The sequence below is a fragment of the Streptomonospora nanhaiensis genome, from assembly GCF_013410565.1.
Classification (GTDB): Bacteria; Actinomycetota; Actinomycetes; order Streptosporangiales; family Streptosporangiaceae; genus Streptomonospora; species Streptomonospora nanhaiensis.
In genome coordinates this window covers 170,557-401,242 of the sequence record NZ_JACCFO010000001.1, presented here as the reverse complement: position 1 = coordinate 401,242, position 230,686 = coordinate 170,557, and the positions used below count along the sequence as shown (strand labels likewise).

174 protein-coding genes and 3 pseudogenes (2 of these 177 running past the window's edge) are annotated in these 230,686 nt (G+C 75.6%); 72 read left to right on the top strand and 105 right to left on the bottom strand.

Annotated features, from left to right (window positions below):
• From HNR12_RS01605 to treY, 7 genes are all read right to left on the bottom strand, one after another.
• Positions 1–299, bottom strand: partial view of a PPOX class F420-dependent oxidoreductase gene (locus HNR12_RS01605; RefSeq protein WP_179765776.1) — the 5' portion only. It extends 163 nt beyond the left edge of the window; only the first 299 of its 462 coding nucleotides appear in the window; the start codon lies at positions 297–299; its stop codon lies beyond the left edge, outside the window.
• Between the two features lie 141 nt (positions 300–440).
• Positions 441–890: a spore-associated protein gene (locus HNR12_RS01600; protein ID WP_308118515.1), complete on the bottom strand. Its 450-nt coding sequence runs from the start codon at positions 888–890 to the stop codon at positions 441–443.
• Positions 891–947: 57 nt separating this feature from the next.
• Positions 948–3,227: a fibronectin type III domain-containing protein gene (locus tag HNR12_RS01595; protein ID WP_179765775.1), complete on the bottom strand. Its 2,280-nt coding sequence runs from the start codon at positions 3,225–3,227 to the stop codon at positions 948–950.
• 729 nt (positions 3,228–3,956) lie between these two features.
• The gene (treZ, locus tag HNR12_RS01590) at positions 3,957–5,735 is read right to left on the bottom strand and encodes a malto-oligosyltrehalose trehalohydrolase (RefSeq protein ID WP_179765774.1); all 1,779 of its coding nucleotides are present in this window, start codon (positions 5,733–5,735) and stop codon (positions 3,957–3,959) included.
• Positions 5,736–5,783: 48 nt separating this feature from the next.
• On the bottom strand, positions 5,784–6,620 hold the full coding sequence (locus HNR12_RS01585) for a putative RNA methyltransferase (protein ID WP_179770324.1): 837 nt from the start codon (positions 6,618–6,620) through the stop codon (positions 5,784–5,786).
• Positions 6,621–6,795: 175 nt separating this feature from the next.
• Positions 6,796–7,209 (bottom strand): hypothetical protein, encoded by a 414-nt coding sequence (locus tag HNR12_RS01580; protein ID WP_246424977.1) that lies wholly within the window; start codon positions 7,207–7,209, stop codon positions 6,796–6,798.
• Between the two features lie 218 nt (positions 7,210–7,427).
• Positions 7,428–9,773, bottom strand: a complete 2,346-nt coding sequence (gene treY / locus HNR12_RS01575) for a malto-oligosyltrehalose synthase (protein ID WP_179765773.1) — start codon at positions 9,771–9,773, stop codon at positions 7,428–7,430.
• 273 nt (positions 9,774–10,046) lie between these two features.
• Here treY and aroQ point away from each other — a divergent pair, with 273 nt between their 5' ends.
• Positions 10,047–10,514 (top strand): type II 3-dehydroquinate dehydratase, encoded by a 468-nt coding sequence (aroQ, locus tag HNR12_RS01570; protein ID WP_179765772.1) that lies wholly within the window; start codon positions 10,047–10,049, stop codon positions 10,512–10,514.
• Between the two features lie 233 nt (positions 10,515–10,747).
• Here the strand turns inward: aroQ and HNR12_RS01565 are convergent, their stop codons facing one another.
• Positions 10,748–11,089, bottom strand: a complete 342-nt coding sequence (locus tag HNR12_RS01565; protein WP_179765771.1) for a hypothetical protein — start codon at positions 11,087–11,089, stop codon at positions 10,748–10,750.
• An 84-nt stretch (positions 11,090–11,173) separates the two neighbouring features.
• On the opposite strand from HNR12_RS01565, the gene HNR12_RS01560 reads away from it, so the two are divergent.
• The 3 genes from HNR12_RS01560 to pstS all read left to right on the top strand — a co-directional run bounded on the left by HNR12_RS01560 (position 11,174) and on the right by pstS (position 13,469).
• Positions 11,174–11,974, top strand: a complete 801-nt coding sequence (locus HNR12_RS01560) for a helix-turn-helix domain-containing protein (RefSeq protein ID WP_179765770.1) — start codon at positions 11,174–11,176, stop codon at positions 11,972–11,974.
• The gene (locus tag HNR12_RS01555) at positions 11,955–12,131 is read left to right on the top strand and encodes a DUF397 domain-containing protein (protein ID WP_179765769.1); all 177 of its coding nucleotides are present in this window, start codon (positions 11,955–11,957) and stop codon (positions 12,129–12,131) included. Before HNR12_RS01560 ends, HNR12_RS01555 begins: the two co-directional genes overlap by 20 nt.
• A gap of 273 nt (positions 12,132–12,404) precedes the next feature.
• Complete coding sequence (gene pstS, locus HNR12_RS01550) at positions 12,405–13,469, top strand: phosphate ABC transporter substrate-binding protein PstS (RefSeq protein WP_372451087.1); 1,065 nt, start codon at positions 12,405–12,407, stop codon at positions 13,467–13,469.
• Positions 13,470–13,491: 22 nt separating this feature from the next.
• On the opposite strand, the gene HNR12_RS01545 is transcribed toward pstS, so the two are convergent.
• Entirely contained in the window at positions 13,492–14,865 is a 1,374-nt protein-coding gene (locus HNR12_RS01545) for a glycosyl transferase family 2 (RefSeq protein WP_179765768.1), read from the bottom strand.
• Positions 14,866–14,923: 58 nt separating this feature from the next.
• Positions 14,924–15,610: a TetR/AcrR family transcriptional regulator gene (locus HNR12_RS01540; RefSeq protein ID WP_179765767.1), complete on the bottom strand. Its 687-nt coding sequence runs from the start codon at positions 15,608–15,610 to the stop codon at positions 14,924–14,926.
• A 279-nt stretch (positions 15,611–15,889) separates the two neighbouring features.
• Between HNR12_RS01540 and HNR12_RS01535 the strand changes: the two genes are divergently transcribed.
• On the top strand, positions 15,890–16,462 hold the full coding sequence (locus HNR12_RS01535) for a hypothetical protein (protein WP_179765766.1): 573 nt from the start codon (positions 15,890–15,892) through the stop codon (positions 16,460–16,462).
• Positions 16,463–16,715: 253 nt separating this feature from the next.
• Here the strand turns inward: HNR12_RS01535 and HNR12_RS01530 are convergent, their stop codons facing one another.
• Positions 16,716–17,723: a methyltransferase gene (locus tag HNR12_RS01530; protein ID WP_179765765.1), complete on the bottom strand. Its 1,008-nt coding sequence runs from the start codon at positions 17,721–17,723 to the stop codon at positions 16,716–16,718.
• Between the two features lie 274 nt (positions 17,724–17,997).
• Between HNR12_RS01530 and HNR12_RS01525 the strand changes: the two genes are divergently transcribed.
• The 5 genes from HNR12_RS01525 (at position 17,998) to HNR12_RS01505 (ending at position 25,590) form a co-directional block, all read left to right on the top strand.
• Complete coding sequence (locus HNR12_RS01525) at positions 17,998–19,317, top strand: SWIM zinc finger family protein (RefSeq protein WP_179765764.1); 1,320 nt, start codon at positions 17,998–18,000, stop codon at positions 19,315–19,317.
• Positions 19,318–19,367: 50 nt separating this feature from the next.
• Complete coding sequence (locus HNR12_RS28965; RefSeq protein WP_179765763.1) at positions 19,368–20,819, top strand: DUF5691 domain-containing protein; 1,452 nt, start codon at positions 19,368–19,370, stop codon at positions 20,817–20,819.
• On the top strand, positions 20,816–21,913 hold the full coding sequence (locus HNR12_RS01515) for an ATP-binding protein (protein WP_179765762.1): 1,098 nt from the start codon (positions 20,816–20,818) through the stop codon (positions 21,911–21,913). The genes HNR12_RS28965 and HNR12_RS01515 overlap by 4 nt, the downstream gene beginning before the upstream one ends.
• The gene (locus HNR12_RS01510; RefSeq protein WP_179765761.1) at positions 21,913–24,285 is read left to right on the top strand and encodes a DUF5682 family protein; all 2,373 of its coding nucleotides are present in this window, start codon (positions 21,913–21,915) and stop codon (positions 24,283–24,285) included. The genes HNR12_RS01515 and HNR12_RS01510 overlap by 1 nt, the downstream gene beginning before the upstream one ends.
• A gap of 87 nt (positions 24,286–24,372) precedes the next feature.
• A complete protein-coding gene (locus HNR12_RS01505) occupies positions 24,373–25,590 on the top strand; it encodes a VWA domain-containing protein (RefSeq protein WP_179765760.1) in 1,218 nt (405 codons plus the stop codon).
• Here the strand turns inward: HNR12_RS01505 and HNR12_RS01500 are convergent.
• A pseudogene (locus HNR12_RS01500) lies at positions 25,587–26,464 on the bottom strand (IS5 family transposase). The gene HNR12_RS01505 and the pseudogene HNR12_RS01500 overlap by 4 nt on opposite strands.
• A 116-nt stretch (positions 26,465–26,580) precedes the next feature.
• Positions 26,581–27,756 (bottom strand): magnesium and cobalt transport protein CorA, encoded by a 1,176-nt coding sequence (locus HNR12_RS01495; protein ID WP_179765759.1) that lies wholly within the window; start codon positions 27,754–27,756, stop codon positions 26,581–26,583.
• Positions 27,757–28,019: 263 nt separating this feature from the next.
• Between HNR12_RS01495 and HNR12_RS01490 the strand changes: the two genes are divergently transcribed.
• The gene (locus tag HNR12_RS01490; RefSeq protein ID WP_246424976.1) at positions 28,020–28,709 is read left to right on the top strand and encodes an alpha-ketoglutarate-dependent dioxygenase AlkB family protein; all 690 of its coding nucleotides are present in this window, start codon (positions 28,020–28,022) and stop codon (positions 28,707–28,709) included.
• 79 nt (positions 28,710–28,788) lie between these two features.
• On the opposite strand, the gene HNR12_RS01485 is transcribed toward HNR12_RS01490, so the two are convergent.
• Positions 28,789–30,591: an NPP1 family protein gene (locus tag HNR12_RS01485; protein ID WP_179765758.1), complete on the bottom strand. Its 1,803-nt coding sequence runs from the start codon at positions 30,589–30,591 to the stop codon at positions 28,789–28,791.
• Positions 30,592–30,700: 109 nt separating this feature from the next.
• Between HNR12_RS01485 and HNR12_RS01480 the strand changes: the two genes are divergently transcribed.
• A complete protein-coding gene (locus HNR12_RS01480; protein WP_179770321.1) occupies positions 30,701–30,928 on the top strand; it encodes a hypothetical protein in 228 nt (75 codons plus the stop codon).
• A gap of 152 nt (positions 30,929–31,080) precedes the next feature.
• Here HNR12_RS01480 and HNR12_RS01475 read toward each other — a convergent pair whose 3' ends face one another.
• Positions 31,081–32,016, bottom strand: coding sequence for an EamA family transporter (locus HNR12_RS01475; RefSeq protein WP_179770320.1), 936 nt, complete (start codon positions 32,014–32,016; stop codon positions 31,081–31,083).
• A 152-nt stretch (positions 32,017–32,168) separates the two neighbouring features.
• Between HNR12_RS01475 and HNR12_RS01470 the strand changes: the two genes are divergently transcribed.
• Positions 32,169–33,122, top strand: a complete 954-nt coding sequence (locus HNR12_RS01470; RefSeq protein ID WP_179765757.1) for a LysR family transcriptional regulator — start codon at positions 32,169–32,171, stop codon at positions 33,120–33,122.
• Between the two features lie 190 nt (positions 33,123–33,312).
• On the opposite strand, the gene HNR12_RS01465 is transcribed toward HNR12_RS01470, so the two are convergent.
• Both HNR12_RS01465 and HNR12_RS01460 read right to left on the bottom strand, forming a co-directional pair.
• Complete coding sequence (locus HNR12_RS01465; protein WP_179765756.1) at positions 33,313–34,254, bottom strand: LysR family transcriptional regulator; 942 nt, start codon at positions 34,252–34,254, stop codon at positions 33,313–33,315.
• A gap of 112 nt (positions 34,255–34,366) precedes the next feature.
• On the bottom strand, positions 34,367–35,281 hold the full coding sequence (locus HNR12_RS01460; protein ID WP_179765755.1) for a ketopantoate reductase family protein: 915 nt from the start codon (positions 35,279–35,281) through the stop codon (positions 34,367–34,369).
• Positions 35,282–35,629: 348 nt separating this feature from the next.
• On the opposite strand from HNR12_RS01460, the gene HNR12_RS01455 reads away from it, so the two are divergent.
• Positions 35,630–36,184, top strand: a complete 555-nt coding sequence (locus tag HNR12_RS01455; RefSeq protein ID WP_179765754.1) for a GNAT family N-acetyltransferase — start codon at positions 35,630–35,632, stop codon at positions 36,182–36,184.
• 182 nt (positions 36,185–36,366) lie between these two features.
• Here the strand turns inward: HNR12_RS01455 and HNR12_RS01450 are convergent, their stop codons facing one another.
• A complete protein-coding gene (locus HNR12_RS01450; RefSeq protein WP_179765753.1) occupies positions 36,367–36,756 on the bottom strand; it encodes a MerR family transcriptional regulator in 390 nt (129 codons plus the stop codon).
• Positions 36,757–36,919: 163 nt separating this feature from the next.
• Between HNR12_RS01450 and HNR12_RS01445 the strand changes: the two genes are divergently transcribed.
• A complete protein-coding gene (locus HNR12_RS01445; protein ID WP_179765752.1) occupies positions 36,920–37,876 on the top strand; it encodes an aldo/keto reductase in 957 nt (318 codons plus the stop codon).
• Between the two features lie 222 nt (positions 37,877–38,098).
• On the opposite strand, the gene HNR12_RS01440 is transcribed toward HNR12_RS01445, so the two are convergent.
• Positions 38,099–39,412 (bottom strand): amino acid permease, encoded by a 1,314-nt coding sequence (locus tag HNR12_RS01440; RefSeq protein ID WP_179770319.1) that lies wholly within the window; start codon positions 39,410–39,412, stop codon positions 38,099–38,101.
• Between the two features lie 17 nt (positions 39,413–39,429).
• On the opposite strand from HNR12_RS01440, the gene HNR12_RS01435 reads away from it, so the two are divergent.
• From HNR12_RS01435 to HNR12_RS01415, 5 genes are all read left to right on the top strand, one after another.
• Positions 39,430–40,092, top strand: a complete 663-nt coding sequence (locus HNR12_RS01435) for a pyridoxamine 5'-phosphate oxidase family protein (protein ID WP_179765751.1) — start codon at positions 39,430–39,432, stop codon at positions 40,090–40,092.
• A 269-nt stretch (positions 40,093–40,361) separates the two neighbouring features.
• Positions 40,362–41,594: a hypothetical protein gene (locus HNR12_RS01430; RefSeq protein WP_179765750.1), complete on the top strand. Its 1,233-nt coding sequence runs from the start codon at positions 40,362–40,364 to the stop codon at positions 41,592–41,594.
• A 547-nt stretch (positions 41,595–42,141) separates the two neighbouring features.
• A complete protein-coding gene (locus HNR12_RS01425; RefSeq protein WP_372451090.1) occupies positions 42,142–44,196 on the top strand; it encodes an FUSC family protein in 2,055 nt (684 codons plus the stop codon).
• Between the two features lie 173 nt (positions 44,197–44,369).
• Positions 44,370–45,062 (top strand): haloacid dehalogenase type II, encoded by a 693-nt coding sequence (locus HNR12_RS01420; protein ID WP_179765748.1) that lies wholly within the window; start codon positions 44,370–44,372, stop codon positions 45,060–45,062.
• 195 nt (positions 45,063–45,257) lie between these two features.
• On the top strand, positions 45,258–45,755 hold the full coding sequence (locus tag HNR12_RS01415; protein WP_179765747.1) for an FBP domain-containing protein: 498 nt from the start codon (positions 45,258–45,260) through the stop codon (positions 45,753–45,755).
• A gap of 78 nt (positions 45,756–45,833) precedes the next feature.
• Here the strand turns inward: HNR12_RS01415 and HNR12_RS01410 are convergent, their stop codons facing one another.
• Entirely contained in the window at positions 45,834–46,502 is a 669-nt protein-coding gene (locus HNR12_RS01410; RefSeq protein WP_179765746.1) for a cyclase family protein, read from the bottom strand.
• Positions 46,503–46,751: 249 nt separating this feature from the next.
• Between HNR12_RS01410 and HNR12_RS01405 the strand changes: the two genes are divergently transcribed.
• The 4 genes from HNR12_RS01405 (at position 46,752) to HNR12_RS01390 (ending at position 52,489) form a co-directional block, all read left to right on the top strand.
• On the top strand, positions 46,752–47,441 hold the full coding sequence (locus HNR12_RS01405) for a lysophospholipid acyltransferase family protein (protein WP_179765745.1): 690 nt from the start codon (positions 46,752–46,754) through the stop codon (positions 47,439–47,441).
• 378 nt (positions 47,442–47,819) lie between these two features.
• Entirely contained in the window at positions 47,820–49,166 is a 1,347-nt protein-coding gene (locus HNR12_RS01400; protein WP_179770318.1) for an FAD-dependent oxidoreductase, read from the top strand.
• A gap of 434 nt (positions 49,167–49,600) precedes the next feature.
• Positions 49,601–51,781 carry a penicillin-binding transpeptidase domain-containing protein gene (locus HNR12_RS01395; protein ID WP_338119705.1) on the top strand — a complete coding sequence of 727 codons (2,181 nt, stop codon included), beginning with the start codon at positions 49,601–49,603 and terminating at the stop codon, positions 51,779–51,781.
• Between the two features lie 279 nt (positions 51,782–52,060).
• Positions 52,061–52,489, top strand: a complete 429-nt coding sequence (locus HNR12_RS01390) for a pyridoxamine 5'-phosphate oxidase family protein (protein ID WP_179765744.1) — start codon at positions 52,061–52,063, stop codon at positions 52,487–52,489.
• Positions 52,490–52,611: 122 nt separating this feature from the next.
• On the opposite strand, the gene HNR12_RS01385 is transcribed toward HNR12_RS01390, so the two are convergent.
• The 3 genes from HNR12_RS01385 to HNR12_RS01375 form a co-directional block, all read right to left on the bottom strand.
• Positions 52,612–52,905 (bottom strand): DUF3040 domain-containing protein, encoded by a 294-nt coding sequence (locus HNR12_RS01385; RefSeq protein ID WP_179765743.1) that lies wholly within the window; start codon positions 52,903–52,905, stop codon positions 52,612–52,614.
• A 189-nt stretch (positions 52,906–53,094) separates the two neighbouring features.
• Positions 53,095–56,859, bottom strand: coding sequence for an AAA family ATPase (locus HNR12_RS01380; RefSeq protein ID WP_179765742.1), 3,765 nt, complete (start codon positions 56,857–56,859; stop codon positions 53,095–53,097).
• Between the two features lie 143 nt (positions 56,860–57,002).
• Positions 57,003–58,595 carry a glycoside hydrolase family 10 protein gene (locus HNR12_RS01375; RefSeq protein WP_179765741.1) on the bottom strand — a complete coding sequence of 531 codons (1,593 nt, stop codon included), beginning with the start codon at positions 58,593–58,595 and terminating at the stop codon, positions 57,003–57,005.
• A 153-nt stretch (positions 58,596–58,748) separates the two neighbouring features.
• Here HNR12_RS01375 and HNR12_RS01370 point away from each other — a divergent pair, with 153 nt between their 5' ends.
• The gene (locus HNR12_RS01370) at positions 58,749–60,026 is read left to right on the top strand and encodes an isochorismate synthase (protein WP_179765740.1); all 1,278 of its coding nucleotides are present in this window, start codon (positions 58,749–58,751) and stop codon (positions 60,024–60,026) included.
• Between the two features lie 6 nt (positions 60,027–60,032).
• Here the strand turns inward: HNR12_RS01370 and HNR12_RS01365 are convergent, their stop codons facing one another.
• The 4 genes from HNR12_RS01365 to menB form a co-directional block, all read right to left on the bottom strand.
• Positions 60,033–60,830, bottom strand: coding sequence for a cupin domain-containing protein (locus HNR12_RS01365; RefSeq protein ID WP_179765739.1), 798 nt, complete (start codon positions 60,828–60,830; stop codon positions 60,033–60,035).
• Between the two features lie 44 nt (positions 60,831–60,874).
• Positions 60,875–62,557, bottom strand: coding sequence for a 2-succinyl-5-enolpyruvyl-6-hydroxy-3-cyclohexene-1-carboxylic-acid synthase (gene menD / locus HNR12_RS01360; protein ID WP_179765738.1), 1,683 nt, complete (start codon positions 62,555–62,557; stop codon positions 60,875–60,877).
• Between the two features lie 363 nt (positions 62,558–62,920).
• Positions 62,921–63,889 carry an o-succinylbenzoate synthase gene (locus tag HNR12_RS01355; RefSeq protein ID WP_179770316.1) on the bottom strand — a complete coding sequence of 323 codons (969 nt, stop codon included), beginning with the start codon at positions 63,887–63,889 and terminating at the stop codon, positions 62,921–62,923.
• An 83-nt stretch (positions 63,890–63,972) separates the two neighbouring features.
• Entirely contained in the window at positions 63,973–64,821 is an 849-nt protein-coding gene (menB, locus tag HNR12_RS01350) for a 1,4-dihydroxy-2-naphthoyl-CoA synthase (protein WP_179765737.1), read from the bottom strand.
• A 220-nt stretch (positions 64,822–65,041) separates the two neighbouring features.
• Here menB and HNR12_RS01345 point away from each other — a divergent pair, with 220 nt between their 5' ends.
• On the top strand, positions 65,042–66,211 hold the full coding sequence (locus tag HNR12_RS01345) for an AMP-binding protein (RefSeq protein WP_179770315.1): 1,170 nt from the start codon (positions 65,042–65,044) through the stop codon (positions 66,209–66,211).
• Between the two features lie 372 nt (positions 66,212–66,583).
• Positions 66,584–67,912 (top strand): RNA polymerase sigma factor, encoded by a 1,329-nt coding sequence (locus tag HNR12_RS01340; protein ID WP_179765736.1) that lies wholly within the window; start codon positions 66,584–66,586, stop codon positions 67,910–67,912.
• 237 nt (positions 67,913–68,149) lie between these two features.
• Here HNR12_RS01340 and HNR12_RS01335 read toward each other — a convergent pair whose 3' ends face one another.
• Together HNR12_RS01335 and HNR12_RS01330 are read right to left on the bottom strand one after the other, a co-directional pair.
• Positions 68,150–68,512, bottom strand: coding sequence for a GntR family transcriptional regulator (locus HNR12_RS01335; protein ID WP_179765735.1), 363 nt, complete (start codon positions 68,510–68,512; stop codon positions 68,150–68,152).
• A gap of 95 nt (positions 68,513–68,607) precedes the next feature.
• Positions 68,608–69,003, bottom strand: coding sequence for a hypothetical protein (locus HNR12_RS01330; RefSeq protein ID WP_179765734.1), 396 nt, complete (start codon positions 69,001–69,003; stop codon positions 68,608–68,610).
• Between the two features lie 149 nt (positions 69,004–69,152).
• On the opposite strand from HNR12_RS01330, the gene HNR12_RS01325 reads away from it, so the two are divergent.
• On the top strand, positions 69,153–69,839 hold the full coding sequence (locus tag HNR12_RS01325) for a TetR/AcrR family transcriptional regulator (RefSeq protein WP_179765733.1): 687 nt from the start codon (positions 69,153–69,155) through the stop codon (positions 69,837–69,839).
• A 53-nt stretch (positions 69,840–69,892) separates the two neighbouring features.
• On the opposite strand, the gene HNR12_RS01320 is transcribed toward HNR12_RS01325, so the two are convergent.
• Both HNR12_RS01320 and HNR12_RS01315 read right to left on the bottom strand, forming a co-directional pair.
• Positions 69,893–70,576, bottom strand: a complete 684-nt coding sequence (locus tag HNR12_RS01320; protein WP_179765732.1) for a response regulator — start codon at positions 70,574–70,576, stop codon at positions 69,893–69,895.
• Positions 70,573–71,925, bottom strand: a complete 1,353-nt coding sequence (locus tag HNR12_RS01315; protein WP_308118973.1) for a sensor histidine kinase — start codon at positions 71,923–71,925, stop codon at positions 70,573–70,575. Before HNR12_RS01315 ends, HNR12_RS01320 begins: the two co-directional genes overlap by 4 nt.
• A gap of 150 nt (positions 71,926–72,075) precedes the next feature.
• Here HNR12_RS01315 and HNR12_RS01310 point away from each other — a divergent pair, with 150 nt between their 5' ends.
• Positions 72,076–72,672 (top strand): hypothetical protein, encoded by a 597-nt coding sequence (locus tag HNR12_RS01310; RefSeq protein WP_179765731.1) that lies wholly within the window; start codon positions 72,076–72,078, stop codon positions 72,670–72,672.
• Between the two features lie 65 nt (positions 72,673–72,737).
• On the opposite strand, the gene HNR12_RS01305 is transcribed toward HNR12_RS01310, so the two are convergent.
• From HNR12_RS01305 to metH, 11 genes are all read right to left on the bottom strand, one after another.
• Positions 72,738–74,498, bottom strand: a complete 1,761-nt coding sequence (locus HNR12_RS01305; protein ID WP_179765730.1) for an ABC transporter ATP-binding protein — start codon at positions 74,496–74,498, stop codon at positions 72,738–72,740.
• A gap of 84 nt (positions 74,499–74,582) precedes the next feature.
• On the bottom strand, positions 74,583–75,599 hold the full coding sequence (locus HNR12_RS01300) for an ABC transporter permease (RefSeq protein ID WP_179765729.1): 1,017 nt from the start codon (positions 75,597–75,599) through the stop codon (positions 74,583–74,585).
• Positions 75,600–75,733: 134 nt separating this feature from the next.
• Positions 75,734–77,491 (bottom strand): ABC transporter substrate-binding protein, encoded by a 1,758-nt coding sequence (locus HNR12_RS01295; protein WP_308118968.1) that lies wholly within the window; start codon positions 77,489–77,491, stop codon positions 75,734–75,736.
• A 76-nt stretch (positions 77,492–77,567) separates the two neighbouring features.
• Positions 77,568–78,566, bottom strand: a complete 999-nt coding sequence (locus HNR12_RS01290) for an ABC transporter permease (protein WP_179765728.1) — start codon at positions 78,564–78,566, stop codon at positions 77,568–77,570.
• A gap of 584 nt (positions 78,567–79,150) precedes the next feature.
• Positions 79,151–79,660, bottom strand: a complete 510-nt coding sequence (locus tag HNR12_RS01285; RefSeq protein WP_246424975.1) for a cellulose synthase — start codon at positions 79,658–79,660, stop codon at positions 79,151–79,153.
• Between the two features lie 88 nt (positions 79,661–79,748).
• Positions 79,749–81,578, bottom strand: coding sequence for a dipeptide ABC transporter ATP-binding protein (locus tag HNR12_RS01280; protein ID WP_179765727.1), 1,830 nt, complete (start codon positions 81,576–81,578; stop codon positions 79,749–79,751).
• Entirely contained in the window at positions 81,575–82,597 is a 1,023-nt protein-coding gene (locus tag HNR12_RS01275; protein WP_179770311.1) for an ABC transporter permease, read from the bottom strand. Before HNR12_RS01275 ends, HNR12_RS01280 begins: the two co-directional genes overlap by 4 nt.
• Positions 82,598–82,691: 94 nt before the next feature.
• Positions 82,692–84,455: an ABC transporter substrate-binding protein gene (locus HNR12_RS01270; RefSeq protein ID WP_179765726.1), complete on the bottom strand. Its 1,764-nt coding sequence runs from the start codon at positions 84,453–84,455 to the stop codon at positions 82,692–82,694.
• A gap of 113 nt (positions 84,456–84,568) precedes the next feature.
• Positions 84,569–85,570, bottom strand: coding sequence for an ABC transporter permease (locus tag HNR12_RS01265; protein ID WP_179765725.1), 1,002 nt, complete (start codon positions 85,568–85,570; stop codon positions 84,569–84,571).
• A gap of 411 nt (positions 85,571–85,981) precedes the next feature.
• On the bottom strand, positions 85,982–86,656 hold the full coding sequence (locus tag HNR12_RS01260) for an HAD family hydrolase (protein WP_179765724.1): 675 nt from the start codon (positions 86,654–86,656) through the stop codon (positions 85,982–85,984).
• Entirely contained in the window at positions 86,653–90,120 is a 3,468-nt protein-coding gene (gene metH / locus HNR12_RS01255) for a methionine synthase (protein ID WP_179765723.1), read from the bottom strand. Before metH ends, HNR12_RS01260 begins: the two co-directional genes overlap by 4 nt.
• Positions 90,121–90,462: 342 nt before the next feature.
• Here metH and HNR12_RS01250 point away from each other — a divergent pair, with 342 nt between their 5' ends.
• Positions 90,463–91,308, top strand: coding sequence for a PAC2 family protein (locus HNR12_RS01250; protein ID WP_179765722.1), 846 nt, complete (start codon positions 90,463–90,465; stop codon positions 91,306–91,308).
• A 184-nt stretch (positions 91,309–91,492) separates the two neighbouring features.
• Here the strand turns inward: HNR12_RS01250 and HNR12_RS01245 are convergent, their stop codons facing one another.
• The 3 genes from HNR12_RS01245 to HNR12_RS29400 form a co-directional block, all read right to left on the bottom strand.
• The gene (locus tag HNR12_RS01245; RefSeq protein ID WP_179765721.1) at positions 91,493–91,909 is read right to left on the bottom strand and encodes an ABATE domain-containing protein; all 417 of its coding nucleotides are present in this window, start codon (positions 91,907–91,909) and stop codon (positions 91,493–91,495) included.
• A 149-nt stretch (positions 91,910–92,058) separates the two neighbouring features.
• Positions 92,059–93,312, bottom strand: a complete 1,254-nt coding sequence (gene mshC / locus HNR12_RS01240) for a cysteine--1-D-myo-inosityl 2-amino-2-deoxy-alpha-D-glucopyranoside ligase (RefSeq protein ID WP_179770310.1) — start codon at positions 93,310–93,312, stop codon at positions 92,059–92,061.
• Positions 93,313–93,428: 116 nt separating this feature from the next.
• The gene (locus HNR12_RS29400) at positions 93,429–94,247 is read right to left on the bottom strand and encodes a sensor histidine kinase (protein WP_338119704.1); all 819 of its coding nucleotides are present in this window, start codon (positions 94,245–94,247) and stop codon (positions 93,429–93,431) included.
• Here HNR12_RS29400 and HNR12_RS01230 point away from each other — a divergent pair.
• A complete protein-coding gene (locus HNR12_RS01230; RefSeq protein WP_179765719.1) occupies positions 94,179–94,550 on the top strand; it encodes an SIP domain-containing protein in 372 nt (123 codons plus the stop codon). The two genes, HNR12_RS29400 and HNR12_RS01230, sit on opposite strands and share 69 nt — an antisense overlap.
• 69 nt (positions 94,551–94,619) lie before the next feature.
• Here HNR12_RS01230 and HNR12_RS01225 read toward each other — a convergent pair whose 3' ends face one another.
• From HNR12_RS01225 to HNR12_RS01215, 3 genes are all read right to left on the bottom strand, one after another.
• Complete coding sequence (locus HNR12_RS01225; protein WP_179765718.1) at positions 94,620–95,513, bottom strand: siderophore-interacting protein; 894 nt, start codon at positions 95,511–95,513, stop codon at positions 94,620–94,622.
• 141 nt (positions 95,514–95,654) lie between these two features.
• Positions 95,655–95,897, bottom strand: a complete 243-nt coding sequence (locus HNR12_RS01220) for a hypothetical protein (protein WP_179765505.1) — start codon at positions 95,895–95,897, stop codon at positions 95,655–95,657.
• A 240-nt stretch (positions 95,898–96,137) separates the two neighbouring features.
• Complete coding sequence (locus HNR12_RS01215; protein WP_179765717.1) at positions 96,138–96,953, bottom strand: NRDE family protein; 816 nt, start codon at positions 96,951–96,953, stop codon at positions 96,138–96,140.
• A gap of 590 nt (positions 96,954–97,543) precedes the next feature.
• Between HNR12_RS01215 and HNR12_RS01210 the strand changes: the two genes are divergently transcribed.
• Positions 97,544–100,042, top strand: a complete 2,499-nt coding sequence (locus tag HNR12_RS01210) for an HAD-IC family P-type ATPase (RefSeq protein WP_179765716.1) — start codon at positions 97,544–97,546, stop codon at positions 100,040–100,042.
• A gap of 114 nt (positions 100,043–100,156) precedes the next feature.
• Here HNR12_RS01210 and HNR12_RS01205 read toward each other — a convergent pair whose 3' ends face one another.
• The 4 genes from HNR12_RS01205 to HNR12_RS01190 all read right to left on the bottom strand — a co-directional run bounded on the left by HNR12_RS01205 (position 100,157) and on the right by HNR12_RS01190 (position 103,764).
• Positions 100,157–100,900 carry an SCO1664 family protein gene (locus HNR12_RS01205; RefSeq protein ID WP_179765715.1) on the bottom strand — a complete coding sequence of 248 codons (744 nt, stop codon included), beginning with the start codon at positions 100,898–100,900 and terminating at the stop codon, positions 100,157–100,159.
• Between the two features lie 36 nt (positions 100,901–100,936).
• On the bottom strand, positions 100,937–101,503 hold the full coding sequence (locus tag HNR12_RS01200) for a DUF3090 domain-containing protein (RefSeq protein ID WP_179765714.1): 567 nt from the start codon (positions 101,501–101,503) through the stop codon (positions 100,937–100,939).
• Between the two features lie 58 nt (positions 101,504–101,561).
• Positions 101,562–102,422, bottom strand: coding sequence for an MSMEG_4193 family putative phosphomutase (locus tag HNR12_RS01195; RefSeq protein ID WP_179765713.1), 861 nt, complete (start codon positions 102,420–102,422; stop codon positions 101,562–101,564).
• Positions 102,423–102,582: 160 nt separating this feature from the next.
• Positions 102,583–103,764, bottom strand: coding sequence for an undecaprenyl-diphosphate phosphatase (locus tag HNR12_RS01190; RefSeq protein ID WP_179765712.1), 1,182 nt, complete (start codon positions 103,762–103,764; stop codon positions 102,583–102,585).
• Between the two features lie 402 nt (positions 103,765–104,166).
• Between HNR12_RS01190 and HNR12_RS01185 the strand changes: the two genes are divergently transcribed.
• Both HNR12_RS01185 and HNR12_RS01180 read left to right on the top strand, forming a co-directional pair.
• A complete protein-coding gene (locus tag HNR12_RS01185; protein WP_179765711.1) occupies positions 104,167–105,126 on the top strand; it encodes an aldo/keto reductase in 960 nt (319 codons plus the stop codon).
• A 348-nt stretch (positions 105,127–105,474) separates the two neighbouring features.
• Positions 105,475–107,529 carry a helix-hairpin-helix domain-containing protein gene (locus HNR12_RS01180; RefSeq protein ID WP_179765710.1) on the top strand — a complete coding sequence of 685 codons (2,055 nt, stop codon included), beginning with the start codon at positions 105,475–105,477 and terminating at the stop codon, positions 107,527–107,529.
• Positions 107,530–108,286: 757 nt separating this feature from the next.
• On the opposite strand, the gene HNR12_RS01175 is transcribed toward HNR12_RS01180, so the two are convergent.
• The 3 genes from HNR12_RS01175 to fabG form a co-directional block, all read right to left on the bottom strand.
• Positions 108,287–109,039, bottom strand: a complete 753-nt coding sequence (locus HNR12_RS01175; protein WP_179765709.1) for an SDR family NAD(P)-dependent oxidoreductase — start codon at positions 109,037–109,039, stop codon at positions 108,287–108,289.
• Between the two features lie 229 nt (positions 109,040–109,268).
• A complete protein-coding gene (gene fabI / locus HNR12_RS01170) occupies positions 109,269–110,033 on the bottom strand; it encodes an enoyl-ACP reductase FabI (RefSeq protein WP_179765708.1) in 765 nt (254 codons plus the stop codon).
• Positions 110,034–110,218: 185 nt separating this feature from the next.
• Positions 110,219–110,923, bottom strand: a complete 705-nt coding sequence (gene fabG / locus HNR12_RS01165; protein WP_179765707.1) for a 3-oxoacyl-[acyl-carrier-protein] reductase — start codon at positions 110,921–110,923, stop codon at positions 110,219–110,221.
• A gap of 356 nt (positions 110,924–111,279) precedes the next feature.
• On the opposite strand from fabG, the gene HNR12_RS01160 reads away from it, so the two are divergent.
• Entirely contained in the window at positions 111,280–112,236 is a 957-nt protein-coding gene (locus HNR12_RS01160; RefSeq protein WP_246624148.1) for a glutathione S-transferase family protein, read from the top strand.
• Here the strand turns inward: HNR12_RS01160 and HNR12_RS01155 are convergent.
• Both HNR12_RS01155 and dnaE read right to left on the bottom strand, forming a co-directional pair.
• On the bottom strand, positions 112,214–113,248 hold the full coding sequence (locus HNR12_RS01155; RefSeq protein ID WP_179765705.1) for a phosphotransferase family protein: 1,035 nt from the start codon (positions 113,246–113,248) through the stop codon (positions 112,214–112,216). The two genes, HNR12_RS01160 and HNR12_RS01155, sit on opposite strands and share 23 nt — an antisense overlap.
• A gap of 252 nt (positions 113,249–113,500) precedes the next feature.
• Complete coding sequence (gene dnaE / locus HNR12_RS01150; RefSeq protein WP_179765704.1) at positions 113,501–117,055, bottom strand: DNA polymerase III subunit alpha; 3,555 nt, start codon at positions 117,053–117,055, stop codon at positions 113,501–113,503.
• A gap of 614 nt (positions 117,056–117,669) precedes the next feature.
• Here dnaE and HNR12_RS01145 point away from each other — a divergent pair.
• Positions 117,670–118,848, top strand: a complete 1,179-nt coding sequence (locus HNR12_RS01145) for an MFS transporter (protein WP_338119703.1) — start codon at positions 117,670–117,672, stop codon at positions 118,846–118,848.
• 38 nt (positions 118,849–118,886) lie between these two features.
• The gene (locus tag HNR12_RS29395; protein WP_338119702.1) at positions 118,887–119,024 is read left to right on the top strand and encodes a hypothetical protein; all 138 of its coding nucleotides are present in this window, start codon (positions 118,887–118,889) and stop codon (positions 119,022–119,024) included.
• A gap of 147 nt (positions 119,025–119,171) precedes the next feature.
• On the opposite strand, the gene HNR12_RS01140 is transcribed toward HNR12_RS29395, so the two are convergent.
• The 3 genes from HNR12_RS01140 to HNR12_RS29390 all read right to left on the bottom strand — a co-directional run bounded on the left by HNR12_RS01140 (position 119,172) and on the right by HNR12_RS29390 (position 121,944).
• Complete coding sequence (locus HNR12_RS01140; RefSeq protein ID WP_217781842.1) at positions 119,172–119,735, bottom strand: TetR/AcrR family transcriptional regulator; 564 nt, start codon at positions 119,733–119,735, stop codon at positions 119,172–119,174.
• A gap of 296 nt (positions 119,736–120,031) precedes the next feature.
• Entirely contained in the window at positions 120,032–120,679 is a 648-nt protein-coding gene (locus HNR12_RS01135; RefSeq protein ID WP_179765702.1) for a response regulator, read from the bottom strand.
• Positions 120,676–121,944 (bottom strand): sensor histidine kinase, encoded by a 1,269-nt coding sequence (locus HNR12_RS29390; RefSeq protein ID WP_308118469.1) that lies wholly within the window; start codon positions 121,942–121,944, stop codon positions 120,676–120,678. The genes HNR12_RS01135 and HNR12_RS29390 overlap by 4 nt, the downstream gene beginning before the upstream one ends.
• A gap of 430 nt (positions 121,945–122,374) precedes the next feature.
• On the opposite strand from HNR12_RS29390, the gene HNR12_RS01125 reads away from it, so the two are divergent.
• From HNR12_RS01125 to HNR12_RS01110, 4 genes are all read left to right on the top strand, one after another.
• Positions 122,375–123,142, top strand: a complete 768-nt coding sequence (locus HNR12_RS01125) for an ABC transporter ATP-binding protein (protein WP_179765701.1) — start codon at positions 122,375–122,377, stop codon at positions 123,140–123,142.
• A 4-nt stretch (positions 123,143–123,146) separates the two neighbouring features.
• Positions 123,147–125,660 carry an ABC transporter permease gene (locus HNR12_RS01120; protein WP_179765700.1) on the top strand — a complete coding sequence of 838 codons (2,514 nt, stop codon included), beginning with the start codon at positions 123,147–123,149 and terminating at the stop codon, positions 125,658–125,660.
• A gap of 134 nt (positions 125,661–125,794) precedes the next feature.
• The gene (locus HNR12_RS01115) at positions 125,795–127,369 is read left to right on the top strand and encodes an MFS transporter (RefSeq protein ID WP_308118470.1); all 1,575 of its coding nucleotides are present in this window, start codon (positions 125,795–125,797) and stop codon (positions 127,367–127,369) included.
• Between the two features lie 20 nt (positions 127,370–127,389).
• Positions 127,390–128,127 carry an FAD/NAD(P)-binding protein gene (locus tag HNR12_RS01110; protein WP_179765699.1) on the top strand — a complete coding sequence of 246 codons (738 nt, stop codon included), beginning with the start codon at positions 127,390–127,392 and terminating at the stop codon, positions 128,125–128,127.
• Between the two features lie 118 nt (positions 128,128–128,245).
• Here HNR12_RS01110 and HNR12_RS01105 read toward each other — a convergent pair whose 3' ends face one another.
• The 3 genes from HNR12_RS01105 to HNR12_RS01095 form a co-directional block, all read right to left on the bottom strand.
• Positions 128,246–129,034 carry a polyprenol monophosphomannose synthase gene (locus tag HNR12_RS01105; protein ID WP_179765698.1) on the bottom strand — a complete coding sequence of 263 codons (789 nt, stop codon included), beginning with the start codon at positions 129,032–129,034 and terminating at the stop codon, positions 128,246–128,248.
• A gap of 100 nt (positions 129,035–129,134) precedes the next feature.
• Positions 129,135–129,941 carry a DeoR/GlpR family DNA-binding transcription regulator gene (locus HNR12_RS01100; RefSeq protein ID WP_179765697.1) on the bottom strand — a complete coding sequence of 269 codons (807 nt, stop codon included), beginning with the start codon at positions 129,939–129,941 and terminating at the stop codon, positions 129,135–129,137.
• A 67-nt stretch (positions 129,942–130,008) separates the two neighbouring features.
• Positions 130,009–130,179 carry a hypothetical protein gene (locus HNR12_RS01095; RefSeq protein ID WP_179765696.1) on the bottom strand — a complete coding sequence of 57 codons (171 nt, stop codon included), beginning with the start codon at positions 130,177–130,179 and terminating at the stop codon, positions 130,009–130,011.
• Positions 130,180–130,411: 232 nt separating this feature from the next.
• Between HNR12_RS01095 and HNR12_RS01090 the strand changes: the two genes are divergently transcribed.
• The 4 genes from HNR12_RS01090 (at position 130,412) to HNR12_RS01075 (ending at position 137,305) form a co-directional block, all read left to right on the top strand.
• Entirely contained in the window at positions 130,412–131,164 is a 753-nt protein-coding gene (locus HNR12_RS01090) for a 4'-phosphopantetheinyl transferase family protein (protein ID WP_338119701.1), read from the top strand.
• A gap of 164 nt (positions 131,165–131,328) precedes the next feature.
• Entirely contained in the window at positions 131,329–132,222 is an 894-nt protein-coding gene (locus HNR12_RS01085; protein WP_308118739.1) for a 4'-phosphopantetheinyl transferase family protein, read from the top strand.
• A gap of 1,231 nt (positions 132,223–133,453) precedes the next feature.
• Complete coding sequence (locus HNR12_RS01080) at positions 133,454–135,745, top strand: prolyl oligopeptidase family serine peptidase (RefSeq protein WP_394353906.1); 2,292 nt, start codon at positions 133,454–133,456, stop codon at positions 135,743–135,745.
• Positions 135,746–136,126: 381 nt separating this feature from the next.
• Positions 136,127–137,305, top strand: a complete 1,179-nt coding sequence (locus HNR12_RS01075; protein WP_179765694.1) for a JmjC domain-containing protein — start codon at positions 136,127–136,129, stop codon at positions 137,303–137,305.
• Between the two features lie 98 nt (positions 137,306–137,403).
• Here HNR12_RS01075 and HNR12_RS01070 read toward each other — a convergent pair whose 3' ends face one another.
• On the bottom strand, positions 137,404–138,216 hold the full coding sequence (locus HNR12_RS01070; protein ID WP_179765693.1) for a TetR/AcrR family transcriptional regulator: 813 nt from the start codon (positions 138,214–138,216) through the stop codon (positions 137,404–137,406).
• A gap of 102 nt (positions 138,217–138,318) precedes the next feature.
• Here HNR12_RS01070 and HNR12_RS01065 point away from each other — a divergent pair, with 102 nt between their 5' ends.
• The 4 genes from HNR12_RS01065 (at position 138,319) to HNR12_RS01050 (ending at position 142,189) form a co-directional block, all read left to right on the top strand.
• Positions 138,319–139,341 carry an ATP-binding cassette domain-containing protein gene (locus tag HNR12_RS01065; protein ID WP_179765692.1) on the top strand — a complete coding sequence of 341 codons (1,023 nt, stop codon included), beginning with the start codon at positions 138,319–138,321 and terminating at the stop codon, positions 139,339–139,341.
• Positions 139,338–140,210: an ABC transporter permease gene (locus HNR12_RS01060; RefSeq protein WP_179765691.1), complete on the top strand. Its 873-nt coding sequence runs from the start codon at positions 139,338–139,340 to the stop codon at positions 140,208–140,210. Before HNR12_RS01065 ends, HNR12_RS01060 begins: the two co-directional genes overlap by 4 nt.
• Before the next feature lie 43 nt (positions 140,211–140,253).
• Positions 140,254–141,033: a DUF2306 domain-containing protein gene (locus HNR12_RS01055; protein WP_179765690.1), complete on the top strand. Its 780-nt coding sequence runs from the start codon at positions 140,254–140,256 to the stop codon at positions 141,031–141,033.
• 286 nt (positions 141,034–141,319) lie between these two features.
• On the top strand, positions 141,320–142,189 hold the full coding sequence (locus HNR12_RS01050; RefSeq protein WP_179765689.1) for a (2Fe-2S)-binding protein: 870 nt from the start codon (positions 141,320–141,322) through the stop codon (positions 142,187–142,189).
• Between the two features lie 68 nt (positions 142,190–142,257).
• Here the strand turns inward: HNR12_RS01050 and HNR12_RS01045 are convergent, their stop codons facing one another.
• From HNR12_RS01045 to HNR12_RS29370, 23 genes and pseudogenes are all read right to left on the bottom strand, one after another.
• Positions 142,258–143,100 carry a DUF4352 domain-containing protein gene (locus HNR12_RS01045; protein WP_179765688.1) on the bottom strand — a complete coding sequence of 281 codons (843 nt, stop codon included), beginning with the start codon at positions 143,098–143,100 and terminating at the stop codon, positions 142,258–142,260.
• A gap of 243 nt (positions 143,101–143,343) precedes the next feature.
• On the bottom strand, positions 143,344–143,580 hold the full coding sequence (locus tag HNR12_RS01040) for a hypothetical protein (RefSeq protein ID WP_179765687.1): 237 nt from the start codon (positions 143,578–143,580) through the stop codon (positions 143,344–143,346).
• Between the two features lie 77 nt (positions 143,581–143,657).
• Positions 143,658–144,071, bottom strand: a complete 414-nt coding sequence (gene panD, locus HNR12_RS01035) for an aspartate 1-decarboxylase (RefSeq protein WP_179765686.1) — start codon at positions 144,069–144,071, stop codon at positions 143,658–143,660.
• Positions 144,072–144,346: 275 nt separating this feature from the next.
• The gene (locus HNR12_RS01030) at positions 144,347–145,162 is read right to left on the bottom strand and encodes a siderophore-interacting protein (protein WP_179765685.1); all 816 of its coding nucleotides are present in this window, start codon (positions 145,160–145,162) and stop codon (positions 144,347–144,349) included.
• A 108-nt stretch (positions 145,163–145,270) separates the two neighbouring features.
• Positions 145,271–146,605 (bottom strand): enterobactin transporter EntS, encoded by a 1,335-nt coding sequence (entS, locus tag HNR12_RS01025; protein WP_179765684.1) that lies wholly within the window; start codon positions 146,603–146,605, stop codon positions 145,271–145,273.
• 107 nt (positions 146,606–146,712) lie between these two features.
• Positions 146,713–146,973, bottom strand: coding sequence for an MbtH family protein (locus tag HNR12_RS01020; RefSeq protein ID WP_179765683.1), 261 nt, complete (start codon positions 146,971–146,973; stop codon positions 146,713–146,715).
• A 34-nt stretch (positions 146,974–147,007) separates the two neighbouring features.
• On the bottom strand, positions 147,008–148,285 hold the full coding sequence (entS, locus tag HNR12_RS01015; RefSeq protein ID WP_308118974.1) for an enterobactin transporter EntS: 1,278 nt from the start codon (positions 148,283–148,285) through the stop codon (positions 147,008–147,010).
• A gap of 830 nt (positions 148,286–149,115) precedes the next feature.
• Positions 149,116–149,730, bottom strand: a complete 615-nt coding sequence (locus HNR12_RS01010; protein WP_308118975.1) for a GNAT family N-acetyltransferase — start codon at positions 149,728–149,730, stop codon at positions 149,116–149,118.
• 132 nt (positions 149,731–149,862) lie between these two features.
• Positions 149,863–150,798 (bottom strand): ABC transporter substrate-binding protein, encoded by a 936-nt coding sequence (locus tag HNR12_RS01005; protein WP_179765681.1) that lies wholly within the window; start codon positions 150,796–150,798, stop codon positions 149,863–149,865.
• Positions 150,799–150,895: 97 nt separating this feature from the next.
• Positions 150,896–158,623: an amino acid adenylation domain-containing protein gene (locus HNR12_RS27745; RefSeq protein WP_338119699.1), complete on the bottom strand. Its 7,728-nt coding sequence runs from the start codon at positions 158,621–158,623 to the stop codon at positions 150,896–150,898.
• Positions 158,620–173,499, bottom strand: coding sequence for a non-ribosomal peptide synthetase (locus HNR12_RS00995; RefSeq protein ID WP_179765680.1), 14,880 nt, complete (start codon positions 173,497–173,499; stop codon positions 158,620–158,622). Before HNR12_RS00995 ends, HNR12_RS27745 begins: the two co-directional genes overlap by 4 nt.
• 87 nt (positions 173,500–173,586) lie before the next feature.
• Complete coding sequence (locus tag HNR12_RS00990) at positions 173,587–175,089, bottom strand: tryptophan 7-halogenase (protein ID WP_179765679.1); 1,503 nt, start codon at positions 175,087–175,089, stop codon at positions 173,587–173,589.
• Positions 175,090–175,156: 67 nt separating this feature from the next.
• The gene (locus HNR12_RS00985) at positions 175,157–175,402 is read right to left on the bottom strand and encodes a phosphopantetheine-binding protein (RefSeq protein ID WP_179765678.1); all 246 of its coding nucleotides are present in this window, start codon (positions 175,400–175,402) and stop codon (positions 175,157–175,159) included.
• A gap of 68 nt (positions 175,403–175,470) precedes the next feature.
• Positions 175,471–176,844, bottom strand: a complete 1,374-nt coding sequence (locus tag HNR12_RS00980; protein WP_179765677.1) for a lysine N(6)-hydroxylase/L-ornithine N(5)-oxygenase family protein — start codon at positions 176,842–176,844, stop codon at positions 175,471–175,473.
• A gap of 40 nt (positions 176,845–176,884) precedes the next feature.
• Entirely contained in the window at positions 176,885–177,550 is a 666-nt protein-coding gene (locus HNR12_RS00975) for an isochorismatase family protein (RefSeq protein ID WP_179765676.1), read from the bottom strand.
• 70 nt (positions 177,551–177,620) lie between these two features.
• Positions 177,621–179,288, bottom strand: coding sequence for a (2,3-dihydroxybenzoyl)adenylate synthase (locus HNR12_RS00970; RefSeq protein ID WP_179765675.1), 1,668 nt, complete (start codon positions 179,286–179,288; stop codon positions 177,621–177,623).
• A gap of 98 nt (positions 179,289–179,386) precedes the next feature.
• Positions 179,387–180,628, bottom strand: a complete 1,242-nt coding sequence (locus HNR12_RS00965; RefSeq protein ID WP_179765674.1) for an isochorismate synthase — start codon at positions 180,626–180,628, stop codon at positions 179,387–179,389.
• Positions 180,629–180,786: 158 nt separating this feature from the next.
• Complete coding sequence (locus HNR12_RS00960; RefSeq protein ID WP_179765673.1) at positions 180,787–181,572, bottom strand: 2,3-dihydro-2,3-dihydroxybenzoate dehydrogenase; 786 nt, start codon at positions 181,570–181,572, stop codon at positions 180,787–180,789.
• A gap of 581 nt (positions 181,573–182,153) precedes the next feature.
• Positions 182,154–182,285, bottom strand: a complete 132-nt coding sequence (locus HNR12_RS29385) for a hypothetical protein (protein WP_338119698.1) — start codon at positions 182,283–182,285, stop codon at positions 182,154–182,156.
• Positions 182,282–183,439: an AI-2E family transporter gene (locus tag HNR12_RS00955; RefSeq protein ID WP_338119697.1), complete on the bottom strand. Its 1,158-nt coding sequence runs from the start codon at positions 183,437–183,439 to the stop codon at positions 182,282–182,284. Before HNR12_RS00955 ends, HNR12_RS29385 begins: the two co-directional genes overlap by 4 nt.
• Before the next feature lie 223 nt (positions 183,440–183,662).
• Positions 183,663–183,950 (bottom strand): annotated as a pseudogene (locus HNR12_RS29380) (STAS domain-containing protein); the annotation flags it as partial.
• A gap of 772 nt (positions 183,951–184,722) precedes the next feature.
• Positions 184,723–184,869, bottom strand: coding sequence for a hypothetical protein (locus tag HNR12_RS29375; protein WP_338119835.1), 147 nt, complete (start codon positions 184,867–184,869; stop codon positions 184,723–184,725).
• Positions 184,870–184,991: 122 nt separating this feature from the next.
• A pseudogene (locus HNR12_RS29370) lies at positions 184,992–185,657 on the bottom strand (sensor histidine kinase); the annotation flags it as partial.
• 693 nt (positions 185,658–186,350) lie between these two features.
• Here HNR12_RS29370 and HNR12_RS00935 point away from each other — a divergent pair.
• A complete protein-coding gene (locus HNR12_RS00935; RefSeq protein ID WP_179765670.1) occupies positions 186,351–186,545 on the top strand; it encodes a hypothetical protein in 195 nt (64 codons plus the stop codon).
• 208 nt (positions 186,546–186,753) lie between these two features.
• Positions 186,754–187,158, top strand: a complete 405-nt coding sequence (locus tag HNR12_RS00930; protein WP_179765669.1) for an SSI family serine proteinase inhibitor — start codon at positions 186,754–186,756, stop codon at positions 187,156–187,158.
• 178 nt (positions 187,159–187,336) lie between these two features.
• On the opposite strand, the gene HNR12_RS00925 is transcribed toward HNR12_RS00930, so the two are convergent.
• Both HNR12_RS00925 and HNR12_RS00920 read right to left on the bottom strand, forming a co-directional pair.
• The gene (locus HNR12_RS00925; protein ID WP_179765668.1) at positions 187,337–188,140 is read right to left on the bottom strand and encodes a TIGR03943 family putative permease subunit; all 804 of its coding nucleotides are present in this window, start codon (positions 188,138–188,140) and stop codon (positions 187,337–187,339) included.
• Positions 188,137–189,213, bottom strand: a complete 1,077-nt coding sequence (locus HNR12_RS00920; RefSeq protein WP_179765667.1) for a permease — start codon at positions 189,211–189,213, stop codon at positions 188,137–188,139. Before HNR12_RS00920 ends, HNR12_RS00925 begins: the two co-directional genes overlap by 4 nt.
• A 619-nt stretch (positions 189,214–189,832) precedes the next feature.
• On the opposite strand from HNR12_RS00920, the gene HNR12_RS00915 reads away from it, so the two are divergent.
• Positions 189,833–190,150 (top strand): YnfA family protein, encoded by a 318-nt coding sequence (locus tag HNR12_RS00915; protein ID WP_218902106.1) that lies wholly within the window; start codon positions 189,833–189,835, stop codon positions 190,148–190,150.
• A gap of 156 nt (positions 190,151–190,306) precedes the next feature.
• Here the strand turns inward: HNR12_RS00915 and HNR12_RS00910 are convergent, their stop codons facing one another.
• The 6 genes from HNR12_RS00910 to HNR12_RS00885 form a co-directional block, all read right to left on the bottom strand.
• Positions 190,307–191,785, bottom strand: coding sequence for a DEAD/DEAH box helicase (locus tag HNR12_RS00910; protein WP_179765665.1), 1,479 nt, complete (start codon positions 191,783–191,785; stop codon positions 190,307–190,309).
• Between the two features lie 382 nt (positions 191,786–192,167).
• A complete protein-coding gene (locus HNR12_RS00905) occupies positions 192,168–192,989 on the bottom strand; it encodes an enoyl-CoA hydratase/isomerase family protein (RefSeq protein WP_179765664.1) in 822 nt (273 codons plus the stop codon).
• Between the two features lie 413 nt (positions 192,990–193,402).
• Positions 193,403–193,609: a helix-turn-helix domain-containing protein gene (locus HNR12_RS00900; RefSeq protein WP_179765663.1), complete on the bottom strand. Its 207-nt coding sequence runs from the start codon at positions 193,607–193,609 to the stop codon at positions 193,403–193,405.
• A gap of 211 nt (positions 193,610–193,820) precedes the next feature.
• Positions 193,821–195,419: an ABC-F family ATP-binding cassette domain-containing protein gene (locus tag HNR12_RS00895; protein WP_179765662.1), complete on the bottom strand. Its 1,599-nt coding sequence runs from the start codon at positions 195,417–195,419 to the stop codon at positions 193,821–193,823.
• A gap of 207 nt (positions 195,420–195,626) precedes the next feature.
• Positions 195,627–196,943, bottom strand: coding sequence for an AI-2E family transporter (locus HNR12_RS00890; RefSeq protein WP_372451132.1), 1,317 nt, complete (start codon positions 196,941–196,943; stop codon positions 195,627–195,629).
• Between the two features lie 236 nt (positions 196,944–197,179).
• Complete coding sequence (locus HNR12_RS00885; protein ID WP_179765661.1) at positions 197,180–197,587, bottom strand: YccF domain-containing protein; 408 nt, start codon at positions 197,585–197,587, stop codon at positions 197,180–197,182.
• Positions 197,588–197,766: 179 nt separating this feature from the next.
• On the opposite strand from HNR12_RS00885, the gene HNR12_RS00880 reads away from it, so the two are divergent.
• Positions 197,767–198,420 (top strand): MBL fold metallo-hydrolase, encoded by a 654-nt coding sequence (locus HNR12_RS00880; protein WP_179765660.1) that lies wholly within the window; start codon positions 197,767–197,769, stop codon positions 198,418–198,420.
• 563 nt (positions 198,421–198,983) lie between these two features.
• Positions 198,984–199,283 (top strand): WhiB family transcriptional regulator, encoded by a 300-nt coding sequence (locus tag HNR12_RS00875; protein ID WP_270074466.1) that lies wholly within the window; start codon positions 198,984–198,986, stop codon positions 199,281–199,283.
• A gap of 270 nt (positions 199,284–199,553) precedes the next feature.
• Here the strand turns inward: HNR12_RS00875 and HNR12_RS00870 are convergent, their stop codons facing one another.
• A complete protein-coding gene (locus HNR12_RS00870; protein ID WP_179765659.1) occupies positions 199,554–200,867 on the bottom strand; it encodes a phosphoribosyltransferase family protein in 1,314 nt (437 codons plus the stop codon).
• A 164-nt stretch (positions 200,868–201,031) separates the two neighbouring features.
• Complete coding sequence (locus HNR12_RS00865) at positions 201,032–201,598, bottom strand: GNAT family N-acetyltransferase (RefSeq protein ID WP_179765658.1); 567 nt, start codon at positions 201,596–201,598, stop codon at positions 201,032–201,034.
• A 213-nt stretch (positions 201,599–201,811) separates the two neighbouring features.
• On the opposite strand from HNR12_RS00865, the gene HNR12_RS00860 reads away from it, so the two are divergent.
• A complete protein-coding gene (locus HNR12_RS00860; RefSeq protein ID WP_179770303.1) occupies positions 201,812–203,095 on the top strand; it encodes an MFS transporter in 1,284 nt (427 codons plus the stop codon).
• A gap of 79 nt (positions 203,096–203,174) precedes the next feature.
• On the opposite strand, the gene HNR12_RS00855 is transcribed toward HNR12_RS00860, so the two are convergent.
• From HNR12_RS00855 to HNR12_RS00840, 4 genes are all read right to left on the bottom strand, one after another.
• Entirely contained in the window at positions 203,175–203,945 is a 771-nt protein-coding gene (locus tag HNR12_RS00855; RefSeq protein WP_179765657.1) for a hypothetical protein, read from the bottom strand.
• Positions 203,946–203,972: 27 nt separating this feature from the next.
• Positions 203,973–205,394 (bottom strand): hypothetical protein, encoded by a 1,422-nt coding sequence (locus HNR12_RS00850; protein ID WP_179765656.1) that lies wholly within the window; start codon positions 205,392–205,394, stop codon positions 203,973–203,975.
• Positions 205,395–205,877: 483 nt separating this feature from the next.
• Positions 205,878–206,645: an HNH endonuclease family protein gene (locus HNR12_RS00845; protein ID WP_179765655.1), complete on the bottom strand. Its 768-nt coding sequence runs from the start codon at positions 206,643–206,645 to the stop codon at positions 205,878–205,880.
• Between the two features lie 74 nt (positions 206,646–206,719).
• On the bottom strand, positions 206,720–208,054 hold the full coding sequence (locus HNR12_RS00840; protein WP_179765654.1) for a YihY/virulence factor BrkB family protein: 1,335 nt from the start codon (positions 208,052–208,054) through the stop codon (positions 206,720–206,722).
• Between the two features lie 480 nt (positions 208,055–208,534).
• Between HNR12_RS00840 and HNR12_RS00835 the strand changes: the two genes are divergently transcribed.
• From HNR12_RS00835 to HNR12_RS00795, 9 genes are all read left to right on the top strand, one after another.
• Positions 208,535–210,211: a nitrite/sulfite reductase gene (locus tag HNR12_RS00835; RefSeq protein WP_179765653.1), complete on the top strand. Its 1,677-nt coding sequence runs from the start codon at positions 208,535–208,537 to the stop codon at positions 210,209–210,211.
• Between the two features lie 117 nt (positions 210,212–210,328).
• Entirely contained in the window at positions 210,329–210,535 is a 207-nt protein-coding gene (locus tag HNR12_RS00830; protein WP_179765652.1) for a hypothetical protein, read from the top strand.
• On the top strand, positions 210,532–211,227 hold the full coding sequence (locus HNR12_RS00825; RefSeq protein ID WP_179765651.1) for a phosphoadenylyl-sulfate reductase: 696 nt from the start codon (positions 210,532–210,534) through the stop codon (positions 211,225–211,227). The genes HNR12_RS00830 and HNR12_RS00825 overlap by 4 nt, the downstream gene beginning before the upstream one ends.
• Before the next feature lie 72 nt (positions 211,228–211,299).
• Positions 211,300–212,100 (top strand): sirohydrochlorin chelatase, encoded by an 801-nt coding sequence (locus HNR12_RS00820; protein ID WP_308118658.1) that lies wholly within the window; start codon positions 211,300–211,302, stop codon positions 212,098–212,100.
• Between the two features lie 57 nt (positions 212,101–212,157).
• Positions 212,158–212,574, top strand: a complete 417-nt coding sequence (locus tag HNR12_RS00815; protein WP_179765650.1) for a MerR family transcriptional regulator — start codon at positions 212,158–212,160, stop codon at positions 212,572–212,574.
• A 151-nt stretch (positions 212,575–212,725) separates the two neighbouring features.
• Positions 212,726–214,363, top strand: coding sequence for an acyl-CoA dehydrogenase family protein (locus HNR12_RS00810; protein WP_179765649.1), 1,638 nt, complete (start codon positions 212,726–212,728; stop codon positions 214,361–214,363).
• A gap of 169 nt (positions 214,364–214,532) precedes the next feature.
• Positions 214,533–216,668, top strand: a complete 2,136-nt coding sequence (gene glgX, locus HNR12_RS00805; RefSeq protein ID WP_179765648.1) for a glycogen debranching protein GlgX — start codon at positions 214,533–214,535, stop codon at positions 216,666–216,668.
• A gap of 11 nt (positions 216,669–216,679) precedes the next feature.
• Positions 216,680–217,477 carry a dihydrofolate reductase family protein gene (locus HNR12_RS00800; RefSeq protein WP_179765647.1) on the top strand — a complete coding sequence of 266 codons (798 nt, stop codon included), beginning with the start codon at positions 216,680–216,682 and terminating at the stop codon, positions 217,475–217,477.
• A gap of 259 nt (positions 217,478–217,736) precedes the next feature.
• Positions 217,737–218,495, top strand: a complete 759-nt coding sequence (locus HNR12_RS00795) for a GntR family transcriptional regulator (RefSeq protein WP_308118657.1) — start codon at positions 217,737–217,739, stop codon at positions 218,493–218,495.
• Positions 218,496–218,566: 71 nt separating this feature from the next.
• Here HNR12_RS00795 and HNR12_RS00790 read toward each other — a convergent pair whose 3' ends face one another.
• Positions 218,567–218,992 (bottom strand): hypothetical protein, encoded by a 426-nt coding sequence (locus HNR12_RS00790; protein ID WP_179765645.1) that lies wholly within the window; start codon positions 218,990–218,992, stop codon positions 218,567–218,569.
• Positions 218,993–219,193: 201 nt separating this feature from the next.
• Between HNR12_RS00790 and msrB the strand changes: the two genes are divergently transcribed.
• The 3 genes from msrB (at position 219,194) to HNR12_RS00775 (ending at position 221,217) form a co-directional block, all read left to right on the top strand.
• On the top strand, positions 219,194–219,616 hold the full coding sequence (msrB, locus tag HNR12_RS00785) for a peptide-methionine (R)-S-oxide reductase MsrB (RefSeq protein ID WP_179765644.1): 423 nt from the start codon (positions 219,194–219,196) through the stop codon (positions 219,614–219,616).
• 130 nt (positions 219,617–219,746) lie between these two features.
• Entirely contained in the window at positions 219,747–220,394 is a 648-nt protein-coding gene (locus tag HNR12_RS00780; protein ID WP_179765643.1) for a phosphatidylserine decarboxylase, read from the top strand.
• Positions 220,395–220,401: 7 nt separating this feature from the next.
• Positions 220,402–221,217, top strand: coding sequence for a CDP-alcohol phosphatidyltransferase family protein (locus HNR12_RS00775; RefSeq protein WP_308118659.1), 816 nt, complete (start codon positions 220,402–220,404; stop codon positions 221,215–221,217).
• Between the two features lie 143 nt (positions 221,218–221,360).
• On the opposite strand, the gene hemQ is transcribed toward HNR12_RS00775, so the two are convergent.
• On the bottom strand, positions 221,361–222,002 hold the full coding sequence (gene hemQ, locus HNR12_RS00770; protein ID WP_179770300.1) for a hydrogen peroxide-dependent heme synthase: 642 nt from the start codon (positions 222,000–222,002) through the stop codon (positions 221,361–221,363).
• A gap of 83 nt (positions 222,003–222,085) precedes the next feature.
• Complete coding sequence (gene hemG, locus HNR12_RS00765; protein ID WP_179765642.1) at positions 222,086–223,600, bottom strand: protoporphyrinogen oxidase; 1,515 nt, start codon at positions 223,598–223,600, stop codon at positions 222,086–222,088.
• A gap of 138 nt (positions 223,601–223,738) precedes the next feature.
• Between hemG and HNR12_RS00760 the strand changes: the two genes are divergently transcribed.
• On the top strand, positions 223,739–224,848 hold the full coding sequence (locus HNR12_RS00760) for a DUF4349 domain-containing protein (RefSeq protein ID WP_179765641.1): 1,110 nt from the start codon (positions 223,739–223,741) through the stop codon (positions 224,846–224,848).
• 54 nt (positions 224,849–224,902) lie between these two features.
• Here the strand turns inward: HNR12_RS00760 and hemE are convergent, their stop codons facing one another.
• Positions 224,903–225,871, bottom strand: coding sequence for a uroporphyrinogen decarboxylase (gene hemE / locus HNR12_RS00755; protein WP_372451134.1), 969 nt, complete (start codon positions 225,869–225,871; stop codon positions 224,903–224,905).
• A gap of 521 nt (positions 225,872–226,392) precedes the next feature.
• On the opposite strand from hemE, the gene HNR12_RS00750 reads away from it, so the two are divergent.
• The 4 genes from HNR12_RS00750 to HNR12_RS00735 form a co-directional block, all read left to right on the top strand.
• Positions 226,393–226,974 (top strand): DUF3000 domain-containing protein, encoded by a 582-nt coding sequence (locus HNR12_RS00750; RefSeq protein WP_179765639.1) that lies wholly within the window; start codon positions 226,393–226,395, stop codon positions 226,972–226,974.
• Positions 226,975–227,134: 160 nt separating this feature from the next.
• Positions 227,135–228,412 carry an HRDC domain-containing protein gene (locus HNR12_RS00745; protein ID WP_179765638.1) on the top strand — a complete coding sequence of 426 codons (1,278 nt, stop codon included), beginning with the start codon at positions 227,135–227,137 and terminating at the stop codon, positions 228,410–228,412.
• 256 nt (positions 228,413–228,668) lie between these two features.
• Positions 228,669–229,526: a tetratricopeptide repeat protein gene (locus HNR12_RS00740; RefSeq protein WP_386693558.1), complete on the top strand. Its 858-nt coding sequence runs from the start codon at positions 228,669–228,671 to the stop codon at positions 229,524–229,526.
• Between the two features lie 239 nt (positions 229,527–229,765).
• On the top strand, positions 229,766–230,686 hold the 5' portion of the coding sequence (locus tag HNR12_RS00735; RefSeq protein ID WP_372454526.1) for a thiolase family protein. The gene runs 258 nt beyond the window's last position; 921 of the gene's 1,179 nt are visible here — the first part of the coding sequence; it begins with the start codon at positions 229,766–229,768; the stop codon falls past the right edge of the window.

Here is a 230,686-nt window from a genome sequence, read left to right as displayed (position 1 = left end):
GCGTCCTCGCCCTCGATCACCTCGGCGGTGCCGTCCACCTGCACCCAGGGCCCGTTCCACTCGTCGGAGAGCACGACCGCGCTCACGCGGGGGTCGCGGGCGGCGTTGCGGGCCTTGGCGCGCTCGGGGTAGGTCGAGACCACGATCCGGCCCGAGTCGTCCACCCCGCAGGTCACGGGCGACATCTGCGGTTCACCGCCGGCGCGCCGGGTGAGGAGGACGGCGCGGTGGCGCGGCCGGACGAACTCCAGCAGCTCCTCGCGCGACACCCTGGTGGTGGTTGCGATGGACGGACTCATCTGCGGTCTCCCCCTGTGCTGGCTGCGGGACTGCCGCGGCGCCGCCGCCCCCACGCGGCGCGGGCGGGCCGCCACGCACGGCACCCTATACCGGTGCCCGGGACCCGCCGCGCAGCACGCGCGCGGCGCGGGCCGGGCGGCTCAGGCGCCGCAGTTCTTGCCGATCACGGTGACCGAGCGGTCGCCGACGGCGCCGGTGAAGTCGACGCAGATGCCCTTGGCCGATACGTAGACCGGCCCGGCGTAGGAGGAGAAGGTGCCCGAGTCCCACTCGCCCGCGCCCTCCTGGGTGCGGCGCAGCCCGACGTCCATGTAGGTGGCCCCCGAGACGGATCCCATCGTGACGGCGCAGTTGATACCGGTGGCGGAGTCGTAGTAGAGGTACACGGTGCCCTTGCCGCCGGGCACCGCCACCTGGTTGACCGGCTGGGTGTAGGCGCTGCCGTCGGCTCCTCCGCCGCTGCGGCACACCTGGGCGGGGTCGGCGCCCTGAGCCGCCGTCGCCGACGTCATGAACAGCGAGGCGGTGATGGCCGCCACGGCGCCCGCCGCCGTGATCCAGGTCCTGGTGCGGTGCTTCCTGGGCGACACCGTCGCTCCCTTCTGCCGTCCTCAGCAGGGCCGCCCGCGGGCGGCCCGCCGGCGTGGTCAGTTGAACTCGCGTACGCAGCTGGCCTGGCTGGTGGTGCCGCTCTCGGCCGCGGTGCCGTCGGCGCCCAGCGCCGTCACCGTGAACGAGTAGCAGCGCCCGGCCCCCCGCGGCTGGTAGGTGTGGGAGGTGCCCGTCGCGGTGGCCTCCTGCAGCGCCGCCGCACCGTCGCCGCCGGGGGTGACGCGGTACTCCGCCGCGCCCTCCACCGCGTCCCACGACACGGTGACCGTGTCGCCCGACGCCTGCCAGGTGACGCTCGCGGGCGCGCCCAACTCCTCCTCGGGCATGGTGATCTCCTGGCTGGAGGAGGGCTCACCGCTGACCCCGCCCTCGCCGCGCGCCACGACCGTGAAGGTGTAGGAGCCGCCGGGCTCCAGTCCGGTGATCTCGGCGGACGCGCTGCCGGTGGTGCGCGGCGCGGGCACCGCCGACCCCGACGACGACGAGGCCGTCACCTGGTAGTCCACGGCCCCCTCGACCGCGTCCCACGACACGGTTGCGGTGTCGCCGCCGGTGGCCTCGGCCGTGACGTTGGCCGGGGCGCCCGGCGCCTCGGGGCCGGGGGTGACCTCCTGGGTCTGGGCGGCCGGGCCGGTGCCGTACCGGTTGGCCGCGCGCACCCGGAACCGGTAGGCGGTGCCGTTCCGGAGGTCGGTGATCTCGGCGCTCAGCTCCGAGCCGTCGACCGTGCGGCTGCCGCCCTCCCAGGTGATCTCGTAGGTCTCCACGGGTGCGTCCGGGGAGTACGCCGCAGGCCAGGACAGGGTCACGCTGCCGTCGCCGGCGGTGGCCGAGACCGGGGTGGGCGCGCCGGGGGCGTCGGTGCTCTCGGGCTCCTCGGTCTCGCCGTCGCCCTCACCGCCGCCGCCCTCGCCGTCACCGTCGTTGTCGGCGGGCGGCGGGTTGGAGGGCTCCTGCGGCTCCTCGTCCTGCGGACCGGGCCGCGGCGTCTGGCTCTCGCCGGTGCCCGGCGCGGGCGGCGCCTGGGTGCTGGGCGCCCCGCCCGGAGGCTGGGTCTGCGGCGGTGCGCTGGGCTCGGGGGTGCCGCTGGCGGGCGCTCCGGCGCCGGGGCCCTCGCCGTCGCCGGGCGGGGGGTCGGTCTTGTCGACCAGGTTGGCCTGGCCGGAGGGATCGACCACCGCGGCCACGCCGGTGTCGGGCGAGTTGATGAACAGGTGCCCCTCGCGGGCCTCCAGCTCGATCGGGCCCTTGGCGCCGGGGAGGCTGATGGGGTTCAGTTCGGTGCCGTCGGGCTGGAAGACGCGCACCCTGCCGTCGGCGGCGAAGGGGACGTAGACACGGCCCTCGTAGGCGACGGCCGCGCCGGCGCCCTCGCCGCCGGTCGCGAAGGAGGCGACCTCGGCGGCGCCGGCGGCGTCGGAGACGGTGACCACGCGGCCCTTGCCGGGGACGGTGATGGCGGCGAGGTCGCCGCGGGTGCGCGGCGGGACCTCGGCGTCCTTGAGCTTGACGGGCGCGTCCAGCACCCGGGCCTCGCCCTCGCCGTTGACGGGCACGATGCGGTCGCCGCCGCGGTCCACCGCCAGCGCGCCCTCGTCGAGCACGGTCAGCGCCAGGTCGGCGCCGGGGTCGGCCACCGAGACCGTCTCGGCGATGGCGGCGTCCTTGCCCTCCACGCGCACGCCGACGGCGGTGCCCTGGGTGGGCACGCCCAGCCACAGGGTGTCGGAGTCGTCGAACGCGCCGCCGACCAGGGGCGCGGGGATCTCCAGGGAGGCGCCGGTGGGCTGGAGGGTGGCGGGGTCGACGGCCTTGATCTCGCCGCCCAGCCGGTCGATCACCACGGCGGACTCCTTGCCCAGGACCACGCCGAAGTCGCCGCTGCGGCCGAGGTCGAGGACGCCGGAGAAGCCCATCTCGCGCAGGTCCACCGAGGTGACCTTGCCGGTGGAGGGGTCGTGCAGCAGCAGGTACTCGTCGTTCTGGGAGACCTCGACCGCGCCGCCCTTGGAGTCGGGCAGGGAGGTCACCAGGTCGACCTCGGCGTTGTTGCCGTTGACGCGCGCGAGTTCGCCGGCCGGGCTGTTCCACAGCCACGCGGCGCCGTCGGACATCTCGTCGGCGCGGCCCATGGCGCCCAGACCGAACGCGGTGCTGATGAGCGCGGCGGCCAGTACGACGATGGTCAGGCCGGCGGCACCCGACCGGGTGCGGCGGCCCAGCGCGGCGATGCCGCCGCGCAGGTCGAAGCGGCCCGAGGGTGAGGGTGCGGGCGAAGGGGGGTTCGCGGCGGGACCGGTCGGCTGGTCCACCATTCCAGTCTCACTTTCGCGTTCGCGAGCGGCGGGGAGGGGCCGCGTCCGCCGGGCGCCGGAGGGTGCTCGCCGGGGCGCAGGGGGTCGGCACCGGGGGGTGAAGCGCCGTCAGGGGCGGATGGGCACCGGATTGGGCATGGTGTAGCAAAGCAGAATGCGACAAGCCCGTCAATGCGGCAATGGATCACCCGAAACGTCCGCGCCTCGGGAAAACGGCAGCGGGATCGCGAAACCGGCGGCGCCCGGAGGAGGGGTGCCGGGCTCCGGCGGGCGGGCAGGGGCGGGCGATCACCGGGTTCCCCGCGTGCGGCTTGAGGGTGCGACGGGGCGGCGACGGCGGCGGGTGTCTGGGCTCGGCGGCCATCGGGACCCGCCGTGTGCGGCGGGGTCGGCGACGGGGCGCCGAAGGCGGCGGGGGACGCGCGGCCCTGCGGTCACCGGCGCCCGAGGCGGGCGACCCGTATCCGCGATGCAGCCGACGAGGGTGCAGCAGGCCCGCCGTGGCCGATCGCCCGGGCGAGGTTGCGGGCTGGACGGCCCGGGTGACGAGAAACGACAGATCGTCGGCCCACAGGGCGCCCTGTTGCGGCTTATGTCCGCTTAAGCGGTTGACAAGGCCCGGCGACCGGATGCCCCAGAGCCCCACTCCACTCCGACCGTCCAGCATGCGAGTCGCCCCTCTTCCCCACGGGCCCGGAATGACATCCCGAGGGCCGGAGGCCGGGGCGGTCAACTCCGGTCATGCCGGGTCGGCTCCCCGGTCTCGACCACGGCGAAGGACTCCGCCGGCAGGCGCACCACCGCGCCCCCCGCCAGTGCCTCATCAGGCGCCGAGGCCAGCAGCACGCGGCGCGCCGGGCGGTCCAGGCCGAGCTCGCGCTCGGCGTCGCCCAGGTTGCAGGCCACGCGCAGGCCGCCCCGGTGCAGCACGAGGCCGCGGCCGTCGGGGTCGGCGTCGACGGCGAAGCGGTCCAGGCGGGGGTCGGCGAGTTCGGGCCGGGCCCGGCGCAGCGCGATCAGGTCGCGGTAGAGGCCGAGGACGGCCTTGTGCGGCGGGCGCTCGGGTTCGTCCCAGCACAGCACCGCCCTCTCCCGGGTCCGGGGGTCGATGGGGTCGGGGACGTCCTCCTCCGCCCATCCCATCGCGGCGAACTCCCGGCGCCTCCCCCGGCGCACGCCGTCGGCCAGGTCGGGGTCGGTGAACGAGGCGAAGAAGGGCCAGGGCGTGGCGGCCGCCCACTCCTCGCCCATGAAGATCATCGGGGTGTAGGGCGAGCACAGCACCAGCGCGGCGCCGCAGGCCAGCAGGCCGGTGGAGGTGCCCGCCGCCATGCGGTCGCCCCGGGCGCGGTTGCCTACCTGGTCGTGGTTCTGCAGGTAGGCCAGGAACCGGTGGCCGGGGGTGGCGGCGGTGTCGACCGGCGCGCCGTGGGCGCGGCCGCGGAAGCTGGAGTAGCGGCCGTCGTGCAGGAACACCCGGCGCAGCACGTGCGCCAGCACCTCGGGCGGGCGGAAGTCGGCGTAGTAGCCGTGGTCCTCGCCGGTGAGGGCGCAGTGCAGGGCGTGGTGGAGGTCGTCGGACCACTGGGCGGCCATGCCGTGGCCCCCGGCCTCGCGCGGGGCGACCATGCGGGGGTCGTTGAGGTCGGACTCCGCGATGAGGCTGAGCGGGCGGCGCAGGCCCGCCGCCAGCGCGTCGACCTCGGCGCTCAGCTCGCTGAGCAGGTGGCGTGCGCGGGAGTCGCGGAGCGCGTGCACGGCGTCCAGCCGCAGGCCGTCGAGGTGGAAGTCGCGCAGCCAGCCGGTGGCGTTGGCGATCACGTAGCGGCGGACCTCGTCGGAGCCGGGGCCGTCGAGGTTGAGGGAGGGGCCCCAGGCGGTCTCGCCCGCGAAGTAGGGGCCGAAGCGGGGCAGGTAGGCGCCGTCCGGGCCGAGGTGGTTGTACACGACGTCGAGCAGCACGCCCAGGCCGCGCCGGTGGCAGGCGTCCACGAACCGCTTGAGGGCGTCGGGACCGCCGTAGGGCTCGTGCACGGCACCCCACAGCACTCCGTCGTAGCCCCATCCGTGGTCGGCGCCGCCGAAGGCGTTGACCGGCATCAGCTCCACCAGGTCCACGCCCAGGTCGACCAGGTGGTCCAGGCGGCCGATCGCGGCGTCCAGGGTGCCCTCGGGGGTGAAGGTGCCCACGTGCAGTTCGTAGAGGACCGACCCGGGCAGCGCGCGGCCGGTCCAGGCGGAGTCGCCCCAGGTGTGGGCGGCGTGGTCGTAGACGCGGGAGGGGCCGTGCACGCCGGAGGGCTGGTGCAGCGAGCGGGGGTCGGGCAGGGGTGTGGGGTCGTCGTCCAGCAGGAAGGCGTAGTCGTCGCCGGTGCGTGCGGTGACGGCCGAGCGCCACCAGCCGCCGCCGACGGGGCGCAGGGGGTGGTCGGTCCCGCCCACCCGCACCCGCACCCGCCCGCAGGCGGGCGCCCAGACCTCGAACGGATCCCCCTCGCGCGTTGTCACGCCGCCGTTCCTACCCCGGCGGCGGGCCGCTCACGCCCGCGTTCGGCGCTACCGGGGCCGGTGCACCGAGAGGGCGAACGAGGCGGTGACCTCGACGGGGTCGGGCAGGGCCGCGAGCCGGGCGTCGAGGCCGCCCGCGTCCAGGTGCCGGGCGCTGGGGCCCATGGCCACCAGCGCGCGGGCCTGGTCGGGGGCCAGGCGCAGGACGACCTCCAGCTCCTCGCGGTGGGCGCGGGAGAAGTGGTCGGCCAGGCCCTCCTCCAGCCGCTCCTCCTTGCGCGCGTCGACGGTGACCAGGTCCAGGGCGGTGACCAGTTCGGCGAGGTGGCGGGCGGTGGGGGTGACGACGACCAGGGCGCCCGAGGCGGCCAGGACGCGGTGGAACTCGGCCGGCTGCCGGGGCGCGAAGACGTTGAGCAGCAGCGCGGTGCTGGCCGGGCGCAGCGGCAGGCCGCGCCAGGTGTCGCAGGCGGCGGCCCCGGCGCGCGGGTGGGCGCGGGCGGCGCGGCGCAGCGCGAACTTGGAGACGTCCAGGGCCAGGCCGGCGGCCTCGGGCAGGGCGTCCAGGACCGCGCGCAGGTAGTAGCCGGTGCCCGCGCCCGCGTCGGCGACGATCCCGTCGGCGGGGGCGTGCCGGGCGGCCAGGGCGGCGAGCCGCTCCGCCAGCGGGGCGTAGTGCCCGGCCTCCTGGAACTCCTGGCGGGCGCGCACCATCTCCTTGGTGTCGCCGGTGGTGGCGGGGCGGTGGCCGGTCAGCAGGCCGGCGTAGCCCTCCTTGGCGACGTCGAAGCGGTGGCCGGCGCCGCAGGCGAGTCCGCCGCCCTCGGCGGCCAGTCCGGCGCCGCAGACGGGGCAGGCCAGGGCGGCGAGCACGGGCGCGGGCATGCGCAGCCGGGTCGGTGCGGGGGGCCGGGAGCCGTCGGTGGAGGTCATGGCGGCTACCAGCCTAGACGCTGCCGCGCCCTCAGCGCGGACGGCCGGGGCCGCCAACCGGACGGTCGGGGGCGGGCCGCCGGGGCGCGGCCCGGCCCCGCGCCGCGGCCTCCGTACGCGGGGCCGGTCACCTCCGGTAGCGCCGCGCCACCGCCGCGAAGGCGGCCTTGGGTTCCCACTCCATGTCGGGGTAGGTCCGCCCCCGGCGGCCGTCGAGGTACTTGACGATCCCCAGGCCGGCCCGGTCCAGGTCGTCTTGGGGGTCGCCGTCCGGGCGGTGCGGGTAGCCGGGCTGGGCGAACAGGAACACGAACGCGCTGTCCACTCCCTCGGTCTCGAAGACCTCCAGCAGTTCGCTCAGATACGCGGCCTGGCCGGCCTCGTCGCGCTCGTACACGCCGTTCAACCGGATCGGGGCCCTGGTGCGGGGGTCGTGCTCGACCACGTCCAGCACCCGCCCTCCCCGGTCCCCCGCCCCCCGGTAGGCCGCGGTGCCGAACCCGGTGATGGCGAGCGGCCGGCGGGCGCGAACACGCGGCACTGCCGCTGATCACCGCCCGGGCCGCGCTGCGTCGTGCCCTCCGGGGCCCTGCCCGACCGGCTCCGCGCGGCGCTGTCCGCGCTCGCGCCCGCGTTCGACGCCGCGGAGGGCGAACCCGGCCGTGAGGCCGCCCCCACCGGCCCGGCACCCGCCGCCGCGCACGGCCTCCCACCGTCGTCCGCGGCGGCCGACCTGCCGGCCGGGTCACCGCAGACCGGTCACCCGCTGGGCTGCCGGCGCACCAGCAGGGCCACCGGGTAGCGCGCGAGCAGCGACTCCAGGCGGGCGGCGCAGAAGCCGTCGGTGCGCTCGGGGGCCACGACCTGCCCGGTGAGCAGGTCGGTCCAGGTGCCCGGGCCCGTGGGCAGCGGCAGCACGGTGTCGCGCCATCCCCCCGCGCGGGCCAGGCCCAGCGGCAGCCGGGTGGCCACGGCCGCCACGTCGCGCTCGGGGCCGCGCGCGAACGCCACGGCGTGGGCGGCGGCCGGGCCGCTGGGCTCCAGCGGCAGGTAGCCGCGCAGGTCGCGGCCGCCGTCGCGGCGCAGCAGCAGCGCCTGGCGCACCACGTGCAGCTTGGCCTCGCCGGTGGCGTCGACCTCGGGCACGTGGCCGCGCTCCAGGCGCTCCAGCAGGCACTCGCGCAGCGTGAAGTCGACGGGGCGGCGGTTGTCGGGGTCGACCAGCGAGAGGTCCCACAGCTCGGTGCCCTGGTAGACGTCGGGCACCCCCGGTCCCACCAACTGGAGCAGCTTCTGGCCGAGCGCGTTGCTCCACCCCGCCGCGCGCACGCGCCCCACGAACGCCGCGACGTCGGCGCACAGGTCGTCGTCGGAGAGCACGCGTTCGGGCCAGGCGGCGACCTCGGCGTCGAACTCCGGGTCGGGGTCGAGCCAGGACGTGCGGACCTTCTGCTCGTGTGCGGCCTTGAGCAGGTAGTCGCGCAGGCGGTCGGCGCTGATGGGCCAGGTGCCCACCAGGGTCTGCCAGGCCAGCAGGTCCAGGGCGGGGTCGGGCAGGGCGCGGCGCTCGCGCCAGCGGCGCACGGCGGCGGCGAACTCCTCGGGGATCTCGCTGAGGACGGCCAGGCGGGCGCGGACGTCCTCGGAGCGCTTGGTGTCGTGGGTGGACAGCGTGGTCATGGTGTGGGGCCAGGCGGACTCGCGGCGGGCCTGGGCGGCGTGGAACTCGGCCACGGGCACGCCGAAGCGCGCGGGGTCGCCGCCGACCTCGTTGAGCGCGACCATGCGGGTGGCCCGGTAGAAGGCGGTGTCCTCGGTGCCCTTGGCCATGACCATGCCGCTGGTCTGCTGCACGCGCAGCGCCGGCTCGCCCTCGGGCTCGGCGCGCACGCGGGCGTCGAGGGCGGCCAGCACGTCGGCCAGGTCGGGGCGGGCGGCGCGCGCCTGGGCCAGGGCGGTGTCCCAGGCGGCCCGGCCCTCGGGCAGGTAGCTGCGGTAGGCGGGGAAGGACGCCAGGAGTTCGGCCACGGCGTCCTCGGCCCGGTCGGGCTCGGGGTGGTCCAGCAGGGCGGCGATGCGCACGACCTCGGGGCGCAGCAGTTCGCGCGCCGCCATGCGCCGCCCCTCGGCCTTGGCGGCGGCGTGGTCGGTGGGCACGCCCAGGGAGTCGGCCAGCGCGGTCAGGCCGGGCTCACCGGCGGGGTCCACGAACACGCCGCAGACCTCGCGCAGGGCGTCGTAGCCGGTGGTTCCGGCCACGGGCCAGGAGGCGGGGAGGTCCTCGCCGGGTTCGAGGATCTTCTCGGCCACGATCCAGCCGGGGAAGCGCTCGCGCAGGCGGCGCAGGTAGGCGCCGGGGTCGGCGAGGCCGTCGGGGTGGTCCACGCGCAGGCCGTCGAGTTCGCCGCGCTCGGCCCAGCGCAGGATCTCGGCGTGGCCGGCGGTGAACACGTCGGGGTCCTCCATGCGGACCCCGGCCAGGCCGGTGATGTCGAAGAAGCGGCGGTAGTCCAGGCGGGTGCGGGCGCGCCGCCAGGACACCAGCCGGTAGTGCTGGCGCGCGTGCACGTCGGCGGGGTTGTCCCCGGCCCGGTGGGTGCCCGGGGCGAGCGGGAACCGGTGGTCCTCGTAGGTGAGGCAGCCGTCGGCGATCCCGAGCTTGGCCAGGGCGGCGGCGCCGTCGTCGCCGTCGTCGGCCAGGACGGGGAGCTGGAGGACGTCCTGGGACCAGTCGATGTCGAAGCAGCGCGCGTAGGCGGAGTCGCGGCCGTGCCGCAGGACGTCCCACCACCAGGGGTTGGCCGCCGGGGCGGCCACCGACATGTGGTTGGGCACGATGTCGACCACCACGCCCATGCCGTGCGCGCGCAGCCGCTCCACCAGTGCCGCGCGCGCGGGGTCGCCGCCCAGGGCGGGTGAGACCTCGGTGGGGTCGACCACGTCGTAGCCGTGCTCGGAGCCGGGGGCGGCGGTGAGGATGGGCGAGAGGTAGGCGGTGTCCACGCCGAGGCGGTGCAGGTAGCCGACGAGTTCGGCGGCCCGGGTGAGGGTGAGGGCGGGACCGAGTTGGAGCCGGTAGGTGGAGGTCGGGGCTTTGGCACGCACGTTGGATCATGTGCCCGTGCGGCGCGGCTTGAACCGTGGTTTCCGGGCGGATGGCGGGGTTGGGCGGGGGTTGCGGGGGGACCGCGCGCTCCGGCGGCGCGGGCGGCCGGAGCGCTCCGGGGCCGGGGCGCCGCGGCACGGAGCGCCGGGGCGCCGGGGCGCTTTCCGGCGGGTCGGCGGGAGCGCGGCACTAGGATGCCCCTGCGCCGCCTGCGCCTCCGCGGATCCACGTCGTCCGCGGATCCGATCCGCAGCCAGAAAGGGCCGCCCGCGATGGCCGACTCCGCCGCCACCACCGTGCTGCTGCTCAACGGTCCCAACCTCAACCTGCTGGGCACCCGCGATCCGGGCCAGTACGGCACGGCGACCCTGGCCGACATCGAGCGCCGGGTGCGCGACCTGGGCGCCGAACTGGGGGTCGCGGTGGAGTGCGCGCAGAGCAACCACGAGGGCGAACTGGTGGAGCACGTGCACCGGGCGCGCGACCTGGACGGGATCGTGCTCAACCCCGGGGCCTTCGCCCACTACAGCATCGCCCTGCGCGACGCGATCGACGCCGTGGACACCCCGTGCGTCGAGGTCCACATCTCCAATGTCTACGCGCGCGAGCCGTTCCGCCACACGTCGGTGACGGCCCCGGTGGCGGCGGGCTACATCGCCGGATGCGGCCCGTTCGGCTACGAACTGGGCCTGCGCGCGGTCCTGTCCCGCATCGAGGAGCGCCGCGCCGAGCGGGGGTGACCCCCGGCCCGGCGGACCGGGGGTTCCCGTGGCCCTTCGGCCGTCTCAGCCGTCGAGGTGGTCGAGACGGTTGAGATAGGGCCGCACCCGTGTGGGCCTCTCATCGGGGAGCGGGAGGAGGTTGGCGTTCTCGCTCAGCGGGTTGCCGCACCACGAGCAGCACTGGCCGGTGTTGCCGTCGCGCTCGCACAGCCGGCAAGCCCATTTCCCGGGCGGTTCGGGGAGTTCGTCGGCTAGCCCCGGCGGGTGATTTTTGTCGTTTCCTTCCAATTCTTCACCTCCACTCGGTCCGGCGGGTACTCCAGAAGGCGTTCCATCTGCCAGGGCGTGGGACTAGCGAGAGTCGGGGCCCAGTTCTTCCCCGCGGGCATCTTTTCCGGATCGAGAGAGGCGTAATAGGAACCGCCGAACTCCCCGTTGTCCATACTCGGCCAGACGTAATAGGCCGGATTGACCGCGTTCAGGTCGATGATCCGTATTGCCACATCTGAGGGAAGCGCGGCAATGATGTGGTCGGGTGGCAGCCTCATGGTTTCTTCTCCTGTCTGGAAATCCCCATCGCTCTCCAGGGTCACGCTGTCAATCGGCCAGGAGAAGCCAGGTGGCAGCGATGGGCAAGGACTGGGAGAAGTAGCCTCCAAAAGCCAACACCATGTGACATGCTTGCCAACATGAACATGCATCACCGCCAGTTCGGGACCACTCTCCGAAAATGGCGTAACAGCAAGGGATTGACTCTTGAGCAGGTCGCTTCAGCGACAAGCCTGGCGAAGAGTACGATCAGCAAGCTTGAGTCGGGCTACCGTTCGACCACGCTCGCCAACGTCGAACGGCTCGACTCCCTGCTGGAAGCCAACGGCGAAGTCGTGACGGCCTGGCGCGAGTCGCGAGACCGGGCCTCAGATCCCGACTGGCTGAACCGCATCAGGGAGAGCGAGGAGCGGGCCACCGAGATCCGGGCGTTCAATCCCCTGTACGTCCCCGGACTGCTGCAGACCCCTGACTACGCGCGAATAGTGTTCAGTGACGCGTCGCCGGGTGAGAACCCGGAAGCGATCGAAGCGCTGGTGGAAGCGCGGTGCGACCGGCTCCGGCAGCTTGAGGCCGCAGTGCGGGTCATCATCCCGGAGTTCGTCCTGCGGTACGCGGTTGGCGGCTCCGAGACCATGCACCGGCAGCTGCAGCACCTCATCGACCTCTCAGAGCGCGTCCGCATCCAGGTTCTCCCTGATGGCATCGGCTACCACGGCCGATTGGCGGGCTCATTCCGCATCCTGTCCTTTGACGATCGAGTCCCCCGCGTGGAATGCGAGCATGCCACGGGTTCGATTGTGGAGGTCAGGACCGCCGAGGTCAGAAGGCTGACGACCGTGTTCTCCGAGCTTGCGAGCTGGGGCTACGATCCAGACCGGAGTTTGGCCGCATTGGAGGAGATTCGAGATGGATTCGCAGTGGCGTAAAAGCACTTACAGCGGCCCCCGGGGCGACTGCCTTGAGGCCCGCGTTGGCGACAACGGGACGGCCCTGGTGCGCGACACCCGGAACCGCGAGGCCGGGTTCCTCGCCTTCCCCGCCGCCGAGTGGGCGGCCTTTCTCGCCGACGCCGACAGGCTCTGACCCCTCCGCACACCCACGCGCCGGCGGCCCCGAGTCCTCTCCTCGGGGCCGCTGTGCTGTCCGCACCCCCCTGCTGCCACGCACGTTAACCTGCTGTTAGATTCTGCGCCGTCGTCCGCTCACCGGTGAGCCGCCCGGGGGACACCCCTGGGGCGGTTCGACCGCGAGCGGTTACCGTCCGATCACAAGGGGGACTGACACCTCGTGGCCCTGTCCCGGTTCCGGCACCGTCGCCGTACCCGCTCTCTGACCGCGACCGCTCTGGCCGCCGTGGTGGCGCTGGCAACCGGCTGCGGCAGCGACAACGCCCTGCGGGGCGAGGAGCCCCCGCCCGTGCCCGGCGACCTCGCCTGCCTTGACGGCGCCCTCTCCGGTGCGGGGTCCAGCGCCCAGGAGAACGCCATGCACACCTGGGTGGCCGCCTACCAGATCGCCTGCTCCGACGCGCTGGTCCTCTACGACGCCATCGGCTCCGGCGGCGGGCGCAGCCAGTTCATCGACGGCGCCGTGGACTTCGCCGGGTCCGACTCCGCGCTGGAGCCCGAGGAGCACCAAGACGCGCGCGAGCGGTGCTCCGGCGCGCCCGCCGTCAACCTGCCCGGCTACGTGGTGCCGATCGCCGTCGTCTTCCACCTGGAGGGCGTCGACTCGCTGAACCTGCGCCCGGCCGTCCTCGCCAAGATCTTCGACGGCCGCATCACCCGCTGGAACGACCCCGAGATCGCCGAGGACAACCCCGGCACCGACCTGCCCGACACCCGTATCACCCCGGTCACCCGCTCCGACGAGTCCGGAACCACCGAGAACTTCACGTCCTACCTCGCGGCGGCGGCCGGCGACGCCTGGCCGCACGAGCCCAGCGGCAACTGGCCGCGCCCGCCCGTCGAGGCCGCCCAGGGCAACAGCGGCATCGCCGAGGCGGTCGAGAGCGCCCAGGGCGCCATCGGCTACGTCGAGGCGTCCCACATCGGCTCGATGTCCACCGCCGCCATCGGCCACGGCGACGGCGAGTTCGTCGGGGTCGACCCCGAGGCCGCCGCGCGCGTGGTGGCCGCCTCGCCCGAGCGCGAGGGCGGCGGCGAGCACGACCACGCGCTGGAGATCGACTACGGCACCACCGAGCCGGGGACCTACCCGATCGTGCTGGTGACCTACGAGATCGCCTGCCTGCGCTACCCCACCCCCGAGGAGGCCGAGCGCGTCCGCGCGTTCCTGGGCTACGTGTTCAGCGAGGCGGGCCAGCGCGCGGCCGCGCAGGAGACCGGGTCGGCGCCGCTGCCCGAGGGCCTGCGCGCCGACCTGCTCGACGCGGTGGCCGCCATCGGCGCCGCGGGCTGACCCGCGCCGGGCGCGCCCGCGCTCAGCAGCGGCGGGCGCGCAGGGCGGCGTAGAGCCGGGCCAGCCGGGAGGGCCGACCGCCGGGATCGGGCTCTGGCCGGGGAGCGGGCGGCCGGGGCGCCTGCGGCGCGGGCGGGCCCAGCAGGTCGACCAGCACGGACTCCCCCGCCTGGAGGCGGTAGCGGCCGTAGACCTCGGCCACGACGTCGGCGGGGTCCTCGCCGCGCACCCGGACCCGCAGCGCGCGGGTGTGCGCCCGCGTGCGCCACAGCCGCACCCCGCAGCCCCGCGCGGGCGCGCGCACCGGCACCGCCTCAAGAACCCCGGCCCGCGCGCGCTCGGCGCGGGCGATGAGCCTGCTCAGGGCGCCCGGGGCCAGGCCCCAGTGCACCGGCACCTGGAGCAGCCAGGGCGCGGGGAACGCCGTGCGCGGGACGACGGTGCTGAAGGAGACGCGGGGATGGCCCCGGTAGTGGTCGCGCACGGCGCGCAGCCCGGCGCCCGAGGGCGGGCCGGGGTCGTCGGCGCGGTCCCAGGCGCCGACCAGGGTGACGGCGAGGTCGCACCCGGTCTGGGCGAGCAGCCGGTCGACGCAGGCGCGCACGAGCGGCGCGGGCACCCCGCCGGCCTCGACCACCGCCTCGACCCGCTGCGCCCCGGAGGGGGCGGCCGGGGTGCGGGGGTCGGGTTCGGCGCCGCGGGCACCGGCCGCCTGCCCCGCCAGCGCGCGTTCGGGCACCAGCACCGCGCCCGCGTGCCACAGGCGCGCGCAGAGATCGCGTTCGCAGTCGGGGCCGGAGTCGGGGTCGAGGCCGCCGACCGCCTCGTACAGGGAGCGCCGCAGCATCAGGGCGGAGCCCGCTCGCGGCGGGTGGCCGCCCAGGGGCGCGGCGCGCACGGCGCCGGTGCGGGCCAGGGTGGCGCACTCGGCGTGCAGGTGGTGCCAGCGGGCGTGGGACTCCACGAAGACGGGGTCGGGTCGGGCGCCGGAGTCGAGCCAGCACAGCAGGTCGCCGCCGGTGGTGTGGGCGCCGTAGGCGCGCAGGCGGCCCTGGGGCGCCGGGCCGCCGTCGCCCAGCGCGGGCACGGCCGCGGCGCGGCGGCCGGGCCCCAGGGGTCCGGGGGGCGCGGGGCGGAGGTGGTCGTGGACCACCACGACCTCCAGCAGCGCGGCCGGGTAGGTCTGGGCGGCCAGCGCGCCGAGGGTGGCCGAAAGCGGTCCGGGCTCGGCGCCGCACACCACGACGCTCACCGTGAGCCGGGGCGTCCAGGAGCCGACGCGCGGCGGGCACAGGGACCGCCAGTCGTTGCGGAAGACCCGCAGGGGCAGCCGCTCCACGCGCCCCCGGAAGGAGACGCCGTCGGCCCGCGACACACGGTACTGGTCGATGAACACAGAGTGATTGTAGGCGGCCGGGTGCCGAGCGCACCTCCCCCTTGGCGAGCCTGGGGATTCAGCCCCCGGCGCGAGCGGGCGCGGCGATCGCCGCGCGCAGCCGGTCGGCGTAGGCGCCGAACGCGGCGGCCATGTCGTAGTCCTCGGGCGCCAGCAGCCACTGGGTCTGCATGCCGTCCATGACCGCCAGCACCTCGGCGGCCACGGCGGCGCAGTCCAGATCGGCGCGCAGCTCGCCGGCCTCCACCCCGCGCCGCAGGCCCGCGGCCATGGCGGCGACGCCGGTGCGGTAGCGCTCGGCGAAGTAGTCGCGGGCCGGGTGGTCGGTGCCCACGGCCTCGCCCGACAGCACCGCGAAGGCGCGGACCACGTCGGGCTGGCGGGCGTTGTGGGCCACCAGGCGGCGCACGAAGTCCAGCACCGCCGCCCCGCTCTGCCCGGCCCAGCCGCCCACGGCGAGCACGTCGCGCCGGTCGCGCTCGGCCAGCAGCTCCTCCAGCAGCCGGCGCTTGCTGGGGAAGTGGTGCAGGAGGCCGGGTTGGGACAGCCCGCAGTCGGCGGCGATGCGGGCCAGCGAGGACCCGTGGTAGCCGGCGGCCGCGAAGTGCCTGGTGGCGGCGGCCAGGATGCGTTCGCGCACGGAGTCGCCCTGGGCGGTGCGCCCGCTCGGGCGCCCGCGCCGCACCGGGCGCGCGGCGCGGTCGGTGTGGGGGGAACCGGTGGGAATGCGTGCCGCGCCGTCCATGGCCGCTAGTCTATGATCGCCGCGGCGGCGCGCACCCGCGCCGCGGACGGTCCCGCTCGCCGCCGTCCGCTCCGGGCTCCCGCCCGCCGCACTCCCCGGCACCGCTCCGGTCGCCCTGCCCTCGGCGCCTAGGCGGAGGCCCCCTGTCCCGCGGAACCCGGTTGCTCTCTGATCACGGGTTCGGCGCCCGGGCCGTCCGCGGGCGCCCCGCGACCTGGCTCAACGCTAGGATCAGCCGGGTTCTCCCCCCGTTTCCCAATGACCCAAGGTAGTCACTCAATGAACCAGTTGCAGACGCTTACCCAGTTCGCCGTGCGGCAGCGGATCCGGATGATGGTCAACCAGTACGAGGTCCGCGCCATGCTGCCCGACGGCAGCGAAGGCGACCTGATCTGCTTCGCCCAGCAGAAGCGCCTCGCCTTCAAGGAGCAGGTGACGCTCTACACCGACGACACCAAGCAGTACCCGGTGCTCGGCTTCAAGGCCCGCCAGGCCATCGACCTGGGCGCCACCTACGACGTCACCGACCACAACGGCCAGCCGATCGGCCTGTTCCGCAAGGACTTCAAGCAGTCGCTGCTGCGCTCGACGTGGCACCTGGAGCAGCCCGGCCTGTTCACCGCCACGGGCCAGGAGCGCAACCAGGTGCTGGGCATCCTGCGCCGCTTCATCGAGGCCGCGCAGTTCATCCCCTACCACTTCGACTTCGTCGCGGGCCAGCACCCGATCTTCTCCGTGGACAAGAAGTGGGGCCTGCGCGACCGCTACACCGTCCACGTCCAGGACCCCAACGTCGACCGCCGCCTGGTCATCGCCATGGCCGTCGCGCTCGACGCCCTCCAGGGCCGCTGACCCGCGGGCCCAACGGGTTTCCGCCGGGGGCGAGGCGCCTTGACCCGCTGCCTCGCCGCCCCCGCAGCACCCCTCTGACCTGCGATTTCACGGCTGACCTCGCTAAATTCCCGCGAATCGGCCACACTTCAGGGGGTTGCCGGTAGGGCCCGGGCCCATCGACGCGCGTCCGTGACCATCTGACCCCCTTGCAGCTCAGGACCGCGGGTGCGCGGGCCCGCCGGCGACCTCCCCCGGTCCCGGGCCGCGCCGATCAGGCCGGGCCGGCCACCAGGACCCGCATCTCCACGGCGAGGTCGCGCACCTCCAGGGTGCGCAGTCCCGCGGGCCGCAGCAGCGCCTCGTACTCCCCCACCGTGCGCTCGCGGCCGGCGGTCATGACCATCATGTGCAGGTCGAACGCCCGCGACAGCCACGGGTGGCGGCCGTCGGGCATGATCCGCTCCACGATCAGCAGCCGCGATCTGGGGCCCATGACCGCCGCGCAGTTGGCCAGCAGCCGCCCGCTGGTGGAGTCGTCCCAGTTGTGCAGCACCCGGCACAGCAGGTAGACGTCGGCACCGGGCACCACGCGCTCGCGGAAGTCGGCGCCGACGAGGTCGCAGCGGCCCTCTTCGATGAACGGCGCCAGCCGCTCGCGCGCGCTCTCCAGCGCCTGGGGGCGCTCCTGGAGGGTGCCGTGCAGGTGGGGGTGCTCGCTCAGCAGCGCCGACAGGCGGGTGCCGTCGCCGCCGCCGATGTCGGCCACCCGGCCGACGCGGGCGAAGTCGAAGGCCGCGGGCAGCCCGGCGGCGAACCCGCTGCCCACCGACATGCCGGCGTCGAACAGCGCGGCGTCGTCGTGGTGGGCCGCCAGGTAGGAGTAGACGTCGGTGCCGTGCACGCTCTGGAACGCCTGCTCGCCCGTGCGCACGGCCTCGGGCAGCCCGCGCCAGGCCCGCAGGAAGAAGTCGCTGTTGTAGAGCAGCGCCAGGTCGCGCATCGACGACGGGTGGTCGCTGTGCAGCAGCTCGCCCATGGAGGTCAGCGAGAACCGGCCGCCGCGCTCCTCCACCAGGCCCAGGGCGGCCAGCAGCCGCAGCAGCCGCACCAGCGGCTCGGGGCGCAGGTCCAGCGCGGCCGCCAGCTCGTCGGCGCCGCACGGGCCGTCGCCGAGCCGGTCGACGACCCCCGTGCGCACGGCCGTGACCACGGCCTCGGCCAGCCACGGCCCCACCATCAGCCGCAGCAGCTCGCGGCTCTCGGCTTCCTGCCCGGCCATCGCGGCCCTCCTCGCCCCTCGACCCCACACCACCGTAACGCCGCGTGGAGACGCCGACACCCAGAGCACCCGCGACCGGACACAGCGGGGCACTTCGCGCCGCCGGCCTCCCCCACCAGCGGCCCGCATCGTACCGCCTGGAAGCCGCCCCCACCCACCGCTCCGGGCCGCCCGGAGCCCGGCGCGCACCGGCCGGGACACGACTTCGCCCCGATCCGCGCGCGGCGCCCGCATCCGGCCGGAATTGTCGGCGGCACCCCCTAGATTCAGGGATGTGAGCGAACGCTGGACCCCTGACGACGTCTGGGCCCTCGCCCCCGACGCATCCTCCCGCAAGGCCGCCGTCAAGACCGCCAAACCGGCCTCCTGGCCGGTGCGCGGCTTCCGCTCCGGCGACTCCGGTGCGGGCCGCGCGGTGTGGGGCGAATGCTCCGGCAGCGGGTCGAAGCCCTACCAGGTCGTGGTCGACCTGGCGGGCACCCCCGCCTCCCGGTGCTCCTGCCCCAGCCGCAAGTTCCCCTGCAAGCACGCGCTGGCCCTGCTGTACCTGTGGTCGGAGAACACGGTCGACCCCGGCGACCCTCCCGACTGGGCCGCCGAGTGGCTGGCCAAGCGCGAGGCCGCGCGCGAGCGCCCGCCCGCCGCACCGGCCGCGCCCGCCGACCCCGAGGCCGCCGCCCGCCGGCTCGAACGCCGCGAGGAGCGCGTGGCCGAGGGCCTGGCCGAACTCGAACTGTGGCTGCGCGACCAGGTCGAATCCGGGCTGGCCGGGGCGCCCAACCTCGGCTACGGCGAGATCGACTCCGTGGCCGCCCGGCTGGTCGACGCCCAGGCGGGCCGCCTCGCCGACCACGTGCGCGGCCTCAGCGGCACCACCTCCCTGCCCGACTGGCCCGCGCGCCTGCTGACCGAGTACTCCCTGCTGCGCCTGCTGAGCGCCGCCTACCAGCGGCGCGACCACCTCCCCGAACCCATGCGCGCCACCGTGCGCGCCCGGGTGGGGCTGCCCTCCAGCCCCGACCTCTCCGCGCCGGTGCGCGACACCTGGCACGTCCTGGGCCGGTGCGACTTCCCCGCCGGGCAGGTCCGGGGCCGCCGCATCTGGCTGCGCGGGGCCACCACCGGGCGCACCGCCATGATGGTGTCCTTCGCCCCCGAGGGCCAGGTGCCCGAAACCCCCGTGCGGGTGGGCACGGCCGTCGACGCCGACCTCGCCTTCCACCCCGCCGAGTCCCGAGCGGTCCTGGTCGCCCTGCACTCCGACTCCCCCGCCGAGCCCGCCGGCACCGGCGCCGACGACGCGCTCGCCGCCTGGTCGGCCGCGCTGGCCGCCGACCCCTGGTGCACCGCGTGGCCGGTGGTGGTCGCCGACGCCGTGCTCGTGCGCGGCACCCCCTGGCTGCTGGCCGACCCCGGCGGCGCCGCGCTGCCGCTGCGCCAGGACTGCTGCCCGCCGCTGACGGCCGCGGCGGTGAGCGGCGGGCGGCCGGTCACCGTGGCCGGCGAGTGGACCCCCTCGGGCCTGCGGCCGCTGACCGTGTGGGGCCCCGACGGCCGCGCCGTCTCCCTCGACCCCCGGGTCGTCCGCGCCTGAGCCGTCGGCGCCGCGCCCCCGTCTCCGCCTCCCGACGTGAGAGGACTTCTGTGCCCCCCGACTCCCCGACCGCGCCCGCGGCCACCTGGAGCGACCTCGTCTCCGCGGCCCTGGTGGGCACCGCCCGCCGCTCGGTGCCCCAACCCGCCGGCCTCCCGGCCGTCGAGCGCGACGACCCCGCGCTGGCCCTGCTCGACCGCGCCGCGCTGGCGGCGGTGCGCCGGCGCGCCGGGCGGACCGCCCTGCGCGTACCGCCCGACTCCCCCGGCCGCCTGCCGCAGGCGGCGCCCGACACCGCGCCCGAGGTCCCCGGCCCCGCCGTGCTCCGCCTGTCCTCGGTCCTCAACGCCGACACCCCGCTGCTGCGCGAGTGGCTGGGCCTCGCCGCCGAACGCGGCATGGTCGTCCCGCCCGACGTGCTGCCCGACCTGCTGAACCGCGGCGCCCGCGACCACGACCTCGGTCGGCTGATGGTGCGCGTGGTGGGCGAGCGCGGCCGCTGGCTGGCCGCCGTCAGCGACCGCTGGTCCTACCTCGACCGGCTCTCCCAGAGCGGGGAGTTCACCGTCGAGGAGTGGCGCGCCAAGGGCGCCGAGGGCCGCCGCGCCCTGCTGGAGGCCCGCGAACCCCTGCTGTCGGCCGCCGACGAACCCCTGCTCGAAGAGGCCATGGCCGACCGCAGCGCGCGGGTGCGCGGCATCGCCCTGGCACTGCTGGCCCAACTCCCGGGCACCGAGCGCGGCGCGCGCCTGGCCGACCTCGCCCGCCGCCACGTGCTGCTCCACGACGGCGCGGTCGAGATCCGCCCGCCCGCGGCCGACGACCCCGACATTCCCCGCGAACTCGGCCTGGCCTCGGCCACCGGAACCCGCTCCGAGGTCCGCGAGGAGCGCCTGTGGGCGCTGGTCACCCACGCCCCGCTCGACTGCTGGCTGGGCCACCTGGGCGCCGACCCCGACGAGGTCGCGGCCGCCGCCTGTGCCCACAACGAACTGCTCGACACCCTGGGCAACGCCGCGGTCGTGCAGCGGCGCCCGGACTGGGCGCGGGCCCTGCTGCCCCTGCTGTTCCGCAGCCTCTCCCGCCACCACCACGTGCGCGCCAGCCGCGCCCACGCCCTGGTCGGCCTGCTGCCGCCCGACGAGCAGTGCGCCTGGGCCATGGGGCACGCCAAGCAGGCCCCCACCGGGCGCGGCGCGGCCTCGGCCCTGCTCGCGGCGGTCGAGTGCGTGGAGTGCCCCTGGAGCCTGGAGCTGGGCGGCGCCGTGGCCGACGTGCTGGCCGCCGCCTCGGGCAACGACAGCGGCCTGCACGGCCTGGCCCGCGCCGCCGAGTACCGCATGCCGCCCGAGCTGCACCCGCGCATGACCGACGCCGCGCGCGCCCGCCAGGGCACCCCCTCCGACCCTCCCACCAGCGACGAGCTTCGCGTCGCCGAGATCCTGCGCAGCCTCGCCGAGAAGCTGCGCGTCCGCCACGAGATGCACAAGGAGTTCCATTGAGCCACCCCGCCACCGGGGCCGCGCTGCGGCCGCACGCGGAGCAGAGCTACGCCGACGAGCTGGCCGCGCTCGAACGCGCCGACTCCCGCCCGCGCCCGCCGGGGTGGCGGATGTCGCCGTGGGCCGTCACCCAGTACATCCTGGGCGGCAAGCTCGACGACGGCACCGAGATCACCCCCAAGTACATCGGCCACCGCCGCGTCGTGGAGATCGCCGTGGCCACCCTGGCCACCGACCGCGCGCTGCTGCTGCTGGGTGTGCCCGGCACCGCCAAGACCTGGCTGTCGGAGCACCTGGCGGCGGCCATCTCCGGCGACTCCACCCTGCTGGTCCAGGGCACCGCCGGCACCGCCGAGGAGGCCATCCGCTACGGCTGGAACTACGCGCGGCTGCTGGCCGAGGGGCCCTCGGAGGCCGCGCTGGTGCCCAGCCCGGTCATGACCGCCATGGCCGACGGCCGCCTGGCCCGCGTCGAGGAGCTGACCCGCATCCCCTCCGACGTCCAGGACGCGCTGATCACCGTCCTGTCGGAGAAGGCGCTGCCGGTCCCGGAGCTGAGCATGGAGGTCCAGGCCCAGCGCGGGTTCAACGTGATCGCCACCGCCAACGACCGCGACCGCGGCGTCAACGACCTCTCCAGCGCGCTGCGCCGCCGCTTCAACACCGTGGTGCTGCCGGTCCCGGCCACCATCGACGAGGAGATCGACATCGTCACCCGGCGCGTGGCCGACCTCGGCCGTTCGCTGGAGCTGCCCGAGGTCCCCACCAGCCTGGCCGAGATCCGCCGCGTGGTGACCGTCTTCCGCGAGCTGCGCCAGGGCGTCACCACCGACGGCAAGGCCAAGGTGAAGTCGCCCAGCGGCACGCTCAGCACCGCCGAGGCGATCTCGGTGGTCACCAACGGCATCGCGCTGGCCGCGCACTTCGGCGACGGCACCCTGCGCCCCGCCGACGTCGCCGCGGGCATCCACGGCGCCGTGGTGCAGGACCCCGTCTCCGACTCCGTGGTGTGGCGGGAGTACCTGGAGACCGTGGCGCGCGAGCGCGACGGGTGGGACGGCTTCTACCGCGCCTGCCGCGAAGTGAGCCGCTGATGGCGCGCGTCGACACCGACCGCGTGCACGTCCTGGGGGTGCGCCACCACGGCCCGGGGTCGGCGCGCGCGGTGGCGGCCGAGCTTGAGCGGCTGCGTCCCGACCTCGTGCTCATCGAGGGTCCGCCCGAGGCCGACCAGCTCACCGGGCTGGTCGGCGAGGGCCTGGAGCCGCCGGTGGCGCTGCTGGCCTACGTGCCCGGGGAGCCGGCGCGGGCGGCGTTCTGGCCGTTCGCGGTGTTCTCCCCGGAGTGGGTGGCGCTGAGCTACGCCGCCCGCAACGGCGTCGAGGTCCGCTTCTGCGACCTTCCGGCGGCCCACACCCTCGCCGAGCCCGAGGCCGAGCCCAAGCCGGAGGCCGGCGAGGACTCCGGCGGCGCGGCGTCCGACTGCGGGGGCGGGGCCGGCCCCGGCGCGGCGGAGGTCCCGGCCCCCGAGGGCGCCGACACCCCGCTGCCGGCGGCGGCCCCCGACTCCGGCGACGAGGCCGAGCGCCGCGTCACCGACCCGCTGGGCGTCCTCGCCGAGGCCGCCGGCTACGACGACCCCGAGCGGTGGTGGGACGAGGTGGTCGAGGGCCGCGAGACCGGCCCCGACACCCCCTCGCCCTTCCCCGCGATCGCCGAGGCCATGGCGGCGGTGCGGGCCGAACTGGGCACCGGCCTGACCGGCGCCGCCGCCGAACGCGAGGCCCGCCGCGAGGCCCACATGCGCCAGGTGCTGCGCAAGGCGCTGCGCGAGGACCACCGGCGCATCGCCGTGGTCTGCGGCGCCTGGCACGTGCCGGCGCTGCTGGAGCACCCCCGCGTCTCCGACGACACCGCCGTGCTGCGCGGGCTGCCCAAGGCCAAGGTCGCGGCCACGTGGATCCCCTGGACCCACGGCCGGCTGGCCGCCGCGTCGGGCTACCGCGCCGGCGTGCGGGCGCCCGGCTGGTACCACCACCTCTTCACCGCGCCCGACCGCCCGGTGGAGAGGTGGCTGGCCGAGGCCGGGCGGCTGCTGCGCGAGCGCGACCACGCGGTGTCCTCCGCCCACGTCATCGAGGCCGTGCGGCTGACCCAGACCCTGGCCGTGCTGCGCGGTCGGCCGCTGGCCGGCCTGGAGGAGGTCGCCGACGCCGTGGAGTCGGTGCTGTGCGAGGGCGCGCGGACGCGCGCCGAGGTGCTGCACCGCGACATGGTCGTCGGCGAGCGGCTGGGCTCGGTGCCCGAGCACACGCCCATGGTGCCGCTGCAGCGCGACCTCGCCGCCCAGCAGAAGCGGGTGCGGCTGCAGCCCTCGGCCACCCCGCGCGACCTCGACCTGGACCTGCGCGAGGACAACGGCCGGCGGCGCAGCGTGCTGCTGCACCGGCTGCGGCTGCTGGGCGTCAACTGGGGCACCCCCCAGCGCGGCGCCACGGGCTCCAAGGGCACCTTCCGGGAGTCCTGGCACCTGGTGTGGGCCCCCGAACTCGACCTCTCGCTGATCGAGGCCGGGGTGTGGGGCACCGACGTGGAGTCCGCCGCCACCGCCCGCGTGCGGGCCCGCGCGGCAGAGGCCGACCTGCCCACGCTCACCGCACTGGCCGAGAAGTGCCTGCACGCCGACCTCACCGACGCCATCGGCGGGGTCCTGGCCGCGCTGACCGCGCGCGCCGCCGAGGACACCGACATCGAACGGCTGATGGCGGCCCTGCCGCCGCTGGCCCGCTCGGTGCGCTACGGCGACGTCCGCAAGAGCGACTCCGCGGCGCTGCACCGGGTGGCCGCCCAACTGCTGGCGCGGGTGTGCACCGGGCTGGTCCCGGCCCTCACCGGGCTCGACGACGCCGCGGCGGCGGCCATGGTCAAGGCGGTCGACGCCGTGCAGGGCGCCGCCGTGCTGCTGGGCGGCCAGGCCGAGGCCGACTGGCTGGACGCCCTGGGCGCGGTGGCGGTGCGGGAGTCCGCGCCGGGCCGGGTGGCGGGGCGGGCCAACCGCATCCTGCACGACGCCGGCCGGCTCGACGACTCCGCGCTGGCGCTGCGCATGACGCGGGCCACCTCGCGCGGGGTGGAGCCGGCGCGCGCCGCCGCCTGGCTGGAGGGCTTCCTCTCGGGCAGCGGGCTGCTGCTGGTGCACGACACCGCGCTGCTGGAGGTGGTGGACACCTGGCTCGCCGGCCTGTCCGGCGAGGCGTTCACCGAGGTCCTGCCGCTGGTGCGGCGCACCTTCGGATCGTTCGCCGCGCCCGAGCGCCGCGCCATCGGCGACCAGGTGAGCCGCCTGGGCGAGGCCGCCGGCTCCGTCGAGGACGACCCCGCCGACGACCTCGACCCCGCGCGCGCCGCGCCCGCGGTGGCCGCGGTGGCCGAACTGCTCGGCGTGACCGCACCCGTCCCGGCCTGACCGCCCCTCCCCCGCCCCTTCGCCCCGCCGACCCCGAGAGGAGGCAGCGGCGGCCGGCACGCCCCGCCGGCCGCCGCGCACCCCCCGATGACCGACCACAGCGACACCTCGACCGCCCTCGCCCCACCCGAGGACCAGCCCGAGCGGCTGCGCCGGTGGCGGCTGGTCCTGGGCGGCGCCGCCGCGCCCGCCTTCGCCGAGCTGAACGCGGCCGACCAGCGCATGGACGGCGCGCTGGCCGCCCTCTACGACCAGGGCTCCGGCGGCGCACCCGCCGGGCGCGGCGGGCCGCGCTCCGCCGGCCTGGGCGGGTCGGCCCCGGCCGTGGCCAACTGGCTGGGCGACATCCGCCGGTACTTCCCCACCAGCGTGGTGCGGGTGATGCAGGCCGACGCCATGGAGCGGCTGGGCCTGGACCGGCTGCTACTGGAGCCGGAGATGATGGAGGCGGTGGAGCCCGACGTCCACCTGGTGGGCACCCTGCTCTCCCTCAACCAGGTCATGCCCGAGCAGGCGCGCGAGACCGCGCGCATGGTCGTGCGCAAGGTCGTGGAGGACCTGGAGAAGCGCCTGGCCCAGCGCACCCGCGCGGTGGTGCAGGGCGCGCTGGACCGCTCGGCGCGCACCCACCGGCCGCGCCGGGTGGCCGACATCGACTGGGACCGCACCATCCGCCGCAACCTCCAGCACTACCTGCCCGAGCACCGCACGGTGGTGCCGCAGAACCTCGTGGGCTACGCCCGGCGCAGCCGGGGCGTCCAGCGCGACGTGGTGCTGTGCATCGACCAGAGCGGCTCGATGGCGGCCTCGGTGGTCTACGCCGGGGTGTTCGGCGCGGTGCTGGCCTCCATCCGGTCGCTGCGCACCTCGATGGTGGTGTTCGACACCTCGGTCGTGGACCTCACCGAGCAGCTCAGCGACCCCGTCGAGGTGCTGTTCGGCACCCAGCTGGGCGGGGGCACCCACATCAACCGCGCCCTGGCCTACTGCGAGGGGCTGATCACCCGGCCCTCGCAGTCGATGCTGGTGCTGATCAGCGACCTCTACGAGGGCGGGGTCCGCGAGGAGATGCTGCGCCGGGTGGCCGCCATGACCGCCGCCGGCGTGCAGGTGGTGGTGCTGCTGGCGCTGTCGGACGAGGGCGCGCCCTCCTACGACCGCCACAACGCCGCCGCCCTGGCCGCCATGGGCGTGCCGGCGTTCGCCTGCACCCCCGACCGGTTCCCCGACCTGATGGCCGCCGCGATCCAGGGGCGGTCGCTGGCCGCCTGGGTCGAGGAGGAGCAGGCCGCCGACCGCGGCTAGGCAGTGTTTGTTGAACGGGTAAGGTCGCGCAGCCAGATTCTGATCGAGGCCACCTGGACGGTGCCCTCGAAGATCACGGCCCGCTTGTCATAGCGGGTGGCCACCGCGCGGTTCTGCTTGAGCAGGTTGATCGCGCGCTCGACGGTGTTGCGCAAGCGGTAGGCTTCCCGGTCGAAGGACGGGGGCCTGCCGCCCGCCGAACCGCGCCGCAGCCGGTTGGCCCGCTGGTCGGCGGGCTCGGCGATGGTCGCCTTGGTCTTGCGCCGGCGCAGGTAGGACCGGTTGGCGCGGCTGGAGTAGGCCTTATCGCCCAGCAACCGGTCCAGGCGGGTGCGCGCCCGCCCCCCGGAGCGCGCCAGGCGCAGCCGCTCCAGCAGAGGCCGCAGCATCACCGTGTCGGCGTGCTGGCCGGGGGTGAGGGCCAGGACCAGCGGCCGCCGGCGGGTGTCGGCGATCAGGTGGAGCTTGGTGGACCAGCCGCCCCGCGAGCGCCCGAGTGCTTGGGCCCTGTCCCCTTCGTCCCGGGCCGCCTCCCCTTTTTTGGGGCTCCGGCGGCGTGGTGGTGGGCGCGGATCACGGTGGAGTCGATACCGGCGGTGAGTTCGGCGCCGGTGAGGGCGTCGATGCGCAGCCGGTCGGCGATGCGCTGCCAGGTGCCGTCCAGGCACCAGCGGCGGTGGCGTCCGGCGGCGGTTTCCCAGGGGCCGTAGCGTTCGGGCAGGTCGCGCCAGGGGATGCCTGTCCTGGTGCGGTAGAGGATGGCGTTGATGACGCGGCGGTGGTCGGCCCACCGCTTGCCTTTGCGGGGGTGGGCGGGCATGAGCGGGGCGAGCAGGTCCCACTCGGCGTCGGTGAGTTCATGGCGTCGGACCATGGATCCCAAGGATTACCGAAGACCAGCCCGCCCCGCAGACCTTTCAAAAAACAGGACCTAGCCGGGCACGGTCGGCACGGTGCCCGCCGCGCGGGCGGCGGGCACCGCCGGCGCGGTCACATCCACTTGCGCCACTTGAAGACCACGTAGAGCGCGACGCTGATGCCGACCATGAGCACCAGCGCCCAGGGGTAGCCCAGGACCCACTCGAGTTCGGGCATGTGGGTGAAGTTCATGCCGTAGACGCCGGTGATCAGGCTGGGCGCGAACAGGATCGCCGCCCACGCCGAGATCTTCTTGACCTGCTCGCCCTGGAGGTAGCTGGCCTCGGTGACGCGGCGCATCTCGTCGTTCTGGGCCTCGGTGACCAGGGTGGCGTTGACGGTGAGGATGTTCTGCAGCATGTCGCGGAACCCGCTGACCCGCTCGGCGACGGTGGTGGCGTGGTCGGCGACGTCGCGCAGGTAGCGGCGCAGCTCCTCGTCGGTGTCGTACTTCTCGAAGCCCTCGCCCAGCGACCGCAGCATGGGCAGCAGCGGCTGGGCGGCCCGCTGGAACTCGATGACCTCGCGCGAGAGCTTGTAGATGCGGCGGGAGACCGCGGGGTCGCCGGCGAAGACCTGGGTCTCGATCTCGTCGATGTCGTTCTGCAGCCCGGCCACGACGGGGGCGTAGCCGTCGACCACGGCGTCGAGCACGGCGTAGAGCACGGCCTCGGGGCCGCGCGCCAAAAGTTCGGGCTCGTCCTCAAGGCGCTTGCGCACGACCGAGAGGTCGGGGGCGTCGTTGTGCCGCACCGTGATGACGAAGTGCTTGCCGACGAACAGGTGGATCTCGCCGAACTCGACCTCTTCGGCGGCGTCCAGGTAGCGGGCGGACTTCAGGACGACGAAGAGGGTGTCGTCGTAGCGCTCCAGCTTGGGCCGCTGGTGGGCGACGATGGCGTCCTCGACGGCCAGGGCGTGCAGGCCGAACTCGTCGGCCACCGCCAGGAGCTGGGAGCTGGAGGGGCGCAGCAGGCCGATCCAGGCCAGGGCGCCCGCGTGGCTGGGGGTGCGGCGGTGGAGGTCGGCGATGTCGAGGATGTCGGTGGGGCCCTCCTGGCGGCGGCCGTCGACGTAGACGGCGGCGTCGATGACGCTGTCCTGCACCGGAGGGGTGTCGTCGGCCGGGCGCCGGTGGTCGGCCCGGGGGTCCATGGATTGCTCGGGGGGCTGGGGGCGGGCGGAGCGGCGGGCCTGCTGGGCGTCGCGGATGCTGGGCAGCCAGGCGAGTGGGTTGCGTTGAGCCATGGGAACACCCCTGCTGTGTCGAGGTCGGCGGGCAGCGGCCTCGGGACGCACGGCGGCCCGGAGACCGCGCGGATCTGGCGCGGCTTCAGGCCGTACTGGGAGGTTGGCTCATCGGCCTCACCTCCCGGGGTTCCGCATTCACGTGCACAACGCGCCTCCATCCTACCTGGACTGCCTGTTGTCCGGCCTTTCCGGCCTCCCGGACGTCTGGCCGACCGGTACCCGTGTTGTGGAGGAGCAATCCGACGTGGTCGGATGGAGGCATGGACGGGATGAACGCCGCAGGTGGGAGCCTCGACCTGTTCGGCGGCGCGCCCCGGGAGGTGGCGCCCGGCGCGGTGCACGTGCCGGGGTGGCTCGACACCGCCGCCCAGCGCGACCTGGTGGCGCTGTGCCGGGAGTGGGCGAGCGGCCCGGCCGGCATGCGCCGCCACCGCATGCCGCGCGGCGGGCTGATGAGCGTGCGCATGGCGGCGCTGGGCTGGTACTGGGAGCCCTACCGGTACTCCCGGACGCTGCCCGACGGCAGCCCGGTGCGGCCCTTCCCCGACCTGCTGGGCCGCCTGGCGCGCGAGGGCGTGGCCGCCGCCTACGGGAGCCCGCCCGCGCCCGGGAGCCCGCCCTACGACGTCGCGCTCGTCAACTTCTACGACGCCGAGGCGAAAATGGGCATGCACCAGGACCGCGACGAGCGCGCCGACGCCCCGGTGGTGTCGCTGAGCCTGGGCGACACGTGCGTGTTCCGGTTCGGCAACACCGAGACCCGCACCCGCCCCTACACCGACGTGGAGCTGGCAAGCGGCGACCTGTTCGTCTTCGGCGGCCCCTCGCGGCTGGCCTACCACGGGGTGCCGCGCACCCGGCCGGGCACCGCCCCGCCCGGTATCGGGCTGGAGGCGGGCCGGCTCAACATCACGGTCCGCGCCTCGGGCCTGCCCGGCGCCGAGGGCTGAGCGGCGCGCGGCCCCGCCCGGGGCCGGCCGGGCCGGGCTCGGCGGGGCGGCGCGGGCGGGACGCGGCTGGACGGGCGGTTCAGCCGCGGATGAGGTCGCGGACGTTGACCCACAGCAGGATGGCCACCACCACACCGGTGGGCACCAGCAGCGCGATGCGCCAGTCCGCGGCGAAGGCGGCGATGATGCCCGCCACCACCCCCACGGCCAGTACGAGCACCGCCAGGCCGGTCAGGAACGGCATGAGCTTGCGCCGGGCCATGGCGTCGACCATGGCGAACACCAGGACCACGCCGATCATCGCGGGCGCGGTGTAGGTGCCCTGCAGGAACAGCATGGCGCCCAGCGCGCAGATCAGCAGCGGGGTGCTCAGGGCCGCCCACACGTGCAGGAAGCGGGTCGTGCGCTGCTGGCCGGTCGCGTAGGGCAGGTGGGGGGCGCGCAGGTGCTCGGTGGGGCTGGGCGCGACCGGGACCTCGCCGTCGAGGGCGGCGCGGCAGGAGTCGCGCTCGTCGCTCATCATCGCGCGGCGGCGGTAGGCGGCCGACAGCTCCTTCTCGTCGGCGCGGATACGGGCGTCGTACTCCTGGGCGCGGCTCTGGGAGTGGGCGTCGTGGCCCAGGACCAGCCGGGCGGCGGTGAGGCGGCGCAGCGCGTCGCGGCGGCGCAGGATGTCGGCGTCGGCCTCGCGGATGCGCTCCTCCAGGTCGCCCAGGTGCGCGGCGAGCTGGACGCGGGCGGCGGCCTCCGTCGGCGGGACCTTCTGCAGCCCCACCCACGCCAGGGGGTCGGCCCAGGACCAGCGGATGGTGCCGTCGCGCTCGTAGCGGGGGCCGCTGGGGGCGCGCTCGCCCTCGAAGAAGTCGCCGGTGTCGCGGCCCCACAGGCCGCGGAAGCCGCGCACCCACGGGGTGTCGTCGTCGATGACGTGGGCGGTCCAGGTGCGCTCGCCGCCGGGGCCCACGCGCACGCCGTCGCCGCGGGCGTAGTCCACGAAGGGCACGCCGATCCCGTGGCGGACGAACTGGCTGTCGCTGCGGAAGATCCGCTCGCCCACCCACCGCCAGGCGCGCACCACCCAGCGCAGCACGGCGGGGTCGACCTGGATGAGGTAGTCACCGGGCAGCATCTGGTGGGAGTGGGAGCCGGCGCCGACGAAGATGACCGGGTGGTCGCCCTCGCGCCGCAGGTCGGGGTCGTCCCAGCTGCGGCGCAGGTCGTCGCCGAAGTACTCGTGGGAGGAGGCGCCCACCCACATCGGGCGGGTGCGGCCCTCGGAGTCCTCCACGACGTAGACGGTGACCTTCTCCCAGTCGGCCTCGTGGTCGTTGACGCCGCCGTAGGTGGAGCGCCAGTCGTTCATCGCGTAGAAGTACCAGTACTGCAGCGCGATGTAGCCGCCCTCGCGCACCACGCGGCCGTAGTAGCTGGCGGTCCCGTCGATGTGCACCCGGTCGCGGTAGCGGGTGGCGGCCGCCGCGGCGACTCCGCCGGGCACCGCGCCGCGGATCAGCAGGGACAGCTTCATCAGGATGTCGACCACCCGGCCCAGCACGCCCACGGCCGCCAGGCGCCCGCTGCGCGGGATGACGCGGCGCGCGCTGCGGCGGTGGCGGCGGGCCTCGGCGCGCAGCGAGGCGGCCTGCACGAACCGCAGGTGCTTGTAGCGGCCGGGCCACTCCTGCTCGGCCGTGGCGAGGCGGTCCAGGGTCAGCTCACCGGCCGGGACGACCTCGACCTCCTTGCCGTCGCGGTCCTCGCACCACAGCGAGCAGCAGCGCACGTAGGCGTCGACGTCGGCGGGGAAGAACAGCTCGCCGCGCGTGTAGACGAGGACGGGTTCGTAGGCGCGCAGCAGTTCGAGGTCGGATTGTGTACTCATGGTTGTGCCTGACTTTAGTGGATCTTGCCGGAGGGCCGTGCCGGGCGGGCTTCCGGGGCCTTCGGGCGGCCCGCCCGCCGCGCCCCGGGGACGGCGTAGGTTGGTCCCCATGGAAGAGGACCGCATCACGCCGCTGCTGGAGACGGCCCGCGGGGAGTCGCCGCTGGCCGCACTGCACGCCACCGTGCAGTTGCGCGGTGAGGTCGAGCGGCTGGAGGCGATGCACGTCCGGCGCGCGCGGACGCAGGGCTACACCTGGAGCGAGATCGCGACCATCCTCGGCATCAGCAAGCAGGCGTTGCACAAGAAGTATGGCGGCAGCCGCAGGGAGCGGTGACCGCCCGGGCACACCGAGGGGCCGCCCGCCCCGCTTCGGGGGCGGGCGTGGCCGGATCCGGCCGTCGTGGGCGGCGGCCGGGGTGAGGTTGACGGCGGCCGGGGTGAGCCCGCCTGCCGGCCGAGGCGGGGCCGGGGGCCGGACCGGCGGCGTCAGCCCACGTGCTCGGGCGCCCGCCGGGTCTCGGGGGGCTCCTGCTCCGGCGGCTCCGGCGGCGGCGCCGGCGGCTCCGTGCGGGCGGTGGCACGGCGCCGGCGGGTGCGGCGCACCCGGGCCAGGGCGGCGCGGTCGTCGCCTCGTGCGGCGCCGATCCCCGCCAACACCACCAGGGCCATGCCCGCGACCTGGACGGGCGCGGGGGTCTGGGCGACGATGAGCAGGCCCATGACCAGGCTGACGGCGGGTTCGAGGCTGACGAAGGTGCTGTAGGCGGTGCGGCTCATGCGCTGCAGCACGACCATCTCCAGCAGGAACGGCACCAGCGGGAACAGCACCGCGATGACCAGGGTGACCCACAGGACGCGGCCCAGGTCGGGGGCCGCGAGCACGGGCGGCAGACCGGCGGGCGCGGTGAGCACGGCGCCCACCGCCATGGCGATGGCCAGGCCGTGCACCGGGCGGAACGACGACCCCACCCGCTGGGTGAACACGATGTAGAGGGCCACGCAGACGGCGCCCGCCAACCCCAGCGCCACACCCACGAGGTCGGCACCGCCGGTCCAGGGCCGGGTGAGAAGCAGCACACCGGCGGCGGCGGCGCCCAGCCACACGGCCTCGCGGCGGCGGCGCAGCGCCAGGACCGCCACGGCCAGCGGGCCAAGGAACTCCAGGGCGGTGGCGGTGCCCAGGTCGATCCTCGCCGTCGCCTCGGAGTAGAGGACCATCATCCCCGCGCTGGCTGTGCCCAAGATCACTGCGGTGCCGATTTCACGCGGCCGGGCGGCGCGCAGCGCCGTCCACAGCGAGCGCCCGCCCAGGGCCACCAGCAGCAGCGCGGCCCAGGTCAGGCGCAGCCAGGTGACGCCCATGGGACCGGCCTGGCTGAACGCGTGCACGGCCAGCGCGCTTCCGGTGTGCAGCACGAACATCCCGCCGAGCAGCAGGGCGGCGGGTGGGACGCGGTCCAGGGCAGGGCGCAGTCCAGCGGAAAAGGGGGGAAAGCGGATCACCCGACCATTGCACTGGGCGGCTTTGTTTCTGTCCACGGACCGTTGGTGGACGAACCGTGTAGTTTCGGTGGATGGATCTGACGCGGTTGCGGCTCCTGGTCGAGCTGGAGCGGTGGGGCACCATGGCGGCCGTCGCTGAGGTCGCCGGCATGAGCACCTCGGCGGTCTCCAAGCACTTCGCCGTGCTGGAGAAGGAGGCCGGCGCGCGGCTGCTGGCGCCCGAGGGCCGCCGGGTGCGCCTCACCCCGGCCGGGCAGCGCCTGGCCCGCCACGCCGTGGACATCCTGGCCCGGGTGGAGGCCGCCCAGGCCGAGCTGGCCGGTGAGGGCGAGCCGGTGGGCCGGGTGTCGCTGGTGACCTTCGTCAGCGTGGCCACCCCCATCGTGCTGCCCGCGGTGCGGCGGCTGCGCGCCGACCATCCGGGGATCGACGTGCGGCTCATCGAGCACGAGCCCGACGACGCGCTGCGGGTGCTCCAGTCGGGCGCCGCCGACCTCGGCCTGGTCTACGACTACAGCCTGGTGCCGCGCCGCTTCCCCGGCACCCTGACCCTGCGCCCGCTGGGCACCGAGCCGCTGCTGCTCTCCCAGCCCTCGACCGGCGCGGCCACCAGCCGCACCATGACCCGATCGCGGCTGCGCGGGCTGGCCGACGCCTCGTGGATCGCCAACTCGCGCGGCAGCGACGACGACGAGTTGGTGAGCCGCTTGTGCGCGGGCGCCGGGTTCGCGCCACTGATCCGCCACCGCATCGACAACCTGGAGATGGTGGAGGAACTGGTGGCGGCGGGCATGGGAGTGGGCGTGCTGCCCAAACTGGCGGCGGCCACCCGGCGGGGGGTGGTGCACTCGCCGCTCGGCGAACTGGGCGGCAGCCGCCGGATCGCGCTGGCGGCCAACACCGGCGCGTGGGCCTGGCGGCCCATCCTGCTGCTGGGCCGCTACCTGTGGCAGGAGGCGCAGCGCGTCCTCGACGACGCCGCCCCGGAACCCCCCGCGCCGCCGGGACCGGCCGATTTCGGCTAGGTCGAGGCTGCAGTGGATGAGGCGGTGACGAGGGCGCCAACGGCAAACGGGTGGCCAGGCCCGGCGGCCACGTCGCAACCCCCGCCACCGATCGCGGAGCCGGTGAGCGCCATGCCCGCCCATCCGCCGCCCCGTCACCGCCCCGACCACCGGCCGGGTACGGCCGAGGGCTCTGGTGCGGGTGGGCCGCCTAGCTCACGCGGGGGCCGGCCATCAGCAGGGGATCGACCGAGGGCACCGGGACTTTGGCGGCGGCCTCGCGCACGGCGGCCAGGAACGGCTCGGCGTTGTAGCCGGCGCGCGCCAGGGCGATGATGTGCCGCCGGGCGGTGTCGCGCACCGTGCGCACGACCACCTGCGGGGTGGGCAGCCCGGTCCAGGCGAGCCGGGGCATCAGGGCCACGCCCAGTCCGGCCTGCACCAGGCCGAACACGGCGCTGAACTCGTGCACGGTGTGGCGCACCCGAGGCTGGAACCCGGCCTGGTGGCAGGCGGCGGTCACGCAGTCGTACCAGGGTGTGCCCGGGGCCGAGAGGATCCAGTCGGCGTCGGCGAGGTCGGCGGCCAGGTCGAGGTCGGCCCGGGCGGCCAGCGGGTGCTGGTAGGGCAGGACGGCGTCGAAGGGCTCGACCATCAGCGGGACCATCTGGAACTCCGGCGACCCGGGCGGGGGCAGGCTGCCCGAGGACTGGGTGACGGCGATGTCGATGTGCCCGGAGCGCAGCATCTCGGTGCTGTGCTCGGGCTCGGCCTGGACGATCTCGAACCGCCAGCCGGGCAGGGTCTGCCGCAGCGCGGCCACCGCCGGGCCCACCAGGTCGGAGATGGCGGTGGCGAAGGAGCCGACGCGGGCCACCCCGACCTTGCCCTCGGCGTACTCGGCGAGGTCGGCCTGGGCGCGCTCCAGCTCGGCGAAGATCACGTCGGCGTGGCTGAGCAGCACGCGGGCGGCGCCGGTGAGCAGGAACCGGCGCCCCTGGCGCTCCACCAGCGCGACCCCGGTCTCCTTCGCCAGCGCGGCCAGCTGCTGGGAGACGGCCGAAGGGGTGACGCCCAGCGCCTCAGCCGTGCCGGCGACCGTCTGGTGCTGGTCCAGCGCCTGGAGCAGCTGCAACCGGCGCACATCGATCATGACCTCAATGTAATGTCCCGGAAACACACACGCGGCGGCTGGGCGCCCGCCGGGGACAATCGCGGCGTGATCTCGTGCACACTCCGCGCGCTCGCCCGCCGTCCGGCGGGGCTCAGCCGGCGGCGTCGACGGCGCGCAGGTCGGCGACGATGCGCTCGGTGACCGGCACGGGCACGCCCGCCTCTGCCGCCGCCCGCAGCAGGGCGCCGCCCAGCGCGTCGACCTCCATGGGCCGGCCGGCCTCGCGGTCGCGCAGCATCGAGGGCTTGGTGGCCGGGGGCGCGGCGTCGAACATGGCGGTCACCCGGGCGGTGTCCAGGGCCAGGCCGCGCGCGGCGGCCACCGCCTCCACCTCGTGGGCCACCCCCAGCAGGTCCGCGCGGCGCTCGGCGCGCGCCGTTCCGATGTCGCTGCGGTGGTGTGTACAGACCAGCGCGGTGGGCAGCAGGAAGTGGAACTTGCGCCACAGCACGCCCGCCTCGTCGTGGTGCAGCCGCACGTCCAGCCCCGCGGCGCGCAGCGCCTCGGCCAGGGTCTCGACGCGGTCGGCGGGTGCGCCGGAGTAGGCGATGTCCAGCGCGGCGAAGGGGCTGGTGTGGGCGATGTGGCCGGGTGCGACGCGGGTGGACTCCACCCGGATGGAACTGGCGAGCACGTGGGCGCCGGGGTAGTGCGCCCGCAGCAGGTCCATGTGCTCGTAGCCGTTGAGGAGGGGGACGATGAGCGCGTCCACCGCCAGCCGGGGCGAGACCCGCGCCAGCGCGGCGGGCAGCGCCGTGGCCTTGGCGGCGACGATCAGCACGTCGGCGTGCTCGGTGGCCGCGGGCACGGCCTCGACTCCGATGCGGAAGTCCCCGAGCAGGCCGGAGTCCACACGCAGGCCCGCGGAGGCGATGTGCTCGGCCGTGGGCTCGGTGGCGACGATGGTCACGGGGTGCCCCTGGCGGGCCATCACCCCGGCGAGCAGTCCGCCGACGCCGCCGGGGGCGAGCACGGTGATACGGCCGAGAGGGGTGCGCTCGCCCATGGCCGGGCTCCCTTCCACGAGGTCGTGGCCGCCCCGCCGCGCGCGGGGCGGTCCGAGGTCGCCCCATTGTGCCGCGCGGGGCCTCCGGCCCGGCGGGCGGGGTGCGGTCGGCGGGGGCCGCGCGGTCTGCGGGCAGCGGTGCCCGCGCACGGCGAAACCTCGGCAAAAAACGCGCGATTTTCTCCTATCGTCACGACGCATCGTCCTTTTGCCCGCAGCGCGGCGACGCCCGCCGCACGCGGCGCGTACCGTCAGTAATACAGCTCACCTCGCCTATCCGAGTTCGGAGCGGCCGCGGTGCCGGGCGGGCCGAGGGGCGGGGTCGCATGGGAAACGGGTGGAAAAAACATGGGATCTTCGTTGGCGACCAAAACCCACGGCGGAATTCCGACTCTGCGCTACCGCTACCTCGGCGCCGCCGACGTTGAGGAGCTGGCGGAGCTGTGGGCGGCCCTGCACGAGCAGCACGCCACCGTGGCGCCGCACCTTGAGGACATCATCACCCGCGTCAACGCCGAGGAGTCCTGGCGCCGCCGGCGGGCGCAGTACCTCGCCTGGCTGAAGGACTCCAGCACACTGGCCCTGGTGGCCGAGCGCGGCGGCGAGACGGTCGGCTACGCCATGGTCACCGTCCGCCAGAGCGAGCAGGGGTCGTGGGACCGGGGCGCGCGGGTGGCCGTGGTCCAGACCCTGGCGGTGGCCCCCGAGCACACCGGCACGGGCGTGGGCTCGGGCCTGCTGGAGGAGATCCGCCGCCAGGTGGGCTCCATGGGCATCCGCGACATCGAACTGACGGCCCTGGCCACCAGCTCCGAGGACATCCGCTTCTTCGAGCAGGAGGGCTTCCGGCCCTTCGTCACCACGATGGTGACCCGGATCGGCGGCGTGGGCGGCCACGACTGACCCCCGCCCGGCGGCCGCCGCGGGGGTCCGGCGACCGGCACGGCACGCGTCCGCGGGGCGCCCGCACCAAAGGGGTGCGGGCGCCCCGTTCCGCGTTGCGGCGCTGCGGGGCGCCCGCCGGGTGCGGCGCCGGCGCGGGGCGGCGCGGGTGGAGCGGTCCCGGCCCGTCGCGGCGGACCCCCTCAGCCCGCCTCCACCGCCATGCGGGCGTCGTAGGTCGCGATCTTGCGGTCGAGGTAGCGCAGCGTGGCCTCCAACTCCTCCATCCGGCCCAGCAGCCGGGCGCGCTGCCCGGCGAGCATGGCGCGCCGGCGGGCCACTGCCGCATCCCCCTCGCGCACCAGCCGCGCGTACTCCACCATGTCCTGGATCGGCATTCCGGTCCCCCGCAACCGCATCACCATCTCCAGGCGGGCCATTTCGGCGGCGCCGTAGAGGCGCTGTCCGGCGGCCGTGCGCGGCACGGGGTCCAGCAGGCCGATGCGCTCGTAGTAGCGCAGCGTGTCGGCGGACAGCCCGACGCGTTCGGCGGCGGCGGAGATCGTCAGCGGCTCGGTCGAGGCGGTGCTCATGCCCGCGAATCTAGTCGGCCGCGCCGGCGCCGGGCGAGGGCCGCGGCGATGCGCGGGGCAGCCGGGACGGCCGGCTTGCCTTGGAGTGCACTCCAGGGTGCACAGTGCTCAGCGACGGCCGGCGCAGCCCGGCCGCACCGCCCGTTCCGACAGAAGGGTCGTCATGATCACCACCACCCTGGGGGCGTCCGGCCCCGCCATCGGCGCCATCGGACTCGGCTGCATGGGGATGACCCACGGCTACGACCCGCGGGGCCGCGACGACGACGTGTCGGTCGCGGTGATCCACCAGGCGCTGGACCTGGGCGTCACCCTGCTGGACACCGCCGACGTCTACGGCCCCTACACCAACGAGGAGCTGGTGGGCCGCGCGCTGGCCGACCGCCGCGAGCGCGCGGTGCTGGCCACGAAGGTGGGCCTGGTGGGCGACCCGTCGCACCCCATGGGCCGCCGCAACGACGGCCGGCCCGAGCACGTGCGCGCGAGCGTCGACGCCAGTCTGCGCCGCCTGGGCACCGACCACGTCGACCTCTACCAGCTGCACCGGGTCGATCCCGCCACCCCGCTGGAGGAGACCTGGGGCGCGATGGCCGAGGCCGTCGCGGCGGGCAAGGCCCGCGCCATCGGGCTCTCGGAGGTCTCGGTCGAGGAGATCCGGCGCGCCCAGGCGATCCACCCGGTGGCCTCCGTGCAGTCGGAGCTGTCGCTGTGGACGCGCGAGGCGCTGGCCGAGGTGGTGCCCTACTGCGAGGCCAACGGGATCGCGTTCCTGGCGTACTCTCCGCTGGGGCGGGGCTTCCTGACCGGCCGGTTCAGCTCGCCCGACGACATCGCCGAGGGCGACTGGCGGCGGGGCAACCCGCGCTTCCAGGCCGAGGCGATGGCGGCGAACCGGGCGATCACCGAGGCCGCCGGGCGCGTGGCCGAGCGCCACGGCGCCACGCCGGGCCAGGTCGCGCTGGCCTGGACACGTGCCCAGAGCGGCACCGTGGTGCCGATCCCCGGCACCAAGACCCCGCGCTACCTGGTGGAGAACGCCGAGGCCGCCGACCTGGTGCTGACAGAGGCCGACCTGGCCGAACTCGACGCGGTGCCGGCACCGGTGGGCGAGCGCTACTGACGGGGGCGTGCCCGCCCACTCCTCCACCGCCCTCGCGGCGGCCGCGGCCCGCGCGTGCCGGGGCGCCGGCCCGCGGACGCACGGTGGCCGGGCGCGGCGGTGGCGGCCCACCGCGGGGGCGGGCCGCCACCGGATGGCGCGCCGGAAGGGCCGCGGCCGCCGGGCGGGGGCCGTCCGTGAAGGGACGGCCTTCTCGGGGAGGGCCCCCGCCCGGCGCGGTGCCTAGTCGGCGGCCGTGCCCGCCGCCTCGCGCTCCGCCGCGATCCGGTTGACCCGGCCGCGGACGCAGAACCAGCCGACGACCATGGCGATGACGATCAGCGGCAGCGCCATGATGGTGTAGCGCCCGATCTCGTCAAACCACATCATCACGACGATGGCGCCGAAGAAGGCCAGCGTGACGATCTCGGTGAACGGCGACCCGAACAGCTGGTAGGACGGCCGCCGCACCCGCCCGGCCTGGGCCTGCCGGTAGAACATCAGGTGGGACAGCATGATCATGCTCCACGTGCCGATGACGCCGATCGCCGCGAAGTTGATGACGATCTCGAACGCCTCGGCGGGCAGCACGTAGTTGAGCCCGACACCCAGGACGCACACGGCGCAGGTGAGCAGGATGCCGCCGTAGGGCACCTGGCTGCGGCTCATCACCGAGGTGAACTTGGGCGCCGAACCGGCCATCGACATGGACCGCAGGATGCGGCCGGTGGTGTAGAGGCCGGAGTTGAGGCTGGACATCGCGGCGGTCAGCACGACCAGGTTCATCACGTCGCCGGCGGCGGGGACTCCCAGCTCGCTGAGGACGGTGACGAACGGGCTCTGCCCGGCCTCGAAGACCGTGTAGGGCACCACCATGGCCAGCAGCAGCACCGAGCCGACGTAGAACAGGCCGATGCGCCACATGATCGAGTTGATCGCCTTCGGCATGACCTTCTCGGGGTTGGCCGTCTCGCCGGAGGTCACGCCGACCATCTCGACCGCGGAGTAGGCGAAGATCACGCCCTGCATGACGAGCACGACCGGCAGGACACCCGCGGGGAAGAAGCCGCCCTCGCTGACGAGCAGGTGGACGCCGCTGTCGTGTCCGCCCACGTCCTGGCCGGTGACCAGGAGCGCGATGCCGATGACCATGAAGACCACCAGGGCGGCGACCTTGATGATCGCGAACCAGAACTCCATCTCGCCGAAGATCTTCACCGAGATGAGGTTGAACGCCAGCACCACGGCGAGCGCGATGAGCGCCAGCACCCACTGCGGGATGTCGGAGAACATGTCCCAGTAGTGGATGTAGAGGGCGATCGCGGTGATGTCGGCGATCCCGGTGGTGGACCAGTTCAGGAAGTAGAGCCAGCCGCCGACGTAGGCGCCCTTCTCACCCATGAACTCGCGCGAGTAGGAGACGAACGATCCGGACGAGGGCCGGTGCAGGATCAGCTCGCCCAGCGCGCGGACCACGAAGAACGCGAAGAGGCCGCAGACGGCGTAGGCCAGGGCCAGGGCGGGGCCGGCCGAGGCCAGTCGCCCGCCGGCGCCCAGGAAGTTGGTGTTGGCTCGTGGTCATCGACTCCTCACCCGCCTATCCGGCCGGCCCCCGCACAACTCCCACCCGCCTCGCCGAGCGCGCCCGCTACGACCGCGCCGCCGTCCACGCCATCCTTGACGCCGACTACGTCTGCCACCTCGGCTTCGTGGCCGACGGGGCGCCCGTGGTGCTGCCCACCATGTACGCCCGCGTGGGCGAGCGCCTGTACATGCACGGCTCCACCGGCAGCCGCCCGCTGCACGCGGCGCGCGAGTGCCTGCGCGTCTGCGTCACCGTCACGCTGACCGACGGCGTGGTGCTGGCCCGCTCGGCGTTCCACCACTCCCTCAACTACCGGTCGGTGGTCGCTCACGGCATCGCCCACCGCGTGGTCGCCGAGGAGGAGCGGCGCATGGCCCTGGACGCGCTGGTCAACGCCCCCTTCCCCGGCCGCGCCGACGACTGCCGCCCGCCCACGCCCAAGGAGCTGGCCAAGACCGCCGTCATCCGGCTGGACCTCACCGACGTCTCGGCCAAGGTGCGCACCGGCGGGGTGGTCGACGAGCCCGAGGACATGGACCTCCCGTACTGGGCCGGCGTCGTCCCCACGGCGCGCGGCTACTCGCCGCCCGTGCCCGACGAACAGGGTTCCGGCCCGACCGCCGTGCCCGACTACGTGCGCCAGGCGCTGTAGCCGCGTACCCGCCGCTTTCGCGAAGCCCCCGGGCGCGCCCCGTCCGCGCGCCCGGGTCCGCCGGGCATCCCGTGCCGATCCGCCGCCTGGCGGCCCCCTCCCCCGGCCGTGCCCGCGCCCGCCTTCTGGGCGCCGCTCCGGGCCGCGCGGCTCCCATCGCCGCGCCGGGCCGCGCGCTTCGGCCATCCCGGCAGCACCGGACCGCGTCGACCGCATCGGGCAGCGCCGGGTCCGGGCGCGGGGCCGCGCGGACCACTACGCTCGTCTGCGTGCCAGCGACCGACGCGAACACCTGCAACTTCCCCGGCTGCACCCGTCCGGTGCCGCGCGGCTCCGCGCCCGGGCGCCCGCCGGAGTACTGCGACCTGCCCGAGCACACCCGCTGGCGGGCCTGGCGGGAGCGCCAGCGCCTGCGCGAGGAGACAGCCGAGCAGGCGGCGGCCCAGACCGCCCACGAGGGCGCGCCGGCGACCGCGGGCGCCGGGCCCGTGCTGACCGGCGGCGCCTCCCCGGCGTCCGGCGCGGGCGGCGCCACCCCCGTGACCAGCGCCCGGTTGCGCGCCGACGACCTGCTGGTGCGCTTCTCCGTCCAGGCCGAGCAGCTGACCGCCACCCTCGCCGCGGCGACCGACGCGTTCGCCGCCATGACCGACCCCGCCAACGTCGAGGCCCAGGTCGAGGCCGTCCGCGTCGACGCCGCCCGGCGGATCGCCGAGGCCGACGCCGCCCGGCTGGAGGCCGACGGCCGCCGCCGCGCGGCCGACCGGGCGCGCGCCGAGGCCGAGGCGGCGCGCGGGGCCGCCGAAGAGGCCGCCGCGTCGGCCGTCGCCGCCGCCGGAGCGGCCGAGCGCATGGCCGACGAGGCCATAGCGCGCCGCCAGGCCGCGCTGGCCGAACGCGACCACGCGGTCGAGGAGGCGGCCCGTGCCGAGGCCGAGCGCGCCGCCGCGCTCGCCGAGTACAACGCCGGGCTCGCCGACGCCGAACGCCGCCGGGTGGCCGCCGAGGAGGCCGCCGCCGAGCGGCTGGCGGCCGAGCGCCGCGCGGCGGCCGCCGAACTCGCGCGGGTCCGCCAGGAGGCCGAAGCCGAGCGGACCGCGCTGCGTGAGCGCCTGGAGGAGCGGAAGCGCGCCGCCGAGGAGGCCCGGCGGCGTGCCGAACGCGCCGAGCAGGAGGCCGAGGCGCTGCGCGCCCGCCTTTCCGACTCCGCCGAGGAGCGCGCGCGGCTGGCGGCCGAGGTCGAGCGCGAACGCGAGCACGCCGAGCGGGAGCGCGCCCGCCACCTCGCCGAGGTCGAGGAGCGCCGCACCGCGGCCGCCCAGGAGTTGGCGGCGGCCAAGGAGGCGGCGGCCCAGCGGCTGGCCGCGATGGACGACGCCCGCGCCCAGGCCCTCCACCGCGCCGAACGCGCGGAGGCGCAACTGGACGACGCTCTGGCCGAACTCAAGCACCTGCGCGCCGCCACCGCCCCACCCGCGACCGCCCCGGCTGACCAGAGCTGAACCGCTGAGGGGAGGGCGGGGCGGGACCGAGCCCGCGGGCACCGGCCGCCACGGCACGGCCTCTCGCGACCGCCGTCCCGTCCTGCGGCCAGTGTCCGCCCGGGGGGCGTCCGGGGACATCCGTCCCGTGGAGGGTCCCGGGGCTACTCCCGGCGGAGTAGCCCCGCGCCCGCGTGCCGCCGGGGGCGCAGCCGCTCCCTCCCCGGCGGCCCTCCCTCCCCGGCGACCCCATCGCGGTGCGTCGCGACGCGGACACACCGGGTGCGCGCGCCGGTGATGGTGGCCACGCCGCGCCGGCGCCGCCGTGCGCACCCGCCCGTGCCGACGCGGGGCGGTTCGGACCTCGCCGGCGGCGCGGCGACCTGCAGTGTCGCCGGGGGCGAGGCCTCCCGCGCGCCGCGCCCCTGCCCCGCGCCCCGCGCGGCGGCACGGGCGGCGGGGGCGCGCCGGAGGGGGCCGGTACGGGCGCGGCCCGCCTACCATGGAGCACGTGCATGACCAGGGGGCGAGCAGCGGCAGGTCCGACGATCCGACGCCGAGTGAACCCATCTGGAACCCGCCCACCCGCGTGCGGCCCAAGGTCGCCGACCTGCCGAGGTCCCGCGTGGACGTCAAGGCGCTGTTCGGCCTGGCCTCCGGCGGGTGGGGGTGGAGCACCGGCTTCAAGGCCGTCATCGCCATGGCCACCGCCTTCTCCCTGGCCGCCGCGCTGTTCGGGCCGCAGGTGGGCACCCTGGCCGCGCTGGGGTCGATGACGGTCCTCTACGAGAAGGAGACCCCCTACCAGTACCGCGCGGTGGCGCTGGCGTTCGTCGGCCTGGGGTTCGTGGCCAGCGTGGTCGTGGGCACCGTCAGCTCGCTCAACCTGTGGGCGGGCGCGGTCGCCATCGGCGCCGTCGCCGGGGTCTCGACCTGGGTCTGCCAGGCGCTGCGGGTCGACAAGCCCGGACCGCTGTTCTTCGTGCTGGTCTGCGGCATCTCCACCATCGCCCCCGGGGGCCTGGCGCAGGTGCCCATGCACGCGCTGGTCGCGGGGATGGGCGCCGCCGTGGGCTGGGCGGTGTCGATGGGCGAGGGCCTGTTCCGCGGGCGCCACCCCGAGCACCGCGCGGTCGCCGAGGCGTTCCGCCAGCTGGCCGCCCTGCTGCGGTCCATCGGCACGCCGCGCGTGGACCACGTCCAGCACGACGCGTCGGTGGCCGTGGCCCGCGCCTGGCGCATCGTGCTGCTGGGCCAGACCCGCGGCTACCGCGACACCCCCACGGCCGCGCGGCTGCGCGCGCTGCTGCGCTGGGTCTCCGACATCCACCTGGCCGCCACCGACGTCTCCCTGGCCCGCACCGAGCGCCTGCCCGCGCTCGCCGCCGACTTCGCCGAGGAACTGGCCGCCTCCGTGGGGCGCCCCGACCTCGCCCCCGACCCCGACCGCCTGGACGAGCTGCGCAAGGGCCTGCGCCCGCGCTCGCTGGAGGCCCGCCTCTACAACCGGCTGGGCCGCGCCGCCCAGACCGCGCACCGCGACGAGCACGAGACCGAGGGCCGCGGTCTGGAACTGCAGGACGTGCGCTACCCCTCGGTGTGGCAGTCCCTGCGCTCCAGCCTCACCCGCGAGTCGCTGGTCCTGCCCACCGCCCTGCGCATGGGCATCACCGTGACCCTGGCCGCGGTGTTCGGCCTGGCCGTCGGCCTGGACCGCTACTACTGGATCTGCATCACGACCACGGCCGTGCTGCAGGGCGGCAACGTGGTGCTGACGGTGAACCGGTCGGCCCAGCGCGCCCTGGGCACGCTCATCGGGGTGGTCATCGGCGCGCTGCTGCTGATGGCCGACCTCCCCCTGGTCGCGAGCATCGCCCTGGCCGCCGGCTTCCAGGGGCTCACCCAGCTCACGGTGACGCGCAACTTCTTCTACGCCAGCATCTTCCTCACGCCCATGGGCCTGATCCTGGCCCACACCGCCTCGCCCTACCCGGTCGAGCAGCTGGCCGAGGCCCGCATCCTCGACACCGTGGTGGGCTCGCTGGCGGGCATGCTCGGCGCGCTGCTGCTGTGGCGCCGGGCGTCGGCGGCGCGGCTGCCCCAGACCATCGTCGACGTCCTGGAGACCACCCGAACGGCGCTGCTGGCCGTGCTCGACCCCGAGGTCCAGCTCGACGCCGAGCGCACCTACCGGCTGCGCCGCGACCTGCGCACGGCGCTGGTCAGCCTGCGCGGCGTCTACGACAGCGCGGTGGGCGACGTCCCCCGGGCCACCACCACCCGCCCGCTGTGGCCGGTGGTGGTGGCCACCCAGCGGGTGGGCTACCTGGCGCTGGCGGCGCTGGCGCTGGAACGGCCGCAGCCGGCGTCGCAGATCACGCTGCAGCGGCTGTACCTGGCCTTCGAGGAGCTGATGGCGGCGCTGCGCGAGCGGCGCACACCGCGCCTGGGCGCGCTTCCGCGCCTGGTGGACTACCCGCGGGTCAACATGGAGCTGCGGGCGCTCTCGGCGGCGATGCGCACCGCCGTGGCCGAGGACGAGCGCAGCGCCGCGCGCGAGGAGGAGCGCCGCCGCCAGCGCGAGCGGCACCGCGCCCAGGAGGAGGTCGACGCCGACCTGTAGGCGCGCCCCGGACCGCGCCGCCGGCGTCCCTCCGGGCCCGGCGCCACCCGCCCGCCGCGCCGGACACGGCGCCCGCTAGGCTCGCCGACGATCCGACCAGTCGGCCTCGGCGTCCGGTTGACCTGGCCGCGCCGTCCGGCCGGCGCGGCCGCCGACACCGAGGAGCGCCACCCGTGACTTCGCCCGCCGACATCGACGTGATCGTCTTCGACGTCCTGGGGACCATGGTCGACGAGCCCGGCGGGATCCGGCGCGGCCTGCGGGCGGCGCTCCCCGGGTGCGGCGACGCGCGGCTGGAGGAGCTGCTTGAGGTGTGGCAGCGCCACGTCGAGGAGCGGCAGCGCGAGATGCTCTCCGGCCGCCGGCCCTACGCCCCCAGCACGGCGCTCGACCGGGAGGCGGCCGAGCGCGTGGCCGCCGAGGCCGGGGCCGCCGACCCCGGCGCCCCCGGCGCGCTGGCGGCCGCGGCCCAGCGGCTGGACCCCTGGCCCGACTCCGTGGCGGCGCTGGACCGGATCGCCGCCCGCTTCACGGTGGTGGGCCTGTCCAACGCCGCGCCCGCGGCACTCACCCGCATCAGCGCGCACGCCGGGCTGCGCTGGCACCAGGCGCTCTCGGCCGCCGACGCCGCCGGCTACAAGCCGCACCCCGACGTCTACGGGCTCGCGGTCGCCACCGCCGACCGCGCGCCGGAGCGCCTGCTCATGGTGGCCGCCCACGCCTGGGACCTGCGCGCGGCGCAGACCGCGGGCATGCGGACCGCCTACGTCGAGCGCCCTGTCGGGGACCCGCCCCGCGCCGGGGACGCGTTCGACCTGTACGCCGGGAGCCTGGCCGAGCTGGCCACGGCTCTGGGGGCGGACTGAGGCGCCCTTCGCCGAGACGTCGGTCACCCTGGTCCGCGCCCGGGGCGGCGCCCGCCGGGGCTCCCGGCGGGCGCCGTTGCGCGTGTCCGCAAGCCCCGCCGCGCGCCCCGGCGGCGCGTCCAGCCGATCCGGCCGATCTGCCTAAAGCGTTAAATGCTTTGCCTAGGGGCCCTAGGTGCGGTTAGCGTCGCCGACATGAGACCGTTGACCGAGCAGGAGATCCGCGACGCCTTCGTGAACTGCGGAAAGGGCGAGGCCAAGCGGGCGCCCATGCCCCGCGACCTCGCCGACACCGCGTGGGAGGACCTCGACTTCCTGGGGTGGCGCGACCTCGGGTCGCCCGAGCGCGGCTATCTCGTGGCCGAGCACCGCGACCGCCTCGTGGCGGTGGCCCTGCGCTCCCCGCAGACCCGCGCGCGCGACTTCCTGCACCGCAGCCTGTGCTCGCTGTGCCTGACCACCCACCCCTCGGGCGGGGTGGCGCTGATGGCGGCCCGCAAGGCGGGCCCGGCCGGGCACCAGGGCGACTCCGCGGGGCTGCACATGTGCACCGACATGGCGTGCTCGCTGTACGTGCGCGGCCGCAAGTCGCCCGCCGCCGGAGGACGCCTGCCCGAGGACCTCACGGTCGAGGAGCAGATCGAGCGGACCCGCGACAGGCTCGCCGCGTTCCTCGACCGCATCCTGGGCTGAGGCGGCGCCCCCGCGACCGGCCGCCCGGCCCGCGCCGACGGGCGGGCGCCCCGGTGGGGCGCCCGCCCGTCCGGCCGGTCAGCCGACCATGGCGAACGCGCGCACCGGGAAGGTGGCCATGCCGCGCACCTTCACCGGCACGGCGAAGAACGTGAAGCCCGTCTCCGGCAGCCGGTCCAGCAGGCACAGGTGCTCCACCACCGGGATGCCCGCCGCCAGCAGCACCGAGTGCGCCGGGCGGGCGCCCTCGGCCCCGGGCGAGGTGTCGTCGATGTTCACCGAGTCGATGCCCACCAGCGCGGCACCGGCCTCGACCAGCGCCTTGGCGCCCTCGCCGGAGAGGAAGGGGTGCTCGGGGTCGCCGTAGCGCTCGGTGCGCCAGTGGCGGTCCCAGCCGGTGCGCAGCAGCACCGCCCGGCCCGCGACGTCGATGTCGCGCACCGTGTCGGGGCCGATCTCGCGGGCGCCCTCGGGCAGGTCCACGACCACGCCCGGCAGGCCCGCCACCTTCTCCAGTTCGAGGTCGGCGAGGTCGGCGCCGTCGCGGTAGCGGTGCCCCGGGGTGTCCAGGTAGGTGCCGGTGTTGGCCACCATGGTGATGCGGGCGATGGTGAACTCGGTGCCCGCCGCGTAGGTGCCGTGCGACTCCTCGAACGACATGTGGTCGTCGATCTCGGGGCCGGGCAGGCCGGGGTAGGTCACCATTCCCGAGGTGATCTGGTGGCTGACGTCGACAAGCTGCGTCATAAGGCTCCGCCCTCTCTGCTGCCGTTGCGCGCTCGCCCCGCGCGAAGGCACCGGACATAGGTCTAGACCAGACTCTAGCGGCCAGGGCCTCTCCGCGTCCGCCGCACCCCGCGGCGGCGGGGCGGAGTCCGCCCGCGCGCCCGCCCGGCGGGCCCCGCTACAGTCGAACCGGCAGCACACGGCGCCGCGCGCCGGGCCGCCGCCCCCATCATCCCCGCCCGCCGCCGCATCCGAAAGAGGACACCCGCCGTGGAGCTGTACGGTGCCGCGAAGACGGTCATCGCGCCCATCACCCGAGGCATCTGGCCGCTGCACACCGAGGGGCTGCACCACATCCCCGCCGAGGGGCCGGTGATCCTGGCGGCCAACCACCTCTCCAACATCGACCCGCTGTTCATCGGCGTGGCCGTGCCCCGGCCGGTCACCTTCATCGCCAAGCGGGAGCTGTTCGCCGAGGGCAACATCGCCCAGCGGACGTTCACCCGCGCGCTGCGCGCGATCGGCCAGCTCTCGGTGGACCGCCGGCCCGGCCAGGGCTCCCAGGAGGCCATGGAGCACAGCCTGAAGGTGCTGGCCGAGGGCGCCGCGTTCGGCATCTTCCCCGAGGGCAGCCGCTCCCCCGACGGCCGCCTCTACCGGGGCCAGACCGGGCTGGCCTGGCTGGCGCTGACCTCGGGCGCGCCGGTGGTGCCGCTGGCGCTGGCCGGGACCAACCGCATCCTGCCCCGGGGGCGGCGGGTGCCGCGCCTGTGCCGCGTGGGCATCCGGGTGGGGCCGCCGGTGGACCTGAGCCCGTGGGCGGGCGAGGCCGGGCGGGCCCGCTCGCGCCGCGCGGCCACCGACGCGATCATGGCGGCCATCCAGCGGCTCTCGGGCCAGCCGCAGGTGGCGCGCTACGCGGCCTCGGTCAAGGCCGAGCTGCGGGCCGGGGGCGCCTGAGCACCCGCGGCGCCGGGCCGGGACCGGGGCGAGGGGGCGGGGCGGACACGCGGCGCTCCGGCGCGCCGACGTGAGGTAATCCACAGCCCGGCCCGGCTTAGCGGGGGCCGCCGCCGTGTTGCCCTTGAAGAGGCCGCCCGACCCGGGCTGACGTGCGCCGACCGCGCGCCCGCCGACCGCGCTCCCCGGTCGGCGGGCGGGAAGAGGCGTTGTCCATCTTCGAAGTCGGTTTAGTAGGCTTAAAACCTTGCAGGTAGAGTTAGGTTAGCCTAACCTCGTTTTGCGTGTCCCGGTGTGCGGACAGCGAGCCCGACCGCCTCCGCCGCCATCCGGAGCAGACGCGACCAATGGAGAATGCCAATGACGCGACCACTGCGCGTGGGAATCGTGGGGGCCGGCCCCGCGGGGATCTACGCGGCCGACATCCTCACCAAGGACGACACCCTGGCCGCGAGCGGCGTCCCGGTCAGCATCGACGTCCTGGACCGGCTGCCCTCCCCCTACGGCCTGGTCCGCTACGGCGTGGCACCCGACCACCCCCGCATCAAGCAGATCCAGCAGGCCCTGCACAAGGTGCTGGACAAGCCCCAGGTGCGCTTCATCGGCAACGTGGAGTACGGCCGCGACCTCAAGCTTGAGGACCTGCGCCGCCACTACGACGCGGTCGTCTTCGCCACCGGCTCCGACCGCGACCGCCCCCTGGACATCCCCGGCGCCGACCTGCCCGGCTGCCACGGCGCCGCCGACTTCGTCGCCTGGTACGACAGCCACCCCGACACCCCCGACGACTGGCGGGTCGAGGGCGCCAGCGTCGCGGTGATCGGCGCGGGCAACGTCGCCGTCGACGTCGCGCGCATCCTGGCCAAGGACGCCGACGACCTGCTTGAGACCGACATCACCGACAACGTGCACCGGGGGCTCGGCGCCAAGCGCGTCACCGACGTCCACGTCTTCGCCCGGCGCGGGATCGCCCAGGCCAAGTTCACCCCCATGGAGCTGCGCGAGCTGGACAAGCAGCCCGGCGTGGAGGTCGTGGTCGACCCCGAGGACTTCGAGCTGTGCGAGGCCAGCCTCGCCGCCATCGAGGAGTCCAACCAGGTCAAGACCAACGTCAAGATCCTGCAGAACTGGGCCATCCGCGACCTGCGCGGCGAGCCCCGCCGCCTGCACCTGCACTTCCTGCACCGCCCCGTCGAGATCCTGGGCACCGACCGCGTCACCGGCCTGCGCACCGAGCGCATGGAGCTGACCGGCGACGGCGGCGTGCGCGGCACGGGTGAACTGGTCGACCACGAGGTGCAGGCCGTCTACCGCGCCATCGGCTACCTCGGCTCGCCAGTGGCCGACCTGCCCTTCGACGAGGAGCGCGGGGTCATCCCCAACGACGGCGGCCGCGTGCTCGACCTCGACGACCAGCCGATCCCCGGTGTCTACGCCACCGGCTGGATCAAGCGCGGCCCGGTCGGGCTGATCGGCCACACCAAGGGCGACGCCCTGGAGACCGTCACCAACCTGGTCTCCGACCGCGACTCCCTCACCCCCGCGCCCGAGCCGGAGCCGGAGTCCTTCCTGCGCCTGCTGGGCGAGCGCGGCGTCCCCTTCACCACCTGGGAGGGCTGGCAGCGCCTGGAGAGCCACGAGGAGGCCCTGGGCGAGCCGCACGGCCGCAAGCGCATCAAGGTCCGCTCGCGGGAGGACATGACCCGCATCGCCCGCGCCGAGTAGCGCGGCCGGTACCGGCGCGGGGGCCGGGCGCCCTGGGGGCGCCCGGCCCCCGCCGCTGTCCCGGCCCCCGCCGCCGCGGCGTCCCGGCTGCTCCGGGCGGCGTTCGCGGCGGCCCGCCCGCGCCGTCCGGAACCGCCCGCTTCCGCTGTGTGATCCGGATTACCGCCGGATCGGGTGGGGCTTACGGAACACAGCACCTCCGCGATGGGTTACAGTCGCCAGTGGTCGGTGTGGTAGCAAGTGTCCCCCGGGCCTCACCTATTGCCTTCGCGGAATACCGCGTGCGGCGCCCGCCCCGGCGGGCCGCCCACGGCCTACGGAGCCGCGTTGTGCCCCGCGCCGAGAGGCGACCGCCACACCGGCCACTCATCGTCGCTCCCGCCCCGCTTTCCTTGTCTGGGAGGCGGGGCGGAGCTGTCTGGAAGGACGATCGCGTGGACGACCAACGGCGCCCGACCGGGCCGGGTGAGCCCCCCTCCCCGGCTCCCCAGGGCCCTTGGGGGCCTGAATCCCCCGCGACCCCCGGGCCGGCCGGACCGGCGCCCGCCGAACCCGGCGCCGGCTCCCCCCTCGGCCCGCCCGACCCGGAGCAGGGGCCGCGCGGCGGCTCCGGCGGCGACCCCTTCGCCGCCCCCCACGACCCCTCCCCCTACCGCCTCCCCGGCGCCCCCGCCTCCCCCTCCCCGGCGGAGTCCCCCTTCGGCTCCTCCCCCGACCCGGCCGGGCCCCGCTACAGCGCCTCGGGCGGCGCCGCGCACGGGCCCGCCTCCCCCGGCGAGGCCGCCGCCCCCGAGCACACCGCCCACCTGGGCGGCCCCGCCGCCTCGTCCGCCGCCGAGAGCGGGGCCGGCCACGCCGCCGGCACGGGCGAGGGCCACACCGGCGCCCCCGCCGGCACCGAACCGCCGGGCTCCCCTCCGGTCCCGCCCGGCGCCTACTCGGGCCCGGCCGAGCAGCCCGCCCCCCGCCGCCGCTCCCGCCGGGGCCTGGTCATCGGCGTCATCAGCGCCGTGGTGGTGCTGGCGCTGATCGGCGGCGGGGTGTCGTGGTACGTGCTGACCATGCCCCAGCCCGAGGACACCGCCGACGCCTACGCCGCGGCCTGGAGCGAGGGCGACTACGCGGCCATGGCCGACCTCGCCACCGGCGAGGGCGACCCCGCCGCGGCCTACAAGCGGCTGGAGGAGAACCTCGGCATCGAGAACGCCGCGGTCACCACCGGCCCCGTCACCGAGGACGGCGACACCGCCAGCGTGCCCTTCGAGGCCACCCTGACCCTGAGCAACGCCGGCGAGTGGGCCTACGACGGCACCCTGCCGCTGGTGCGCGCCGACGGCGAGTGGCGGGTCGACTTCAGCCCCGCCGTCATCCACCCGGACCTGGGCGAGGGCCAGACGCTGGTCCGCACCAACGAGTGGGGCGAGCGCGGCCACGTGCTGGGGGCCGACGGCTCCCGCCTCGACGAGAGCCCCTCGGGCTCGGTGCAGATGATCGTCGGCGAGGTCGGCACCGTCACCGAGGACATGCTCGGCGACCTGGGCCCCGCCTACGAGGTCGGCGACCCGGTGGGGGTCAGCGGCGTGCAGTCGCAGTACGAGGAGCGCCTGGCCGGGACCGCCACCACCGCCGTGCGCGTGGTGGACGAGGGCACGGCCGCCGGCGAGGTCCCCGAGGACGCGCCCACGGTCGGCGCCATCGAGGGCACCGACGGCAAGGACGTCACCCTGAGCATCGACCCGGCCGTCCAGGAGGCCGCCGGGCAGGCCATCGTGGACCAGACCAAGCCGACCGCCATGGTGGCGATCCGCCCCTCCACCGGCGAGGTGCTGGCGGCGGCCAACGTCCCCGGCGGGTTCAACCGCGCGCTGGAGGGCCAGTACCCGGCGGGCTCGATCTTCAAGATCGTCTCCTACGACGCCCTGCTGTCCTCGGGCATGGGCATGGACACCCCCATGGACTGCCCCCGCAACGTGACGGTGGGCGGGCAGAAGTACAAGAACGCCGGCAACGCCGCCTACGGCGCCCAGTCGGTCCTGGAGGCGTTCGCGACCTCCTGCAACACCGCGCTGGTGCAGCAGGTGGCCGACCGGCTCGACGGCCCCGCGCTGGTCGAGAGCGCCGAGAAGTTCGGGTTCAACGAGGAGATCAAGGCGGGCCTGCCCGTGTTCGAGCCCTCGCTGCCCACCCCCGACAGCATCCCGCTGCTCACCGCCTCCAGCATCGGCCAGGGCCAGCTGCTCACCTCGCCGCTGCACATGGCCTCGGTGCCGGCGGCGGTCGCCGAGGGGTCCTACCGCTCGCCGCTGCTGGTGACCGACCCTGCGCCGGAGGGCCGCCCCGAGCCCACGCCCATCGACACCGCGCCGCAGCTGCAGGAGATGATGCGGGCCGTGGTCACCCAGGGCACCGCCGAGGACGTCGGGTTCACCGGCGAGGTCCACGGCAAGAGCGGCACGGCCGAGTACGGCACCGCCGAGGAGGGCGAGGAGCTGCCCGCCCACGGCTGGTTCGTCGGCTACGAGGGCGACATCGCGTTCGCCGTGGTGGTCGAGGACGGCGAGAGCGGCTCGGGCGCCGCCGCGCCGCTGGCCAAGAAGTTCCTCGACGCCCTGTAGGCCCACCCGGCGGCCCGCCCCGCGGTGCGGGCCGCCGCACCGCGTCGGCGGCCCTGTCCGTCCGCGCCGCAGGCCGGCCGGCGCCGGCCGGCCTGCGGCGCGGACGGACACGCAGGCGGTCCGCCTTCTCACCTATGGGATCGTCCGGGGCGGCCGTGTTGAATCGGCTCCGCGGGCGGCGCCCCCGGAACGGGCGCCGCCCGCGCACCGCCCGTTCTGGGCGGGGCCGCCGTGCGCGGCGGACCCGCCGCCACTCACCCGACCATCGGAGGGTTCGCGATGAGCACCGACGCCGGTTCGCTGACCACCCAGGACCTTGAGTTCCTCGCCCGCCCCCTGCACGGCTTTTTGTCCGTGGCCGCGGGGCCGCTGCCGCCCCAGCCCCGGCCGGTGTGGTTCGAGGCCACGGCCGAGGGCACGATCCAGCTGTTCACGGCCCCCGACTCGCTCAAGGTCCGGCGCCTGCGCCGCGACCCCCGCGCCTCGATCGTCGAGGCCGCCCCCGTGGGCGAGCGCGAGCGCTGGGTGTCGGTGGCCGGCCGCGTCACGGTGGAGCCCGACGGCGCGCACGACCTGTGCGCCCGCCTGGCCGAGCGCTACTGGGACCTCGACGACCCCGAGCGCGCCGCCGACCTCGCCGGCATGCTGGCCGCCGACCAGGTGCGCCTGGTCCTGCACCCCGAGACCGTGCGCCGCTACGCGCACTGACCCGCGGGCGCCGCGGGGCGCACCGGCACGTCCCGCGGCGCCCTGACGCGCCCTGCCCGGCCTCGGGCACGCGCGGCCGCCCGCTCCCCGGCGGGGCGCGGGCGGCCGGGCCGCAGACCCGCTCAGGGGGTGCCGGCGGGCACCTCCTGGGGGGCCGACTGCTGCTGTCCGCTGGGCGGCGGTGTGCGCGCCGGCGCCGGGGCGCTGAAGTACAGCGCGGTCAGCATGGCGAACAGCACCAGCGCGATCAGCCCGCACACCAGCCACGCGAACGCCTTGGTGCCGCTGAAGCCGGGTTCGCCGTCCTGGTCCGCGCCGCCGAAGTCGGCCAGGTGCCGGGCCAGGCGCGGATCCTCCTCGCCGAGACGCTGCTCGATCTCGGCGAGGATCCGCCGTTCGTTCTCACGCAGTGACATGGCGCCCTCCTCGCCGCGCGGACCGCCACCGCCCGGTGGCCCGCCGCGGCCCCCTGGTACCGGTGGCCGGCCGCGGCCACCCCTGTTCCCTGGTAATGGTTCTATCCGCCCGGGGCCCGGCCAGTCGTGCCCGGCGCCGATTTCGTGTCCGAACACGAGAGCGCCCCGGCACCGCCCGCGCCGCGCCCGCTACAGGTAGAGGCCGGGGCGCTGCTCAGCGGGGGCGTCGTCGGCGGTGGCGGGCACGTCGGCGGCCGTGAGCTCGCGCAGCACGTCGGCGTCCAGCCGGTCCCGGTCGGCGATGCGGGCGGCCTGGTTGGCGGCGGTGCGCGCGAACACGGCCTCGGCCAGCCGCCCGTTGGCGAAGTCGGGCCGGCGCGGGGTGCGGGCCAGGCAGGCGCGGACCGCCTCGGCGGCGCCGGCGCCCAGCCGGAACCCGGCCTCGCGGGCGCGTTCGGCCACGATGGCGAACAGCTCGTCGTCGGTGTAGTCGGCGAAGTGCAGCCGCTTGGCTATCTGGGCGGCCAGGGCGGGGTGGGAGTCGAGGAAGGAGCCCAGTTCGGCCTGCGGCCCGGTGAGCACCACCACCAGGTCCTGCCGGTTCTCGGCCATGAGCCGGGCCAGCGTCTCAACGGTCTCGGCGGCGGGCACCTGACCGGGCCGGTTGGCCCCCAGCTCGTGGGCGTCGGCGACCAGCAGCACCCCGCCCAGCGCGGCACGCACCGCGTCGGCCACGGGCTCGGCCTCGCGGTCGTAGGCGGGGGCGGCCAGGGTGCGGCGGTCGGCGCGCACCAGGTGGCCCGAGGACAGCAGGCCGCGGCGTCCGTAGACGGCGCCCAGGATGGTGGCCACGGTGGTCTTGGCGGTGCCGGGGTTGCCGGTGAAGGCGAGGTGGCCCGGCGCGGCCGAGGCGTGGATGCCGGCGTCCCGGCGGGCCTGCTCGACCCGCGCGCGGGCGTCCAGGGCGCGCACCTCGCTCTTGACGCGGGCGTGGCCCACCAGCTCCTCCAGCGCGGCCAGCGGGTCCTCGGGCAGCGCGGCGCCGACCCGGGCGCTGGCGGTGGCGGGGATGTCGGCGGGGCGCAGCTCGCCGAGCGCGGCGGCGCCGTGGTCGGCCCCCGCGCCGGCGTCCTCGGTGACGCGGCGGGCCTGCAGGGCGATGGCGCGCTCCAGCAGGTTGCGCACGACGCGGGCGTTGCCGAAGGACTCGTCGCGGGGCGCGGCGCGCAGGACCTGGCGCACGCGGGCCGCGGTCTCTGCGGCCACGGTGAACCCGGCGTCGGCGGCCATGACGCGGAAGATGTCGGTGAGCTCGTCGTCGGTGTAGTCGGCGAAGGTGAGGTGGCGGGGGAACCGCGAGGCCACGCCGGGGTTGGAGGCCAGGAAGCGGGTCATCTCGCGCTCGTAGCCGGCCACGACCACCACCAGGTCGTCGCGGAAGTCCTCCATCATCTTCAGCAGGGTGGCCACGGCCTCGTGGCCGAAGTCGTTGCGGGAGCTGGACTCGGTGAGGGTGTAGGCCTCGTCGATGAACAGCACGCCGCCCACGGCCGACTTCACGACCTTCTCGACGCGGGGCGCGGTCTGGCCGATGTACTCGGCGACCAGGTCGGCCCGGCTCACCTCGACCATGTGGCCCGAGGCCAGCAGGCCCAGGTCGGCGTAGACGGCGCCGAGCATGCGGGCCACGGTGGTCTTGGCGGTGCCGGGGTTGCCCATGAACACCATGTGGCGGGTGGGGGAGGCGGCGGGGGCGCCGGCGGCCTCGCGCAGCCGCTCGGCGCGGGCCTCGGCGGCGTACAGCCGGATCTCGCGCTTGACGGCGGCCAGGCCCACGAGCCGGTCGAGGGCGCGCAGCGGTCCGGAGGCGGGTTCGTCGGGGCCGGCCGCGGCGGCCTCGGCCGGCGGCGCGGCCGTTGGGGCCGTCTCGGCGCCGCCGTCGGCGGCGCCCTCCTCGGCGGGCGGCACGGCCGCCTCGGGGGCCTCGGCGGGCGCGGTGCCCAGGCGGGGTGCGGTGGTGTCGGGGATGTCCTCGGGCAGCAGCAGCGCCAGCGCCTCGGCGTCGGCGTCCTCGCCCAGCGCGGCCACGCGCCGGGCCTGGAGCGCGGCGGCGCGCTCGGCCAGCGTGCGCACGGTGCGGGCGTTGCCGAAGGAGGGGCCGCGGGCGGTGCGGCGCAGCACCTGGTCGACGCGGGCGCGGGTGCCATCGGCCAGGGTGAACCCCATGGAGGTGGCGGCGGCCGTGAAGACGTCGGTGAGCTGGGGGCCGGTGAAGTCGGGGAAGTGCAGCCGCCGGGCGAACCGGGCCGCCAGGCGGGGGTTGGCGGCGAGGAACCGGCCCATGTCGCGCTCGGGCCCGCTCAGCACCACCACGAAGGTGTCGCCCCGCTCGTCCAGGTGCTTGAGCAGGGCGTTGATCACGTCGGCGCCCAGGCCCTTGCCCGACTCCGACTCGGTGAGGGCGTGGGCGTCGTCGACCAGCAGCACTCCGCCGGCGGCGGACTTGACGATCTGCTCCACGCGGGCCGGCGTCTGGCCGATGTACTCCCCCACGAGCTCGGCGCGGCCGACCTCGACCACGTGGCCCGAGGACAGCGTGCCGGCGGCGGCGTAGAGGGAGCCCAGGATGCGGGCGACGGTGGACTTCGCGGTGCCGGGGTTGCCGGTGAACACCAGGTGGCGGGCGGGCGGGGTGATGGCCACCCCGGCCTCGGACCGCAGCCGCTCCACGCGCGCCTCCTCGGCGTAGGCGCGGACCTCCCGCTTGACCGCCTCCAGGCCCACCAGGGCGTCGAGTTCGGCCAGCGGCTCGGCCAGGGCGCGGGCGGCCTCGCCGGTGTCGGCCTCGGCGGTGCCGGAGTCGGCGCCCCGGGAGTCGGGCACCCCGGTGGGCACCCCGACCAGGCGGCGCGGCGGGCGGCCGTAGCGGCGCAGGTCCTGCTGGAAGCCGACGACGGGCAGGGGGATGCCGACGGTGGGCTTCTGCAGCACGTCGTCGTCGCCGGAGGCCAGCGCGGTGGCCACGCGCGTGCCCATGTCCAGCCAGGCGCGGCAGGTGTCGGCCTCGCCCGCCAGCACGGCCTGCCACAGCCAGGTGCGGGCGCGGCGGCTCCAGGCGGACTGGTTGTAGGCGGCGCGCTCGTCGGCGACGCGCTCGACCTGCTCGTCGAAGTCGGAGTGGTCCAGCACCACGCTGGCGATGGGCGGGAAGCTGGGCAGCTTGAGGCCGATGGCAAGGTTGCCCAGGACGTCGGCGGCGTCGGGCACGTCGTGGGCGACGGCGGCCAGGCGCTCGTGTGCGGCCCTGAACCCGGCGAAGGCCCAGCGCAGAAAGTCGCCGGGCGGGGCGAACTCGGGGATGACGGCCAGCACGTCCTCGCCGGCGGCGGCCATCCAGACCTTGCGCAGCTCGCGCGGCTTCTCGGTGAGGTCGACGGCGTGGGCGGCGGGGTCGGCGGCGCGGGCGCGGTGCATCTCCAGCAGCACCGCGCGGCGGTCGTCCCAGGGGGCGATGCCCTCCACCGCCTCCAGGACCTCGTAGATCAGCGCGAGGGCGGTCTCGCGCTCGGCGTCGCCGCGGGCGCTCTCGAACAGCTCATAGGAGGGCGGCAGCCGCAGGTTGTCGAAGATCCACTGGGTGTGGTCGGTGGTGAGGTTGGAGTTGGGCAGGTGGTCGCCGACCAGGATAGCGGGCATGCGGGCGTAGTAGCCGGCGTTGACGCGGATCGCGCCGGAGAGCATGACGACCTGCTGGAGCACCTCGTTGGCCATGCGGTCGCGGCTGCCGGCGCGGAAGGGCTCGGCGCGGGGATCCTCCATCAGCTTGGTGATGCGCCCGCTCAGCTCCTCGACCAGGCCGTCGGGCACGCGCCAGGGCCCGTAGGAGTAGACGTCCAGCACCGGCTCGTCGGTGAGGAGCAACTCCAAGTGCTCGGGGAGGCGGATGACCGTCAACCTGGCTCCTTAGCGAGGAATGGGGGGCGGGGGTGGGGCCGCCCGGAAACGGCGTGTTCTTCCATGGTGGGGCGGCGCGAGCGCGCCGGTTTGGACGGGGCGGGGCCCCGGCCGGTTCCGGTCACCTCCCGGGGCGCCCGATGTCAGCGGCTGGAGAGGCGGGCCTCGGGGCTGGGGGCGCTTTCGGCGCGGTAGTCGTCCAGCGCGGTGACGTGGTAGCGCACCGGGCCCTCCACCGGGTCGGTGTCGGTGAACGCGGGGGCCTCCCCGGCGCCGGTGACGGCCAGCAGGTTGTCGGCGCCGGCGAGGTCGCAGGGGTCGTCGCCCTCTCCGGCCACCCGGTAGACGGCGTAGAAGCGGGCGCCCTCGGCGGGCTCCCAGGACAGCCGGACCTCGCCGCCGACGCGCTGGGCGTCCAGGCGGGTGACGGGGTCGGGGGCGCGCTCGCCGGCGCCGTCGGCGGCCGGCGGCAGCGCCGGGCGCCCGTAGTGGTCGGCGCGCAGCCGGCCCATGGCCTCCTCGGCGCGGCCGGTGAGGTCGCTGATGGAGAAGTAGACGTCGCCGCCGACCTCGGGGTACTCGGCGTTGAGGTCGAGCTGGCGGCTGAGGGCGTCGGCGCCGCGCCAGTCGGGCTCGCCCACCCGGTAGGCGGCCTGGCCGATGTAGAGGTCCACGCCGGTGCCCGCGACCTGCTCGGACCACCAGGGCACGAGTTCGGCGTAGTCGGCGGCCGCGAAGCCCTGGTGCCAGTAGAGCTGGGGCACGACGTAGTCGACGGTGCCCTCGCGGATCCAGGCACGGGTGTCGGCGTACTGGGCGTCGTAGGACTCCAGGCCCTGGGTGGCCGAGCCCTCGGGGTCGCTCTCGGCGTTGCGCCAGATCCCGAAGGGGGACACCCCGAAGCGCACCCACGGCTTGGTGTCGCGGATGCGGCCGTGGATCTCGGCGATGAGGGTGGAGACGTTGTTCCGCCGCCAGGCGGCCCGGCTGTCGAAGTCGCCGCCGTGGCGCCGCCAGCTGCGGTCGTCGTCGAACTCCTCGCCCTCGGCCGGGTAGGGGTAGAAGTAGTCGTCGAAGTGGACGCCGTCGATGTCGTAGCGCTCCACCACGTCCAGGACCACGTCGCCCACCCAGTGCCGCACGTCGGGGTTGCCGGGGTCGAGGTAGCCCTCCTCGCCGTACTCCACGAGCCAGTCGGGGTGGCGGCGGGCGGGGTGGTCCTCGGCGAGGTTCTCCAGGTCGGGGTCCTGCCAGCCGACCCGGTAGGGGTTGAACCAGGCGTGCAGCTCCAGGCCGCGGGCGTGGGCCTGCTCCACGGCGTAGGCCAGCGGGTCGTATCCGGGGTCGCCGCCCTGCTCGCCGGTGAGGTAGCGCGCCCAGGGCTCCAGGTCGGAGTCGTAGAGGGCGTCGGCGGTGGGCCGCACGTGGAAGAACACCGCGTTGAGGCCGAGGTCGCGGGCCTGGTCGAGCCGGTCGCGCAGCTCGCGGCGCTGCTCGTCGGCGCTCAGGCCCGGTTCGGAGGGCCAGTCGATGTTGCGCACGGTGGCGATCCAGGCGCCGCGCAGCTGCCGCTTGGGGTGGTCGCCCTCATCAGGGGCGCAGTCGGTGGGGATCGGCTGGGGGCGCTGAGCGTGGGGGGAGGGCGAGGCGCCGTCGCCGCCGGGGGAGGGCGGCAGGCAGGCGCCCAGCAGGGGCACCGCGGTGATCAACGCCACGGCTCCGAGCAGCCGTCGCATCCGTGCTTTACCTCCGGTTTGGCGGAACGTGGCCGTTTCCTGGCATTCCGGCACAGCCTATGGCGACCCGGCGGGTCGTCGGACCACCCGGCGCGGGGCGGGCGCGACCGAAGGGCACCTGTGGGGATTTACGGGCTTTTAAGATGGGCGGTTGTGATAGCCGCTCTGGATCAAGCGCCCGAACTGGACGTGCGCACACGCGCCCTGCCCAGTGACATCGACCCCCTGGAGCGGCTGCCGGCCGCCGCTCCGCTGGCCTGGGTGCGCGAGGGCGAGGGCATCGCCGCCTGGGGCGAGGCCGCCCGGATCACCCTGCCGCCCGAGGCCGACGCCGCGGGCACCGACCGCTTCACCCGCGCGGCCGCCGCCCTGGAGGGGGTGTGGACCCGCACCCGCGTCAGCGACGAGGTCGGCCTGCCGGGCACCGGCGCCCTGGCCTTCGGCTCCTTCACCTTCGACCCGCGCTCCGGGGGGTCGGTGCTGGTCGTGCCGCGCGTGGTCTGCGGGCGCCGCGCCGGCAAGTCCTGGGTGACCACCGTGGCCGACCGCGGCGCCGAGCACCCCGCCGACCCCCTGGACGCCCCGGTCCCCCCGGCCGCGCCCGTGGGCCCGCTCACCTGGCGCCAGGGCGCCCTGGCCGCCGAGGAGTGGGAGCGCACGGTGGCGGAGGCGGTGGCGCGCATCCGCGGCGGCGCCCTGGAGAAGGCGGTCATGGCCCGCGACGTGGTCGCCGAGGCCGCCCGCCCCATCGACGTGCGCACCCTGCTGCGCCGGCTGGCCCGCGACTACCCCGACTGCTACACCTTCTCGGTGGCCGGCATGGTCGGCGCCACACCCGAACTGCTGCTGCGCCGCGAGGGCGACGAGGTCCACTCGGTGGTGCTGGCGGGCACCCGCCCGCGCGGCGCCACACCCGAGGAGGACGCCCGCCTGGCGCACGAACTGGCCGCCTCGGCCAAGGACGCCGAGGAGCACCGCCTGGCCATCGAGTCGCTGCGGCGCACCCTGGCGCCGCTCAGCGCCGGCGTCGACGCGCCCGACGGCCCCGAACTGGTGCGGCTGCCCAACGTCCAGCACCTGGCGTCCCCGGCCGCCGCCCGGCTGCTGCCCGGGGTGTCCACCCTGCGGGTGGTGGCGGCCCTGCACCCCACCGCCGCGGTGGGCGGCACGCCCACGCCCGCGGCCGTGGAGCTGATCGCCGAACTGGAGGGCATGGACCGCGGACGCTACGCCGGGCCGGTGGGCTGGGTCGATTCCGAGGGCAACGGCGAGTGGGGCATCGCGCTGCGCTGCGCCCATGTCGAGGGCGCCCGCGCGCGGCTGTTCGCCGGCTGCGGGATCGTGGCCGGCTCCGAGCCCGCGGCCGAACTGGCCGAGGCCGAGGCCAAGCTGCGGGTCATGCGGGCGGCCCTCACCGACCCGCCCGGCTGAGCGGTCTCAGTCCGGCGGCAGGTCGCGGGCCTCGAAGTCGGCGAAGTCGAACCCGGGCGAGACCACGCAGGTCACCAGCGCCTCCTGGTCGGCCAGGAGGCGCGCGGCCTGCCAGGTGCCGCCGGGCACCACCGCCTGGAGGCGCCGGCCGGCCTCAAGGTCGGTGCCCAGCGCCACGCGCTCGTGCTCGGCGGCGGGGTCGTCGCCGTCGCCGCCCAGGAGCAGCTCCAGCGCACCGCCCCGGTTGAACACCCACACCTCGTCGGAGCGCACCCGGTGCCAGCGCGAGAACTCGCCGGGGTGCAGCAGGAAGTGGATCGCGGTGGCGGTGGGCCGCTCCCCCGCGTACCCCTCGGGCCGCACGGTGGGGCCCGCCCGCCACGTGGAGCCGTACCAGCCGCCTTCGGGGTGGGGCAGCAGGTCGAGCAGCTCGGCCGTGGGGCCGCGCCGCTCCACCCCCACGTACACCCCTCGGTGGTCGCGGCGGGCGTAGCGCACCTCGACCACGGCCGCCCGCGGGATGGGGCCGTAGACGTGGGGGAAAAGGGTGCCCGGCGCGGCGCCGGGCGGGGGCGCGGGCGCCGGAGGCTCCCAGCGCACCGGCGCGTCCACCCGGTCGGTGTCGACGACCAGCACGACCATCGGCTCGGCGGCGTCGGCGTAGAGGGCGTTGGCCACGGCCAGCACCGTGGCCTCGTCGGGCGAGGCGTGCACGAAGCCCTCGCGCTCCAGGGATTCGGGCGCGATGGGCCCGGAGTCGGCGCGCCAGCGCGCGAGGCCGGTGAGGTGCAGCACGTACCGCATCGCCCCGACGCTACCAAAAGGCGCCCCGCGCGCGGCGCCGGGGCTCAGGCGGCCAGCGCGGTGTCGACCGCCTGCTGGAGGCGGCGCCGCAGCGCGGCGGAGTCGCCGCGCCCGGTACGGACCTCGACCAGCCGCAGGCCCTCGCCCAGCAGCGCCTTGGGCAGGTCGGTGGCGCACTCCAAGCGGGTGTAGGGGAGCTCGGCCATGGCCGCCACCCGCTCCATGGACACCCCGTGGGGCGTGCCGAACAGCCGCTCGAAGTCGGGGTGGCCGGCCTGCTCCAGGCCGGAGAAGATGCCGCCGCCGTCGTTGTTGACCACCACCACGCACAGCTCGGGGCGGGGCTCGCCCGGCCCGATCACCAGGCCGTTCTGGTCGTGCAGCAGCGCGAGGTCGCCCAGCAGGGCGTAGGCGCCGCCCCCGCCGGCGCGCTGGTGGGCCAGCGCCGCGCCCACCGCCGTGGAGACCGTGCCGTCGATCCCGCTGACGCCCCGGTTGCCGATGATGCGGGCGCCGCAGCGGGCGCTCATGGCGGCGTCGAGGTCGCGTATGGGCATGCTGGAGCCGGCGAACAGCAGCGACCCGTTGGGCAGCTGGGCGGCCAGGTCGCGGGCCAGGCGGACCTCGCTCAGGGCGTCCTCGCCGTCGAGGACGGCGTCCAGGGCGGCGCGCGCCCGCGCCTCGGCCCGCCGCCAGGAGCGCGCCCAGGGGGTGTCGGGGTCGGCCCCGGCCGGCGGGGCGACGGCGGGCACCACGTCGGTGGCGGTGCGCTGGGGGTCGGCGAAGCCGCGGGCCGGGCCCACCACCACGTGCCGGCGCGCCCGTTTCAGGTAGGCCATGAGCTGGCGGGACAGCCCGGGCCGGCCCACGCTCACGATCAGCTCGGGCTCGTGGGCGGCGGCGAAGTCGGGCGAGGCCAGCAGGTGGCGGTAGGTGGAGACCGCCTCGGCGCGGCGGGCGTTGGAGGTGGGCTCGGCCAGCAGCGGCCAGCCCGTGGCCGCGGCCAGGCCCAGGAACGGGATGGGGTCGTAGTCGCCGTCGCCGCAGATGATCACGCCGCGCTCGACCGGCGGCAGCTCGACCGTTGGGGGCTCCACCGGCGGGGCGCCGGCGGTGATCCAGGGCCGGCCCTGCGCCCGGCCGGCCAGCGGTTCGGGCCACCCGGAGTCGGCCGGGGTGCCCGGCGCCGGCTCCTCGGGCACCAGCGGCTCGCGGAAGGCGAGGTTGAGGTGGACCGCGCCGGGCCGCTCGGCCACGGCCGCGCCCCAGGCCCGGCACGCCAGCGACCGCCAGTAGGCGACCATGCCGGGCACGGCCTCGGGCGTGCCGACCTCGGTGAACATCCGCACCGCCGAACCGTAGAGGTCGATCTGGTCCACCGTCTGGTTGGCGCCGGTGTCGCGCAGCTCCGGCGGGCGGTCGGCCGTGAGGATCAGCAGCGGCACCCCGCTCTGGTCGGCCTCCAGCACCGCCGGGTGGAAGTTGGCCGCCGCGGTGCCCGAGGTGCACACCAGCGCCGCCGGCCGGCGCTCGGCACGGGCCAGTCCCAGCGCCAGGAACGACGCGGAGCGCTCGTCGATGCGCACGTGCACGCGGACGTCGGGATGGGCGGCCAGCGCCATCGCCAGGGGGGTGGAGCGCGACCCCGGCGCGACGACGGCCTCGGTCAGCCCGCAGCGGGCGAGCTCGTCGACCAGGACGCGCGCCAGGGCGGTAGACGGGTTCATGCGGTCTCTCTAGTTCGTCACGTGTGTTCCAGTATCGGCGGGTGCGGCCGACGTGATTCGGTCGGCCCCGCGCCGGGCGGTGTCCGTGCCCCTCCGCCCTCGGCCGCGGCGCCGCCCCTTCGCGGCGCCCCATCCGCTCGGGGATCCCGCGCCCCTCCCCGCGGCGGCCTCCCCCGGCTCCCACGCCTGCAACCCGCACCGATGGGGTAATCATCCCGAGACGCTGCGGAATCTCCCCTGCTGGTGACCGGAACCCCCGCGCCGCCCCACCCGGAACGCCGCGCCACCGGGCCCGGCACCCGGAGCGGACTCTCCCGCCTTACCCGGTATCACACGAACCACCGCGAGCGCGGCCAAAACCGCTCACCGGCCCCGCTCCGCGGCCGCTTCCCCGGCGCGCCGCGCCGCCTGCGCGCGCGCCAGCCACGGTGCGGCGTCGGCCTCCACCGCGGCCAGCCGCCCCGGGTCGACCTCGGGGCGGCGCACCGGCAGCTCCCCCGCCACCGGCAGCAGCGGGTCGGCGCACACGTCGCCCGCCAGCAGCTGGGCGGTGGCCAGGCCGCACGCGTAGGGCAGCTCGGGCAGCGCCGCGGCCAGCGCCACCCCGGCCGCCAGGCCCACCGAGGTCTCGACCGCACTGGAGACCACCACCGGCAGCCCGCACGCCTCGGCGACCCGCAGGGCCGCCCGCACACCGCCCAGCGGCTGCACCTTGAGCACCACGATGTCGGCGGCCCCGGCCGCGCGCACCCGCAGCGGGTCCTCGGCCCGGCGCACCGACTCGTCGGCGGCCACCGGGACCTCCACCCGCCGCCGCACGCGCGCCAGCTCCTCCAGGCTCGCGCACGGCTGCTCCACGTACTCCAGCCCGAAGCGGTCCAGCGCGCGCACCATCCGCACGGCGGTGTCGACGTCCCAGGCGCCGTTGGCGTCCACGCGCACCCGCCCGGCCGGGCCGATCGCCGCGCGCACCGCCTCGACCCGGGCCATGTCCTCGCCCGGGTCCTGGCCGCGCTCGGCCACCTTGACCTTGGCCGTGGCGCAGCCCCCCGCGGCGACGATGCGCGCCGCCTCCTCCGGGCCCACCGCCGGCACCGTCACGTTCACCGGGACCGCGGCGCGCACCGGGTCGGGCCAGCCCTCCTCGGCGGCCTCGACGCACGCCGCCCACCACCGCGCGCACTCGCGGGGCCCGTACTCGGCGAACGGCGAGAACTCCCCCCAGCCCGCCGCGCCGCGCACCAGCAGCCCCTCGCGCGCCGTGACGCCGCGGAACCTCGTCCGCAGCGGCACCGCGAACGCCCGCGCCTCGGCGAAGCCCTCCAGGCCCATCGCCACAACCGCCCCTCCTGATCACCCCGGACCGCGGCCGGCCCCGGCGGCGCGGGACGTCCCGCCCGCGCCGCCGCACCCGCCTACGGACGGCGGGGGAAGCGCTCGAACTCGGGGCGGCGCTTCTCCTTGAACGCGTCGCGGCCCTCCTGGGCCTCCTCGCTCATGTAGTAGAGCATCGTGGCGTCGCCGGCGAACTGCTGCATGCCGGCCGCGCCGTCGCTCACCGCGTTGATCGCGCCCTTGAGCATGCGCAGCGCCAGCGGCGACTTCTCCAGCAGCTCCCGCGCCCAGGCGACGGTCTCCTCCTCCAGCCGCTCCAGCGGAACGACCGTGTTGACCAGGCCCATGTCCAGCGCCTCCTGGGCGCTGTACTGCCGGCACAGGTACCAGATCTCGCGGGCCTTCTTCAGCCCGACGGTCTGGGCCAGCAGCCAGGAGCCGTAGCCGCCGTCGAAGGAGCCGACCTTGGGGCCGGTCTGGCCGAAGCGGGCGTTGTCGGCGGCGACGGTGAGGTCGCAGCACACGTGCAGCACGTGCCCGCCGCCGATGGCGTAGCCGGCCACCATCGCGATCACCGGCTTGGGCAGCCGGCGGATCTGCACCTGCAGGTCCAGCACGTTGAGCCGGCCGATGCCCTTGCGGGCGACCTCGTCGTCGCCCATGTAGCCGTCGTCGCCGCGGATCTTCTGGTCGCCGCCCGAGCAGAACGCGCGGTCGCCGGCGCCGGTGAAGATGATCACGCCGACCTCGGAGTCGTCGCGCGCGGCGTTGAAGGCGTCCTGCAGCTCAAAGAGGGTCTGCGGGCGGAACGCGTTGTGCCGCTCGGGTCGGTTGATCGTGATCTTGGCGATCCCCTCGGCGGTCTCGTAGATGATGTCGGTGTACTCACCGGACCGCCGCCACTTCACGCCGCTCACGCCTGTCGTCATCTCCTCGCGCCGCTGTCGACTACACACAGCGCGGCTCCGCGCCCCCCGCCGCGGGCCAGCCGCGAAGCGGAACCGGGGCACCGGAAAACCGCCGAAGGCCAACCCTAATCGCTCCCCCGCACGCGACGGCACGCGCGGTCGGCTCCGCACCCGCCCTCACCGGCCGCGCTCACCCGGCGCTACCGTGGAGGCCGTGGCGAACCGACCCCTGCACGCGGTGATGGGCCTGGACCCCGGCCGCCTCACCGCCCTGCTGTCCGACGCGCTGGAGGGCACCGGCCCGGCCCTGCTGCCCATCGACCCGGACACCCCCCGGCCGCGGCTGGAGCACATCCTGGCCACCATGCGCCCGGCCGCCCTGCACACCCCCGAGGGCACCACGGCGCTGGCCGACCCCGCCGGCACCGCCGAGGACGTCGCGGTCGCCATCGCCACCTCGGGCTCCACCGGCGCGCCCAAGGGAGTCGAACTCACCGCCGGGGCCCTCACCGCCTCGGTGCACGCCTCCCTGTCCCGCATCGGCGCCCGCCCCGCCGACCCGTGGCTGTGCCTGCTGCCGCCCGCCCACATCTCGGGGCTGCTCGTCCTGGTCCGCGCCCTGGTCACCGGCGCCCGGCCGCTGCACCAGCGCTTCGACCCGGCCACCGTGCTGGCGACCGCCCGGCGCCACCGCCCCCACGTCTCCCTGGTGCCCACCCAGCTGCACCGGCTGCTGGCCGCCGGCGCCGACCTGTCGGCCTTCAACACCATCCTGCTGGGCGGCGCCGCGGCGCCCGAGCACCTGCTGGCCGCCGCCCGCGCGGCCGGGGGCACCGTGGTCACGACCTACGGCATGAGCGAGACCTGCGGCGGCTGCGTCTACGACGGCCTCCCCCTCGACGGCGTGCGCGCGCGCCTGGACGACGACGGCCGGATCCTGCTCGCCGGGCCCGCCCTCTTCAGCGGCTACCGTCTGGACCCCGCGGCCACCGCCGCCCACACCCGCACCGACTCCGACGGCACCCGCTGGTTCGCCACCAGCGACCTGGGGGTGTTCGACGCCGAGGGCCGGCTGCGGGTGCGCGGGCGCGCGGACGACGTCATCAACACCGGCGGGCACAAGGTCGTCGCCGGCGAGGTCGCCGCGCTGCTGGCGCGCCTGGACTCCGTCGGCGAGGCCGTCGTGGTGGGCCGCCCCGACCCCGAGTGGGGCCAGCGCGTCACCGCCGTGGTGGTGCCCGCCGACCCCGCCGCCCCGCCCTCGCTGGCCGACCTGCGCGACTGGGTCCGCCGCCACCTGCCCGCCTACGCCGCGCCCCGCGAACTCGACCTGCGCGCCGCCCTCCCGCTGCTGGCCTCCGGCAAGCCCGACCTGGTCGCCCTGCGCCGCGCACCCGCCGCCCGCGATTGACTCCGCCCGCCGCGGGCAGCGGAAGAGGGTGCGCCGCGGGGGGCCTTCGGCGACCGGATCCGCCGCCGGGGGAACTTCCCGCGTCGAACAGGCGTCTACCAGAGCACCGAACACCAACCCCCGCGAAGGAGGGCGGCGGTACCCACCCCGGTGCCCGCGGGCGCGGCGGGGGGACCGCGCGGACGGCCGGGCCCTACCCGCTCAGCGGACCGGACCACGCCACCTCAGACCGTGACCTAGACCACGTCCGGCGAGATCCAATCGAGACCGGGAACATTTGACTCTCTGACACGTTAGACATATTGGCGCGCGAACACGGCGGACTCCTTACCGCCACGCGCCTGACGTCTTGGAAGGGAGGGAGGTGCCTCCATGTCGCGCACTGCCCTAGCCACTTCTCCCACGGTGGCGCAGAACGCCGACGGCCGGACCGTCGCCTCCGCGGCGCTGGACGAGCTGATCACCCGGGGGCGCTCCCAGGGACACCTGTCCCTTGCGGAGCTTCGCGCCGCGTTCTCCGCGGCGGGCATCAGCCCGGCCGACGGCCGCTCCATCCTGCGTGAACTCACCGACGCCGGAGTGCGGCTCGCCAACGGGGGCGGCGACGCCGCGGCGGTGGAGTCCGTGGACGCCGACGTCGAGGACGAGGCGCTGGAAGACGCGCTCGACTCCGCGCCCGCGGACACCGAGCCCGCCAAGTCCGGCGGCCCCGCCCCGGGCACCGCCGCCGAGCCCGACGGCCCCGAGGCCGATCTGGACGACCAGTCCCCCGCCATGGGCGACTCCGTCCACACCTACCTCAAGGCCATCGGCCGCCGGCAGCTCCTCACCGCCGAGGAGGAGGTCGACCTCGCCAAGCGGATCGAGGCCGGGCTCTACGCCGAGTACCGCCTGGGCCTGCTGGAGGAGTCCGACGCCGACCCCGCCGAGCTGTCCGACACCGAGCGCGCCGACCTCACCGAGATCGCCGAGGACGGCCGCCGCGCCAAGCAGCACATGCTGGAGGCCAACCTCCGCCTGGTGGTCTCGGTCGCCAAGAAGTACAGCGACCGCGGCATGTCCCTGCTCGACGTCGTCCAGGAGGGCAACCTCGGCCTGATCCGGGCCGTCGAGAAGTTCGACTACACCAAGGGCTTCAAGTTCTCCACCTACGCCATGTGGTGGATCCGCCAGGCCATACAGCGCGGTTTCGCCGACTCCGCGCGCACCATCCGCCTGCCGGTGCACGTCCTGGAGCTGCTGAGCAAGGTCAGCCGCCTGGAGCGCGACATGCACCAGACCCTCGGCCGCGAGCCCACGCCCGAGGAACTGGCCGTGGAGCTGGACAAGACCCCGTCGCAGATCGAGGAGCTGCTGCGCGTCACGCGCCAGCCCATCAGCCTCGACTCCACCATCGGCGAGGACGGCGAGACCCGCATCGGCGACCTCATCGAGGACATCGACGCCTCCGAGGCCTCCGAGGTGGTCGACCGCCAGCTCATGGCCGACCAGCTCCGCCGGGCGCTGGAGGACCTCGAACCGCGCGAGGCCACGATCATGTCCCTGCGGTTCGGCCTCATGGACGGCCGGCCCCGCACCCTCGACGAGATCGGCAAGCACCTCGGGCTGACCCGCGAGCGCATCCGGCAGCTGGAGAAGCAGTCCCTGTCGAAGCTGCGGCACCCCAGCCGGGCCCAGCAGCTCCTCGACTTCGCCAGCTAGCCCGGCGGGGCGGCGCCGGCCCGCCGGCCGCCTCCCCTTCCGGACAAGACGGCACCGCCGCGGCCCCGCGCCCCTTCCGGGCGCGGGGCCGCGGCGTTCGCGTATCTCTCCCCGCCCCGGGCGCGGCGCCGACCGGGCGGCCCGCCCGGGGCCCGCCTGCGGCGCGCGCTCGGGCGGGCGCGGCCGCCGGGCGCGGCCGCGATGGACACGGCGGCGGCACCGCGCCCGCCGGCGGGCTCAGCCGCGCAGCGCCGCGCGGACGATGTCGAGCGCCTCGTCGCGCTCCAGCCCCAGCTTGGAGATCACGCCGGCGTAGGCGCGCGCGGCGGCCACGGCCTCGGCCCTCTGCTCGTCGCCGTTGGCGGCGATGAAGGTGCCCGACCGGCCGCGGGTCTCGACGACCCCGGCCTGCTCCAGCTCCCGGTAGGCACGGGCGACGGTGTTGACCGCGACCTTCAGCTGTTCGGCCAGCGCGCGGACCGTCGGCAGCTTGTAGCCGACGGGCAGCTCTCCCCGGGCCGCCGCGTTGGCCACCGACGACCGTATCTGCTCATACGGGGGAACCTTTGACGACGGGTCGATGCGGATCGCATCGGGCATCCTCGCCCCCACTCCCTGTAACGTGCAATGCCTGTGGCGTGCGTGGAACGCCTGCTCTTTCGATCATCCCACCGCGCCGCAACCGGCGCACGCCCTCAGACGGCGGCGGGGCTGCGCGGCAGGCGCTCGATCCCGTGCAGGCGGTGGTGCTCGCGGGCCGTGAGCAGCCGCTCGGCGGTCTCGGTGGCGTGGCGGACCTTGGGGGTGGCCAGCCGCTTGCGCCGGTAGATCCGGTCGACATAGCCGCGCGGGCCGATCAGCACCCGCTCCTGGGCGTAGGCCGCGCGCATGGCGTCGGTCAGCGCGGTGTCCAGGGCCACGCCGCGCCGGTGGAGTTCGGCGTAGTCGGCGCCCTCGCGCTGGGCGCGCTCCAGCGCCTCCTCGGCCTCGGCGACCGCGCGCACCAGGTCGGGAAGACGCTCGGCGGTCTGCTGGTCTTCGGCAAAGCGGCGGCGTGCCGCGTCGTCGACCTTCCGGCCTGCCAGGGCCATGTTCACTCCTGATCGTGTGTGGGCGACTAGGGGGGTGTGTCGATCGATGGGGTGTCGAGCCTCCACTTTAGAGGTGGGCAAGATCACCTGGCGAGAGGTTCGGCGTTTCCCGACACCACCTTTACAAAGTAATCCTAGGATGGGCGACCGTGAGTCGAAACAACGCCGGTCTGACCGAGGACCGCATCATCACCGAGGCCCTGCGCATCATCGACGGGCAGGGGCTGCGCCGGCTGACCATGCGCCGCCTCGGCGACGCCCTGGAGGTGGAGGCCATGGCCATCTACCACCACTTCCCGCTGGGCAAGGAGCAGCTCTTCGACGCCATCGTCGCCTACGTCAGCGACGTCGCGCGCCCGGCCGCCGACGAGGGCGGCGCGGACGGGGCCGGCGGGGAGGCCGACTCCGACGGGGAGGAGCGGGAGCCGGCCGCGCCCGACCCCCGGCCCTGGGACGAGCGGCTGCGCGCCTGGGCCGCCGACTACCGCCGCGCCCTGCTGGCCCACGCCCAGGCGCTGCCCCTGTTCATCCACCGCCGCCCCGACACCGAGGCCGCGATGCGCTCCCTGGAGGTGCTCTACGCCGCCTTCACCGAGGCCGGCCTGGCGGGCGCCGACGTGGTGCGGGCCGCGGCCGCACTGGACTCCTACGTCACCGGAGCCGTGGTGCGCGAGGTCCGGGCCGAGGGCCTGCCCGCCCAGCGCCCGGCCGCGCTCGACGGCCGCTTCCCGCACGTGACCGCGCTGCGCGAGGTGCGGCCCGACCCCGAGGCGGTGTTCACCGCCGGCCTGGACGCGCTGCTGCGCGCGCTGACCGCCCCGGCGGCCTCCGCCTAGGCGGCCCCCCGCCCCGTGCCCGGGCGCGCCGCCCAGGCCGTGCGGGCGCGCGCTCACTCGGCCAGGCCCAGCTCCTGGGCGGCGATGGCGGCCTGGACCCGGCTGCGCAGGCCCAGCTTGGCCAGGATGCGGCTGACGTGGGTCTTGGTCGTGGTCTCGGTGATCCCCAGCCGCCGGGCGATCTGCCGGTTGGACAGGCCCTCGCCCACGCAGCCCAGCACCTCTCGCTCGCGCGGGGTCAGCTCGGCCACCGCCGCCGGGGGGATCTGCGCCGTCGGGGCCCCGCCCGCGGCGGCGCCCCGGGCTGCGCCCATCGCCCCGGCGCCGCCGGCGAACTCCCGGATGAGCCGGCGCGTCACCGCCGGGGCGATCATGCCCTCGCCGCGCGCCACCACCCGCACCGCCTCGGTGAGGTCGTCGGCCTCGATGTTCTTCAGCAGGAACCCCGCGGCGCCCGCGCGCAGCGCGCCGAAGACGTACTCGTCCAGGTCGAAGGTCGTCAGGATCAGCACGTCGATCCCCTGGGCCGCCAGCTCGCGGGCGGCGGTGATGCCGTTCTTGCGCGGCATGCGCACGTCCATCAGCACCACGTCGGGCCGGGCGCGCAGCGCCGCCGCCACCGCCTCCTCCCCGTCGGCGGCCTCGGCCACCACCTCGATGTCGGGCGCGGAGTCCAGGATCATCACCAGCCCCGACCGCACCGCCCACTGGTCCTCGGCCACCACGACCCGGATCACGTCGCCTCCTCGTCCTCGGCCGCCGCGCCGACCCGGCCGGCGGTCCTCGCGGCGGGCTCGGGGCCCGCCGCGTCGTCGTCCTCGGGCAGCGGGAACTCCGCGCACACCCGCCACTCGCCGGGGTCCTCGGGCGCCGGCCCGGCCGCGAACACGCCGCCGAGCAGGTCCACCCGCTCGCGCATGCCCGTCAGGCCCGCGCCCGCGCCGTGCTCGGCCGCCCACACCGGATCGGCCCGCCCCGCTCCGCCGGCGGCCGCCGGGGCGACGCGGTTGCGCGCGGTCAGCCGCAGCCGCGCGCCGCGCCGCCGCGGCACGAACTCCACCTCCACCTCCACCCGCTTGGGGCCGGCGTAGCGCAGGGCGTTGGTCAGCGACTCCTGCAGCACCCGGTAGGCGGCGGCGTCGGTGGGCCCGGGCAGCGGCCGGGGCGTCCCGCGCCGCTCCACGCGCACCTCCAGCCCGGCCTCGCGCGCCGCCGCGTAGAGGCGGTCGGCGTCGGCCAGGCGCGGGGTCACCGCCTCCAGGTCGGGGGTGTCGTCGGCGTCGCGCAGGACCCGGATCATCTCGCGCATCTCGCTGAGGCCGTGCAGGCTGCTGTCGCGCACGACGGTGAGGATGCGCCGCACCCGCTCGGGGTCGGGCTCGCGCATCGACAGCGCCGCGGTGGACTGCACGGCGATCGCGCTGAGGTGGTTGGCGATCACGTCGTGCAGCTCGCGCGCCACCCGGCCGCGCTCGTCGGCGATGGCGTTGCGCCGGTCCAGCTCGGCCATGCGCCGCACCTGCTGGGTGCGCTCGCGCTCCAGCGCCATGCGGTTGCGGTACTCGCGGACCGTGACACCGCTGGTCACCGGGCTGCCGAACACCAGCACGTAGACGCCGATCATCTGCAGCACGACCAGGGGGTAGTCGATCTCGCCGATGACGAGCAGGTAGACCATGACCGCCGTCACCGCGACACCGCCCACGACGACCGCGGCCAGCGTGCCGTAGGCCAGCCGGCGGCGGCCCCACGCGCAGACGGCGTAGAAGGCGTCGCCGTAGTTGAAGACCACCATGGTGGAGGGCCCGAGCACGGCGTCGACCGCGGTGACCCCGGTGGACAGCAGCAGGACCAGGCCGGGGTGGGTGCGCCGGAACGCCATCAGCGAGGAGCTGGCCGCCAGGGTGAGCAGCAGCCAGTGCGGGTCGACCCCGTCGCGGTGCACGAACCCGCCCACGCCCCACACCAGCAGGCCGAATCCGAACGCGGTCAGCGCCCACAGCGCGCTGCCGACGTAGATCCGGCCGCCCAGGATCCGTCGGTCCAGCAGTTCCCGGCGCCGCAGCAGCGCCCTCCACGCTCTCACGGCTCCATCTCAGCATGTCGGCGGCCGCCGCGCGTACATCGAAGGTGGTATCCGATCTCGTCGTCCCCGACGATCCGCCGCAAGGGGCCGGCGGCGATGCTGGAGGGGACGGATCCAGAGGGGACCGGCAGAGGAAGGGGGCGGCCCGCCGTGGTCGTGGGAGTGATTCTGGCGTGCGAGGTCCTGTTCTGGGTGCTCGTGCTGGGCGGCCTGTCCGCCCGCTACCTGCTGCGCATGAAGCGGCTGAGCACGGTCCTGCTGCTGCTGGTGCCCGTGCTGGACGTGGTGCTGCTCGCCGTGATCGCCGGTCACCTGGCGACCGGCGGTACCGCCGACGCCGGCCACGGGCTGGGCGCCCTCTACCTGGGGTTCACGGTCGCCTACGGGCACAGCCTGATCGCCTGGGCCGACGCGCGGTTCGCGCACCGGTTCGCCGGCGGGCCGCCGCCGGTGAAGCCGCCCAAGCGCGGCCCGGCGCGCATCCGCTACGAGGTGGCGGCCTGGCTGCGCGCGCTGGTGGCGGCGACGCTGGGCGCGGCGGCCCTGGGCGTGCTGATCTGGTCGGTGGGCGACATCGAGCGGACCCGGGCGCTGCTCCAGTTCTTCCAGCCGCTCGCGATGTTCCTGGTCATCCACACCGTGATCTCGGTGTGGGACATCTCCTCGGCGCTGGGACGGCCCGCGGCGGACACCCGCGAGGACGGTGCGGCCGCCGCGGCGGGCGCCGAGGGGGCCGCGCGCCGCTGAGGCGGGGACACGGGCGGCCGGGAGTGCGGCGCCCGGGGCGGTGCGGCCCCGGGCGCCGCGTCCGGTCAGGCCGCGGTGCTCTCGCGCCGCAGCCGGGCCCGCTCGGCGCGCAGCTCGCGCGCCTCGGTCGGGTCCAAGACAGGGGCGGCGGCCAGCAGCTCGCGGGTGTAGTCGTGCCGGGGCGACTCATACACCGCGTCGCTGTCGTTGATCTCGACGATTTTGCCCTTGCGCATGACCGCGACCCGGTCGCTGACCTGGCGGACCACCGCCAGGTCGTGCGCCACGAAGATGTAGGTCAGGTTGAAGTCGTCCTGCAGCTCGTCCAGCAGCCGCAGCACCTGGTCCTGCGTCGACACGTCCAACGCCGACACCGGCTCGTCGCAGATCACCAGCTTGGGCCGCAGGATCAGCGCCCGCGCGATCGCGATCCGCTGCCGCTGACCCCCCGAGAACGCGTGCGGAAACCGGTTGTAGTGCCCCGGCTCCAACCCCACCCGCTCCAGCAGCTCCTGGACCCGGCGCTGGATCTCCTTGGTGTTGCGCTCGCCCTGCACCCGCAGCGCCGACCCGATGGTGTCGCCGATGGTGACCCGGGGGTTGAGCGAGGAGTAGGGGTTCTGGAAGATCATCTGGATGTCGCGGCGCAGCGGGCGCAGGTGGCGCTCGGGCAGCCGCGTGATGTCGCGGCCCTCGAACACGATCTCGCCGGAGGTGGGGGTGAGCAGCCGGGTGATCATCCGCGACAGGGTGCTCTTGCCGGAGCCGGACTCCCCCACGATGCCCAGTGTCTCGCCCTGGTGCAGGTCGAAGGAGACGTCGTCCACCGCGTAGAAGTCGGTGGCCCGGCCGAGCAGGCCGCCGCGCACCTTGAAGCGCATGCGCGCGTTGCGCACCGACAGCAGCGGCGCGCCGGGGTCGGCGGCGGACTTCTCCGGCTTGGCGGTGGCGCCGGTGCGCCGCGGCGCGGGCGCGGCCTCGGCGGCCTGGGAGCGCTCGGCGCGGACCCGGGCCCGGCGCTGGGCGCGGGAGACGTCCACGCGCGGCACGGCGGCCAGCAGCTCGCGGGTGTAGGGGTGTTCGGGGGAGGACAGCACCGTGCGCACGTCGCCGCGCTCCACGATCTTCCCGTGCTGCATGACCAGCACGTCGTCCACGGAGCCGGCGACCACGGCCAGGTCGTGGCTGACCAGGATCAGCGACATCCCCAGGTCGCGCCGCAGATCGTCCAGCAGGTCCAGGATCTGCGCCTGCACCGTCACGTCCAGCGCGGTGGTGGGCTCGTCGGCCAGCAGCACCTTGGGGTCGCACATCAGCCCCATCGCGATCAGCGCCCGCTGGCGCATGCCGCCGCTGAACTCGTGCGGGAAGGAGTTCACCCGCCGGGCGGGGTTGGGGATGCCCACCCGCTCCAGCGACTCCACAGCGCGGGCGCGCGCCTCGGCGGAGGAGGCGTTGGGCCGGTGGACGCGGTAGGCCTCCACCAGCTGGTTGCCGATCGTGTACTGGGGGTGCAGCGACGACATCGGGTCCTGGAACACCATCGCGATGTCGTTGCCGCGCATGGCCCGGACCTCGCGGTCGGCGGCGGTGGCGAGGTCCTTGCCGGCCACGCGGATCTGGCCGGTGACCTCGGCGGTGGTGCCCCGGTGCAGGCCCATGAGGGCGAGCGAGGTGGCGCTCTTGCCGGAGCCGGACTCCCCCACGATCCCCAGCGCGCCCCCGGCCGGGACCTCGAAGGAGATCCCGTCCACGGCGGTGATGCGCCCCTCCAGGGTGGGGAACGTGATGCGCAGGTCGCTGACGCTGACGACCGGGTCGGTCATGGCCGTTTCACCTTCGGTTGGGTTCGCCGCCGCGGGCGGCGTTGCGGAGCTGGGCGTGTCCATCGCGGTGCCTCCCGTGCCTCGTCAGGCGCCGACGCGGACGCGCGGGTCCGCCCAGGCGTAGAGCAGGTCCACCACCAGGTTGGCGATCACCACGAACAGGGCCGTGAACATGGTGACGCCCAGGACCACCGGCAGGTCGTTGCCGCGGATGGCGTCCACGGCGAACTTGCCCAGCCCCGGCAGCGAGAACGTGCTCTCGGTCAGCACCGCGCCGCCCAGCATCAGCCCGAAGTCCAGGCCGAAGATGGTGATGATGGGGGTCAGCGCGGCGCGCAGGCCGTGCTTGGCCACCACGGTGCGCTCGGGCAGCCCCTTGGCGCGGGCGGTGCGGATGAAGTCCTCGCCCATCGTGTCGAGCATGCCCGCCCGGGTGAGCCGCGCGTACATGGCGGCGTAGAGGAACGCCAGGGTGACCCAGGGCAGCACCAGGCTGTGCGCCCAGGCCACCGGGTTCTCCGTGAAGGGCGTGTAGGAGCCGCCGGGCGGGAAGATCGGCAGATAGTAGCTGAACAGCGCGAGCGAGACCAGGCCGGTGAAGAAGATCGGCAGGGACACCCCGGCCAGCGCGGTGATCATGGCGGCCCGGTCGATCACGCTGCCCCGGCGCAGCGCCGAGAGCACGCCGATGGACACGCCGACCACCAGCCAGATCACGGCCGCGCCGACCGCCAGCGAGGCGGTCACCGGCAGCCGCTCCAGCAACTGGGGCCACACCTCGGTGTTGGTCTTGAACGAGTAGCCGAAGCAGGGGGCGTCGCAGCGGATGACGTCGGTGCCGCTGTCGTAGTCCTGGCCCATCACGAGCCCGGACACGAACTCGTAGTACTGGACGGTGATGGGCTCGTCCAGGTTCAGCCGCTCCTTCACCGCGGCGATCGCCTCGGGACTGGGCGACTTGCCGATGTAGCGGGCCGCCAGGCCGTCGGAGTCGACACCGGCCAGCCGCGGCAGCAGGAAGAAGATCGCGAACACCACCATGCTGACGACCAGCAGCAGCACGGCGCCCGCGAGCAGGCGGCGGAGAATGTATGTGATCACAGCGGGCGGCCGGAGCCTTCACCTGCCTTGCTAAGCACGAGTAGGTCAGAGCCGGGGCGCGGGCGGCTTGTGGCCGGCCCGCGCCCGTGTCGAGCGCCGGCCGCCGCGGCGTGCGCGGCGGCCGGCGGTGGCGGCTAGTTCTGCGCGCCCGACTCCAGGCCGAGGGCGGAGTAGTCGTACATCTTGTACGCCTCGCTGAAGTACACGTTGGTCAGCTCCTGCGGACGGAACAGCAGCGCCTTCTGGTTCAGGTAGGGCAGGAAGGTCGCGGAGTCCATCGCCAGGGCGTCGACCTGGGCGTACATCTCCTCGCGCTCCTCGGCGGACTCGGTCTGGGCCGCGTCGTCGAGCAGCTGGTTGACCTCGGGGTCGTCCAGCTCGGAGAGGTTGGAGTTGCCGGCCGGCTTGATGGCGTCGCCGTGCATGATCTGCTGGAGGAAGCCGTAGCCGGAGGGCCAGTCGGCGCCCCAGCCGTAGGCCATGATGCCCAGCTCCTCGCGCTTGACGAACTCCGGCGAGCCCGCCTGCTCACTGGTGTAGCTGCCCGCGGGGTAGCCCTTGAGCTGGGTCTCGATGCCGTACTGCTGCAGCGCCTGCTGCAGGGCCTCGGCCGCCTTCTTCTCCTTGTCGCGGTCGGAGCGGTAGGCGATGTTGGTGGAGAAGCCGTCGGGCATCCCGCACTCCTCCAGGGCCCGGTTCACGTCCTCCTCGCTGCCGGACTGGCCGGGGGTGCCGTAGGGGTCGATCTCCTGGTAGCCCGGGATGGACGGCGGCAGCATGCTGGTGGCGATGTCGCCGGCCACGGAGCCGCCCCAGGCGCCCTGGAGGGCGTTCTTGTCGGCGCCGTAGAGGATGGCCTCGCGGCAGGCCTTGTTGTCGAACGGCTTCACGTTGGGGTTGATCGCGAAGTAGAGCAGGAAGCCGGTCTGCGGGTTGTCCGCGTTGGCGCTCAGCTCCTCGTCGCGGAGGATGTTCTGCCGGGCCGACGCCTCGACGCCCAGGCCGGCGATGTCGGTGTGCAGGTCACCGTTGATGAGCCGGTTGTCCCGGTCGTTCTCCTCCTGCTTCCACTGCACCTCGATGCGGTCGGGGCGGTTGCGGGTCAGGGGGTCGGTCTCGGGGTCGTACTCCTCGTTGCGGACGAGGTTGAGCTGCTGGCCGGGGTTCCAGGGCTCCTCGAACTTGTAGGGGCCCGAGGAGACGACCTCGGTCTGGTACTGGTCGCCGGTGTCGGCGTCGGCGGGGACCGGCGCGGTCTGCGGCATGGCGGCCAGGTAGTCGAACTCCGCGAACGGCTCCTTGAGGTGGAACTCGATGGTGCGCTCGTCGGGGGTGCTCACGCCCTCGAAGTTGTCGAGGTCCTCGTCCTCGTAGGGGCCGGCGTAGTCACCGGCCTCCAGGTGGAGGTTGAAGTACGTCGGGCCCTTGTTGATGATGTCGGGCGCGTAGTTGCTGCGCGCGACCGCGTAGGCGATGTCCTCGGACGTGATGGGGCTGCCGTCCTCGTACTTCAGCCCCTCCTTGAGGGTGTAGGTCCAGGTCAGGCCGTCGTCGCTGACCTTGCCGAGGTCCTCGGCGAGGTCGGGGACCAGCTCCAGGCCCTCCTCGCCGGGGGCCTGGGCGTAGGTCACCAGGGTGCGCGCGTAGAGACGGGTGAAGTCCCAGTTGGCCGCGTAGTAGGTGTTGCCCGGGTCCAGGGAGTCGAACTGGTCGGAGTGGGCGAACTGCAGCGTGCCGCCCTGCTCGGTGGACTCGTCGACGATGCTGGTGATGGCGGAGTCGTCGACGGAGACGTCGCCGCCGCCCTGGTCGCCACCACCGCCGCCGCAGGCGGTGAGGAGCATCGCCACCGATGTGCCGGCGGCGGCGAAGCCCAGCCATTTCTTGCTCACTGGCCTATGCCTTTCTCTACGCGAATCAGGTGACAGCACCGATCGGGTGCTCGGCACCGATGTGGGCCGTTCGGGGTCAGGATTGGGTGCGGGGGTCAAGCGCGTCGCGCAGGCCGTCGCCGAAGAGGTTGAACGCCAGGACGGTCAGGAAGATCGCCAGACCGGGGGCGAGCATGAAGTTGGGGGCCGAGTCGTAGTAGTCCACGGCCTCGGACAGCATGCCGCCCCAGGTGGGGGTGGGGGGTTCGACACCGACGCCCAGGAAGGAGAGCGCGGCCTCGAAGAGGATGTTGGTCGGGATCAGCAGCGTGGCGTAGACCAGGATCGGCGCGACCAGGTTGGGCAGCAGCTCCTTGCGCAGGATGTAGAAGTTGCCGGCGCCCAGGCTGCGCGACGCCTCCACGAACTCCCGCTCGCGCAGGCTCAGCGTCTGGCCGCGGATGATGCGGCCGATGTAGGGCCAGTTGAAGAAGCCGATGATGAACACCAGGATGGCGATCCGCAGGCCGTTGCCGCTCAGGCCGAAGGCGGCGTCGGGCAGGACCCCGACCATGGCCATGGCGAACAGCAGCAGCGGGAACGCCAGGAAGATGTCCATCAGCCGGCTGATGAGGGCGTCGACCCAGCCGCCGAAGTAGCCCGCGATGATGCCCATGACCGTGCCGATGACCACCGAGACCAGCGTGGCCAGGAAGCCGATGAGCATGGAGATCTGTGCGCCGTAGACGATGCGGCTGAAGATGTCGCGCCCGGTGACGGGCTCGACCCCGAGCAGGTGCTCGCCGCTGATTCCGCCCATGCCGCCCACGGGGGTGCCCAGGGCGGGGTCGATCATGTCCTGGTTCCAGGCGTCGGGCGGGTGCCCGAGCAGGTTCACGATCACCGGGGCGAACGCGGCGACCAGGGCCATGAAGACGACGAACCCGCCGCCGAACATGGCGACCTTGTCCTTGCGGAGCCGCATCCAGGCGATCTGACCGAGGGACCGGCCGCGGTCGCGCGCACCGGCGGCCTGGGCGATCGCCTCCGGCTGGGCCTCTTCGGCCTTGCCGGGCACGTCCAACGGCGCGGTCATGGCACCACTACTCCCCCACTCGTCCCGCCCGGTGCGGCGGCACACTCTTCCGGTCGGGACGCCAGGGGTTGACCCCGGCGCCCAGGCGGTGGCGCGGCCGTGTTCCGCGCCGATTCCCACCGCCCCGGTGCGCGGCGGGAGGGTCTCCCACCGCCCGCAGGGGCGGAGTCGGGCGTGCGCGTCCGCGAACGGTGGACAGATGCACCGTTACCACGCGTCCAACGCGGCACGGCGATCAATGTACGCCGCAGTAACCCACCGATCGTCCAATTCACGGTGATGTATCCCAATCGTGACGCGCGCCCCATAATTCCGTCACCTAACGTCACGTGACACAGGGCACTCACGACACGACAGAGTGTGCACCACATGGGAAGACGGCGTTCAGCGGCACGCCCAGACCGACCTGGATCGGTTGCAGCCCGTACACATAATAAGCGGATAAAAAGGTGCAAACTACGCATAACACAGTAAAAAGCGCCCGCCCTGTTCAGGGGGGCGCTGGAGAGGCGCTCACGCGGCGCCGCCGCCGGCCACCGACGGCCCGCCGGGGCCCTCAACCGGGGCCGCGCGGCGGGGTGCGGCTACTCGATCCCGTGCTTGCGCAGCAGGGCCTCGATCTCGTCGAGTTCGGCGTCGCCGCCGCCCTTGGCACCCGCGCCGGCGCCCTTGGCGCGGCCCTTGGGCGCGGGCGCGCCCTGGCCGGCGGGAGCGCCCGCGCCGCCGGTGAGGCCGGCGGCGGGCCGGCCCTTCTCGGCCGCCGGCGCGGCGCCGCCGCGCACGCCCACCCCGCGCGAGCGCATGACGCCCCCGGCGACCCACAGCACCACCGCCAGGCCGGCCACGGCCACGCCCGCCCACACGACGGGGTTGAAGACCAGGGACGCGAAGAAGCCGATCAGGTCGGTGACCAGCCGCCACGCGATCGTCATCAGCCCCATCAGGCCGGCCGCCAGCGGCAGCAGCGACCAGGCGATCCCGCGCAGCCCGGCCGCGGCCCCCCTGCGCCGCCACACCACCCACGACACGAGCAGTCCCACCAGGGTGAGGGCTGCTCCCAGCATCGGACCCGCGATCGGCAACTGTTCCTGCATGTCCTCAGTCTCGCACCGAAGGGCCGCCCCGCACATCCGGCGCGTCCCCTAGGGATGCCGGGCGCCACCGGCCGGCCCGGGACACCGCTCACGCGCCGCGGGCCAGCCGGTGGCGGTCGGCGCGCAGGCGGCGGGCCTCGTCGGGGTCCAGCACGGGCGCGGAGGCGAGCAGGCGGCGGGTGTAGGGGTGGGTGGGGGCGGTGTAGACGGTGTCGCCGTCGCCGGACTCCACGACCGCGCCCTCCTTCATCACCAGCACCCGGTCGCTGACCTGGCGGACCACCGCCAGGTCGTGCGCCACGAAGATGTAGGTCAGGTTGAAGTCGTCCTGCAGCTCGTCCAGCAGCCGCAGCACCTGGTCCTGCGTCGACACGTCCAACGCCGACACCGGCTCGTCGCAGATCACCAGCTTGGGCCGCAGGATCAGCGCCCGCGCGATCGCGATCCGCTGCCGCTGACCCCCCGAGAACGCGTGCGGAAACCGGTTGTAGTGCCCCGGCTCCAACCCCACCCGCTCCAGGAGTTCGCCCACGCGGCGGCGGATCTCGGCGGGCGGGATCCCGCTGTCCTGCACGCGCAGGCCCGCGCCGATGGCCTCGCCGATGGGGCGGCGCGGGTTCAGCGAGGAGTAGGGGTTCTGGAACACGATCTGCATGTCGCGGCGCAGCGGGCGCAGGCGGCGCTCGGGCAGCCGCGTGATGTCGCGGCCCTGGAAGACCACGCTGCCCTCGGTGGGGCGCAGCAGCCGCAGGATGACGCGGGCCAGGGTGCTCTTGCCCGATCCCGACTCCCCCACGATGCCCAGGGTCTCGCCCCGGTGCAGGTCGAAGGACACGTCGTCCACCGCGTAGAAGTCGGTGCCCCGGCCCAGCAGGCCGCCGCGCACCGTGAACCGCATGCGCACGTTGCGCACCGACAGCAGCGGGGCGTCCGGCGGCGCCTCCACGCCCGAGGCGGTCGCGGCGTCGGCCGCCGGGTCGGCGGCGGACGCGGGAGCGGGGGGCACCGCAGCGGGCGGCGCGCCGGGGCCGGCCGCTCCCCCGGCGCGCGCCGGGCGCGCGGTGCCGCCGGCGCGCTCGGCGCGGACCCGGGCCCGGCGCTGGGCGCGGGAGACGTCCACGCGCGGCACGGCGGCCAGCAGCGCGCGGGTGTAGGGGTGCCGGGGCGCCGCGAGGACGGTGCGCACGTCGCCGCGCTCCACGATCTTCCCGTGCTGCATGACCAGCACGTCGTCCACGGAGCCGGCGACCACGGCCAGGTCGTGGCTGACCAGGATCAGCGACATCCCCAGGTCGCGCCGCAGATCGTCCAGCAGGTCCAGGATCTGCGCCTGCACCGTCACGTCCAGCGCGGTGGTGGGCTCGTCGGCCAGCAGCACCTTGGGGTCGCACATCAGCCCCATCGCGATCAGCGCCCGCTGGCGCATGCCGCCGCTGAACTCGTGCGGGAAGGAGTTCACCCGCCGGGCGGGGTTGGGGATGCCCACCCGCTCCAGCGACTCCACAGCGCGGGCGCGCGCCTCGGCGGAGGAGGCGTTGGGCCGGTGGACGCGGTAGGCCTCCACCAGCTGGTTGCCGATCGTGTACTGGGGGTGCAGCGACGACATCGGGTCCTGGAACACCATCGCGATGTCGTTGCCGCGCATCGCGCGCAGCCGCCGGTCGGTGGCCGTGGTCACCGGCACGCCGGCGACCTCCACCTCCCCGCTGACCCGCGCCCGGCTGCCCCGGTGCAGGCCCAGCAGCGCCAGGGCCGCCGCGCTCTTGCCGGAGCCGGACTCCCCCACGATCCCCAGCGCGCCCCCGGCCGGGACCTCGAAGGAGATCCCGTCCACGGCCGTGACCTCGCCGTCGAGGGTGGGGAACACGATGCGCAGGTCGCGCACGGCCACCACGGGCCGCTCGGTCGCACCGCTCATGCTCGGCCTCCGGTTCGCACCCGGGGGTCGGCCCAGGCGTAGAGCAGGTCCACCACCAGGTTGGCGATGACCACGAAGAACGCGGTGAGCAGGGTGACGCCCAGGACGGCGGGCAGGTCGTTGCCGCGGATGGCGTCCACGGCGAACTTGCCCAGCCCCGGCAGCGAGAACGTGCTCTCGGTCAGCACCGCGCCGCCCAGCATCAGCCCGAAGTCCAGGCCGAAGATCGTGATGATGGGCGTGATGGCGGCCCGCAGCCCGTGCTTGGCCACCACGGTGCGCTCGGGCAGCCCCTTGGCGCGGGCGGTGCGGATGAAGTCCTCGCCCATGGTGTCGAGCATCCCGGCGCGCGTGAGCCGCGCGTACATCGCCGCGTAGAGGAACGCCAGGGTCACCCAGGGCAGCACCAGTCCGTGCGCCCAGGCCAGCGGGTTCTCCGTGAAGGGCGTGTAGCTGCCGCCCGGCGGGAAGATCGGCAGGTAGTAGGCGAACAGCGCCAGCGACACCAGGCCGGTGAAGAAGATCGGCAGGGACACCCCGGCCAGCGCGGTCATCATGGCGGCCCGGTCCAGCAGCGAGCCCCGGCGCAGCGCCGACAGCACACCCACCGCCACCCCCGCCACCAGCCAGATCACGGCCGCGCCGACCGCCAGCGAGGCGGTCACCGGCAGCCGGTCCAGCAGCTGGGGCCAGATCTCGCTGTTGGTGACGAAGGAGTAGCCGAAGCAGGGGGCGTCGCAGTGGATGACGTCGGTGCCGCTGTCGTAGTCGTAGCCGACGAACAGGCCGCGGACGAACCGCCCGTACTGCACGATGATCGGATCGTCCAGGTTGAGCCGGTCGCGCACGGCGGCGACCGCCTCGGGGGTGGGCGCGCGGCCCACGTAGCGGGTGGCCAGGGAGTCGGGCGTGGCGCCGGCCAGCCGCGGGACCAGGAAGAAGATCGCGAAGACGACCAGGCTGACCACCAGGAGCAGTCCCGCGCCGGCGATGATGCGCCGGATGATGTAGTTCAGCACGTCGCGACGGCCGGAGCCTTCACCTGCCTTCATGGGGCGGGGGCGGGGGATGCGGCGGCGGGGCGCGGGCGGGGTGCGCCCGCGCCCCGAGCGGCTACTCCTGGGCCACCCCGAGGGCGGAGTAGTCGTACATGTCCCAGGCGGGGGTGACGTAGACGTTGGTCAGGCTCTCGGGCCGGTAGAGCAGCGCCTTGATGGTGACGGTGGGCAGCATCGTGGCGGTCTCCATGGCGAGCCGGTCCACCTCGCGGTAGATCTCCTCGCGCGCGGCGGCGTCCTCGGTGCGGATCGCCTCGTCGATGAGGCTGTTGATCTCCGGTTCGTCCAGCTCGGCGAGGTTGGAGTTGCCCGACTCGGCGATCGCGTCGCCGTGCAGGATCTGGGAGAAGAACCCGAATCCGCTGTTCCAGTCGGGGCCCCAGGCGTAGATCATGATGCCCAGCTCCTCCTCGGCCACGAAGTCGGGCGAGCCCGCCTGCTCGCTGGTGTAGCTGCCGGCCGGGTAGCCCTTGATCTCGGTCTCGATGCCGTACTCGCGCAGCGTCTGCTGCAGCGCCTCGCCGGCGGCCACCTCGTAGTCGCGGTCGGAGCGCACCGAGATGTTGGTGGAGAAGCCGTCGGGGTGCCCGCACTCCTCCAGCTTCTGCCGCACCAGGTCGGGGTCGCCCTCGTGGTCGGGGGTGCCGTAGGGGTCGATCTGCTCGTAGCCGGGCACGGTGGGCGGGTACAGGCTGGTGGCGATCTCGCCGGCGGTGGGGCCGCCGTAGCCGGTCTGGATGGCCACCTTGTCGGCGGCGTACATGATCGCCTCGCGGCACGCCTTGTCGTCGAAGGGCTCCACCGACGGGGAGATCACGAAGTAGCGGGTGAAGGCGGTAAGCGGGTTGTCGGAGTTGGCCAGGTGCTGCTCGTTCTGCAGGATCGTGGCGCGCGCGGCGGTCTGCACACCGGCGCCGGCCGCGTCCACGTGCACCTCGCCCGACAGCAGCCGCTGGTCGAGGTCGTTGGCCTCCTGCTTGACCTGGAACTCGATGCGGTCGGGGCGGTTGCGCGTGAGCGGGTCGGTGTCGGGGTCGTACTCCTCGTTGCGCACCAGGCTGCCGCCCTGGCCGGCGGTGTAGCCGTCCTCCCAGCGGTAGGGGCCCGAGGACACCACCTGGGTGAAGTACTGGTCGCCGGTGTCGGCGTCGGCGGGGACGGGCGCGGTCTGCGGCATGGCGGCCAGGTAGTCGAACTCCGCGAACGGCTCCTTGAGGTGGAACTCGATGGTGCGGTCGTCGGGGGTGGTGATGCCCTCGAAGTTGTCGAGGTTGTCGTCCTCGTAGGGGCCGGCGTAGTCGCCGGCGTCCAGGTACTGGTTGAAGTACTTGGGGCCTTTGGAGAGCACGTCCAGGGCGTAGTTGCTGCGCGCGACGGCGTACTTGACGTCCTCGGAGGTGATCGGGGTGCCGTCCTCGAACCGCAGCCCCTCCTTGAGGGTGTAGGTCCAGGTCAGGCCGTCCTCGCTGACCTGCCCGAGGTCCTCGGCGAGGTCGGGCACGAGTTCCTGGCCGGCCTCGCCGGGGGCCTGGGCGTAGGTCACCAGGGTGCGCGCGTAGAACCGGGAGAAGTTGAGGGAGGCGGCGTAGTAGGTGTCGCCGGGGTCGACGGAGTCGAACTCGTCGGAGTGGGCGAAGCGCAGCGTGCCGCCCTGCTCGTCGCTGGGCCGGACGATCTCCTCCACGCCCATGTCGCGGGCGGCCTCTCCGCCTGCGCCGTCGTCGTCGCCTCCGCCGCCGGAGCACGCCGAGAGCAGGAGCACGGCGGCGGCGCCGGCGGCCGCGGCGCCTTTGAGGCGGCTTCTCCCTGGCTCTGTCATGGTGGGGGCCTTTCTCGTTCGTCCGGGGGGTGTCCCCGGAGGGGGATCGGGCGGCGGGGTCCTCGCCCTTGGTGGTGCGGGGTGCGGGGTGGGGTGCGGGCCGGACGCGGCCGTCAGTGGGTGCGGGGATCGAACGCGTCGCGCAGGCCGTCGCCGAAGAGGTTGAACGCCAGGACGGTGACGAAGATCGCCAGACCCGGGGCGAGCATGAAATTGGGGGCCACACTGTAGAACTGCACGGCCGAGGACAGCATCTGCCCCCAGGCGGCGGTGGGCGGGTTGATTCCCACACCCAGGAACGACAGCGCGGCCTCGAACAGGATGTTCACCGGAATAAGCAGGGTGGAGTACACCAGAATGGGCGCCACCAGGTTGGGCAGCAGTTCCCGGAACAGGATGTAGGCGTTGGATACGCCGAGGCTGCGCGCGGCCTCGACGAATTCGCGTTCACGCAGGCCGAGTGTCTGGCCGCGGATGATCCGGCCGATATAGGGCCAGTTGAAGAATCCGATCACGAACACCAGGATCGCCACGCGCAGCGAGTTGCCCTGCAGCCCGAACGCGGCGTCGGGGATCACCCCGGCCAGGGCCATGGCGAACAGCAGCAGCGGGAACGCCAGGAAGATGTCCATCAGCCGGCTGATGACGGCGTCGACCCAGCCGCCGAAGTAGCCGGCGACGATGCCCATCACGGTGCCGATGACCACCGACACCAGGGTCGCCAGAAAGCCGATGAGAATGGAGATCCGGGCCCCGTAGACGACCCGGCTGAACAGGTCGCGGCCGTTGACGGGCTCGACGCCGAAGGGGTGTTCGGCGCTGATCCCGCCCCAGGGGGTGTTGGCGGTGCCCAGGACCGGGTCGATGAGGTCGGAGTTGAACTGGTTGGGCGGGGTGCCGACGAACCGCACGATCAGCGGGGCGAACACCGCCACGGCGATGACCAGCACCACCACCGCTCCCCCGGCCATGGCCACCTTGTCGCGGCGCAGCCGGCCCCAGGCGATGCGGCTCAGGGAGCGGGTGCGCGCGGCGGCCGGCGCCGGCGCGGCGGGGTCGGCCCCGGCGGGGCCGGAGGGGTGTGCGGGGTCGGGGACGTCCAGCGGCGCGGTCATGGGACCCCCTGCGGGCGGCGCGGCCCGGGTCGAAGGGCACGGCGGTCATGTCGGCGCACGGCCCCGGTGCCGGCGCGGGGGCCTGGTGCCCGGACCGGACGGCACGGCGGTCGTGTCGCCACACGGGACACAGCGCAAATTTACGCCCCACGTGATCGCCGAATAGCGCACCGTTGGCGTTGTCGCCGAATTGTGACGGCATTCCTATGCGAATGACATATTCACAGCAGCCGCACTTTCCGCACCATTATCAATTTTCCCCGAATTCCCGGGGGCCACGAATTGGGCATTCTGCGCCAGAGGGCGGCAAAGGACCCCAGACCACGCGCACGCCAAACCCGGGAAAGCGGAAGAACCGCCGGTCAGGCGTTTTCCGCGCCGCCGTGTTTCTACCGGATCAACGGCGCATGATCAAATTGATTTCGCGGAGACAAGCGATTCGAGCCAGGCCAGGTCGATCCCCGCCAGGGAGTCGCGCACGACGAGCCCGGGCGCGGGAGGGAGTTCGACCTGGTCGGGCACTGCCACCGTCACGCAGCCCGCCGCCATCGCCGAGGCGACGCCCACGGCGGAGTCCTCGAACGCCACGCACGCCGCGGGGTCCACGCCCAGCAGCCGGGCCGCCGTGAGGTAGGGGGCGGGGTCGGGCTTGTTGGCCTCGACCTCGTCGCCGGCCACCGAGAGGTCGAAGCTGTCCAGGCCGATGGCGCCGATGGCGCGCTCGACCAGCGCACGGCGGGTGGAGGTGACCAGGGCGCTGGGCAGCCCGGACTCCGCCACCAGGGCCACCAGCTCCTTGGCGCCGGGCCGCAGGGGGGCGCCGTCGTCCAGCGCGCGGGCGAACTCGGCCTGCATGCGCGCGGCGACCTCCTCGGGCGGGGCGTCGGCGCCGGTGAGGTCCAGGATGTAGCGCGCCACCTGGGCGGAGGCGCCGCCGATGTTGCGGCGGTGGTCCTCGTGGGTCCACTCACCGCCCAGCGCCGCGACCGTGGCGGACTCGGCCCGCCCCCACAGGCTCTCGCTGTCGATCAGGGTGCCGTCCATGTCGAAGAGGACAGCCTGCAGGGGCGATCCGGTACGGGTCATACGTTGAAGTATTTCGCCTCAGGGTGATGAATGACGATCGCGTCGGTGGCCTGTTCGGGAACGAGCTGGAACTCCTCGGACAACGTGACCCCCACGCGCTCGGGCTCCAGCAGCTGCATGATCTTGGCCCGGTCCTCCAGGTTGGGGCAGGCGCCGTAGCCCAGCGAGAAGCGGGCGCCGCGGTAGCCCAGCTTGAAGAACGCGTCGAGGTCGGCGGGGTCCTCGCCGGCGAAGCCCAGCTCGGCGCGTACGCGGGTGTGCCAGTACTCCGCCAGCGCCTCGGTGAGCTGCACCGACAGCCCGTGCAGCTCCAGGTAGTCGCGGTAGGCGTTCTGCTCGAACAGCTTCTGGGTGGCCCGGCTGATCGCCGACCCCACGGTCACGACCTGCAGCGCCACCACGTCGGTCTCGCCGGACTCCTTGGGCCGGAAGAAGTCGGCCAGGCACAGGTGGCGGTCGCGGCGCTGGCGCGGGAAGGTGAAGCGGGTGCGCTCGCTGCCGTCGTCGTCCAGCACGACCAGGTCGTCGCCGTCGCTGTGGCAGGGGAAGTAGCCGTAGACCACGGCGGCCTCGAGCAGGCCGTCGGTCTGAATGCGGTCCAGCCACATCCGCAGCCGCGGCCGGCCCTCGGTCTCGACCAGCTCCTCGTAGGTGGGGCCGTCGCCCTTGGCGCCCTTGAGGCCCCACTGGCCCATGAAGGTGGCGCGCTCGTCCAGGTAGGCGGCGTAGTCGGCCAGGGGCACGCCCTTGCTGATGCGGTCGCCCCAGAACGGCGGGGTGGGCACCGGGTTGTCGGTGGCGACGTCGCTGCGGGCGGGCATGTCCTCGGGTTCGGTGACCTTCAGCTTGGCGCCGCCCTTGACCCGCCGCTGGCGCAGCGCGGGCAGCTCGGCGCCCTCCACACCGCGCTTGACGGCCATGAACGCGTCCATGAGCCGCAGCCCCTCGAAGGCGTCGCGGGCGTAGCGGACGTCGCCCTCGAACACCTCGGCGAGGTCCTGCTCGACGTAGGAGCGGGTGAGCGCGGCACCGCCCAGCAGCACCGGGTAGCGGCGGGCGATGCCCCGGGAGTTCATCTCCTCCAGGTTCTCCCGCATCACCACGGTGGACTTCACGAGCAGGCCCGACATGCCGATGACGTCGGCCCGGTTCTCCTCGGCGGCCTCCAGGATGGCCGACACCGGCTGCTTGATGCCGAGGTTGACCACGTCGTAGCCGTTGTTGGACAGGATGATGTCCACGAGGTTCTTGCCGATGTCGTGGACGTCGCCCTTGACGGTGGCCAGCACGATGCGGCCCTTGCCGTCGTCCTCGGTCTTCTCCATGTGGGGTTCGAGGTAGGCCACGGCGGCCTTCATGACCTCGGCCGACTTCAGCACGAAAGGCAGCTGCATCTGGCCCGAGCCGAACAGCTCGCCCACGACCTTCATGCCCGACAGCAGGGTGTCGTTGACGATGTCCAGCGCCGGGCGCTCGGCCAGCGCGGCGTCGAGGTCGGCCTCGATGCCCACCATCTCGCCGTCGATGATGCGCCGCTCCAGCCGCTCCCACAGCGGCAGCGCCGCCAGCTCCTCGGCGCGCGAGGCCTTCATGGCCTGGGCGTCGACGCCCTCGAACAGTTCAAGGAACCGGGCGAGCGGGTCGTAGTCGGGGGTGCGGCGGTCGTAGATCATGTCCAGGGCGACCTGCCGCTGCTCCTCGGGGATCCGGTTCATCGGCAGGATCTTGGAGGCGTGCACGATGGCCGAGGTCAGCCCCGCCTCGACGCACTCGTGCAGGAACACCGAGTTCAGCACGATGCGGGCGGCCGGGTTGAGGCCGAAGGACAGGTTGGACAGGCCCAGCGTGGTCTGCACCCCCGGGTAGCGCCGGGTGATCTCCTTGATGGCCTCCAGGGTCTCCAGGCCGTCGCGGCGGGTCTCGTCCTGGCCGGTGGCGATGGGGAAGGTGAGGGCGTCGATGATGATGTCCTCAAGGCGCATGCCCCACTCGCCGGTCAGCTCCTCGATGAGGCGCACGGCCACGCGCACCTTCCACTCGGCGGTGCGGGCCTGGCCCTCCTCGTCGATGGTCAGGCCGACCACGGCGGCGCCGTGCTCCTTGATGACCGGCATCAACCGCTTGATGCGGGAGTCGGGGCCGTCGCCGTCCTCGTAGTTGACCGAGTTGACCACGGCGCGCCCGCCCAGCATCTCCAGGCCGGCCTCGATCACGGCGGGCTCGGTGGAGTCCAGCATCAGCGGCAGGGTGGAGGCGGTGGCCAGCCGGGAGGCCAGCTCGCGCATGTCGGCGGCGCCGTCGCGGCCGACGTAGTCGATGTTGAGGTCGAGCATGTGGGCGCCGTCGCGGATCTGGTCGCGGGCGATCTCGACGCAGTCGTCGTAGCGCTCCTCGATCATCGACTCGCGGAACTTCTTGGAGCCGTTGGCGTTGGTGCGCTCGCCGATGGCCAGGTAGCTGGTGTCCTGGCGGAACGGCACGCTCTGGTAGAGGGAGGCGGCGGCGGGCTCGCTGACCGGGCGGCGCTCCTTGATGCCGCGCCCGGCCACGCGCTCGACCACCTGGCGCAGGTGCTCGGGGGTGGTGCCGCAGCAGCCGCCGACCATCGACAGCCCGAACTCGGTGGTGAAGGTGTCGTGGGCGTCGGCCAGCTCGTGGGGCTGCAGCGGGTAGACCGCGCCGTCGGCGCCCAGCTCGGGCAGGCCGGCGTTGGGCATGCAGGTGATCGGCACGCGGGCGTGGTGGGAGAGGTAGCGCAGGTGCTCGCTCATCTCGGCCGGCCCGGTGGCGCAGTTGAGGCCGATGGCGTCGATGCCCAGCGGCTCCAGGGAGGTCAGGGCGGCGCCGATCTCCGAGCCCAGCAGCATGGTGCCGGTGGTCTCGATGGTGACCTGGGCGATGATCGGGATGTCCACGCCGGCGGCGCGCCGGGCGCGCTGGGCGGCGATCACGGCGGCCTTGGTCTGCAGCAGGTCCTGGCAGGTCTCGATGAGGATGGCGTCGGCGCCGCCCTCGATGAGGCCGCGGTGGCACTGCTCGTAGTAGTCGCGCAGCGTGGCGAAGGGCACGTGGCCCAGGGTCGGCAGCTTGGTGCCGGGGCCGACGGAGCCGAGGACGTAGCGGGGGTGGTCGGCGGTGGAGTTCTCGTCGGCGACCTCGCGGGCCAGGCGGGCGCCGGCCGCGGCGAGTTCGTGCGTGCGGTGGGGGATGTCGTACTCGCTGAGAGCGGCGAAGTTGGTGCCGAAGGTGTTGGTCTCGACACAGTCGACACCGACGTCGAAGAACGCGCCGTGGACGGCGCGGACGACGTCGGGGCGGGTGACGTTGAGGATCTCGTTGCAGCCTTCGAGCCCGTCGAAGTCATCGAGGTCGAGGTTGTGGGCCTGGAGCATCGTGCCCATCGCGCCGTCGGCCACGATGACGCGCTGGGCGAGGGCATCTCGGAAGGAGAGTCGAGAACTCATAGCGTTCAACCTTAGTGTCGGTGCGGCGGCCCCGCCGGGTTCGGGGGTGCCCGGCGCCGATCGGCGTGGCGGGGCGGCTGGTCAGGCGGTGGTGTGCACCGCGGCGGCCGGCGGGGGTTGCCCTCGGCGGGCATAACGCGGGCGGTCTAACGGTTATGCCCTGAGGCGCCGTGGTCATAGGGTGGTGATGGCCCTGTGTCAGGTGCGGCGCGGGGCGGCGGCCCGGTGGCTGTTGCCACCACCGCCCGACGTGGTAGGGCTGGATGGCGCGCGGACCCGTGCGCGATCGGCCGACGACACCAGACCGGACCAGGTGGCCCGGCGAAGATGAGGAGGCGGTCAGTGGCCGAGCTCGACAGCGCGCCCGAGCTCGTCGAGCCTGTCATGGTTGCCGCGTTCGAGGGCTGGAACGACGCCGGTGAGGCCGCGAGCGCGGTCATCGAGCACCTGGCCTCGGCCTGGGACGCCGACGAGCTGCTGGCGCTTGCGCCTGACGACTACTACGACTTCCAGGTCTCCCGGCCGCGTGCCACCGTGGTCGACGGCGAGCACCGGGGGCTGGCCTGGCCCACCACCCGCGTGTCGGTGGCCCGCCCCGACGGCGCGCCGCACGACGTCGTGCTGGTCAGCGGCCCCGAGCCCAACATGCGCTGGCGGGGCTTCGCGGGCGACCTGCTCTCGATCGCGCGCGAGCTGGGGGTGCGCCGGATCGTGCTGGTGGGCGCCCTGCTGGCCGACTCCCCGCACACCCGCCCGGTGCCGGTGACCGGTATCACCTCGCCCGGCGCCCTGCGCGGTGCGCTGCACCTGGAGCCCACCACCTACGACGGCCCCACGGGGATTCTCGGCGTGCTGCACGAGGCGTTCGAGAACGCCGGGCTGGAGGCGGTGTCGCTGTGGGCGGCGGTGCCCCACTACGTGGCGCAGCCGCCGTGCCCCAAGGGCACCCTCGCCCTGCTGCGCCGGGTCGAGGACGTCCTGGACACCACGGTGCCCATGGGCGACCTCCCCGAGGAGGCGCGGGCCTGGGAGCGCGGGGTGGACGAACTCGCCTCCGAGGACGACGACATCGCCGGCTACGTGCGCAGCCTGGAGGAGGCCAAGGACGCCGCCGACCTGCCCGAGGCCTCGGGCGAGGCGATCGCGCGGGAGTTCGAGCGCTACCTGCGGCGCCGCGGCCGGGGCTGAGCCCGAGGGCGCGGTGCGCGCGCCCGGGGCGCCGGCCCGGCCGTCTGGGGCCCGGCACCGCCGCGCCGCCGCGGACGCTGGGTCCGCGGGCGCGCGGCGGTGCCGGGCCCCTACCGCGTCTCCTGGCCGCCCCTGTCCGCCCTGGGCGGGCGCGCGCCGGGCGGGGCGCCGGGGCCCGAAGGGCTCAGGGCTTGAGCGAGCGCCACTCGCCCGTGGCGACCACGGCCGCCCAGGCGGCGGCGATCCGCGCCAGTCCGCGCCGGACCTCGTCGACCACCGCCGGGGCGAGCAGGTTCACCGGGTCCTCGCCGGGCTCCAGCCGCACGGTCACCCGCAGACCGTCCAGGACGCGCTGGCCGCGCGCGATCACGTCCTCCTCGGCGGGCGCGCCGCTGGCCCGCCGCAGCAGCGCGCGCAGCGCGTCGCGCAGGGAGACCGCCTCCTCGAAGTCGGCCAGGGTGATCGGAATCGCGCCCTCGGTCACCAGCCGGTGCTCGCGCAGAAAGCGCGCGAGGTCGGCGCGGTCGGACAGGGTGTCTCCGGTCGCGACGAACGCTTGCACGAGCGCGGCGGCGGAGCTGGTCTGTGTGGGGGTGCTCATGGCCCCCATCCCACCACGGCCGGGCCACCGGGTGTGACCGAACAAGCGCTTGCGGCCACAAGTGGCCGCACCCCGCGGACCCGCCCGACCTGGGGGCCGAGATGCCGCGCGGCGGGCCCGGCCCGCCGCGCGGCATGCGGGTCGTGCGGCTAGAGGCGCACGCCCAGCAGGGCGTCGGCGGTGTCGCGCACCAGGGCCGGGGCGGCGGGGTCGTCGCCGCCCGCGGCCAGCGCCTGCTCGGCCCACTCGTCCACGGCGGCCAGCGCCGCGGCGGTGTCGAGGTCGTCGGCCAGCGCCGCGCGCACCCGCTCCAGGGTGGGCCGGGCGTCGGGCCCGGCGGGCAGCTCGGCGGCCGCGCGCCAGCGCCCGTGGCGCCGGGCGGCGGAGTCGAGCTGGTCGTCGGTCCACTCCCAGGCTGCGCGGTAGTGGTGGGGCAGCATGGCCAGGCGCAGCACCATGGGGTCGACGCCGCGTTCGCGCAGGCGGGAGACGAACACCAGGTTGCCCCGGGACTTGGACATCTTCTCGCCGTCGAGGCCGACCATGCCCACGTGCATGTAGGCGCGGGCGTGCGGGCCGGTGTCGGCGGTGCCGGTGGCCGCGGCGGTGACGCAGCGGGCCTCGGCGGCGCCCATCTCGTGGTGGGGGAAGACGAGGTCGTCGCCGCCGCCGCTGATGTCGAAGCCCATGCCCAGCTCGTTGAGGGAGATGGCGCTGCACTCCACGTGCCAGCCGGGGCGGCCCCGGCCCAGCGGGGAGTCCCAGGCGGGCTCCCCGGGGCGCTCTGCGCGCCACAGCAGCCAGTCCAGGGGGTCCTTCTTGCCGGGGCGGTCGGGGTCGCCGCCGCGCTCGGGGAACAGCTCCAGCATGCGCGCGCGGTCGTAGCCGCTGACCTCGCCGAAGTGCGGTGCGGACTCGGCGGCGAAGTAGATGTCGCCGTCGAGGTCGTAGGCGGCGCCGGTGGCGCGGATGCGCGCCACGAAGTCGGCGATCAGAGCGACCGACTCCACCACGCCGACGTAGGCGCGCGGCGGCAGGATGCGCAGGGCCGCCATGTCGTCGCGGAACAGGGCGATCTCGCGCTCGGCGAGCGCCCGCCAGTCCTCGCCGGTGGAGTCGGCGCGCTCCAGGAGGGGGTCGTCGACGTCGGTGACGTTCTGCACGTAGTCGACGTCGTGGCCGGCGTCGCGCAGCACCCGGTTGACCAGGTCGAAGGTCAGGTAGGTGAAGGCGTGGCCCAGGTGGGCGGCGTCGTAGGGGGTGATCCCGCAGACGTACATCCGGGCCGTGGGCCCGGGATCGACGGTCCGCCGGCCGCCGGAGGCGGTGTCGTGGACGGTGAGCGGGCCGCCGCTGCCGGGCAGCCGGACGAGGTCGGGCGCGGGCCAAGAACGCATAGCCAGAGGATATCCGCCGCTTTTCGCCGCAATCCCCCGCACCGGGCGTTGCGGGGCCGCCGGGCCCGGCCGCACGCTCCTTCCGGGGGCGCCGCAGGCCGCCTCGTTGGGGCGCCGGGGGCTCAGGCCATCGGCAGGACCACGGTGAAGTCGGTGCCGCGCCCGGGTGCGGAGTCGGCCGTGATGCGGCCGCCGTGGGCGGCGACGAACGCGGCGCTGATGGACAGCCCCAGTCCCGCTCCGCCGCGCGAACGCGCCTGGTCCACCCGGTAGAAGCGGTCGAAGACGTGCGCCAGGTCCTCGGGGGCGATCCCGGGGCCGTCGTCGTGCACGGCGACCACGGCCGCCCGCGCGGTGCCCGGGGGAAGCGCGCCGACGGCGGCGGCGCCGTCGGCGGGCGGCGCGGGGCGGGCCGCGACGGCCACGCGCACCGGGGTGCCGGGCGGGGTGTGGGCGGCGGCGTTGCCGACGAGGTTCTCCACGACCTGGCGGATCCGGTCGCGGTCGCCGGTGACGGTGACCGGTTCCGGCGCGTCCACGGTGATCGGGGTCGCCGGGGCGCGGGCGCCGATGGCGGCGGCCACCCGCTCGGCGATCTCGCCCAGTTCGACCGGTTCGCGCTCCAGCTCGGGCGCCTCGTCGAAGCGCGCCAGCACCAGCAGGTCGTCCACGAGGCCGGCCATGCGGGCGGCCTCGTCCTCGATCCGCGACATCCAGCGGTCGGCGCGCTCGTCGGGGGCGACCACGCCCTGGGCGCGGCCCTGCCGGTACAGCTCGGCGAACCCGCGGATGGACGACAGCGGCGTGCGCAGCTCGTGGGAGGCGTCGGCGACGAAGCGGCCCGCATCGGCCTGCCCGCGGGGACCGCGCGGGTGCTGCTCGCGGGCGACGCCACGGCGCTGCCCGCCGTCAACAGCTGGCTGGCCGCGATCCCCGCGCACGTCGCGGTACGGGTGCTGATCGAGGACGGCCACCCCGACACCGGCGCGCTGCCCCGCACCGCGCGCCCCGCCTCGGCGGCGCCGGCGGACTGGGCATGGGTGGCCCCCACGGCCGACCGCGGCGCCGCCCTGGCCCGGGCCGTGCACGCGCAGGCGCCGCCCGCACCGGGGCTGTACGTGTGGGCGGCGGGCGAGCGGGCGCTGGTCAAACGGCTGCGCACGGTCCTGCGCGAGAGCCTGCGGCTGGACCGCTCGCGCTGCTTCACCCAGTACTACTGGATCGACGGCCGCTCGGCCGGCTGATGCCGGGCGGGCCGCCGGGAGGGCGCCGGGGCGGGCGCACCGCACCGGCGCGGGCCCGCGCCCCGGCGGCTACCCCTCGGGCTCCTGCTCCTGCTCGCGCTCCACCTGGCGGTTCCACTCCCCCTTGCTGGACTGCCAGCCGTCCTCGTCCAGCCCCAGCCGCCAGTAGCCCGAGACCGAGAGCCGCTCGCGCGCCACTCCCCGGTCCTGGCGCAGGTGGCGGCGCAGCTCCTTGACGAACCCGGCCTCGCCGTGGACGAACGCCTGGACGTCGCCGGGCGGGAAGTCCAGCCCGGTGACGGCGGCGACCAGGCGGGCGCCGACGGGCTCGGCCCCGCAGTGCAGCCAGGTCACCCGGGCGTCGCCGGAGGGGTCGATCTTCTGCTCCTCCTCGGGCCCGGCCACCTCGATGAACGCGTGCGCCCTGGCGCCCTCGGGCAGGCGCTCCAGGGCGGCGGCGACGGCGGGCAGCGCGCTCTCGTCCCCGGCGAGCAGGTGCCAGTCGGCGGCGGGGTCGGGCGCGTAGCCGCCACCGGGCCCGGCGAAGTACACGACGTCGCCCGGACGCGCCGCCGCGGCCCACGGCCCGGCCAGCCCGGAGTCGCCGTGGTAGACGAAGTCGACCGTCATCTCGCCGGCCGCGCGGTCGAAGGCCCGCACGGTGTAGGTGCGCATGCGCGGCCACCGCTCGCGCGGCAGCTCGGCGCGGACGCGCTGGAGGTCGAAGGGCTCGGGGTAGTCCTCACCGGGGGGCGGGAACAGCAGCTTGACGTAGTGGTCGGTGTACTCCCCCACGGGCAGCTCCGCCAGGTCCGGCCCGCCCAGCACCACCCGGATCATGTGCGGGGTCAGCCGCTCGGAGCGCACGACGGCGGCCCGCCTGGCCCGCGGCCCCCGCCGCCCGGCGGACTCCCCCGCACCCCGCCCCTGCGGCGCCCCGCCACTCGTCTGCGGCTCGGCCATCGCCCCTCCTCGGTCCGTGGATGTCACCCGCCGAGCGTACGCCGCCGCGGATCCCGCGCGCTCCCCCGCGTCCGTCCCACGGACCGGGGACGGCCGGGCCCACGCGCGGCGCGCCCGTGCGGCGGGCCGGGGCGCGGCGGCTCAGCGCCTGCGATAGGTGCCGGCGATGGCGGTGGCGCTGAGGACGGTCATGACCGCGCATACGGCGGCCAGGGACTCGTTGCCGGCGCGCCAGTGCAGGACGGCGGCGGCCAGGGCCACCACGTAGAGCAGCCAGTAGGCCGCGGCCTCGCGGAGCTGGGCGGCGCGGGCGCGGGCGGGGACGCGCGGCGGGTGCGGTGCGGGGTCGGCGCGGCGGTTGCGCCAGGCGTATCGGGCCGTCACGGAGTCATCGTCGTCCCTTCGCCCCATGGGCAGAGCGCGCGTCCGGGCCGGGTGCGGCCCGGACGGCGGGCGGTGGTGGGCGGTACCGGGGGTCACGGTCCCGCGACAGTACGACGCGGGTCCCCGCCCCGAGGTTTACCCGTGAGGCAAACACCACGGCGCAGCGGCAGGTCAGGGGCGGCGGGGCGGTGCGGGACCGGGGCAAGGCAAAGGCGGGCGGCGGGGACGGGACGGGGGCGCTCAGCGCACGAAGTACCAGCCGCCGGGGGTGCCGGGCTCGGCGGTGAAGGCGTAGCGCAGGGTGTCGGCGGTGCAGGCGACCAGGGCGATGGAGGAGGTCGCCCACACGCGGCCGTCGCCGAACTCCGAGCGGGCCACGAGCGAGGAGGGGGCGTCGGCGCCGGCGCCGTAGCCGCCGGTGCGGGCGCCGCCCCGCGCGGCGGCGTCCAGCAGGTCGGGCCAGGCGCCCCAGACGTCGGCGACCCGGTCGGCCGCGCGCAGCCGGTCGGCCTCGGGATCGGGCCGGGACTCGGCGAACACCGGCGCGTGCCGGCGCGCGCGGGGCTCCGCGCTGTCGCAGCCGGTGTTGACCAGCACGGTCACCCCGACGGGCAGCCGCTGCTCGACCGCCTGGCGGCCGTCCCAGGAGTAGAGCACGGCGCGGCCGGCGTCGGCGAGCAGCAGGTGGAAGGGCTCGTAGCGGCGCAGGTCCTCGGGCGGCAGGTCGAGTTTGCCGCTCTCGGCGGCCAGGAGGGGCAGCCGGCCCCGGCTGAGGCGCAGGTCGGGCGGCACGACGGTGTCGGTGGGCGACGCGGCGCCGGGCGGGATCCCGTTGAGCAGCGCCGCGACCCGGGGGCCGTCCGCGGGATCGGCACCGGTCCCGGCGGCCAGCCAGGTGCCGCCTTCGCGCTCGTCCCGGCCGCCCACCAGGCCGGGGTGGTCGGGCCAGTGCGCGGCGGGCGGGCGCCAGGCCCGGTCCAGCATCTCGTCGCGCAGGGCCGCGATGACAACAGGCGTCGACTTCTCGGGGTCGAAGCCGACGATGACCGTACACATGACCGACCGCCTCCGCTCCTGGCCGCGCCTCGGGCCCCGATCGGCGCCCGAGGTCCGTTGCGACGACGGTACGCCCGCGCCGACCGGGCCGCCCGAACCGCCCCCGGCTTTGCCCCGGCACCGCAGGTCCGCCCCCGCCGGGGCCCGCCACGGCGCGGCCCGGCGATGCCGTCCCCGGCGCGCGGCGCCCTCGCGCGGGACGCCGGACCCGGAGCCGGTGCCGCTCGCGGCCGGCCGGGGAGGCTTCGGGGTGGTCGCCCGCCGACCGCCCCGGCGGACCGGCTCCGCCGAGTACGCCCGCCAGACCCGCAGAACGCGGCGGGAGCCGGAACCCGCGCCCGGGCGCCGCGCAGCGGGCCGAGGCGCCGCGGAGCCCGCCCCGGGGCCGCCGCCGGGGGCGCGCCCCACCCGCAGTGGCGTGCGCGCACCACCGCGCGGAGGACCGCCGCTGCCCTAAGCTTCGGGCGAGCGGCCGCGGACGCCGCGCGGCGCGCGCCGCCCGGCCGTCTTCCCGTCCCCTCCCCCACTCGTGTCCCTTCTTTTTGCTTCTCTTCCCCATTCCCCTTCCCCCCTTCCCAGTTGGAGCGTGCATGGCCTCGCGGGGCGACCGGCAGGACCGGGCGGCTGGACCGCCCGACGGGGTGCGCGGGCTGACGGCGGCCGAGGCCGCCCGGCGCGCCGCCGACGGACGGAGCAACGACGTGCCGGTGCGGGCCTCCCGCGGCGTCTGGCAGATCGTGCGCGGCAACGTCTTCACCCGCATCAACGCGATGGTGGCCGTGCTGTTCGCGGTCATCGCGGTCGTGGGCCCCGTCCAGGACGGCCTGTTCGCGCTGGTCATCGTGTTCAACACGCTGATCGGGATCGTGCAGGAGCTGCGCGCCAAGCGCACCCTGGACCGGCTGGCCATCGTCAACGCCGCGCGGCCCCGGGTGCTGCGCGACGGCGCGGTCGCCGCGGTCACCCCGCAGGAGATCGTGCTGGACGACGTGATCGCGCTGGGCCAGGGCGAGCAGGTGCCCGTGGACGGCGACGTGGTGGCAGCCACCGCCCTGGAGATCGACGAGTCCCTGCTGACCGGGGAGTCCGACCCCGTCCTCAAGCGGCCGGGCGACACCGTGATGTCGGGCAGCTTCGTGGTGGCCGGAACCGGCTACTTCCGCGCCACCCGCGTGGGCCGCAACGCCTACGCCGCGCGCCTGGCCGAGGAGGCCGGCCGGTTCTCGCTGGTCACCTCCGAGCTGCGCGCGGGCGTGGACCGCATCCTGCGGTTCATCACCTGGGCGCTGTTCCCCATCGGCGGCCTGCTGGTGTTCAGCCAGCTCGTGCTCGGCGGCCAGGTCACCATCGAGGAGCCGGCCGGCGGCGGCGGGCTGCCGGGCCCGCTGGCCGACGCGCTGCGCGGCATGGTCGCCGCCCTGGTGTCGATGGTCCCCGAGGGCCTGGTCCTGCTCATCAGCATCGCGTTCGCGGTGGGGGTGGTCCGGCTGGGCCGGCGCCAGTGCCTGGTCCAGGAGCTGCCCGCCATCGAGGGGCTGGCCCGGGTCGACATCGTCGCCACCGACAAGACCGGCACCCTCACCGAGAACGGCATGCGGCTGGCCGGGTTCCGCGACCTCGGCGGCGGCCGGGTGGAGGATGCGCGCGTGGAGCGCGAGGTGCTGGCGGCGCTCGCCGCCGCCGACCCCTCCCCCAACGCCAGCATGGCCGCCATCGCCGAGGCGTGCCCCGACGCCCCCGACTGGGCGGTCCTGGCGCCGGCCCCGTTCTCCTCGGCGCGCAAGTGGAGCGGCGCGAGCTTCGCCACCCCCGAGGGCGAGCGGCACTGGGTGCTGGGCGCGGCCGACGTGCTGGCGGCCCCCGGCGCGCCGGAGGCCGCCGAGGCCGCGCGCCTGGCCGCCCAGGGCCTGCGCGTGCTGCTGCTGGCCCGCGCCGCCGAGCGCGTGGACTCCCCCGGCGCGCCCGGGCGGGTGGTGCCGGTCTCGCTGGTGGTGCTGGACCAGCGGCTGCGCGCCGACGCCGCCCCCACGCTGCGCTACTTCGCCGAGCAGGAGGTGGCGGTCAAGGTCGTCTCCGGCGACCATCCGGCCGCCGTGGGCGCGGTGGCCCGCCAACTGGAGCTGCCCGGCGGCGGCTCCCCCGCCGACGCGCGGTCCCTGCCCGAGGACGAGGCCGGCCTCGGCGCGGCGGTGGAGCGCACCACCGCCTTCGGCCGGGTGGGCCCCGAGCGCAAGCGCGACATGGTGCGGGCGCTGCGGCGGCGCGGCCACACCGTGGCCATGACCGGCGACGGCGTCAACGACGTGCTGGCGCTGAAGGAGGCCGACGTGGGCGTGGCGATGGGCTCGGGCAGCCCGGCCTCGCGCGCGGTCGCCCAGATCGTGCTGCTGGACGACCGGTTCGCGACCCTGCCCGCCGTGGTGGCCGAGGGCAGGCGGGTGATCGGCAACATCGAGCGGGTGGCCAACCTGTTCCTCACCAAGACCGTCTACTCGATGACGATGGCCAGCGTGGTGGGCGTGCTGGCGGTGGCCTACCCGTTCTTCCCCCGGCACGCCACCCTGATCAACGCGGTCACCTTCGGCATCCCGTCGTTCTTCCTGGCGCTGGCGCCCAACGTGGAGCGCGCCCGGCCCGGGTTCGTGGCGCGCACCCTGCGGCTGGCGGTCCCCTCCGGGCTGATCAGCGGGTTCGCCGCCATCACCACCTACCTGCTGGTGCTGGACGGCGCGTCGGTGCCGGCGCTGACCGACCGCACGGCGGTGGTGATCACGCTGTGCGCGACCACGCTGTGGGTGCTGCTGCTGGTGGCGCGGCCGTTCGTGTGGTGGAAGGCGGTGCTGGTGGCGGCGATGGTGGGGCTGCTGCTGACCGCGCTGCTCACCCCGGTGGGGCGGGCGTTCTTCGCACTCGACGTCAGCGACCCCGCCAAGGTCGGCACCGCCCTGGTGGTGGCGGCGGTGGCCGCGGCGCTGATCACCGTGGTGCGGGTGGTGGACGACCGGTTCGTGCGGGCGCGCCGCGACCGCGCCGAGGCCGCGGGCGGGGAGTCGGCGGCCGACCCCGAGGCGGACCCGGCGGCGGTGTAGCCGGAGCGGGCGCGGCGGCCCCGGGGGGACCGGCGGTCCCAGGGGCGGACGGGGCCGGCCGTGCGGGCCGGCGCCCGTGTGCGGCGGCCCCGATCGGGGCCGCCGCCGCGCGCCTCACACCGGCGGCCAGGGGATCGCCGGCCAGTCCGGCGACGGGTAGGGGTGCACCTTGTGGTGCAGCAGCAGCCGCACCCGGTTGCGCACCGCGAAGTTCTCCGGCTCGGTGAGGTGGCGCCGCAGCTCCACCGACACCGGGCTGTCGGGGTCGGCCAGCCGGCCCTCCAGCAGCGCCAGCCCGGCCAGCGCCTCCTCGGTCAGCGGCTCGCCCTGCCACTGCCACAGCACCGTGCGCAGCTTGTACTCTTCGGAGAAGCACACGCCGTGGTCGCAGCCGTAGAGGTGGCCGCGGCGGGTGGGCAGCAGGTGGCCGATCTTGCGGTCGGAGTTGTTGATGACCGCGTCGAAGACCGCCATGCGGCGCAGGCCCTCGTGGTCGGTGGCACGCGACAGCTCGATCAGGTCGACCTCGGGGTCGCCGTCGATCCACAGCTGCACCATGCCCTCGCCGAACGGGCCGTCGCGGTAGACGGTGGGCGGCACGATCTCCCAGCCCAGCGCGTCGGAGACCGCGAACGCCGACAGCTCCCGTCCGGCGAGCGTGCCGTCGGGGAAGTCCCACAGCGGGCGCTCGCCGGCCACCGGCTTGTAGACGCAGGCCGCCTCGGTGCCGCCCGCGGCGATGGTGCAGTACAGCGTGGCGTTGGACGCGTCGGTCAGCCGGCCCACCGGGGTCAGCTCGCCGGTGCTCAGCAGCTCCACGGCGTCGGTGGCCGAAAGCCCCTCGAACGACGCGGTCATGACCGCCCCCGTCCCCCTACTCCTCAACCTGCTCCGCTACAGTCCCCCGGGCTTGTACCCGTTCTGCCGGGGGCAGATGTGGCCCGTGGGGTCCAGGGGCTGCCCGCACAGCGGGCAGTTGGGCCGCCCGGCGGCCACCACGCGCATGGCCCGCCCGGCGAACGCCCGCGCGGCCGACGCGGTCAGGTGCACCCGCAGCACGTCGCGGTCGGCGGGCGCGTCCTGGGCGAAGACCTCGACCTCTTCGGCGTCCTCGGGCTCCTCGACCTCCTGGATCTGCTGGGCCTCGATGATCACGCGGGAGGACTCGGCGTCCCAGGCCAGGGCGAGCGTGCCCACCCGGAAGTCGGCCTCGATGGGCTGCTCCAGGGGGCCGTCGTCGGCCTCGCCGGGGCCCTCCTCGGGCGGCTCGCCGAAGCGGCGGCGCACCTCTTCCAGCAGCTCCTCGATGCGCTCGGCCAGCGCCGAGACCTGGGCCTTCTCGACGACGGCGCTGGTGACCCGGCCGCCGCCGGTGGCCTGGAGGAAGAAGGTGCGGTCTCCCGGCTGCCCCACCGTTCCGGCGATGAAGCGCTCCGGGGGGTCGTATTCGAACACGGACATGGAACGAACCCTAGATGATCCCGCCCAGCCTGGCGATTCGCCGCGGGCCGCGTCCTGCTCAGGCGCCCGCTGGGCCGGCGGCCGAGGCGGGCGACGGGCCGGGCGCGTGCGCCGGGGCGGTGCCGGGGCGGGCGGTGCGGGCGCCTCCGGCGCCCCCGCCCACGGCCGCGTCGCCGGAGGCGTCCTCGGGCGCGGGCACGAGGCCCGCCACCGATCCCCCGACGTCGTTGAGCCGCAGCACGAACGGGCGCACGGCGGTGTAGCGGATGGCGGTCAGCGAGCAGGGGTCGGCCTGGATGCGCTGGAACTGGTCCAGGTGCAGGCCCAGGGCGTCGGCGGTGATGGCCTTGATGACGTCGCCGTGGCTGCACACCACGTAGACCGGCGCCGCCGACTCCGCCAGCAGCCGCCGGTTCCACGCGCGGACCCCGGCCACGGCGCGCGCCGACATGTCGGTCATGGCCTCGCCTCCGGGGAAGCGGGCGGCGCTGGGGTGGGCCTGGACGGTGCGCCACAGCGGCTCGCGGGCCAACTCGGTGAGGGTGCGCCCGGTCCACTCGCCGTAGTCGCACTCGGTGAAGGCGGCGTCGGTGGCCACCGGGCGGCCGGTGGCCTCGGCGATGGCGGCGGCGGTCTCCTGGCAGCGCTCCAGGGGGCTGGCGACGATCGCGGCGAGGTCGAGCCCGGCCAGGCGCGCGGCGAGGTCGGCGGCCTGGGCGCGGCCGCGGTCGTCCAGGTGCACGCCGGGCGCGCGGCCGGTGAGGGTGCTGCCGGTGACGGAGGTGAGGCCGTGGCGGACGAGCAGCAGGGTGGCGACGGGTTCGGGCGGCGGCGCGTCGGCGGGGCGCTCGGGCCGGTCGGACTCGTGCGGCTGGTCGGGCTGGTCGGGTGCTGCGGGCTGGTGCGACGGGTTCCCCATTCGCGCCACGATAGCGGCCGCCGGACGGCCGCGCCCCCGCTCCCGGGGCGCGGCGGCACGGCACGGGAACGGGGGCGGGGCGGGCGCGGAGGGCCCGCCGGGGGCGGGGGCGCGGGGTGCGGGGGGCCGGGAGGGCGGCGGGCGGGCGGCCCGCGGCGCCTCAGCCGACGGGCTGCTGCCGGCCGGTGGGCTGGCCGGCGCCGTCCTGCGCGCCGCCCTGGGCGTCGTCGTGGCGGGGGTCGTAGGGCTGGCCGGTGTAGGGGTCGATGGGCAGCCCGGTGTTGGGGTCGATCTGCACGTTCTCGCCGGTGTCGGGGTCGCGGTACTGGCCGGTCTCGGGGTCCTTGGCCAGGCCGGTCTCGGGGTCGATGGGCCAGCCGGTGACCGGGTCCGCCGAGGCCGACGGAGAGGCCGAGGCGCTCGGCTCGGCCGAGGGGCCGGCCTCGGGCTCCTCGCGCGCCTCCTCCTGCTCGCTCTGCTCGCTCTCGGCGCCCACGGGGGCCTCGTCGCCGGTGGCCCCGGACTGGGGGGTGAGCACGCCGAAGCTGACGAGGGTCAGGATGAGCACGCCCAGGGCGATGCGGTAGTACACGAACGGCATGAAGCTGTGGGTGGAGATGAAGCGCATCAGCCAGGCGATGACCGCGTAGCCCACGGCGAACGCGACCACGGTGCCCACGATGGTGGCCGTCCATCCGGCGTACTCGTCGCCGCCGATGTCGGTGAGCTGGTAGAGCCCGGAGGCGAACACGGCGGGCAGCGCCAGCAGGAAGGCGTACTCGGCGGCGTCGGCGCGCTTGAAGCCGAGCAGCATGCCGCCGGTGACGGTGGCGCCGGAGCGCGAGACGCCGGGGATCAGCGCCAGGGTCTGGAAGAGGCCGAAGACCAGGCCGCGCCCGACGGTGAGGTCGCTCAGCTCGCGGTGCTTGCGGGTGTAGCGGTCCACCGCGCCGAGGACCACACCGAAGACGATGAGGGTGAGGGCGATCAGCCGCAGGTCGCGGAAGACGCTCTCGATGTAGTCCTCCAGGGTCAGGCCCAGCACGCCGATCGGGATGGTGCCGATGATGACGTACCAGCCCATGCGGGCGTTGATGTCGCGCCGCAGTTCGCTCTTGACCAGGGACCGCGTCCAGGTGGAGATGATCGCCCAGATCCGCTTGCGGAAGAAGAGGATGACCGCCAGTTCGGTGCCGATCTGGCTGACGGCGGTGAACGCCGCGCCGGGATCGGGCCACCCGAAGAAGGCGGAGAACACCCGCAGGTGCCCGCTGGAGGAGATGGGCAGGAATTCGGTCAGTCCCTGGATGAGTCCAAGGACGATCGCCTCAAAGATGGACACGGCGGGATCGGCTCCTGGGTTCTTCGGTTTGCGTGCGGGGGCTCCTGGTGCCCTGGCGTTTCGCGATCCGGCGCACGGATGGGGTGTGGCTCGCGGCCGACCGTGGGAGCGGGCACGGCCGGGCGCCCGCACGTCGGCGCACGGACCGCGCGGCCACGCCGTCGCCGCACCGGGCGGCGAGGAGCGCTCGCCGCGCGACGTGCAGGGGGCAGACCCCGGAAGCTTACTGGGATCACCGGGGTCACAACAGCCGGGGCGGGAGGCGGCGGGCCGCGCGGGCGCCCGGCGCGGCGCCGGAGCGAGGGCGGCGCGGGGCGGCGGAGGGCGGTGGCCGCAGGCGGTCGCAGGCCGGTGCGGTGCGTATCACCGTTTTCGACACCGTGACGGGGTAACCTCCGCGCCATGGAACAGCGACAGGTGGGTGGGTCGGGCCTGTGGGTGTCTCGCACCGCTCTGGGCACCATGACCTGGGGAAAGGACACCCCCGAGGAAGAGGCCGCCGATCAGCTCACCGCGTTTGTGGACGCCGGCGGGACCCTGGTCGACACAGCCGATATCTACGGCGGCGGCCAGAGCGAGCGGATCCTGGGCCGCCTGGTGAGCGGGGTGGTCCGGCGCGACGATGTGATCATCGCCACCAAGTCCGGGCACACGCCCGAGGGCTTCCGCCCCTGCGACCTGTCGCGGCGGCACCTGCTGGCGGCGCTGGAGGCCTCGCTGCGGCGGCTGGGCACCGACCACGTCGACCTGTGGCAGCTGCACGTGCGCGACCCCGACACCCCGGTCGAGGAGACCCTGTCGGCGCTGGACACCGCGCTGACCTCGGGCAAGGTCCGCTACGCGGGCACCGGCGACTTCACCGCCTGGCAGTTCACCAAGTACGCCGCCTGGCAGCGCGCGGCGTCGGGGCTGTACCGCACGCCGATCGTGTCGGCCGGGTGCGAGTACTCCCTGCTGAACCGGGGCGCCGAGCGCGACCTGCTGCCCGCCGTGATCGACCACGGCGCCGGGCTCATCGCGTGGTCGCCGCTGGGGCGCGGCGTGCTGACCGCGCAGTACCGCAACGGCGTGCCCAGCGACTCCCGCGCGGCGCGCAGCCACATGGCGTCCTACGTCGAGCCCTACCTGGGCGAGCGCAGCCGCCGCATCGTGGAGTCGGTGTGCACCGCCGCCGAGGGCCTGGGCGTGTCCCCGCTCGCGGTGGCCCTGAGCTGGGTCCGCGACCGCGAAGGCGTCGCGGCGGCCACGGTGGGCCCGCGCACCACCGCCCAGTTGGAGGAGATCCTGGCCACCGAGGGCGTGGAACTCCCGCGCGAGATCCGCGAGGCCCTGGACGACGCGTCGTCGGGCCCGCCGCGCTGATCGGGGCCGGCGAGTCGGCCCCCGCCTGCCCGGGGCTGCCTTCGCGCGCCGGCTGCATTCCCCGCCGGCCGGCCGCCCCGCCCGCTCCGCCGGTCCGGCCTTTGCCGCGTCCTCCCGGCCTGTCCCGCCGGCTCCGTCCGCGCCGCGGGCGGCCCGTCCTGACCGGTGCGCGAAGGCGTGGCGGTGGGACGTGGGCCCGTGGGCAGGGCTCCGGGGCCAAGGCGCCTGGCGTGCCCGCCAGGGCGGAGGACCGCGCTGCGGCGGCCGGACGCGCGGCCGGGTGAAGCCGTCGCTGGTCCTCGCTAAGCTCCTCAGACGACCACCACCGCCCGAGAGGAACCAGTCGCCATGCCCGAGGCGCCGACACCGACGCCGTCAACGCCGCAGTTCGCGGGCGCCGATCCGGAGGGCGGCGCGGTCGAGCGCACCGGCGAGGTGCTTCAGCGCATGGGCGCCCCCGGCTCACTGGCGGCGCCGCTGGTCGCGGCCCTGGGCCCGGGCGCCGCCGGTGAACTCGCGGCCGACCCGTGGCGGCTGCTGGCCCTGGGCTCGGTCATCCCCGAGCAGGCCGACTTCTGCGCGCGGCGCGCCCTGGGCGCCGACGCCTCGCCCGACGACCCCCGTCGCGGCCGGGCGCTGACCGCGCACCTGCTGCGCCGCGCGGCCCGCGAGGGGCACACCGCGCTGGAGGAGCGCCGGCTGGCGGGCGCGCTGCGGTCGCTGGGCGTGCGCTCGGTGGACGACGCGCTGACGGCCGCCCTGGACGACGGCGACGTCATGCTCTTCGAGATGTTCGACGAGCCCGAGGACGACTTCTCCGGCGGCGACCCCGGCGAGATGCCCGACCCCGAGCGCTGGTACGCGCTGACCCGGGTGGGCCTTGCCGAGCAGGACCTGGGCGAGGGCGTCGTGCGGCTGATGGGCACCAGCGAGCCGATCATGGACTCCGCCACCGCCGCCGAGACGGTCGAGGCGACCGCCGAGCGGCTGGGCGCCGACATCGACCCCCGCACGCAGGCGGCCCTGGTCACGGTGGCGCTGCGGGGCGTGTGCGTCCTGACCCACGGCGCGGGCGCGGCCGTGCCCATCGCCCACACGGTGGCGTGCGCGGCGGCCGTCGCCGCCGTCAGCGAGGTCGGCATCGCGGTCGCCGCGCCCACGGCCCAGGCCGCCGCCGCCCTCAACGCCGACCTGGCCGACCTCGGCGCGGGCGACGACGTGCGCGCGGTGCCGCTGGCCGCGCTCCTGGAGGCGCGGGCGCCCGGCGTCTACGCCCGAGGGGCCGAGCGTCCGATCGAGGCCGGGCTGGTGGTGGTCGCCGGGGCGATGTGGCTGGACGTGGAGCGCGCCGCCGCGCTGGTCGACGCCTGCGCCGACGGCACGCACCTGGTGCTGATCGCCGACCCCGCCCAGGCGCCTTCGGCGGCACCGGGCCGGGTGGTGGCCGACCTCGTGGCGTCGCGGGTGGTGCACGTGGCCGAACTCCCCGACGGGCCGCAGCCCGGTCCCATCGCGCGGCTGGCCGGCCTGGTGGCGGGCGGCGCCCTGGAGGAGGTGAGCGCGCCCGAGCGGGAGGTCGTCGTGGTCCCGGCGGACTCCGGCGCCGCCGCCGCGCACCGGGCGGCGCAGCTCATCGGCGACTCCATTCCCCGGGCGCTGGGCATCCCCGTGGAGCAGGTGCAGCTGGTGGCGGCCACGCGCGGCGGCGAGGCGGGCACCGAGGCGCTCAACCGCGCGTGCAAGGAGCGGTTCAACCCGGGCCCGGGCACCCACAACGGCCTGGACGTGGGCGACCGCGTCGTGGTCACCGTCGACGGCCCCGGCCTCGCGGCGGGCGACGTCGGCTACCTGCGCGCCGAGGCGGCGCCGGAGGGGGCTCCCGATGGCGCGCCCGAGAGCGTGCCCGACGATGGCGGCGCGCCCGGCGTCGAGGGCGGTGAGCCCGATCGGGGCCGAGACGGCGCTGAGGTCGGTCGGGAAGACCAGGGCAGCCAGGGCTCCGACGGTGGCGGTATGGGCGCCGTTCCCGGAAGCGCCACCGGAGGAGAGCGCGGGGGCACCCGCCCCGCAGGAGGCGGGAACGCCGACCCCCGAGGCACCGGCGCGGACCTTTTCGTGGAGCTGCCCGACGGCTCGCGTGTCCCGGTCGCCGATGTCGGCCGGTTGCGTCCGGGCTGGGCGCTCACCGTGGCCGCCGCCCACGGCGGCGCCTGGCCGGCCGTGGTGGCGGTGTTCCCACCCGAGACCAAGGGGTCGCGGCCCCAGGTCTACACCGCCGTGTCCGCCGCCCGCCGCCACCTGTCCATCGTGCAGGCGGCCGGCCCGGCCCTCGCCTCGGCCGTCCGCGACAACGCGGCCCTGAACCGCCACACCCGCCTGGTCCAGGTCCTCCGCGAAGGCTGACCGGCTGATGTCCGGGACGTCCGGACACACGCTCGCCGAGGCCGGTAGAAGGCAGGGGCCAAGACGCGGCGGCGAGGGTCCCGGGCGGCCGGCTCAGCGGTCACCGGTACTCGGGGAGCATGGCAACGGCGCCGGAGGGGCGGCTTGGCGGCCACCGGTCCCCGCGAGCGCGGTCCAGGCCCCGGCGGGGGCGGCGCGGCGGGCTGGGCAGGACCCTCGCACGGGAGGAAGGAGCGCCGCCCCGGGAGGTCGGCGGCGCTGACCGGAGACCGGGGCGTGGCCGTTGGCCGGGAGAAGACTGCCGCGAGGCCCCGGGACGCAAACCGCAGACAGGTCTACTTTCAACTACCGCTTCTGCCACCTTTGCCCGAATGACCCCCGCATTTGGACGCCAAGCGGGACCCCATGGGCCACCCGAGCAGCGCACACGTCCACCATGTGGGACAACCGCGACCTCTCGCCGTCTGCTTTGGCACTTATGCCCGTTTCCCTCGACGACGATCTACGATTTCCGGTCGAAACCAACGCCCAAACCCCCAGAGCGTCGCCCAGCAACCTCATTCGTCTCACATTTCACGACGAATATGGTGGCATTCGCGACATTACGGACACCGCTCAGGGCGCGGCTACGGGAACCGGTGGTCGCGCGCGACCCAGGCTGCTGTCGTCGTTGCCACGCCTCGTAGGGGGCCGCACCACATGCCCCGGGGGCCGGTGACCGGGGGCCTCGCCGCCCTCGCCGCCCCCGACACGGCCGTCACACGCGGTCGACGAAGCCGCCGTCCACGACCAGGTTCGCGCCCGTGATGAAGGACGCCGCAGGCGATGCGAGGAAGACGACGGCGCGGGCGACCTCCTCGGGGCGGCCCATGCGGCCCATGGGGATTCCGTCGCGCACGCTGGTGTAGAACTCGGGGTCCGCCGTGCGGCGGCGGGCCCAGCCGCCGCCCTCGAACTCCACCGGGCCGGGCGACACCGTGTTGACGCGGATCCCCCGCTCGGGCAGGGTCCGGCCCAGGGCCGCCGCGTGGTGGTTCAGCGCCGCCTTCACCGCGCCGTAGGACTTGGGGCCCGAAGGCCGCCCGGAGTGCAGCGCCGACGTGGTCGAGATCAGCACGATCGCGCCGCCCCGCTCGGACTCCGCCAGCCGCGGGGCCGCGTGCTCGGCCATCCGCACGAACGGCAGCACGTCGGTGGCGAAGCTCTGCTCCCAGGACGCCGAACTCCCGCCCGACACGTTGGACACCAGCACGTCGATCCCGCCCAGCCCGTCGGCGGCGCGGTCCAGAAAGCCCGTCAGCGCGTCGGTGTCGGCGACGTCCACCGGCTCGGCGACCACGGTGGCCCCCAGCGCCCGCAGCTCCTCGGCCGCCCGCTCCAGCGGCTCGGGCGAGCGGGCGCACACCGCGAGGTCGGCGCCCTCCTCCGCGAACGTCTGGGCGATCGCCCGGCCGATGCCCCGGCTCGCACCTGTCACCACGACGCGGGCGCCCCCAAGTCCCAGATCCATGCTGTCCGTCCTCTCTGATCTCTCGTGCCGACTCCCTCGGACGGCCGTCGGCGGGGCCACCGCCCCGCTCCCCGCCCGCCTCCCTGCTCCCCTACTTCCCCCGCCGCCTCCCCTGCCTCCTCTGCCCGCTCCCCCGGCCCGCTCCCCCGCCGGGCCTCCCCCGGACGCCACTGCGGGCGCCCCCTCCGCGTGGAGGGGACGCCCGCGTCGCGCCCTGGGCGCGGGAAGCCTACGCGCCGGTGGAGTGGAAACCGCCGTCGACGTGCACGACCTCGCCCGTCGTGGCCGGGAACCAGTCCGACAGCAGCGCCACGACCGCGCGCGCGGCCGGCTCGGGGTTGGCGGTGTCCCAGCCCAGCGGGGCGCGCTCCGGCCACATGTCGGCCAGTTCCTCGAAGCCGGGGATGCTGCGCGCGGCCATCGTGCGCAGCGGCCCGGCCGAGACCAGGTTGACCCGGATGGCGTCCTTGCCCAGGTAGCGGGCCAGGTAGCGCGCCGTGGACATGAGCCCGGCCTTGGCCACGCCCATCCAGTCGTAGACGGGGAAGGAGACGTTGTGCTGGAAGTCCATCGCCACGATGGACCCGCCGTCCTTCATGAGCGGCAGCAGGGCCGTGGACAGCGCCTTCAGCGAGTACGTCGAGGTGTGCATCGCCGTGGCGACGTCCTCCCACGACGTGTTGAGGAAGTTGCCGCCCAGGGCCTCCTGGGGGGTGAAGCCGATGGAGTGCACGATGCCGTCGAGGCCGTCCACGTGCTCGCGCACGCGGTCGGCGAGGCTGTCCAGGTGCTCGGTGTCGGTGACGTCGAGTTCCAGCACCGGAGGGGTCTCGGGGAGGCGCTGGGCGATCCGTTCGACGAGGGAGAGGCGGCCGTAGCCGGTCAGGACGACGGTGGCGCCCTGCTCCTGGCACAGCCGCGCGATGTGGAAGGCGATCGAGCTGTCGGTGATCACCCCGGTGACGAGGATGCGCTTGCCCTCAAGGATTCCCATGGAGTCTGTTCGTCCTGTTCTTGTTCGGTTGCTCTGGGGGGCGTTGCGTGAGCGGGGGGGCAGTGCGTGGGCGGGGGCGTGCGGCGGCGGGGACGCGCTCGGGGCGGCCGCGGGCGGCGGTCCCGGAGGCACCGCCGCACCCGCGGGCGGGGACCGGGCCCCGCCCCCTCATGCCGTCTGCGGGCTCAGTGGCCCATGCCCAGCCCGCCGTCGACGGGGATCACGGCTCCGGTGATGTAGGCGCCGCCCTCGCCGGTGAGGAACCGGACGGCCCGGGCGACGTCCTCGGGCGCGCCGAAGCGGCCCAGGGGCACGTTCTTCTTGATGTCGGCCTGGCGCTCCTCGGGCAGCACCGCCGTCATGTCGGTGCTGATGAACCCGGGGGCGACCACGTTGACGGTGACGTTGCGCGAGCCCAGTTCGCGGGCGAGGGAGCGGGCGAACCCGACCAGGCCGGCCTTGGAGGCGGCGTAGTTGGTCTGCCCGCCCGAGCCGGCCAGGCCCACCACCGAGGAGATGAGCACGATCCGCCCGCTGCGCTGGCGCATCATGGTCCGCACCGCGCGCTTGGCCACGCGGAAGGCCCCGGTGAGGTTGGTGTCCAGGACCGAGGAGAAGTCCTCCTCGCTCATCATGGCCAGGACCTTGTCCTTGGTGATGCCGGCGTTGGCCACCAGCACCTCCACCGGCCCCTGCTCCTCCTCGACCTGCTTGAAGGCGGCGTCGACCTGGGCGCTGTCGGTGATGTCGCAGCGCACCCCCAGCAGTCCCTCGGGGGGCTCGCCGGAGCGGTACGTCACGGCGACCTGGTCTCCGCCGGCCGACAGCTCTCGGGCGATCGCCAGCCCAATCCCCCGGTTCCCACCGGTGACCAGTGCCGAGCGTGACATGTAAGGCACCTCCGTGCGCCGGATGCGGCGCGTTCGCGACCGTGCAGAGACAGAATGAACAGCAGCGTACCGAGCTACCGGCCGGTACCGGGAACCGAGTGTCGGTGTTTGACCCCACTGCGATCAGCGGCGTCGCCGGTGGTCCACGGCTCGGCGACGCCGTGTCCACCGCCCCTCCGCGGCCGTTTGACACCCCCTGGGAAGCGGGCTGGCGCGCGGCCCCGGTGTCGGGTATGCAGGGGTTTGGGCGCCCGCGCCGGGCGGGCCGCGCCGCAGCGACCGGGAGGCTCACCGTGGACACCGCCATCGTCGCCACGCCCGTCGACTTCGCCGTCTACGGCGAGTACGGCGGGAGCATGACCGCGCCCAAGGGCCGCACCTTCGAGCGCCCCACCTACCCCTTCCAGGAGCGCGTCGGCGGCGAGCGGTTCCCCGCCGAGCCCGGCCGCTACCGCGTCTACGCCTCCTACGCCTGCCCGTGGGCCCAGCGCAGCCTGATCGTGCGGCGGCTCAAGGGCCTGGAGAAGGCGGTCTCGGTGGCGATCGTCGACCCCGTGCGCGACGGCCGGGGCTGGGCGTTCCGCGAGGGCCCCGGCCACGGCCCCGACGAGGTCGGCGGGTTCGCCCTGCTGCGGGAGCTGTACGAGGCCACCGAGCCGGGCTACGACGGCCACATCTCGGTGCCGGTGCTGTGGGACACCGCCACCCGCCGCATCGTCAGCAACCACTTCCCCGACATCACCCTCGACCTCAACGCCCGCTTCAACGCCTGGGCCGAGCACGACGTGGAGCTGTACCCCGAGCACGCGCGGGCCGAGATCGACCGCCTCAACGAGCGGGTCTACGCGGCAATCAACAACGGGGTCTACAAGTGCGGGTTCGCGCCCAGCCAGGAGGCCTACGACTCCGCGGTCGCCGAACTGTTCGCGGCCCTGGACGAGCTTGAGGAGCTGCTGGCCGACCGCCGGTTCCTCACCGGCGACTTCGTCACCGAGGCCGACATCCGGCTGTGGGTGACCCTGGCGCGGTTCGACACCGTGTACTTCACCCACTTCAAGACCAACCTGCGGCGGCTGGCGGACTACCCCAACCTGTGGGGCTACACCCGCGACCTCTACACGCTGCCGGCGTTCCGCGAGACCACCGACTTCGACCACATCCGGCGGCACTACTACGTCACCCACGGCAACCTGAACCCGCGCCGGATCGTGCCGGTGGGGCCGCGGCCCGACTTCGACGCGCCCCACGACCGCGCGCGGCTCAGCGGCGGCGGCCCCGGCGCCCCGGTGCTCAGTCCCCGGTCAGGTACTTGAGCCCGCCCTCGACCAGCCGCGGCACCACCTCGCCGATGCGGTCGAAGTCGGCCCCCACGGTCTTGCCCTGCCGGTAGCGGTAGTGGATCCCCTCCAGGATCACCGCCAGCTTGAAGAACGCCAGGCCCACGTACCAGTCCAGGTGGGTGATGTCGCGGCCCGAGCCCGCGGCGTAGCGGGCGATGATCTCGTCGGCGTCGGGGTAGCCCTCGGCGGTGTGGGCGTCGCTGACCCCGGTGCTGGCGCGCATGGCCTCGCTGTTGTAGGTGAGGATCAGCGCGAGGTCGGTGAGCGGGTCGCCCAGGGTGGACATCTCCCAGTCGATGACCGCGCGGACGCGGTCGTCGGGCCCCACCAGCAGGTTGTCCAGTCGGTAGTCGCCGTGCACGATGGCGGGCGCGGTGCCCTCGGGGATGTTCTCGGCCAGGCGCGAGCGCAGCTCGTCGATGCCGGGCAGCTCGCGGCTGCGCGACGCCTCCAGCTGCTGGGACCAGCGGCGCACCTGCCGCTCCAGGAAGCCCTCGGGGCGTCCGAAGTCGGCCAGGCCCACGCCGGCGGGGTCGACCGCGTGCAGCGCCACCAGGGTGTCGATCATGGTCATGGCGACGGCGTGGGTGCGCTCGGGGCCGATCGCGGCGAGCTGGCGGGCGGTGCGGTAGGGCACCCCCTCCACGTACTCCATGACGTAGAAGGGCGCGCCGATCACGTCGGGGTCGGTGCACAGCAGCAGGGTGCCCGGCACGGGGACCGCGGTGCCGGCCAGGGCCGACACCACCCGGTGCTCGCGGGCCATGTCGTGGGCGGTGGGCAGTACGTGGCCCAGGGGCGGCCGGCGCACCACCCAGCGGGTGCGGCCGTCGGTGACCGCGTAGGTGAGGTTGGACCGGCCTCCGGCGATGACCTCGCCCTTCAGCTCGCCCTGGACCACGCCGGGCAGGTGGGCCGCCAGGTGGTCCTCCAGCCGCCGCAGGTCCAGGCCCGGTGGATTGGCGGTCCCGGCGTTGTCGCCCATGCGCACTCCCTGGTCTGATCGGGCCGCGGGGCGGCCCATGGCGCCCGGACGCGCCGCGCGGCGGCACGGCCGAGCGGCCCCGCTCGACGTAAACGACCACAACATACCATCCGGTCGGTTTCCTGGCGGCGGGGGTGGGCGAAGGGCGGCCGGGGCCCGTGGGAGGGGCGACCGGGCACGCCGGGCCGCCGCGCGCCACCCGGGCGGGGTGGACGGCGCGGACGGCCCGGCGGGGGGCGGCGCCGGCGGGCCCTAGTAGGTGATGGCCTCGGCGCCCAGCAGCGACTTGAGGTCGCCGGCGAGTTCGGGGCCCACCCGCACCGTGTAGCCCGGGATGTCGTAGACCCGCGACTTCAGCGGGTGGTCGACCCGGATGGTGAGCGGGGTCTCGCCGGGGTGGGCCTTGAGGATCTGCTTCAGCTCGTCGACGAGGTCGACGGTGACCCGCTGCTCCTGCATGGTGATCAGCATGGGCGGCGGGCCCTCGGTGACGTGGCTGATGTCCAGCGGGGTGAGCTCCATGGCCTGGATGGAGTACTCGCCCTCGCGCTCCTTGACCCGGCCCCGGACGGACACGGCGGTGTCCTCGGTGAGGACCTCGGAGTAGAGGGTGTAGGCCTCGGCGAAGAAGAGGACGTCGATGCTGGCGTCGAGGTCCTCGATGGTGACCTTGGCCCAGGGGTTGCCCGACTGCTTGCTGACCCGGCGCTCCACCGACGAGATCAGCCCGGCGATCTGGACCTCGGAGCGGTCGCGGCGCTCGCCGCTGTTCAGCTCGGGGATGGAGACGTCGCTGTTGCGCGCCAGGATGCGCTCGGCCCCGGCCAGGGGGTGGCTGGAGACGTAGAGGCCCAGCATCTCGCGCTCGAAGGCGAGCTTGGCCTTGCGGTCCCACTCCTTGTCCGACCAGGCGATGTCGAGGCCGATGGGGCCCGAATCGTCGGAGTCGCCGCCGCCGAACAGGTCGAACTGGCCGTGGGCCTCCTGCTTCTTGGCCGAGATCATGGCGTCCACGGCGTGCTCGTGGTGGTTGAACAGGTCCATGCGCGGCTGGCCCAGGCTGTCGAAGGCGCCGGCCTTGATCAGGGACTCCACCACGCGCTTGTTGCAGGCCGTCAGCTCGATCTTGGAGACGAAGTCGACGAACGAGGTGAACTCCCCCTTGGCCTTGCGGGTGTTCATGATCGACTCCACCACGTTGGCGCCGACGTTGCGCACGGCGCCCATGCCGAAGCGGATGTCGTTGCCGACGGCGGAGAACCGCAGCCCGGACTCGTTGACGTCGGGCGGCAGCACCCGGATGCCCATCTTGCGGCACTCGGCCAGGTAGACGGCCATCTTGTCCTTGTCGTCGCTGACCGAGGTCAGCAGCGCGGCCATGTAGGAGGCGGGGTGGTTGGCCTTGAGGTAGGCGGTGCGGAAGGACAGGATGGCGTAGCCGGCGGCGTGGGACTTGTTGAAGGCGTAGCCGGAGAACGGGAGCATGACCTCCCAGAGCTTGTCGATGGCCTCCTGGGAGAACCCGCGCTCCAGCATGCCGGCGCTGAACTTGCCGTACTCCTTCTCCAGCGCCTCCTTCTTCTTCTTGCCCATGGCGCGGCGCATGAGGTCGGCGCCGCCCAGGGAGTACCCGGCCAGCTGCTGGGCGATCGCCATGATCTGCTCCTGGTAGACCAGCACGTGGAAGGTCTCGGCCAGGATGGGGTCGAGGGCGTCGTACAGCTCCGGGTGGATCGAGGTGATCTCCTGGCGCCCGTTGGAGCGGTCGGCGTAGTCGTTGTGGGCGTTGGCCGCCATGGGGCCGGGCCGGTACAGGGCGTTGACCGCGACGATGTCGGCGAAGCGGGTCGGCTGCATGCGCCGCAGCAGCGCGCGCATGGCCGTACCGTCGAGCTGGAACACGCCCAGGGTGTCGCCGCGCGCCAGCAGCTCGTAGGTCTTCTTGTCGTCGAAGGGGATGTTCGACCAGTCGATGTCGATCCCCTCGTTGGACTTCACGTTGCGGATCGCGTCGTCGATGATCGTGAGGTTGCGCAGACCCAGGAAGTCCATCTTCAGCAGGCCCATCTCCTCGCACTGAGGGAAGGGGAACCCGGTGATGATGGCGCCGTCGGTGTCGCGCTTGTGCAGCGGCACGACGTCGAGCAAGGGTTCGGCCGACAGGATGACGCCGGCGGCGTGCACGCCGGTGCCCCGGGTCAGGCCCTCCACACCGCGCGCGGTCTCCATGACCTTGCGGACCTGGGGGTCCTTCTCCATCAGGTTGCGCAGCTCGACGGCCTCGGCGTAGCGCTCGTGCGAGGAGTCCTCGACGGCCGAGAGCGGGATCTCCTTGCCGCCCACCGCCGGGGGGAACGCCTTGGTGATCTGGTCGCCCAGGGCGTAGGGCAGGCCGTGGATGCGGGTGGAGTCCTTGACGGCGGCCTTGGCCTTGATGGTGCCGAAGGTGAGGATCTGGGCGACGCGCTCCTCGCCGTACTTGCGGGTGACGTACTCGATCATCTCCCCGCGCCGGCGCTCGTCGAAGTCCAGGTCGATGTCGGGCATGGTGACGCGTTCGGGGTTGAGGAACCGCTCGAACAGCAGGCCGTGCTCGATGGGGTCGAGGTCGGTGATGCCCAGCACGAAGGCCACCATGGAACCGGCGGCCGACCCGCGGCCCGGGCCCAGCGCGATGCCGTTCCTGCGGGCGTACTGGCAGATGTCGGCCACGACCAGGAAGTAGGCCGGGAAGCCCATGGCCTCGATGATGCCGACCTCGCGGTCGACGCGTTCGCGCACGGCGTCGCTGACGCCGTCGGGGTAGCGGACGGGCAGATGCCGCTCGATCTCCTTGCGCAGCCAGGACGCCTGGGTCTCGCCCTCGGGGACGTCGAACTTGGGCATGAGGTCGCGCGAGGCGAAGACCTCGTCGTAGCAGCCGTCCTCGACCTGCTCGGCGACCCAGAGGGTGTTGCGGCAGCCCTCGGCCCACTCGTCGAGGTTGAGGATGGACCGCATCTCCTCGGCGGACTTGATGTAGTAGCCGTCGCCGTTGAACTTGAAGCGGTTGGGGTCGTCGAGGTTCTTGCCCACGCCGATGGCCAGCAGGGCGTCGTGGGCCTCGGCCTGGTCCTGGGTGACGTAGTGGGAGTCGTTGGTGACCAGGGGCCGCAGGTTGAGCCGGCGGCCGACGGCGAGCAGGCCGTCGCGGACCTCGCGCTCGATGCCGATGCCGTGGTCCATCAGCTCCAGGAACACGTGGTCGCGGCCGAAGATGTCCTGGAGCTTGGCGGCGTACTCGACCGCCTCCTGCTCCTGGCCCAGGCGCAGCCGGGTCTGCACGCCGCCGGAGGGGCAGCCGGTGGAGACCATGATGCCCTCGGAGTGCTGACTCATCAGCTCCAGGTCCATGCGGGGCTTGCCGTAGTAGCCCTCGATGCTGGCCAGCGAGGACATGCGGAAGAGGTTGCGCAGGCCGGTGGCGTTGCGCGCCCACATGGTCATGTGGAGGTAGCGCCCGCCGCCGGAGATGTCCTTGCCGCCCTCGGCCTGGTCGTCGGAGTCGCCGCGGCCCCAGCGCATGCGCTTCTTGTGGAAGCGGGACTCCGGCGCGACGTAGGCCTCGATGCCGATGATGGGCTTGACCCCGGAGCCCTTGGACTTCTCCCAGAACTCGTAGGCGCCGAACATGTTGCCGTGGTCGGTCATGGCCACGGCGGGCATCTGCAGCCGGGCCGCCTCCGCGAAGAGCGGCTTGAGTTTGGCGGCGCCGTCGAGCATGGAGTACTCGGTGTGCACATGCAGGTGAACAAAGGGGTCGGACACAGCTCGTGCTCTCTGTCGGTCGGGGTTCAAACGGTCAGGGATCGGTCGGTCGGACACGACGGCCGGTGGCGGCGGGCGCCCGGCGGCCGGCCGGTGCGCGGTCTGCGCCACTGGAGGTTCTCACCCTAACTCCGGACCCACCGGCCCCGCCCCGCTCATCCACAACTCCCAGCTCAGCGGCCTGCGGGCGTGTCGCGGCCGCGCGCGCCAGGGCCCGGAGGGGCGCGGCGGGGGTGCGGCGCCCGGTACCCTCCGGCAGGCCCCGACCTCCGTGTTCTCCTGGCGCACAACTGTGCGGAACAACCAAGAAGGTCCCGGGTTTTTGTCCGCGGGAACGAACACCCGCTGTTCACCCCGCCCGTAGGATTCCGCCACCGCTCACCGGCGCGCCCCGATCGACCATCGGCGAGCGGCCGCGCGGCGGCGCCCGCACCGCCCACCCCTCCGGTGCGGAGGCGGCCGCCACCCCCCGCCCCCGGCGGGTCCGCGCGTGCCCGCCACGCGGCGGCCCCGCCGTTCGGCCCGCGCCGCGTCGACTCCGCGGCGGCCCGAGCACCGGGCCGATCCCCCGTCCGCCCCCCGGGGCGGACCCTCTGCGATTCAGGGAGCCTGCTATGAGCGTGGCGAACACGCCCACACCGCCTTCGGCGCCGCCCGGCCCGCAACGGACCAAGGTCCTGGTGGCGAGCCTGACCGGCAGCACCATCGAGTGGTTCGACTTCTTCCTCTACGGCACGGCGGCGGCGCTCGTCTTCGACGAACTGTTCTTCCCCTCCGACGACCCGTTCGTGTCGCTGATGCTGTCCTACCTGACCTTCGCGCTGACGTTCTTCATCCGGCCGCTGGGCGGGGTCGTCTTCGCCCACATCGGCGACCGCGTCGGCCGCAAGCGCACCCTGGTCATCACGCTGTCCCTGATGGGCGGCGCGACCATGCTCATCGGCCTGCTGCCGACCTACGACACCGCCGGGCTGTGGGCGCCGGTGCTGCTGGTCGCCCTGCGGGTGGTGCAGGGCATGGGGATCGGCGGCGAGTGGGGCGGCGCGCTGCTGCTGGCCTACGAGTACGCCCCCGCGCACAGGCGCGGCCTCTACGGCAGCGTGCCGCAGATGGGCATCACCAGCGGCATGCTGCTGGCCGGCCTGGCGCTGTCGGGGATGAGCCTGCTGGACGACGCCCAGTTCGCGGCGTGGGGCTGGCGCGTGCCGTTCGTCGCCAGCGTGGTACTGGTGGCCGTGGGCCTGTGGATCCGCTCCGGTATCGAGGAGACCCCGGCGTTCCGCGCGGCCAGGAGCGAGGGCCGCGTCGCCCGGCTGCCGATCGTGGAGACGCTGCGCCACCACTGGCGCGCGGTGCTGATCGCGGTGGGCGTGAAGGTGGTCGAGACCGCGCCGTTCTACATCTTCGGCACGTTCGTGGTGAGCTACGCGACCGGAACGCTGGACTACTCCAACACCGTGGCGCTGAACTCGGTGACGGCGGCCGCGGTGGTGGCCACCGTCGCGATCCCGCTGGCCGGCCGGCTGTCGGACTCCTGGGGCCGCCGGCGCGTCTACGTCATCGGCACCGTCGCGCTGGCCGTGTTCGCCGTGCCCTACTTCCTGATGCTGCAGACGGGCGCGGGGCTGATGCTGGTGGCCGCCACGGTGATCGGGCTGGGCATCCTGTGGCCGCCGGTGACCGCCACGATCGGCACGCTCAGCTCGGAGATCTTCTCGACCCGCGTGCGCTACACCGGGGTCACCCTGGGCTACCAGGTCGGCGCCGCCCTGGCCGGGGCACGGCCCCGCTGATCGCCACGTGGCTGCTGTCGCGGTTCGGCGAGTCGTGGGTGCCCATCGCGGTGTACCTGGTGGTGACCGCGGGGATCTCCCTGGCGGCGGTGGCGCTTGCACGCACGGCCGCGTCGGCGGAGTCGCCCATGGAGGAGCAGGGACAGGGACAGGGCGGGCGCGGCCCGGCGGCCTAGCCCGGCCCGGTCCGGTCCCCGTGCGGCCGCCGCCCGCCCGTGTGCGGGCGGCGGCCGCACGGCGTGCGGGCTCCCGGCCGCTAGCCGTGCCGACGCCGGCGCATCCGCGGAGCGGCGGTATGCGGCGCCCCGGCTCCCCCGGGCCCGCTACTGGGCGCGCAGCGCGGTGAGCAGCAGGTCGGCGTAGTAGTCGCCGATCTGCTGGGGGCTCAGCTCGCCGTCGGGGCGGTACCAGGTGCTGAGGTGGTGCACGCTGCCGAAGTAGAAGTCGACCACCAGGTCGGCGGGCACGCGGTCGGTGAACACGCCCGCCTGCTGGCCCTCGGTGATCAGCGAGCGGAACAGCTCGTGGTAGCGGCGGCGCTCCAGGCGGACCTCGCGCTGCTTCTCGGCGGTGAGCTGGTGCAGCGAGCGGAAGGAGATGGTGGCGTCGTCGAGGTGGTCGATGGTGCTGACCACCACGTCGGCGGCGGCGCGGCCCACCCGGTCGGCGACGGGGCCGCCGGAGCCGGCGATCTCCTGGAGCCGGCTCATCTGCATCCGCAGCACGCGCGCGTAGATCTCGGCGAGCAGGTCGTCCTTGGAGTCGAAGTAGTGGTACATCGCCCCCTTGGTGACGTTGGCGGCGTCCACGATCTCCTGGACGGAGGTGCGGTCGAAGCCCTTCTCGGCAAACAGCCGGGTGGCGACGGCCAGCAGGCGGCGGGGCACCGACTGCTCGGCGGACTCGGTGGCAAGGGGCCCGGCGGGTCCGGGGTCGGGAGCGGCGGCGGTCCCGGCCGGCGTCCCCAAGCCCCCCTGGGTGCGAACGGCCACGGCTCGGCCTTTCTACGACGAACGGAGGCGGCTGCGCGGAGCGCCCGGGTCTGGACACGTGGCTGCGGACCCTGATGCGGCGCTGCACCCACAATAGACCGCCCGGCCGCCCCGCCTCGGGTGAACCACGTCACCCCCGCCTTACCCGGCGCCGCCGCGCCCTGGGCCGTCGCGGCGGCCGCCCGAGCCGCTCAGGCCCACCCGGCGTCGTGGGCGAGGATGGCGGCCTGCACCCGGTTGCTCAGCCCCAGCTTGGCCAGGATGCTGCTGACGTGCGCCTTCACGGTGGCCTCGCGCATGCCCAGGCTGCGCCCGGCCTCGGCGTTGGACATCCCCTTGGCCACCGCCACCAGCACGTCGCGCTCGCGCTCGCTGAGCACGGACAGGCGCTGGGCGGCCGCGGCGCCGGCACCCGACCCCGCGGCCGCGAACCGCTCCAGCATCCGCTTGGTGATGCTGGGCGCCAGCATGGCGTTGCCCTCGGCGATGGTGCGCACGGCGGAGATGAGGTCGCGCGGCGGGGTGTCCTTGAGCAGGAACCCCACGGCTCCGGCGCGCAGCGCCCGGTGCACGTACTCGTCCAGGTCGAAGGTGGTCAGCAGCACCACCTTGGGCGGGTGCGCAAGGTCGGCCAGCGCGGCGGCCGCGGTGAGCCCGTCGGTGCCGGGCATGCGGATGTCCAGCAGGGCCACGTCGGGCTCCACGCGCGCCGCCAGCTCCACCGCCTCGGCGCCGTCGCCGGCCTCGCCCACGACCTCGATGTCCTCGGCGGAGTCCAGGATCATCCGCAGGCCCGAGCGGACCAGCTGCTCGTCGTCCACCAGAATCGTGCGGATCACCGCTGTGTGGCTCTTTCCGCGCCGGAATCCTTGTCCGGCTCCCGCTCCCCGCTCTCCGGCGCGCGCCCGGCGGGCATGACGGCGCGCACCCGCCAGCCGCCGCCGGGCCGGGGTCCGGCGGCGAGCGTACCGCCGATCAGCGCCAGCCGCTCGCGCAGGCCCGCCAGGCCGTAGCCGCTGCCCGGCGGGGGATCGGCGGGCGGCCCATCGGGCGGGTCCTCGTTGTCGACCGTGACGGCCAGTTCGCCGGGCCGGTGCTCCAGTTCCACGCGCACGGCGCCGCCGGGGGCGTGCTTTCCCGCGTTGGTCAGCGCCTCCTGCACGGTGCGGTAGGCGGTGCGCTCGGTCTGGGCGGGCAGCGGCGCGGGCGTGCCCGACACCCGCCAGTCCACCGGCGTCCCCGCGCGCCGCCACTCGCCGATGAGGCGGGCGAGGTCGGCCAGCACCGGCTGGGGTGCGGTGGGCGCGGCGGCGTCGGGCTCCTCGCGCAGCACGCCCAGAATGCCGCGCAGCTCGGCCAGCGCCTCGCGGCCGGTGGTGCGGATCAGCCCGGCCGTGGCCACGGTGCGCTCGTCGGCCGCCGAGACCTCCAGGCCGCCGGCGTGCAGCACCATCAGGCTGACCCGGTGGGCGACCACGTCGTGCATCTCGCGGGCGATGCGGGTGCGCTCGGCGGTGATGGCCTGGTCCGCCAGCAGGTGCTGCTCGCGCTCCAGGCGCTCGGCGCGCTCGTGCAGGTTGGCGATGAGCTCGCGGCGGGTGCCCACCCACAGACCCACGGTCAGCGGCATGGCCTGGAACACCAGGACCAGCATCACCGCCGCGCCGGGGACGACGGCGCTGGCCAGGCTGAACTGGGCGATGGAGGCGCCCATCAGGCCCACCGCCCACGCCGCCAGCGACCGCCGGTTCTCGTTCCAGGCGGCGTAGCTGAACAGTGCCAGGCCCGGAGTGCCGAAGTCGCCGACGCACAGCAGCAGCGCGGCCGAGGCCGCCATCAGCAGGCCGGGGCGGGTGCGGCGCACCAGCACCAGGGCGGCGACCCCGGCGGGCACCAGGAAGGTGAGGGCGGCCATGGACAGCACGCGCGGCATCGATCCGGACGCCTGCATGGCCGTGCCGCCGAGGGGGCCGGCCGGCGCCACCGCGACCATCAGCGCGATCCAGGGGTAGGCCATCGCCGCCAGCGTCCAGTCGGCGGCCCGGTGGCGGCGCGCCCACCAGCGCTCCCTCCAGGTCCGCGCCGCCCCGTCCTGTTGCTCCACCACTCCTCGCCCCCGTGCCGCAGGGCCGCCCCGATGCTCGGCGGCCGGTGTCTGCGGCGGAGTCTATGCGCCCCACGCGCGCGCGTCGGCGCTGGTCGAACGGCCGCCGGGCGCCTCCGCCGAAAGTCGGTGCGCCGCGCGTCGGCCCAGGTGGCGGCGGGTGCGCCGGGGTACGGGCGGCGCGCGGGGGCGCGGCCGGGGCGCGCCCGCCCCCGACGAAAGTCGGTGCCCCCGCCCCGACCATGTGCGGCGCGCGGGCCCCGGCGGCGCGGCTTTCGCCCATGCGGTTGATCGCCACTGCGGCCGATGCCCCCGCCACCTGCGCGGGCCTAGCGTTGGACACCGTGCCGCGCCGCAGCCGGGGACGCCCGGGGCGCGGCCCGTGGACCGGTTACGCCGTTGTCTTCCGCAACCGTTTTGGAGTCTTCGAGTGAGCGAGTACGCGGCCGCGGCCGCACCGCAGCCCTCCCCCGCCCCGCCCGTGGTGGTCGCCCGCGACCTGACCAAGGTCTACGGCGGCGCGGGATCGACCGTCCGCGCGCTGGACGAGGTCAGCGTGTCCTTCGCCCGCGGCGCCTTCACCGCGATCATGGGTCCGTCGGGCTCGGGCAAGTCGACCCTGATGCACTGCCTGGCCGGGCTGGACACGGTCACCTCCGGCACCGTGCACCTGGGCGGCACCGAGATCACCCGGCTCAGGGACCGCGAACTGACCCTGCTGCGCCGCGACCGCATCGGGTTCGTCTTCCAGTCGTTCAACCTGCTGCCGATGCTCACCGCCGAGCAGAACATCCTGCTGCCCGCCCGCATCGCCCGGCGCCGCACCGACCCCGCCCGGCTGGCGCGCATCGTGGAGGTGGTCGGGCTCGGCGAGCGCCTGCACCACCTGCCCTCGGCGCTGTCGGGCGGCCAGCAGCAGCGCGTGGCGGTGGCCCGCGCGCTGCTGGGCGACCCCGAGGTGGTGTACGCCGACGAGCCCACCGGCAACCTCGACTCCCGCTCCGGCGCGGAGGTGCTGGGGTTCCTGCGCGACTCCGCGCGCGACCTGGGCCAGACGGTGGTGATGGTCACCCACGACCCGGTCGCCGCCGCCTACGCCGACCGCGTGGTGTTCCTGCGCGACGGCCGGCTGGTGGACGAGGTGTACGGCCCCACCGCCGAGACCGTGCTCGACCGCCTGGTGAAGCTGGAGTCCTGATCCGATGCTGCGCACCACACTGGCCGGCCTGCGGCTGCACAAGGGCCGGCTCGTCACCACCGCCCTGGCCATCGCGCTGGGGGTCATGTTCGTCGCGGGCACCCTGGTCTTCACCGACACCGTGCGCGCCTCCTACAGCGCCCAGGTGATGGGCTCGGCGGAGCGGATGGACGCCGTCGCGCTGCCCGCCGGGGACTCCGAGCGGCCGCTGCCGCCCGGCCTGCTCGACGAGATCCGCGCCCTGCCCGAGATCGACCGCGCCGAGGGCATGGTCCGCGCCGAGGCGCCGCTGCTGGACCGCGACGGCCGCGCGGTGGGCGCGATGCCCACCCTGGCGGTGTCGGTGGGCGGCCTCAGCCGCTACACGGCCGCCGAGGGCGAACTGCCCGCCGCCGACGACGAGGCGGCCCTGGCCACCTCCACCGCCGAGGCCGCCGGCTACGGCATCGGCGACACCGCCGAGGTGCTGGACGCCGACGGCGAGCGCCACGCGTTCACCGTCACCGGTCTGGTCGACTTCGGCGTCGACCCGCAGGTGGGCTACCAGGGCGCGGTCGTGTTCACCCCCGAGACCGCCACCCGCATGACCGGCGTGGCGGGGTTCGCCGAGATCGACGCCGTCGCCGCCGAGGGGGTGCCCGCCGAGGAGGCCGCGGCGGCCGTGGACGCCGTGGCCGGCTCCGGCGCCGAGGTGATCACCGGGCGGACCCTGGGCGAGCGGCTGGCCGACCGGGCCGGTGTCGAGGCCGACAGCATCGCCACCGCGCTGCTGCTGTTCGCGGTGGTGTCGGTGGTGGTGGCCGCGATCGTCATCCACAACACCTTCGCGATCCTGGTGGCCCAGCGCCAGCGCGAGATGGCGCTGCTGCGCTGCGTGGGCGCCCGGCGCGGGCAGGTCTTCACCAGCGTGGTGGTCGAGGCGCTGGTGGTGGGCCTGGCCGCCTCGGTGCTGGGCGTGCTGGCCGGGATCGCCCTGGCCGCGGTGGGGTTCCGCCTGGGCGGCGACGCGCTGGACGCCGGCGCCGGCGCGGCGCCGGTGGTGCTCACCCCGGCGGCGGTGGTGGTCGGCCTGGCCGTGGGCACCCTCACCACACTGATCGCCGCCGTGCTGCCGGCCCGCCGCGCCACGTTCGTGCCGCCGCTGGCGGCGCTGCGCGGCAGCGCCGTGGCCACCGGCCTGGACCGGCGCACCGGGTGGCTGCGCACCGGCGCGGGCGCGGTGCTGCTGAGCGCCTCGGCGCTGCTGGTGGCCTACGCCGTGGACACGCCCTCGGGCCAGCAGGGCCTGGTGGTGGTGGCACTGGCGGGCATCCTGGCGTTCCTCGGCGTGGTCGTGCTGAGCCCGCTGCTGGTGCGCCTGGCCGTGGCCGCGCTCGCCCCGCTGATGCGGCTGCTGGGCGTCTCGGGCGCGCTGGCCGCCGACAACGCCCGGCGCAATCCGCGCCGGGCGGCCACCGCGATGGTCGCGCTCACCGTGGGCGCCACGCTGATCAGCGGGTACTCGGTGGTCAACGCGTCGATGCGGGCCACCACCGACGACATGCTGGACCGGCAGTTCCCTTTCGACTACCAGCTCACCGCGCAACTGGCCGAGGACGGCCCGGCCACCGTGCCGGCGGAGGTCGCCGAGGACCTGCGCGACTCCCCCGCGATCGGCTCGGTGATCGCCGACCGCTCCGTCTTCCCCGAGGCCGGGGGGCAGACCGCGGGCTACCGGGTGGCCACCTACCGGGGCGCCGAACTGGGCCGCGACCTGGAGTCGGAGATGGTCGCCGGCGACCTCGCCGACGTGGGGCCGGGGCGGGCCGCCGTGGACGAGGAGATCGCCGCGGGCCGCTCGGTCGGCGACACCGTCGCCGTGGAGACCGCCCGCGGCGAGCGGGAGTACGAGATCGCGGCGATCGTGCCCAACAGCAGCCAGCTGTGGGGCGTCACACTGGCCCCGCGCGACTTCGCCGCGGCCTTCCCCGAGGTCACCGAGGACTCCACCGTCCTGGTGACCGGCGCCGAGGACGCCGAACCCGGGGAGGTCCGCGCGGCCGTCGAGGCCGTGCTGGCCGACCACCCCACCGTGCAGATGGTCTCGATGAGCGACATGCGCGCGCAGTTCGACACCGTGCTGGCCGGGGCGTTCCTGGCGATCATGGCCATGCTGGGCCTGGCCGTGCTGATCGCGGTGTTCGGCATCGCCAACACCCTGGCGCTGTCGGTGCTGGAGCGCACCCGGGAGTCGGCGATGCTGCGGGCGCTGGGCCTGCGCCGGGGGCAGCTGCGGCTGATGCTGGCGCTGGAGGCGGTCGTGCTGTGCCTGACCGGCGCGCTCGTCGGCGTGGCCCTGGGCGTGTTCTTCGGCTGGGCGGCGGGCAGCGCGGTGCTGCGCGGCCTGATCTTCCAGGTGCCCGCGGACCAGATCGCGGCGTTCCTGGCGATCGCCGTGGCCGCCGGCCTGCTCGCCTCGGTGCTGCCGGCCCGCCGCGCGGCGCGGACCTCGATCACCGCCGCGATGGCCGGGCGCTAGCCGCACCCGCGCGACACACCCCGGACGCGGGCCGCCCCATCGGGCGGCCCGCGCCGTAGTGTGGCCCTGGCGCCGCCGCGGCCGCCCCCCGGCGGGGCGGCGCACCGCCGCGGCGGAGGGGCAGGGGGTGGCGTGTGGCAACCGCGGGTGCGACCGGCGGCGGCGAGGTGGCGTGGGGGACTCCGGCGGCGCGCTGGATCCTGACGGCGACCGTGCTGGGCTCGGGCATGGCGTTCCTGGACTCCACGGTGGTCAACGTGGCGCTGCCGGCCATCAGCGGCGACCTGGACACCGGGGTGGCCGGGCTGCAGTGGATCGCCAACGGCTACATGGTCACGCTCTCGGCGCTGATCCTGCTCAGCGGTTCGCTGAGCGACCGGTTCGGCCGGGTGCGGCTGTTCTCGCTGGGCGTGGCGTGGTTCGCGCTGGCATCGGCGCTGTGCACGGTGGCGCCCGGCCTGGGCTGGCTGATCGCCGGGCGGGTGCTGCAGGGGGTGGGCGGCGCGCTGCTCACCCCGGGCAGCCTGGCGATCCTGCAGGCGAGCTTCCGCAAGGGCGACCGGGCGCGGGCCATCGGCGCGTGGTCGGGGCTGACGGGGGTGGCCTCGGCGATCGGGCCCTTCGTGGGCGGGTGGCTGGTCGACATCGGGTCCTGGCGCCTCATCTTCCTCATCAACCTGCCGCTGGCGGCGGCCGTGCTGCTGATCGCCCGGCGGCACCTTCCGGAGTCGGTCGACGACCAGGCGCCCGCGCACCTGGACTACGCGGGCGCACTGCTGGGCATGGTCGGCCTGGCGGCGCTGACCTACGCGATGATCGCCTCGGGCGAGGCGGGTGCCCCGGTGGCGGCGACCGCCGCCGCGGCCGTGCTGGGGTTGGCGGCGCTGGCGGCGTTCGTGTGGGTGGAGCGCCGCGGGCCGCACCCGATGCTGCCGCTGGACATCTTCCGCTCCACGCGCTTCACCGTGACCAACGTGGTGACGGTGCTGATGTACGGCGCGCTGGGGCCGCTGCTGTTCCTGCTGGTGATCTACCTGCAGGAGGTGCTGGACTACTCGGCGGTGGCGGCGGGGGCGGCGTCGCTGCCGATCACGCTGCTGATGCTGGCGCTGTCGGGGCAGTCGGGCCGCCTGGCCGAGCGGATCGGGCCGCGGTGGCAGCTGACCGCCGGGCCGCTGCTGGTGGCGGCCGGGCTGGTGGTGCTGTCGCTGGTCGGGCCGGGCGACACCTACCTCACCGGTGTGCTGCCGGGCGTGCTGCTGGTGGGCCTGGGGCTGTCGACCGCCGTGGCTCCGCTGACCGCCACCGTCCTGGCCTCGGCGGCCGAGCGGCACGCCGGGGTGGCCTCGGGGGTGAACAACACCCTGGCGCGCACCGCGCAACTGGTGGGGGTGGCGGCGGTGCCGGTGCTGGCCGGGATCAGCGGCGGCGCCGGGGTGGCGGGCGGGTTCGCGCCCGCGATGCTGATGATCGCCGGGCTGGCCGCGGCGGCGGGGCTGCTGGCGCTGGTGCTGCTGCGGCGGGCCCCCAGGCGGGGCGGGCCCGAGGCCCCGGCCGAGCCGCGTGCGGCGGCCGCCGCGCAGCCGCCGGAGCGGCGGGAGCCCGAGCCGGAGGCGGCGGCCGACCGGATGTTCTGCGGGGTGTGCGGCCCCCCGCTGGGCACCTGCCCGCACTCATCGGCGGGGCGGCCGGCTTCGCCGGACGCCTGAGAGGTCCTAGAGTCGGTGGCATGGGACTTCCGGCCTCCGAAGGCGGCGCGCCGGCCGTCGTGTTCGCGGGCGGCGGGCCCGGCGCCGCGCTGACCGCGATCGCGCTGCTGCGCGCGACCACCTGGCTGCGCCTGGTCTACCGGATCGTGCTGCTGGACGAGCACGGGCGCTTCGCGCGCGGGCGGGTCTACGGCTCCCCCGGCGGCGACTGCCCGCTGGAGGCCCCTGTCAAGGACATGTCGGCGCTGCCCGACCGCCCCTGCCACCTGCTGGAGTGGCGGCGCGCGGCGGGCGCGGCCTGCGGGCCGGGCACCGTGCTGGCCCGCCGGGTCTACGGCGACTACCTCGCCGACACCCTGGCGGCCACCGCCGCGTGGGCGGCGCCGCACGCGGCCCTGGTCACCCGAACGGCGCGGGTGGCGGCGGTGGAGGCCGACGACGCGGGCGCGCGCGTGCTGCTGGCCGACGGCGGGCGGGTGGAGGCGGCGGCGGTGGTGGTGGCCACCGGCGATCCGGCCGAGGCGGCGCCGCCGCGGGTGGCCGGCGCCCTGCGCGCCGGGGCGGGCGCGGGGCTGGCCGCGTGCCGGTGCGGCGCGGTGCTCACCGGGTCGGGCGAGCCGGCGCGGCGGGTGTTCGCGGTGGGCGCGGTGCGCGACGGCGGCCCGGCCACGGTGCCCCGCATGCGCGACCAGGCCGAGGCGCTGGCCCAGCGCATCGCCGACACGGTGCTGCGCACGCCCCCGGGCCGCGCGGGCTGAGGCCCGCGGCGGTCGGTGGCGGGTGGGGGCGCGGTGCGGCGGGGAGTCGCGCCGGGAATTGAGGGGAGAGGCACCCGCACGGCGGCCGGGGCCGCAGGACGGGCCGCGCGGGCGGGGGTCAGTGCGGGCCGCGCCGCGCGCGGCGTTCACCGGCGCGCAGCCGGAACGGGCGCAGCGCCGACTCCACCTGGACCGCGAGGTCCATCTTGCTGGAGCCCTCGCGGCGGTCCTCGAAGTGGATGGGGATCTCCACGATCTTCTGCCCGCGCGCGAACGCCCGGTAGTGCATCTCGACCTGGAAGCTGTAGCCGCTGCTCTCGATGCCCGGCAGGTCCAGCACCTCCAGGGCCTCGCGCCGCCAGATCTTGAACCCGGCGGTGACGTCGCGGATGGGCAGGGCCAGGATCGCCTTGACGTAGGCGTTGGCCCAGCCGCTGAGGAGCCGGCGGTGGGCGCGCCACTCGTCGGAGAGGCTGCCGCCGGGCACGTAGCGGCTGCCGATCACCACGCCGGCGCCGGTGGAGAGCATGGTGCCCAGCAGTTGCGGCACGTAGCCGGGCGAGTGGCTGAGGTCGGCGTCCATCTGCACGACGAAGTCGGCGCCGTCGTCCAGGGCGCGGGTCATGCCCGCCACGTAGGCGCGGCCCAGGCCGTCCTTGGCCATCCGGTGCAGCACGGCGACCCGCTCGGTGCCGGGGGTGTTGTGCTCGGCGGCGAGCTTGTCGGCGACACGGCCGGTGCCGTCGGGGGAGTTGTCGTCGACCACCACCACCCGCAACTCGGGGAGCCCCAGCGCGAACAGCCGCTCCACCAGCACGGGGAGGTTCTCGGCCTCGTTGTAGGTGGGCACGACGACGCTCACCGCGGAGCGCGCCCACGGGTCGGGCAGGGTCACCGGGGTCGGCATAGGCGCTCCTCTGGGGTTCGCGGGCTTGGGCGAATGACACGTAGCGTAGGGGGGTTCGCAGGGATTTGCCCACCTTTGCCCGTCGGCGCCGCCCGGTTCGTCACTCGCCCCGGTCGACCTCCAGCACCGCCACGTGCACGAGCGTGCCCATGTCCTCCAACGTCATCAGCACCTCGGGGTCGGCGTGGTTGTCGGTGATCAGGTGCGCGATGTGCTCGGGCGGCACGGTCTGCACCATGGTGTCGGCGCCGACCTTGGTGTGGTCGGCGAGCACCACGACCTCCTGCGCGCAGGCCACCAGGGCCCGGTCGACGCTGGCGACCGCCGGGTTGGGCGTGCTCAGGCCGCGCTCGGCGGTGATGCCGTTGCCCGAGACGAACGCCAGGCGCACCCGAAGCCCCGCCAGCGCCTGCTCGGCGGCGGTGCCCACCAGCGCGCGGATGGAGCCGCGCAGGGTGCCGCCGGTCATCACGACCTCGACCCCGGGGGCGGCGGCCAGGACCTCGGCGACCAGGAGGGAGTTGGTGACCACGGTGAGGTTCTGCCGGCCCACGAGTTCGCGGGCCAGGGCCTCGGTGGTGGTGCCGGGGCCCAGCACGATCGCGTCGTCGTCCTCGACCAGGCGCGCCGCGGCGGCGGCGATGGCGAGCTTCTCGGGCGCGGCCTGGCCGGACTTCTGCGCGTAGCTCTGCTCGTAGCCCAGACGGCCGGGCAGCGCGGCGCCGCCCCGGCGGCGGTCGATCAGGCCTTCGGCCTCCAGCGCGCGGACGTCGCGGCGCACCGTGACCTCGGAAGCGCGCACGCGCGAGGCGATCTCGCGCAGGGCCATGGCGCCGTTGGCCCGCACGAGTTCCAGGATGCGTTCGCGGCGTTCGGCCGCGAACGCGGGCCGGGTCTCGTCTGCCATGACAACTCCATCTCGGTGCCGGGCCGGGTGGGCGGCCCTGTGCGATCCGATGATAGAGCCGCCGTTCTCAGCCGAAATGCACTCCATGGGTGTGGAACGAGCGGTCGATGGTGTCGTCGTCGGCCGTGGAGTCGTCCTCAAGAGCGGGGCCGCGGACGACGAACGCGAGCACGAAGAGGGTGATGAGCACGCCGAGTATGACGAGTGTCCCAATACCGAACAGCACCATGATGGACACGAGGGCCTCCCTGGTGAGCGGGCTGACCGGCGACGTCGCGGTGAAGGCGGCCTCGCACCGGAGGGGTCATAGGAGTCGATGCCCGGTGCGGGGCGGTTTCATGCCCCGGTCGGGCGAGTCGTTTGCGGCGGACCCCGGCCGTTACCGGACGAAATCAGCCGGAGTCGGCGGGAAACAGCCGGGCGGGCGTCCACCGTGGCGGGTCCCGGCGGGGCCGGGCCACAATGGGGCGGTGACTCCCCTGACGTGCGACCTGTGGTGGGGCGACCTCACCGCCACCTCCCCCGACCGACTGCGCACCCTGTCCGCCCTGCTCGACGCCGACGAACGGCAGCGGCACGCCCGCTTCCGCCTGCAGGCCGACAAGGACCGCTACGCGCTGGCCCACGGGCTCGCGCGCCTGGCGGTGGGGCGGGCCGCCGGGATCGCGCCGGAGTCGGTGACCTTCGACCTCCGCTGCGTTCCCTGCGAACGCAAGGCGGACCCGCCCGACCGGGGGCCGCACGGCAAGCCCCGGCCCAGCGGCCCGGCCGAGGGGTGGGAGATCTCCTTCAGCCACTCCGGAGACCGCGTCCTGCTGGCCATGGCCCGGGGTGTGCGGGTGGGCGCCGACGTGGAGCGGGTGCGGTCGCTGCGCGCCAGCCTCGACGGCCTCCTCGACCACGCGCTGACCGAGGGCGAGCGCGCCGACCTCGCCGCGCTCGGCCCGCAGGAGCGCGAGGCCGCCTTCTTCACCTACTGGTCGCGCAAGGAGGCCCTGCTCAAGGCCACCGGGGAAGGGGTCGGCAACCTGACCGCCGTCACCCTCTCGGTGCCGGGCGCGCCCATCGAGGTCCGCTCCTGGGACTCGCCCGATGCCCCCGCCCCCGGCCACGTCCACCTGCGCGACATCCCCGCCGGCGACGAGTACCGCGCGGCCGTGGCCGTACTGACTCCCCGGCCCCTGGAGATCGCCGTCCGCGACGCGGCCGAGCTGTTGCGGTAGCCGCCGCACGCGCCCGCCCACGGCCGCGCACCCAGACGGGCGGGCGCTCGCGCGGGTCCGAGGCGGCGCGGCGAACGGCGGCCGATCGAGCGGTCGACACAAGTAGGAATGTGGGGATTTGTGTTGAGTGCGCGGTTTGCGTGGAGTCGCGCCACAATAGGGCCGTGACTCCCCTGACGTGCGATCTGTGGTGGGGCGACCTCACCGCCACCTCCCCCGACCGACTGCGCGCCCTGTACGGCCTGCTCGACGCCGACGAGCGGCAGCGGCACGCCGCCTTCCGCGTCCCCGCCGACAAGGACCGCTACGCGCTGGCCCACGGGCTCGCCCGCCTGGCGGTGGGGCGGGCCGCCGGGATCGCGCCGGAGTCGGTGACCTTCGACCACCTCCGCACTCCCCGTCAAGGCAAGGCGGACCCGCCCGGCCGGGGTCCGCGCGGCAAGCCCCGGCCCAGCGGCCCGGCCGAGGGGTGGGAGATCTCCTTCAGCCACTCCGGAGACCGCGTCCTGCTGGCCATGGCCCGGGGTGTGCAGGTGGGCGCCGACGTGCAGGAGGTCCGGACCGTCCGCATGGGAGTCGACAGCCTCCTCGGCCAACTGCTGCACGAGGACGAACGCGGCCACTTCACCCGACTCGACCCGCGGCAGCGCGAGGCCGACTTCTTCACCTACTGGTCGCGCAAGGAGGCCTTGGTCAAGGCAACGGGCGAGGGGCTCGCCGCGGCGACCAAGGTGGTCGTCTCGCCCCCGGGCGCCCCCATAGCGGTCCACTCCTGGGACACGCCGAACGGTCCCGCCCCCGGCCACGTCCAACTGCTCGACGTCGCGGCCGGTGACGGCTACAGCGCCTCCGTGGCCGCACTCACCCCCCGGCCGCTGGAGATCTCCGTCCGCGACACCGCCGACCTGCTGAAAGGACTGCCGAAGGCCCGGCCTCGCACCGGCCTGCGCGGCGGCACCGGCCTCGGCCCCGCGAAAACCCGCACCGCCCCCGCCACAGCCACCCGCCGCACCGCCCCCGCCTCGCAGCACCGGCCCGGCCCGTCGGCGACCCGCTGACACCGCCCGGCCGAGCGGCACGCGGGGGCGTGGCGACGAGACGGAGAACGCCAAGGACGGGGACGGGCACCAAGGGCGAGCGGGTGCCGGTGCGGCGCGCAGCGGCAGGGCCGGTTGCGACGCACCGCCCCGACGAGGCAGCGAGGGCACACGGGCGGCCGGGCAGGCGGTCGCCGAACCCGCCGGCCACGGGAACGGGCGACGACGAGGGCGGTCGGGGGCCGGGCGGGGCAACCAGCGGGCCCCGGACGTGGTGGTCAAGGTCTCCGACGGCGCGGCGGCCGCCGGAAAACGCGGCAACCCGATGCCGAGCGCAGGTTGCGGCGCGCAGGAGACGGGAATCGGGATGACAATGTATACAGGCCTCCGATTTGATGAACTTGCCCGAAAAACGCTTGCATTTGCCCGCCCCACCACACCCCGACGGGCGGCATGATCAGCCCGTGTCTCATATACCGAGACAACAGCGCCGCTCCGGCGGCCATATGCACGGTTCACCCGTTCTCGCGGACGACGATCTGCGGTTTTTCGCGAATCCGGTGACCGTGGACCGCAGACCGTCGCGAGAGGTGGCGTCTTCGTCTCACCGTATGAGACCTGGATGGTTCGGTGTCCGTTCTGCCCTGTGGGCGAGTCGGAAGGCCCAGGAGGATGCGACTCGTCGACGGCCCAGCCGCCTGCTGGGGCGTCAGGCAGCTGCCGCCTGCCCCACCGGCCGGCCCTGCCGCGCGCCGACCGCCCGTCGCCCCACCCCGGCCCGGCCGCGAACCCCGGCTGCCACAACCTCCGCCCCGGCTCCGGGAGCCGATCACCGCCCATCCCGGCCACCCGCCGCCCTCGGCGCCACGTCACCGCTCCGACCACCCACTGCGGGAACCGATCATCACCCCGCCCCAAGCCCCACCACCATCCCCCACCTCGCCTGCCGCACTGCTCACTTTTGCCACAAACGTCCCTTGCCGACATTTTTTCGTGACCTTGTGCCAGTCATGACTCACTTGACCGGCACCAACCGCCGCTTGAAGTATGTGGTTGTGCGCAACCGTCGCCCTGGCTCTGCCCCCGCACCACTTGCACCTCTCGCATCACCCCTGGCAGCACCTCCCGCAGCCGCCCTCGCCGCGCCTCTTGCGCCCCCTGCGCCGCCCGCGGCCGCATCTCCCGCGTCTCCGGCAACTCGCGCCGTTCCCGGCGCGTTCACCGGCCCCGCTGCCCGACCCCTCGGTCTCAGGTGAGCAACGCCGCCCCCCGCCACGGCATCGCCGGTGAGGACGGCAGGAACGCGCTGCTGTCGGTTGTCGAGACCGTGCACGGCATCCAGGTGGCCGACCCCTACCGCTGGCTGGAGGACCCCGACTCCCCCGCCACGCGCCAGTGGCTGGCCGACCGCGAGCGCGAGTTCGCCGCCGCAGCCGCGCGTTGGCGGCTGCGCGCGCCGCTGGCCGAGCGCATCCGCCGACTGGTCGCCACCGACCTGTGGACTCCCCCGGTGCGGCGCGGCGGCCTCGTCTTCGCCACCCGGCGCCGCGCCGGCGCCGACCACCCCGCCATCGTCGTCCTGAGCCCCGGCACCGACGACCCCGCCGGTCCCCCGCGCGAGCGCACCGTCTTCGACCCCCACGCCTTCGATCCCAGCGGCGGCACCACCCTGGACTCCTGGGAGCCCTCGCCCGACGGGCGCCGCGTCGCCGTGCAGACCTCCTCGGGCGGTACCGAGCGCGGGGTACTGCGGGTCCTGGACACCGACTCCGGCCTGCCGGTCGAGGAGGCGATCCGGGGGGTCCGCTACTCCCACGTCGCCTGGGTCTCCCCCGATGCGTTCTACTTCGTGCGCCGCGACGACACCGACGGCCGGCGCGGCGTGTGGCTGCACCGCGTCTCGGCCGGCCGGTCGGAGCCCGACGTGCTGGTCCGCCCCTGCTCGGGTCCGCGCACCGTCCCGGGTGTACGGCTGCTGGGCGGCCGCTGGCTGGTGGTGTCGGAGAGCCACGGCACGGGCCACCGCACCGACCTGTGGATCGCCGACCTGGGCGGCCCCGCCGAACCTGCCCCCGCCGCAGCAGCCACCGACGCCGCGGGGGCCACCACCGCCCCCACCGCCGCCGCAGGCGCCTTGTCCGCCGCCGACCTCGACGGCGGTCCCGCCCGCCCCCGCTGGCGGCCCGTGCACGTGGGCCTGGACGCGGAGTCCCACCCCGACCTGGGTCCCGACGGCATGCTCTACCTGCGCACCACCCTGGGCGCGCCCCGGCGGCGGATCTGCGCCGTCGACCCGCGCGATCCGGGGACCGCCAACTGGCGCGAGGTCGTGCCCGAGGACCCTGACGCCACGCTCGACGGGTTCGCGGCGGCGGGCACGGCCGAGGCCCCCGAACTGCTGCTCACCCGCACCCGGTTGGGCATCAGCGAACTCGCCGCGCACGACCCCCGCGACGGCCGGCTGCTGCGCGTGCTTCCGCTGCCCGACGAGGGCATGGTCACCCGCCTGGAGGCCGAGCCGGACGGCGGCGCCCACCTGTGCTACGCCGACGTCGCCACCCAGCAGTGCGTGCTGACCCTGGCGCCCGGCGCCGAACGCCCCCGGCCCTGGCCGCGCGGGACCGCGCCCGCGCCCCCCGCCGACATCCGCCGACGCACCACGTGGTGCCGCTCGGCCGACGGCACGCGGGTGCCCGTCACGGTCTTCGCCGCCGTGCCCTCCACTGCCGTGCCCGCCGCCACCGGGCCAACAGCCCCCGCCCCTGTCCCCGCCGGCCCCGCGTTCGCCCCCGGCCCGACCATCCTCCACGCCTACGGCGGATTCGGCCGCCCGCGCCAGTTCGGGTTCAGCGCCACCGTGCTGGCCTGGCTGCTGGCGGGCGGGCGCTACGCGGTCGCGCACGTGCGCGGCGGAGGCGACCGGGGCCGCGAATGGCATCTGCGCGGCTCCGGCCGCGCCAAGGTGCGCGCGGTCGAGGATCTGATCGCCGCCGCCGACGAACTCGTGGCCGCCGGGTGGTGCTCGCGCGGCCAACTGTGCCTGTCCGGAGGCTCGGCCGGCGGTCTGCTGGTGCTGGCCGCCGCCGCACTGCGGCCCGACCTGTGCTCGGCGGTCATCGCCTCGGCCCCGCTGGCCGACATGGCCCGCTTCGAGCGCCTGGGCCTGGGTGCCATGTGGACCCGGGAGTTCGGCACCGCCGCCGACCCCGCCGACTTCGCCGCGCTGATGTCCTACTCCCCCTACCACCGCGTGCTCGCCGAGGGCACCGCCCGGCACCCGGCGGTGCTGCTCACCGGGTTCCACGGCGACACCCGCACCGACGCCGCCCACCCGCGCAAGATGTGCGCGGCGCTCCAGGCGCGGGGCGGGCACCGCCCGGTGCTGCTGCGCTACGAGCGCGACGTCGGCCACGGGCCGCGCGCCGTCACCCGCGCCATCAGCCTGGCCGCCGACGCCCACGCCTTCGCCGCCGACCAGACCGGGCTGGCCGGTCCCCCGGGCCGGCGCGGCGCCGCGCCGGCGCGGTCGCGGGAGGCGACGTGACGTCCCCAGGCAGGCTGCCGCCCCGGCGGCCCCACCCCCGCGCCGGTGCGCGCGGGGGCGGCGGTCCTCCCCCCGGCAGGGGGTTGGCGGTGCGCCGTCCACACCGTGAGGCCCACCGGGTCTGCGCGGCGGCGCGCCGAGGTCCACAGCGTCAACACGGAAAGGAGACCCCTATGGATCCCTTCGAGATCGAGGTCGAGGTGGAGGACCTGGCCGAGGTCACGTCGCGGGACATCACCGCCGGCGGCGACACCGACGGCACGGACTCCAGCTCCGACTTCATCTAGACCGCACCAGTCGGTCGCGTAGGGGCCGCCGAGGGCGCGACGCCGCCCCCGGCGGTCCGCCGCGGCCGCCGCCGCAGTGGAGGACGCCCCCACCATGACCGACCGCCTGTTCACCGAGACGCTGCGCGCCGCCCTGGGCGACGACTTCCTCTCCACGCGGCTGTCGTCGGACTTCGTCTTCGCCGACATCGGCGCCGAGGCCGTGCGGCACCTGCTCACCTTCGAGGACCTCAACGAGATCCTGGGCACCCGCGGCCTGGCCCCGCCGCAGCTGCGGCTGCACCGGCAGGGCGCTCCGGTGCCGGCCGCCCGCTACACCGACACCGCCGGCGCCTCCACCGGCGCGCGCACGGTCGTCCGCCCCGACGGCCTCTACCGGGAGCTGCGCGAGGGCGCCAGCCTGGTCCTGGACGGCATCGACCGGCTGCACCCGCCCATCCGCGCGGCCACCGACGACCTCATGCGGCTGGTGCGCGAGCGCGCCCAGGTGAACCTGTATCTGATCTGGGGGTCCTCCCACGGGTTCGACACCCACTGGGACGACCACGACACCTTCATCGTGCAGGTGGCGGGCACCAAGCACTGGCAGGTGCACGGCCAGGGCAGCCGGCCCCACCCGATGAAGGTCGACTCCGACCACGCGCACACCCCGCCCGAGGGCACGGTGTGGGAGGGCGTGCTGCGGCCCGGGCAGGTGCTGCACGTGCCGCGCGGCTGGTGGCACACGGTCACCGGCACCGGCGACGTCAGCATGCACCTGACCTTCGGGTTCACCCGGGCCACCGGCATGGACTGGGCGCGGGCGCTGCTGGAGCGGCTGCACGACGTGGAGGTGTTCCGCCGGGACCTGCCGCGCTTCGCCTCCGACGAGGAGCGGCGCAAGCACGGGCACGAGCTTCTGCGGCGGTTGGCCGACGCCGCCGAGCAGCACGGTGTGGACGACTTCCTGGCCGAGCGCGACGCCCGGTTCCCCCGGCGGCAGTCGTTCGCCCTGCCGTGGGCGGTGGAGGGCGCGGCGCCGGGCGAGGGCACCCGCGTGGAGTTCGTGCCGATCCTGGCTCCGGCGCTGGAGCGCGAGGGCGATCAGGTGGCGGTGGCGGTCTCGGGCCGCCGCTACCGGTTCCCCGCGCTGGCCGAGCCGGTGCTGGCGGTGCTGGGGCGCGACCGCGTGCTGACCGTGGGCGAGCTGGCCGAGCGCTCGGGCACGCCGCTGGAGGCGACCGTCGGGGTGGTGCGCGCGCTGGTGCGCCACCACCTCGTACTGCTGTCCTGACACAGACGCAGACACCGACACACACAGTCACAGACGCGGACGCGGGGCGCCTCCGCCGCGCGCCGCCCCGGCGGGCGGCGGAGGCGGGGCCCCGCCGCTCAGCCGTCCGCCCGCTCGGCGCCCGAGCGCGCGCGGACGTAGGACTCCACGCCGTCCAGCAGCCGGTGCAGGCCGAAGGCCGCGTCCACGCCGATGTCGTCCACGAACTCCTCGGCGCCGGGGTCGGCGGCGCCCGGCGGGGGGTCGAACACGCCCTCGGCGGCGGCCGCCGCGACGTGGGGGTAGCGCTCGGGGTCGGCGAAGCGCCGCAGGGCCTGGCTGTAGGAGGTGAGGGCGGCGGCGGCGCTGACCCCGCTCCGCCGGCGCGCGTGCTCGCTGTGGATGGCGATGCGGGCCAGCTCGCGCGAGGCGCCGTCGATGAACGTCACCGTTGAGATCCGCTCGGCCATGGACAGCCGCGTGCCGGCCAGGGCGCCCAGGTAGGCGTCGAACCAGGTGAGCTGCATGGGCGCCATCGGGGGGCCGGAGATGTCCAGGCGCAGCAGCCAGGGGCGCCGCCGGTAGAGGGCCATGACGGCGGTGACCAGCTCCTCCATGCGCTGGCGCCAGTCGGCGCCGGCGCGGGGTTGGGGCGCCCGGCCCAGCGCGGCGTCGGCCATCAGCACGACCAGCTGCTCCTTGCTGCGCACGTAGCGGTAGAGCGACATGGTGGTGTAGCCGAGATCGGCGGCGACGCGCTGCATCGACACGGCGTCCAGCCCCTCGGCGTCGGCGACCGCCACGGCCGCCGCGACGATCTTGTCCACGCTGAGCTTGGGCTTGGGCCCGCGGTTCGGCCGCTCCTGGACACCCCACAGCAGGGCCAGGCGTTCCTCCAGCTCCTCGGCCCCGCCCTGGTCCGGTGTCGCCATGCGCGCGCTCCCCCGTCGGTTCCGTCGGCTTGACTCCATCCTAGATCTGTGTATCACTTACACTAATTAGTGTGTCATATACACAGAAAGAAGGCGAGCGGCATGCACCCCGCCCCCGACCACGCGGTCACCGCCGAAGGGCTGGTCAAGCGCTACGGCGCCACACGGGCGCTCGACGGGCTGGACCTCGCCGTTCCCCGGGGAACGGTGATGGCCCTGCTCGGCCCCAACGGCGCGGGCAAGACCACCGCGGTGGAGATCCTGGCCACGCTGCGGCGCCCCGACGCCGGGCGCGCCGTGGTGGCCGGCCACGACGTCGCCCGCCGGCCCGACCGGGTGCGCGAGCGCATCGGGCTCACCGGCCAGTTCGCCGCCGTCGACGAGATCCTCACCGGCCGCGAGAACCTCGTGATGTTCGCCCGGCTGAGCGGTCTGGGCGCAGGCGGCGCGCGCCGCCGGGCCGACGACCTCCTGGAGCGCTTCGGCCTCACCGGGGCGGCCGGCCGCCCCGCGGGCCGCTACTCCGGCGGCATGCGCCGCCGTCTGGACCTCGCGGCCAGCCTGACGCTGGACCCGCAGGTGCTGTTCCTGGACGAGCCCACCACCGGCCTGGACCCGCGCAGCCGCAACGGCGTGTGGGCGGCCGTGCGCGACCTCGCGGGCCGGGGCACCACCGTGCTGCTGACCACCCAGTACCTGGAGGAGGCCGACCGGCTCGCCGACCGCATGGCGGTGATCGACTCCGGCCGGGTGATCGCCGAGGGCACCGCCGAGGAGCTGAAGTCGGCGGTGGGCGGCGACCGCGTCGACGTCGTCCTGGAGGACGCCGCCGACCTCGGCCCCGCCGCCGCCGTGCTCGGCCGGGTCTGCGGCGGCGCGGCCCGCGTCGACACCGAGCGGCGCCGCGTCAGCGCCCCCGTCTCGGCCGCCGACCGCATCGCCGCGCTGACCGGGGCGGTGCGCGAACTCGACGCCGCCGGCGTGCGTGCCGCCGACATCGGCCTGCGCCGCCCCACGCTGGACGACGTCTTCCTGAGCCTCACCGGGCACACCGGCGAGACGGCGCCGGTGCCGGACGCGCCCCGCTTCGCTCCGGTGCCGGCCGGGCAGGGGGCCCGGGCATGACCGCCGCCACCGCCCGCCCCGCGGGCCCGCGCTCCCCGCGCGCGGCGCACGCGCCGCGCACCGCCGGCCGGTTCGCCCGCGCCTGGTCCGACACCGCCGTGCTGACCCGGCGCAACCTGCTGCACTCGGTGCGCTCGCCCGCCGAGCCGCTGCTGGCCCTGCTGGTGCCGCTGATGATGGTGCTGCTGTTCGGCTTCGTCTTCGGCAACGTGATGGCCGCCGAGGGCACCGGCGGCACCCCCGAGCAGTTCCGCGAGTACCTGATGCCCGGCATGTTCGTGATGGCGATGCTGTACTCGGTCGCCGCCACGGCGAGCGGCGTGGCCCTGGACGTCGACAAGGCGGTGATGGGCCGGTTCCGCTCGCTGCCCATGGCGCCCTCGGCGCTGCCGGCCGGCCGCGCCGCCGCCGACCTGCTGCGCGCCCTGCCCGAACTGGCGGTGCTGGTGGGCTGCGGCCTGCTCATCGACTGGCGGTGGCACGAGGGCTGGGACCGGGCCCTGGCCGCCCTGGGCCTGCTCCTGCTGTTCCGCCTCAGCATGACGTGGGTGGGGATCCTGCTGGGCGTGCTGGCGCCCAACCCCAACGTGGTGGGGCTGATCGTCTACCCGCTGGCCTTCCCCCTGGGCGTGCTCTCGACCATGTTCACCCCGCCCGAGCTGATGCCCGCGCCGCTGGGCACCGTCGCCGAGTGGAACCCGATCTCGGCGGTGATCGACGCCGCGCGGGTGCTGTTCGGCAACCCCCGCATCGCCGGGGACTCCTGGATCGCCGAGCACCCGCTGGCCATGGCCGTGGCCTGGCCTGTGGCGATCCTCCTCCTCTGCGCGCCGCCGGCCGTGCGGCGCTTCCGGCGGCTGAGCCGCTGACCCGCGCGGGCCCCGCCCGCACCCCCTCGGAACGGAGACACCCATGACCGCCACACCCGCCCCGCCCGGCCCCCGGTCCGCCGCCGACGGCGGCACGCCGGCCGCTCCTGCGGGCGCCGCCCGCCCGCCGCGCCCCGGGCGCGCCCCCACGCCGTGGTGGCGCCGCCCCTGGATCGTGCCCCTGGCCCTGGTGACCGTGCTCTTCCTGGCCTACTCCCTGCCGCCCTACCTGACGTTCGACCCCGCCACCTCGCGGATGGAGCTGCGCGAGGACAACCCCCTGCACTACCCGCTGATCATCGGCCACATCCTGTTCGGCACCGTGGCGCTGGCGACCTGCTGCCTGCAGGTCTGGCCGTGGCTGCGGCGGCGCCACCCGGCGGTGCACCGCTGGAGCGGCCGGCTCTACGTCTTCGCCGGGGTGCTGCCCGGCGCGCCGCTGGCCCTGGCCGCCGCCGTGCTGGGCCAGCAGGGCCTGGCGCAGCAGGCCGGCAACGCGATGTCGGCGCTGCTGTGGTTCTGCTTCGCGGTGGCGGGCTGGCGCGCCGCGCGCCGGCGCGACTTCGCCGACCACCGCGAGTGGATGGTGCGCGGGTTCGCCCTGACGTTCTCGATCGTGGCCAACCGGCCCTGGCTGATGCTGTGCGTCGTGCTGGCGGAGCCGCAGCTGGAGACCATGTATGGCGGCAACGAGCAGGCGATGATCCAGGCCGCCGCGGCGGCGTCGGTGTGGCTGAGCTGGGTGGTGAACCTGCTCGCCGCGGAGTGGTGGCTGCGCCGCCGGCGCCGCCCCGCTCGCCCGCGCCGCGTTGCCCGGGTGTGACCGATCCGGCACGGCGGGGGCCGCCGCGCGCGGCGGCCCCCGCCTGAGCTGGTGCGGGGCGCTCCCGGCCGGCCGCCCGCACACGCAAACGGGCCGAAATGCCCGTTTTCACGGCGGTTCGGGCGGGGTAAAGGATCGAGGGTGGTCATTGCTCGGCCAGGACAGATTAGGGTAGCCTCAACTAAAGAACGGTGATCAACTTCGCCGATCTCCGGCGGCAGCGGCGCCGCGTTCGCGCGCCCGCGCCGCACCATCGCGACCGGATGCGGAAAGGCGGGCTGAGCGCATGAGCGAAGAGCAGCAGGCCCCGCTGCAAGCGCTCCTCGACTCCTGCGCCTCCCTGAAGTTCGCCCCCCTTCCCGACATCCGCACCGCCACGGTGCAGCGCACCCGCAAGCACCCCGGCACCGAGCACTGGTACCGCACCGACCTCATGGTCGCCGAGGGCGCGGTGGGCCCCCTGTTCACCCAGCTCACCGCCCACCACGGCCCGGCGCACAAGCTGCCGGCGGCCACCCACTTCCTGCGGGCGCTGCTGCGCGAGCCGATCTTCCTGGTCTCGGCGGGCGTCTACCTCACCGGGCGGGCGCCGCTGCTGGACGAGCGCCACCTGTGGTTCCCGTGGCTGTCCACCGCCGCCTTCGGCACCCCCGCCATCACCAGCGCGCGCGTGGCGGTGCTGCCCGACGACCCTGCCGCCGGCCACCCCGACTCCGTGGTGGTGCCCGACGAGGCCGCGCTCGACGCGCTGGCCGCCCGGCACATGGTGCGGGCGTTCTCCCCCATCATCGAGGCGCTGCACGCCCACACCCGGGTGGGGCTGCGCACCCTGTGGGGCTGGGTCCTGGACACCCTGCACTTCTACATGCTCAACCCCGCGCGGTTTTTGGGCCGCGACGCCGAGGCCGCCTGGGAGCGCGCCGGACGGCTGGGCGCCGCGCTGGTCGAGGCGGGCGCGGTCACCCGGGCGCGGCCCCGGCTGTTCCCGTTCTACGAGAACCACCCGCGCGGCACCTGGGCGGTCCGGGGCACCTGCTGCTTCGACTACAAGGGCGATCCCGAGCACGGCTACTGCACCACCTGCCCGCTCAAGTGCGACTCCGACCGCCGCGCCGAACTGCGCGAGTGGATCCGCAACCCGGCGCTGGCGCCCTGACCTGCGCTTTGCGCCCCCGGGCTCCGGCCTCCGCACCCGCGCGGCCCCGGCCGGACGCCCCGCCGCCCTCACGGGTCCAGCCGCACCACCGCCGGCTTCTCGGCCCGGAAGTCGCTGAGCCGCAGCTCCACCGGCTCGGCCCCGGCCGGGATGTCGAACACCAGGCCGCCGTTGCCCTCCTCCCCCGGGCCCAGCCGCCCGAACAGCCGCCCGGAGCCGCCCACCCGCAGGCCCGCCGAGTTGTCGGGGGCGTGCCGGCGGCCGCGGGAGTCCACCAGCCGCTGGTCGGCGTCGGTGAAGGTGGCGGCCTCCTCCCCGGTGTTGCGGACCCGGACGCGGGCGATGACGAACCGCCCCTCGGCCCGCTCGCCGGTGACCTCGCCGCCCACGCGGCGCACGCCGGTGTGGACCTCGGTGACCGTGAACTCCAGCCCGCCGGAGGCCACCCGCTCGCCCACGCCCCCGACTCCGCCGCCGTCCGCGCCGGTGCGGGCGGGCTCGGTCCGGGTCCAGCGCTCGGCCAGCCCGCCCGTGCCCCCGGGCGCCTCGGCCAGGACCGCCGCGGCGGCGGCGCCGGCCGCCAGGACCACCGCCGCCGCGAGCGCGGCGGTGAGCCCGGGGCGGCGGCGCGGCAGGCCGGCGAGGGCCCGCAGGCGGCGGCGGATCCGCCCGGGCGGTCCGGGCGGTCCGGTGGGCGGTGTGGGCGCGGAGGCCAGCCGGGCGGCGGGCGCGGCGGCGAGCGCGGTGACGATCGGGGTGGGCTCCCCTGGTGGCGCGTCCGGACCTGTCGGACCGAAACCCCCGCCCGAATCGTCGCGATCGCGGGGGAACAGCGGACGCGACGGGACCGGGCCGCCCCGGGCGGGGGAGCCCGCGTGCCCGGCCGGGCCGTCGTCGGGGGTGTCGCTCATCGGTTCGGCCCTCCCTGCCGCCGCCGGCGCGCGCCCGGGGCCGGCGTGTGCTCGGGGCGATGCCGTCGCGACGGAGCGTGTCGAATGCTGTGCGCTGCGTACGATAGCGATCCGCACGGCGGGAAACACGCAGGTGGGGAGGTGTTTCGGTGATCGGCGGCGGCTGGGCCGGCAGGCGGGGGCGCGCCGGGCGGGGCGAGGGCCGCGCCCGAGAGGTCTCAGGCGGCCCGGCGGGCGCGGCGCTCAGCCGCGCCCGTAGCGCCAGCGCAGGAAGCCGAACTCCCGCTCCACACGGCGCATCTCGGCGTAGAGGGCGTCGGGGTCGGGCGCGGAGACGACGGCGCCGCCCTGGGGTACCGGCCAGCGCGCGAACGCCCAGTAGCGGCGGGTGTAGGACCCCCACAGGACCAGCCACATGCCCTGCTTCTGCCACTCGATGTGCGCCGCGACCTCACGCCGGTCATCGTCTTCACCGTCCATTGCGTTGCTGGCATACCCGGCCCGTCACCCGCCGATCGGGCCGGATGTGGACACGCCGCAAATATGGACAGGGCCGTTCAGTTAAGGGCGGCACCGGAAACCAGGTCGGAGCCGGGGACGGGCTCGGCGGGGTCGGACCCCAGGGCCACGATGCGGTTGGCGGAGTCGACGTGCACGACCCGGGGGGTGTGGTGCGGGCGCTCGGACTCCTCCAGCTCCACGTAGGACATGATGATGACCAGGTCCCCGGGGTGCACCAGGTGCGCCGCCGCGCCGTTGACGCCGATGACGCCGCTGCCGCGCTCCCCGGCGATGGTGTAGGTGACCAGGCGGTTGCCGTTGTCGATGTCGACGACGTGCACCTGCTCGCCCTCGACGATGTCGGCGGCGTCCAAAAGGTCGGCGTCGACGGTGATGGAGCCGACGTAGTGCAGGTCGGCCTGGGTCACGGTGGCGCGGTGGATCTTGCCGTGGAAAAGAGTGCGACGCATCTGCTGCGACCTCGTCTTCCGTGCTGAGTTGGGGTTACAGGCCCTGCCGGGTCCCGTGCACGCTCAGGGCGTCGGATGCGGCGCCGCGGGGCGGCGGGTGCCGCCACCGGGCCAACGCCCGGCGCCGGCGCCGCATTCCGGGCGATCACGAGGGTAGCCCGCGGGGCCGCCGCCGGGTACGGCCGGGGTGGGAGCGACGCGTCACACGGCCCGCCCGGACCGCCCGGAAACCGCCGCGCGGCGGGGACGGGCCGCCCGGCCCGCGCCCGCAGCGCCTAGTCCTCCTCGTCGGCGTGGTGGTCGTGGTTGCTGGTGCCGCGCCGCCAGTACCCGTCGACGTCGAACCCGGTCCGGCGCTCGAACCCGCGCTCCTTGAGGTGGCGGCGGATGGGCTTGAGCGTGGTGGCCTCGCCCGCGCACCAGGCGAACCCGCGCCCCTCGGGCAGCCGGGCGCCGCGGATGGCGCGCTCCAGCAGGTCGGTGGTGCCGGGCGCGGCGCCGCCGCGGTGCAGCCAGGTCAGCGCGGTGTCGTCGGGGGTGTCCAGCTTCAGCTCCTCGCCGGAGTCGGCGACCTCCAGGAACGCCAGGACCGTGGCGGTGCGGGGCAGCTCCTCCAGCCAGCGGGCGGCGGCGGGCAGCGCGGTCTCGTCGGCGCCGATGAGGAAGTAGTCGAAGCCCACGTCCATGTGGTGGGTGCCGCGCGGGCCCAGGACGCCGATCCGGTCGCCGGGGCGGGCGCGCACGGCCCAGCGCCCGCCCGGGCCGTGCTCGTGGGCCACCATGTCGATGGTCAGCTCGCCGGCGCCGGGGTCGTAGCGGCGCACGGTGTAGTCGCGGAACACCAGGCGGGGGTCGCGGAAGTCGGCGCGGCCGTCCTCGGTCAGGCGCGGCATGCGCAGCTCGCCGGTGGCCTCGTCGGGGAAGAAGAGCTTGACGTGGTCGGCGAAGTTGTCGGTGCGGAAGCCGTCGAGGTCGGGGCCGCCCAGGACGACGCGCACCAGGCCCGGTGTCAGGCGTTCGGCCGTGCGGACCGCGAGGACGCGGGGGCGCAGGGGGTAGAACTCCACGCGGGGGTCGCGGGAAACGGCCATCGGGCATCAGCTCCTGGGTCGGGGAATCCTCGGGCGCCGGGGCGCGGGCGGGGCGGGTTCGCCGCGCGCACCCGCCCCGCCGTGATCTTTAGCTTAGGCTAAGCTAACTCACTGTTCCGCGCCAGTCGCGCGCACCGCACCGGTCCCCGCCGCCGGGCCGGGCGGGTCGGCGGGCGGCGGCGCGGCCGCCGCGGGAGTGGCGCGGCGCAGTCCGGGGCAGGCGGCCGCCAGCACCGCCACGAGCGCGACCGCCACCGCTCCTCCGGCGGTGATCGCCGCGCCGGCGCCCACCAGCGGCGCCAGGGCGCCCAGGGCGAGCGCGCCCAGCGCGCCGCCGACCGTGTTCTGGGCGCTCCAGACACTGGTGACCCGGCCGCGCAGCGCGTCGGGGGTGTGGGCCTGCAGCAGGGAGAAGCGCAGGATCTCTTCAACGATCTCGGCGAATCCGAGCAGCACCAGCGCCCCGACCGCCCACGCCGTGCCCCCGGAGGCGCCGAAGGCGGCCGAGGCCAGCCCGCACCCGGCCACGGCCGCCGCCGGCGCACCGCCGCCCAGGCGCGTGCCGCGCGTCCAGCCGCTGGTCAGCGACGCGCACACCGCCCCGAAGGCCGACGCCGAGTAGAGCAGTCCGGCGGTGGCCTCGCCGCCGTGCAGGACGCGGTCGGTGAACTCCGGGATGAGCACGTAGGGCGTGGCGAACAGCAACTGCACGAACCCCAGGGCCAGCAGCGGCCCGACGACGCGGTGGCGCGCCGCGAACCGGAGCCCCTGGAGGGCCGAGGCCGCCAGGCCCGGGCGCGCGCCGGCCTCGGCGGCGGGCGGGTCCAGCCGGGGCAGGCGGCACACCAGGGCGGTGGTGAGCGCGCTGACCGCGGCGGTGACGCCGAAGACGGCGGGAAAACCCCACAGCGCGATGACCGCACCGCCCAGCGCGGGCGCGGCGATCGAGCCGAACTGGCCGGTGAGGGCCAGCAGCGCTCCGGCGGCGGGCAGCCGGTCGCGGGGCACCAGGCCGGGCACCGCCGCCTGGAGGGCGACCGTGCTGAAGGTGCCGACGAAGCCGTTGAGCGCCGCGCACAGGCACACGGCGGCGAACTGGGCGGCGGAGGGACCGGGGTCGGCGGCGGCCCATGCCGCGTTGAGGGCGAGCCCGGTGAAGGCGAGGGTGGCCGCCGCCCGGCCGGCGACGATGAGCGCCCGCCGCGAGCAGCGGTCCGCCAGCACCCCGCCGACCAGGGTGCCGCCGAACACCGACGCGCCGTTGACGGCGCTGACCACCGCGACCAGCGCGGAGGAGCCGGTGGCGGAGTAGACCTGCATCGGCAGCGCCACCAGGGCGAAGCCCAGCCCGAACACCGAGATCAGACGGGCGGTGAAGACGACGCGGAACGCCCGGCTCGCGCGCAGCGGCGTGAGGTCGATGGCGGCGTCGCGCAGCCTCACCGCGCCGCCCCTGCGGCCGCCCGCCCGCGGGCGGGCCGGCGCGGCGGCGGGCGGTGGGCGGGCGGGCGCGCCGGGGCGGGTGCGGTGCGCATGGCGGGGGCCCTGGGTCAGGCGGAGCCGGCGGTGTCGGCGGCCGTGCCCGGCTCCCCCTGCGCCGCCGGTTCGCCCATGGCCTCGCGCAGGCTGCGCGGCCGCAGGTCGGTCCAGTTGGCTTCGACGTACTCCAGGGCCGCCGCGCGGTCCACCGGGCCCAGCACCTGGTGCCAGCCCTCGGGCACCGCGGCGAACTCCGGCCACAGGGAGTGCTGGTCCTCGTCGTTGACCAGGACCAGGAAGCGGCCGTCGGCGTCGTCGAAGGGGTTGCTCATCCGATTCTCCTCAATATGTTAGGCGAGGCTTACCTTAGCAATCAGGTGTGGTGTCGGGAAGGGCGGGCGCGCCCTCACCCGCGCGGCGCAGGCCCGGCGCGGTCAGCGCGATCGCGGCGGCGGCGAGCGCGCCCGCTCCCCCGGCCACCGCCAGCGCGGCGGCCGTGCCCAGCGCCGCCGCCAGGGCGCCCATCAGCGTCGCGCCCAGCGAGCCGCCGACCGTGGCCTGGGCCAGCCACGCGCTGTTGACCCGCCCGCGCAGCGCGTCGGGGGTGTGCGACTGGATCAGCGCGTAGCGCAGGATCTCCTCGACCGCCTGGCAGCAGCCCAGCAGCGCCAGCGCGACCAGGGCGACGGCCGCGGTGCGGCCCAGGCCGACGGCGGCGACGAAGGCCCCGCCCAGGGCGACCGCCGCCGGCACGACCGCGCCGCCCCGGCGCACCCGGCCGGTCCACCCGCTGGAGAGGGAGGCCAGCAGAGCGCCGGCGGCCGGCGCCGTGTAGAGCAGGCCGGCCACGGCGGCGTCGGCGCCCAGAACGCGGTCGGTGAACTCCGGGATCAGCACGGCGGGCATGGTGAACAGCACCTGCACGAAGCCCAGGAGCAGCAGCGGACGCACCACGGGGTGGCGGGCCACGAACGCCAGTCCCTCGGCCATGGCGCGCGGGGCCGGGACGCGCTCGGCGCCCGGGGCGGTGGCCACGGGCGGCAGGAACCACGCGGCCGCGGCGGCCACGGCGGTGATACCGCAGGTGATGAGGTACCCGGCGCCCACACCGCCCAGCGACACCAGCGCGCCGCCCAGGGCGGGGGCGGTGACGGCGCCGAACTGCGCGGTGAGGGCCAGGAGAGCGCCGGCGGCGGCCAGCCGCCCGGGGCCCACGAGGGCGGGCACCAGGGTCTGCTGGGCGATCAGGCCCATGGTGCCGATGACGCCGTTGACGGCGGCGCACAGGTAGACCACCCACAGCTCCGGCCCGCCGGGCAGGTAGGTGTTGACCGCGAACAGCGCCACCACCACGGTCTCCACGGCCAGGCTGAACACCGTGAGCCGGCGCCGGTCCAGCCGGTCGGCGAGCACCCCGCCCACGAGCGTGCCGCCGAAGCCGGCCAGCCCGTTGACCACGGCCACGCTGGCCACCAGCACCGAGGACCCGGTCATGGCGTAGACCTGGAGGGGCAGCGCGACCAGCCGGAACCCGCCGCCGAAGAGGGAGATGAGCCGGACCGCGAACACGATCCGGAACCCCCGGCCCTCGCGCAGCGGACCGAGGTCGATGACAAGTCCTGCCAGCCCCGCCCGTGCGGCCACGCGGGCTCCCTTCGACTCGGTTGTCCGACGAACGGCGCGCCCCGTTCCCGCCCGGCGCCCGCCGGGCCGCCACCCGCGGCCGGGGGCGACGCCCCGGCCCATCGGGTGCGGGCGAGGGGCCGCCGGGAAGGCGTGGAGGCGCGCCGGGCGGGTGCGGTGAGGCGCCGGGAGGGCGGGGCAGACCGCCGGGCAGGTGCGGAAGGCCGCCGCCCGCGCTGCCGCGGCGGTGCGCGGCAGCGGGCCGCGGGTGCGGCCGACGGGCGCCCGGTGCGCACCCCGCGTCCCACGGCGGGCGCACCGGGGGACGCCCGCCCTGCCGGAGGCGACGAGGCGGCCCGCCACCACCCGCCCCGCTCCACAGGCATCGCCCCTGCTTCCGCCACCACCCGGGGTGCGGTCGCAGCCCCACGCGCGGCCGCACCCGGGCAGCGCCGGGCCCGCACAGCCGACACCGGGGTCCGCGGTGGCCGCCCGGCGAGCGGCGGCGTCCCACAGGGACCGGCGGGAAGCGCCAAGGCAGCCCGCGACGCCCGGCCCCGCCCCGCAGCCGCCCCCGAAGACCGCACCGACCGGCCGCCACGCGGCGGCGTCCCAGGGGGACCGGTCGGCGGGAGCGCTGGGGTGGGCGGGGCGGCGCGGGTGCCGCCGCTGAGTGTCCCCGGCACCCGGTCCGCCACCCGGCACACCGGCGGGCGGCGGACCGGCGGGGGCGGAGCCGGCTTGTTCGGCGCGGTCCGCCTCGTCGCGCCGCAGGGCGGTCGGCCTGCGGCGGGCCGCCTCGCGTGGCGGCGCCGTCGGGTGCGCGGGGGGCCGGGGGCCGATCACGGCGCTCACGCCTCGCGGGTGCGCACGAGTAGGGCGGCGCGCTTGTGGGGCAGGTCCACCTCGGCGAGGAGCCGCAGGCCCGCCCCCTCGGCGGCCCGGCGGGCGGCCGTGTTGGCGGCGTCGGGCTCCATCACCACGCGCCGGCACTCGGGGTCGGCCGCGAACACGGCCGCGGCGACCGCGTCGATGACGCGCCGCCCCAACCCGGCGCCCGTCCGCTCGGCCGCGCCGATGGCGATGTGCAGGCCCACGTCGTGCGGCTCGGCGGCGTAGTGCCGGGCCACCACGTCGCGCGCCGCCCGGTACAGCTCGACGTAGGCCACGTCGGCGCCCTCGTAACCGACGATGTGCGGCCGGGCGAACGTGCCCGCGCGCTGGGCCGCCAGCTCATCGCCCCACCGCTCGCGGCTCCACGCCTGGTCGTAGAAGGCCGCGACGTGCGGCCGGTTCATCCAGGCGTGCACCAGGTCGAGATCGGCGCCGTGGTCGCGCGCCACCCGCGCCGCAAAAGGCGGCGCGGGGCGCACCTCGGGCGGGGGGCCGGCGGCCAGGACCCGCGCGGCGACGGTGATCTCGCGCGGGGAGCGCCGCGCGGTGTCGGCGGGTTCGGACAGGGACACGGGCGGCACCTCCGGGTGGCGGCGGGCAGGAGCGGTACGGCGAACGGCGGGCGGCGGCCGGTCGGCGCGCCCCCGGTCGGGGGGTGCCGGCTCCTCGGCGGAGCCGGCCGCGCGGGTCCGGCCGGCGCGGGGCTACTCCAGGTCGTGCAGGACGCGGTCCTCCAGTTCGTCGAACAGGGCGAGTCCGGTGGTGTAGCTCATCGCGCCCAACTGGGGCACGGCGTAGACGCGATCGGCGCGCACCGGCTCCAGGTCGGCCCACGGGCCCTGGTCCATCACCTGCCGCGCGGCCTCGGTGGGGGTGCCGTCGGGCTCGGCGCGGGTCAGCACGGCGTCGTAGTCGTTGAGCCGGTCCAGCCGCTCGTACGGCAGGGACTCGCTGAACGCGCCGTCGGCGGCCCGGGCGCTGAACCGGAACCCCGCGTCGGCGGGCACGGTGGTGCCGTGGGCGTCCCGGTGCTCCAGGGTCCACGCGCCGTCGCCGTAGGCGTCGACGGCCGCGAACTCGGTGTCCTCCAGCACGTCGGCGTAGGCGTCGCGGATCTCCCCGGCGCGGGCCTCGTACTTCTGGACCAGCTCGCCGTGGGCCGCACCGGCCCCGGCGGCGTCGGCGACGCGCTCGCTCATGTCCTTCCACTCGGCCCAGGTGTTCATGGCGGCGACGGCGACCGGGGCGACCCGTTCCAGCGCGGAGTGGTCGAAGTCCACGGCGGCGGGCAGGCCCGACACGATCAGGTGGGGCTCCGGTTCGGCGACCCGCTCGGCGCTGATCACCAGGTCCGCGCCGACCTGGGGCAGGTCCCGGGCCCGGGCCGGCTCGCCGGGGGTCATGCCGGTGTCCTGGGTGCCGCTGGAGACGCCGACGAGGCCGGAGCCCTCCACCGAGATCAGCGCGGTGACCGCCCAGCCGGTCGCGACGACCCGGCGGGGGTCCTCGGGGATTTCCACGCGGGCGTCGGTGTGGCCGCTGCCGACCTCGCGGACGGGCACGTCCTCGTCGCCGCTCGCCGCGAGGGCGGCCGCGGCGCCCGCGCGGCGGGCGGGGGCACCGCAACGGATGCGGATCATCGGCACTCCAGACGGGGAAGGCGGGCCGGGCCCAGCGGGCACAGGGGACGCGTCGAGCACGGCGGGAACGGTCTGGGGCGCGCGCCGCGCCGCCCGCTCACCGGGCGGCCTCGGGGCCGGGGGCGAGCAGGCCGTCCAGCACCGCGCCGATCGCCGCCGCGCCCTCGCGGCCCAGCAGGTCGTCGTGGGCGGCGGGGACCTCGTGGCGGTCGACGCGGCCGGTGATGTGGGGGCGCCACAGCTCCTCGGCGGCGCCGGGGGCGTCCTTGGCGGCGAAGAACACGGCGTCGCCCGCAAACCGCGGGGGCCGCCCCCCGGCGGCCAGCCGCGCGGCGAGCCGGTGGTTGGCGCGCAGCAGACCGGCGTCGCCGTGGTCGCGGCCGACCTCGGCGGCGACCGCGGCCGGTGCGGCCGGCCCGCCCGCCGGGTCCCCCTCGGCCGCGCTCGCGGCGGCCGGAGCGGGCAGCGCGCCGGGCGGGTAGGCGTCCAGCAGCGCCAGCAGGTCCACCCGCTCGCCCGCCTCGGCCAGCAGCGCCGCCATGGCGTGGGCCACCGCGCCGCCGAAGGACCAGCCCGCCAGGCGGTAGGGGCCGTGCGGGCGCACGCGCCGCACCCGCTCGACGTAGAGGGCGGCGAGGTCGGCGACCGAGGCGGGCGGCGCAGCGCCCGGGCCGTGCGCGGCGGCGAGGTCGGGGGTGTCCAGGCCGAGGATGGGCACGTCGGCGCCGATGTGCCGGCGCAGGCGCACGAACGGCCAGCTCAGGCCGCTCGCCGGGTGCACGCAGAACAGCGGCGGCCGCGCGCCGCCGGCGCGCAGCACCACGACGCCGGGCACGGCGCCGGAGCCGGGCGCCGGCCGGGCTCGCCCGGCCGCCGGATCCGCCGCGCCGCCGCCGTCCGCGCCGTCTCCGCCCTCGGCGGCGCGCCGCGCCAGGTGGGCGGCCAGCGCCGCGGGCGTGGGGTTGGTGAACAGGTCGGCGATCGCCGCGCGCACGCCCGTCTCGGCCTCCACCCGCGACCGCAGCCGCACCAGCAGCATCGAGTGGCCGCCACGGTCGAAGAAGTCGTCGTCGGCGCCGACCTCCCCGGCGCCCAGCACCTCGGCGAAGACCTCGCACAGCAGCGCCTCGGCGGCGTCGCGGGGGGCGCGGCCCGGCGCGGGCGCCAGCGCGGCGGGGTCGGGCGCGGGCAGGGCGGCGCGGTCGAGCTTGCCGTGCGCGGTGAGCGGCAGCGCGGCGATGGGCACGTAGACCGCCGGGACCATGTAGTCGGGCAGGCTCTGGGCGAGGTGGCCGCGCAGGGCGGCGGTGTCGGGGGCGCCGGTTCCGGCGCGCGGCACCACGTAGGCCACCAGCCGCCGGTCGCCCGGCGCGGCCTCCCAGGTGTCGACCACGGCCTGGTCGACGTCGGGGTGGCGGCCCAGCGCCGCCGCGATCTCGCCCGGCTCGATGCGGAACCCGCGCACCTTGACCTGGTCGTCGGCGCGGCCGACGTAGTCGACGCTGCCGTCGGGCATGCGCCGCACCAGGTCGCCGGTGCGGTACATGCGCGCCCCGGGCGGGCCGTAGGGGTCGGCCACGAACCGGTCGGCGGTGAGGCCGGGCCGGTTGAGGTAGCCGCGCGCCACGCCCATCCCGCCCAGGTACAGCTCGCCCACCACGCCCGGGGCCACCGGCCGCAGCCGCTCGTCCAGGACGTGGGCGGCGGTGTTGGCGGTGGGCCGGCCGATGACGGGCCGCGCGCCGGCGCCCACCCGCGCCGACAGCGCGTCCACGGTCGTCTCGGTGGGCCCGTAGAGGTTGAACGTGACGGTGCCCTCGGCCTCCAGTTCGCGCAGCCGCGTCCACAGCGCCGGCGGCACGGCCTCGCCGCCCACCCCCAGGGTGAGCGGGGTGCGGGTGCCGGGCGCGCCGAGTCCGGCCCGCATCAGCTGGAGCAGGTGGGAGGGGGTGACCTCGATGAAGTCGAGGCGGTCGGCGCGGACGCGCTCCACCAGCAGCGCGGGGTCGTGCATGGCGTCCTCGGTGACGATGTGCAGCGCGTGCCCGTCCAGCAGCCACAGCTGGGGCTGCCAGGCGGCGTCGAAGGAGAACGACCAGGCGTGGCCCACGCGCAGCCGCTCGCGCCCGGCGCGGCGCCGGGTGGGCCGGTACAGCGTCTCGCGGTGGCTGTGGAAGAGGTTGGCCAGGCCCCGGTGGGTGGCCGCCACGCCCTTGGGCCGGCCGGTGGAGCCGGAGGTGTAGATGACGTAGGCGGGGTGGTCGGGGGACAGCGGCGCGGTGCGGTCGGTGTCGGTGGGATCGGTGTCGGGCCGCGCGGGGCCGCCGGCCGGACCGGGTGCGGCCGCACCGGTGTCGTCGAGCACCAGCGCGGGCAGGCCCGGCGCCGCCTCGGCGGCGCGGCCGCGCAGGCCGGCGGTGGTGAGGACGAGTGCGGGCGCGGCGTCGGCGAGCATGTGGGCGATGCGGTCGCCGGGGTAGGCGGGGTCCACCGGCAGGTAGGCGGCGCCGGCCTTGAGCACCGCCAGCAGCGCGGTGAGGGTGCCCGCCGATCGGGGCAGCAGCAGCGCCACCACGTCCTCGGGGCCGATGCCGCGCGCGATCAGCTCGTGGGCGAGCCGGTTGGCGCGCCGGTTCAGCTCGGCGAAGCTCCACCGCACCTCGCCGCAGACCAGCGCGGTGGCCTGGGGCCCGGCCGCCGCCGCGGCCTCGAACAGGCCCGGCAGGGTGGAGGCGGGCGGCAGCGCGACGCGGGGCCCCCGCGCCTGGCGGGCGGTCTCGGCGTACTCCTCGGCGGTGAGCAGGTCCAGGCGGCCGATGGGCGCGGCGGGGTCGACGGCCGCGGCGGCCAGCAGCCGCTCCAGGCGCAGCGCGATGTTGCGCGCGGTGGCCGGGTCGAAGAGGTCCAGGGCGTAGTCGACGACGCAGCGCAGGGCGCCGCCGGCCTCCTCGTCCGCGTCGCCGGGGTCGCGGAACTCCAGGGCCAGGTCGAACTTGCCGCCGGGCGCGGTGACCGGCTCGCGGCGCACGTCGAGCCCGGCCATGTCCAGCCGGGGCCCGGCGCCGCGCTGGTAGGCCAGCATCACCTGGAACAGGGGGTGGCGGCTCATCGACCGGGCCGGGTTGACCAGCTCCACCAGCCGCTCGAAGGGGATGGCGGAGTTCTCGTAGGCGGCGAGGTTGGCGTCACGCACGCGGGCGAGCAGCTCGGCGAAGGAGGGGTCGCCGGAGGTGTCGGTGCGCAGCACCAGCGTGTTGACGAAGAACCCCACCAGGTCGTCCAGGGCGGCGTCGTCGCGTCCGGCCACGGGGCTGCCGATGGGGATGTCGGTGCCGGCGCCCAGCCGGGTGAGCAGGGCGGCCAGGCCGGCCTGGAGCACCATGAAGACGCTGACGTCGTGGGCGCGGGCCAGGTTTCGCAGCCGCGTGCTCAGCTCCGCGGGCAGCTCCAGCTCCAGGGCGCCGCCCCGGCCGCTGGAGACGGCGGGCCGGGGCCGGTCGGTGGGCAGCGGCAGCTCCTCGGGCAGGCCGCGCAGCGCCTCCTTCCAGTACCGCGCCTGGGCGTGCACGGCGCCGGCGGGGTCGTCCTCGGCGCCCAGCACGGCGTGCTGGTGCAGGCCGTAGTCGGCGTACTGCACGGGCAGCGGCGCCCAGGCGGGCGCGCGCCCGGCGGCGCGGGCGCTGTAGGCGGTGCCCAGGTCGCGCAGCAGCGGCCGGGCCGACCAGCCGTCGGCGGCGATGTGGTGCACCAGGAGCAGCAGCACGTGCTCGGTTGCGGACAGCCGGAACAGGTGGGCGCGCAGCGGCGGCTCCTCCTCCAGCCGGAACCCGTGGCGCACGGCCTCGGCGAGCAGGCCCGGCAGCGCGGCCTCGTCGGTCGCGGTGGTGACCGGCTGTGGACGGGCCTGGCCGGGGTCGAGGACGCGCTGGTAGGGCACGCCGTCGTCGTCGGGGTAGAGGGTGCGCAGGGTCTCGTGGCGGGCGGTGAGGTCGGCCAGCGCCGCCGTGAGCGCGCCGGTGTCCAGTGGTCCCGTCAGCCGCGCGCAGAAGGGGATGTTGTAGGTGGGGCGCGGACCGTCCAGACGGTAGAGGAACCACATGCGCCGCTGGGCGTGGGAGAGCGGCGGCCGGTCGGGGCGCGCGGCGCGGCGCAGCGGCGGGCGGTCGCCGCCGGGCCGCAGCCGCTGGACCAGTCCGGCCACGGTGGGGGTGTCGAACACGGTGCGCAGCGCGACGTCGCGGCCCAGGACCGCGCGGATGCGGGTGACCAGGCGGGTGGCGAGCAGGGAGTGCCCGCCCAGGGCGAAGAAGTCGTCGTCGATGCCGACCTCGCCGACCTCCAGCACCTCCCGGTAGAGCCCGCACAGCAGCTCCTCGACCTGGTCGCGCGGCGGGCGGCCGGGGGCGGGCGCGGCGAGGTCGGGCGCGGGCAGCGCGGCGCGGTCGACCTTGCCGTTGGGCAGGACGGGCAGGGCCGGCAGCGGCACCACGGCGGCGGGGAGCATGGCGGTGGGCAGCGCGGCGGCGAGGTGGGCGCGCAGCGCGGCGGGGTCCAGGGCGCGGCCCTCGGCGGGCACGGCGTAGGCCACCAGCGCGGGCCCGGCGGCGGCGCCCGCGGCGGCGGGGTCGCCCCGGTGGACGGCGGCGGCGCCGGCGGCGACGTCGGGGTGGGCCGCCAGTGCGGCCTCCACCTCGCCCAACTCGATCCGCACGCCGCGGATCTTCACCTGGCCGTCGGCGCGGCCCAGGAACTCCAGCTCACCCGCGGTGTTCCACACCGCGCGGTCGCCGGTGCGGTACATGCGGGCGCCGGGCGGTACGAAGGGGTCGGCGACGAACCGTCCGGCGGTCAGCCCGGGGTTGGCGTGGTAGCCCCGCGCCAAGCCGGCGCCGCCCAGGTACAGCTCGCCGGGCACTCCGGCGGGCACCGGCCGCAGCATCGCGTCCAGCACGTAGGCGCGCACGCCGGGGTCGGGGCGGCCGATGGGCACGCGTTCGCCGGGCAGGTCGGCGCGGCAGGCGCCCAGGGTGGCGTTGACGGTGGTCTCGGTGGGGCCGTAGCAGTTGAACATCGGGCGGCCGTCGGCGGCGAAGCGGCGCACCAGGGCGGCGGGCACCGCCTCGGTGCCGGCCAGCACGGTCATGCCCGGCGGCAGTTCGGTGCCCGAGGGCAGGGCCGACAGCAGCGCCGGGGGCAGGGCGGCGTGGGTGACGCCGCGTTCGCGCAGGTAGTCGACGAGCGGGGGGCCGGGGACGCGCCGCTCGGGGGCGACCACGACGAGCCGGCCGCCGCACAGCACGCCCATGACGATCTCCCAGAAGGCGACGTCGAAGCTGGGCGAGCCGAGTTGGGCGACACGTGAGGAGGCGCCCACGCCGAGGCGGTGGGCGGCGGTGGACACGAGCTTGGCGACGCCCTCGTGGCTGACCACCACCCCCTTGGGCCGGCCGGTGGAGCCGGAGGTGTAGATGAGGTAGGCGGCGCAGGCCGGGGTCAGCGGCGCGGGGCGCTCGGCGTCGGTGACCGGTGCGGGCGCCAGCCGGGCGACCTCGGCGGCGGTGCGGGGGTCGGCGGGGGCCATCTGGGGCGCGGTGGTGAGCCGTGAGACGCGTTCGGCCAGGCCGGGCGCTGTGACCACGCAGACCGGGCGGGCGTCGGCGAGCATGTGGGCCAGGCGGTCGTCGGGGTAGTCGGGGTCCAGCGCCAGGTAGGCCGACCCGGAGGCCAGGACGGCCAGCAGGGCCACGATCTGCTCCGCCGAGCGCGGCGCCGCCACGGCCACGACCCTTTCGGGCCCGGCCCCGCGCGCCAGCAGCGCGCGGGCCAGCCGGTTGACCCGCGCCCGCACGTCGGCGGCGGTGAGGGCGGTGGTCTCGTCCTCCACCAGCACCGATTTGGGGTCGGCGGCGACGCGCCGCTCCAACAGGTCGCCGAAGACGGCGGGGGCAAAGGCCGCCGCGTCCGCGGAAACCTCGGCGGCGAGCGCCGAGGCGCCGGCGTCGCCCCCGCCGGGCAGCGGACGGGTGCCGGTCGCGGCGGAGCCGGTCCCGCTGTCGGCCTTCCCGACGAAGGCGGGATCGGCGGTGGGCGCCGAACGGGGCGGTGCGGCCGGGCCGTCGGGACCGCGCACGGTGTCCGTGGCCGCCGCGAGGGCGGAGGCGGCCGACGCGGCCGGGACGCGGTGGGGTGGGAGGAGCGGGAGGCGGGCGACGGGCAGGTGGGGGGTGGCGGCCATCGCGTCGAGGAGGGTGCGCAGCGACTCCGCCACCAGGCGCACGCGGTCCTCGGTGAGCACGTCGGGGCGGTGGCCCAGCGTCAGGCGCAGGCGCGGCTCGGACGCTGCGGGCGCGGGAGGCACCACCGCGAGGGACAGCGGGTAGTGGGTGGCGTCGGCGGAGGCCAGCACGCGGGCGCGCAGGCCGGGGATCCCGGCGGCGGGGTCGGTGCCCTCGACCGGGTAGTTCTCCACGACCATGAGGGTGTCGAACAGCTCGCCGGTGCCGGCCGCCCGCTGGATCTCGGCGAGGCCGAGGTGGGCGTGGTCCAGGAGGCGCGCCTGCTCGTCGCGCAGCCGCCGCAGCAGGTCGGCGGTGCTCTCGCCGGGCTCGGCGCGCACCCGCACCGGCACGGTGTTGATCAGCAGCCCGACCATGGCGTCGGCGCCGGGCAGGTCGGCGGGGCGGCCGGAGACCGCCGTGCCGAACACGACGTCGCGGCGGTCCAGCAGGTGGCCAAGCAGCAGCCCCCAGGCCGCCTGCATGACGGTGTTGAGGGTGACGCCGTGGCCCCGGGCGAGGTCGCGCAGCCGCGCAGTGAGGCCGGCCGGAAGCTCCACGGTGAGGGCGCCGGGTTCGGCGGCCGCCGCCTCGGGCTCCCGCACCTCCTGGGCTTCCGCGCGTACGCGGGCCGCCCCGGCGGTCTGCCGGTCGGCGCCCGGTTCCCCACCGGGCGCGGTCCCCGCCGAGCCGCCGCTCCGCTCGGGCGCGGCCCGGAGGCCGCCGGGGGCGGCCGCGTCGGCGGCGGGTGCCTGCGCAGCGCCGAAGGCGGGACCCTGGGCGCCGCCTCCCCCGGGCGCCGCCGGGGCCCCCGGTTCCCCCGCACCGGCCGAACCCACCGTGTTCCGTTCGGCCGAGGCGCCCGCCGGCTCCTCCGGGCCGGCCGGCGCGGCGGCGGTGCCCGGCAGCGCGTCGGTGATGCGGCTCGGCCCCTCCACGCCCCGCAGGGCCTCCCGCCACGCCGCTGCCGCCGCGGCGGCGTCCTTGCGCGACAGCCACGCAAGGTAGTCGCGGAAGGGCACCGCGCGGGGCAGCGGGCGGGCGGGGTCCTCGGCGTAGAGGGCGAACAGGTCGCGGACCAGCAGGGGCAGGGACCAGCCGTCGAGCAGGATGTGGTGGTGGGTCAGCACCAGGACGTGCCGGCCGGCGGCCAGCCGCGCCAGCACGAACCGGATCAGGGGCGGGCGGGACGGGTCGAAGCGCGCGGCGCGCTCGGTCGCGCGCAGCCGCTCGACCTCGGCGGCGCGCGCCTCGGGCGCCAGCCCCGACAGGTCCGCCTCGCGCCAGGCGGCCCGCACGTCGCGGCCCACCAGCGCCGCCGGCCGGCCGTTGCGGCGGCGCCGGAACGCCGCCCGGACGTTGGGATGGCGGCGCAGCAGCGCGTCGGCGGCCGCGCGCAGCCGCGCACCCGCCAGCTCCCCCTCCAGCTCCAGCGCGAGCTGGACGTTGTAGACGTCCGCGCCCTCCGCGTCGATCTGGCTGTGGAAGAGCAGCCCTTCCTGGAGCGGCGTCAGCGGCAGGATGTCCTCCAGGCCGGATGCGTTGCTCACATGAGCCTCCACTCTGCTTCGAATTCGTCGATCTCGGCCTGGTCGAGGTCCGGGAGGGACATGTCGGAGGGCGTGTGCCCGCCCGCGTCGGGTGCCTGGGCGTGGGTGGCCAGGCCGCGCAGGTGGGCGAACCAGCCCTCGGCGAGTTCCCGCACGTCGCCCTCTGCGAAGAGGCGTTCGGGCCAGGCCCACGTGGCCGTCAGCACCGGCCCCTCCACCCCGTCGTGGGTGAGGGCGTTGACCTCCAGCGGGTGGCGCACCGGCGTCTCGGGGTCGATCCCGGCGGGCAGCGCGCCGGTCTCCGGTGCGACCGTCCACGCCGCCTCGTCCCGGGCGACCGCGAGGCGCCCGAGGTAGTTGAACAGCAGCGGCGGTCGGGGGTCGGCCGCCAGCTCCCGCGCCGTGAGCGGGTTGAGGTGGCGCAGCAGCCCGTGGCCGATCCCGCCGTCGCCGGGGTGGGCCCGCAGCTGCTCCTTGACCCGCTTGAGCGCCGCGCCGGCCGCCGGGCCGCCCGCGCGTGCCTCGGCGGGGTCGATGCCGGCCACGTCCACGCGCGCCGGGTGGACGGTGGTGAACCAGCCGACCGTGCCCGACACGTCGGCGCCGGGGAACAGGTGCTGCTCGCGGCCGTGGCCCTCCCGGTCCAGGCGCAGCGGCGCGTCGGCGCGGGAGCCGGGCAGCGCCCGCGCCGCGCGCCACTCCACGGCGGCCAGCGCCAGCGCGGTGAGCAGTACGTCCTCCACCTGGGCGTGGTAGGTCTCGGGCACCCGGGTGAGGACGGCGGCGGTGTCCTCGGGCGGCAGGGCCAGGGTGAGCCGGCGCAGGGTGGCGGCGGTGTCCCGGCGCGGGTCGAGGGAGCGCGCGGCGCCGCCCTTGCCGGGCTCGGCCCCAGCGGACGGGCGGCCCGGCCCGGCCAGGGGGTCGGGGCCGTGGTCGGCGCCGATGCGCCGCCACTGGGCCAGTTCGGCGGTGCGCCGCTCCTCGCGCGCCTCGGCGTGGAGGTGGCGCGCCCAGCGGGCGAAGGACGTCCGGGGAGCGGGGGGTGCCGGGACGCGGCCGCGGGCGGTGTCGGCCCACGCGGCGGCGAGGTCGGCGCGCAGGATGTGCCAGGAGACGCCGTCGACCGCGAGGTGGTGGACCACCAGCAGCAGCCGGCCCGCCTGCCCACTCCCCCGGTCCAGCCACACGGCGCGCAGCATGCGGCCCTTCTCGGGGTCGAGCAGGTCCTGGGCGGCGCGGGCCTCCTCGGCGGCGGCGCGGCGCAGCGCGTCGGCGTCCAGCCCGGCGGCGGCGCGCCGGGTGAGCACCTCGGCGGCCGGGACGGCTCCGGGCTCGGCCGCCCGCAGCCGCCGGCCGTCGGTGTCGTCCTCCAGGCGCGAGCGCAGCATGGCGTGGCCGTCGAGGACGGCCTGGAGGGCGGCGGCGAGCCGGTCGAGGTCGGCGCCGGGCGGGGTGTGCCAGACCATGGCCTGGCTGAAGCGGCGCAGCGGGCCGCCGCGCTCGCGCAGCCAATGCATGACGGGGGTGAGCGGGACCTCGCCGGTGCCGGGGTCGCCGTCCTCGGCGCCGGCGGGTCCGGGCGGCGGGGCGGCGCCCGCCGCCTGGGCCAGCCGCTCGGGGGTCTGCTCGGTGAACACGTCGGCCGGGGTCAGCGCCAGCCCGGCGGCGCGGGCGCGGGCGACGAGCCGGATGGCGAGGATGCTGTCGCCGCCGAGGGCGAAGAACCCGTCCTCGGGGCCCACGCGCTCCAGGCCGAGCAAGTCGGCGAACAGGCCGCACAGCACGGTCTCGGCGCCGTCACGGGCCCGGCGGCCCGACCCGGCGGCCGCACCGAGGTCGGGGGCGGGCAGCGCGGCGCGGTCGAGCTTGCCGTTGGCCGACAGGGGGAGGGCGGGCAGCACGACGACGGCCGCGGGGACCATGTGCTCGGGCAGGTGCCGGGCGAGGGCCCGCCGGAGGGCGGCGGGGTCGGGCTCGGCGGCGCCGGGGGCCGGGGTCACGTAGCCGACCAGCCGCACGCCTTGGGGCGCGGTCTCGCGGGCGGCGACGACGGCCGCGGAGACACCCGGCTGCTCGGCCAGCGCGTGTTCGATCTCGCCGGGTTCGACGCGCATGCCGCGCACCTTGACCTGGAAGTCGGAGCGGCCCACGAACACCAGGCGCCCGTCGCGGTCCCAGCGGACCACATCACCCGTGCGGTACATCCGCGCCCCCGGCGCGCCGAAGGGGTCGGCGACGAACCGTCCGGCGGTCAGGCCGGGGCGGTGGGCGTAGCCGCGCGCCAACTGCACCCCCGCCAGGTACAGCTCACCGTCGGCCCCCGGCGGGACCGGGCGCAGGTACTCGTCCAGCACGTAGACGCGGGTGTTCCACACCGGGCGCCCGATCGGCACGCCGGGCCCGGTGAACCCCTCGGTCCCGACGTCGAAGGACGTGACGTCCACCGCCGCCTCGGTCGGCCCGTACAGGTTGGCCAACAGGGCGTTCGGCAGCACCTCCCCCACCTTCGCGGCGAGGTCGGCCGCAAGCGCCTCACCCGAGGCCACCACCGTGCGCAGCGAGGAGCACCGGGCCGCCTCGGGGGCCTCCACGAACACCCGCAGCATCGACGGCACGAAGTGGCACACCGACACCCCGAACTCCGCGACGGTGCGGGCCAGGTAGGCGGGGTCCCGGTGGCCGTCGGGCGCGGCGACCACGAGGGCGGCGCCGGCGGTGAAGGGCCAGAACAGCTCCCACACCGACACGTCGAAGGTCACCGGCGTCTTCAGCAGCACCCGGTCCTCCGGCGTGAGGCCGTAGGCGCCCTGCATCCACGCCAGCCGGTTCACGATCGCCCGGTGCGACACCACCACACCCTTGGGCCGCCCCGTCGAACCCGACGTGTACAGCACATAGGCCGCGTGCTCGGGCCGCAGCACCGCCATGCGCTCGGCATCGGTGAGAGGGCCGGGATCGCGTGCGGCCAGCGCCTCCACCGCCTCGGAGCTGTCGAGGACCAGCCGGGGCACCCGGGGTTCGGCGGGAAGCGCGGAGGCGTCCTGCTCGCGGCACACGATCAGCGCCGGCCGGGCGTCGGCCAGGACGAACGCCACCCGCTCCGCCGGATGCGCGACGTCCACCGGCAGATAGGCCGCCCCCGCCCGCACCACCGCGTGCAGCGCCACCACCGACTCCACCGACCTCGGCACGGCCACCGCCACCACCGACTCCGGACCCGCACCCCGCGCCACCAGCTCCCGCGCCAACCGGTTCACCCGCGCCTCGAACTCCACCCGGGTAAGGGCGGTGCCGGCGGCCGACAGCAGCGCCGTGCGCTCCCGCGCCGACGCGGGGGCCCGGTCGAGGAGCGCGGGCAGGGTGTGCTCGGCCACCGGTCGCGCCGTGGCGTTCCACTCCTCCACCACCCGCGCGCGCTCGGCCTCGGCCAGCAGCGGCAGGTCGGCGACGGGCCGGTCGGGTGCGGCGGCAGCGGCGGCGAGCAGCCGCACGAGCCGTTCGCCGAGCCCGCGCGCCGTCTCGGGGTCGAAGCGGTCGGCGGCGTAGCGCACCGCGACGGCGACCGCGTCCTCGCCCGGCCGCTCCACGAACTCGAACTCCAGGTCGAACCGCGCGGCCTGGGCCGCCCGGTCGTCCACGCCGGTCACGGTGCCGCCCAGCAGCCCGGCCGCCGACTCCGGCCGCGTCTGGTGGCTGACCATCACCTGGAACAGCGGGTTGCGCCCGGCCGCGCGCGGCGGGTTGACCGCCTCGACCACCCGGTCGAAGGGCAGGTCGGCGTGGGCGAACGCCGCCACGGCGGCGGCGCGGGCGCGCTCCACCACCGCGCCGAACCCCGGCGCGCCGCCGAGGTCGGCGCGCAGCACGAGCGTGTTGAGGTACATCCCCACCGCGTCGTGCAGCGCCGCGTCGGTGCGGCTGGTCGCGGGCGTGCCCAGCGCGATGTCGGTACCCGCGCCCATGCGGTGCAGCAGCACCGCCACCGCCGAGGCGAACACCATGAAGGGGGTGGCGCCGCGCTCGCGGCCCAGCCGGGCGAGGCCGCGCGCGAGGTCCGCCGGGATGTGCGCGGCGGCCACCCCGCCGGCGCCCGTGCGCACGGCGGGGCGGGGCCGGTCGGCGGGCAGCGCGGTCTCCTCGGGCAGCCCCGCCAGCGCCCGGCGCCAGTACTCCCGCTGCCGGGCGGCCGTGCCGCGCGGGTCGTCCTCGGCGCCCAGCACGTCGCGCTGCCACAGGGCGTAGTCGGCGTAGTCCACCGGCGGCGCCCACTCCGGTGCGCGCCCGGCGGTCCGCGCGGTGTAGGCGGCGTCCAGGTCGCGCAGGAAAGGCTCCTGGGACCACTCGTCCACGGCGATGTGGTGGAACAGGTGGAGCAGGGCGTAGTCGCCGCTGTCGGAGCAGAACAGCACCGCCCGGTAGGCGGGCTCGGTGCGCAGGTCGAACGGCCGGCGCGCCGCCTCGGCCACCAGGTCGCCGAGGTCGCGGCCGCCCGCGTGCACCACGTGCAGCGGGTCGGGCGCCTGCTCGGGGGCGAGGACGTGCTGGCGCGGCTCACCGCCGTGCTCGGGGAACACGGTGCGCAGGATGGCGTGGCGGGCCACGACGTCGCGCACGGCCGCGCCGAGCGCCGCCGTGTCGAGGGGGCCGCGCCCGCGCAGCGTCCAGGGCACGTTGTAGACGGCTTCGGCGCCGGGCACCTGGGCGGCGGCCCACAGGCCGCGCTGGGCGGCCGACAGGGGCGGATCCTCGGTCGCGGCCTGGGCGCGCCCGCCGACCAGGGCGGGGCGCGCCCGTTCGGCCTCGGCCACGCGGAGCGCCAGCGCCTCGGGGGTGGGGGCGGCGAACAGGTCGGCGACCCCAAGGTCGACGCCGAGGCGGGCGCGGAGCGTGTTGACGGCGCGGGCGGCGGCCAGGGACGTGCCGCCGAGTGCGAAGAAGGCGTCGTCGGCGGCGACCTCCGCCACGCCGAGCAGGTCGGCGAACACCGCGCACACCAGTTCCTCGACGGGCCCGCGCGGCGGGCGGCCGGCGCCGCCGCCGGCCGGGGCCTCGGGCGCGGGCAGGGCCGCGCGGTCGAGCTTGCCGTTGGCGGTCAGCGGCAGGGCGTCCAGGACGGCGAACGCGGCGGGCACCATGTGGTCGGGCAGGTGCGCGGCGGCGCGGGCACGCAGCCGCGCGGGGTCGGGGGCGGCGCCGGCGGCGGGCACGACGTAGCCGACGATCCGGGTGCCGCCGGAGGCGTCGGGGAGGGCGGCGGCCACGGCGTCGGCGACCTCGGGGAGGGCCGTGAGGGCGTGTTCGATCTCGCCGGGTTCGACGCGCATGCCGCGCACCTTGACCTGGAAGTCGGAGCGGCCCACGAACACCAGGCGCCCGTCGCGGTCCCAGCGGACCACATCACCCGTGCGGTACATCCGCGCCCCCGGCGCGCCGAAGGGGTCGGCGACGAACCGTCCGGCGGTCAGGCCGGGGCGGTGGGCGTAGCCGCGCGCCAACTGCACCCCCGCCAGGTACAGCTCACCGTCGGCCCCCGGCGGGACCGGGCGCAGGTACTCGTCCAGCACGTAGACGCGGGTGTTCCACACCGGGCGCCCGATCGGCACGCCGGGCCCGGTGAACCCCTCGGTCCCGACGTCGAAGGACGTGACGTCCACCGCCGCCTCGGTCGGCCCGTACAGGTTGGCCAGCAGCGTGTTGGGCAGCACCTCCCCCACCTTCGCGGCGAGGTCGGCCGCAAGCGCCTCACCCGAGGCCACCACCGTGCGCAGCGAGGAGCACCGGGCCGCCTCGGGGGCCTCCACGAACACCCGCAGCATCGACGGCACGAAGTGGCACACCGTGACGCCGTGCCGGGTGATCGCCCCGGCGACGTACCCGGGGTCGCGGTGCCCCTCGGGCGCGGCCACGACCAGCCCCGCCCCGGCGGCGAAGGGCCAGAACAGCTCCCACACCGACACGTCGAAGGTCACCGGCGTCTTCAGCAGCACCCGGTCCTCCGGCGTGAGGCCGTAGGCGCCCTGCATCCACGCCAGCCGGTTCACGATCGCCCGGTGCGACACCACCACACCCTTGGGCCGCCCCGTCGAACCCGACGTGTACAGCACATAGGCCGCGTGCTCGGGCCGCAGCACCGCCCTGCGCTCGGCATCGGTCAGCGGAGCGGCGGCGCGCCCGGCCACGCGCTCGGCGGTGGCGGGGTCGTCCAGGGCCACCGCCGCCGCGGCGTAGGCCGCGGGCAGGGCCGCGCGCGTGGCGGTGTCGCACAGCACCACGGCGGGCCGGGCGTCGGCCAGCACGAACGCCACCCGCTCGGCCGGATGCGAGACGTCCACCGGCAGGTAGGCCGCACCCGCCCGCACCACCGCGTGCAGCGCCACCACCAGCTCCACCGACCTCGGCACGGCCACCGCGACCACGGACTCCGGACCCGCACCCCGCGCCACCAGCTCCCGCGCCAACCGGTTCACCCGCGCCTCGAACTCCACCCGGGTAAGGGCGCCGCCCGCCTCCTCGTCGGCGCCGAGCACGGCCGCCGCACCGGCGCGGCTCCGCAGGGCTCCCGCGTCGAGCAGTTCGGGCAGGGTCCGTCCGGCCACCGGCCGCGCGGTGGCGTTCCACTCCTCCACCACCCGGCGGTGCTCCGCGCCGTCCAGCAGCGGCAGCGCGCTGACCGGCCGGTCGGGCTCTGCGACGGCGGCGGCCAGCAGCAGCCGCAGCCGGTCGGCCAGCCCTTCGACGGTGGCGCGGTCGAACCGGGCCGCCGAGTACCGCACCGCGCCGTCCAGCCGGCCGGTGCCGGGCCGGTCGATGAACACGATCTCCAGATCGAACTTGGCGGTGTCGATTGCCTGGTCGTCCAGCCGGGTGCGCAGGCCCAGCAGCCGGTCCGTGCCCGCCGGGCGGGTCTGCTGGGCGACCATCACCTGGAACAGCGGGTTGCGCCCGGCCGCGCGCGGCGGGTTGACCGCCTCGACCACGTCGTCGAAGGGCAGGTCGGCGTGGGCGAACGCGGCGAGGTCGGCGGCGCGCACCCGGGCGAGCAGGTCGGCGAACCCGGGGTCGCCCGACAGGTCGGTGCGCAGCACGAGCGTGTTGAGGTACATCCCCACCGCGTCGTGCAGCGCCGCGTCGGTGCGGCTGGTCGCGGGCGTGCCCAGCGCGATGTCGGTGCCCGCGCCCATGCGGTGCAGCAGCACCGCCACCGCCGCGCGCAGCACCATGAACCGGGTGGTGCGGGTGTCCTCGGCCAGCCGCGACACCGCGCGGGCCAGGTCCTCGTCCACGGCGAAGCGCACCAGGCCGCCCTCGGCGGTGGCGCCGTCGGCGGGGCGGGGCCGGTCGGCGGGCAGCGCGGTCTCCTCGGGCAGCCCCGCCAGGGCCCGGCGCCAGAACGCGCGCAGCCGGTGGGCGCGGGAGCCCGGGTCGTCGGGGTCGGCGAGCAGGTCGCGCTGCCACAGGGCGTAGTCGGCGTAGCCGACCGGCGGCGGCGCCCACTCCGGTGCGCGCCCGGCGGCGCGCGCGGTGTAGGCGGCGTCCAGGTCGCGCAGGAACGGCTCCTGGGACCACTCGTCCACCGCGATGTGGTGGAACACCGCGAGGAGCAGGTGGTCCTCGGGCGCGGCCGTGAAGAGGGTGAACCGGGCGGGCAGGTCGCGGGCCAGGTCGAAGGGGGCGCGCGCCGCGCGGTCCACGCGCCCGGCGAGGTCGCCCCCGCCGGTGTCGCGGTGCAGGAGGCGGGCCGGCAGCTCCTCGGGCGCGGCCGCGCGCTGCTCGGGCTCGCCGTCCTCGCCGACGGGGAACCGGGTGCGCAGGGCCGCGTGACGCGCCAGGACGTCGCGCAGCGCGGCCTCCAGCGCGTCGGCGTCGAGCGGGCCGCCGATGCGCAGCGCCCAGGGCACGTTGTAGGCGGCGGTCGCGGCGGTGCCCGCCGTGCCGCCGAGCCGGTTGAGCAGCCACAGCCGCCGCTGCTCGGCCGACAGCGGCACGCGCGCGGGCAGCGGGCGGGGCCGAAGCTGCGGGCGCCGGTCGGCGGGCGCGGCGGCGCGGACGGCCAGCGCCTCGGGTGTGGGCGCCTCGAACAGGTCGCGCACGCCGATTCCGGTGCCCAGCAGGGCGCGCAGGCGGTTGACCGCGCGGGCGGCGGCCAGGGAGTGCCCGCCCAGCGCGAAGAAGTCGTCGTCGGCGGCCACCGCCGGCACGCCCAGGACCTCGGCGAACACGCCGCACACCGCTTCCTCGGCGGGCGTGCGGGGCGCACGGCCCGCGCGCTCGGCGGCGGGCTCGGGAGCGGGCAGGGCGGCACGGTCGATCTTGCGGTTCTCGGTGAGGGGGAACGCGTCGAGCACCACGACGGCCGAGGGCACCATGTAGTCGGGCAGGCGCGCGGCCAGGGCCGTGCGCAGCGCGTCGGGGTCGCAGGCGGCGCCGGGCGCGGGCACGACGTAGCCCACGACGCGCGCCGAGGCGGGGCCGTCGTCGGTGCGCACCACGACGGCGGCACGGGCGACGCCGGGGTGGTCGGCCAGCGCGGACTCGATCTCCCCGAGCTCGATGCGGAACCCGCGCACCTTCACCTGGAAGTCGGAGCGGCCGAGGAACTCCAGGTCGCCGGTGCGCGTGATGCGGACCAGGTCGCCGGTGGCGTACATGCGGGACCCGGGCGGGCCGAAGGGGTCGGCCACGAACCGGACGGCGGTCAGCCCCGGGCGGCCCAGGTAGCCGCGCGCCACGCCGCCGCCTGCGATGTAGAGGTCACCGGGCACCCCGGCGGGCACGGGCCGCAGGGCGGCGTCCAGGACGTGCAGCCGGGTGTTGGCGACGGGCCGGCCGATGGTCACGGGGGTGCCGGAGGAGACGGGTGCCGCCGTGGACCAGATGGTGGTCTCGGTGGGGCCGTAGAGGTTGACGACCCCGGCGGCGCGGGCCACCAGCTCACGGGCAAGAGCCGGCGGCAGCGCCTCGCCGCCCACCAGCACCCGCAGCCCGTGAAGCGCCTGCGGGGCCTCCTCCACCAGCGCCTGCCACAGCGTGGGCGTGGCCTGCATGACGGTCGCCCCCGAGGACCCGACCAGCCCCGCCAAAGCGGCCGGATCCCGCACCACGTCGCGGTCGGCCACCACCACCGTCGCCCCCGCCAGCAGCGGCAGGTACAGCTCCAGCGCCGAGATGTCGAACCCGACCGTCGTCACCGCCAGGAACCGCTCCCCCGGTTCCAGCGGAAAGCGCCGGCCCATGTCCGTCACAAAGTTCAGCAGCGCGCCCTGCGACACCACCACACCCTTGGGCCGCCCCGTCGAACCCGAGGTGTAGAGCACGTAGGCGGCACGCTCGGCCGCCAAGACGGGCCGCGCCGCCAGGCCGGCGCCCGGTGCGTGGGCGCCCCGGCCGCCGTCGGTGCCGGGGCGGTCCACCAGCAGGCGTTCCACCCCGTCCGGCAGCGACTCCGCCAGGACCGAGTCCGTCACGAGGAGCACCGCGCCCGAATCGGCCAGCATGAACGCGATCCGCTCCGCCGGGAAACCCGGATCCACCGGCAGGTACACCCCGCCGGCGCGCCCCACCGCCAGCAGCGCCGCCACCAACTCCACCGACCTCGGCAGCGCCACCGCCACCACCGTCTCAGGCCCCACACCGCAGGCCCGCAACCGCGCCGCCAAGCCCTCGACCCGGGCCAGCAGCTCCCCGTAGGTGACCGACACACCCCCGGCCACCACCGCCACCGCACCCGGGCACCGCCGAGCCACCGCCGCGAACCGCTTGGGCAGCAGGGGCCCCGCCACGGGCGCGGCGGTGGTGTTGACCGCAGCCCAGCGCTCGCGCTCGGCCGGGGTGCGCACGTCGATCTCGCCGACCGGCCGCCCGGGGTCGGTCGTCATCGCCGCCAGCACCAGGCGCAGCCGCTCCACCAGCTCGCGGGCGGTGTCGGGGTCGAACAGCGCGGTCGCGTAGCGCAGGGTCCCCGCCAGCCCCTCGGTGCCGGGCCGTTCGGCGAAGGCGAACTCCAGGTCCAGCTTGGCCACCCGCATGTCCACCGGGTGCACGGCCGCGTCGGTGCCCAGCAGGGCGGGCCGGTCGGGGTCGCGCTGGTAGGTGAGCATGACCTGGAACAGCGGGTGGCGCGCGGGCGAGCGCTCCGGGTCGAGCGCGCGGACCACGTGGTCGAACGGCGCGTCGGCGTGGGCGAACGCCGCCACGTCGGCGTCGCGCACCCGCGCCAGCAGCGCGGCGGTGCTGGGGTCGCCCGACAGGTCGGTGCGCAGCGCCAGCATGTTGAGGAACATGCCGATGGTGTCGTGCACCGCCGCGTCGTCGCGGTTGGCCACCGGGGTGCCCACGGTGATGTCGTCCCCGGCGCCCATGCGGTGCAGCAGGACGGCGACGGCGGCCTGGAGCGCCATGAACGGGGTGGCGCCGTGCTCGGCGGCCAGCGCGCGCAGCGCCTCCACCGTTCCGGCGTCCAGGTGGAAGTCGACGGCGGCGCCCGCGCTGTCGGCGGCGGCCGGGCGCGGCCGGTCCGCGGGCAGGGCGAGTTCGGCGGGCGCGCCCGCCAGGGCGCGCCGCCAGAAGGCGAGCCCGCGGCCCAGGGGCGAGACGGGGTCGTCGGGGTCTCCCAGCCAGGCGCGCTGCCACACCGCGAAGTCCGCGTGGTCCACGGCCAGGGGCGCCCAGTCTGGGGCGGCGCCGGCGCGGCGGGCGGCGTAGGCGGTGTCGAGGTCGCGGGTGAACGGGCCCTCCGACCACTCGTCGGTGGCGATGTGCGGGAAGGCGAAGGCCAGCACGGCGTCGTCGGGGGCCAGGCGCAGCAGCGCGGCACGCACGGCCGGGTCGGCGCCCAGGTCGAAGGGCTCGTGGAGCACCTCGGCGAGGCGGGCGTCGAGGTCGGCGGCGGCGACGTCGCGCACCCGCAGCAGCCGGCCCACCTCCCCCGGCGCCAGGACGCGCGACCGCACGGCGCCTTCGGCGGCGCCCTCGGCGGTGTCCTCCGCGTAGACGGTGCGCAGGACGGCGTGCCGGGCCACGACGTCGTGCAGGGCCGCCTCCAGCGCGTCGGCGTCGACGGCGCCGCGCAGCCGGAACGCCAGCGGCACGTTGTAGGCGGCGCTGGGGCCGTGCAGCCGGTCCACGAACCACAGGCGCTCCTGGCCGTAGGACAGCGGGGCGGGTCCGGCGGCGGGGCCGCGCGGGGTGAGCGGGGGCCGGGCGGCGGGGCGCCCGGCGAGCAGGGCGGCCAGGGCGGCGGGGGTGGGCGCGTCGAAGACGTCGCGCACGCGCGCCTCGATGCCGAGTTCGGCGCGCACCCGGTTGGCGGTGCGGGTGGCCAGCAGCGAGTGGCCGCCCAGGGCGAAGAAGTCGTCGTCGCCGCCGATGGACGCCAGTCCCAGCACGTCGGCCATGACGGCGCGCAGCCGCGCCTCCAGCGGGCTCGCGGGCGCCTGGTCGGGCGCGGTCCGCCGGCGGGGTGCGGGCAGTGCGGCGCGGTCGACCTTGCCGTTGGCGGTCTGCGGGAACGCGTCGAGCACCACGACGGCCGAGGGCACCATGTAGTCGGGCAGGCGCGCGGCAAGGGCGGTGCGCAGCGCGTCGGGGTCGCAGGCGGCGCCGGGCGCGGGGCGCACGTAGCCGACGACGCGGACCCGGCCGGGGTCGTCCTCGCGGGCCACGGCCACGGCCTGGGCCACCCCGTCCTGGTCCGCCAGCGCGGACTCGATCTCGCCGAGTTCGATGCGGAACCCGCGCACCTTCACCTGGAAGTCGGAGCGGCCGACGAAGTGGAGTCGGCCCTGGCGCAGCCGGACGAGGTCGCCGGTGCGGTACATGCGCGTGCCGGGCGGGCCGAAGGGGTCGGCGACGAACCGGCCGGCGGTCAGCCCCGGGCGGCCCAGGTAGCCGCGCGCCACGCCGTCACCGGCGATGTAGAGCTCGCCGACGGCTCCCGGGGGCGCCGGGCGCAGCGCGGTGTCGAGCACGTAGACCCGGGTGTTGGCGATCGGGCCGCCGATGGGGGCGGCGGGCGCGGCGGCGGGCCCGCCGCCGTTCGGCACGGTGTCGGTGGTGGACCAGATGGTGGTCTCGGTCGGGCCGTAGAGGTTGACGACCCCGGCGGCGCGGGCCGCCAGTTCGCGGGCGAGAGCGCCGGGCAGCGCCTCGCCGCCCACCAGCACCCGCAGCCCCGACAGCGCGTGGGGTGCCTCCTCCGCCAGCGCCTGCCACAGGCTCGGGGTGGCCTGCATGACGGTCGCGCCCGAGGACGCGACCAGCCCGCCCAGCGCGACCGGGTCGCGCACGGTGTCGCGGTCGGCCACCACCACCGTCGCCCCCGCCAGCAGCGGCAGGTACAGCTCCAGCGCCGAGATGTCGAACCCGACCGTCGTCACCGCCAGGAACCGCTCCCCGGGGTCCAGCGGGAACCGTCCGGCCATGTCGTCCAGGAAGTTCAGCAGCGCGCCGTGAGAGACCACCACGCCTTTGGGCCGCCCCGTCGAACCCGAGGTGTAGAGCACGTAGGCGGCGCTCTCCGCCGAGAAGGCGGGGGACCCCCAGCCGTGCTCCCGCCCGACGGAAGCCGCAGCCCAGGCGGCAGCGGGATCGTTCGCAGGACCGCCCTCGGCCCCGCGCGCGGCAGAGCCCACGCCCGGCCCGCCGCCGGCGCCCGCACCGGCTTCCCGACCGGCGCCCGGCGCACCGGGCCGCCGCCCATCAGCGTGCGCCCCGCCGCCAAGCCCGGCCGTCCGGCCGTCCGGCTCCCGCACCCCGCCGGGCTCGGCGGAGACGCCCCGACGGCCGCCGCCCGCCGTGTCCGGCACGGCCGCCCCGTCACCCTCCGGTCCAGAGCCCGCGGCGGCCGGGGCGTCGCCCTCCGCTTCGCCGCCGACGGCACCCGCGACGAAACCCGCGCCGGTGCCGTCCACGCCCGCGCCCGGCGGGCCGGGGCGCCGTCCGTCGGCCGCTTCGGCGCCCTCGCCACCCGCCATCGCCAAGGCTCCAGCGTCCGGAGCCGGTGCGGGCCCGGTGCCGAAGGTGCCGACGAGCAGGCGGTCCACCACGTCCGGCAGCGACTCCGCCAGGACCGGGTCCGTCACGAGGAGCACCGCGCCCGAATCGGCCAGCATGAACGCGATCCGCTCCGCCGGGAAACCCGGATCCACCGGCAGGTACACCCCGCCGGCGCGCCCCACCGCCAGCAGCGCCGCCACCAACTCCACCGACCTCGGCAGCGCCACCGCCACCACCGGCTCCGCGCCCGCGCGGGCACCCCGCGCGCTCAACCGCGCCCGCAGCCGCGCCGCCAACTCCTCCACACGCTCCAGCAGGTCCGCGTAGGTGACCGACACGCCACCGGCCACCACCGCCACCGCACCCGGGCACCGCCGAGCCACCTCCGCGAAGCGGTCGGCCACTCCCCCGCCGCGGCCCCCGTCGGCGGCTCCGCCCGCCGCCGGGCCGGCCGGCGTCTCCAGGGCGGCTACCGGGTCGGCGGTGTCCAGGGCGCCCAGCCGTGTCGCCGCCACCGCCGCCGCGCCCCCGGCGGTCAGCGACTCCAGCAGGCGGCCGAACCCCTCCAGCAGCTCGGCGGCCTCGGCCCGGCTGTAGCGGGCGGCGTTGGCGTTCAGCACGAAGCGCAGCCCGCCGGTCTCCGCGTCGCGGTAGACCGACAGCGACACGTCGTCGACCGGCCCCTCCGACAGCGTGTGCGCGGTGCCGGGCGTGCCCGCGAAGTCGAGGTCGTAGTCGAACGCCTTGATGTTGACCATCGGCCCGTACAGCCCGGTGGCCCGCCCCACGAGGCCCAGGTCGCGCCGGATGTCCTCGGCGCGGTAGCGCTGGTGGGCGCGCAGCTCGCGCAGCCGCCCCGACGTGCGCGCCAGCGCCTCGCCGAAGGTGTCGGCCGGGCCCAGGCCCAGCCGCAGCGGCAGCACGTTGACGACCATCGCGGGCGTGCGCAGGGCCGCCGACCCCAGCCGGCCCATGGCGGGCATGCCCAGCACCACGTCGCGCGCGCCGGTGCGCCGGTGCACGAAGCAGGCGAACGCCGCCACGACGGCCTCCGCCCAGCTCGCGCCGGCCCGCTCGGCGGTCTCGGCCAGGCGCCGGGCCGTCTCGGCCCCCGGGCGCGCCGCCGCGCTGCACACCCCCGGCGAGGGCACCGGCGGCGCCTCGCCGAGCAGGGCGGGCTCGGGCCGGTCGGCCAGCAGCCCGCGCCAGTACGCGGCGTCGGCGGCGCGGCGCTCGGAGGCGGCGTAGGCGGCCTCCTCGGCCACCACCTCCCGCAGCTCACCGAACCGCCGCCCGGGCTCCTCCCCGGCGGTCAGCCGGGTGTAGACCTCGGCCACCCGCCGGGTCAGCGTGGTGATGGCGTAGGCGTCGGCGACGATGTGGTGGAACCGCTGGAACCACAGGTGGTGCTCGGCGCCCACGCGCAGCAGCGCGAAGGCGTACAGCGGCCCCCGGAGGAGGTCGGCGGGCGCGGCCATCTCCCGCCGCATCCAGGCCAGCGCCGCCGCGCGCGGGTCCTCGGCCCCGCGCAGGTCGGCCTCGGCCAGCACCGGCCCCGCCCACGGGACGTGGGGGTGGACGCGCTGCCGGGGCTCTGTGCCGCCCGGCGCCGGGGCCTCCTCCACGAGGGTGCGCAGGGCGTCGGTCTCGGCGACGGTGCGCTCCACCGCCGCCCGCAGCAGCGCGGGGTCCAGCGGCCCGGCCAGCTCCACGTACTGGCCCACGTTGTAGCGGCCGTCCCCGGCCGCGCCGACCGCGCCCGGCCCGTCCGGCGCGCCCGGCCGCTCCGGGACGCCGGAGGCGCCGACCTGGTGGGCGTACCAGATGCCGTGCTGGGCGCCGGTGAGGGCCAGGGTCGCGTCGTCGTGGCGGGGCTCGGTCATGGCGTGCGCTGCTCCGTAAAAGCATGGGTGCGGACAGGGGCGGGTGCCCGGTTCCCCGCATCAGGTGGCGCCGGGCACCGGGGCGGCTCAGGCGGTGCCGGCCGCCGGTGCGGTGTCGGGCTCGATCCAGCGGCGGCCGTCGGGCGAGGGGACCAGGCCGCCCTCGATCAGCGGCGGCTCGGTGATGGCGCCGCCGACCCCGCGCCGCTGGATCTGGTTCATCTCGGTCATGACGTCGGCCACCACCGGGGCCCGGAACAGCTCGGTCATGCGCTCGCCGCTGGGCGTGCGCGCGGCTCCGGTGCGCTCCACCGCCCCGGCCAGGTCGGCCGAGGAGGCGCTGAACCGCTCGGCCAGGGTGTCGGGCCGCACCAGGGCGGCCTCGGCGGAGTAGGCGCCGGCCACCAGGGTGGTGAACGCCTCCATGTCGCCGGCGCGCATGTTGGTGACCTTGCGGGCCTTCCAGAAGTAGGAGTCCTCGTGCTGCTGCATGTCGTAGAAGGCGGCCAGGAACTCGTAGAAGACCGCGTACTCGCGCCGGTAGCGGGCCTCGAACTCGCCGAAGGCGCGCTCCTCGGGCAGCTCGCCGGCCAGGACGCTGTTGACCGAGCGGGCCGCCAGCAGGCCGCCGTAGGTGGCCAGGTGCACGCCGGTGGAGAACACCGGGTCGATGAAGCACGCGGCGTCGCCGGCCAGCGCGATCCCCGGCGCCCAGAACCGGGTGTCGGCGTAGGAGTAGTCCTTGCGCACCCGGATCTCGCCGTAGGTGCCCTCGGTGACGCGCACGGCGCCGCCGAGCATGTCGCGCACGATCGCGCAGCGCTGGATCGACTCCATCAGCGTGCGCTCGCGGTCGGCGGAGATGCGCGCGGCCTGGCCGCGGTTGAGCACCGCGCCGACGCTGGTGAGGGTGTCGCTGAGCGGGATGTACCACAGCCAGCCCTCGTCGAAGGCCGCACACAGGATGTTGCCGGAGTCGGGCGCGGGCAGCCGGCCGCCGCCCTCGAAGTAGCCGAAGACCGCGAGGTTCTGGAAGAACTCCGAGTACTGGCGGCGCCCCCCGGCGGCCGCGTGCAGCCGGCTGCCGTTGCCCGAGGCGTCGACCACCCACCGCGCGGCCAGTTCCCGCTCCCGCCCGCCGGGGTCGGTGTAGCGGATGCCGCTGACCCGCTCCCCGTCGGTCACGGCGGCCAGCGCCGGCGACTCCTCCCGGACGTCCACCCCGTGGCGGGCGGCGTTCTTCAGCAGGAGGTGGTCGAAGGTCATGCGGTCGACCTGGTAGGCGTAGGACGTCGGGCCCGACAGCTCCGGCGACAGCGCGAACAGGAAGTTCCACGGCTCGGGGCTGGTGCCCCACCGGAAGCTGCCGCCGCGCTTGACGGTGAACCCGGCGGCGCGCACCTCGTCCTCCACCCCCAGCAGGCGGCAGACGCCGTGCACGGTGGCGGGCAGCAGGGACTCCCCGATCTGGTAGCGGGGGAAGCTCTGCTTGTCGACCAGGACCACCCGGTGGCCCTGGTCGGCGATCAGGGTGGAGCCGGCGGGGCCGCCGCCGACGACGATGACATCGAACTGCTCGGGAACGCTCATGCTGGTGCTCTCCTGGCTGGGGGGCGGACGGCGGTCGCGGAGCGGAGGGGGCCGGGGCGGGGCGGCGTCAGTCGTTGAGCAGCAGCCGGGACCACGCGCGCACGCTGGGCTCCTCGGCCAGGGTCATGAAGTCGGTCTCCACGCCGGCCTTGCGCCAGGTCTCGACCAGGCTCATCAGCCGGATGGAGTCCATGCCGAGGTCGAGGAGGTTGTCGTCCTCGCCCACGGAGCCGGCGGGTTCGCCCAGGACCCGCTCGACGTCGGCGCGCAGCCGCTCGGCGGTCAGGTCGGGGGTGGCGGATGTCTCGGACACGGTCGGATCGCTCCTCAGCGGGAAACGGGTGGCGGTCTGCGGACAGGAGGGCGGGCGCGGCGCCCGGCTCAGCGGGCGGCGGCCTCGGCGGGCGCCCCGGTGGGCGCGGCTGACTCGGCGGTCCCTGCGGGCTCGGCGGTGCGGGCGCTTATGGCGTCGAGGATCTCCCCGACGCGCACGGCGACGTTGCTCAGCAGCGACGACGAGATCCCGTGGGTGTGCTCGGTGCCGCCCTGCAGGTAGATGCCGCAGGTGATCTCGTCGGTGGTGGCCAGGCGGTAGTCGCGCTGCACCGCGCAGCGGCCGCCGGCGTCGCAGACGACGTGCTCGGCCAGGTCGCCCAGCAGGTCGCGGGGATCGCCGGGGCGGTAGCCGGTGGCGTAGACCAGGTAGTCGGCGGCCACCGGGGTCTGCTTGCCGCTGGCCAGGTCCTCCACGGTCACGGTCACCCCGTCGGGCCCCTCGCTGACCCCGGCCACGCGCGAGGTGTTGTGGAAGCGCAGCCGCTCGGTGCCCTTCACCTTGTCCTGGTAGGCGGCCTGGTACAGGGTGTCGATGAGGTCGGGGTCGACCACCGAGTAGTTGGTGTTGCGGTGGTAGTCCATGATCCCGGCCTTGGTCTCGGCCGAGGCGCCGTAGAACGCGTCCACGGCGTCGGGGTCGAAGATCCGGTTGGCGAACGGGCTGTCGTCGGAAGGGCTGTAGCCGAACCGCGAGAACACCGCGTGCACCTGCGCCCCGGGAAAGCGGCGGTAGAGGTGCTCCACCACCTCGGCCGCGCTCTGGCCGGCGCCCACCACGACGAACCCGCGCGGGCGGGCGCCGGGGCCGATCCGCTCCAGGCTCTGCAGCAGGTACTCGTTGTGCCACACGCGCTCGCTCAGCCGCGCGCCCTCGGGCAGGCGCGGGGTCAGCCCGGGGGCGAAGACGATGTTGCGGCCCCGGCTGCGGTGCCGGCTGCCGTCGGGGGCCCGGGCGATCACGTCGAGCTGGGAGATCCGGCCCGCGGAGTCGCGCACCGGCTCCACGCCCACCACCTCGGAGCTGTAGCGCACCTGGTCGGCGACCCGTCCGGCGCACCAGGCCAGGTAGGCGTGGAACTCCGCGCGCAGCGGGAACAGCGTCTTGTGGTTGATGAAGTCGTGCAGCCGGCCCACGCTGTGCAGGTAGGAGAGGAACCCGAAGTCGCTGGCGGGGTTGCGCGTGGTCACCAGGTCCTTGAGGAACGAGACCTGCATCGTGGCGTCGTCCAGCAGCATCCCGCGGTGCCACCCGAACTCCGGCTGGCGCTCGTGGAACACGCCGGTGAGCGCGGGGACGGCGGGGTCGGCGGCGGCGCGGCGGCGCTGTTCGAGTAGGCCGATGGCCAGCGCGACGTTGGACGGCCCGAAACCGATCCCCACCAGGTCGTGGACGGGCGGAGGCTGCGGCGTGGAGGTCACGGAATTCCTTTCACCGGGGGTTGAGCGGTCGGCGCGTGGGCTAGGCGCGGGTGGGCAGCGGGCGGGCGGCGGGGTCGAGCGCGGCGACGGCGTCGGCCGCGCTCAGCGCCGCGCCGCAGCGCCGGGCGACGTAGCGCAGCGCGAGGCGGTGGTCGTCGGCGCTGAAGTCGGCGGTGGCGTCGGCCACCAGGAAGGGCCGCACGTCGCGCATGAAGGCGTCGGCGGCGGTGAGCAGGCAGCCGATGTGGGCGTAGACGCCGGTGATGAGGATCTGGTCGCGGCCCTGGGCGCGCAGCCGCTCGGCGAGGTCGGTGCCGGCGAACGCGCTGTAGCGCCACTTGGTGATGACCGTGTCGCCGGGCTCGGGCGCGATCGCGGCGGCGATGTCGGTGTGCTCGGCGACCGCCTCCATGCCCGGCCCCCAGAAGTCGCGTTCGAGTCCGCGCCGCTCCGGCGGCATACCCCCTGGCTTTACGGTGTAGATCACTGGAATGCCCGCGGCGCGGCACGTCGCGCGCAGCGCCGTGATGTTGGCCAGCGCGGTGCGCAGCGGCTCGGCGCCGGCCCGGTAGGGGCGCAGGAAGTAGCGCTGCATGTCGTGGACCAGCAGCGCGGCCCGGTCGGGCTCGGGACGCCAGTCCGCGCGGTTGGGCGGCAGGTCGTCCGGGGCGGGCGGTTCGTAGGGCTCGATGTGCGGCAGCGCCATCTGCGGTCCGTTCGACGGTTTCGGCTGGTGGACTCGGGCGGCGCCGGCGCCGCCCGCTGGGTGCGGGGGGTCAGCCGCCCGCGCCGTCCGGCGCGGGCGCCGGGCGGGCGTGGGCGGCGCGGACCGCCGCGCGCAGGTCGCGCCGGCTGGTCTTGCCCACGCCGGTGGCGGGGAAGGCGGCGACGAACTCCACGCGGTCGGGGATCTTGTAGGCGGCCAGCCCGCGCTCGCGCAGGAACGCCAGCAGTTCGCCGCGCCCGGGCGCCGCGCCGCGCGGCACGATGTAGGCGCAGGCGCGCTCCCCCAGGTAGGGGTCTGGCACGGCGACCACGGCGGCGTCGTGCACGCCCGGGTGGGCCAGCAGGTGGTTCTCCACCTCCTCGGGCGCGACCTTCTCGCCGCCCCGGTTGATCTGGTCCTTGGCGCGGCCCTCCACCACCAGGTGGCCGGTGGGCGTGCGCCGCACCAGGTCGCCGGTGCGGTAGAAGCCGTCGGGGGTGAAGGCGCGGGCGTTGTGCTCGGGGGCGTTGTAGTAGCCGCGGATGGTGTAGGGGCCGCGGGTGAGCAGCTCGCCGGGCCGGCCCTCGGGCACCTCGGCGCCGTCGGGGCCCACGACGCGGATCTCGTCGTCAGGGGAGATGGGCCGGCCCTGGGTGGTGAACACGGTCTCGGCGGGGTCGTCGGCGCGGGTGTAGTTGACCAGCCCCTCGGCCATGCCGAACACCTGCTGCAGCCGGCAGCCCAGCACGGCGGGCACCCGGCGCGCGGCCTCGGCGCCGAACTTGGCCCCGCCCACCTGGAGCACCTCCAGGCAGGACAGGTCGCGGTCGGCGTGGGCGCCCCCGGCCACCGCGTCCAGCCACAGCAGGGCCACCGGCGGCACCACGGCCGCGTTGGTCACCCGGTGGGCCTCGATGAGCGCCAGGCAGGTGGCGGGGCTGGGGTCGGGGGCCAGCACCACGGTGCCGCCCGCGTGGAAGACTCCGAGGAAGCCGGGCGAACTCATCGGGAAGTTGTGCACGACCGGCAGCGCGGACAGGTAGACGGTGTCCGGGGTGAGGCCGCAGATCTCGGCGCTGGCCCGCACCGAGTACAGGTAGTCGTCGTGGGTGCGCGGGATGAGCTTGGGCAGGCCGGTGGTGCCGCCGGAGAGCTGGAGGAACGCCACGTCGGCGGGATCGGCCGCGGGCGCGGGCGGCTCCTGGCCCTCCCCCAGCCGGCGCACCTCCGCCAGGGGCGTGAACCCCGCGCGGCCCCCGGCGTCGCCGACCACCACCACCCGCGCGGGGCCGCCGGTCTCGGCGCGCACCCGCTCGGCCAGGTCGCGGTGGTCGAACCCGGCGTGCACGTCGGCGACCACCAGGGCGGCGGCCTCGGTGGCCGCGCACAGGTGGGCGACCTCGGCCCGGCGGTGGGCGGGCAGGGCGTAGACCGGCAGCGCGCCCAGCCGGAACAGCCCGAACACCACCTCGAATACCTCGGGGACGTTGGGCAGCTGCACCACGACGCGGTCGCCCGGGGCCACGCCCAGGCGGGCCAGGCCGGCGGCGGCGCGGTCGGCGCGGGCGTCGAGGTCGGCGTAGGTCCAGCGCTCGGCCCCGCCGACCACGGCGGTGCGCCCGGCGAACCGGCGTGCCCGGTCGCGCAGGAACGCGTCCATGGTCTCCCCGGTCCAGTACCCCGCGGCGCGGTAGCGGGCGGCGAACTCGGGCGGCCAGGGGGTGCATCCGGCGAGCATGGCGGTGTGTCACTCCTTGAGGGCGGGTGCGAGCGGGCGGTGCGGGCGGGGAGGCCGGCGAGGGGCGGAGCGGGCGGGCGCGGCGGCGCGGGCGGAGCTCACCCGGTTCCGGGCGGCGGCTGGTTCACCCCCAGGGCCAGCAGCAGGGTGCGCAGCTTCGCCGAGGTCTCGGCGAGTTCGGCGTCGGGGTCGGAGCCCGGCACGATCCCGCCGCCGGCGAACAGGTCGAGGCTGTCGCCGGACACCTCGGCGCAGCGGATGGAGACGACCCACTCGCCGTCGCCGGCGGCGTCGGTGTAGCCGACCGCGCCGGTGTAGAAGCCCCGGTCGAACGGCTCGATGGCGGCGATGGCGGCGCGCGCGGCGGCGGTGGGCGTGCCGCACACGGCCGGGGTGGGGTGCAGGGCGGCGGCCAGTACCGCCGAGGGGGTGTCGGTGTCGCGCAGCTCGCCGGTGATGCGGGTGGACAGGTGCCACAGCGTGGCGGTCCCGGCGAGTTCGGGCTCGGGCACCCGCAGCGTGCGGCAGTAGGGGCGCAGCGCCTCGGCGACCGCCTCGACCACCACGGCGTGCTCGTGGCGGTCCTTGGCCGAGCCGAGCAGCTCCACCGCGCGGCGCTGGTCCTTGCTGGGGTCGGCGCTGCGCGGCGCCGACCCGGCCAGCGGGTTGGACACCACCGCGCCGCCGCGCTTGGCCACCAGCAGTTCGGGGCTGGCGCCCACCAGGGTGCGCGGCCCCTCGCCGGCGGTGGGCAGGTCCATGGCGAAGGTGAACCCGGCGGGGTCGCGCCAGGCCAGGTTGCGCAGCAGCCGGGCGACGTCCACGGGGCCGGGGCCGGTCAGGCGCAGCGATCGGGCCAGGACGACCTTGGCGAGTTCGCCCTCTCCGGCGTCGGCCATCAGCTTCAGCGCCCGCTCCACCCCGGCGACGTGGGCGGCGGGTTCGGGGACGGCCCGCATGGTCCACGGGCCGGGCAGGGGGCCGCGCCCCCGGTCGCCGGGGGGCGCCTCGGACAGCGGCGGCGCCCACACCACCTCCTCGGGCACGACGATGCGGGCCGGCGCGCCGGGGGCGAAGGGGATGGCGCCCAGCGCGAGGGGGCCGCGCGGCACGCCGCCGGGGGCCCTGGAGGCGGCGGGGGCAGCGGGGCCATCGGGGACTTCGGGGGCCTCGGTGGTGGTCGCGCGCAGCAGGTCGCCGACGTCGGCCAGCCGGTCGGTGCGGGCGGCGGCACCGCGCCCCAGGAGGACGCCGCGCCCGGAGGCGAGGAAGGCGGAGCCGGGGCGGTAGGCGGCGAGCAGGTCGTCGAGGGCGGCGGTGCGGGCGCGCTGGTGGGACACCGGTCCATCTCATTTCTGCCGTGCGGGACCGATCGGCGCCGGCGAAGCGCACTGATCAGGTCGGGGAAGTGCGGTTTTCCGCCGCGGCGGCACGCGGGGGCGCGCCGGGCGGGGGGCAGGCGGGGAGCGGGGAGGGTGGGCAGGGCCGCCGCGCGGGCTCAGGCGCGCAGCGTGGCGCCGCCGTCGACGTAGAGGTCGTGCATGGTGATGTGCCGGGCCGAGGCGGAGGCCAGGAAGCAGACGGCGTCGGCGATGTCGGCGGGGTCGGCGATCCGGCCGAGGGGGATGCCGGTGCGGAAGCTGCCGGGATCGCCCGCGATGACCCGGGCGGCGCCGTCGGGGCCCGACCACATGCCGCGCTGCATGGGGGTGTCGGTGGAGCCGGGCGAGACCACGTTGCACCGCACGCCGTAGCGGGCCAGCTCCAGGCCCAGCGACTTGGTGAACATTGCGGCGGCGGCCTTGGAGGCGCCGTAGGCGGCGAGGTCGGCGCGCGGCACGCCGGCCGCGTTGGACCCCACCGTGACGATCGACCCGCTCCCCCGCCCGGCCATGCGGCGGGCGGCGGCGCGCGAGACGTGGAAGACGCCGGTGGCGTTGACGGCGAACAGCTCGGCCCAGTCGGCGTCGCCGGTGGCGGTGACGGGGCCGGTGCGCAGCACGCCGGCCACGTTGACGGCGTGCGCGATGGGTCCGAGGTCGCGTTCGACGGAGTCGACGAGGGCGTCGACGGCGGCGGAGTCGCGCACGTCGGCGACGTAGGCCGCCGCCTTGTGCCCCGCCGCCCGCAGGGCGTCGGCCGTGTCGGCCGCCCCCTCGGGGTCGCGGTCGACGGCGGCGACGGTCGCGCCCGCGTCGGCCAACCGGACGGCCACGGCGCGGCCGATGCCCTGGGCGGCGCCCGTGACCAGGGCCACCGTTCCCTCGATCCCGTTGTGGGACACGACACTCCTCTCGGCACAACAAAGGATAAGCACACCTCAGTAAGGCAATGCTTACCTAAGCAACTGTCCGCAAGTCTTGATCGGCGGAGCGCATTGTGTCAACCCTGGAAATTCCGACACCGAGTGCGTTATGCAACACAACGGTCACCGACCGAAGAACACCGCAAGGCTCACCAGGGCGGCGGCCGGGGCTTTTGCCGGGAGAGTGGACGCCGGGGATAGATCACACTGCCCTGGAGGTTAGTCATCACGGGGAGTAACCACGCGGGCCCCCGCCGCCCTCGGCGCCCCGTCTGGCGCCCAGCCACCCGCAGGAGGACCCAAACCGCTCCGCCCCCTGCCCCCGCTGCCTTCGGCGCCTCGCCGCCGCCTCGACCATCCGGCCGCAGCGCCGACGTCCTCATCCAGAACCGCGTTCTTCAGGCCAGAACCGCCGCCCGGTGGGCGCAGCACGGGCGCCCACTCCCAGTTCCTTCCACCAACCTCTGTCCCCTGCCACCGACTCGCCCTCGGCCGTCCACCCGCCCCCTCACCCGCCGCGGAGCGTGACCGCCCGCCGCCGCACGCCGCCGCCCCGCCCCTCAGCGGTTCTCCAGCTTGGGGAACACCACCCGGTTGAGGATCAGGGTCGCGGCGGCTCCCACCGGCACCGCGATGAGGGCGCCCACCACCCCCAGCAGCGCCCCGCCCAGCAGCGCCGAGGTGATCGTCACAGTCGGCGCCACGTGCACCGAGCGCTGCATGACGCGCGTGCGATGACATAGCTCTCGATCTGCTGGTAGACGAGGAAGAAGGCCAGCGTCACCACGCCCAGGCGCAGGTCGCCCACGCCCACCACCACCGTGGCGGCCAGCGCGCCGATGGTCGTGCCGACCAGCGGGATCAGCGCCGTCACCGCGACGATGAGCGACAGCGTCAGCGCGTAGCCCGACCCGATCACGCTCAGGAACGCCAGCGCCACCGCGCCGCCGATCAGCGCGATGAACAACTGGCCAGCGATGAACGCGCCGACGCGCTCCAGGATCTCGTCGGCCAACTCCCTGACCGCCGCCCGCCGCGAACGCGGCACCAGCCGGTAGCCCACCTCCGTGATACCCGGCAGCGAGGCCATGAAGAACAGCGTGAGCACCAGCACGGTGAACCCGGTCACCACCGTGTTCAGTACCGCCTGGCCCACCCCGAACACGCCGCCGAACACCCGACGCCCGAAGTCGGCGCTGGTCACGAACCCCTCCGCGCGCTCCAGCAGCCGGTACCGGCGGTCGAGGTCGGCGAGCACCGGGTTGCGCTGGGCCTCCGCGAAGTACTCGGGCAGGTCGGCGATGAACTCCGCCACCTGCTGGGTGAGCGGCGGCACGATCGCCCAGAGGAACACGGCGGCGAACCCCACCAGCGCCGCGCACACCAGCACGATCGCGCCCCAGCGGGGCACACCCAGCCGCCGCAGCCACTCGATCACCGGGTTGAGGCCCACGGCCAGGAACAGCGCGACCAGGAAGCTGACGAAGACGGCCTGTGCCCGGACCAGGGTCTCCACCAGCAGCCAGGCGGTCAGCACGCCCAGCGCGCCGGTGAACCCCACGAGGAAGAAGTTGACGCCCTCCAGCGGGCCGGGCCGGGCGCCTCCGGCGGCGCGCTCGGCCGCGCTCATCACCGCCCCCGGCAGCGCGGGCGGGCGCCGCCCGCCCGCTCCCGGCGCGGAGGGCAGAGCCCCTGAGCCGGTGCCCGCACCCGGGTCCGCACCCGGTCCCGCACCGGCCTCCGCACGGGCTTCCGGGTCGGCGGCCGCCTCCACGGTCCCCCGCGCGGCCGGGCGCTCGGGGCCTGCGGGACGCTCGGCGGCGTCGTCGGCGTCGCGCTCGGCCAACCCGGTCTCCCCACCACGGTGCGGATGTGCGCCCTCAACGTAGCGAAGGCGGATGCCCTGCGGCGAGGCGGCGCGCAGGGGGCCGGGCCATCAGCCGTCGGCCACGCGCCGGGGCGGCCGGCGGCGCCGCCCGCACCACCCCCTACCAGCGTGAACACCGCAGGCCCCGCCCGCGGGACCCGCCCGGCGCGCGCCAATTCTCCGGCGCTCGGCGGCCCTCCCATCACGCGGGCGGCGTGCGGATGTCCATAGCCTGCTTCAGGCCGCTGTAGTGGAAGATCCGCTCGATCTTGCCGGGCGGGACGTAGACGGTGAGCGCGCCGCCCGCGCGCGCCAGGCGCCGGTGGAGCCGCGCCAGCGCGCCAAGTCCCACGGAGTCGATGAAGGACAGTTCGCTGAGGTCGACCACCATGACCGGCCCGTACACGATCTCGGCGGTTCCGGCGGTCTGCTCGAACCGGTCCACTCCGGCGAGGTCGAACTCCCCTTTCAAACGCATGACGGTGGTCCCGTCCCGATCCTGGATTCCCACGTCAAGGTGGCACATTGAGGGTCCGTCCCGACTCCGCCGGTGCCCGCGGGCGCGGTGGGCCCGCGGCGCTGCCTGTGCTGCCTGTCTCGATCCCGCCTCCATTCTCCAACTCCCGGGCCCTCGGCGGAACCGAACCCGGCGGCGCGGGGCCAGGCGTCCGGAGGCGGCCACCCCGCCCCGCCGACCGGAGCACGGCCGCGCGCCCGCGCGGCCCCGGCGGCGGCAGGACTGCGGTGGGACACGAGGGCCCTCCGGGTCGGTGCGGATGCCGCGATCCGCGCCGACCCGGAGGGCCGCCACCTGTTCCGCCACCCGGCCCCGGGACACCGCCGTCCCCGGCCCCGGACAGCACCCCCACCGGGCCCCTAGGAGCGGGAGTCGAAGTAGGACTCGGGGCCCTCGCCGTCCTCGTCGGGCAGGAACACGATCTCGTCGTCGTCCTCGGCGTCGTCGCTCTCGTCGGCCGGTCCGGCCGCCCCCGCCGGGCCGCCCCCGCCCGCCCCGTCCAGGTCGGCCGCCTCCTCGGTGTCGCGGGAGTCGTCGACGTCCTCGAACGACAGCTCCCCCGGCGGCTCCTCGCCGCCGCTCTCGTACATCGCGCGCTCGGTCTCCTGCTCGTCGTCGCCCATGTCCGCGGGACCCGCGTAGCGCATGGCCTTCTCCTCTCCCGTCTCCGCCGTTGCGTGCCGCGACCCGGCCGCGTGCCCGTGTTACGTGTCCGGCTTGTCTGACATGCCCCGTCTGAGCTGACCTACTGACCCCGGCGCCGCCCATCCCGCGTCCCCGCTCCTCCACCGCCCCGGCCCCCGACGTAGAGCGGCAGGCGCAGGGTGAAGACCGCGCCGCCCAGGCGGTCGCTGTCGCCGACGTCGAGGGTGCCGCCCTTGGCCTCGGCGATCTCCCGCGAGATGGCCAGGCCCAGCCCGGTGCCGCCGGGGTCGCGCCGGCGCGGCCCGCCAGGCGGGCGAAGCGGTCGAATATGCGCTCGCGCTCCTGCTCGGGCACGCCGTTGCCGTCGTCGTGGACCCGCAGCACCACCTCCTGGCCCTCGCGCTCGACGGTCACCAGCACCCGCTCGCGCGCGTGCCGCTCGGCGTTGCCGAGCAGGTTGGTCAGCAGCCGCACCAGGCGCAGCCGGTTGCCGTACACGAACAGCCGGGGCTCCGCCTCGCTCTCCACGCGCGGCGGGGCGCCGCGGCGCCGCACCTCCGACTCGGCCAGGTCGCCCAGGTCGACCGGCTCGCGCGCGGTGGCGACATCGGCGTCCAGCCGGGCGAGTTCGAGCAGGTCGCTGACGATGCGCTCCAGGCGCTCGGTGTCGGCGAGCGCGCCGCGCAGCGCCTCGCGGACGTCGCCGCCGGGGTCGGCCAGCTCGACCTCCAGCCGGGTGCGCAGCCCTGCGATGGGGTTGCGCAGCTCGTGCGAGGCGTCGGAGACGAACCCGCGCTGGCGGTCCATCGCGGCGGCCAGCCGGCGCAGCGTGTCGTTGACGGTGCGGGCCAGGCGGGCGACCTCGTCGCCGGTGTCGGGCACCGCCACGCGCCGCCCCAGGTCGGAGGCGGTGATGTGCTCCAGGTCGGTGCGGATGTCCTCGACCGGGCGCAGGGTGCGGCCCGCGCCCCACCACGCGAGCGCGCCGGTGGGCACGAGGAGGGCCAGCCCCAGGCCCAGCACCACCACCTCCATGAGGGGGAAGGACACCAGGCCCGAGCGCGGCACGGCCGCGTAGACCAGGACGTCGCCGTAGTGGGAGTCCGCGGCGGCGTAGCCGACGATGGTGAGGCAGCGGGCGGTGCGGCGCTGCGGGCACCGGGTGGTGACCACCTGGGCCTCGGGGCGGGAGGGGCGCACCTCGGTGAGCGGCCCCGTGTCGCGCGCGGCGCCGCCCGACGCCAGGACCTCGCCGTCGGGGGCCACCACCTGGAGCCGCGACACCCCGCCGCGCGGCCGCAACTTCCCCTCGACACGGTGGCTCTGGATCTCCATGACGACCTCGCGCGCGGCCTCGGCGGCGCGCTCCACCTCGCCGCGGTGGACCACGGCCCGCACCAGGACGGAGGTCAGCACCCCGAACACCAGCAGGATGACCGCGGCGGCCGCCACCGAGCCGGCCGCCACCCGGGCGCGGATCGAGCGGGGCCGCAGGCGCGACCGGTTCGGCATGCGCCTCCAGCCCTTCGTCCCCCGTTGACCCATACGGCAGAGGGCTGCCCGCCGCCGTGCCCGCCCAAGGTCACCGGTTGCCCAATTCGCGGTATGGCCGCGGTCGCGGACGGCGCCGGGGCTCGGCAGGCGTCGGCGGGCGGCGCCCGCACGGGACCGCCCACGGGGCCTGGGGAGGCGGCCCGGGCGGCGCCTGCGCCGTGGCAAGCTGAGGCGATGGACGACATGCGCGAGGCCCTGCTGGCCCGCTACGACGCGGCCTGTACGACCACCTGCCACTACTGCCCCTGCCCGCTGCCGCCCGAGACGGTGCGCTGCCGGCTGTGCGGCCGCCTCCAGGAGCGCGCCGCTGAGGAGGCCGAGGGGGTGCGGCGCGCGGCGGAGGCCACCGCCCGCGCCGCCGCCGACTGACCACCGGGGCGCCCCGCGCCCCGACCGCCCCGACCCGTCCCCGGCCGGACCTCCCCCCGCCCGCTCCACTCCGACCCGGCCCGCCGCCCGCGCCCGCGACACGGCCGCGCCGAATTCGCCGAAACCGGCCCGCGCGACCCGGTGTCACGATTCAATGGCTTCGGTAGTCATCCGAACCGGAGCGGGCCGGGCCCGCGCAGGAGGAGAAATGCGCAATCGACGGACGGCGGCGGTGCTGGCCCTGGCCGCGGGGCTGGCGGCGGCGACCCTGGCGAGCACGCCAGCACAGGCGGCGGCCGAGCCGCGGTCCCGGCTGGAGCTGACGGTGGAGAACGGCGACGCCTCCACCCGCACCTCCACCACCCTCGACTGCCACCCCGCCGGGGGCACCCACCCCGAGGCCGCGCGGGCGTGCGCCGCGCTGGAGACCGCGGGGGGCGACTTCGACCGGCTCGGCACGGCCCGCCAGCAGCAGGTGGTGTGCACGCTTCAGTACGACCCCGTGCGGCTGTCCGCCACCGGCACCTGGAAGGGCCGGCCGGTGGAATGGCAGAAGGAGTTCGGCAACGCCTGCGAGGCCCAGGGCGCCACCGACGGCGTCTTCCCGCTCTGAGCGCGCCGGGCGGTCGGAGCGGTCCGGCCGGGTCGGTCCGACCGCCGCAGCGGCCACAACCGCCGACGGGACGCGGGTCGGCCCCGCCCCCGCTCCTCGACGCCGCCCGCGAACGGACGCGGGCGCGGATGCGGGGCCGGGCGGGCCACGCGCGACCGCCCGCTGAGGGCGGGCGGGTCTACTCGTAGGGGTCGGGCGGGTTGGTGACCTCGGTCATCTGCTCCACGGTGAACCGGTGGTCGCGCACGCTCTGCAGGTCGCCCTCGGGGGCCTGCCAGGTGCCTTCGACCTCCCACCAGGTGTCCGTGGGCGGGGCGGGCTCGTCGGTGATCAGCACCCGGTTGACGATCGCGTCGGCGGCGCAGCACGCCATCTGCAGCCGCGCCAGGTACCACCCCTCGTCCTCGCCGTCGGGGTGGGGCACCGCGAACCCGGTCAGGCGGATCGTGCGGCCCTCCATGGCGCGCGACTCATCGGTCCACGCGCGCGAGACGAAGTCCTGCAGCTCCATCTCCACGGTCCCCGAGGCGTCGGCCTCGCCCAGTCCGTCGAAGCGCTGGTCGGAGTCCACCTCGCGCGGCGGCGCGGCCGCGCCCGCGCTCTCGGCGGTGTAGGCCCCCAGCGCCGGCGGCGCCACCACGAACACCGCCACCACCGGCAGCAGGAGCAGCCAGGCCACGCGCGGCGCGCGGTCGTGCGCGTGCCCGCCGTGGTCGTGGTGCCCGTGTCCGTGCGCCGGTCCGTGTGCGTGCGCGCCGCCGCCCTGGGCCGCGTGGGGCTCGGCCTCCTCGCCCCGCAGGACCGCGCGCAGCTCGCCCGCCACGATCAGCGCGCCCAGCGCCAGCAGCACCGCCCCGGCCGCGATCAGGAACGGCCGGAAGCCCGGCTGCACGTAGTTGAGGTACAGGTCGGTGAAGAGCGTGCTGGTCAGCGCGGCGGCGCCCAGCAGCACCACGACGATCCCCTGCGCCACGCGGTTCACAGCAGCAGCCCTCCGATCGCGAACGAGAACACCAGTGCCACGCCCAGGGTGAGCGGCACGAACCGGCGGACGAACGCCCAGCCGAACGTGCCGCCCTGCAGCGCGATGAGCTTGAGGTCGACCATCGGGCCGACCACCAGGAACGCCAGCTTGGCGGTGGGCGAGAACTCGGTGAGGCTGACCGCGACGAACGCGTCGGCCTCCGAGCACACCGACAGCACGACCGCGAACAGCGCCAGCACGAGCGCCGACACGACCGGCATGTCCGCCACGGCCGCCACCCACTCGCGCGGCACGATCACGTTGACGGTGGCCGCGGCGATCGCGCCGACGACCAGGAACCCGCCCGCGTGCATGAGGTCGTGCAGCATGGACTCCCGGAAGACCTGCCACTTGGGGGCGTCGGGGTCGTGGTGGGTGCGCGGCGGGCGCAGCCAGTCGGTGCGGCCCAGCCGCGCCCAGATCCAGCCGACCACCACGGCGGCGCCGAACGACGCCAGCAGCCGGCCCACGACCATCTCGGGCTGCCCGGCGAAGGCCACGGCGGTGGCGGCCAGCACGACGGGGTTGATGGCGGGCGCGGCCAGCAGGAAGGTGAGCGCCGCGGCCGGTGCCACGCCGCGCTTGATCAGCCCGCTGGCCACCGGCACCGACGCGCACTCGCAGCCGGGCAGCACCATGCCCGCGGCGCCGGCGACCGGCACCGCGGCGGCGGGGTTGCGCGGCATCACGCGCTGGTAGAACGACGCCGGAACGAACGCGGTCAGCGCGGCCGACAGCGCGATACCGAAGACGAGGAACGGCAGCGCCTGGAGGCTGATGGCGGTGAACACGGTGGCCCAGGCCAGGAACGCCTCGCCGGTGAGCCGGTCCGACAGCCAGGCGTTGCCCATGGCCAGCGCCACCAGGAACAGCGCGAAGGCCCACACGGTGGCCAGCCGGCGGGGGCCGCGCGGGCGCCCCCAGTCGGGCGGCGGCAGCGCGCCGTCGGGGTCGTCCCAGCCGGTGGCGAGGGAGTCGCCCAGGGAGGCGTGTGCGGGCGGAGCGGGCCCCGCCGTCGAACGTTCGGACACGCGTGGAACTCCGTTGTCTTCGTGCTGGTGGGGCGGTCCCGCCGGCGGTGCGCCGGGCGGGCCGCGCGGTGCGGGCGCTCCCGGGCATAGTACCGAGAACGGTTTTCATCCCGCGTGCGGCGGAGGCCGACACACGGGCGGGTCGCCGGTGGCCGCGCCGGGCGCGGAGGTGTCCCGGGCCCGGACGCCCCGAGGGGGCGGGGCCGGGGGCCGCGCGGACGCGCGGTGCGCACCGGGCGGCGCGCCGCGACGGTCACGTCGCCCGGGCGTTTCGCACTTTACCCGTCCGGAGCGGGCGGTGTGGGCGTTTCGGGCGGGCGGCGCGGCGGGAGCGGGGCGCCGGGCGTGTCGGGCGGGCGTCCCGGAGCGCGGGGCACGGGCCGCGTCGCCCTCGCCGCCGCGCGGGGCCTAACGTGTCCGACGTGCGTGTGAACCTTCGTGTGAACCCCTGTGCGACCCGCGGTGCGGATCCCTCCGGCGGCGGGCCCGCGGCCGCCCGCCCGCCGCGCCTCCGCCTCCCCGGAGGCCCCGGCCGCGGCCTGCCCGCCTCCCCCGCCGACCGCCGCGGCCGCCCGCGCCGCGCCCGCACCGGGCGGCCGGCGTGCTGACGCTCACGTCGATGCTGCTGTTCGCCGCGGCGGCGCTGTGCGAGATCGGCGGCGCCTGGCTGGTGTGGCAGGGGGTGCGCGAGGACCGCGGCCTGCTGTGGGCGGGGGCGGGCGTGCTGGCACTGGGCCTGTACGGGTTCGTGGCCACCCTCCAGCCCAGCGCCGACTTCGGCCGCGTGCTGGCCGCCTACGGCGGCGTGTTCGTGGCGGGGTCGCTGGTGTGGGCCATGGCGGTCGACGGGTTCCGGCCCGACCGGTTCGACGTCATCGGAGCCCTGGTCTGCCTGGCGGGCGTGGCCGTCATCATGTACGCCCCGCGCGGCGGCTGAAGGGCCACCGCTCGCCGTCCCGCGGCGCGGCCGGCGGCGGGCGGACGCGGGCGGCCGCCTCACCGGGGCCGCCCGGCTCGCGGGAAGACCCCCGCGACAGCGGCGCGGCGGCGCCCACGCCGTGCGTGGGCGCCGCCGCGAAAGGCGGGCCGGGTCTCAGCCCCGGGCGGCCGGGGTGCCGTGGTGGCGGTCGCCGCGCGCCGGGCGCGCGGCGTGGTCGTCGCGGCGGGTCCGGCGGTCGCCGTCGAACGCGCGGGCCTCGCGGTGCCGTCCGGCGCCGCCCTGGTCGTCGCGCCGGGAGCCGCCGCGGCCCCGGTGCTCGGAGTGGCCGCCGGAGAAGCGGCGCTCGCCCTGCTGGCGCGGGCCGCCGTTGCGGCGGCGCCCGCCGGGTCCGCCCCGGCCGCCGCCGCGGCGCGGGCGCTCCCGCTCGGGCTCCGGCGGCTCGATCCACGGCTCCCACGACGGCTGGCGGGCGCCGGTCACCTGGGCCAGCAGTTCGTCGCCGGGGTTGACCAGGTGCTGCTGGGCCTCCACGCCGGCGTCGCCGAGCAGGCGGCGGGCCATGCGGCGCTGGTTGGGCGCCACGAGCGAGACGACGCGGCCGGACTCCCCGGCGCGGGCGGTGCGCCCGCCCCGGTGCAGGTAGTCCTTGTGGCCGGCGGGCAGGTCGACGTTGACCACCAGGTCGATGCCGTCGACGTGGATGCCGCGCGCGGCGACGTCGGTGGCCACCAGCGCCTGGATGCGGCCCTCGCGGAACTTGGCGAGGGTCTTGGTGCGCACGCTCTGGGTCTTGCCGCCGTGCAGCGGTGCGGCGGGCACGCCCGCCTTGACCAGCTGCTCGCTGAGGCTGTCGGCGCGGTACTTGCTGCGGACGAACAGGATGGTGCGGCCGTCGCGCGCGGCGATCTCGGTGGCCACGCGGTTCTTGTCGTGCGGAAGCACCTTGAGCAGGTGGTGCTCCATGGTGGTGACCTGCGAGACGGGCGGGTCGACCGAGTGCGTCTTGGGGTCGTTCATGTAGCGGCGCACGAGGTTGTCGACGTCGCCGTCGAGCGTGGCCGAGAACAGCAGGGTCTGGCCGCCGGGGCGCACGAGGTTCAACAGCTTGGTGACCTGCGGCATGAAGCCCATGTCGCACATCTGGTCGGCCTCGTCCAGGACCGACAGCTCGACGTCGCCGAGGTCGCAGGCGCCCTGCTCGATCAGGTCGGTGAGCCGGCCGGGGGTGGCGACCAGGATGTCCACACCGCGGCGCAGCTCGTTGATCTGGCGGGTGTAGGAGCTGCCGCCCACGACGTCGCCGATGCGCACGCCGAGGGTCCGGCCGTAGAGCAGGAGCGCGTCGCGCACCTGGTGGGCGAGTTCGCGGGTGGGGACCAGCACCAGGCCGCGGGGGCGCCGGGGGGCGGCGCGGCGCTCGGCGGCGCGCACCAGCAGCGGCAGGCCGAACGCGAGGGTCTTGCCCGATCCGGTGCGGCCGCAGCCGAGCACGTCGCGGCCGGCGAGCGTGTCGGGGATGGTGGCGGCCTGGATCGGGAACGGGGTGATGACACCGTTCTGCGCCAGCTTGTCGACGATCGCGGTCGGGAGTCCGAGATCACCGAAAGCAGGGCATGCGGCATTGTCCGTCAAGTGACGTAAACCTTCCTCATCAGTCGGCGGCGTTTCGAGGAAGGCTCCGCAGCCACAGGGGTCTCACGAAGAGATCACACAAACGCGCCGGAAATACGCGACACGGGGACGCGAAGAGTCCGCAGCCCCCGGCGCCAGGCGGCCCGGCGCACCCGATGCGCGCGGCAAGAAGTGACCGCCTTGTGCAGCGTACTAGACAACGGTCGTCAACCGGGCGGCGGTCTCCGATATTCCTTGGTGATCCTGGACTCCCGAGCGGGCTCCCGCGCCGGGGCGGCGTCCGTACGGCGCGGCGCCGTCCGGACGCCGCCGGGCCGCACCGGCCGCGCCGCCCGGACGCGGGCGGTGTCCGCGGGGCGCTCGGGCCGGGCCGCGCCCGGCCTCAGCCCCGGCCGGCGGCGGCCGCCCACGCGGCGAACCGCTCGACCTGGGCGGCGCGCTCGGCGGCGGCCTGCTCCGCCAGGGTGCGGCCGGGCGCGCCGAGCAGCAGTTCCTTGGTGGCCGCGGCGGCGTCGCGCGGGGTCTCCAGCAGCGCGGTGACGAGGTCGTCCACGGCGCCGGCGAGCTGGTCGCGGGGCACGACGAGTTCGGCCAGCCGCAGTTCGCGGGCCTCCTCGGCCCCCACCGTGCGGGTGGTCAGGCACAGCTCCAGGGCGCGGTGGACGCCCACGATGTCGACCAGCGGCTTGGTGCCGGTGAGGTCGGGCACCAGGCCCAGCGCGGGCTCCTTCATGCACAGGTCGGCGTCGTCGCTGAGGATGCGCAGGTCGCAGGCCAGGGCGAGCTGGAACCCGGCGCCGATGGCGTGGCCGTGGACCGCCGCGACCGACACGATGTCGGGCCGGCGCAGCCACAGGAAGCCCTCCTGGTACCCGGCGATGGCCGCGTCGAGTTCGGCGCGCCCGGCGGGATCGCGGATGAATCGATTCAGCGCGGAGTCCTCGTTTCCGGGCGCGAACATCGCGGTGTCGATCCCCGACGAGAACGACGGACCTTCGCCGTCAATCACAACAATTCGGACGGACGCGGGCAGCGCATGGCCGACATGGGCCAGGGCCGTCCAGGTGCGGTCGGTCATGGCGTTGTGCCGCTCGGGGCGGGCCAGGGTGATGCGGGCCACGCCGCCCGAGGCGCCCTCCTCGACCGCCAGCCGCAGCCCGGCCGCCGCCAGCTCGTCGTCCGTGGGTAGGGCCGTGCCGGCCATGCGCACCTCCGCGTGTCGGGCCGCGCCGGGCGGCGCGGGCGTCCTCCTGCGTCGATGATGGACCACGGCCGGGCGCGCCGCGCGGTGGGGTCCGGGGTGGGTCCGACCAGCGCGGACCGGGCCGCGCACACCCGGGCGGGCGGCGCCTGCGCCCGCGGCGGCGGAGGGGACGGGAGGGCGGGGCGGCGGGGCCTGCGGCCCCGCGTGCGCGAAAGCGCCCTTCGCGGGCGCCTTGGCGGTGGTCGTGCCGCTCGTCGGGCCGGGGCAGGCCGAGTGGTCGTGTGACGAGGACGCGGTCAGCGGGGCAAGGCGCCGCGCGAAGGGCGTGAGACATCGGGATCGCCGGGCCCGCGTCACCGAGGAGAGGGGCGCCGCGGCGGTTCGGGCGGGGCGGTCGGCCCTGGACGGGCAGGTCAGGAGCGGCGGGTGGCTCCTCCGCGGCCGCGCAGGGTCACGCCGGCCTCCGTCAGCAGCCGGTGGACGAATCCGTAGGACCGCCCGGTCGACGCGGCCAGGGAGCGGATGCTCTCCCCCTCGTCGTAGCGGTTTTTCAGCTCGGTCGCCAGTTCAGAACGTTCGCTGCCGGTCACGCGCGTGCCCTTTTTCAGGGTCTCGGCCACAGCGTCCTCCCGTCGGTGTTGGTGATCAACGCGACATTGCTGCCCATGATCAGCCATGGGGAGGCCAGTGGCTACCCATTCGCGACGCGGCGGAGTCGTGTCGGGGCGCTGCACCCTTTTCGGACAGTCCTTTATTGCGGCCGTTAATAGGGGAATGGCAACCGAACGCCGCTTCGCGCGTCGCCCGGGCGCCTATTGGCGTCTGCGCAGGTCAGGCGAGTGCGATCAAATCGGCGAATTCAACGTTCCACAGGTCCTCCACACCGTCGGGCAGGAGGATGACGCGTTCCGGCTGGAGCGCTTCGACCGCTCCTTCGTCGTGGGTGACCAGCACAATGGCGCCCTTGTAGTTGCGCAGCGCACTCAAAATCTCCTCGCGGCTGGCCGGGTCGAGGTTGTTGGTGGGCTCGTCCAGCAGCAGCACATTGGCACTGGAGACCACCAGCGCGGCCAGCGCCAGGCGGGTCTTCTCGCCGCCCGAGAGCACGCCCGCCGGCTTGTCGACGTCGTCGCCGGTGAACAGGAACGAGCCCAGCGTGCGCCGCGCCTCGACCTCGGGCAGGTCCGGCGCCGCACTCATCATGTTCTCCAGCACCGTGCGGCTGGTGTCGAGGGTCTCGTGCTCCTGGGCGTAGTAGCCCAGCCGCAGCCCGTGGCCCTGCACGACCTCGCCGGTGTCGGGCTGCTCGACCCCCGCCAGCAGCCGCAGCAGGGTGGTCTTGCCCGCGCCGTTGAGCCCGAGGATGACCACCCGGCTGCCCCGGTCGATGGCGAGGTCGACCCCGGTGAAGATCTCCAGCGAGCCGTAGGACTTGGACAGCCCCTTGGCCATCAGCGGGGTGCGCCCGCTGGGCGCGGGGTCGGGGAAGCGCAGCTTGGCCACCCGGTCGGCCTTGCGCTGGCCCTGCACCGAGCTGAGGATCCGCTCGGCGCGGTGCTCCATCTGGTGGGCGGCCTTGGCCTTGGTGGCCTTGGCGCGGAAGCGGTCGGCCTGCTTCTGCAGGGCGCTCGCCTGCTTCTCGGCGTTGGCGGCCTCGCGGGCGCGGCGGCGCTGGTCGGCCTCGCGCTGGGCCAGGTAGGCGCGCCAGCCCATGTTGTAGACGTCGATGACGCACCGGTTGGCGTCGAGGTAGAACACCCGGTTGACGACGTCCTCGACGAGGTCGACGTCGTGGCTGATGACCACAAGACCGCCCTGGTGGGACTTGAGGAAGTCGCGCAGCCAGGCCACCGAGTCGCCGTCGAGGTGGTTGGTGGGCTCGTCCAGCAGCAGGGTGTCGGCGCCGCTGAACAGGATGCGGGCCAGCTCGATGCGCCGCCGCTGGCCGCCCGAAAGCGTGCCCAGCGGCTGGCCGAGCACCCGGTCGTCCAGCTTCAGGCTGCTGGCGATCGAGGCGGCCTCGGACTCGGCGGCGTAGCCGCCCATGACCAGCAGGTGCTCCTCGGCACGGGCGTAGGCGCGGGCGGCCTTGTCGCGGACCTTGGCGTCGTCGCTGGCCATGCCCTCCTCGGCGGCGCGCATGCGGCGCAGCGCGTCGGCGATCCCGCGCGCCGACAGGATGCGGTCGCGCGCCGGCTCGTCGGGGTCGGTGGCGCGGGGGTCCTGCGGCAGGTAGCCCAGCGTGCCGCTGACGGTCACGGTGCCGCCGGCGGGGATGCCCTCGCCGGCCAGCACCTTGGTGAGCGTGGTCTTGCCCGCCCCGTTGCGCCCGACCAGTCCGATGCGGTCGCCGGCGGCGACGCGCAGCGTGGTGGGCTCCAGCAGCAGCCGGGAGCCGACGCGCAGTTCGAGGTCAGTGGCGATCAGCATGGGAGGGGAGACCTTCTCGGCAGACAGGTGGTGCGGGCAGGGGCGGCGGGCGCGGCGCCGAGGGCGGCCCGGGGTTGGCCGCGGGGGCGGGGCGCCGCATGTCAAGGGCACGCGCGCCGCCCAGACTAGCCGCTCACGCTGCAACGCGCGCGCGGGCGCCGGGGCGGCGGCGCGGCTTCCCTGCCGACAACGCCGGGCCCGCCCGGTCTAGTCCCCCGCGGGCGGCGTGCGCGGCGCCCCGGGCGCACCGCCGGGGCCGGAGTCGCCGGGGCGCTCGGGGGGCTGCGCCGCGGGCGGGGGCGCGGCCGGTGCCGCGGTGCCCGCCGCCGCGCCGCCGGCCGGCGCGGCCGCCTTCTCCTTCTCGCGGGCGGCGGCGACCTCGCCGGGCCGCCCGCCGGCGCCGACGGCGACGCCGTGGCCGGCGGCCTGCTCCAGGGGGCGGTTGCGCAGCAGCCCGGCGATCACCGCGACGATCGGGGTGGCCAGGAAGGCGCCGGCGATCCCGCCGAGGATGCTGCCCAGGGTGATGGCCAGCAGCACCACGGCCGAGGGGAGGTCCAGCGCCTTGCCGTAGACGCGCGGCGCGAAGACGTGGCTCTCCAGCTGCTGGACCACGAAGACGGCCGCGACGACCACCACGGCGATGATCCAGCCCTCGGTGACCAGGGCGACCATGGCGGCCAGCAGCCCCGACAGGAACGCGCCGATGACCGGGAGGAACGCGCCGACGAAGGTCAGCACGATCAGCGGGATGGCCAGCCCGGGGTCGAGGAAGATGAGCAGGAAGATGCCGATGCCCACGGCGTCGATGAGGCCCACCAGCGCCACGCCGCGCACGTAGCGGCCCATCACCCCGTAGGAGATCTCCGTGGCGGCCTTGATGGAGCGGCGCGAGCGCGCGGGGAACAGCGAGCGCACCCACTCCATCAGCAGGTCGCCGGAGTGCACGAAGTACACGGTGAGCACGATGATGAGGATCAGCCCGACGAGGAACTCCAGCACGGTGGCGCCGGCCACCCACGCCTGGCTGATCCACTGGGACCAGTCCTCCTGGGCCATGGACCGCACCTCGCGCTCGACGGCCTCGATGGTGGTGGCGGCCAGGCCGGGGTCGAGCCCCAGCGCCTGCAGGTAGCTGGGGAGGTCGTCGATGGCCTGCTGCACGCTGTCGACCAGGCCGGATATCCCGGAGATGGCGGGCTGGACGATCAGCGTGACGACCCCGCCCAGCACGATGAGCGAGCCGATGATGGCGATGGTGGTGGAGCTGCCGCGCCCCAGGCCCCGGCGCCGCATCCAGTTGGTGGGCGGCATCAGCAGGGCGGTGACGAACACGGCGAGGATCACCGGGATGGTGACGACGCGGACGTAGACCAGCCCGTAGACGATGAAGGCCAGCACGATCCCGATGACGAGCAGCTGCCAGGCGGCGGTGCCCATGCGCGACAGCAGGCTCTCCTCGGGCCCGGGGTCGGCGGGCTCGGCGGAGACGGGCGGCGGCGCCTCGGCGGGCTCCTGGCGCACCCGGCGCCTCCTGATCAGTGCCCATTGCCGTGGGCTGGTGAACCGCACGTCGTCCCCCTTATCTCCTCCTGCGACCTAGGGCGCTGGCGCCCCGCGGACCGGCGCGGGCCGGGCCGCTCGGCTCCGCTCCTTGGGAGTCGTGGTCTGGCCGAAGTTACCGCATCGCACCCGGGCGGCGGCGAGGGCGGGGCGCGCGTTGCGCCCCGCCCGCTCCCGCCGCCCGGGTCGGGCCCGGGTCAGAACTGCCAGGGCTCGCGCGGCCGGTCGGAGTGCACGATCTCGTTGCCGAAGGGGGCCAGCGCCACCGGGATCATCTTCAGCGACGCCCACGCCATGGGGATGCCGATGACGGTGATCGCCAGGCCCACGGCCGTGACGATGTGGCCGATGGCCAGCCACCAGCCGGCGACGATCACCCAGATGACGTTGAGGACGGTGCTGGCGCCCCCGGCGCCGGGGCGGCGCGCCATCTCGCGGCCGAAGGGCCACAGGGCGTAGTTCGCCATGCGGAAGGAGGCCACCCCGAAGGGGATGGTGACGATCAGCACGCAGCAGATGAGTCCGGCGATGACGTAGCCCACCGCCAACCAGAACCCGGCCACGACGAGCCAGACGATGTTGAGGATGAGGCGAAGCAGGGCCACAGGGCTTCCTTTCGGATCGGGTGCGGCCGCCCTCGGTCGGGCGGCCGAAGTCGTCGTCTACCCGGATACGACGGCGACCCCGCACACCCCGTTCCGCGGCCGAACCCCCAGCGTCCCCCTAGGGGTCGGGGCCGGGCGGGCGCGGTTTGCGGCGCGGCGGCGCGGTTAGGATCGCTGACGTGCGTATCACCAAGCTGGGGCACGCCTGCGTGCGACTGGAGCGCGACGGAGCCGTGCTCGTGATCGACCCGGGCGGGTTCAGCGAACCCGACGCCGCCGTGGGCGCCGACGCCGTGGCGATCACCCACGAGCACCCCGACCACCTGGACCTGGACCGGCTGCGCGCCGCCGCCGAGGCGTCGTCCGCGGGGCTGGAGGTCTACACCCACGCCGGGATCGCCGAGCGGCTGGGCGGACTGCGCGACCTGGGCGCGCGGATCCACACGGTCTCCCACGGGGACACGGTGTCGCCGGCCGGGTTCGACGTCCACGTCTACGGCGAGCGGCACGCGGTCATCCACCCCGACCTGCCGGTCATCACCAACGTCGGGTTCCGGGTCGCCACGGAGCACGGCGCGCTGTTCCACCCGGGAGACGCCCTGACCCTGCCCGAGGACCCGGTGAGCACACTGCTGTTCCCGGTCCACGCGCCCTGGTCGAAGATCTCCGAGGTGGTGGACTACCTGCGCGAGGTCGCGCCGGCCCGCGCGGTGGCGGTGCACGACGCGCTGCTGAGCGAGACCGGCGCGGGGGTGTACTTCCGCAACCTGGGCACCCTGGTGCCGGGGGTGGAGGTCGCCCGGCTGCTGCCCGGCGACACCGCCGAGGGCTGATCCGGCCCCCTGCCCCACCTTCGCCGGAGCCCCGAGGCCCGGCGCCCGCCCCGGGGCTCGCGGGGCCGCCTGTGCCCGGGCCGGCGCCCGCCGGGAGGGCCGGCTCCGCTGTGCGCGCGGCCGGGACCGCGATGTGATCGGATCATCACGCATTGACCCTAGGCAGGCGCGGCCTTGGCCCATACGATGTGGGGAGTCCGGTGAGCCGACCGGATTCGCAAATCAATACAGAAACGGACATACGACCAAAGATTGGTCAGTGCAGCTCTGTTTCGGTAACGGTTAGGCGAGTAATTTCCCCACCCCCCGTGCACAAGCGGGAGCGGGGATGGCATGATTACGTACCGGCTCGCAGGGAGAGCGGCACCGCCTCCCCGGCCGTTCGTGTGAGCGCCCCGCCGGTTTCGGCGGTTCGGCGCGGTGGTTCGAATCGAAACCACACCCGGGAACACCGAAGCAACGCACGGCGTTCAGGTCGTGCGGGGTTGCTCACGCTGCATGACCTTTGTCTGACCCTGTCTTCCCAACAGCTTACTAGTGATTTCAGTAGAGGTGGTTCAACCATGTCTCAGGTACGTCGGCAGGCCGCGCTGCGCCCCCGCCCGCACTGGGGGTGGCAGGATGCCGCCGCGTGCCGGGGCGAGGACCTTGTGCTCTTCTTCGGCCCCGACGGTGAGCGTCAGCCGGAGCGGGAGATCCGTGAGCGCAAGGCCAAGGAGATCTGTGCGCAGTGCCCCGTCCGTACCGAGTGCCTCGACTACGCGATCTCGCGGCCCGAGAAGTACGGCACGTGGGGCGGCCTGAACGAAGACGAGCGCGCGTCGGAGCGCCGGCGCCGGATGCGCCGCGCCAACGCGGCCTGACCCCAGACATCTGCGCCCCCTCCAGGCACGACTCGCGGCAACGCTGCGGTTGAGACCGGTACCACGGCGTGCCAGCCCCGGCTGACACCCCGGTGCGGGCCGACCCGCCGCCTGTCCGAGACAACAGTTCTTCGCCCGGCCCCCGGCCGTACCCGCGGCGCCCCGACGGTCTCCGTCGAGGGCGCCGCGGGTTTTTTACCCGCCCGCGCGCGTGTCCACACCCGCCGAACGGGCGACTTTCCCGCATTTCGGCGCGGGGCGGGCGCGGGCCTAGAGGTGGCGCTCGAACCACTCCACGGCGGCCTCGCCCACCGTGCGCCGCCCGGCCTCCGCGTCGAGCAGCTCCTCGGCCCCGGGCACCGTGCGGGTCCGGTGCGGACCGCCCACGCGCGCCAGCGCCCACTCCACCAGTTCGCGCACGAAGGAGTCGCCGCCCTGCACCAGGGCCAGCACCGGCGCGCGCACCCCCGGCAGCGCCTCGGCGGCCAGGTCCGGGCGGCCGCCGTGCACCGCCACGGCCGCGATGTCGGCCGGGCGCGCCGCCGCGGCGGCCAGGGCCGCGGGCACCCCCGCCCCGGCGCCGAACAGCCCGATCCGGCGCCCGGCGGAGTCGGTGGAGCGCAGCAGCCAGGCCACCGCCGCCTCCAGCCGCCGCGCCGGCACCGCCACCGGCGGCTCGGCCGGCGCGCCGGGATCGGCGGCGCGGCGGGCGGCGTCCTCCTCGGACGTGAGGAGGTCCACCAGCAGGGTGGTGTAGCCGGCCCGGCCCAGGGCGGCGGCCACCGCCCGGCGCGCGGGGTCCTCGCGCTCGCGACCCAGTGCCAGCACCACGGTGCCGCGCGCGCCCGGCACGGTCGCCAGCTCGGCCTCCAGGTCGGTGTCGCCGGAGCGGATCCGCACGGCGCGCGCGTGCGCCGGGGCGGCGTCGCGGTCGGCCTCGGCGTCCAGCAGGGCGGTCACCTCGGAGTCGGTGAGCTGGCCGAAGTCGCGGTACCACTCCCCCACCGCGCGGAAGTTCTCGGGCACTGTCAGCGCCACGACGCGGTCGGCCTCGGCGGTGAGGGAGTCCAGGGCGGACTGGGCCGCCACGGGGACCGCCAGCAGCAGCCGCCCGGGCCCGCGGCGGTGCACCATGCGCAGCGCGGCGCGGGCCGTGCCGCCGGTGGCGACGCCGTCGTCGACCACGACGACGTCGCGGCCCCGGGGGTCGGCCGGCGCCCGGCCGCGCCGGTAGACCTCGACGCGGCGGGCCAGTTCGGCGCGCTCGGCCTCGACCGTGTCGGCCAGCGCGGCGCGCGAGAGCCGCAGCCGCGCCAGTGCCCGGTCGTCGTAGCAGGCGTGGCCGTCCTCGTCGACGGCCCCCACGCCCAGCTCCGGATGGCCGGGCACCCCGATCTTGCGAACGACCAGCACGTCCAGCGGGATGCCCAGCAGGCGGGCCAGTTCGGCGCCCACCGGCACGCCGCCGCGCGGCAGCGCCAGCACGAGCGGGTCGGTGACGGCGAGCGGGCGCACCCGCTCGGCGAGGCGGCGGCCGGCCTCGGCGCGGTCGGTGAACGGCAGTGATACGGGCAGCGGGTTCATAGGCGGTGTTGGCGCCCGCCGCCGCGCGGCGGCGCGGGGCGCCACTCCTCGTCGGGTCGGCACGCGGCGCGAATGTTACCGGCATACCCGGTCGAACCGATCGGCCAACACCTCGGCCCGCGCCAATCCGCCCGGCCGCGCCCCGGCCCGCCGGCGGCCCCGCCTCAGACCTCGGACCTGCGGAAATCGCTTTCGAGCAGGCCCATGACGAGCGCGTCGTGGCGGCGGCCGTCCCACAGCAGGGCGTCGCGCAGCCGCCCCTCGACGGTGAACCCGCAGGCCCGGTAGACGGCGATGGCCCGCATGTTGAAGGCGTAGACGTTCAGCCAGACGCGGTGCAGCCGCACCCGGTTGAAGGCGTAGTCGAGGATGAGCCGGGTGGCCTCCTTGCCCAGGCCCTGGCCGGTGAACTCGATCGCCGACAGCGCGATGCGGTAGGCCGCGCTCTCGTTGTCGGGGTCGACCTCGTCCAGCGCCAGCTCGCCGACGAACCGGCCGCCGGGCTCCTCGAAGATCGCCAGGTCCAGCCGGTCGATCTGCTCGGCGCGGGTGGCGCACCACTGGCGGATCTCGTCGTAGCCGGGCCTGCGGTGGGCGCCGGTGAGCCGCCGGATCTCCTCGTCGCGGGTGGACTCGTAGAAGTCGTCGGCGTGCTCGGCGCTCAGCGGGACCAGCCGCACGCGCTCTCCGACCAGCGTGGGCTTCTCGCGCAGCGCGCGCAGGTCGATCATCGGTGGGGACTCCCGGAATGGTTGAGGGATGTGTGCGAGGGGGCGAAGACGAGCGGGATCTCCGGGGGGCTGCGGGTCGGACGCGGTCGCGGCCAGAAGATCATATGTAAAAGGCGGGCGGCATCCGGCACAACCCCTGCGGCGGGGCCGAAGGCGGCCGGTCGCATACGATCCTTGGGTCGGAGCGCGGCTCATGGGATCCTGGGGGGTTTGGTGGCAGTCGATCGGCGCTCGGGGGCACCCGACACCACGGCACGGCGCGCCCGCCTGGCGGTGGCGGTGCTCTTCCTGGCGAACGGGTTCTCCTACGCCAACATCGTGCCCTGGCTGCCGACCATCAAGGCCGAACTGGAACTGTCCAACGCCGCGCTGGGCACGGCCATCGGCGCGATGCCGCTGGGAGCGCTCCTGACCGGAATGCTGGCGGGGCCGCTCATCGCCCGCTTCGGCAGCGGGCGGGTGGCGGTGGCCTCCGGCGTGCTGATCGCGGCGGTGCTGCCCCTGGTGGCCATCGCCCCGGCCTGGTGGGCGCTGGCGCTGAGCCTGTTCGCGGTGGGCTGGCTGGACGCCTGGATGGACTCCGCCATGAACACCCACGGCCTGCGCGTGCAGCGCCGCTACGGCCGCACCATCATCAACGCCTTCCACGGGCTGTGGAGCGTGGCCGCCGTGGCCGGCGGCCTGGTGGGCTCCACCATGGCGGGCTGGGGCGTGCCGCGCCCGGCCCACCTGCTGGGCGTGGCCGTGCTGATCGCGGTGGCGCTGCTGGTGTCGGCGCGGTTCCTGCTGCCGGGCCGCGACCGCGATGACGACCCCGCCGAGGCCCACGAGGCCCCGGCCGGGGGCCGCCGGCGCGGCTGGGGCGTGCCGGCGCGCTCGGTGGGGCTGCTGCTCGTGCTGAGCGTCTTCTTGATGATGGCCGGTGCCATCGAGGACTCGGCGGCGTCGTGGGGCGCGGTCTACATGCGCGACGAGCTGGCCGCTCCGCTGCTGATGGCCGGTCTGCCGTTCGTGGCCTGCCAGGCGATGATGACCCTGGGCCGGATAGTGGGCGACCGCGTGACCGACCGGTTCGGCGCGGTGGCGGTGGCCCGGGCGGGCGCGCTGCTGTCGGGTGCGGGCCTGTCGGCGGCGCTGCTGCTGTCGGAGCCGATCGCCGCGGTGGTGGGCTTCGGCGCGATGGGCCTGGGGGTGTCGATCCTGTTCCCGCTGGCGCTGGCCGCGGCGGGCGAGATCCCCGGCCTGCGCGGCGGGCACGGCGTGGCGCTGGCCGCGTGGCTGGCGCGCGCGGGCTTCCTCGGGGTGCCGCCGCTGATCGGCGTGGTGGCCGACGCCGCGTCGCTGACGGCCGGGCTGTGGATGATCCCGGCGGCGTGCCTGGTGGCGGCGGTGCTCGCCGGGAGCCTGCGTCCGGGCGCGGGCGCGCGGGCCGGGGCGGCCGCCGACGGCGTGAGCGGTGCGAGCGGCGGCGCGGGGCGCGGGCCGGGGAGCCGCTGAGCCTGGGCGGCTCCCCGGTGCGGACACGGCGAGGCCGCCCCGGCCGTTGGGCCGGGGCGGCCTCGCGCTTGGCGGGGTCCTACTGGACCGGCGCCGGGCGCCGCGTGGCGTAGAGGGTCACCGCGCCGATGCCGGTCGCGATGACGCCGCCCATGACGAACCCGGTCAGGTCCACACCCGTGGTGGGCAGGTAGGGGGTCGACTCGCCGCCGTCGGAGTCGGCCACCGGGGCGGTGCCGCCGGCGGAGCCGTCGTCGGCACCGGTGTCGCCACCGCCCGCGTCGTCGGCGGGCGGCGGCACGCTGCCGTCGTCGCCGTCGTCACCGCCGGGGCTCTCGTCCCCGGGGTCCTCACCCGGAGGCGGGGTCTCGCCCGGGTCCTCACCCGGAGGCTCCTCGCCAGGGGGCTCCTCACCGGGCGGTTCCTCGCCGGGAGGCTCCTCACCCGGAGGCTCCTCGCCAGGGGGCTCCTCCCCGGGGGGGTCCTCACCCGGAGGCTCCTCACCGGGAGGGTCCTCGGGGCCGGGGTCGCCGCCGGGCGGCGGGTCCACCGGCGGGGGCGGGTCGGGCAGGATCGGGTCCAGAATCCCGCCGTCACCGGGGTCGGCGTCCTGCGACTGGGCGGGCGGGGCCGGTGCGGTCTGCGGGGTGACGGGCGCCAGGCCGAAGTCAACGCCGATGGGCGCTTCCTCGGCCGCGGGCGCCTGCGCCGGAGGCTGCTCCTGGGTGACCGCCGTGGTCTCGGCGGCACCCAGGCCCTCGGCGGTGTCGGCGAGCGCCGGGGCGCCGGAGAACCCGGCGGCCAGCAGGCCGGCAGCCGCAACGCCGATCGCGCGTGGTGTCAGCGACATATCGCTCCTCTCTGTCTTCTCGGGGGCTTACTCGGGCAAGAGGGCGTAGAGGTCGCCACCGGCGACCACGACAGCGCGGCCGTCGAGCAGGCCCCACGGCCGGGCGACGTCGCCCTCAAGTTCGATCGGAGCGGCGTCGGCGGTCACCGCGACCGGCGCGCCGTCCAGGTCGCCGAAGGCGACCTCCCCGGCGGCGCTGGCCGGCGCGAACCCCTCCAGGACGGTTCCGGTGCCCGTGGCGAGGTCGAACACGACGGGCCCGTAGACGGCCACCGCCTCGCCGTGGGCCCAGTCGGCGTCGTCGGCGGCCGCGCCGGCGGGGACCTCGGCCGCGGCGCGCACGGTGCCGTCTGCGGCGTCGTGCAGGGCCAGGACCCGCCGGTCGTCGGCGCCGGGCACCCGCCACGAGGCCACCAGGGTGTCGCCGCCCGCCGTGAGCACCTCGTCCAGCTCGCCGGCGCCCTGGGGCGCGGCGGGCTCGACCTCCTCGCGGGTGCCGTCGGGGGCGACCCACACCCAGGGGCCGCGCACCACGGCGGTGAGGACGCGCCGGCCGTCCGACAGCAGCGCGCCGGAGCCCTCGGGCTTCTCCACGGGCGCCAGTTCGCCGCCGGAGGGGATGGAGGGGCGGCCGTCGGCCATGACCAGCGGGCCGGCGCCCGCGAAGGTGACCTCGGCCCCCTCGGGGAGTTCGTAGGCGCGGGGCTCCCCGCCGCCGGGCGGCCACACCCACAGGCGGCCCTCCCCGACCACGGCGACCCCCTGGCCGTCGCCGGCGGCCACGAAGCGCGGCGGGCCGGTCATCTCGTCGGCGGGCAGGGGGAGGTCGGCGCTCCAGGCCGTCTCGCCGTCGGGGCCGACCACCCGCAGGCGGCCGTCGACGTCCACCAGGGCCACGCGGTCGCCCTCGGGGGACACGTCGGGCTGGGCGCCGTCGCGCATGGGCAGCCGCCACCGCGCCTGCTCGGTGAACCCGGGCGGGGCCTGGCGGGCCTGCATGGTGACGGTGGGCCGCTCCGGGGCGGCGGTGGGGCCGCCGGCCAGCGCGTCGGGCAGGTAGCGCACGGCGGCGAACCCGCCGCCGCCCAGCAGGGCGAGCACCACCACGCCGCCGGCCGCCACCGCGGCGATCCGCCCGGCGCGCCCGCGGCGCGGGCGGTCGGCCATGAGGGCGACCTCGCGGCCGCCGGCCGCGCGCACCACGCCGGTGGGGCTGACGATCAGCTGCCAGGCGCCGTTGACGTCGCGCGCGTTGACCAGCACCGAGCGGCCCAGGTGGGCGGCGTAGTCGGCGACGAGGTCCAGGGCGGCGTTGCGGGTCTCCTTGGGCGTGGCGCCGAAGACCACGCGGGTCTGGCGCTCGATGGTGACCTCGGCGCTGCGCTCGTCGGCGGCGACCACCAGGACGACCGGGCTGCGGTGGGGGTGGGAGTCGGCTGCCTCGGTCATGGCCGGACCTCGCGGCGGGCCGACCCGTGGCCCCGGAGTCGGCCGGCGCGGGCCCGCTTCGCGGTGGCGGCCCGGCGCGGCGGAGACGCTGCGGTCATGTGTTCGTGAACCTGTTCCGTCAAGAGGGAGATGCGGTCGTCCAATGGCGCCGGGCAGAGGAGGACCGGGGCCGGGCGGCGGGGGGGCCGACCGAGGTCGCCGAGCCGGACGGGCGCGAAGGAGTCATCACGGGTCACGGCGATGATACTGATAGCTCGCACACGTGTCCGGAGCGGGTGCGATGCGCGTGAGCGTCCGCGTACCCACCGCGACTCCGGGGCGCCGCGGCGCCCGGCCGGGTGGTGCGGGCGCCCACCTGCGCCGATCCCAGCTCCGGCGCGCCGGCCGGTAGGTTATCGCCCCGGCCGCCGCCGCGTCCGCGCGCCGCACGGGGATCGCGCGGTTTTTTGGCCACATCCGGCCGCCGGGGCGCGCCGGGCCGTTTCAGCAGGTGTCCAGCATGTCGGCGAGGGCCGCGCGGTCGGCGGGCGGCAGGGTCAGCCCGTACTCGTCGACGACCCCGACGTAGGCCACGGCGTAGGCGCAGCGGAACCCGGCATAGGGCCGCCACTCCCCCGGCCCGGAGTCGCCCTTGGCCTGGTTGGCCGACCCGTCCGAGGCGAGCAGGTTGTCGGGGTCGTTGGCGAACTCCACGCGGCGGTCGCGGTCCCAGTCCTGGGCGCCGGTGCGCCAGGCCAGTGCCAGCGGCACGACGTGGTCGATCTGGACCTCCATGGGATCCTCGGCGGAGAAGGTGATCCGCTCGCCGGTGTAGGGGTCCTCCAGCACGCCGCTGACGACGGTGCAGTCGGGCGCCACCTCGGTGTCCTCCAGGTCGCGGGCGAGGATGTCGTGGCGGGTGGGGCAGCCGTTGTCGTCGGTGTCGACCCAGTCGGAGCCGAAGGCGTCGCGCTCGTAGTCGTCGCCGGAGGCGGGCGGCGCGGTCTCGATGCCGCGCAGGTCGGCGCGGGCCGCGGCGGCCTCCTCGGGCGAGACGGGGTCGCCCGCCGGCGGGGCGCCGCTGGCGTCGGGCGCGCCGGGGGGCGGCCCGGCGCCGACGGCGGCGCGCAGCCAGGCGAGCGGGTCGGCGCCGGTGAGCAGCGCGGCGGCCACGACGAGGACGAGCAGGGCGGCCGGGGCGACCACCAGTCCGGCGCGGCGGGCGGGGCGGGGGCGGCGCGGGGAGCGGGGCGGGCGGGGCTTTCGGGACATGGTCACCTGGGCCGGTGGGGATCGGGGAGCGGGGAGGGGGCGGGTGCGGGCGGACGGCGCGCGGTGCACCGCCCCTAAGAGGATGCCGGAGGCCCGTGGCGCTCGGCCGGCGGGGGCGGGGTCTCCCCGGCGGCGCCGGTCTCCCCGGCGGGCGCGGGGAGGGTGCCGGGCTGCTCGGGCACGCGGCGGCGCGGCCGGTCCTGCCCCGCCTCGGCGGGGCCCTCGGGACCGTCCGCGCGCGGGGCGGCGTCCTCGCGGGCGGGTGCGTCCTCGGCGCCCGTGCCGGGCGCGGCGGGCTCGGCCGGGGTGCCGGGCCCGGCGGGCTCGGGGGTGTCGATGTAGCGGTCGGAGCCCCAGCCCAGCAGCCGCCGCATCCGCGCGGTGATCTCCTGGTCGTCGTCGTGCTCGGGCAGCGGCCCGGCGCTGCGCAGCGCGGCCTCGCGCCGGTCCACCAGGGCCTTGGCGCGGGCGTGGCGGCGGGCGGCGATCTGGGCGCGGGCGGCGGCGGTGCGCGGGGTGGGCCACATGGCGTCGATCTCGGCGTTGAGGGCCGAGCCGATGAGCACCGCCAGCGCCATCAGCCACAGCCAGGCCAGGATCGCGATGGGCGCCGACAGCGAGCCGTAGATGGTGACCTGGCCGAAGGAGGCGTCGAGGTAGAGCCGCAGCAGGACCGACCCCGCCAGCAGGACCGCCATCGCCACCAGCGCGCCGGGCAGGTAGCGCCACAGCGGGGTGCGCACCGGCGTGCTCAGCACGTAGAGCAGGGCGACGGCCAGCGTGGACAGCCCGCCCACGGTGGGCCAGTAGGCGAGGTTGAGGTAGCCCACGGTGGCGGGCAGCAGCCGGTGGACGAGGTCGGGCCCGGCGACCAGGACGGGCAGCACGGCCAGCACGAACAGCAGGCCGCCGAGGTAGGCGACGAACGCCAGGACCCGCTGGCGCACGTAGCCCCGCAACTCGTCCAGGCCGTAGGCGATGGTGATGGCGTCGATGAAGACGTTCATGGCGCGCGAGCCCGACCACAGCGAGACCAGGAAGGTCACCGACAGCAGCCCGGTCTCGGCGCCGGCCAGGAACTCGTCCACCAGCGGGGCGACGATGGAGTCGACGGTCTGGGCGGTGAGCGCCGTTGCGGCGAGGTCCAGCAGCCACACCCGGATCTCCAGGACGGTGCCGGTGCCCAGGACCGGGCGCAGGTGGCCCAGCGTGCCCACCAGGCCCAGCAGCAGGGCGGGCAGCGACAGCAGGGAGAAGAACGCCGACTCCGCGGCCAGGCCCACGATGCGGGTGCGCGCCGTGGTGCGGGCGGTGCGGCCCACGAGCACGGCGAGCCGGGCGGCCCGCGGGTGCTCCTCGCACCAGTCGTCCGCCCACGCGGCCGCGCCGCGCGCCGCGCGCTTCAGCATGCCCCACACATCCCCCAACCTAGGCCCGCGAAAAGGGGGTATGTGGTCGGCGGGGCTCCGGACCGCGGGAAACACGGCCGATTCGATGGTGAAATGTAATGCGTTTCCCGACCGACCGGGTAGGATAAGAAGGTTTCAAGGTGATGGGATTCACCGGTTCCGGCCGCGCCCGCGATCTGGACAACACCGGTCGGCGCGTGGCATTGTCAAAGGCATGATCGCTGCTCTGGACCCGATGCTCTGCGTGCGCCGGCACGTGGACTTCCTGCGGGTCCGCAGTGCCATCTGTCGTCACGTCGGTTGATCTGGCCGCTTCGTATTCTCATTCGCCCGCACTCTGGGGCGCGAGCGGCGCCGACGTCCTCCCACGCCGAACCTTGCCGATGCGCGCGCACGCCGATGTGCCGGGCCGCGAGGTCGTAAGCCGTGGCGCTCGCGCCGGCCCGCGCCGTCCCGCGATCCGCTTCGGAGGATCCCGTAATGCCTCCCACGTCCGCAACGACCGGCTCCCGGCCGCGCCGAGGTGAAGGCCAATGGGCCCTCGGCTACCGCGAACCCCTCAACAAGAACGAAGAGAACAAGAAGAACGACGACGGCCTGAACGTCCAGCGCCGCATCATCGACATCTACTCCAAGGCCGGGTTCGACTCCATCGACCCCGCCGACCTGCGGGGCCGGTTCCGCTGGCTGGGGCTCTACACCCAGCGCGCCCCCGGCATCGACGGCGGCAAGACCGCCGTGCTGGAGCCCGAGGAGCTGGACGACCGCTACTTCATGCTGCGGGTGCGCATCGACGGCGGCCAGCTGTCCGTGGCCCAGCTGCGCACCATCGCCGAGATCTCCAGCACCTACGCGCGCGACACCGCCGACGTCACCGACCGGCAGAACGTCCAGCTGCACTGGATCCGGGTCGAGGACGTGCCCGCCATCTGGGAGCGGCTGGAGGCCGTGGGCCTGTCGACCATGGAGGCCTGCGGCGACACCCCCCGCGTGATCCTGGGCTGTCCCCTGGCCGGCATCGACGAGAACGAGATCGTCGACGCCACCCCCCAGATCCGCGAGATCTACGACACCTACATCGGCAGCCCGCTGTTCTCCAACCTCCCCCGCAAGTTCAAGACCTCGGTGTCGGGGTGCTCGGCCTACTGCACCAACCACGAGATCAACGACGTCGCCTTCGCCGGGGTGATCGGCCCCGACGGCACGCCCGGCTTCGACCTGTTCGTGGGCGGCGGGCTGTCGACCAACCCCATGTTCGCCCAGCGGCTGGGCACTTTCGTGCGCCCCGACCAGGTCACCGAGGTCTGGGCCGGGGTCACCGCCGTCTTCCGCGACTACGGCTACCGCCGGCTGCGCCACCGCGCCCGCATCAAGTTCCTGATCAAGGACTGGGGCGCGGCCAGGTTCCGCGAGGTGCTGGAGAAGGAGTACCTGGGCTACGCGCTGCCCGACGGCCCCGAGGTGGAACTGCGCCCCGGCCTCCAGCGCGACCATGTCGGCGTGCACCGCCAGCGCGACGGCCGCAACTACATCGGGTTCGCCCCGCGCGTGGGGCGGGTCTCGGGCACCGTGCTGGCGCGCATCGCCGACATCGCCGAGGAGCACGGGTCCGACCGCATCCGCACCACCGCCGACCAGAAGCTGGTGCTGCTGGACGTCGAGGACGACCGGGTCGACTCCGCCGTGGCCGCCCTGGAGGCCGAGGACCTGCGGGTGCGCCCCAGCGTCTTCCGCCGCCAGACCATGGCCTGCACCGGGATCGAGTACTGCAAGCTGGCGATCGTCGAGACCAAGGCGCGCGGCGCCGACCTGATCGACGAACTGGAGCGGCGGCTGCCCGACTTCCCCGAGCCGGTCACCATCAACCTCAACGGCTGCCCCAACTCCTGCGCCCGCATCCAGGTCGCCGACATCGGCCTCAAGGGCCAGTTGGTCACCGACTCCCAGGGCCGGCAGGTCGAGGGGTTCCAGGTGCACCTGGGCGGCGGCATGGGGCTCAACGCGAGCTTCGGCCGCAAGGTGCGCGGCCTCAAGACCACCGCCGAGGAGCTGCCCGACTACGTCGAGCGGGTGCTGCGCCGGTTCCTGGACCAGCGCGCCGAGGGCGAGTCCTTCGCCGCGTGGGCCGCGCGGGCCGAGGACGGCGAGCTGAAGTGAGCGGCGCGCACCGGGGGCCGGGCCCGCGCGCGGCCCCCGGTCGGCCGTCGGGCGCGCGGCGCCCGGACGACACGACGACACCGGCACCGAGAGCCGGAGAGGAGCAGTGAGGCCGCGATGAGTGAGCGCGCCGCCCCGTTCTACTGCCCCTACTGCGGCGACGAGGACCTGATGCCGCACGAGGGCGACGGCGAGAAGGGCGCGGGATACGCCTGGGCCTGCCTGTCCTGCGCGCGGGTGTTCCGAGTGAAGTTCATCGGCCTGAGATCCGCCGCCTTCGGCGGCCCGGAGCAGGGCCCGGCACCAACGGATGGGAACGCATGAACGTCACATTGGAGGACGGCCAGAGGCTCGCGGAGCGCGCCGCGGCCGACCTGGAGGACGCGAGCGCCCAGGAGATCATCCAGTGGGCCGCCGACACCTTCGGCGACGGGCTGTGCATGACCTCGTCCATGGCCGACGCGCTCATGGTCGACCTGGCGTCCAAGGTCGTGCCCGGGATCGACGTGATCTTCCTGGACACCGGCTACCACTTCGCCGAGACCATCGGCACCCGCGACGCGGTGGCCCAGATCTACCCCATCAACCTGATCAACGTGACCCCGCTGCGCACGGTCGCCGAGCAGGACCGCGACCTCGGCCCCCGGCTGCACGGGCGCAACCCCAACATCTGCTGCCACCTGCGCAAGGTGGAGCCGCTGCAGCGGGCGCTGGAGCCCTACGACGCCTGGCTGACCGGCCTGCGCCGCGACGAGGCGGCGACCCGGCGCGACATCGGCGTCGTGCAGTGGGACCGCCGCAAGCGGATGGTCAAGGTCAACCCCATCGCGCGGTGGACCCAGGACGACGTGGACGCCTACATGGCCGAGCACGGCGTGCTGGTCAACCCGCTGCGCTACGACGACTACCTCTCGATCGGCTGCGCCCCCTGCACGCGGCGGGTGGCGCCCGGCGAGGACCCCCGCGCGGGCCGCTGGGCGGGGCTGAGCAAGACCGAGTGCGGGATCCACCTGTGAGACGGGAAACCCGCGGCGGGCGAGCGGGCCGGCGGCGCACACGCGTCCGTCCGGCCCGGTGAAGGAGGACCGGTGGACACACGCCAGGACGCGCCCCGCGACGTCCCGCTGGTGGCGGTGGCGCACGGCAGCGCCGACCCCCGCTCGGCCGAGGCGGTCGAGGCGGTGTTCGCCCGGGTGCGGCGGCTGCGGCCCGGCCTGGACGTGCGCGTGGCCTACCTGGACCACACGGAGCCCGGCGCCGAGGACGCGCTGCGCGCCCTGGCCGCCGAGGGCGCCGGCGAGGCCGTGGTGCTGCCGGCGCTGCTGACCGCCGCCTACCACAGCAAGGTGGACCTGCCCGCGGTGCTGGACCGGGTGCGGGAGTCGTGCCCGTGGCTGGGGGTGCGCTACGGGGCCACCCTGGGGCCGCACCCGCTGCTGCTGGCGGCGCTGGAGCGGCGCCTGGCCGAGGCCGGCGCCGCGGCCGGGCCTGACACCGCCCTGGTGCTGGCCTCGGCCGGCTCCAGCGACCCGGCCGCCAACGCCGTCATCGCGCGCATGGCCCAGGCCCTGGCCTGGCGCGCGCCCTGGCGCGCGGTGGTGCCCGCCTACGCCTCGGCGGCCGCCCCCGCGCCGGGGCACGCCGTGGCGCGGCTGCGCGAGGCCGGGGCGCGCCGCGTGGCGGTGGCCGGCTACCTGCTGGCCCCGGGGTTCTTCTCCGACCGCGTGGCCGACCAGGCGTTCGCGGCGGGCGCGGCGGCGGTGGCCCCGGCCCTGGGCGACGTCCCCGAGCTGGCCGAGGTGGTGCTGCGCCGCTACGACGCCGCGCTGGGCCGGGTGCCCGCGGGCGGGGCGGTGCGCGCGGCCGGCGTGCCCGGCGCCGCCGGGTAGCCCGCGTCCGCCCCACGGCGCTGGCGCGGCCGCCGCCGGGGGGCGATGATGTGGGGCATGAGCGAGTACTACACCCCCGGCGAGGTTGCCGAGCGCTTCGGACTGAGCCTGGACACCCTGCGCTACTACGAGCGCGAGGGCCTGCTCACCGAGGTGGAGCGGTCCACCAGCGGCCACCGCCGCTACCGCGCCGCCGACGTCGAACTGCTGGGCCTGGTGCGCTGCCTGCGCGACACCGGCATGCCGATCGCCCGCCTGCGCGGGTTCGCCGAACTGGTCCGCGCCGGCGACTCCACCATCCCCGGCCGGCTGGAGGTGCTGCGCGAGCACGCCGAGCGCGTCGCCGAGCAGATGGTCGAACTCCGCCGCACCCAGGAGGCGATCGAGCACAAGATCGCCTACTACGAGGGCGTGCTGGCGGTCCGGGACGCCTCACCCGCCGACGCCGGAACCCCGGCCGAGGCCGCGCGCTGAGGCGCTCGGGCGCACCGCGCGGGCCGCGCACGCGCGCCCGCACCCGCCGTGCCGCCCTTCGTCCGCCCGCCGGGGGCCGCGGGACGAGGCGTTAGTCTGGGCGCGGTACGGCCCGAACCGCGTTCGGGGGTTGTCGAACGGAAAGGCCGCCATGCCGCCCACCCACGAGGTCGTCAACCAGGCCGAGCCGCTGGAGGACTACGACGTCGCCGCCGACGCCGCGCTCGCCGCGGGGCTGGAGCGCGAGGAGGCCGGCTGGGCGGCCGAGGAGGTCCACGACCTGGGCCGCCTGGCCGGGACCGCCCGCGCCCGCGCCTGGGGCGAGCAGGCCGACACCAACACCCCGGTGCTGCGCACCCACGACCGCTACGGCCACCGGGTCGACGAGGTCGACTTCCACCCCGCCTGGCACGTGCTGGTCGACACCGCCGTGAGCCGCGGCCTGCACGCCGCGCCCTGGGCCGACGCCCGCCCCGGCGCCCACGTCGCCCGCGCCGCGAAGTTCTACGTCTGGTCGCAGGTGGAGAGCGGCCACGGCTGCCCGGTGTCCATGACCTACGCCGCCGTGCCCGCCCTGCGCCACTCCCCCGAGCTGGCGGCGCGGCTGGAGCCGCTGCTGACCGCCCGGGCCTACGACTTCGGGCTGCGCCCGGCCCAGGACAAGCGCGGCATCCTGGCGGGGATGTCGATGACCGAGAAGCAGGGCGGCTCCGACGTGCGGGCCAACACCACCCGCGCGGTGCCCGCCGGCGAGCCCGGCACCTACCTGCTGACCGGGCACAAGTGGTTCACCTCGGCGCCGATGAGCGACGTGTTCCTGGCCCTGGCCCAGGCGCCGGAGGGCCTGACCTGCTTCCTGGTGCCCCGCGTGCTGCCCGACGGCACCCGCAACCCCATGCTCCTGCAGCGGCTCAAGGACAAGCTGGGCAACCGCTCCAACGCCTCGGCCGAGGTGGAGTACGACGGCGCGCTGGCGTGGCGGGTCGGCGAGCCGGGGCGGGGCGTGCGCACCATCATCGAGATGGTCAACGGCACCCGGCTGGACTGCGTGGTCGGCTCGGCCGCGGGCATGCGCGCGGGCCTGGTGCAGGCCGTCCACCACGCCGAGCACCGCCGCGCGTTCGGCCGCCCGCTGGTGGAGCAGCCCCTGATGCGCAACGTGCTGGCCGACCTGGCGCTGGAGTCGGAGGCCGCCACCACGCTGATGATGCGGCTGGCCGGGGCGGCCGACCGGGCTGTGCGCGGCGACGCCGCCGAGGCGGCGTTTCGCCGGGTGGCGGTGGCCGTGGGCAAGTTCTGGGTGACCAAGCGGCTGCCCGCGCACGCCGCCGAGGCGCTGGAGTGCCTGGGCGGCAACGGCTACGTGGAGGAGTCGGGCATGCCGCGGCTGTTCCGCGAGTCCCCGCTGAACTCCATCTGGGAGGGCTCGGGCAACGTCGCGGCGCTGGACGTGCTGCGCGCGCTGGCCCGCACGCCCGAGAGCGCCGAGGCGTTCACGGCCGAGCTGCGGCTGGCCGAGGGCGCCGACGCCCGCTTCGACGCCGCGCTCAAGCGGCTGCTGGACGACCTGGCCGACCCCGAGGACGCGGAGTTCCGCGCCCGCGCCCTGGTCGAGGAGATGGCGCTGCTGCTCCAGGCGGCGCTGCTGCTGCGCCACGCGCCCGCGGCGGTGGCCGACGCCTTCGTGGGCACCCGCCTGGGCGGGGGCTCGGGCCGGGTGTTCGGCGCCCTGCCGCGCGGGACCGACACCGCCGCCATCATCGAGCGCGCCCGCCCGCGCGCGGCCTGAAGCCGGCCGGCGGGGCCGGCGCCGCCCGGGCGCCCCTCCCGCCGGCCGCGCGGACCGGCCCACGGTTGCCCGAAAGACCGGCAAGTTTCGGCAACTTCAGGAATACTCCCCCGGCCTCGACGGAAGAACCACTTCGTCATCGGATGTCTGAGAAACGAGATTGCTTGCCATGGTGGAAGTCTGGCCCGGCGCCGCCTATCCCCTCGGCGCCACCTACGACGGGTCCGGGACGAACTTCTCGCTGTTCTCGGAGGCCGCCGACAAGGTGGAGCTGTGCCTGTTCGACGAGCAGGACACCGAGACCCGCGTCACGCTGACCGAGAACGACGGCTACGTCTGGCACGGGTACCTGCCCGGGATCGGGCCGGGCCAGCGCTACGGCTACCGGGTGCACGGCGACTACGCGCCCGAGCACGGCCGGCGCTGCAACCCCGCCAAGCTGCTGGTGGACCCCTACACCAAGGCCATCGACGGCGACATCACCTGGCACGAGTCGCTGTTCAGCTACCACTTCGACGACCCCTCGCGGCGCAACGACAGCGACAGCGCGCCCTACGTGCCCAAGTGCGTCGTGGTCAGCCCGTTCTTCGACTGGGGCAACTCCGCCCGGCCGCAGATCCCCTACCACGAGACCGTCATCTACGAGACGCACGTGCGCGGGCTGACCATGCGCCACCCCGACATCCCCGAGCACCAGCGCGGCACCTACGCCGGCCTGGCCCATCCCGCGATGATCGACTACCTGTCGTCGCTGGGGGTCACGGCGGTGGAGCTGATGCCCGTGCACCACTTCGTGCCCGAGCACGCGCTGGTGGCGCGCGGCCTGACCAACTACTGGGGCTACAACACGCTGGCCTACCTGGCCCCGCACAGCCGCTACGCCGCCAACGGCTCCCGCGGCGAGCAGGTGCAGGAGTTCAAGGCGATGGTGAAGTCGCTGCACGAGGCCGGCATCGAGGTCCTGCTGGACGTGGTCTACAACCACACCATGGAGGGCGACCACATGGGGCCGACCCTCTCCCTGCGCGGCATCGACAACCTCAACTACTACCGGGTGGTCGACGACGACCCGCGCTACTACCTGGACTACACCGGCTGCGGCAACAGCCTCAACGTGCGCCAGCCCCACGCCCTGCAGCTCATCATGGACTCGCTGCGCTACTGGGCGACCGAGATGCACGTCGACGGGTTCCGGTTCGACCTCGCCTCGGCGCTGGCGCGGGAGTTCCACGACGTCGACCGGCTGAGCACGTTCTTCGACATCGTCCAGCAGGACCCGGTGATCTCCCAGGTCAAGCTGATCGCCGAGCCGTGGGACGTGGGTCCGGGCGGCTACCAGGTCGGCAACTTCCCGCCGCTGTGGACGGAGTGGAACGGCAAGTACCGCGACACCGTGCGCGACTTCTGGCGCGGGGTGCCGGTGGTGCCCGAGCTGGCCTCGCGGCTGTCGGGCTCCAGCGACCTCTACCAGGACGACGGCCGCCGCCCCTACGCCTCGATCAACTTCGTCACCTGCCACGACGGGTTCACCCTGGCCGACCTGGTCTCCTACGACCACAAGCACAACGAGGCCAACGGCGAGGACAACCGCGACGGCACCGACGACAACCGCTCCTCCAACCACGGCGTCGAGGGGCCCTCGGAGCACCCCGAGATCGTGACCGTGCGCCGCCGCCAGGTCCGCAACCTCCTGACGACCCTGTTCTGCTCCCAGGGCGTGGTGATGCTCTCCCACGGCGACGAGATCGGCCGCACCCAGGGCGGCAACAACAACGCCTACTGCCAGGACAACGAGCTGGCCTGGATCGACTGGAAGCGCGCGGACGAGGAGTCCGACCTGCTGGAGTTCGTGCGCGAGCTGGCGCGGCTGCGCCGCGAGCACCCGGTCTTCCGCCGCCGCCGGTTCTTCCAGGGCCGGTTCTCCGGCGACGGCGGGCTGCCCGACATCGCCTGGCTGCGCACCGACGGCCGGCCCATGCGCGACCAGGACTGGGGCGCTGGCGGGCACGCCCTGGGGGTGTTCCTCAACGGCGACGCCATCAGCGAGCCCGACCCGCGGGGGCGCCCCGTCACCGACGACTCCTTCCTGCTGCTGCTCAACAGCGGTCCTGATGAGGCGGTGGCGTTCACCCTGCCCGGCGAGGAGTACGGGATCGCCTGGGAGACCGTTCTGGACACCGCCGACCCCGACGTGGTCGACCGCCCGTTCGTGCCCGCCGGGCACGCCGTCGAGGTGATCGACCGGGCGCTGGTGCTGCTGCGGCGCGTGTCGCACAACGAGCCGGAACCGGGCCGGGCCGTCTAACCTCTTCAGGCATGACCTCCGATTCCACCGCCCCGACCGGTACCCCCGACGCGCCCCGCTTCCGCGCGCTGCTGCCCGAGCCCGCCGCCGACGTCGACCTCGCCGCGGCCTACGCCTACCCCTCCGGCCTGGAGGGGCCCTGGCTGCGGGCCAACATGGTCGCCAGCGCCGACGGCGGGGCGTGGGGCCCCTCGGGCCGCACGGCGGAGCTGTCCTCCCCGCCCGACCGTGCGCTGATGTCGGTGCTGCGCGCCCACGCCGACGTGGTGCTGGCGGGCGCGGCCACGGCCCGCATCGAGGGCTACCGGCCGGTGCGCCCGCGCGAGGTGTGGGGCGGCCTGCGGGCCGGGCGCACGGCCACGCCGCCGCTGGCGCTGGTCACCCGCACCCTGGACGTCCACCCCGACGTGCTGGAGAAGGCCCCGCCCGAGGCGCCCACGATCGTGTTCACCACCGAGTCCGCCCCGGCCGACCGGCGGCGCGCCGCCGCCGCGAGCGGCGCCGAGGTGGTGGTGGCCGGGGCGGACTCCGTGCGGCCCGAGGAGGTGCTGGCGGGGCTGGCCGAGCGCGGGCTGGTGCGGGTGCTCACCGAGGGCGGCCCGCACCTGCTCGCGGAGTTCGCGGCGGCCGGGCTGCTGGACGAGCTGTGCCTGACGCTGAGCCCGCGCCTGCTGGGGCCGGCGGCCGCGCGCATCGTGGCCGGTGCGGCGCCCTCCCACACCCAGGACCTGCGGCTGGCGGCGGTGCTGGAGTCGGAGGACTCGCTGTTCGTGCGCTACCGGCGGGCGTTCGACCGCACCGCCGGGTGAACCGGGGGTGAACGGCGGGAAACGGGATGCCGGATGTGGCCACGGACGACCAATGCCCGATTGCGCATAAAGGGCCGGTCAATCGGACATACCCGGATTGTGGTTTCCTGGCACACAACCCCCCGAACGGGGCCGTCCATGACACGACTCCCCCACCGCTCCCCCCGGCCGCCGCGAGCGAGTGCCGCGCCCGCCCAGCCGCTCGGTCGCCGACACTCCGGTCGGGCCATCGCACATTACGGGCGAGAGGATGAACGCCGTGGCGACGTCCGATAACGACTCACCCCCGGTCTACCGCGAGATCGCCGACACGCTGCGCGAGGCGATCAGGTCGGGCCGGCTGTCCGACGGCGCCCGCGTCCCGGGCGAGAACGACCTGATGAAGCAGTACGGCGTCGCCCGCGCCACCGCCCGCCAGGCGCTGTCGGTGCTCATCAACGAGGGCATCGTGGTGGCGATCCGGGGCTCGGGCATCTACGTCCGCGCGTTCCGCCCGCTGCGCCGACACGGGCCGCGGCGGCTGTCGCGGGCGCTGTGGGGCAGCGGGCGGGCGGTGTGGCAGGCCGACGCCCCCGACGGCGACTTCGAGACCGACAGCATCGAGGTCGGCGAGGTCCCCGCGCCCGGCTACGTCGCCAAGGCGCTGGGGCTGGCCGAGGACACGCCCGTGGTGCGGCGGCACCGCCGCCACCGCCTGGGGGGCCGCCCCATGCAGCTGGCGACCTCCTACCTGCCGGCCAAGCTGGCGGCGGGCACGGCCATCGCCGAGGCCGACACCGGCCCCGGCGGCATCTACGCGCGGCTGGCGGAGCTGGGGAGGGCGCCGGCCCACTTCACCGAGGAGATCCGGGTGCGCATGCCCACCCCCGACGAGGCGCGCGAGCTGCGGCTGAGCCCGGGCACCCCGGTGATGGACGTGCTGCGCACCGCCCTGACCGCCGAGCACGAGGCCGTGGAGTTCAACGAGATGACCCTGGACGGCTCGGCCTACGTCCTGCAGTACGACTTCGACGCCTGAGCCCCGGGCCGCCCGGCGCGCGTGCGGCGCCGGGCCCCGGCCCGCAGGGGGGACCGGGGCCCGGGCTGCCGCTACCCCTCCTCGGGGCCCCGCCGCTCCGGCTCCGCCGAGGCGAAGACCACGAACACCAGGGCACTGAGGGCCCCGCCGACCACGACCGCCCCGCCCGCGGCGGGGAGGACGTCGTCGGATCCGTTCGCCGCCGCCCACTCGGCCAGGGCGAACCCCAGCACTCCGGCGACGGCGAGCGAACCCAGGGCGATCACCGAGACCAGCGCGAACAGCCGGCCGTCGGTCCACGGACCCGGTCGGGCCCGGGCCAGCCGCGCGGCCGCCGAACCGGCGGTGAGCCGGACGACCCAGGCGACCTCGGACGCGGCCCCGGCGATCGGACCCCACACCGGCCTGGTCCGCGCGCGGAGCAGGTCGGCGTGGTGGTCCACCCAGAGGCGGCAGTAGCGGGCCCACCCCACGCGGAGCGGCTGTCGGTGGTCCAATGGCTGTCGATACGAAACCAGCATTGTCACACTCCCGGCTGCCAATAGCCTCGGAGCATCCGTACCCGACCGCCAACGTCGCGAACTCCCCACAGCAGAGGAAACAGGCATGTATCCCTCAAGGGGCATTGATCACGAAATGACGGAGCGATCAGCCGGTCAGCACCCCCAAACACCGTAAATGCCGGTAGCGTCACCGGTATGGACGAAACACCTGCACCGGTCGCCCGGTCCGAGGAGGAGTGGCGGCGCATCCTCGACCCCGAGTCCTACGCCGTGCTCCGCCAGGGCGCCACCGAGCGCGCGTGGACCGGGGAGTACGTCTCGACCACCACCGCCGGGGTGTACCGCTGCCGCGCCTGCGGCGCCGAACTCTTCCGCTCGACCGAGAAGTTCGAGTCGCACTGCGGCTGGCCCAGCTTCTTCGACCCCGCCCGCAGCGACGCGGTGACCCTGCACGAGGACCGCTCGCTGGGCATGGTGCGCACCGAGGTCCGCTGCGCCGCCTGCGACTCCCACCTGGGCCACGTCTTCCACGGCGAGGGCTACGACACGCCCACCGACGACCGCTACTGCATCAACTCGATCGCGCTCACGCTGGAGCCCGACGAGAACGTGCAATAGCATCCTCCTTCACGGATTCACCCGGCCGGTGCCCCAGCGTTCTCCGGCCGTTACGATCGTGTCCTCTCCGCGCCCCCGCCCGGCGGGGTCCGCGCCGCAGCAGGTCCCAACCGCCGACTGAAAGCAGCCGATGCCGCTCCACGACGCACCGACACCGGTCCCCGCCACCCGCGGCCGACTCCCCCTGGCCCGGGGGTCGGCCCCCTGGCTGCTCCCGGCCCTCGCCCTGGCCGGCGCGACCGTCCTGATACGGCGCGCCCGGCCGCTGGCGGTGCCGGCCGGCCTGCTCGCGGCGGGCATGGTGTGGTTCTTCCGCGACCCCGAGCGCGTCCCGGCGACGGGCCGCCTCATCAGCGCGGCCGACGGCGTCGTACAGAGCATCGACCCCCGGCCCGACGGCCGCACGCGCGTGGCCGTCTTCATGAACCCCCTCAACGTGCACGTCAACCGTGCACCGCTGGACGGGGTGGTCAGGCGGGTCGAGCATCGGCCCGGCGGCTTCCGACCCGCATTCGACAAGGACAGCGAGCTGAATGAGCGCGTCATCTGGACCCTCGACACCGCGATCGGTGAGGTCACGGTCGTCCAAATCGCCGGCGCGATGGTCCGGCGTATCGTCCCGTATCTCGCCGAAGGCCAGGCCGTGGAGCAGGGGCAGAGGATCGGCCTCATCCGGTTCGGCTCGCGGGTCGACGTCTATCTTCCGGCCGGCATCACCCCGGCGGTGGAGGTCGGACAGCGCGTCCGAGCCGGCGAAACCCGCCTCGACCGCGACTGAGGAGCCCATCGCGGGATCCGCGTCGGCGGCGCCCGACGGCGGGGCCGACGACGCCCCGCGGCTGCGGCTGGCCCTGGCCGACTACCTGACCCTGGGCAACGCCCTGTGCGGGTTCATGGCGGTCTGGCAGCTGGCCGCCGCGCAGACGGCGTACGCCGCGGCCGGCGGGCACGACCCGCTGGAGCGCGGCGCGGTCGCCGCGGCCGTGGCCCTGCTGCTCGTGGCCGCCGGCTTCGACCTGTTCGACGGCCGGGTGGCGCGCCGCCTGGGCGGCAGCGGCATGGGCGCCGAACTGGACAACCTCGCCGACGTGATCAGCTTCGGGTTCGCCCCGGCCTTCTTCGTGGTGGCCTGGGGCACGCTCGCGGGCGAGGGCGGGCCGCTCCAGCACACCGTGGCCCTGGCCGCGGCGGCGGCGGTCCTGCTGGCGGTGGTGGTGCGCCTGGCGCGGTTCTCCTGCCAGGCCCCCGACTCCAGCACCTTCACCGGCCTGCCGAGCCCGTTCGGGGCCATGGCGGTGATCACCGTGGTGCTGCTGGACCCGCCGGTCTACGTGGGCGCGGCGGCGGTGGCGCTGGTGGCCTGGCTGATGGTCAGCCGGGTGGCCTACCCCAAGCCGCGCGGCCGGCTCGCCTACGCCGCGCTCGGCTGCATCGTGGTGGGCGCCGGGTGCCTGGCCGCGTGGGCGCTGGACGCCCCCGGCGGTGTCGTGCTCCTCTACTCCGGCGGCGGCCTGCTGCTGGCCCTGGTGCTGGCGGTGCCGGTCTCCCTGGTGGCCGCGCGGCGCAACGACCCGGCGCCCGCGCCGGCCGACAGCGTCTGAGCGGCGCTCAGCCCGACACCGCCGCCCCGGCCGGGCCGGGGCGGCACCGGACCCCCGCCGCGGGCGCGGCGGCGGCAGCGCGCGGCTGAGCCCGCCCTCCGGGCGGCCCCCAGGGGCCGCCCGGAGCCGTTTCAGGGCCGTCTTTAGGCCAGGGCCTCCACCAGCTCGACCGCGCTCTTGCGGCGGCCGGTGTAGAAGGGGACCTCCAGGCGGGTGTGCCGCCGGGCCTCCGCGCCGCGCAGGTGGCGCATCAGGTCGACGATGCGGTGCAGGTCGTCGGCCTCGAAGGCCAGCAGCCACTCGTAGTCGCTGAGCGCGAAGGTCGAGACCGTGTTGGCGCGCACGTCGGGGTAGGGCGCGGCCATGCGGCCGTGCTCGGCCAGCATCGTCCGGCGCTCCTCGTCGGGCAGCAGGTACCACTCGTAGGAGCGCACGAACGGGTACACGCACAGGTGGTCGCGCGGCTCCTCGCCGGCCAGGAACGCCGGGACGTGGCCCCGGTTGAACTCCGCGGGCCGGTGCAGGCCCACGACCGACCACACCGGGGTGCTGGCGCGCCCCAGGCGGGTGCGGCGGAAGGACGCGTACATGTCCTGCACCGCCTCGGAGGACTCCGCGATCCACCAGAACATCATGTCGGCGTCGGCGCGGAAGCCCTGCACGTCGTAGCAGCCGCGCGTGGTCACGCCCTTCTCGGCGCCGCCCTCGAACAGCGCGGCCAGCTCGGCGCCCAGGGCGGAGCGGTCGGCGTCGGCCAGGTCCCCGGCCTTGAACACCGACCACATGGTGTAGCGGATCAGCGCGTTGAGGTCCTGCTCCCCCGCGCCGCCGGCCGGGTCCTGCTGCTGGCTGTGGTGCTGCCCCGTTGTCACGGATGGCTCCTTGTCTGATCGGTGTGGTCGTGGGTGGTGGGCGCCGGAGCGGCCGCGCCGCGCTCCCCGATGCCGGGCAGGGCCGCGGCGAGGCCGGCGGCGGCGCCGGTGGCGCCCGCGATGCAGGCCGGGATGCCCACTCCGTCGTAGGCCGCGCCGCACAGGGCGAGGCCGGGGTGGCGGGCGGCCTCGGCGCGGACGCGCGCCACCCGGGCGGTGTGGCCGACGTCGTACTGCGGGAGCCCGCCGCCCCAGCGGGTCACCCGGCTCTGGACGGGGGCGCCCGCGACGCCGCAGACGCGGGCGAGGTCGGCCGCCGCCAGGGCGGCCAGCTCGTCGTCGCCGCGCTGGAGCAGGGCGGTCTCGCCGGCGCGGCCGATGGAGCAGCGGACCACCACGGTGTCCTCGCCGGGGTGGGCCGCGCGCAGCTCCTCGTCCAGCCACGGCCACTTCACGCTGCTGAAGGTGGCCGCCTTGATCGCCAGCCCTTCGCGGGAGGACACCAGGAACCCGCTCCGGCGGGGCGGGCGGGCGAACGCGGCCGCGGGGTAGGCCAGGGTGACGATGGCCATGCTCGCGTACTCCACGCCGGCCAGGTCGCGCGCGGCCTCCGGGGCGGCCTCGCCCAGCAGGCGGGCGGCGGCCGGCGCCGGGCAGGCGAGCACCACGCCGTCGGCGGCGATCTCGCGGGGGGCCTGGCGCGGGGCGTCGGGCGCGGCCGCGCCCACGGTCAGCCGCCAGCCCCGCGCGGTCTGGGCCAGCGCCCGGACGGTGGCCGAGGTCTGGACGTCGGCGCCGCACTGGCGCGCCAGTTCGCCGACCAGGACGGAGATCCCGCCGCGCAGGCCGGCGAACACCGGGCCGCCGGGCACGCCTTCGCGCTCGCGGCGCCGGCGGCGGGCCGTGCGGCCCACGGCGCGCAGCAGCGAGCGCTCGCGGCGGGCGGCCTGGGCGATCTGCGGCAGGGTGGCCTCCAGCGACAGCCGCTCGGCGCGGCCGGCGTAGACCCCGCCGAGCATGGGCTCCACCAGGCGGTCGACCACCTCGCGGCCCATGCGGGCGCCGATGTGGCCGGCCACCGACACGTCGCCGCGCAGGGGCGTGGGCGGCAGCACGAGGTCCAGTCCGGCGCGCAGGGTGCCCAGCGGCGAGAGCACGCCGCTGCGGGCGAGGTCGGCGAGGTCGCCGGGCACGCCCATGACCTGGGTGGCGGGGAAGGGCCGCAGCCGGCCGCGGCTGTAGAGGCTCGCCGGGACCGGGGCGGGGTGCACCAGGCGGTCGGAGAGTCCGAGTTCGGCGATGAGGTCGAGCGCCTCGGGCCGGCGCGCGAGCACCGACTCCGCGCCGGCGTCGACCGGCACCCCGGCGAACGGCGTGGCGTGCAGTTTGCCGCCGATCCGCGGCGCCGCCTCCAGCACGGTGACCCGGGCTCCCGAGCGGGTGAGCCGGTGGGCGGCGGTCAGGCCGGACACCCCGGCCCCCACCACGACGACGTGGGGTTGGCGCTGCATACCCCCAGCTTTCCAGATACCCCGGGCAGGTGCGCACGGGGTCGCGGCAAGGGCGCGGCGCCGTGCGCGCCGGTCCGCCGTGACCAACCCGCAACGCGCGCCGCGCAACGCCGGGGCGCCGGGGCGCGTCCTAGCGGCATGTCGGCCACACCCCCACGTGACGAAGCGCGCCGCCGCCCCCTCGCCCGGGGCGCGGCGGCGGCGCCGCTCCTGCTGCTGCTCGCCCTCGCGGCCGGATGCTCGGCCACCTCCTCCTCCGGCGGCGCCGACGCCTCGCGGGAGGCGCCGGCCGAACCGGGCATCGCCCAGGAGGCGCCGCCCGAGGCCGAGCCCCCCGGCGGCGGGGCCGCCGACGGGTCGGACGGTCTGGCCGGGGACCTGCCCCTGGCCGACCGCGACCTGGTCTACACCGCCGACCTGCGGGTGGAGGTGGAGGACGTCGACGCCGCGGCCGAGCGCGCCGGGGAGTGGGTGGCCGACGCCGGGGGCTACATCGCCGCCGAGAGCGTGCAGTCCGGCGAGGGCGACGCCCCCTACGCCTCGCTGACGCTGCAGGTGCCCCGCGACCGCTACGAGGCGGCGCTGGACGAGCTGGCCGCGCTGGGCAGCCAGTCCAGCCTGGACCGCCGGGTGCAGGACGTCACCGAGGAGGTCGCCGACGTCGACAGCCGGGTGGAGTCGGCCGAGGCGTCGCTGGACCGGCTGCGCGACCTGCTGGACGAGGCCGGAACGGTCCAGGAGGTGCTGGCGGTGGAGGCCGAGATCAGCACCCGCCAGCAGGAGTTGGAGTCGCTGCAGGCGCGCCAAGAGGCGCTTTCCCAGCAGGTGTCCTACAGCACGGTGAACCTGGAGCTGATGCCGCCGGAGACCTACGTCGCCGACCCCGGCGACGACTCCATCGGGTTTTTGGGCGGCCTCCAGCGGGGCTGGCGGGCGCTGGTGGGCCTGGGCGAGGTGCTGGCGGTGGCGGCGGGCTGGCTGCTGCCGTTCGCGGTGCCGCTGGCCGTGGCGGGCACGCCGGCCTGGCTGCTGTGGCGCCGGCGGCGCGCCCGGCGGCGGGGCCGTCCGGCCGCGCCCGGCGGAGCCGCGGCGGGCGGTGCGGCGCGCCCGGAGGGCGCCGGCGGCAGCGCGGCCGAGGACGGCGCGGACGGCACAGGCGAAGCGGGCGGCCGCGAGCGCGCGGCGGGCACGGGCGGCACCGGCACCGCGAAGGGGACCTCGGGCGGGACGCCGGGCGGCACCGCCTGATGAGGGTCCGCCGGGCGGCGCGGCGGCCGGGAGCGCCCCGGCCGCCGCGCCCGCCTAGCGCGCGGTCTCGGTGTGCACGAACTCGGTGAGCCGGGCGAGCACGTCGGGGTCGGTGGTGGGCAGCACGCCGTGGCCCAGGTTGAACACGTGTCCCTCGGCGGCGGCGCCGCGCGAGAGCACGTCGGCGGCGCGGCGGGCCACCACCTCCCAGGGCGCGAACAGGGTCGCCGGGTCGAGGTTGCCCTGCAGCGCGGTACCGGGCTGGACCCGCTGGGCGGCCTTGTCCAGCGGCACCCGCCAGTCGACGCCCACGACGTCGGCCCCGGCCTCGCTGAGCAGGCCCAGGAGTTCCCCGGTGCCCACGCCGAAGTGGATGCGGGGCACGTCGAGCCCGCTGAGCTGGTCGAAGATCCACGAGGTGTGCGGCAGGACGGACTCGCGGTAGTCCTCGGCGCTGAGGGCGCCCACCCAGGAGTCGAAGAGCTGCACGGCCGAGGCGCCGGCGGCGATCTGCACGCGCAGGAACTCCACGGTGATGGCGGCCAGGCGGTGCATGAGGTCGGCCCACAGCTCGGGCTCGCCGTACATCAGCGCCTTGGTGCGCTCGTGGTTCTTGGAGGGCCCGCCCTCGATGAGGTAGGAGGCCAGGGTGAAGGGGGCGCCGGCAAAGCCGATCAGCGGGCGGTCGCCGAGTTCGCGCGTCAGCTCGCCGACCGCCTCGGTCACGAACGGCACGTCGTCGGGTTCGAGCGCGCGCAGCCGCTTGACGCCCTCGGCGTCGCGGACGGGGTCGGCGACCACGGGGCCCACCCCGGTCTTGATGTCGAGGTCCACCCCGATGGCCTTCAGCGGCACCACGATGTCGCTGAAGTAGATGGCGGCGTCGACGTCGTAGCGGCGCACCGGCTGCAGAGTGATCTCGACGATCATGTCGGGCCGCGCGCAGGCGTCCAGCATGGGGACGTCGGCGCGCACCCTGCGGTACTCGGGCAGCGAGCGCCCGGCCTGGCGCATGAACCACACCGGCGTGTGCGGGACCGGCAGGCGCCGGCAGGCGCGGAGGAAAGGAGAGTCGTGCAGCGTCACACCTCTGATCGTGCCATGGGTGCGGCGCGGTCGCGCCCCACCCCGCGCACGGAGGCGCGGAGACGGCCCGGGGACGCCCGGAAAAAAGAGCGCCGGACCCCAGAAATCCGGGCAACGGCCACCTCAGATTGCGAAGCACCGCGTTTCGCCCGATCAGCCGCAATTCAGACACGGGGTGTGATCGGCCGGAAACCGGATTGACCGTGACCGCGTAACGGCTTCGCCGCGAAGCCGGTCCCAAGATCATTACAAAAGGCCGACACGCCGGAAAAACTCCGCGTCGCGGCGCGGGAGTCGTGCCACCGTCATGGGGTGCCCGCCGTCACGCGCCGCGACCGTCGGTGCGCTCTGCTGGGCGGCGGGGCCGTGGTCGCGTGCGCCCGACATGTCGGGGGTTCGTCGCCCACAGCCTTCGGCGCGAAGATCCCCGCAACAAGATTAAGGCTGTCGTTTCCATCATGCCCCCTCTCGGTAGGGTCGATGACGCGCCGCCCGCGTTCCGGCGCGCGGTTGAGAGTCTGCGCACACCCCCGGTGCGGCCGGAGATCGCGGTCGAGGACATCCCGGCGCCCAAGCGCCTGGCGCCGCACGCCGTGGCCATGTCGGCGACCGTGCGCGTCGAGGACGCCGACGCCGCGTTCGGCCGGCTGATCGTGCTCTACGACCCCGAGGGCACGCGCGACTGGCCCGGCCCGTTCCGGGTCGTGGCGTGGGTGACCGCCGACCTGGAGTCGGAGATCGCGACCGACCCCCTGCTCGGCCAGGTCGCGTGGAGCTGGCTCACCGACGCCCTGGAGGCGCGCGGCTGCGAGCACCACGCCCTCAGCGGGACCGTCACCCGGGCCACCACCGAGGGCTTCGCCGCAAAGGCCGACCAGCCCTCCACCACCGAACTGGAGCTGCGCGCGTCCTGGACCCCCGCGTCCGACGACCTGTCGGCCGACATGCGGGTGTGGCTGGACCTGCTGTCGGCGGCGGCCGGGCTGCCGCCGATGGACGTTGCCGACATCGGCCAGCGGCGCGGCCGCCCGGAGGGGTGAGCGCGCCCGCCCCCGCCGTGCGCCGGCCGCCTCCGCCCGGCCCGCCTGCCCCTTCGCACCGCCGGCGGGCCGGTCGGGGACGCGCGCGGGCGCGCCCGCCACTGCCTCCGACCGCCCCCGCTGTCGTGCCCCCGGCATGGGGACCGCATACCGTGGGGGTGTGGCGAACGTGCTGAACTCCAAGACAGGTACCCCGGACCCGGAGAACCCCGACGGCCATCACGGGCACGAGCCGGAGGCCCCCCTGCTGCGCGAACCCCGCGACGGGCTCCCGCCGGTGGTGGCCGACACCGCGCACCTCGCCCGCGTCGTGGACTCCTTCGGCTCCGGCAGCGGCCCGGTGGCCGTCGACGCCGAACGCGCCTCGGGGTACCGCTACGGCCAGCGCGCCTACCTGGTCCAGCTGCGCCGCGCCGGGGCGGGGTCCGCCCTGATCGACCCCATCGCCTGCCCCGACCTGTCGGCGCTGGACTCCGCGGTCGCCGACGCCGAGCTGGTCCTGCACGCCGCCCACCAGGACCTCCCCTGCCTGGCCGAGGTCGGCCTGCGGCCCCGCCGGCTGTTCGACACCGAGTTGGCCGGGCGCCTGCTGGGCTACCAGCGCGTGGGCCTGGGCTCGATGGTGGAGCGGGTGCTGGGCGTGCGCCTGGCCAAGGAGCACTCGGCCGTGGACTGGTCGGTGCGCCCGCTGCCGCAGGACTGGCTGACCTACGCGGCGCTGGACGTCGAGATCCTGGTGGACCTGCGCGACGCGCTGGAGGCCGAGCTCGCCGAGGCCGGCAAGCTCGACTGGGCGCGCGAGGAGTTCGCCTGGGTGGTGGCCGCGCCGCCCAAGGAGCCCCGGCCCGACCCCTGGCGGCGCACCTCGGGCATCCACCGGGTGCGCAACCAGCGCGGCCTGGGCGTGGTGCGCGAGCTGTGGGGCGAGCGCGACCGCATCGCCCGCGAGCGCGACATCTCGCCGGGGCGGGTGCTGCCCGACGCCGCGATCATCGAGGCCGCCACCGCCATGCCGGCCACCGCCGCCGAGCTGACCGCCATCAAGCCGTTCAGCGTGCGGCTGGCCCGCCGCTACGTGCCCAACTGGCTCAAGGCGATCAACCGGGTGCGCGGCATGCCGCCGGCCGAGCTGCCCCAGCCGGGGGCGCCGGGCGACGGCCCGCCGCCGACCAACCGGTGGGCCGACCGCGACCCTGCGGCGGCGCGGCGGCTGGAGGCGGTGCGCGCGGCGCTGGCCACGATCGCCGAGCGGGTGTCGATGCCCACCGAGAACCTGCTGCAGCCGGACGCCGTGCGGCGCCTGGCGTGGAGCCCGCCGGCGCGGCCCGGCGTCGACGGCGTGGCCGAGCACCTGCGCGAGCACCACGCCCGCCCCTGGCAGGTGGAGCAGACCGCGGGTCCGCTGGCCGAGGCGCTGGCGCGCGTCTCCGGGGAGTAGCGCGGGGCCCGGGCGGGCGGGACGGCCGGGAGGGGCGGGTATTCGGACGCCCGCTTTTACCGCCGACGCGCGCGGTTGAACCTCGCGTTCCGCTCAAACAGGCGGAAGTGACACAATTCACCGGAGACGCCTACCTGTGGCGTGTTTCCGGGCCTTCTCGCCCGGATTAAGTTATGGAATCGTGCTGTTCTTGATGCGGGGCGGCGAGTTCGCGGCGGCCGGTGGTCCTTCTGGATGGGTGGTGAGTCTTGTGTCCATGTGGCGCTCCCTGCTGCGCAAGACCGGATTCGCGCCCGGCGATACCGCGGCGGTGCCCCCGGCGCGCGAGCCCGGGCAGTCCCCCGCCCTGCGCGCCGCCGTGCTGGAGGAGGTGCTGCGCGAGCACGTCGACTCCTACGGCGCCGAGGACCCCCGCACCATCGCCGCGCGCAACAACCTGGCCAGCAAGTACGCCCAGATCGGGCGGCGCCAGGCGGCGGTCGCGGAGTTCGAGCGCGCGCTGGCCGACGCCGAGACCGTGCACGGCCCCGACCACCCCCAGACCGACGTCATCCGCGAGAACCTCGCCTGGTCCTACGAGGACGCCGGGCGCGCCGACGACGCCGCCGAGCAGTGGGAGGCCCTGCTCAAGCACCGCGACTCCCAGTTGGGCCCGGTGGCCGCCGACACCGTGACCGCGCGCAGCCGCCTGGCCAACTGCTACCGCAAGTGCGGCCGCTACGACGCCGCCATCGCCCACTACGAGCGCGCGGTCGAGGACGCCGGCACGCCCGCCGCGCGCGAGGACCTGCGCATCGGCCTGAGCCAGTCCTACACCGCGCTGGGCCGCCACGACGACGCCGCACAGCAGCTGCGCATGGTGCTGGCCCAGCGGCGCCGCCGCCTGGGGTCCAAGCACCTGGACACCCTGGTCATCCAGCACCGGCTGGGCCGCACCCAGCTCCAGGGCGGGCGGGGCGAGGAGGCCGTCGACACGCTGCGCGCGGCCTACCTCAACGGCCTGTCGGCGGCGGGCGACCCCGAGATCCGCATGCTGACCCTGCGCATGCGCCGCGACCTCGCCGGCGCGCTGAGCGCCCAGGGCCGCCACCGCGACGCCGCCGCCCTGTTCTGAGGGGCGGCCCCGGCCCTTTGGCCCGCCCGCCGCGGGCGCCCCGGCACCGCCGCCGCGCCCGGCCACACGCACCGACGCCCTTCCGCGCACCGCGCGGGAGGGCGTTTCGCGCTGCCCGGCCCACCGGGGCGGCTCCCCTGCTCGCCACAGTAGTTACCGGCCAGTAGCATGTGCGTGTACCGGTCACCCGTCCGTTGGAACCAGGAGGGCAAATCGTGCCGCGAACTGCCCGTGATGTCGTGTTTGTCGACGGAGCCAGGACTCCGTTCGGCAAGGCCGGCAAGGGCCTCTACGCCGAGACGCGCGCCGACGACCTCGTCGTGCGCGTCATCCGCGAGCTACTGCGCCGCAACCCCGGCCTGCCGCCGGAGCGCATCGACGAGGTGGCCATCGCCGCCACCACCCAGATCGGCGACCAGGGCCTGACCATCGGCCGCAGCGCGGCCCTCCTGGCCGGCCTGCCGCGCAGCGTCCCCGGCTTCGCGATCGACCGCATGTGCGCCGGCGCGATGACCGCCGTCACCACCACCGCCGCCGGGATCTCCTTCGGCGCCTACGACGTCGCCATCGCCGGCGGCGTGGAGCACATGGGCCGCCACCCCATGGGCGAGGGGGTGGACCCCAACCCGCGCTTCCTCTCCGAGAAGCTGGTCGACCCCTCGGCGCTGGTCATGGGCAACACCGCCGAGAACCTGCACGACCGCTACCCCTCCATCACCAAGGAGCGGGCCGACGCCTACGCCCTGCGCAGCCAGGAGAAGGTCGCCAAGGCCTACGCCGACGGCAAGATCCAGCAGGACCTGGTCGAGGTGCTGGTGCGCTCGGCCGAGCGGGGCTTCGGCCTGGCCACGGCCGACGAGCCGCCGCGGCCCGACACCACCCTTGAGGGCCTGGCCGGGCTGAAGACGCCTTTCCGCCCGCACGGCAACGTCACCCCCGGCAACGCCGCCGGCCTCAACGACGGCGCCACCGGCGCGATCATCGCCGCCGAGGAGGTCGCCGCCGAACTGGGCCTGGACGCCCGCATGCGGCTGGTGGACTTCTCCTTCGCCGGGGTGGAGCCCGAGGTCATGGGCGTGGGCCCGGTGCCCGCCACCGAGCGGCTGCTGGCCCGCCAGAACCTCACCATGGACGACATCGGCCTCATCGAGATCAACGAG

Excerpts from the sequence above, each read along its gene's own strand:
- HNR12_RS01595 (WP_179765775.1), bottom strand. The coding sequence starts at position 3,227 with ATGGTGGACCAGCCGACCGGTCCCGCCGCGAACCCCCCTTCGCCCGCA.
- HNR12_RS01585 (WP_179770324.1), bottom strand. The coding sequence starts at position 6,620 with ATGCCCGCGCCCGTGCTCGCCGCCCTGGCCTGCCCCGTCTGCGGCGCC.
- aroQ (WP_179765772.1), top strand. The coding sequence starts at position 10,047 with ATGGCCGACTCCGCCGCCACCACCGTGCTGCTGCTCAACGGTCCCAAC.
- HNR12_RS01560 (WP_179765770.1), top strand. The coding sequence starts at position 11,174 with ATGCTTGCCAACATGAACATGCATCACCGCCAGTTCGGGACCACTCTC.
- HNR12_RS01555 (WP_179765769.1), top strand. The coding sequence starts at position 11,955 with ATGGATTCGCAGTGGCGTAAAAGCACTTACAGCGGCCCCCGGGGCGAC.
- HNR12_RS01540 (WP_179765767.1), bottom strand. The coding sequence starts at position 15,610 with ATGGACGGCGCGGCACGCATTCCCACCGGTTCCCCCCACACCGACCGC.
- HNR12_RS01535 (WP_179765766.1), top strand. The coding sequence starts at position 15,890 with ATGAACCAGTTGCAGACGCTTACCCAGTTCGCCGTGCGGCAGCGGATC.
- HNR12_RS01530 (WP_179765765.1), bottom strand. The coding sequence starts at position 17,723 with ATGGCCGGGCAGGAAGCCGAGAGCCGCGAGCTGCTGCGGCTGATGGTG.
- HNR12_RS01510 (WP_179765761.1), top strand. The coding sequence starts at position 21,913 with ATGGCGCGCGTCGACACCGACCGCGTGCACGTCCTGGGGGTGCGCCAC.
- HNR12_RS01505 (WP_179765760.1), top strand. The coding sequence starts at position 24,373 with ATGACCGACCACAGCGACACCTCGACCGCCCTCGCCCCACCCGAGGAC.
- HNR12_RS01495 (WP_179765759.1), bottom strand. The coding sequence starts at position 27,756 with ATGGCTCAACGCAACCCACTCGCCTGGCTGCCCAGCATCCGCGACGCC.
- HNR12_RS01490 (WP_246424976.1), top strand. The coding sequence starts at position 28,020 with ATGGACGGGATGAACGCCGCAGGTGGGAGCCTCGACCTGTTCGGCGGC.
- HNR12_RS01485 (WP_179765758.1), bottom strand. The coding sequence starts at position 30,591 with ATGAGTACACAATCCGACCTCGAACTGCTGCGCGCCTACGAACCCGTC.
- HNR12_RS01480 (WP_179770321.1), top strand. The coding sequence starts at position 30,701 with ATGGAAGAGGACCGCATCACGCCGCTGCTGGAGACGGCCCGCGGGGAG.
- HNR12_RS01475 (WP_179770320.1), bottom strand. The coding sequence starts at position 32,016 with ATGTTCGTGCTGCACACCGGAAGCGCGCTGGCCGTGCACGCGTTCAGC.
- HNR12_RS01470 (WP_179765757.1), top strand. The coding sequence starts at position 32,169 with ATGGATCTGACGCGGTTGCGGCTCCTGGTCGAGCTGGAGCGGTGGGGC.
- HNR12_RS01465 (WP_179765756.1), bottom strand. The coding sequence starts at position 34,254 with ATGATCGATGTGCGCCGGTTGCAGCTGCTCCAGGCGCTGGACCAGCAC.
- HNR12_RS01460 (WP_179765755.1), bottom strand. The coding sequence starts at position 35,281 with ATGGGCGAGCGCACCCCTCTCGGCCGTATCACCGTGCTCGCCCCCGGC.
- HNR12_RS01455 (WP_179765754.1), top strand. The coding sequence starts at position 35,630 with ATGGGATCTTCGTTGGCGACCAAAACCCACGGCGGAATTCCGACTCTG.
- HNR12_RS01450 (WP_179765753.1), bottom strand. The coding sequence starts at position 36,756 with ATGAGCACCGCCTCGACCGAGCCGCTGACGATCTCCGCCGCCGCCGAA.
- HNR12_RS01445 (WP_179765752.1), top strand. The coding sequence starts at position 36,920 with ATGATCACCACCACCCTGGGGGCGTCCGGCCCCGCCATCGGCGCCATC.
- HNR12_RS01415 (WP_179765747.1), top strand. The coding sequence starts at position 45,258 with ATGAGACCGTTGACCGAGCAGGAGATCCGCGACGCCTTCGTGAACTGC.
- HNR12_RS01410 (WP_179765746.1), bottom strand. The coding sequence starts at position 46,502 with ATGACGCAGCTTGTCGACGTCAGCCACCAGATCACCTCGGGAATGGTG.
- HNR12_RS01390 (WP_179765744.1), top strand. The coding sequence starts at position 52,061 with ATGAGCACCGACGCCGGTTCGCTGACCACCCAGGACCTTGAGTTCCTC.
- HNR12_RS01385 (WP_179765743.1), bottom strand. The coding sequence starts at position 52,905 with ATGTCACTGCGTGAGAACGAACGGCGGATCCTCGCCGAGATCGAGCAG.
- HNR12_RS01375 (WP_179765741.1), bottom strand. The coding sequence starts at position 58,595 with ATGCGACGGCTGCTCGGAGCCGTGGCGTTGATCACCGCGGTGCCCCTG.
- HNR12_RS01365 (WP_179765739.1), bottom strand. The coding sequence starts at position 60,830 with ATGCGGTACGTGCTGCACCTCACCGGCCTCGCGCGCTGGCGCGCCGAC.
- menD (WP_179765738.1), bottom strand. The coding sequence starts at position 62,557 with ATGAACCCGTCTACCGCCCTGGCGCGCGTCCTGGTCGACGAGCTCGCC.
- HNR12_RS01355 (WP_179770316.1), bottom strand. The coding sequence starts at position 63,889 with ATGGGCCTGGAGGGCTTCGCCGAGGCGCGGGCGTTCGCGGTGCCGCTG.
- menB (WP_179765737.1), bottom strand. The coding sequence starts at position 64,821 with ATGACGACAGGCGTGAGCGGCGTGAAGTGGCGGCGGTCCGGTGAGTAC.
- HNR12_RS01345 (WP_179770315.1), top strand. The coding sequence starts at position 65,042 with ATGGGCCTGGACCCCGGCCGCCTCACCGCCCTGCTGTCCGACGCGCTG.
- HNR12_RS01340 (WP_179765736.1), top strand. The coding sequence starts at position 66,584 with ATGTCGCGCACTGCCCTAGCCACTTCTCCCACGGTGGCGCAGAACGCC.
- HNR12_RS01335 (WP_179765735.1), bottom strand. The coding sequence starts at position 68,512 with ATGCCCGATGCGATCCGCATCGACCCGTCGTCAAAGGTTCCCCCGTAT.
- HNR12_RS01330 (WP_179765734.1), bottom strand. The coding sequence starts at position 69,003 with ATGGCCCTGGCAGGCCGGAAGGTCGACGACGCGGCACGCCGCCGCTTT.
- HNR12_RS01305 (WP_179765730.1), bottom strand. The coding sequence starts at position 74,498 with ATGACCGACCCGGTCGTCAGCGTCAGCGACCTGCGCATCACGTTCCCC.
- HNR12_RS01290 (WP_179765728.1), bottom strand. The coding sequence starts at position 78,566 with ATGACCGCGCCGTTGGACGTGCCCGGCAAGGCCGAAGAGGCCCAGCCG.
- HNR12_RS01285 (WP_246424975.1), bottom strand. The coding sequence starts at position 79,660 with ATGCAGGAACAGTTGCCGATCGCGGGTCCGATGCTGGGAGCAGCCCTC.
- HNR12_RS01280 (WP_179765727.1), bottom strand. The coding sequence starts at position 81,578 with ATGAGCGGTGCGACCGAGCGGCCCGTGGTGGCCGTGCGCGACCTGCGC.
- HNR12_RS01270 (WP_179765726.1), bottom strand. The coding sequence starts at position 84,455 with ATGACAGAGCCAGGGAGAAGCCGCCTCAAAGGCGCCGCGGCCGCCGGC.
- HNR12_RS01265 (WP_179765725.1), bottom strand. The coding sequence starts at position 85,570 with ATGACCGCGCCGCTGGACGTCCCCGACCCCGCACACCCCTCCGGCCCC.
- HNR12_RS01260 (WP_179765724.1), bottom strand. The coding sequence starts at position 86,656 with ATGACCCGTACCGGATCGCCCCTGCAGGCTGTCCTCTTCGACATGGAC.
- metH (WP_179765723.1), bottom strand. The coding sequence starts at position 90,120 with ATGAGTTCTCGACTCTCCTTCCGAGATGCCCTCGCCCAGCGCGTCATC.
- HNR12_RS01245 (WP_179765721.1), bottom strand. The coding sequence starts at position 91,909 with ATGAGCACCCCCACACAGACCAGCTCCGCCGCCGCGCTCGTGCAAGCG.
- HNR12_RS01225 (WP_179765718.1), bottom strand. The coding sequence starts at position 95,513 with ATGGCCGAGCCGCAGACGAGTGGCGGGGCGCCGCAGGGGCGGGGTGCG.
- HNR12_RS01215 (WP_179765717.1), bottom strand. The coding sequence starts at position 96,953 with ATGTGTACGGTCATCGTCGGCTTCGACCCCGAGAAGTCGACGCCTGTT.
- HNR12_RS01210 (WP_179765716.1), top strand. The coding sequence starts at position 97,544 with ATGGCCTCGCGGGGCGACCGGCAGGACCGGGCGGCTGGACCGCCCGAC.
- HNR12_RS01205 (WP_179765715.1), bottom strand. The coding sequence starts at position 100,900 with ATGACCGCGTCGTTCGAGGGGCTTTCGGCCACCGACGCCGTGGAGCTG.
- HNR12_RS01200 (WP_179765714.1), bottom strand. The coding sequence starts at position 101,503 with ATGTCCGTGTTCGAATACGACCCCCCGGAGCGCTTCATCGCCGGAACG.
- HNR12_RS01195 (WP_179765713.1), bottom strand. The coding sequence starts at position 102,422 with ATGGGGAACCCGTCGCACCAGCCCGCAGCACCCGACCAGCCCGACCAG.
- HNR12_RS01185 (WP_179765711.1), top strand. The coding sequence starts at position 104,167 with ATGGAACAGCGACAGGTGGGTGGGTCGGGCCTGTGGGTGTCTCGCACC.
- HNR12_RS01180 (WP_179765710.1), top strand. The coding sequence starts at position 105,475 with ATGCCCGAGGCGCCGACACCGACGCCGTCAACGCCGCAGTTCGCGGGC.
- HNR12_RS01175 (WP_179765709.1), bottom strand. The coding sequence starts at position 109,039 with ATGGATCTGGGACTTGGGGGCGCCCGCGTCGTGGTGACAGGTGCGAGC.
- fabI (WP_179765708.1), bottom strand. The coding sequence starts at position 110,033 with ATGGGAATCCTTGAGGGCAAGCGCATCCTCGTCACCGGGGTGATCACC.
- fabG (WP_179765707.1), bottom strand. The coding sequence starts at position 110,923 with ATGTCACGCTCGGCACTGGTCACCGGTGGGAACCGGGGGATTGGGCTG.
- HNR12_RS01160 (WP_246624148.1), top strand. The coding sequence starts at position 111,280 with ATGACCGCGCCCAAGGGCCGCACCTTCGAGCGCCCCACCTACCCCTTC.
- HNR12_RS01155 (WP_179765705.1), bottom strand. The coding sequence starts at position 113,248 with ATGGGCGACAACGCCGGGACCGCCAATCCACCGGGCCTGGACCTGCGG.
- HNR12_RS01145 (WP_338119703.1), top strand. The coding sequence starts at position 117,670 with ATGAGCGTGGCGAACACGCCCACACCGCCTTCGGCGCCGCCCGGCCCG.
- HNR12_RS01120 (WP_179765700.1), top strand. The coding sequence starts at position 123,147 with ATGCTGCGCACCACACTGGCCGGCCTGCGGCTGCACAAGGGCCGGCTC.
- HNR12_RS01110 (WP_179765699.1), top strand. The coding sequence starts at position 127,390 with ATGGGACTTCCGGCCTCCGAAGGCGGCGCGCCGGCCGTCGTGTTCGCG.
- HNR12_RS01105 (WP_179765698.1), bottom strand. The coding sequence starts at position 129,034 with ATGCCGACCCCGGTGACCCTGCCCGACCCGTGGGCGCGCTCCGCGGTG.
- HNR12_RS01100 (WP_179765697.1), bottom strand. The coding sequence starts at position 129,941 with ATGGCAGACGAGACCCGGCCCGCGTTCGCGGCCGAACGCCGCGAACGC.
- HNR12_RS01075 (WP_179765694.1), top strand. The coding sequence starts at position 136,127 with ATGACCGACCGCCTGTTCACCGAGACGCTGCGCGCCGCCCTGGGCGAC.
- HNR12_RS01070 (WP_179765693.1), bottom strand. The coding sequence starts at position 138,216 with ATGGCGACACCGGACCAGGGCGGGGCCGAGGAGCTGGAGGAACGCCTG.
- HNR12_RS01065 (WP_179765692.1), top strand. The coding sequence starts at position 138,319 with ATGCACCCCGCCCCCGACCACGCGGTCACCGCCGAAGGGCTGGTCAAG.
- HNR12_RS01060 (WP_179765691.1), top strand. The coding sequence starts at position 139,338 with ATGACCGCCGCCACCGCCCGCCCCGCGGGCCCGCGCTCCCCGCGCGCG.
- HNR12_RS01055 (WP_179765690.1), top strand. The coding sequence starts at position 140,254 with ATGACCGCCACACCCGCCCCGCCCGGCCCCCGGTCCGCCGCCGACGGC.
- HNR12_RS01050 (WP_179765689.1), top strand. The coding sequence starts at position 141,320 with ATGAGCGAAGAGCAGCAGGCCCCGCTGCAAGCGCTCCTCGACTCCTGC.
- HNR12_RS01045 (WP_179765688.1), bottom strand. The coding sequence starts at position 143,100 with ATGAGCGACACCCCCGACGACGGCCCGGCCGGGCACGCGGGCTCCCCC.
- HNR12_RS01040 (WP_179765687.1), bottom strand. The coding sequence starts at position 143,580 with ATGGACGGTGAAGACGATGACCGGCGTGAGGTCGCGGCGCACATCGAG.
- panD (WP_179765686.1), bottom strand. The coding sequence starts at position 144,071 with ATGCGTCGCACTCTTTTCCACGGCAAGATCCACCGCGCCACCGTGACC.
- HNR12_RS01030 (WP_179765685.1), bottom strand. The coding sequence starts at position 145,162 with ATGGCCGTTTCCCGCGACCCCCGCGTGGAGTTCTACCCCCTGCGCCCC.
- HNR12_RS01020 (WP_179765683.1), bottom strand. The coding sequence starts at position 146,973 with ATGAGCAACCCCTTCGACGACGCCGACGGCCGCTTCCTGGTCCTGGTC.
- HNR12_RS01005 (WP_179765681.1), bottom strand. The coding sequence starts at position 150,798 with ATGATCCGCATCCGTTGCGGTGCCCCCGCCCGCCGCGCGGGCGCCGCG.
- HNR12_RS00995 (WP_179765680.1), bottom strand. The coding sequence starts at position 173,499 with ATGACCGAGCCCCGCCACGACGACGCGACCCTGGCCCTCACCGGCGCC.
- HNR12_RS00990 (WP_179765679.1), bottom strand. The coding sequence starts at position 175,089 with ATGAGCGTTCCCGAGCAGTTCGATGTCATCGTCGTCGGCGGCGGCCCC.
- HNR12_RS00975 (WP_179765676.1), bottom strand. The coding sequence starts at position 177,550 with ATGGCGCTGCCGCACATCGAGCCCTACGAACCGCCCGCCCCGGACGAC.
- HNR12_RS00970 (WP_179765675.1), bottom strand. The coding sequence starts at position 179,288 with ATGCTCGCCGGATGCACCCCCTGGCCGCCCGAGTTCGCCGCCCGCTAC.
- HNR12_RS00935 (WP_179765670.1), top strand. The coding sequence starts at position 186,351 with ATGGACGACATGCGCGAGGCCCTGCTGGCCCGCTACGACGCGGCCTGT.
- HNR12_RS00930 (WP_179765669.1), top strand. The coding sequence starts at position 186,754 with ATGCGCAATCGACGGACGGCGGCGGTGCTGGCCCTGGCCGCGGGGCTG.
- HNR12_RS00915 (WP_218902106.1), top strand. The coding sequence starts at position 189,833 with ATGCTGCTGTTCGCCGCGGCGGCGCTGTGCGAGATCGGCGGCGCCTGG.
- HNR12_RS00905 (WP_179765664.1), bottom strand. The coding sequence starts at position 192,989 with ATGGCCGGCACGGCCCTACCCACGGACGACGAGCTGGCGGCGGCCGGG.
- HNR12_RS00895 (WP_179765662.1), bottom strand. The coding sequence starts at position 195,419 with ATGCTGATCGCCACTGACCTCGAACTGCGCGTCGGCTCCCGGCTGCTG.
- HNR12_RS00875 (WP_270074466.1), top strand. The coding sequence starts at position 198,984 with ATGTCTCAGGTACGTCGGCAGGCCGCGCTGCGCCCCCGCCCGCACTGG.
- HNR12_RS00870 (WP_179765659.1), bottom strand. The coding sequence starts at position 200,867 with ATGAACCCGCTGCCCGTATCACTGCCGTTCACCGACCGCGCCGAGGCC.
- HNR12_RS00865 (WP_179765658.1), bottom strand. The coding sequence starts at position 201,598 with ATGATCGACCTGCGCGCGCTGCGCGAGAAGCCCACGCTGGTCGGAGAG.
- HNR12_RS00855 (WP_179765657.1), bottom strand. The coding sequence starts at position 203,945 with ATGTCGCTGACACCACGCGCGATCGGCGTTGCGGCTGCCGGCCTGCTG.
- HNR12_RS00850 (WP_179765656.1), bottom strand. The coding sequence starts at position 205,394 with ATGACCGAGGCAGCCGACTCCCACCCCCACCGCAGCCCGGTCGTCCTG.
- HNR12_RS00845 (WP_179765655.1), bottom strand. The coding sequence starts at position 206,645 with ATGTCCCGAAAGCCCCGCCCGCCCCGCTCCCCGCGCCGCCCCCGCCCC.
- HNR12_RS00840 (WP_179765654.1), bottom strand. The coding sequence starts at position 208,054 with ATGCTGAAGCGCGCGGCGCGCGGCGCGGCCGCGTGGGCGGACGACTGG.
- HNR12_RS00835 (WP_179765653.1), top strand. The coding sequence starts at position 208,535 with ATGCCTCCCACGTCCGCAACGACCGGCTCCCGGCCGCGCCGAGGTGAA.
- HNR12_RS00830 (WP_179765652.1), top strand. The coding sequence starts at position 210,329 with ATGAGTGAGCGCGCCGCCCCGTTCTACTGCCCCTACTGCGGCGACGAG.
- HNR12_RS00825 (WP_179765651.1), top strand. The coding sequence starts at position 210,532 with ATGAACGTCACATTGGAGGACGGCCAGAGGCTCGCGGAGCGCGCCGCG.
- HNR12_RS00815 (WP_179765650.1), top strand. The coding sequence starts at position 212,158 with ATGAGCGAGTACTACACCCCCGGCGAGGTTGCCGAGCGCTTCGGACTG.
- HNR12_RS00810 (WP_179765649.1), top strand. The coding sequence starts at position 212,726 with ATGCCGCCCACCCACGAGGTCGTCAACCAGGCCGAGCCGCTGGAGGAC.
- glgX (WP_179765648.1), top strand. The coding sequence starts at position 214,533 with ATGGTGGAAGTCTGGCCCGGCGCCGCCTATCCCCTCGGCGCCACCTAC.
- HNR12_RS00800 (WP_179765647.1), top strand. The coding sequence starts at position 216,680 with ATGACCTCCGATTCCACCGCCCCGACCGGTACCCCCGACGCGCCCCGC.
- msrB (WP_179765644.1), top strand. The coding sequence starts at position 219,194 with ATGGACGAAACACCTGCACCGGTCGCCCGGTCCGAGGAGGAGTGGCGG.
- HNR12_RS00780 (WP_179765643.1), top strand. The coding sequence starts at position 219,747 with ATGCCGCTCCACGACGCACCGACACCGGTCCCCGCCACCCGCGGCCGA.
- hemQ (WP_179770300.1), bottom strand. The coding sequence starts at position 222,002 with ATGTGGTCGGTGTTCAAGGCCGGGGACCTGGCCGACGCCGACCGCTCC.
- hemG (WP_179765642.1), bottom strand. The coding sequence starts at position 223,600 with ATGCAGCGCCAACCCCACGTCGTCGTGGTGGGGGCCGGGGTGTCCGGC.
- HNR12_RS00760 (WP_179765641.1), top strand. The coding sequence starts at position 223,739 with ATGTCGGCCACACCCCCACGTGACGAAGCGCGCCGCCGCCCCCTCGCC.
- HNR12_RS00750 (WP_179765639.1), top strand. The coding sequence starts at position 226,393 with ATGCCCCCTCTCGGTAGGGTCGATGACGCGCCGCCCGCGTTCCGGCGC.
- HNR12_RS00740 (WP_386693558.1), top strand. The coding sequence starts at position 228,669 with ATGTGGCGCTCCCTGCTGCGCAAGACCGGATTCGCGCCCGGCGATACC.